This is a genomic window from Rhodoligotrophos appendicifer (assembly GCF_007474605.1).
Classification (GTDB): Bacteria; Pseudomonadota; Alphaproteobacteria; order Rhizobiales; family Im1; genus Rhodoligotrophos; species Rhodoligotrophos appendicifer.
This window is the reverse complement of record NZ_VHKL01000010.1, coordinates 1-229,333: the sequence shown is the minus strand read 5'-3', so window position 1 is coordinate 229,333 and position 229,333 is coordinate 1. Positions and strand designations below refer to the sequence as shown.

The 229,333-nt window shown below is 59.9% G+C and carries 212 protein-coding genes, 1 tRNA gene and 2 pseudogenes (1 of these 215 cut by a window edge); 133 read left to right on the top strand and 82 right to left on the bottom strand.

Annotated elements, in window-relative coordinates; genetic code table 11:
* The 3 genes in view from FKM97_RS21825 to FKM97_RS21815 are tightly spaced (each overlapping or abutting the next) and all read right to left on the bottom strand, a layout consistent with a single transcriptional unit that may run on beyond the window.
* Positions 1-1,041 carry the 5' portion of a dipeptide ABC transporter ATP-binding protein gene (locus tag FKM97_RS21825; protein WP_144294561.1) on the bottom strand. The gene continues 1,008 nt to the left of window position 1, outside the view, so the window shows 1,041 of its 2,049 coding nt (coding positions 1-1,041); its start codon is at positions 1,039-1,041; the stop codon falls past the left edge of the window.
* Complete coding sequence (locus tag FKM97_RS21820) at positions 1,031-1,894, bottom strand: ABC transporter permease (protein WP_144294560.1); 864 nt, start codon at positions 1,892-1,894, stop codon at positions 1,031-1,033. Before FKM97_RS21820 ends, FKM97_RS21825 begins: the two co-directional genes overlap by 11 nt.
* Positions 1,891-2,832, bottom strand: coding sequence for an ABC transporter permease (locus FKM97_RS21815; RefSeq protein WP_144294559.1), 942 nt, complete (start codon positions 2,830-2,832; stop codon positions 1,891-1,893). The genes FKM97_RS21820 and FKM97_RS21815 overlap by 4 nt, the downstream gene beginning before the upstream one ends.
* Positions 2,833-3,062: 230 nt before the next feature.
* Here FKM97_RS21815 and FKM97_RS21810 point away from each other — a divergent pair, with 230 nt between their 5' ends.
* From FKM97_RS21810 to FKM97_RS21705, 22 genes are all read left to right on the top strand, one after another.
* Positions 3,063-4,388: an aspartate aminotransferase family protein gene (locus FKM97_RS21810; protein WP_205015261.1), complete on the top strand. Its 1,326-nt coding sequence runs from the start codon at positions 3,063-3,065 to the stop codon at positions 4,386-4,388.
* Positions 4,388-5,275, top strand: coding sequence for a beta-keto acid cleavage family enzyme (locus FKM97_RS21805; RefSeq protein WP_144294557.1), 888 nt, complete (start codon positions 4,388-4,390; stop codon positions 5,273-5,275). The genes FKM97_RS21810 and FKM97_RS21805 overlap by 1 nt, the downstream gene beginning before the upstream one ends.
* 44 nt (positions 5,276-5,319) lie before the next feature.
* Positions 5,320-6,033 carry a GntR family transcriptional regulator gene (locus FKM97_RS21800; RefSeq protein ID WP_144294556.1) on the top strand — a complete coding sequence of 238 codons (714 nt, stop codon included), beginning with the start codon at positions 5,320-5,322 and terminating at the stop codon, positions 6,031-6,033.
* 57 nt (positions 6,034-6,090) lie between these two features.
* Positions 6,091-8,436 carry a penicillin acylase family protein gene (locus FKM97_RS21795; protein ID WP_144294555.1) on the top strand — a complete coding sequence of 782 codons (2,346 nt, stop codon included), beginning with the start codon at positions 6,091-6,093 and terminating at the stop codon, positions 8,434-8,436.
* A 481-nt stretch (positions 8,437-8,917) separates the two neighbouring features.
* Positions 8,918-10,057, top strand: a complete 1,140-nt coding sequence (locus tag FKM97_RS21790; RefSeq protein WP_144294554.1) for an ABC transporter substrate-binding protein — start codon at positions 8,918-8,920, stop codon at positions 10,055-10,057.
* 4 nt (positions 10,058-10,061) lie between these two features.
* The gene (locus FKM97_RS21785) at positions 10,062-10,943 is read left to right on the top strand and encodes a branched-chain amino acid ABC transporter permease (protein WP_170241061.1); all 882 of its coding nucleotides are present in this window, start codon (positions 10,062-10,064) and stop codon (positions 10,941-10,943) included.
* Positions 10,944-10,951: 8 nt separating this feature from the next.
* Entirely contained in the window at positions 10,952-11,824 is an 873-nt protein-coding gene (locus tag FKM97_RS21780) for a branched-chain amino acid ABC transporter permease (protein ID WP_170241060.1), read from the top strand.
* Entirely contained in the window at positions 11,821-12,564 is a 744-nt protein-coding gene (locus FKM97_RS21775) for an ABC transporter ATP-binding protein (RefSeq protein WP_144294551.1), read from the top strand. The genes FKM97_RS21780 and FKM97_RS21775 overlap by 4 nt, the downstream gene beginning before the upstream one ends.
* Positions 12,561-13,262 (top strand): ABC transporter ATP-binding protein, encoded by a 702-nt coding sequence (locus tag FKM97_RS21770; protein WP_144294550.1) that lies wholly within the window; start codon positions 12,561-12,563, stop codon positions 13,260-13,262. Before FKM97_RS21775 ends, FKM97_RS21770 begins: the two co-directional genes overlap by 4 nt.
* The gene (locus FKM97_RS21765) at positions 13,262-14,353 is read left to right on the top strand and encodes a mandelate racemase/muconate lactonizing enzyme family protein (protein WP_144294549.1); all 1,092 of its coding nucleotides are present in this window, start codon (positions 13,262-13,264) and stop codon (positions 14,351-14,353) included. Before FKM97_RS21770 ends, FKM97_RS21765 begins: the two co-directional genes overlap by 1 nt.
* An 8-nt stretch (positions 14,354-14,361) precedes the next feature.
* Positions 14,362-15,444, top strand: a complete 1,083-nt coding sequence (locus tag FKM97_RS21760; RefSeq protein ID WP_144294548.1) for a mandelate racemase/muconate lactonizing enzyme family protein — start codon at positions 14,362-14,364, stop codon at positions 15,442-15,444.
* Between the two features lie 4 nt (positions 15,445-15,448).
* Positions 15,449-16,543 carry a mandelate racemase/muconate lactonizing enzyme family protein gene (locus FKM97_RS21755; protein WP_144294547.1) on the top strand — a complete coding sequence of 365 codons (1,095 nt, stop codon included), beginning with the start codon at positions 15,449-15,451 and terminating at the stop codon, positions 16,541-16,543.
* Positions 16,544-16,615: 72 nt separating this feature from the next.
* Positions 16,616-17,836: an iron-containing alcohol dehydrogenase family protein gene (locus FKM97_RS21750; protein WP_144294546.1), complete on the top strand. Its 1,221-nt coding sequence runs from the start codon at positions 16,616-16,618 to the stop codon at positions 17,834-17,836.
* Between the two features lie 5 nt (positions 17,837-17,841).
* The gene (locus tag FKM97_RS21745; RefSeq protein ID WP_246105214.1) at positions 17,842-19,914 is read left to right on the top strand and encodes an acetate--CoA ligase family protein; all 2,073 of its coding nucleotides are present in this window, start codon (positions 17,842-17,844) and stop codon (positions 19,912-19,914) included.
* On the top strand, positions 19,911-21,044 hold the full coding sequence (locus FKM97_RS21740) for an FAS1-like dehydratase domain-containing protein (protein ID WP_144294544.1): 1,134 nt from the start codon (positions 19,911-19,913) through the stop codon (positions 21,042-21,044). Before FKM97_RS21745 ends, FKM97_RS21740 begins: the two co-directional genes overlap by 4 nt.
* Before the next feature lie 88 nt (positions 21,045-21,132).
* A complete protein-coding gene (locus FKM97_RS21735; RefSeq protein ID WP_144294543.1) occupies positions 21,133-21,906 on the top strand; it encodes an IclR family transcriptional regulator in 774 nt (257 codons plus the stop codon).
* Between the two features lie 97 nt (positions 21,907-22,003).
* On the top strand, positions 22,004-23,104 hold the full coding sequence (locus FKM97_RS21730) for a mandelate racemase/muconate lactonizing enzyme family protein (RefSeq protein WP_144294542.1): 1,101 nt from the start codon (positions 22,004-22,006) through the stop codon (positions 23,102-23,104).
* A gap of 19 nt (positions 23,105-23,123) precedes the next feature.
* Entirely contained in the window at positions 23,124-24,290 is a 1,167-nt protein-coding gene (locus FKM97_RS21725; protein WP_170241059.1) for an ABC transporter substrate-binding protein, read from the top strand.
* A gap of 3 nt (positions 24,291-24,293) precedes the next feature.
* Complete coding sequence (locus tag FKM97_RS21720; RefSeq protein ID WP_144294540.1) at positions 24,294-25,163, top strand: branched-chain amino acid ABC transporter permease; 870 nt, start codon at positions 24,294-24,296, stop codon at positions 25,161-25,163.
* Positions 25,160-26,104 (top strand): branched-chain amino acid ABC transporter permease, encoded by a 945-nt coding sequence (locus FKM97_RS21715; protein ID WP_144294539.1) that lies wholly within the window; start codon positions 25,160-25,162, stop codon positions 26,102-26,104. The genes FKM97_RS21720 and FKM97_RS21715 overlap by 4 nt, the downstream gene beginning before the upstream one ends.
* Positions 26,101-26,892, top strand: a complete 792-nt coding sequence (locus FKM97_RS21710; protein WP_144294538.1) for an ABC transporter ATP-binding protein — start codon at positions 26,101-26,103, stop codon at positions 26,890-26,892. Before FKM97_RS21715 ends, FKM97_RS21710 begins: the two co-directional genes overlap by 4 nt.
* Positions 26,879-27,589, top strand: a complete 711-nt coding sequence (locus FKM97_RS21705) for an ABC transporter ATP-binding protein (protein ID WP_144294537.1) — start codon at positions 26,879-26,881, stop codon at positions 27,587-27,589. The genes FKM97_RS21710 and FKM97_RS21705 overlap by 14 nt, the downstream gene beginning before the upstream one ends.
* 62 nt (positions 27,590-27,651) lie before the next feature.
* Here FKM97_RS21705 and FKM97_RS21700 read toward each other — a convergent pair whose 3' ends face one another.
* The 8 genes from FKM97_RS21700 to FKM97_RS21665 all read right to left on the bottom strand — a co-directional run bounded on the left by FKM97_RS21700 (position 27,652) and on the right by FKM97_RS21665 (position 35,108).
* On the bottom strand, positions 27,652-28,029 hold the full coding sequence (locus FKM97_RS21700; RefSeq protein WP_144294536.1) for a carboxymuconolactone decarboxylase family protein: 378 nt from the start codon (positions 28,027-28,029) through the stop codon (positions 27,652-27,654).
* 78 nt (positions 28,030-28,107) lie between these two features.
* Positions 28,108-29,394, bottom strand: a complete 1,287-nt coding sequence (locus FKM97_RS21695) for a TRAP transporter large permease (protein ID WP_144294535.1) — start codon at positions 29,392-29,394, stop codon at positions 28,108-28,110.
* Positions 29,394-29,945: a TRAP transporter small permease subunit gene (locus FKM97_RS21690; RefSeq protein WP_144294534.1), complete on the bottom strand. Its 552-nt coding sequence runs from the start codon at positions 29,943-29,945 to the stop codon at positions 29,394-29,396. The genes FKM97_RS21695 and FKM97_RS21690 overlap by 1 nt, the downstream gene beginning before the upstream one ends.
* Before the next feature lie 14 nt (positions 29,946-29,959).
* Positions 29,960-30,988: a TRAP transporter substrate-binding protein gene (locus FKM97_RS21685; protein WP_144294533.1), complete on the bottom strand. Its 1,029-nt coding sequence runs from the start codon at positions 30,986-30,988 to the stop codon at positions 29,960-29,962.
* A 20-nt stretch (positions 30,989-31,008) separates the two neighbouring features.
* A complete protein-coding gene (locus tag FKM97_RS21680; protein WP_144294532.1) occupies positions 31,009-32,028 on the bottom strand; it encodes a TRAP transporter substrate-binding protein in 1,020 nt (339 codons plus the stop codon).
* Positions 32,029-32,219: 191 nt separating this feature from the next.
* Positions 32,220-33,179 (bottom strand): amidohydrolase family protein, encoded by a 960-nt coding sequence (locus tag FKM97_RS21675; protein ID WP_144294531.1) that lies wholly within the window; start codon positions 33,177-33,179, stop codon positions 32,220-32,222.
* A complete protein-coding gene (locus tag FKM97_RS21670; RefSeq protein ID WP_144294530.1) occupies positions 33,176-34,165 on the bottom strand; it encodes a cyclase family protein in 990 nt (329 codons plus the stop codon). The genes FKM97_RS21675 and FKM97_RS21670 overlap by 4 nt, the downstream gene beginning before the upstream one ends.
* A 154-nt stretch (positions 34,166-34,319) precedes the next feature.
* Entirely contained in the window at positions 34,320-35,108 is a 789-nt protein-coding gene (locus tag FKM97_RS21665) for an IclR family transcriptional regulator (RefSeq protein WP_170241058.1), read from the bottom strand.
* 119 nt (positions 35,109-35,227) lie between these two features.
* Between FKM97_RS21665 and FKM97_RS21660 the strand changes: the two genes are divergently transcribed.
* From FKM97_RS21660 to FKM97_RS21635, 6 genes are all read left to right on the top strand, one after another.
* Positions 35,228-36,388: an ABC transporter substrate-binding protein gene (locus FKM97_RS21660; protein ID WP_144294528.1), complete on the top strand. Its 1,161-nt coding sequence runs from the start codon at positions 35,228-35,230 to the stop codon at positions 36,386-36,388.
* Positions 36,385-37,284, top strand: a complete 900-nt coding sequence (locus tag FKM97_RS21655; RefSeq protein ID WP_144294527.1) for a branched-chain amino acid ABC transporter permease — start codon at positions 36,385-36,387, stop codon at positions 37,282-37,284. Before FKM97_RS21660 ends, FKM97_RS21655 begins: the two co-directional genes overlap by 4 nt.
* Complete coding sequence (locus FKM97_RS21650) at positions 37,284-38,282, top strand: branched-chain amino acid ABC transporter permease (protein WP_144294526.1); 999 nt, start codon at positions 37,284-37,286, stop codon at positions 38,280-38,282. Before FKM97_RS21655 ends, FKM97_RS21650 begins: the two co-directional genes overlap by 1 nt.
* Positions 38,279-39,055, top strand: coding sequence for an ABC transporter ATP-binding protein (locus FKM97_RS21645; protein WP_144294525.1), 777 nt, complete (start codon positions 38,279-38,281; stop codon positions 39,053-39,055). Before FKM97_RS21650 ends, FKM97_RS21645 begins: the two co-directional genes overlap by 4 nt.
* The gene (locus tag FKM97_RS21640; protein ID WP_205015259.1) at positions 39,042-39,773 is read left to right on the top strand and encodes an ABC transporter ATP-binding protein; all 732 of its coding nucleotides are present in this window, start codon (positions 39,042-39,044) and stop codon (positions 39,771-39,773) included. The genes FKM97_RS21645 and FKM97_RS21640 overlap by 14 nt, the downstream gene beginning before the upstream one ends.
* A gap of 183 nt (positions 39,774-39,956) precedes the next feature.
* The gene (locus tag FKM97_RS21635; protein ID WP_205015258.1) at positions 39,957-41,069 is read left to right on the top strand and encodes an alpha-hydroxy acid oxidase; all 1,113 of its coding nucleotides are present in this window, start codon (positions 39,957-39,959) and stop codon (positions 41,067-41,069) included.
* Between the two features lie 385 nt (positions 41,070-41,454).
* Here FKM97_RS21635 and FKM97_RS21630 read toward each other — a convergent pair.
* Positions 41,455-41,530, bottom strand: a tRNA-Ala gene (locus FKM97_RS21630).
* 139 nt (positions 41,531-41,669) lie between these two features.
* Between FKM97_RS21630 and FKM97_RS21625 the strand changes: the two genes are divergently transcribed.
* A complete protein-coding gene (locus FKM97_RS21625; RefSeq protein WP_144294522.1) occupies positions 41,670-41,960 on the top strand; it encodes a YggT family protein in 291 nt (96 codons plus the stop codon).
* Between the two features lie 44 nt (positions 41,961-42,004).
* The gene (locus FKM97_RS21620; protein ID WP_246105213.1) at positions 42,005-42,301 is read left to right on the top strand and encodes an ACR/YggU family protein; all 297 of its coding nucleotides are present in this window, start codon (positions 42,005-42,007) and stop codon (positions 42,299-42,301) included.
* On the opposite strand, the gene FKM97_RS21615 is transcribed toward FKM97_RS21620, so the two are convergent.
* Positions 42,290-44,737: a GcvT family protein gene (locus FKM97_RS21615; RefSeq protein ID WP_144294520.1), complete on the bottom strand. Its 2,448-nt coding sequence runs from the start codon at positions 44,735-44,737 to the stop codon at positions 42,290-42,292. The genes FKM97_RS21620 and FKM97_RS21615 overlap by 12 nt on opposite strands.
* Positions 44,738-45,026: 289 nt before the next feature.
* On the opposite strand from FKM97_RS21615, the gene FKM97_RS21610 reads away from it, so the two are divergent.
* The 4 genes from FKM97_RS21610 (at position 45,027) to FKM97_RS21595 (ending at position 49,294) form a co-directional block, all read left to right on the top strand.
* A complete protein-coding gene (locus FKM97_RS21610) occupies positions 45,027-46,040 on the top strand; it encodes an iron ABC transporter substrate-binding protein (RefSeq protein ID WP_144294519.1) in 1,014 nt (337 codons plus the stop codon).
* 136 nt (positions 46,041-46,176) lie between these two features.
* Entirely contained in the window at positions 46,177-47,694 is a 1,518-nt protein-coding gene (locus FKM97_RS21605) for an ABC transporter permease (RefSeq protein ID WP_170241056.1), read from the top strand.
* Entirely contained in the window at positions 47,691-48,734 is a 1,044-nt protein-coding gene (locus FKM97_RS21600; RefSeq protein ID WP_144294517.1) for an ABC transporter ATP-binding protein, read from the top strand. The genes FKM97_RS21605 and FKM97_RS21600 overlap by 4 nt, the downstream gene beginning before the upstream one ends.
* 56 nt (positions 48,735-48,790) lie before the next feature.
* Entirely contained in the window at positions 48,791-49,294 is a 504-nt protein-coding gene (locus FKM97_RS21595) for a disulfide bond formation protein B (protein WP_144294516.1), read from the top strand.
* A gap of 5 nt (positions 49,295-49,299) precedes the next feature.
* Here FKM97_RS21595 and FKM97_RS21590 read toward each other — a convergent pair whose 3' ends face one another.
* The 3 genes from FKM97_RS21590 to FKM97_RS21580 all read right to left on the bottom strand — a co-directional run bounded on the left by FKM97_RS21590 (position 49,300) and on the right by FKM97_RS21580 (position 51,299).
* The gene (locus tag FKM97_RS21590) at positions 49,300-49,860 is read right to left on the bottom strand and encodes an HNH endonuclease (RefSeq protein ID WP_144294515.1); all 561 of its coding nucleotides are present in this window, start codon (positions 49,858-49,860) and stop codon (positions 49,300-49,302) included.
* 141 nt (positions 49,861-50,001) lie between these two features.
* A complete protein-coding gene (locus FKM97_RS21585; RefSeq protein WP_144294514.1) occupies positions 50,002-50,649 on the bottom strand; it encodes an alpha/beta hydrolase in 648 nt (215 codons plus the stop codon).
* Positions 50,646-51,299: a DNA-3-methyladenine glycosylase family protein gene (locus tag FKM97_RS21580; RefSeq protein ID WP_144294513.1), complete on the bottom strand. Its 654-nt coding sequence runs from the start codon at positions 51,297-51,299 to the stop codon at positions 50,646-50,648. The genes FKM97_RS21585 and FKM97_RS21580 overlap by 4 nt, the downstream gene beginning before the upstream one ends.
* A 56-nt stretch (positions 51,300-51,355) precedes the next feature.
* Here FKM97_RS21580 and gluQRS point away from each other — a divergent pair, with 56 nt between their 5' ends.
* Entirely contained in the window at positions 51,356-52,228 is an 873-nt protein-coding gene (gene gluQRS, locus FKM97_RS21575) for a tRNA glutamyl-Q(34) synthetase GluQRS (RefSeq protein WP_144294512.1), read from the top strand.
* Here the strand turns inward: gluQRS and ppa are convergent.
* Positions 52,216-52,770 (bottom strand): inorganic diphosphatase, encoded by a 555-nt coding sequence (gene ppa / locus FKM97_RS21570; RefSeq protein ID WP_144294511.1) that lies wholly within the window; start codon positions 52,768-52,770, stop codon positions 52,216-52,218. The genes gluQRS and ppa overlap by 13 nt on opposite strands.
* Before the next feature lie 92 nt (positions 52,771-52,862).
* On the opposite strand from ppa, the gene FKM97_RS21565 reads away from it, so the two are divergent.
* Positions 52,863-53,459 (top strand): hypothetical protein, encoded by a 597-nt coding sequence (locus FKM97_RS21565; RefSeq protein WP_144294510.1) that lies wholly within the window; start codon positions 52,863-52,865, stop codon positions 53,457-53,459.
* Here FKM97_RS21565 and typA read toward each other — a convergent pair.
* Positions 53,456-55,285, bottom strand: a complete 1,830-nt coding sequence (gene typA / locus FKM97_RS21560; protein ID WP_144294509.1) for a translational GTPase TypA — start codon at positions 55,283-55,285, stop codon at positions 53,456-53,458. The genes FKM97_RS21565 and typA overlap by 4 nt on opposite strands.
* Before the next feature lie 224 nt (positions 55,286-55,509).
* Between typA and FKM97_RS21555 the strand changes: the two genes are divergently transcribed.
* Positions 55,510-55,965, top strand: a complete 456-nt coding sequence (locus FKM97_RS21555; protein ID WP_144294508.1) for a MarR family winged helix-turn-helix transcriptional regulator — start codon at positions 55,510-55,512, stop codon at positions 55,963-55,965.
* An 8-nt stretch (positions 55,966-55,973) separates the two neighbouring features.
* Positions 55,974-57,182, top strand: coding sequence for a multidrug effflux MFS transporter (locus tag FKM97_RS21550; RefSeq protein WP_144294594.1), 1,209 nt, complete (start codon positions 55,974-55,976; stop codon positions 57,180-57,182).
* Here the strand turns inward: FKM97_RS21550 and FKM97_RS21545 are convergent, their stop codons facing one another.
* The gene (locus FKM97_RS21545) at positions 57,183-58,415 is read right to left on the bottom strand and encodes an SLC13 family permease (RefSeq protein ID WP_144294507.1); all 1,233 of its coding nucleotides are present in this window, start codon (positions 58,413-58,415) and stop codon (positions 57,183-57,185) included.
* A 27-nt stretch (positions 58,416-58,442) separates the two neighbouring features.
* Positions 58,443-59,663, bottom strand: a complete 1,221-nt coding sequence (locus FKM97_RS21540; RefSeq protein ID WP_144294506.1) for an argininosuccinate synthase — start codon at positions 59,661-59,663, stop codon at positions 58,443-58,445.
* A gap of 98 nt (positions 59,664-59,761) precedes the next feature.
* On the opposite strand from FKM97_RS21540, the gene FKM97_RS21535 reads away from it, so the two are divergent.
* The gene (locus FKM97_RS21535) at positions 59,762-60,382 is read left to right on the top strand and encodes a 2-hydroxychromene-2-carboxylate isomerase (protein ID WP_144294505.1); all 621 of its coding nucleotides are present in this window, start codon (positions 59,762-59,764) and stop codon (positions 60,380-60,382) included.
* Between the two features lie 33 nt (positions 60,383-60,415).
* On the opposite strand, the gene rlmN is transcribed toward FKM97_RS21535, so the two are convergent.
* Entirely contained in the window at positions 60,416-61,633 is a 1,218-nt protein-coding gene (rlmN, locus tag FKM97_RS21530; protein ID WP_144294504.1) for a dual-specificity RNA methyltransferase RlmN, read from the bottom strand.
* Between the two features lie 99 nt (positions 61,634-61,732).
* A complete protein-coding gene (locus FKM97_RS21525; protein ID WP_144294503.1) occupies positions 61,733-62,263 on the bottom strand; it encodes an invasion associated locus B family protein in 531 nt (176 codons plus the stop codon).
* 308 nt (positions 62,264-62,571) lie between these two features.
* Between FKM97_RS21525 and FKM97_RS21520 the strand changes: the two genes are divergently transcribed.
* Positions 62,572-63,546, top strand: coding sequence for an NADPH:quinone oxidoreductase family protein (locus tag FKM97_RS21520; RefSeq protein ID WP_144294502.1), 975 nt, complete (start codon positions 62,572-62,574; stop codon positions 63,544-63,546).
* Positions 63,547-63,552: 6 nt separating this feature from the next.
* On the opposite strand, the gene FKM97_RS21515 is transcribed toward FKM97_RS21520, so the two are convergent.
* On the bottom strand, positions 63,553-63,966 hold the full coding sequence (locus FKM97_RS21515; protein ID WP_170241055.1) for a DUF1232 domain-containing protein: 414 nt from the start codon (positions 63,964-63,966) through the stop codon (positions 63,553-63,555).
* 101 nt (positions 63,967-64,067) lie between these two features.
* On the opposite strand from FKM97_RS21515, the gene FKM97_RS21510 reads away from it, so the two are divergent.
* Entirely contained in the window at positions 64,068-64,853 is a 786-nt protein-coding gene (locus tag FKM97_RS21510) for an SDR family NAD(P)-dependent oxidoreductase (protein WP_144294501.1), read from the top strand.
* A gap of 24 nt (positions 64,854-64,877) precedes the next feature.
* Here the strand turns inward: FKM97_RS21510 and FKM97_RS21505 are convergent, their stop codons facing one another.
* From FKM97_RS21505 to FKM97_RS21495, 3 genes are all read right to left on the bottom strand, one after another.
* Positions 64,878-65,066, bottom strand: coding sequence for a twin transmembrane helix small protein (locus FKM97_RS21505; protein WP_144294500.1), 189 nt, complete (start codon positions 65,064-65,066; stop codon positions 64,878-64,880).
* A gap of 33 nt (positions 65,067-65,099) precedes the next feature.
* Positions 65,100-66,788 (bottom strand): acyl-CoA dehydrogenase family protein, encoded by a 1,689-nt coding sequence (locus tag FKM97_RS21500; RefSeq protein WP_144294499.1) that lies wholly within the window; start codon positions 66,786-66,788, stop codon positions 65,100-65,102.
* A 71-nt stretch (positions 66,789-66,859) separates the two neighbouring features.
* Positions 66,860-67,513 (bottom strand): class I SAM-dependent DNA methyltransferase, encoded by a 654-nt coding sequence (locus tag FKM97_RS21495; RefSeq protein ID WP_144294498.1) that lies wholly within the window; start codon positions 67,511-67,513, stop codon positions 66,860-66,862.
* A 59-nt stretch (positions 67,514-67,572) separates the two neighbouring features.
* Between FKM97_RS21495 and FKM97_RS21490 the strand changes: the two genes are divergently transcribed.
* Positions 67,573-68,505 carry an AEC family transporter gene (locus FKM97_RS21490; RefSeq protein ID WP_144294497.1) on the top strand — a complete coding sequence of 311 codons (933 nt, stop codon included), beginning with the start codon at positions 67,573-67,575 and terminating at the stop codon, positions 68,503-68,505.
* Between the two features lie 4 nt (positions 68,506-68,509).
* On the opposite strand, the gene FKM97_RS21485 is transcribed toward FKM97_RS21490, so the two are convergent.
* Entirely contained in the window at positions 68,510-69,724 is a 1,215-nt protein-coding gene (locus FKM97_RS21485; protein WP_144294496.1) for an adenylate/guanylate cyclase domain-containing protein, read from the bottom strand.
* Between the two features lie 129 nt (positions 69,725-69,853).
* On the opposite strand from FKM97_RS21485, the gene FKM97_RS21480 reads away from it, so the two are divergent.
* A complete protein-coding gene (locus FKM97_RS21480; protein ID WP_144294495.1) occupies positions 69,854-70,702 on the top strand; it encodes a class I SAM-dependent methyltransferase in 849 nt (282 codons plus the stop codon).
* A 170-nt stretch (positions 70,703-70,872) separates the two neighbouring features.
* Complete coding sequence (locus tag FKM97_RS26990; RefSeq protein ID WP_281290133.1) at positions 70,873-70,998, top strand: hypothetical protein; 126 nt, start codon at positions 70,873-70,875, stop codon at positions 70,996-70,998.
* Here FKM97_RS26990 and FKM97_RS21475 read toward each other — a convergent pair.
* The 5 genes from FKM97_RS21475 to FKM97_RS21455 form a co-directional block, all read right to left on the bottom strand.
* Positions 70,982-71,533, bottom strand: a complete 552-nt coding sequence (locus FKM97_RS21475) for a flavin reductase family protein (protein ID WP_170241054.1) — start codon at positions 71,531-71,533, stop codon at positions 70,982-70,984. The genes FKM97_RS26990 and FKM97_RS21475 overlap by 17 nt on opposite strands.
* The gene (locus FKM97_RS21470) at positions 71,530-72,711 is read right to left on the bottom strand and encodes an LLM class flavin-dependent oxidoreductase (protein ID WP_144294493.1); all 1,182 of its coding nucleotides are present in this window, start codon (positions 72,709-72,711) and stop codon (positions 71,530-71,532) included. Before FKM97_RS21470 ends, FKM97_RS21475 begins: the two co-directional genes overlap by 4 nt.
* Before the next feature lie 112 nt (positions 72,712-72,823).
* Positions 72,824-73,681: an alpha/beta fold hydrolase gene (locus tag FKM97_RS21465; protein ID WP_170241053.1), complete on the bottom strand. Its 858-nt coding sequence runs from the start codon at positions 73,679-73,681 to the stop codon at positions 72,824-72,826.
* Complete coding sequence (locus FKM97_RS21460; protein ID WP_144294491.1) at positions 73,671-74,651, bottom strand: aldo/keto reductase; 981 nt, start codon at positions 74,649-74,651, stop codon at positions 73,671-73,673. The genes FKM97_RS21465 and FKM97_RS21460 overlap by 11 nt, the downstream gene beginning before the upstream one ends.
* A gap of 11 nt (positions 74,652-74,662) precedes the next feature.
* On the bottom strand, positions 74,663-75,367 hold the full coding sequence (locus FKM97_RS21455) for a GntR family transcriptional regulator (RefSeq protein WP_144294490.1): 705 nt from the start codon (positions 75,365-75,367) through the stop codon (positions 74,663-74,665).
* A 130-nt stretch (positions 75,368-75,497) separates the two neighbouring features.
* Here FKM97_RS21455 and FKM97_RS21450 point away from each other — a divergent pair, with 130 nt between their 5' ends.
* The 11 genes from FKM97_RS21450 to FKM97_RS21400 all read left to right on the top strand — a co-directional run bounded on the left by FKM97_RS21450 (position 75,498) and on the right by FKM97_RS21400 (position 88,040).
* Positions 75,498-76,304, top strand: coding sequence for an alpha/beta fold hydrolase (locus FKM97_RS21450; RefSeq protein ID WP_144294489.1), 807 nt, complete (start codon positions 75,498-75,500; stop codon positions 76,302-76,304).
* 42 nt (positions 76,305-76,346) lie between these two features.
* Complete coding sequence (locus tag FKM97_RS21445; protein WP_144294488.1) at positions 76,347-76,949, top strand: amino acid synthesis family protein; 603 nt, start codon at positions 76,347-76,349, stop codon at positions 76,947-76,949.
* Positions 76,950-77,090: 141 nt separating this feature from the next.
* Positions 77,091-78,635, top strand: a complete 1,545-nt coding sequence (locus tag FKM97_RS21440) for an ABC transporter substrate-binding protein (protein ID WP_144294487.1) — start codon at positions 77,091-77,093, stop codon at positions 78,633-78,635.
* A 231-nt stretch (positions 78,636-78,866) separates the two neighbouring features.
* Positions 78,867-79,805, top strand: a complete 939-nt coding sequence (locus FKM97_RS21435; RefSeq protein WP_144294486.1) for an ABC transporter permease — start codon at positions 78,867-78,869, stop codon at positions 79,803-79,805.
* An 8-nt stretch (positions 79,806-79,813) separates the two neighbouring features.
* Positions 79,814-80,587 carry an ABC transporter permease gene (locus FKM97_RS21430; RefSeq protein WP_144294485.1) on the top strand — a complete coding sequence of 258 codons (774 nt, stop codon included), beginning with the start codon at positions 79,814-79,816 and terminating at the stop codon, positions 80,585-80,587.
* Positions 80,588-80,592: 5 nt separating this feature from the next.
* On the top strand, positions 80,593-81,465 hold the full coding sequence (locus FKM97_RS21425) for an ABC transporter ATP-binding protein (protein ID WP_144294484.1): 873 nt from the start codon (positions 80,593-80,595) through the stop codon (positions 81,463-81,465).
* Positions 81,462-82,463: an ABC transporter ATP-binding protein gene (locus tag FKM97_RS21420; RefSeq protein ID WP_281290136.1), complete on the top strand. Its 1,002-nt coding sequence runs from the start codon at positions 81,462-81,464 to the stop codon at positions 82,461-82,463. The genes FKM97_RS21425 and FKM97_RS21420 overlap by 4 nt, the downstream gene beginning before the upstream one ends.
* Positions 82,444-83,244 carry a Tll0287-like domain-containing protein gene (locus FKM97_RS21415; RefSeq protein ID WP_246105208.1) on the top strand — a complete coding sequence of 267 codons (801 nt, stop codon included), beginning with the start codon at positions 82,444-82,446 and terminating at the stop codon, positions 83,242-83,244. The genes FKM97_RS21420 and FKM97_RS21415 overlap by 20 nt, the downstream gene beginning before the upstream one ends.
* Before the next feature lie 5 nt (positions 83,245-83,249).
* The gene (locus FKM97_RS21410; protein ID WP_428977930.1) at positions 83,250-86,003 is read left to right on the top strand and encodes a response regulator; all 2,754 of its coding nucleotides are present in this window, start codon (positions 83,250-83,252) and stop codon (positions 86,001-86,003) included.
* Between the two features lie 36 nt (positions 86,004-86,039).
* A complete protein-coding gene (locus FKM97_RS21405; protein WP_144294481.1) occupies positions 86,040-86,414 on the top strand; it encodes a response regulator in 375 nt (124 codons plus the stop codon).
* A 30-nt stretch (positions 86,415-86,444) separates the two neighbouring features.
* Positions 86,445-88,040: an adenylate/guanylate cyclase domain-containing protein gene (locus FKM97_RS21400; RefSeq protein ID WP_144294480.1), complete on the top strand. Its 1,596-nt coding sequence runs from the start codon at positions 86,445-86,447 to the stop codon at positions 88,038-88,040.
* Positions 88,041-88,103: 63 nt separating this feature from the next.
* Here FKM97_RS21400 and FKM97_RS21395 read toward each other — a convergent pair whose 3' ends face one another.
* From FKM97_RS21395 to FKM97_RS21375, 5 genes are all read right to left on the bottom strand, one after another.
* Positions 88,104-88,634 carry a carboxymuconolactone decarboxylase family protein gene (locus tag FKM97_RS21395; protein ID WP_144294479.1) on the bottom strand — a complete coding sequence of 177 codons (531 nt, stop codon included), beginning with the start codon at positions 88,632-88,634 and terminating at the stop codon, positions 88,104-88,106.
* Positions 88,635-88,730: 96 nt separating this feature from the next.
* A complete protein-coding gene (locus FKM97_RS21390; RefSeq protein WP_144294478.1) occupies positions 88,731-90,020 on the bottom strand; it encodes an MFS transporter in 1,290 nt (429 codons plus the stop codon).
* A 130-nt stretch (positions 90,021-90,150) separates the two neighbouring features.
* Positions 90,151-90,840 carry a TetR/AcrR family transcriptional regulator gene (locus FKM97_RS21385; RefSeq protein ID WP_144294477.1) on the bottom strand — a complete coding sequence of 230 codons (690 nt, stop codon included), beginning with the start codon at positions 90,838-90,840 and terminating at the stop codon, positions 90,151-90,153.
* A 33-nt stretch (positions 90,841-90,873) separates the two neighbouring features.
* Positions 90,874-94,023, bottom strand: a complete 3,150-nt coding sequence (locus tag FKM97_RS21380; RefSeq protein ID WP_144294476.1) for an efflux RND transporter permease subunit — start codon at positions 94,021-94,023, stop codon at positions 90,874-90,876.
* 13 nt (positions 94,024-94,036) lie between these two features.
* Positions 94,037-95,236 carry an efflux RND transporter periplasmic adaptor subunit gene (locus tag FKM97_RS21375; protein ID WP_144294475.1) on the bottom strand — a complete coding sequence of 400 codons (1,200 nt, stop codon included), beginning with the start codon at positions 95,234-95,236 and terminating at the stop codon, positions 94,037-94,039.
* 271 nt (positions 95,237-95,507) lie between these two features.
* On the opposite strand from FKM97_RS21375, the gene FKM97_RS21370 reads away from it, so the two are divergent.
* Positions 95,508-97,181 carry an FAD-dependent oxidoreductase gene (locus tag FKM97_RS21370; protein ID WP_144294474.1) on the top strand — a complete coding sequence of 558 codons (1,674 nt, stop codon included), beginning with the start codon at positions 95,508-95,510 and terminating at the stop codon, positions 97,179-97,181.
* A complete protein-coding gene (locus FKM97_RS21365; protein ID WP_144294473.1) occupies positions 97,181-98,116 on the top strand; it encodes an NAD(P)-binding domain-containing protein in 936 nt (311 codons plus the stop codon). The genes FKM97_RS21370 and FKM97_RS21365 overlap by 1 nt, the downstream gene beginning before the upstream one ends.
* 20 nt (positions 98,117-98,136) lie before the next feature.
* On the opposite strand, the gene FKM97_RS21360 is transcribed toward FKM97_RS21365, so the two are convergent.
* The 4 genes from FKM97_RS21360 to FKM97_RS21345 all read right to left on the bottom strand — a co-directional run bounded on the left by FKM97_RS21360 (position 98,137) and on the right by FKM97_RS21345 (position 103,726).
* A complete protein-coding gene (locus tag FKM97_RS21360) occupies positions 98,137-99,966 on the bottom strand; it encodes a CHASE2 domain-containing protein (RefSeq protein ID WP_144294472.1) in 1,830 nt (609 codons plus the stop codon).
* Between the two features lies 1 nt (position 99,967).
* Positions 99,968-100,507 carry a FecR domain-containing protein gene (locus tag FKM97_RS21355; protein WP_144294471.1) on the bottom strand — a complete coding sequence of 180 codons (540 nt, stop codon included), beginning with the start codon at positions 100,505-100,507 and terminating at the stop codon, positions 99,968-99,970.
* Positions 100,508-100,605: 98 nt separating this feature from the next.
* Positions 100,606-101,895, bottom strand: coding sequence for a glucoamylase family protein (locus FKM97_RS21350; RefSeq protein ID WP_144294470.1), 1,290 nt, complete (start codon positions 101,893-101,895; stop codon positions 100,606-100,608).
* 10 nt (positions 101,896-101,905) lie between these two features.
* Positions 101,906-103,726, bottom strand: a complete 1,821-nt coding sequence (locus FKM97_RS21345; RefSeq protein ID WP_170241052.1) for an ABC transporter ATP-binding protein/permease — start codon at positions 103,724-103,726, stop codon at positions 101,906-101,908.
* A gap of 80 nt (positions 103,727-103,806) precedes the next feature.
* Here FKM97_RS21345 and FKM97_RS21340 point away from each other — a divergent pair, with 80 nt between their 5' ends.
* The 6 genes from FKM97_RS21340 to FKM97_RS21315 all read left to right on the top strand — a co-directional run bounded on the left by FKM97_RS21340 (position 103,807) and on the right by FKM97_RS21315 (position 112,200).
* On the top strand, positions 103,807-105,969 hold the full coding sequence (locus FKM97_RS21340; RefSeq protein ID WP_144294468.1) for a glycoside hydrolase family 3 N-terminal domain-containing protein: 2,163 nt from the start codon (positions 103,807-103,809) through the stop codon (positions 105,967-105,969).
* Between the two features lie 54 nt (positions 105,970-106,023).
* Positions 106,024-107,280 (top strand): aminopeptidase, encoded by a 1,257-nt coding sequence (locus tag FKM97_RS21335; protein ID WP_144294467.1) that lies wholly within the window; start codon positions 106,024-106,026, stop codon positions 107,278-107,280.
* Positions 107,271-108,134, top strand: coding sequence for an HTD2 family dehydratase (locus FKM97_RS21330; RefSeq protein WP_144294466.1), 864 nt, complete (start codon positions 107,271-107,273; stop codon positions 108,132-108,134). The genes FKM97_RS21335 and FKM97_RS21330 overlap by 10 nt, the downstream gene beginning before the upstream one ends.
* Complete coding sequence (locus tag FKM97_RS21325) at positions 108,131-108,910, top strand: enoyl-CoA hydratase/isomerase family protein (protein WP_170241051.1); 780 nt, start codon at positions 108,131-108,133, stop codon at positions 108,908-108,910. The genes FKM97_RS21330 and FKM97_RS21325 overlap by 4 nt, the downstream gene beginning before the upstream one ends.
* Before the next feature lie 91 nt (positions 108,911-109,001).
* Positions 109,002-110,528 (top strand): ATPase domain-containing protein, encoded by a 1,527-nt coding sequence (locus tag FKM97_RS21320; protein ID WP_144294464.1) that lies wholly within the window; start codon positions 109,002-109,004, stop codon positions 110,526-110,528.
* A complete protein-coding gene (locus FKM97_RS21315) occupies positions 110,515-112,200 on the top strand; it encodes an ATP-binding protein (RefSeq protein WP_144294463.1) in 1,686 nt (561 codons plus the stop codon). The genes FKM97_RS21320 and FKM97_RS21315 overlap by 14 nt, the downstream gene beginning before the upstream one ends.
* 24 nt (positions 112,201-112,224) lie before the next feature.
* Here the strand turns inward: FKM97_RS21315 and FKM97_RS21310 are convergent, their stop codons facing one another.
* The 3 genes from FKM97_RS21310 to FKM97_RS21300 form a co-directional block, all read right to left on the bottom strand.
* Positions 112,225-113,370, bottom strand: coding sequence for an extracellular catalytic domain type 1 short-chain-length polyhydroxyalkanoate depolymerase (locus FKM97_RS21310; RefSeq protein WP_144294462.1), 1,146 nt, complete (start codon positions 113,368-113,370; stop codon positions 112,225-112,227).
* A gap of 86 nt (positions 113,371-113,456) precedes the next feature.
* Positions 113,457-114,422, bottom strand: coding sequence for an agmatinase (locus FKM97_RS21305; protein WP_144294461.1), 966 nt, complete (start codon positions 114,420-114,422; stop codon positions 113,457-113,459).
* Between the two features lie 23 nt (positions 114,423-114,445).
* Positions 114,446-115,423: a DUF6282 family protein gene (locus FKM97_RS21300; RefSeq protein ID WP_144294460.1), complete on the bottom strand. Its 978-nt coding sequence runs from the start codon at positions 115,421-115,423 to the stop codon at positions 114,446-114,448.
* 73 nt (positions 115,424-115,496) lie between these two features.
* Between FKM97_RS21300 and FKM97_RS21295 the strand changes: the two genes are divergently transcribed.
* Positions 115,497-115,847 (top strand): hypothetical protein, encoded by a 351-nt coding sequence (locus FKM97_RS21295; RefSeq protein ID WP_144294459.1) that lies wholly within the window; start codon positions 115,497-115,499, stop codon positions 115,845-115,847.
* A 63-nt stretch (positions 115,848-115,910) separates the two neighbouring features.
* Entirely contained in the window at positions 115,911-116,549 is a 639-nt protein-coding gene (locus FKM97_RS21290) for a L,D-transpeptidase family protein (protein ID WP_144294458.1), read from the top strand.
* A 124-nt stretch (positions 116,550-116,673) separates the two neighbouring features.
* On the opposite strand, the gene FKM97_RS21285 is transcribed toward FKM97_RS21290, so the two are convergent.
* From FKM97_RS21285 to FKM97_RS21265, 5 genes are all read right to left on the bottom strand, one after another.
* The gene (locus FKM97_RS21285; RefSeq protein WP_144294457.1) at positions 116,674-117,156 is read right to left on the bottom strand and encodes a GNAT family N-acetyltransferase; all 483 of its coding nucleotides are present in this window, start codon (positions 117,154-117,156) and stop codon (positions 116,674-116,676) included.
* Positions 117,157-117,270: 114 nt separating this feature from the next.
* On the bottom strand, positions 117,271-117,765 hold the full coding sequence (locus FKM97_RS21280) for a DoxX family protein (RefSeq protein WP_205015269.1): 495 nt from the start codon (positions 117,763-117,765) through the stop codon (positions 117,271-117,273).
* An 11-nt stretch (positions 117,766-117,776) separates the two neighbouring features.
* Positions 117,777-118,547, bottom strand: coding sequence for an HvfC/BufC N-terminal domain-containing protein (locus FKM97_RS21275; protein ID WP_144294455.1), 771 nt, complete (start codon positions 118,545-118,547; stop codon positions 117,777-117,779).
* Positions 118,548-118,550: 3 nt separating this feature from the next.
* Complete coding sequence (gene bufB / locus FKM97_RS21270) at positions 118,551-119,432, bottom strand: MNIO family bufferin maturase (protein WP_144294454.1); 882 nt, start codon at positions 119,430-119,432, stop codon at positions 118,551-118,553.
* Between the two features lie 72 nt (positions 119,433-119,504).
* Entirely contained in the window at positions 119,505-119,792 is a 288-nt protein-coding gene (locus FKM97_RS21265) for a BufA1 family periplasmic bufferin-type metallophore (RefSeq protein ID WP_144294453.1), read from the bottom strand.
* Between the two features lie 189 nt (positions 119,793-119,981).
* Here FKM97_RS21265 and FKM97_RS21260 point away from each other — a divergent pair, with 189 nt between their 5' ends.
* The 4 genes from FKM97_RS21260 (at position 119,982) to FKM97_RS21245 (ending at position 122,851) form a co-directional block, all read left to right on the top strand.
* Positions 119,982-120,518, top strand: coding sequence for a sigma-70 family RNA polymerase sigma factor (locus tag FKM97_RS21260; protein ID WP_144294452.1), 537 nt, complete (start codon positions 119,982-119,984; stop codon positions 120,516-120,518).
* 1 nt (position 120,519) lies between these two features.
* The gene (locus FKM97_RS21255; RefSeq protein ID WP_144294451.1) at positions 120,520-121,158 is read left to right on the top strand and encodes an NrsF family protein; all 639 of its coding nucleotides are present in this window, start codon (positions 120,520-120,522) and stop codon (positions 121,156-121,158) included.
* A 92-nt stretch (positions 121,159-121,250) separates the two neighbouring features.
* On the top strand, positions 121,251-122,168 hold the full coding sequence (locus tag FKM97_RS21250; RefSeq protein ID WP_144294450.1) for an aldo/keto reductase: 918 nt from the start codon (positions 121,251-121,253) through the stop codon (positions 122,166-122,168).
* The gene (locus FKM97_RS21245; RefSeq protein ID WP_144294449.1) at positions 122,168-122,851 is read left to right on the top strand and encodes a DUF6064 family protein; all 684 of its coding nucleotides are present in this window, start codon (positions 122,168-122,170) and stop codon (positions 122,849-122,851) included. The genes FKM97_RS21250 and FKM97_RS21245 overlap by 1 nt, the downstream gene beginning before the upstream one ends.
* Before the next feature lie 29 nt (positions 122,852-122,880).
* On the opposite strand, the gene FKM97_RS21240 is transcribed toward FKM97_RS21245, so the two are convergent.
* A complete protein-coding gene (locus FKM97_RS21240) occupies positions 122,881-124,326 on the bottom strand; it encodes an MATE family efflux transporter (RefSeq protein WP_205015256.1) in 1,446 nt (481 codons plus the stop codon).
* 461 nt (positions 124,327-124,787) lie between these two features.
* On the opposite strand from FKM97_RS21240, the gene FKM97_RS21235 reads away from it, so the two are divergent.
* The gene (locus tag FKM97_RS21235) at positions 124,788-125,543 is read left to right on the top strand and encodes an outer membrane protein (protein WP_144294448.1); all 756 of its coding nucleotides are present in this window, start codon (positions 124,788-124,790) and stop codon (positions 125,541-125,543) included.
* Between the two features lie 60 nt (positions 125,544-125,603).
* On the opposite strand, the gene FKM97_RS21230 is transcribed toward FKM97_RS21235, so the two are convergent.
* Positions 125,604-128,402 carry a response regulator gene (locus FKM97_RS21230; protein WP_144294447.1) on the bottom strand — a complete coding sequence of 933 codons (2,799 nt, stop codon included), beginning with the start codon at positions 128,400-128,402 and terminating at the stop codon, positions 125,604-125,606.
* Positions 128,403-129,171: 769 nt separating this feature from the next.
* Between FKM97_RS21230 and FKM97_RS21225 the strand changes: the two genes are divergently transcribed.
* From FKM97_RS21225 to FKM97_RS21200, 6 genes are all read left to right on the top strand, one after another.
* The gene (locus tag FKM97_RS21225; protein WP_144294446.1) at positions 129,172-129,558 is read left to right on the top strand and encodes a hypothetical protein; all 387 of its coding nucleotides are present in this window, start codon (positions 129,172-129,174) and stop codon (positions 129,556-129,558) included.
* A 5-nt stretch (positions 129,559-129,563) separates the two neighbouring features.
* Entirely contained in the window at positions 129,564-131,024 is a 1,461-nt protein-coding gene (locus FKM97_RS26790) for an exosporium protein (RefSeq protein WP_281290132.1), read from the top strand.
* Between the two features lie 114 nt (positions 131,025-131,138).
* Complete coding sequence (locus FKM97_RS21215; protein WP_144294445.1) at positions 131,139-133,445, top strand: peptidase domain-containing ABC transporter; 2,307 nt, start codon at positions 131,139-131,141, stop codon at positions 133,443-133,445.
* On the top strand, positions 133,408-134,808 hold the full coding sequence (locus FKM97_RS21210) for an HlyD family type I secretion periplasmic adaptor subunit (protein WP_144294444.1): 1,401 nt from the start codon (positions 133,408-133,410) through the stop codon (positions 134,806-134,808). Before FKM97_RS21215 ends, FKM97_RS21210 begins: the two co-directional genes overlap by 38 nt.
* Positions 134,805-136,661 (top strand): tetratricopeptide repeat protein, encoded by a 1,857-nt coding sequence (locus FKM97_RS21205; protein ID WP_144294443.1) that lies wholly within the window; start codon positions 134,805-134,807, stop codon positions 136,659-136,661. The genes FKM97_RS21210 and FKM97_RS21205 overlap by 4 nt, the downstream gene beginning before the upstream one ends.
* Position 136,662: 1 nt before the next feature.
* Positions 136,663-138,606 carry a glycosyltransferase family 2 protein gene (locus tag FKM97_RS21200; protein ID WP_144294442.1) on the top strand — a complete coding sequence of 648 codons (1,944 nt, stop codon included), beginning with the start codon at positions 136,663-136,665 and terminating at the stop codon, positions 138,604-138,606.
* Between the two features lie 35 nt (positions 138,607-138,641).
* Here FKM97_RS21200 and FKM97_RS21195 read toward each other — a convergent pair whose 3' ends face one another.
* Positions 138,642-139,349: a GntR family transcriptional regulator gene (locus FKM97_RS21195; RefSeq protein ID WP_246105206.1), complete on the bottom strand. Its 708-nt coding sequence runs from the start codon at positions 139,347-139,349 to the stop codon at positions 138,642-138,644.
* A 278-nt stretch (positions 139,350-139,627) separates the two neighbouring features.
* On the opposite strand from FKM97_RS21195, the gene FKM97_RS21190 reads away from it, so the two are divergent.
* Genes FKM97_RS21190 through FKM97_RS21155 form a run of 8 tightly spaced genes read left to right on the top strand, consistent with a single transcriptional unit; the run spans position 139,628 to position 146,474 of the window.
* On the top strand, positions 139,628-140,422 hold the full coding sequence (locus FKM97_RS21190; protein ID WP_144294441.1) for an SDR family NAD(P)-dependent oxidoreductase: 795 nt from the start codon (positions 139,628-139,630) through the stop codon (positions 140,420-140,422).
* A 10-nt stretch (positions 140,423-140,432) separates the two neighbouring features.
* Positions 140,433-141,221 carry an SDR family NAD(P)-dependent oxidoreductase gene (locus FKM97_RS21185; RefSeq protein ID WP_144294440.1) on the top strand — a complete coding sequence of 263 codons (789 nt, stop codon included), beginning with the start codon at positions 140,433-140,435 and terminating at the stop codon, positions 141,219-141,221.
* A 10-nt stretch (positions 141,222-141,231) separates the two neighbouring features.
* A complete protein-coding gene (locus FKM97_RS21180) occupies positions 141,232-142,017 on the top strand; it encodes an SDR family NAD(P)-dependent oxidoreductase (RefSeq protein WP_170241050.1) in 786 nt (261 codons plus the stop codon).
* Between the two features lie 22 nt (positions 142,018-142,039).
* Entirely contained in the window at positions 142,040-142,810 is a 771-nt protein-coding gene (locus tag FKM97_RS21175; RefSeq protein ID WP_144294438.1) for an ABC transporter ATP-binding protein, read from the top strand.
* The gene (locus FKM97_RS21170) at positions 142,807-143,637 is read left to right on the top strand and encodes an ABC transporter permease (protein WP_246105205.1); all 831 of its coding nucleotides are present in this window, start codon (positions 142,807-142,809) and stop codon (positions 143,635-143,637) included. The genes FKM97_RS21175 and FKM97_RS21170 overlap by 4 nt, the downstream gene beginning before the upstream one ends.
* A gap of 22 nt (positions 143,638-143,659) precedes the next feature.
* Entirely contained in the window at positions 143,660-144,661 is a 1,002-nt protein-coding gene (locus tag FKM97_RS21165) for an ABC transporter substrate-binding protein (protein WP_246105204.1), read from the top strand.
* Positions 144,662-144,673: 12 nt separating this feature from the next.
* Positions 144,674-145,543, top strand: a complete 870-nt coding sequence (locus FKM97_RS21160; protein ID WP_144294437.1) for an alpha/beta hydrolase — start codon at positions 144,674-144,676, stop codon at positions 145,541-145,543.
* A 28-nt stretch (positions 145,544-145,571) separates the two neighbouring features.
* The gene (locus FKM97_RS21155) at positions 145,572-146,474 is read left to right on the top strand and encodes a polysaccharide deacetylase family protein (RefSeq protein ID WP_144294436.1); all 903 of its coding nucleotides are present in this window, start codon (positions 145,572-145,574) and stop codon (positions 146,472-146,474) included.
* A 64-nt stretch (positions 146,475-146,538) separates the two neighbouring features.
* Here FKM97_RS21155 and FKM97_RS21150 read toward each other — a convergent pair whose 3' ends face one another.
* Together FKM97_RS21150 and cysK are read right to left on the bottom strand one after the other, a co-directional pair.
* Positions 146,539-148,035 carry a pyridoxal phosphate-dependent decarboxylase family protein gene (locus tag FKM97_RS21150; RefSeq protein ID WP_144294435.1) on the bottom strand — a complete coding sequence of 499 codons (1,497 nt, stop codon included), beginning with the start codon at positions 148,033-148,035 and terminating at the stop codon, positions 146,539-146,541.
* 22 nt (positions 148,036-148,057) lie between these two features.
* Positions 148,058-149,143: a cysteine synthase A gene (gene cysK / locus FKM97_RS21145; RefSeq protein WP_144294434.1), complete on the bottom strand. Its 1,086-nt coding sequence runs from the start codon at positions 149,141-149,143 to the stop codon at positions 148,058-148,060.
* A gap of 115 nt (positions 149,144-149,258) precedes the next feature.
* On the opposite strand from cysK, the gene FKM97_RS21140 reads away from it, so the two are divergent.
* A complete protein-coding gene (locus tag FKM97_RS21140) occupies positions 149,259-151,286 on the top strand; it encodes a transcriptional regulator (RefSeq protein WP_144294433.1) in 2,028 nt (675 codons plus the stop codon).
* 72 nt (positions 151,287-151,358) lie between these two features.
* Here the strand turns inward: FKM97_RS21140 and FKM97_RS21135 are convergent, their stop codons facing one another.
* The 5 genes from FKM97_RS21135 to FKM97_RS21115 are packed head-to-tail and all read right to left on the bottom strand — an operon-like array spanning position 151,359 to position 155,669.
* Positions 151,359-152,222 (bottom strand): isocitrate lyase/PEP mutase family protein, encoded by an 864-nt coding sequence (locus tag FKM97_RS21135; RefSeq protein WP_144294432.1) that lies wholly within the window; start codon positions 152,220-152,222, stop codon positions 151,359-151,361.
* Positions 152,223-152,280: 58 nt separating this feature from the next.
* Positions 152,281-153,051, bottom strand: coding sequence for an ATP-binding cassette domain-containing protein (locus FKM97_RS21130; RefSeq protein WP_144294431.1), 771 nt, complete (start codon positions 153,049-153,051; stop codon positions 152,281-152,283).
* A 38-nt stretch (positions 153,052-153,089) separates the two neighbouring features.
* Complete coding sequence (locus tag FKM97_RS21125; RefSeq protein WP_246105203.1) at positions 153,090-153,995, bottom strand: amino acid ABC transporter permease; 906 nt, start codon at positions 153,993-153,995, stop codon at positions 153,090-153,092.
* Entirely contained in the window at positions 153,996-154,886 is an 891-nt protein-coding gene (locus tag FKM97_RS21120; RefSeq protein WP_144294430.1) for a transporter substrate-binding domain-containing protein, read from the bottom strand.
* 27 nt (positions 154,887-154,913) lie between these two features.
* Positions 154,914-155,669, bottom strand: coding sequence for an acetoacetate decarboxylase family protein (locus FKM97_RS21115; protein ID WP_144294429.1), 756 nt, complete (start codon positions 155,667-155,669; stop codon positions 154,914-154,916).
* Positions 155,670-155,906: 237 nt separating this feature from the next.
* Between FKM97_RS21115 and FKM97_RS21110 the strand changes: the two genes are divergently transcribed.
* A complete protein-coding gene (locus FKM97_RS21110; protein WP_170241049.1) occupies positions 155,907-156,515 on the top strand; it encodes a helix-turn-helix domain-containing protein in 609 nt (202 codons plus the stop codon).
* Between the two features lie 60 nt (positions 156,516-156,575).
* Here FKM97_RS21110 and FKM97_RS21105 read toward each other — a convergent pair whose 3' ends face one another.
* Entirely contained in the window at positions 156,576-157,343 is a 768-nt protein-coding gene (locus FKM97_RS21105) for an acetoacetate decarboxylase family protein (RefSeq protein WP_144294427.1), read from the bottom strand.
* Between the two features lie 120 nt (positions 157,344-157,463).
* Positions 157,464-158,228 (bottom strand): acetoacetate decarboxylase family protein, encoded by a 765-nt coding sequence (locus FKM97_RS21100; protein ID WP_144294426.1) that lies wholly within the window; start codon positions 158,226-158,228, stop codon positions 157,464-157,466.
* Between the two features lie 236 nt (positions 158,229-158,464).
* On the opposite strand from FKM97_RS21100, the gene FKM97_RS21095 reads away from it, so the two are divergent.
* The 9 genes from FKM97_RS21095 (at position 158,465) to FKM97_RS21055 (ending at position 168,878) form a co-directional block, all read left to right on the top strand.
* On the top strand, positions 158,465-159,469 hold the full coding sequence (locus tag FKM97_RS21095) for a GntR family transcriptional regulator (RefSeq protein ID WP_170241048.1): 1,005 nt from the start codon (positions 158,465-158,467) through the stop codon (positions 159,467-159,469).
* A gap of 224 nt (positions 159,470-159,693) precedes the next feature.
* Positions 159,694-160,773: an LLM class flavin-dependent oxidoreductase gene (locus FKM97_RS21090; RefSeq protein WP_144294424.1), complete on the top strand. Its 1,080-nt coding sequence runs from the start codon at positions 159,694-159,696 to the stop codon at positions 160,771-160,773.
* A 22-nt stretch (positions 160,774-160,795) separates the two neighbouring features.
* A complete protein-coding gene (locus FKM97_RS21085) occupies positions 160,796-161,965 on the top strand; it encodes a quaternary amine ABC transporter ATP-binding protein (RefSeq protein ID WP_144294423.1) in 1,170 nt (389 codons plus the stop codon).
* A 7-nt stretch (positions 161,966-161,972) separates the two neighbouring features.
* Positions 161,973-162,917 carry an ABC transporter permease gene (locus tag FKM97_RS21080; RefSeq protein WP_144294422.1) on the top strand — a complete coding sequence of 315 codons (945 nt, stop codon included), beginning with the start codon at positions 161,973-161,975 and terminating at the stop codon, positions 162,915-162,917.
* Positions 162,918-162,970: 53 nt separating this feature from the next.
* Positions 162,971-164,005 carry a glycine betaine/L-proline ABC transporter substrate-binding protein ProX gene (proX, locus tag FKM97_RS21075; protein WP_144294421.1) on the top strand — a complete coding sequence of 345 codons (1,035 nt, stop codon included), beginning with the start codon at positions 162,971-162,973 and terminating at the stop codon, positions 164,003-164,005.
* Between the two features lie 64 nt (positions 164,006-164,069).
* Positions 164,070-165,104, top strand: coding sequence for an alpha/beta hydrolase (locus FKM97_RS21070; RefSeq protein WP_144294420.1), 1,035 nt, complete (start codon positions 164,070-164,072; stop codon positions 165,102-165,104).
* A complete protein-coding gene (locus tag FKM97_RS21065; RefSeq protein WP_170241047.1) occupies positions 165,040-166,866 on the top strand; it encodes a helix-turn-helix domain-containing protein in 1,827 nt (608 codons plus the stop codon). The genes FKM97_RS21070 and FKM97_RS21065 overlap by 65 nt, the downstream gene beginning before the upstream one ends.
* Before the next feature lie 145 nt (positions 166,867-167,011).
* Positions 167,012-167,833 carry an amidohydrolase family protein gene (locus FKM97_RS21060; RefSeq protein WP_144294418.1) on the top strand — a complete coding sequence of 274 codons (822 nt, stop codon included), beginning with the start codon at positions 167,012-167,014 and terminating at the stop codon, positions 167,831-167,833.
* 124 nt (positions 167,834-167,957) lie between these two features.
* Positions 167,958-168,878, top strand: coding sequence for a dihydrodipicolinate synthase family protein (locus FKM97_RS21055; RefSeq protein ID WP_144294417.1), 921 nt, complete (start codon positions 167,958-167,960; stop codon positions 168,876-168,878).
* Here FKM97_RS21055 and FKM97_RS21050 read toward each other — a convergent pair.
* Positions 168,875-169,651: a FadR/GntR family transcriptional regulator gene (locus tag FKM97_RS21050; RefSeq protein ID WP_144294416.1), complete on the bottom strand. Its 777-nt coding sequence runs from the start codon at positions 169,649-169,651 to the stop codon at positions 168,875-168,877. The genes FKM97_RS21055 and FKM97_RS21050 overlap by 4 nt on opposite strands.
* A gap of 220 nt (positions 169,652-169,871) precedes the next feature.
* Between FKM97_RS21050 and FKM97_RS21045 the strand changes: the two genes are divergently transcribed.
* Both FKM97_RS21045 and FKM97_RS21040 read left to right on the top strand, forming a co-directional pair.
* Positions 169,872-170,345: a RidA family protein gene (locus FKM97_RS21045; protein ID WP_144294415.1), complete on the top strand. Its 474-nt coding sequence runs from the start codon at positions 169,872-169,874 to the stop codon at positions 170,343-170,345.
* On the top strand, positions 170,342-172,570 hold the full coding sequence (locus tag FKM97_RS21040; RefSeq protein ID WP_246105202.1) for an oxidoreductase: 2,229 nt from the start codon (positions 170,342-170,344) through the stop codon (positions 172,568-172,570). Before FKM97_RS21045 ends, FKM97_RS21040 begins: the two co-directional genes overlap by 4 nt.
* Positions 172,571-172,607: 37 nt before the next feature.
* Here FKM97_RS21040 and FKM97_RS21035 read toward each other — a convergent pair whose 3' ends face one another.
* The 3 genes from FKM97_RS21035 to FKM97_RS21025 all read right to left on the bottom strand — a co-directional run bounded on the left by FKM97_RS21035 (position 172,608) and on the right by FKM97_RS21025 (position 175,537).
* Positions 172,608-173,381, bottom strand: coding sequence for a DUF2243 domain-containing protein (locus tag FKM97_RS21035; protein WP_144294414.1), 774 nt, complete (start codon positions 173,379-173,381; stop codon positions 172,608-172,610).
* Between the two features lie 109 nt (positions 173,382-173,490).
* Positions 173,491-174,207, bottom strand: a complete 717-nt coding sequence (locus tag FKM97_RS21030; RefSeq protein ID WP_144294413.1) for a ribonuclease activity regulator RraA — start codon at positions 174,205-174,207, stop codon at positions 173,491-173,493.
* A gap of 19 nt (positions 174,208-174,226) precedes the next feature.
* Positions 174,227-175,537, bottom strand: a complete 1,311-nt coding sequence (locus FKM97_RS21025) for an amino acid deaminase (RefSeq protein WP_144294412.1) — start codon at positions 175,535-175,537, stop codon at positions 174,227-174,229.
* Positions 175,538-175,940: 403 nt separating this feature from the next.
* Between FKM97_RS21025 and FKM97_RS21020 the strand changes: the two genes are divergently transcribed.
* The 5 genes from FKM97_RS21020 to FKM97_RS21000 all read left to right on the top strand — a co-directional run bounded on the left by FKM97_RS21020 (position 175,941) and on the right by FKM97_RS21000 (position 182,782).
* On the top strand, positions 175,941-177,818 hold the full coding sequence (locus FKM97_RS21020; RefSeq protein ID WP_205015254.1) for an ABC transporter substrate-binding protein: 1,878 nt from the start codon (positions 175,941-175,943) through the stop codon (positions 177,816-177,818).
* Between the two features lie 228 nt (positions 177,819-178,046).
* Positions 178,047-179,033 carry an ABC transporter permease gene (locus FKM97_RS21015; RefSeq protein ID WP_144294410.1) on the top strand — a complete coding sequence of 329 codons (987 nt, stop codon included), beginning with the start codon at positions 178,047-178,049 and terminating at the stop codon, positions 179,031-179,033.
* Entirely contained in the window at positions 179,023-180,159 is a 1,137-nt protein-coding gene (locus FKM97_RS21010) for an ABC transporter permease (RefSeq protein ID WP_144294409.1), read from the top strand. Before FKM97_RS21015 ends, FKM97_RS21010 begins: the two co-directional genes overlap by 11 nt.
* A 2-nt stretch (positions 180,160-180,161) precedes the next feature.
* A complete protein-coding gene (locus FKM97_RS21005) occupies positions 180,162-181,898 on the top strand; it encodes an ABC transporter ATP-binding protein (RefSeq protein ID WP_170241045.1) in 1,737 nt (578 codons plus the stop codon).
* On the top strand, positions 181,898-182,782 hold the full coding sequence (locus FKM97_RS21000; protein WP_144294407.1) for an SMP-30/gluconolactonase/LRE family protein: 885 nt from the start codon (positions 181,898-181,900) through the stop codon (positions 182,780-182,782). The genes FKM97_RS21005 and FKM97_RS21000 overlap by 1 nt, the downstream gene beginning before the upstream one ends.
* On the opposite strand, the gene FKM97_RS20995 is transcribed toward FKM97_RS21000, so the two are convergent.
* The 8 genes from FKM97_RS20995 to FKM97_RS20960 all read right to left on the bottom strand — a co-directional run bounded on the left by FKM97_RS20995 (position 182,767) and on the right by FKM97_RS20960 (position 190,673).
* Positions 182,767-183,570 (bottom strand): NAD-dependent epimerase/dehydratase family protein, encoded by an 804-nt coding sequence (locus FKM97_RS20995; RefSeq protein WP_144294406.1) that lies wholly within the window; start codon positions 183,568-183,570, stop codon positions 182,767-182,769. The two genes, FKM97_RS21000 and FKM97_RS20995, sit on opposite strands and share 16 nt — an antisense overlap.
* Positions 183,571-183,686: 116 nt before the next feature.
* Positions 183,687-184,871 carry an amidohydrolase family protein gene (locus FKM97_RS20990; RefSeq protein WP_144294405.1) on the bottom strand — a complete coding sequence of 395 codons (1,185 nt, stop codon included), beginning with the start codon at positions 184,869-184,871 and terminating at the stop codon, positions 183,687-183,689.
* The gene (locus tag FKM97_RS20985) at positions 184,868-185,971 is read right to left on the bottom strand and encodes an ABC transporter ATP-binding protein (protein ID WP_246105201.1); all 1,104 of its coding nucleotides are present in this window, start codon (positions 185,969-185,971) and stop codon (positions 184,868-184,870) included. Before FKM97_RS20985 ends, FKM97_RS20990 begins: the two co-directional genes overlap by 4 nt.
* On the bottom strand, positions 185,964-186,767 hold the full coding sequence (locus tag FKM97_RS20980) for an ABC transporter permease (RefSeq protein WP_170241044.1): 804 nt from the start codon (positions 186,765-186,767) through the stop codon (positions 185,964-185,966). The genes FKM97_RS20985 and FKM97_RS20980 overlap by 8 nt, the downstream gene beginning before the upstream one ends.
* Positions 186,768-186,775: 8 nt before the next feature.
* On the bottom strand, positions 186,776-187,630 hold the full coding sequence (locus tag FKM97_RS20975; protein WP_144294403.1) for an ABC transporter permease: 855 nt from the start codon (positions 187,628-187,630) through the stop codon (positions 186,776-186,778).
* Between the two features lie 51 nt (positions 187,631-187,681).
* On the bottom strand, positions 187,682-188,773 hold the full coding sequence (locus tag FKM97_RS20970; protein WP_144294584.1) for an ABC transporter substrate-binding protein: 1,092 nt from the start codon (positions 188,771-188,773) through the stop codon (positions 187,682-187,684).
* A 39-nt stretch (positions 188,774-188,812) separates the two neighbouring features.
* A complete protein-coding gene (locus tag FKM97_RS20965) occupies positions 188,813-189,535 on the bottom strand; it encodes a DUF1028 domain-containing protein (RefSeq protein WP_170241043.1) in 723 nt (240 codons plus the stop codon).
* Positions 189,536-189,644: 109 nt separating this feature from the next.
* The gene (locus FKM97_RS20960; protein ID WP_281290129.1) at positions 189,645-190,673 is read right to left on the bottom strand and encodes a LacI family DNA-binding transcriptional regulator; all 1,029 of its coding nucleotides are present in this window, start codon (positions 190,671-190,673) and stop codon (positions 189,645-189,647) included.
* Between the two features lie 385 nt (positions 190,674-191,058).
* On the opposite strand from FKM97_RS20960, the gene FKM97_RS20955 reads away from it, so the two are divergent.
* The gene (locus tag FKM97_RS20955; protein WP_144294400.1) at positions 191,059-191,352 is read left to right on the top strand and encodes a hypothetical protein; all 294 of its coding nucleotides are present in this window, start codon (positions 191,059-191,061) and stop codon (positions 191,350-191,352) included.
* Positions 191,353-191,366: 14 nt separating this feature from the next.
* Here the strand turns inward: FKM97_RS20955 and FKM97_RS20950 are convergent, their stop codons facing one another.
* A complete protein-coding gene (locus tag FKM97_RS20950; RefSeq protein ID WP_170241042.1) occupies positions 191,367-192,506 on the bottom strand; it encodes an alpha-hydroxy acid oxidase in 1,140 nt (379 codons plus the stop codon).
* A gap of 195 nt (positions 192,507-192,701) precedes the next feature.
* Between FKM97_RS20950 and FKM97_RS20945 the strand changes: the two genes are divergently transcribed.
* Genes FKM97_RS20945 through FKM97_RS20920 form a run of 6 tightly spaced genes read left to right on the top strand, consistent with a single transcriptional unit; the run spans position 192,702 to position 197,409 of the window.
* Positions 192,702-193,100 carry a RidA family protein gene (locus FKM97_RS20945; RefSeq protein WP_170241041.1) on the top strand — a complete coding sequence of 133 codons (399 nt, stop codon included), beginning with the start codon at positions 192,702-192,704 and terminating at the stop codon, positions 193,098-193,100.
* A 15-nt stretch (positions 193,101-193,115) separates the two neighbouring features.
* Positions 193,116-193,958, top strand: a complete 843-nt coding sequence (locus FKM97_RS20940; RefSeq protein WP_144294397.1) for an ABC transporter permease — start codon at positions 193,116-193,118, stop codon at positions 193,956-193,958.
* A gap of 59 nt (positions 193,959-194,017) precedes the next feature.
* Positions 194,018-195,016: an ABC transporter substrate-binding protein gene (locus FKM97_RS20935; protein WP_205015252.1), complete on the top strand. Its 999-nt coding sequence runs from the start codon at positions 194,018-194,020 to the stop codon at positions 195,014-195,016.
* 16 nt (positions 195,017-195,032) lie between these two features.
* The gene (locus FKM97_RS20930; protein WP_144294395.1) at positions 195,033-195,857 is read left to right on the top strand and encodes an ABC transporter permease; all 825 of its coding nucleotides are present in this window, start codon (positions 195,033-195,035) and stop codon (positions 195,855-195,857) included.
* Positions 195,854-196,651, top strand: coding sequence for an ABC transporter ATP-binding protein (locus FKM97_RS20925; RefSeq protein ID WP_246105200.1), 798 nt, complete (start codon positions 195,854-195,856; stop codon positions 196,649-196,651). The genes FKM97_RS20930 and FKM97_RS20925 overlap by 4 nt, the downstream gene beginning before the upstream one ends.
* 23 nt (positions 196,652-196,674) lie before the next feature.
* A complete protein-coding gene (locus FKM97_RS20920; protein WP_144294394.1) occupies positions 196,675-197,409 on the top strand; it encodes an SDR family oxidoreductase in 735 nt (244 codons plus the stop codon).
* 3 nt (positions 197,410-197,412) lie between these two features.
* On the opposite strand, the gene FKM97_RS20915 is transcribed toward FKM97_RS20920, so the two are convergent.
* Positions 197,413-198,660: an NAD(P)/FAD-dependent oxidoreductase gene (locus FKM97_RS20915; RefSeq protein WP_144294393.1), complete on the bottom strand. Its 1,248-nt coding sequence runs from the start codon at positions 198,658-198,660 to the stop codon at positions 197,413-197,415.
* A gap of 783 nt (positions 198,661-199,443) precedes the next feature.
* On the opposite strand from FKM97_RS20915, the gene FKM97_RS20910 reads away from it, so the two are divergent.
* Positions 199,444-200,178, top strand: coding sequence for an SDR family NAD(P)-dependent oxidoreductase (locus FKM97_RS20910; RefSeq protein WP_144294392.1), 735 nt, complete (start codon positions 199,444-199,446; stop codon positions 200,176-200,178).
* 558 nt (positions 200,179-200,736) lie between these two features.
* On the opposite strand, the gene FKM97_RS26985 is transcribed toward FKM97_RS20910, so the two are convergent.
* Positions 200,737-200,973 carry an SDR family oxidoreductase gene (locus tag FKM97_RS26985; RefSeq protein WP_281290135.1) on the bottom strand — a complete coding sequence of 79 codons (237 nt, stop codon included), beginning with the start codon at positions 200,971-200,973 and terminating at the stop codon, positions 200,737-200,739.
* Here FKM97_RS26985 and FKM97_RS27260 point away from each other — a divergent pair.
* Positions 200,913-201,071: pseudogene (locus FKM97_RS27260) on the top strand (IclR family transcriptional regulator domain-containing protein); the annotation flags it as partial. The gene FKM97_RS26985 and the pseudogene FKM97_RS27260 sit on opposite strands and share 61 nt — an antisense overlap.
* Positions 201,072-201,148: 77 nt before the next feature.
* On the opposite strand, the gene FKM97_RS20895 reads toward FKM97_RS27260, so the two are convergent.
* The 6 genes from FKM97_RS20895 to FKM97_RS20870 all read right to left on the bottom strand — a co-directional run bounded on the left by FKM97_RS20895 (position 201,149) and on the right by FKM97_RS20870 (position 207,479).
* Positions 201,149-202,921: a hypothetical protein gene (locus FKM97_RS20895; RefSeq protein ID WP_144294390.1), complete on the bottom strand. Its 1,773-nt coding sequence runs from the start codon at positions 202,919-202,921 to the stop codon at positions 201,149-201,151.
* A 68-nt stretch (positions 202,922-202,989) separates the two neighbouring features.
* Positions 202,990-203,778, bottom strand: a complete 789-nt coding sequence (locus FKM97_RS20890; RefSeq protein ID WP_205015250.1) for an ABC transporter ATP-binding protein — start codon at positions 203,776-203,778, stop codon at positions 202,990-202,992.
* Positions 203,779-203,791: 13 nt separating this feature from the next.
* A complete protein-coding gene (locus FKM97_RS20885) occupies positions 203,792-204,598 on the bottom strand; it encodes an ABC transporter permease (RefSeq protein ID WP_144294389.1) in 807 nt (268 codons plus the stop codon).
* Entirely contained in the window at positions 204,595-205,434 is an 840-nt protein-coding gene (locus FKM97_RS20880; protein WP_170241039.1) for an ABC transporter permease, read from the bottom strand. Before FKM97_RS20880 ends, FKM97_RS20885 begins: the two co-directional genes overlap by 4 nt.
* 82 nt (positions 205,435-205,516) lie before the next feature.
* Entirely contained in the window at positions 205,517-206,506 is a 990-nt protein-coding gene (locus tag FKM97_RS20875) for an ABC transporter substrate-binding protein (protein ID WP_170241038.1), read from the bottom strand.
* Between the two features lie 79 nt (positions 206,507-206,585).
* Entirely contained in the window at positions 206,586-207,479 is an 894-nt protein-coding gene (locus tag FKM97_RS20870; RefSeq protein WP_144294386.1) for an NmrA family NAD(P)-binding protein, read from the bottom strand.
* A gap of 464 nt (positions 207,480-207,943) precedes the next feature.
* Here FKM97_RS20870 and FKM97_RS20865 point away from each other — a divergent pair, with 464 nt between their 5' ends.
* The 22 genes and pseudogenes from FKM97_RS20865 to FKM97_RS26785 form a co-directional block, all read left to right on the top strand.
* The gene (locus FKM97_RS20865) at positions 207,944-208,663 is read left to right on the top strand and encodes a hypothetical protein (RefSeq protein ID WP_144294385.1); all 720 of its coding nucleotides are present in this window, start codon (positions 207,944-207,946) and stop codon (positions 208,661-208,663) included.
* A gap of 16 nt (positions 208,664-208,679) precedes the next feature.
* Complete coding sequence (locus FKM97_RS20860) at positions 208,680-209,642, top strand: alpha/beta hydrolase (protein ID WP_144294384.1); 963 nt, start codon at positions 208,680-208,682, stop codon at positions 209,640-209,642.
* A gap of 74 nt (positions 209,643-209,716) precedes the next feature.
* On the top strand, positions 209,717-210,382 hold the full coding sequence (locus FKM97_RS20855) for a GntR family transcriptional regulator (RefSeq protein ID WP_170241037.1): 666 nt from the start codon (positions 209,717-209,719) through the stop codon (positions 210,380-210,382).
* 103 nt (positions 210,383-210,485) lie between these two features.
* Positions 210,486-211,658, top strand: a complete 1,173-nt coding sequence (locus FKM97_RS20850; RefSeq protein WP_144294382.1) for an LLM class flavin-dependent oxidoreductase — start codon at positions 210,486-210,488, stop codon at positions 211,656-211,658.
* A 585-nt stretch (positions 211,659-212,243) separates the two neighbouring features.
* The gene (locus FKM97_RS20845) at positions 212,244-213,161 is read left to right on the top strand and encodes a LysR family transcriptional regulator (protein WP_144294381.1); all 918 of its coding nucleotides are present in this window, start codon (positions 212,244-212,246) and stop codon (positions 213,159-213,161) included.
* Between the two features lie 171 nt (positions 213,162-213,332).
* Complete coding sequence (locus tag FKM97_RS20840) at positions 213,333-214,526, top strand: CaiB/BaiF CoA transferase family protein (protein ID WP_144294380.1); 1,194 nt, start codon at positions 213,333-213,335, stop codon at positions 214,524-214,526.
* Positions 214,523-215,314 (top strand): enoyl-CoA hydratase, encoded by a 792-nt coding sequence (locus tag FKM97_RS20835; RefSeq protein ID WP_144294379.1) that lies wholly within the window; start codon positions 214,523-214,525, stop codon positions 215,312-215,314. Before FKM97_RS20840 ends, FKM97_RS20835 begins: the two co-directional genes overlap by 4 nt.
* Before the next feature lie 99 nt (positions 215,315-215,413).
* On the top strand, positions 215,414-215,848 hold the full coding sequence (locus FKM97_RS20830) for a nuclear transport factor 2 family protein (protein ID WP_144294378.1): 435 nt from the start codon (positions 215,414-215,416) through the stop codon (positions 215,846-215,848).
* Positions 215,849-215,850: 2 nt separating this feature from the next.
* Entirely contained in the window at positions 215,851-217,341 is a 1,491-nt protein-coding gene (locus FKM97_RS20825; RefSeq protein ID WP_144294377.1) for an amidase, read from the top strand.
* Positions 217,342-217,347: 6 nt separating this feature from the next.
* Positions 217,348-218,130 (top strand): short-chain dehydrogenase/reductase, encoded by a 783-nt coding sequence (locus tag FKM97_RS20820; RefSeq protein ID WP_144294376.1) that lies wholly within the window; start codon positions 217,348-217,350, stop codon positions 218,128-218,130.
* A 25-nt stretch (positions 218,131-218,155) separates the two neighbouring features.
* Positions 218,156-218,578 carry a cupin domain-containing protein gene (locus FKM97_RS20815; RefSeq protein ID WP_144294375.1) on the top strand — a complete coding sequence of 141 codons (423 nt, stop codon included), beginning with the start codon at positions 218,156-218,158 and terminating at the stop codon, positions 218,576-218,578.
* Between the two features lie 65 nt (positions 218,579-218,643).
* Complete coding sequence (locus FKM97_RS20810) at positions 218,644-219,819, top strand: ABC transporter substrate-binding protein (RefSeq protein ID WP_144294374.1); 1,176 nt, start codon at positions 218,644-218,646, stop codon at positions 219,817-219,819.
* 66 nt (positions 219,820-219,885) lie between these two features.
* Positions 219,886-220,764 (top strand): branched-chain amino acid ABC transporter permease, encoded by an 879-nt coding sequence (locus tag FKM97_RS20805; RefSeq protein ID WP_144294373.1) that lies wholly within the window; start codon positions 219,886-219,888, stop codon positions 220,762-220,764.
* Positions 220,765-220,768: 4 nt separating this feature from the next.
* Positions 220,769-221,791, top strand: a complete 1,023-nt coding sequence (locus tag FKM97_RS20800; RefSeq protein WP_144294372.1) for a branched-chain amino acid ABC transporter permease — start codon at positions 220,769-220,771, stop codon at positions 221,789-221,791.
* Positions 221,788-222,573: an ABC transporter ATP-binding protein gene (locus tag FKM97_RS20795; RefSeq protein ID WP_144294371.1), complete on the top strand. Its 786-nt coding sequence runs from the start codon at positions 221,788-221,790 to the stop codon at positions 222,571-222,573. The genes FKM97_RS20800 and FKM97_RS20795 overlap by 4 nt, the downstream gene beginning before the upstream one ends.
* Positions 222,551-223,255 (top strand): ABC transporter ATP-binding protein, encoded by a 705-nt coding sequence (locus tag FKM97_RS20790; protein ID WP_144294370.1) that lies wholly within the window; start codon positions 222,551-222,553, stop codon positions 223,253-223,255. The genes FKM97_RS20795 and FKM97_RS20790 overlap by 23 nt, the downstream gene beginning before the upstream one ends.
* Positions 223,256-223,320: 65 nt before the next feature.
* Positions 223,321-224,304, top strand: a complete 984-nt coding sequence (locus FKM97_RS20785; protein ID WP_170241036.1) for a thiamine pyrophosphate-dependent dehydrogenase E1 component subunit alpha — start codon at positions 223,321-223,323, stop codon at positions 224,302-224,304.
* The gene (locus FKM97_RS20780) at positions 224,297-225,271 is read left to right on the top strand and encodes an alpha-ketoacid dehydrogenase subunit beta (protein ID WP_144294369.1); all 975 of its coding nucleotides are present in this window, start codon (positions 224,297-224,299) and stop codon (positions 225,269-225,271) included. Before FKM97_RS20785 ends, FKM97_RS20780 begins: the two co-directional genes overlap by 8 nt.
* A gap of 22 nt (positions 225,272-225,293) precedes the next feature.
* Complete coding sequence (locus FKM97_RS20775) at positions 225,294-226,076, top strand: enoyl-CoA hydratase/isomerase family protein (protein ID WP_144294368.1); 783 nt, start codon at positions 225,294-225,296, stop codon at positions 226,074-226,076.
* A gap of 1 nt (position 226,077) precedes the next feature.
* On the top strand, positions 226,078-227,310 hold the full coding sequence (locus tag FKM97_RS20770) for a dihydrolipoamide acetyltransferase family protein (RefSeq protein WP_170241035.1): 1,233 nt from the start codon (positions 226,078-226,080) through the stop codon (positions 227,308-227,310).
* A 2-nt stretch (positions 227,311-227,312) separates the two neighbouring features.
* A complete protein-coding gene (locus FKM97_RS20765) occupies positions 227,313-228,485 on the top strand; it encodes an acyl-CoA dehydrogenase family protein (RefSeq protein WP_144294366.1) in 1,173 nt (390 codons plus the stop codon).
* An 80-nt stretch (positions 228,486-228,565) separates the two neighbouring features.
* A pseudogene (locus FKM97_RS26785) lies at positions 228,566-228,790 on the top strand (IS5/IS1182 family transposase); the annotation flags it as partial.
* Between the last annotated feature and the right edge of the window lie 543 nt (positions 228,791-229,333).

Genomic DNA, 229,333 nt, shown 5'->3' with positions numbered 1-229,333 from the left:
GTCGAGGCCGGCGCCAGGGTGCGCTTCAGCGAAAAGGAGCTCGCCGACCTTCCAGCATTGCGCATGATGCTCCATGAGGGCCGACGCTGAGGACCGGCACGCGAAGGCAGGCGTTGTACAGCGAACCTCTACATATTCGCATCGAGGTGCGAAGGGACAGCCGCCATCGGGCGCCTGTGCCCGCTCTGTAATTCCGCGCAGCTTTGGGTATCGGTTAGCCTCAATGCCCGGCACCGAAGCCAGCAACCCTTGTGTGTAGGGATGCAGCGGCGTGTCGAAGACCTCATCGACGCCGCCGATCTCGAGCAGTTGGCCGGCATACATGACGCCGATGACGTCTGCGAGCTCACGCAGCAACAACAGGTCATGAGTGATGTACAGCATCGTCATGCGTGCGTGTTTTTTGAGGTTGAGCAGCAGATCGATGATCTGACGCTGGGTCGTAACGTCGAGACCGGTCGTAGGCTCGTCGAAAACCACCACGTCTGGGTTACAGGCAATCGCCATCGCGATCGTCACCCGCTGCTGCTGGCCGCCTGACAGCTGCGAGGGATAGCGGTCGACGAAGTGCTCCGGCTGGGGGAAACCAACCGAGCGGAACAGGTCGAGCACGCGCGTTCTGGCTTCGGCGTGATCAGCGACGCTGCGATGCACCGAAAGGATTTCGGCAATCTGCGCTCCGACCCGGATTGCTGGATTAAGGGCGGTGGTCGGATTTTGCGGAACGAAGGCGATCTTGGCGCCACGCATTTTCCTGAGCTCGCCCTCCGGAAGTGTCAGTATATCGACGTCGTCGATGAGGACCTGTCCTGCTACTGTCAGGCCCGGACCGCGGTGGGACAAGAGTTGGCGGCCGACCGTGCTCTTTCCGGAACCGGACTCGCCGACCAAGCCCACGACCTGACCTTGTTTAATGGCGAAAGAGACATCCTTGACGGCTGGCGTTCGCATGCCGGTATAGGTGACGGTGAGATTTTGCAGCCGGACCAGCACTGTGCCTGCATGTGGCCCCTGGGCGATGATGCTCGGGTCAACCATCATTGGCGGGCCTCGCCCCGATCTTTCGCGCCAGCCCCTCGGTGAATAAATTAAGTCCGATCACAAGCGTCGCGAGCATAAGACCGGGTCCGACCACGGTCATGGGTGCAACCACGATGAGGTTCCGGTACTCGCTCATCATCAGGCCCCATTCCGGAAGGGGAGGGCGAATTCCGAAGCCGAGGAATCCGAGGGAGCCGATCAGGATCGGCGCATGTCCGGCGCGTATCGCGAACTCGACCAGCAGGATGCCGGCAGCATTGGGCAGGATCTCGGTACGCATGATTGCCCACTTCGTCTCGCCGCGGAGCTTGGCGGCGGTCACATAATCGCGCGAGGCGATTTCCACCGCGGCGACCCGGGCCATACGGGTGATGCGGGGGAAATACACGAGACCAACGACCCAGATCAGGGTCAACGGATTTCCGGCGACCTGGGGTCCAGCAATCATGATCAACAAAAGCGCCAGGATCAGGAACGGTATGCTGATCATGACCTCGCAGAGCCGCATGATGAGCGTATCGACGCGGCCGCCGACGAGGCCTGAGAACAGGCCGACAACGCTCCCTGCCACCAGGCCCACCAGGGTCCCCATGACGGAGAGGATGATCACGATGTGACCGCCATAAAGGGCGCGGCTGAACACGTCCCGTCCCAACTGGTCTGTACCAAAGGGGTGTGCAAAGCTGGCGCCTGAAATTGGAGCGCCGGTGTTGATCTGGGCATAGCCATAGGGGGAGATGAACGGCCCGACGGCAGCCAGCAGCAGATGGATCAGCAGGATGATGGCGCCGGCCTTCAGTGTTACTGGCAGGTGCGACCATCTGCGAGAAGCATTGAGGACGATGGTGGTCATGTCTGAAGCTTTGGATTGAGCCAGATCGAGACGATGTCCGCGACCAGATTGCCCAGGATATAGACGGAGGCAGCGATCAGCACGCAGGCCTCGATCAGCGGCACGTCCCGGAGCTGAAGGCTGTCGATCATCAGGCTTCCAAACCCCGGAAAGACGAAGACCCGTTCAATCAGCACGACACCACCGATGACATAGGACAGGTTGAGCGCGGTGATGTTGAGGGTGGGCCCGAGCGCATTGGGCAGGACGTGTCGCATGAGAATTCGCAGCGGGCTCAAGCCCTTGAACTCGGCCATGGTCACGAATTCAGAATCGAGTGTCTCGATGAGATTATCGCGAAGCATGCGCACCGCGTGAGTCGACATGATGATCGCGAGCGAAACTGCGGGCAGGATAAGGGCGCTGCCCAGCTGTGCGAGGCTCATCCCAGAATACAACGTCGACACCACAGGAAACCAATTCAGCCACAGCCCGAAGCATAACAACATCAGGGTGCCGAGAAGAAACTCTGGGGTCGAAAGGACAATGATTGTCGCAACCGTCAGAACATGGTCGATGGGATAATCACGGTGGGTCGCCTGGATCATGGCGGTCACCAGGACGATCGGCAGGTAAAGGATGAGGGCGATGGCGCCCAGCATGGCAGTGTTCGCCAGCCGCGGAGCGATGATGTCCCAGACGGGGCGTCGATTAGCGAATGACATCCCGAAATCGAAGGTGAGCGCATTTCCCAGCCAATGGACGTAGCGATAAAGAATTGGCTCATTAAGGCCCATCTGCGCGCGCAGGATCGCGAGTGATTCCTCTGGGGCTTCCCGCCCCAGCATCCGCCGCGCCACGTCACCAGGCAGCACTTCCACTGCCATGAAGATGACGAAACTGACCGCCAGAAGAACGAGGAGCGAATGGATGACGCGGATGACGATCATTCGCGCCATGGATGTCTCCCTCCGGCATCGCCACGCGATACGCAATTCAAATGGCGTCTCCCCCAATTACGGCGACTAGTATCTGATCAAATCCTCGGCACGTCAAACGTCGGCTGCACCAAAGGGGAGCGCCGTCGGGAGACAAAAACCGGGCATACGCTTTACGATATCGTTTGACCGGAGAACTTTGCACTCATAATTTGATCAAATATGGCATGCATAGCTTTGGGGCAACGACCATGCGTAATTCTAGCATCGATTCGGCCGTGCTCGATGCCCGCACCCGGTATATCGAGGCAAATCCGAGGAGTGCCTCGCGGCATGAAGATGCGCGCCGCAGTCTCCCTGGCGGCAACACGCGCTCAGTGCTTTGGTACGAGCCGTTCCCGGTGGCGATTGTAAAAGGCGAAGGCTGTTCGGTGACCGACCTCGACGGGCATCGCTACACGGATTTCGTCAGCGAATATTCGGCGGCCCTTTACGGCCACTCCAATCTCGTCATTCAGGAAGCGATCATCTCTGCGGTCCGCAAGGGTATCGCATTAGGCGGCCCGAACATCTTTGAGGCCCGTCTGGCCGAGGTTCTCACTGAGCGATTTCCGGCATTGGAACGCGTGCGTTTCTGCAATTCGGGGACAGAGGCAAACATCATGGCGATCTCTGCAGCGCGCGCCCTGACGGGACGCCAGGAGGTCTTGGTGTTTCGTGAAGGTTATCACGGTGGAGTCCTGACCTTTGCCCATGGCGGCTCTGTGCTCAATCTCCCCTTTCCGTTCATATTCGCAGACTACAACGACGTTGAAGGCACTGAAATGCTGCTGGGGGCCCATAAGGACAGTCTGGCGGCCGTCATCCTTGAGCCAATGCTGGGGGGTGGCGGCTGCATCCGGGCATCCGACCCGTTTCTGGGCATGCTTCGCGCCAAGACAACGGATATCGGGGCGCTGCTGATCTTCGACGAGGTCATGACCTCGCGCCTTGATTATGGGGGGTTGCAGACGGTCACGGGCGTCACTCCGGATCTCATGACACTCGGCAAATATGTGGGCGGTGGAGCGAGCTTCGGTGCCTTTGGTGGTCGTGGTGCGCTAATGGACCATTTCGACCCCAGCCGACGGGACGTCTTCAGCCATGGTGGCACCTTCAACAACAACATCCTGAGTATGGCGGCCGGTTTGACAGGGTTAACTCGGGTGCTGACGAAAGAAGCCTCCGCCCGTTTCAATGCCCTTGGAGAGCGCCTGAGGGCAGGCATGCAGAACCTTCTCGACAGCGAAGGCGTAGCGGGCATTGTCTGCGGCTATGGATCCTTGATGAACCTGCATTTCGTTTCAGGCCCCGTGATGTCGCCGGCCGATCTTCATGATGCCGATGAGAGGCTGAACCAGCTTTGGCACTTGGAAATGATGCTTGCCGGGCAATACGTGACACCCCGCGGCATGCTCGCCCTGTCGCTCAGCCATGAGGAATCGCATATCCAGCGGTTTCTGGAGGTTTTCGGGGCTTTCCTAGACAACAATCGCGCAATCCTGCCGGCTGTCGGCCAGCATCGGGGGGCCGCCTGATGTCGCGTCCCGTCATCATCACCTGTGCTCTGACCGGCGACAGCGACACGACAAAAAAAAGTCCTCATGTCCCGGTGACGCCTGCGCAGATCGCCGAGGATGCCCTCAAAGCCGCGCGAGCGGGAGCGGCAATCGTTCACATCCACGTGCGCGATCCCGAGACGACCCGAGGCAGCCGCGACATTGCGCTCTATCGAGAGGCTGTCGAGCAGATCCGGGCCAGCGGGACCGAGATCATCATCAATCTGACGGCCGGCATGGGTGGCAAGCTGGTGTTGGGCGCACCCGATTGCCAACCTTTCGATCCGGTCACCGACTTGGTCGGCGGCCTTGAAAGGATGGCCCATGTGGAGGCGCTGAGGCCCGAAATTTGCAGCCTCGACTGCGGCAGCTTCAACAATGGAGCTCCCACTGAGCTCTATGTCAGTACACCCGAAATGATCCGTGGTATGGCGACCCGGATGCAGGAAATTGGGGTAAAACCGGAGTTGGAGATCTTCGATCTCGGTCATTTGCGGCTTGCCTTGAATTTGGTGGCCGACGGTCTCATCTCGCCTCCGCCCTTCTTCCAGTTTGCACTGGGTCTGCGCTGGGGTGCAGGTTCCGACCTCCGCACGTTGCTGCTGATGCATGACATGCTGCCACCCGGCTCCGTGTGGGCGGCTTTTGGTGCCGGTGCCGAACAGATGCCCATGGCGGCGCAATCGGTGCTGATGGGCGGCCATGTCCGTGTGGGACTTGAGGATAATCTGTTCCGCAGCCGGGGCGTGCTCGCGAGCAACGAGGATCTGGTGACAGATGCGGTGCATCTGGTAAAAGCGCTCGGCGCAGTTCCTGCGACGGTTGCCGAGGCTCGAGAGTTGCTCGGATTGTGCGACGACCGATGACCAGATCGGGCTCTGGCTGAGGCGGCGTCGGGTCGAGAGGCTTTATGAATGTGACGGGCACGGCGCGCAAGCAGACCCATGAGCGAGTGTATGAAAGCCTCAAGCGGGACCTGATGCGTGGGGACCTGATGCCTGGCGAGCGGCTCGTGGTCGCTCGCCTCGCGAAGCGTTTCGGAACCAGCGCCATGCCGATCCGGCAGGCCCTGCAACGGCTGGTTGCTGACAAAGCCCTGAACGAACGGCCTCACCGCGGCGTCGAGGTGGCCATGCTGAGCGCCGAAGAGATGATGGACCTGCGTCGCATCCGTTGCGCCATTGAGGGGCAGGCTGCGGAATGGGCGTGCCAAACGATTTCTGATACGGAACTGGAGAAGCTGCATTCAATCCAGCAGCAGCTGCTCGCCATCGCGAACGGGACCGGAAGCGGGAACTATCTCGAGCTCAATCTCACCTTTCACTTTACCGTTTATCATGCAGCGCGTTCGCCGCTGCTCATTCCAATCATCGAAACTCTGTGGCTGCAGGCCGGGCCGTGTCTGAATATCATGCGCACGAAGACTACACTTGGCCTCGGGCTTGAGGATCACAATCGGGTTCTGAGAGCCCTTGAGCGGGGGGATGGGCCGTCCGCCCGGGCTGCTGTCGAGCACGAATTGACCGAAGCCGCAGAGATCATGGGCCGAGCTCTCTCCCATCAAGGTTCCGTCCAAAAGGGCACTCAGCGCAGCCGCAGCGATCGCCGTCCGGTCATCGCATGAGGAGCCAGGACGATAGGGATTCCTGGCTCCCACCAGCTTCAGTTTATGTCGCCTTCGATGTCTAGCGCTGCAACATCCTACCGGCTCACCGGCCTGAAGGGGCCGGTGCGGATCGATGTCGATCGCTGGGGTATTCCGCATATCAACGCGGAGTCCATGGAAGACCTATTCTACGCCCAGGGCTTCAACGCCGCCCGCGACAGGCTCTGGCAAATCGACCTCTGGAGAAAGCGCGGCCTCGGGCTCTTGTCGCGCGACTTCGGGCCTGGATATCTCCATCAGGACAAGGCGGCGCGACTTTTTCTCTATCGCGGCGAGATGCAAGCCGAGTGGTCGCATTACGGGCCTCATGCCGAGCAGATCTGCTCCGCCTTCGCTTCCGGGATCAATGCCTACATCGAACTCGTTGATGCTGGCGATGCACCACTGCCTCTCGAATTCCGGGTTCTGGGGACCGCTCCGGCCGTATGGCATGCCGAAGATGTGGTCAGGATTCGAAGCCATAGCCTGTGCCGTAACGCTGCCTCCGAGGTCGCGCGATCGATCCTGACGGAAACATCGGATCTTGCCGAGTTTTTACGCTGCAAGCCTCAGCCGGAGGTGGATTATGAGCGCGATCCGAACCCGCTGCTCAAAAACATCCCGCGTGCCGTGGTCGACTTGCTAAATCTTGCGACGGCGCCCGTCACGTTCAGCCGGGAACGGCTTTCCGCGACGCTCGAGGAAGCCGATCGTTGGCGGACGATGGCCCAAATCTCTATGGCCAGCAGCGAGCGTCCGGATGGTTCCAACAACTGGGCGGTCTCTGCGGCACGCAGTGAAACAGGGCGTCCGATCCTCGCCAGCGATCCGCACCGCAGCATCACAGTCCCATCCCTTCGCTATCTGGTCCATCTGAAGGCGCCAGGTTGGAACGTCATCGGTGCGGGCGAACCCAACTCCCCTGGCATTTGCATCGGCCATAACGAGACCTCGGCCTTCGGCTTGACGATTCTGCGGGCCGACCAGGAGGACCTCTACGTCTACGAAACGGACGGAGCCTCCCGCTATCTCGACGCGGCTCAGTGGGCTGACTTCCAGACGATCGAGGAGGCAATACCGGTCAAAGGCTGCGCAGATCAAATCGCAGTGCTGAGGTTCAGTCGTCACGGGCCAGTTGTGTTCGATGAACCCTCAAGTCGGAGGGCTTTTGCGATCCGGTCCGTTTGGTTCGAGCCCGGAACGGCTCCCTATATGGCGAGCTTGAGGACAATGCGCGCCGGGAGCTTGGCGGACTTTACCGCGGCTCTTGATGGCTGGGGCGCCCCCTCGGTCAATCAAGTCTATGCCGATGTGACGGGCACGATCGCTCGGCTGCCTGCCGGCCATGTCCCGTATCGTCCGAACTGGCGTGGTCTGATGCCGGTACCGGGGGACGGCCGGTTCGAATGGCGGGGGCGTATGGCCCTGCATCGGATGGCAGCGGAGGTTGATCCTCTCTGCGGTTTCGTTCTCTCGGCCAATGAGATGAACTTGCCCGCCGATTGGGACCACCGGACACATCCCGTCGGCTTCGAATGGGATGAGCGGTCCCGGTCGCGGCGAATTGCTGAAGTCCTTGGCCAGGATCCGCCGCACAGTCTCACGGCTTCATGCCGGCTTCAGACCGATGTCATGTCGCTCGTTGCGAGGCGGGTACTCCCCGTCCTAAGACGCCTACATACCGAGGAAGACCGGTATGATCTCGGTCTGCTCCAGGAGTGGGATGGAAAGGTCGCCGCCGAAAGTGGGCCCGGGGCCTTCTTCGAAATCTGGTGGACGAGATTCTTGAAACCGATGGTGATCGCCCGCTTCGTACCTGCCCATCTCGGTGACCTTGTCAGCCCGGGCGATAATGAAGCGGTCCTTGAGGTGCTGGAGCAACCAGGACGGTTTTTTGTGGATGGTCGTCCAGAGCGCTTTGACGAATTGATCCTGGCAAGCCTCGATGCGGCCTTTCGGAAATGCCGCAAATTGATGGGGTCGGACGCAAAAGACTGGTCTTGGGGCGGCTTGCATCGTGCTGAGATCGAACATGCATTATCCAATCTCGCAGGCGAGGAAGGGCCGCAGTTGAATGTGGGGCCTCTTCCCGTTGGCGGGGACTCGTCGACGGTGATGCACATGGACTTCGATTCGATTTTCCGCGTCACGACGGCGGCTTCCATTCGGCTCGTGATGGATGTTGGGAATTGGGACGACAGCCTCTGCATCAACATGCCGGGGCAGGCTGGCGACCCTTTTTCTCCGCATTACAAGGATTTTGCTCCCTTATGGGCCGAAGGTGCCTACGTCCCCCTGCTTTACTCAGCCGAGCGGATCGCAGAAGAAACCAGCTTCACAATCGTCTTGGAGCCGCTGGATTCAAACAAGCGGCATCCATAATGCCGATATGGCTATTGCGGCCATCTATGCAGCTTTCCCGGGTGGCAAGATGATCAAGATTTGGTGGTATCATTTGCTTAGGCGGCAAGTGCCAGGTCCTTGCACCCGGATCCTGAACGAGTAGGTCTTGCCGCGCAGGGCCAGACCTGCAGTTTTCGACATCTCCGACATCCTGCCTTGGACCATAATTATGTACCAGCGGCGAATGCGAAGATGCTGAAACTGCTTCACTTCCAAAGATATCAACGACTTGGAGGGTGGATGGTGGAGCCGAGGGGAGGCGCCATTTGGTCTTGGAAGTTGTTCAGTTTCAATATCTTAGAAAGCCCTTGGTGATCCCTGTGTGCCAAATTTGTGTCCTCGAGTGAAATCCAGTTCGCACGCAATCGGAGCCGGAATTGACGTGCTTGCACATTGACTCTCTCCTCACGAACGATATTATTGAAACATAGTTTCTAATAAAGAAACAGTGGGAGGAGAAATGATCAACCGGCGTGGAGTCTTGCATGGGGGTCTCTTGCTGGCGGGTGTCTCTTTTGCCAGACTAGGAGCAGTATCACCCCTTCTTGCCGCCGATGCGCCGAAGGTCGGCGTTCTTGTGGCCCTGTCCGGCCTCGGCGCTCAGATCGGTCAATGGATGCTGATGGGTGCTGAAACCGCTGCCGATGTCGTGAAATCGCAAGGCGGGCCTCAAATCGCCATCGTTGCAGAAGACTCCCAGTGGGTCGCCAGCAAGGGTGTCGAGGGCTTCAACAAGCTCGTCGACGTGGACGGCGTCGATGTCATCCTGTCCGGCGGCAGCTCGGTCATGGAGGCGATCGCACCTCTGGCGGACCAGAAGCAGGTCGTCGTCATGAATGTGGGTGCCCAGTCGCCCAAAATGGCCGGCATCGCCAAGAATGTTTTCAGTGTGCTGCAACTCTCCGATTTCGATACGGGAGTCCTGTCGAAATACGCCCGCGACACACTCGGCTACAAGAAAATGGCCACCCTCTACGTCAACAACGACACCGGAACCTTCAACCAGGCCTCATTCGCAAAGGGCTTTGAAAAAGTCGGCGGCGCCATTACGGCGCAGGAGGCATTCAAGTCCAATGAGACGACATATGGCGTCCAGCTGGCAAAAATCCGGGCGAGTGCGCCAGATGCGCTTTACATCGTGGGCACCCCGGCCGAAATGCCCTTCGCCGTCAAACAGGCCCGTCAGATGCTGCCTGACCTGCCGATCCTGTCCTATGCCGGCATCGAGAGCAAAGAGTTCCTGGATGCCGCAGGCCCCGCGGCGGAAGGCGTCATCTACACCACCACCGCCTTCGATCCCGCCAGCAGCGATCCGGGCGTGAAGGCGTTCGTCGATGCTTATGAGGCCCGTTTCAAGCAGAAGCCAACCAGCCCCTATGCCACCTACGGCTATGACGCGGTGATGATCTTTGCCGAAGCGCTGAAGGCGTCGAATGGGCAGGCCGGTGAAGCGTTGCGTGCCAAGATTGTCGAAGCCAAGCGGTTTCCCGGCGTGGCCGGTGACAATGTCTTTGCCGACAACGGCACCGTGGCCAAGGCGGTGGCGATCCGCAAAGTGGCCAACGGCGCCTTCGAGACCGTCACCGTCATCGAGCCGTGAGCCGATGCTCTTCGTCCAGCTCCTCGTCAATGGCATCTTCGTTGGAAGTGTCTACGCCCTCCTCGGCTTGAGCTTCGCCACGATCTTTGCGACCACCAAGATTTGGCATTTCGCCCAAGGGGCCGTCTACACAATCGGTGCCTACGGTCTCTTGCTGGGGACTGCCACCCTGGGTCTGCCCTTCCTGGTCGCGGTCCCCATCGCCATGGTGGTTGCGGCAGCGCTGGGGGTGGCCTCCATGCTGTTCCTCTACCGCCCTTTACAGCGTCTTGGGGGAACGCCCCTCGTCATGGTCATGGCGTCCCTCGGTGTCATGATCGTCTGCGACAACCTTTTGGTCCTCGCCTTCGGCCCGACCGGCTATTCCATCACGGTGCCGGTGCCCGAGCCGATGATCATCGGCGGCATCTTCCTCACCGGCGGCCAGCTCGTTGCGCCCATTGCCGCAGCGATCGTAGTCGCCGCCTATCTGGCCTTCCTGTTCCTCAGCACCTCCGGCCGCCGGCTGCGCGCCTTGATTGACAATGAAGAATTGCTCCTGCTGAACGGCATCGACACGGCACGGCTGAAGCTCGTAGCTTTCGGGGCAGGGTCTCTGCTGCTGCCGGCTGCCGCCGCACTTTTCATTGCCTCGGGCTCCGGCATCTCGCCCTATATCGGCATTCCTGCTGTCTTGACCGGAGCCATGGCGATGTTCTTCGGGGGCATCGACTCGATCGCCGGCTCCGCGCTAGCCGGCTTCCTGATCGGCATCATCGAGAGCCTTGCCGCCTATATCCTGCCCACCGAATGGCAGACGGCTCTGACTTATGCGGTGGTGCTGCTATTTCTGATGGTGCGTCCCACGGGCCTGTTCGGTCGCTCCCTACCGCGCGCGACGCTCTAGGCGGCCGCATGACCTCCTATATCCTCGGCATCCTCGTCACCCTGTCGATCTATGGCCTACTCGCCATCAGCCTCGACCTGCTCATCGGCTATACCGGCCTTTTCACCATCGTCCATGGCGGTCTCTTCGGCGTAGGCGCCTATGCCGCTGCGGTGGCGGCCCTGAGTTTCGGTGTCGGTTTCTGGGAAGGCGCCCTGGTCGGCCTGATCGCCGGCGGCGCTTTGAGTTTGCTGATCGCCATCCCTTCGTTGAGGGTCAGCGGCCATTATCTTGTGCTAGCCTCCTTTGGCGTCCAGGAGGTCCTTTCGAGCCTCTATCTCAACTTGAACGTTACGGGCGGTGCGGGCGGCCTGCGCGGTGTTCCCCGCCCGGAATTGTTCGGCCTCCAGATCGATACCAACGGCGAGTATCTCGTCCTCTATGTTTTCCTACTCGTTATCGCCTTCCTGTTCCTGTTGCGCCTGACCGGTTCCTCCTTCGGACTGCTGCTTAAGGCCGTACGCGAGGACGAGCTGGTGCCTCAGGCTCTGGGCAAGAACATCGTCGCACTGAAGATCAAGACCTTCGCCGTCTCCGGCGCCCTGGCCGGCCTCGCCGGGGCCATGTATGCCCACTACATCACCTTCGTCAGCCCCGAGGCCTTCGATGTGCACGCCTCGATCTTCATCCTGTCGATGGTTCTGATCGGGGGCATGGGCACTCTCTGGGGTCCGCTTCTCGGGGCCGCCGTCCTCGTCATCGTGCCGGAGCTCCTTCGCTTCCTTCCCGTCTCCAGCTCCGATCTGGGGCCGTTGCGCCAGATCATCTACGGGGTGATCCTGGTCGGCTTCTGTTTCCTGCGTCCGCGCGGGCTGGTGGGTGGCCGCGGAGGCGCGGAATGAGCCTCCGCATGGACCAGGTCCGCAAAGTCTTCGGAGGCCTTGTCGCCGTCAAGGGCGTCACCGCCGAGGTCTGCCCGGGCGAGATCGTCGGGCTCGTTGGCCCGAATGGCGCCGGCAAAACCACGATCTTCAATCTGATTACCGGCCATCTGAAACCCACCAGCGGCCGCGTCTTTCTGGACGGGCGAGACATCAGCGGATCAGCACCGCACCGTGTCGCGCGGCTCGGCATCGGGCGCACCTTTCAGCAGACGCGCATCTTCCATCACCTGCGCGTGGTCGAAAATGTGGTCCTGGCACGCGCAGACGTGAATGACCGCCTCGTCGCGGCGCTCACCGCCACCAGTTCCCGTCGCAAAGAGCAGCAGCGTCAGGCCCTTGGCTTCCTCGCCCAGTTCGGGCTTGAATCCCGCGCCGAAGAGTTTGGCGGTGATCTGAGCTATGCCGAGCAGAAGCTGGTTATGCTTGCCTGCCTCGTCGCCGGCGGTGCCCGCATTCTGCTTCTGGACGAGCCGACGGCGGGGCTTGATCCGTCCTCGCAGAAGGTGGTGATCGACGCGGTGGCCAAACTACGCGCACCGGATCGTACCATTGTGCTCATCGAACACAATCTCGACGTGGTCCGTGGCTGTTGCGATAGGGTCCTGTTCCTGGCCCAGGGCGAGGTCATCGCCACCGGCACGCCGGCTGAGGTCGAGGCTGACCCGAAGCTGCGTGACCTCTATTTCGGAACAGCATGATGACCATGCTCAGTCTCGACAGAGTCACCGTCGCCTATGGCCGCAAACAGATCCTGCATGACATCTCGCTCGGGCTGGAAGAAGGAGAGATCGCAGCTCTCGTCGGTCACAACGGCGCCGGCAAGACGACGGTGCTGCGGACCGCCATAGGGCTGGTAGCCCCGGCGGCAGGCGAGATCATTTTCGATGGCGTCCCCGTCCTGGCGGACAAGACGGCCGCCGCGGTGGCGCGAGGTCTGGCCTTCGTGCCGCAGGGGCGCAACACTTTTCGCTCCATGACCGTCGCAGAGAATCTTGACATCGCTGTCTCGGCCGGCGGCGAGGCCGCGCCAGGACGGATGGGATTGATCGATGAGATGTTCCCCATTCTGAGGGAGCGAAAAACCTCTTCAGCCGGCAAGCTCTCTGGTGGCCAGCAGCAGATGCTCGCACTCGCCTGCGCGTTGTTGCGTGGGCCGCGCCTGATCATGCTGGACGAGCCCTCGACGGGGCTCGCGCCTGTCCTCGTGGATGAGGTGTTCCGGCGCGTCGCCGACATGCGCGACCGCCTCGGGGTCTCGGTTCTCGTTGTCGATCAGAACGTCACCAAGCTGTTGAAATTGGTCGACCGGATCTTCGTCCTCAAGGCAGGTCGCATCGTCTTCTCGGGCAGGCCCGCGGACATCGACGGCGACGAGCAATTGTGGAGCCTCTTTTAATGAGCGCATCGTGCACGCGCATTACGGGTCTTCGCCTGCGCCCGGCATCCTTCCCCTTGGATCCCCCCTTTCAAGCGGCTGTCGGGCTGATTGCCAGTACCGACCTTCTTCTCGTCGAACTCCAGACGGAATCCGGCCTGACCGGAATCGCCTATACATTCAGCTTCGGTGCGCGAGACATCCGCATGATCGATGCGGCTGCACGTGCGCTGGGAGAGGTTGTCATCGGCCTCGATGTACTTGATACCGAGAAACTGTGGCGCAGAATGTGGGACTCCCTGCTCTTCGTCGGTCGCGGCGGGCCGGCGCTTTCCGCCATGGGTGCGATCGATATTGCCGCCTGGGACCTGAAGGGCAAAACGGCTGGCCTCCCAGTGCATCGCTTGCTCGGAGGGGCGCGCAGCCGCATTCCCGCCTATGGCAGCGGCGGCTCGCTGGGCCAGTCCGCCGACCGGCTCGCCGCCGAGATGGCTGGCTACGTGGAGGCAGGCTTTTCTGCCGTGAAGCTAAAGCTCGGCCCCTCGATGGTGGACAATGCCGACCGCCTTACCCGCGTCCGCAATGCCGTTGGCGAAGATGTGCCAATCTACGGCGACGGCAACCAACAATGGACGCCGAAGCAGGCGATCAGGGCAGCTCATTCCTTGGAAGCCTTCAATCTCGGCTGGTTCGAAGAGCCCATCGCCTCTGATGATCTCGACGGCCTCGCCGAAGTCCGCCGCGCCCTCGCCGTGCCCGTCGCCACGGGAGAGACCAATTTCGGCGTCAGCGATTTCGCCCATGCCCTGAAGACTGGCGCCGCCGACATCCTCATGCCGAACCTGCAGCGCGTTGGCGGGGTCACGCCGTGGCTTCGGATCGCGCAGGCGGCCGCACTCGCCAACGTGCCCATCGCCTCTCATGTCTTTACCGAGATCAATGCCTCGCTCATGTGCGCCATTCCCAACGCCATGACCCTGGAGGTAGTGCCCTGGTGGCCGAACCCCTTCGAGCAGCAGATAGCCATCGCGGATGGCCACGCGACGCCGCCCGATGGTCCGGGCTTCGGCCTCTCGTTCAATGAAGATCGCCTCCGTCACTTTACCCAGTGAGCAATCCCATGCGCATTGCCCAGGTCCACACCCGTATCGTCTCCGTCCCCTTGCCCCGACCGGTGATCACGCCGATCCACAACATCACCGCCGTCGATAACGTGCTCGTGGAGCTCGAGACCGACGAAGGGGTGACCGGTATCGCCTATCTGTGGTGCTTCGGGCTGCATAAGGCCCGTGCCCTGGAAGCCCTTGTCCATGATCTCGCTCGGCTGGTGAAGGGCATGGACCCGTTTGCTCGCGAGCGCATCAATGCGCATCTCTGGCGCGAGACGAACTTTATGGGCCGCGCGGGCGCCGCCATGTTCGCCATTTCCGCCATCGACACCGCCTTGTGGGACATCGCCGGCAAGGCGCTGGGCGTGCCGGTCTGGAGACTGCTTGGCGGCGAGGACCGTCCGGTTCCGGCCTATGCCGGTGGCCTCTTCCTATCGGATCCGATCGATGTGATCGTGAAGGAGGCCGAGGATTACAAAGCCGCCGGCTTCGGCGCCATCAAGATGCGCTGCGGCGGCAAGGACTGGCGCGACGACATCGCCCGGGTCGAGGCGGTGCGTGCAGCCGTGGGTCCCGATCTCACCCTCATGGTCGACGTGGTCCAGGGGTGGACGGTCGAGCGGGCGATCAAGCTCGGGCGGGCGCTGGAGCCCTACGACCTCTATTACATCGAGGACCCCATAGCCTTCGACGACATCGAGGGAATGGCCCAGATCGCTGCCGCCCTCGATACGCCCATCGCCGCCGGCGAGAACGACTATGGCCGCATCGGCTTCCGCCGCCTGATCGAGCACAAGGCAATCGACATCCCCATGATCGACCTCCAGCGCGTTGGCGGCATTTCCGAATGGATGAAGGTCGCCGCGTTGGCGGGTGCCTGGCAGCTCCGCGTCGTGCCCCACGTCTTCTACGAGATGTCGCTGCATGTCATGGCGGCGACCCCGTCGGCTCCCTTCCTCGAATATGTCTCCTGGTGGGAGGTCCTGTTCAAGGGACTGCCGACGCTCGAGGGCGGTGCTTTCCGGCCCACCGCCGCGCCGGGCCTGGGCCTCAGCTTCGACAACGACGCGATCGAGCCCTTGGTGGTGAGGTAATCCCGTGAAGATCACCCACATCAGGACGACACCTTTCACCATCCCCATGGCGCAAGCCCTCGGCTTCGCCCAGGCGGTCATGACCGCGACCGAGCACGTCCTCGTCGAGATCGAGACCGACGAGGGCCTCACCGGCATCGCAGAGGCGCCGTCACGATCCTTCATCTATGGTGAGTCCCAGCGCTCGATCGTCGCCGCCATCGAGACCTGGTTCGCGCCTGGGATCATTGGTCGTGACCCTTTCCATCTCGATGCCGTCTGGGCCGAGCTGGATCGGGTCGCCTTCAACCACACAGCCAAAGGCGCGATCGACCTTGCGCTCCATGACATCATGGGCCAGGCCCTTGGGATCCCCTGCGCCCGCCTGCTGGGTGGGGGCGCTGAGAGCCTGCGCGCCACCTATGTCTGCGGCGCGGCCAAACCCGAAATCATGGCCGAGCAGGTTCTCGCCATCCACGAGCGCTACGGCATCGACGCCTTCAAGCTGAAGGTCGGGGTCGATCCTGGCAAGGATGCCGCCATGCTGGCACGTGTCCGCGAAGCGTCGCCTCAGGCCTTGCTCTATGTGGACGGCAACCAGGCGTTCCGCCAGCACGAGGCCTTGCGCATGCTGGCGGTCTGCGCCGACCACGGCGTCGCCTGGGCAGAGGAGCCATGCGCCGTGCATGACCGCGCCGCCCGCCACATCGTCGCTCGTCAGGGCGGCGTGCCGATCCTGGGCGACGAAAGCTGCACCACGCCCCAGGAAGTCGCCCGCGAGATTGCGGATGGGACCATCCATCTCGTGAGCATCAAGCTCGCCCGCACAGGCTTTCGTCGCGGCCGCGATATCCTTGGCCTGTGCGCCGGCCACTCCATCCGCCCGATGATCGGAAGCCAGGGAGACAGCGGCGTCGGCGTGGTCGCAGCGGCGCAATTCGGTGCGGCGCATCTCACACCACAGGCCCTGCCGGGCGAGTTGTCTTTCCATCTCAACCTGGCCGGAAACGTGCTTGAAGAAATTCCAGCCATCCGCGGCGGCCGTCTCATGGTGCCGCAATCCCCCGGGATGGGCGTGAAGATCGATCGGTCCAAGCTGGAGCAGTTTCGCGTGACATAAAGCCAGCCCGTCGTTGACAGGCCACCACACCTCCCGCACAATAGAAACATAGTTTCACATTAAGAAACAGATATGATTGAAAGCGCTCAAGTCTCTCTCAGCCTTCCTCCCGTGACGCCGACCCATTGGATCAATTATTCCAATACCGGAACCCGGGTCATCCTTTGGCCCGGCGCTATCGACGCATTGGCTGATGAAGTCAGCAAGCTCGGTTGCACCCGCGTCATGGTCACGGCCGGCCGCAATACCCGCCAGACCCAGCTTTTCCAGAAGGTGATGAAGGCCCTAGGTGACCTTGTCGTTACCGTCTTTGAAGAGGTGGTCGAGCATTCCTCCACTGTGGCAGTCACGAAGGGTGCCGCGATCGCCCGCGCCGAGAAGATCGACGGTTTCGTCGCCGTCGGTGGGGGCTCTTCCTCCGACACCGCCAAGGGCATCGCCATCATGGTGGCGGAGGGGGGCAAGATCGAGGACCACGCCTCCTCCTTCGTCCCGCCCGACAAGTTCTATCCAACCGAGTTGCATCAGCCGAAGCTCCCGGTCATCGCCGTGCCCACGACTGCCTCAGCCGCCGAGGTCACCCCAGGCCTTGGCATCCGCGCCGAGGATGGCCGCAAACTGCTGTTCTGGGACGTGAAACTCGCCTGCCGCCTGATTGTCCTGGATCCGCAGGCCAATATTGAGGTTCCGGCATCGCTCATGGCTGCGACGGCCATGAATGGTTTCGCCCATTGCGCCGAGGGACTCTATTCCCGCATGCGCAATCCCATATCCGAAGGCCTCGCGCTGCAGGGAATCCGAATTCTCAGCGAGGCCATTCCCGCCATGGTGAAGGACCCCGCCTCCGTCGATCATCGTGCGGGCGTTCTGGCCGGGGCCCACATCTCCGGCATGGTCATCTCAAATGCTCGCGTCGGCATCCATCATGCCGTTTGCCATTGCCTCGGCGCCCTCGGCGGTCTTGGCCACGGCGTCTCCAACTCGATCATGCTGCCCCACGCGCTTGCCTATAATCTCGATGTTGCCAACTCCCAACTCGCTCGCATGGCGGACGCCATGGGCGCAGATATCCGCAACCTGACACCCGAGCAGGCTGCGACATGTGCCATCGAAGCCGTTCGAGAGCTGCAGAGCGCCTCGAAGGTTCCCACCCGCCTGCGCGATACTGGCCTCGACAAGGCGCTGCTGCCCGCCATTGCTGAACACACGCTGAGCGACCGGGGCATGTTCTTCAATCCGCGCCGCACGAACGACGCGGCACCTATTCTTGCGATGCTGGAGGCGGCCTGGTGAACGTCATGCCTCCCAAGCCGCGCAGCCTGGAGCGTCTTTTCACACCGCGTGGCATCGCGGTGGTCGGTGCTTCGCCGGATGCGGCAAAACTTTCCGGACGACCCTTGAGCTATCTCCGCCGCTACGGTTTCAATGGCACGATCGCGCCGGTCAATCCCCGCTACACCGACATAGACGGAATCCGCTGCTATCCCGATATCGCCTCGTTGCCCGATGGCATCGACCTGGCTCTCATCCTGCTGCCGGCACCCGCAGTGCCCGACGCTCTGGAGGCCTGCGGCAAGCGCGGTATCCCGTTTGCGATTTCCGTTGCCAGTGGCTTTGGCGAGGCCGGCGACCGGGCTCTTCAAGATCGCCTGGTGGAAATCTGCGAGCGCTACGGCACCCGTCTGGTCGGGCCCAACTGCGTTGGCCTTCTCATTCCGAGCCTTGCCGTCACGGCTACATTTTCGACAGTGCTGCGCAGCCGCATGCCACGCCCCGGCAGGCTGGTGCTGGCGACTCAAAGCGGTGCCCTAGGCAACTCTCTGCTGCAGAGCTTCAACGACCTCGACATCGCTCTGCGCGCCTGGATATCAACCGGCAACGAGGCCGATCTGGGGTTGTTAGACCTTGTCGAGCATTTCATTGCCGACGGGGAAGCGCAGCTGATCGCACTCTTCATTGAAGGCGTGAAGGACGGCGACCGCCTGGCCGCACTCGCACACCGTGCCGCTGCAGCGGGCAAGCAGATTGTGGCACTGCGCGCCGGCCGCTCTGCCGTCGGCCGCAAAGCGTCCATCTCCCATACCGGCAAGCTCGCCGGCTCCTTCCGAGTCTGGCAGGACCTCGCCCGACGCTGCGGCCTGATCGAGGTCGATACCCTGGACGCGCTTCTCGATATCTGCCTGGCCTTCGACAAGTTCGGCCCCCCGTCACGCAGCACGCCGGGCGGCCTTGGCATTCTAACGATTTCTGGCGGCCTGGGCGTCCTCATGTCCGACACAGCGGAGTCGCTCGGCATTCCCTTGGCGGAATTCACTCCAGACACCAGCCGGGCCCTCCGCGTGCTCCTCCCACCCCAGATGTCCGTGGCGAACCCGGTCGACACTGCCCTCTTCGCCGATGAAGGCAGCTACATGCAGGCCGCTCGTCTGGTTCTCGACGATCCGCAAGTGGAGACGCTGATCCTGGTGCTGACCAGCCTCGCCCACGACTATCGGGCGCTGGCCCCGAGGATCGCCGAACTTGGCCATCATGCCAAGGCCCAGGGCAAGCGCGTCGGCCTGACCTTCCTGTCCTCCAGCGATCAGCTTGCCCGTGAGGATCGCCAGCCCTTGCTTGCTGCAAATGTCCTGGTCGTGCCGACCGCCGAGCGGCTGTTGGCAGCCCTGTCGGGCCATCGCACCGCGAGCCTCGTCGCTTTGGCCGCAGGCTCTGGAAGTGCCGCCACCCCGGAGACTTTTCTAGTCACTGCGAAAGTGCCGCTGGTCCAGACCCGCCTCTGCCGCACTGTCGACGAGGCGGTTGCAACTGCCAAGGCCGAGGCCGTCGTGCTGAAAATCGTCTCGCCCGATATTGCCCATAAAACCGAGGTCGGCGGCGTCCGCATCGGCATCCGTGGCGCGGACGCGGTCGCCGCGGTCTTCGGCGACATCATGCGCTCCGTCGCCGAAAAGGCGCCGGGCGCACAGGTGGACGGCATCGAGGTCCAGCCCCTCGTCAGTGACGGCGTCGAGCTGATCGTCGGCTGTTCTGTCGATGTAGAGTTAGGCCGGGTACTCATGGTGGGTGCAGGCGGCATCTTCACCGAGGTTCTGGCCGACGTCGCCTTCCTTCCCTTGCCCACCTCGCCAGCAGCCGTCAGCGGCGCCATCGAGAGTCTGCGGATTGCTCCCATGCTGCAGGGAGCGCGGGGTAAGCCGATCCTCGACTTGGCCGCCGCAGCGGAGATTATCGCCCGGATCGGCAATGTCTTCCATGCCTCGCCCTCCATCGCAGAAGTGGATGTCAACCCACTCATTGTCCGGCAGCAAGGTGCTGTCGCGGTAGATGCGCTGGTCGTGCCCGTTACAACACATCAAGGAGAAACTCCATGAACATGCAACTGCTTGCCCCCGGCCTCGGACCAGATGCGCTGGCTGAGGCCCGCAAGATGATCGGCGAGGAATTCCGAATCGAGCAATGGAATTACGAAGCGAGCCGCGACAGCATTCGCCACTATGCCTGGGGTCTCGGAGACGATAATCCGCTGTGGAGCGACCCCGCCTATGCCGCCAAAACGCGCTGGGGCGGGATCATCGCGCCGCCGACATTCTGCTATGGGATTTTTGACGCCGTCGTCGCGCCTGGTTTGCCCGATGTGCAGTGGATTTATTCGGGCACCGACTGGACCTTTTACCGACCGATCCGGCGCAACGAGGAGATTTCCGTCAAGGCTACATTGGCAGATGCGGTGGAGGTTGCTGGAGGGCTGGTGAAACGAATGATCGTCCAGACCGGCGATGTTCGTTATTTTGCGGAGGACGGAGAGCTGGTGGCGAAAGGCATGTCGCATTGCTTTCGCGTCCCTCGTGCCACCGCCGAAGGCGGACTACGATACAAGCCTCTCTCAGAGCATCGTTACACGGAGTCCGAACTCCGCACGATCGAGGACATGGTACTCAACGAATATCGCCGCGGGGGCGACACACTGCGTTTCGACGACGTGAATGTGGGTGATGTCGTTCCCAAGATCGCCCGCGGCCCCATCAATCGTCTGGACATGACGTGCTATTATGCCGGGGCTGTCGGCACTTCAGGGTACAAATCAACAAAGTTGAAATGGCTCTTCAGTCACTGGGCGCGCAATGCCCCGGAGAAGCTCCCCAACAACTACGACAAGAGCTATTACGGTGCTGCCGTCAGCCCTTCTATCGGTCACCAGGACGCCGACGTCGCGACCAGCGAGATTGGCATGCCAGGGCCATATGACAACGGGCCTCAGCGGATCGGGATGGTCGCAAGCTGCATCACCAATTGGATGGGTGACGATGCGGCGCTGCGAACCCTTGGCGTTCGGGTGAAAAAGCCAGTGATCTTTGGCGATACGACCTTCGTTTCTGGAAAGGTTACCGGCAAGCATCGGGATGGCGACAGAGCCTTTGTGGATCTCGAGATGAAAGCTGAGAACCAGCGTGGGGAGATGACCGCCATCGGCACCGCCGCTGTCGAACTCGACGCCCGGTGACAAATACCGGCAGAAAGGGCATGACACGGGTGGCGATGGTCCTTGGATCGCCCGGCGTCACAACTTTGCTAAGAGCTGAACCACGCAGATGAAATCGCTCGACACCGCTTTAAGGGTCCTCCAGCAGTTTGCCGGTGCGCAACCCGATCTGGGTGTGGGCGAAATCTCGGAAAAGCTTGGGCTTCCAAAGAGCCAAGTGTCGAAAATCCTTTCGGCGTTCCGCCAGAGCGGTTTGCTTGTGCAGAACCAGACGACACGACGCTATGGCGTAGGCGCGCGTGCCTACGCCCTAGGCGCCCGCTTCATCAATTATGATCGACTAACGCGTGAAGCCCTGCCCACTATGCGCAATCTGGTCGAACGGACAGGGCATAGTGCACGTCTGAGCGTCATGGTGGGGGATGACATCCTCTATCTCGTCGGCATCGAGGGACCCCTCTTCCTCGATACGAGCTGGCGCGCTGGCCAGTGGCTGCCTCCTCATGCCACCTCTGCAGGCCGTGTCCTGCTGGCATTCGAGCCAGAGGACCGGGCGCTGCGCATTCTCAAGGAGAGTGGCTTGCCTGCCCTGACCGCGGAAACGGAGACCGACTTGGGAAAGCTGTCAGCCATGATGGAGGCGATCCGAGGGGAGGGGTTTCACATCATGCGCAATGAGACGACCCCAGGCCTGGCGACCATCGGCGTTCCGATCATGGCCGAACAGCAGAACGTTGTCGGGGCTTTCACCCTGGTCTTTCCAAGCCATGTACTGGCCCCCGCCGCCGAGCCCGGTTATGTGGCAATTCTCCACAAGGCTGCTCGTGTCCTGTCGCAGCGGCTGGGGTGTCCTCTCTATCCATTCGGCAACGACCGTACCTAGCCTTTCTCTGCGTCTGGACGTCGCTGTGTAATTGACAGCTGACGCAAGTTGCTTCACCCTGAGTAGAAACATAGTTTCCATATAGGAAACATAACGCATGAGAATTACGTCCGTCGAGGCGATCCCGTTTCGCATACCATTGAGACGGAAGGTGTCGTTCGCGACAGGCCAACTCACGGCCCTGGAGCATGTGTTGGTTCGTGTCCGATCCGCTGACGGCGTGGTTGGCACCGCCGAAGCTCCGGCCCGACCCATGGTCTATGGCGAATCGACCTCCTCCATCACCCACGCCGTGCGCGAATGGTTTGCTCCCCTTCTGATGGGCCTTGACGCACATGACGTCGAGAGCCGCCGGACTCGACTTTCAAAGATTGAGCAAAACGCCACTGCGAAGGGGGCAGTAGACATCGCCTGCCACGATCTCGTCGCACGATCCGTGGGTCTACCACTTCGCTACCTGCTCGGCGGAGGCGCCGACGAGGTGGAGGTCAGCCACATATTGGGGCTTGGCTCGGTGGAGGAGGTCGCCGACGAAGCGATCCGCATCCGAGAGCAGCACGGGATTGCTACCTTCAAACTCAAGGCCGGAATTGATGCCAAACGCGACACGGCGCTGATCGACGGCGTTCGCGCCAAACTTGGCGACGAGATCCGCATTACTGTCGATTGCAACCATGGCTACGACTTGGAAACCGCCATCGCGACGGTGCCACGCTGGGAAGATGCGGGCGTCGCCTGGGTCGAGGAGCCCTGCCCAGGGCCCGACCGCGAAACGCGGGGTCACGTGGCCCGGGCCACCCGGCTGCCGCTGATGGCTGATGAGAGCGCGACTGATATCCCGCAAGTCGTCGAGGAAATTCGCCGCGGCCATTGCCGCTTCATCTCGATCAAGACCGCTCGCGGCGGCTATGCCCGGTCATCCCGCATCGTCGCGCTGTGCGAAGCCTTTGGTCTTGCAACCGTTATCGGCAGCCAGGGCGATACGGACCTTGGGAGCCTGACGAGTGCCCAATTCCAAGCTGCCAATCGCGCCACCGCTCATTATCCAGGGGAGCTTTCCTTCTATCTCGAAGCCGAGGCAGGGATACTGAAAAATCCGCCGAAGATCGAGGGAGGCAAGCTGCGACTGCCGCAAACACCCGGTCATGGCGGCGAGCTGGATGAGGAGGCGCTGACTCGATTCCGTACCGACCGATAAAAACATGTGGGAGGAAATCATGTCTCTGAAGAAGTTTGGTTTGGCCAAGGCCGTCCTAATCTCTGCGCTGTTTGCGTATGCTGTGCCGGCTTTGGCTCAGCAGGGCGTAAGCGACGACAAGGTCACGATCGGAATGCACAGTTCCCTCTCGGGCCCTGTTGCGGTTTTCGGGCTTGCGTATCAACGGGCCGCCCAGCTTGCCATCGATGAGGCCAATGCAGCGGGCGGTGTCAATGGCCGCCAGGTCGAGCTCATCGTGGAGGATGACCGGGGCGATCCTGGGGCCGGAGTTGCCGCCGTCACCAAGCTGATGAACCGCGATGAGGTCTTCCTCATCTATGGTGGTCCGTACACGCCGGTAGCGCTCGCCGCCTATCCGCGTGTCGTAGAAAACGACATGATCTATTGGTCGCCGGCCTCGTCCACGCCCGGCCTCACGGTCCCCTTCCAGCCGCTGACCTTCCAGGCGCAGCTCACCCTGGACGACCAGGCGATCCCCGTCGCCAAACTCGCGGCCTCGATGAAGCCGACCAAGATCGCCTTCATCGCCGAGCGCAGCGAATATGGCACCATCACGCATGAAGCAACGGTGGAGCAGCTGAAGAAATACGGGCTGGACATCTCACTCGATCTAACCATCGAGCCAGACGCGCTAAGCGCCGGCACCCAGATCGCGCAAATCAAGGATGCTGGGGTCGACCTGATCATCCATGGAGGCACACCGAAGGCGCTCGCCTTTATAATCCGCGAGATCCACAAGCAGCAGGTTAACATCCCGATGCTGTCCTTCGGCGGCGGCTCGTCAGCTGCGATTATCGAGCTTGTGACCGGCGAAGCGCCCATCGAATACTACGCTGTCAGCCCCCTGGCCTGCGCCCTCGGCACCGACTGCACCAAGGAGTTCATCGGCAAATGGCAGGCCAAATTTGGCAGCGAGAAGCCGATCGTCTGGGCCGCCCAGGGTTACGCCGCCACGAAGTATTTCCTGGCTGGTCTCAAGGCCGCGGGCAAGGATCTCACCAACGAAACCCTTACTGAGGCCTTCGAAGGGATGGAGCCCTTCCCCGCGGTCGAAATGCCTTACCCTTTTAAGGTTACGGCAGAGAGCCACCGGGCGGTCAAGGGCGGATATCTGGAAGGTTACAAAGGCGGCAAGCAGGTCTTCTTCGGCGATGAGATGAAGTAGGTCATGCTTGCGCAGTTTATCCTGAGCGGGATCGTCGTAGGCTGCATCTACGCGCTTGTCGCGATTGGCTTCACCATGATCTACAACGCGACCGAGACGGTGAACTTCGCCGTCGGCGAAAGCATGATGCTGGGCGCCTATTTCATCCTGACCTTCTATAAGCTTTGGGAGATGCCCTATTGGCTCGCCCTGGTTCTGACGCTAGGGGCGGCCGGGCTGGTTGGATATGTCGTTTTCGACCGGATCGTATCCCGCCCCCTGATCAGCGCTCCCATGCTGTCTAGGGTCATCGCCCTTCTTGGGCTCGCGACTGTCTTAAAGGGGGTGGCCCGCCTGATCTGGGGAGCGGATGCGTACCATCTGCCATCACCGATCTCATCCACCCCGCTGCACCTCGGCACAATGCTGCTGACCCTTCAGGAAGCTGTCATCATCGGGTCGACCGTGGTCGTCATCTGCGCCCTTTATGGCTTTTTCTATTTCACCCGGCTTGGCCAGGCGATGCGGGCAACCGCCCAGAGCCGACGGGCGGCATCCCTGATGGGCGTCAATGTTCCCCTGATCTTCTCGATCACGTGGATCATCGGCACTGTCCTCTCGGCCTTCGGCGGAGTGCTTCTCGGTCCCCTCCTGCTCGTCGATCCAGATATGGGCGACATCGGCATGAAGTCGTTTACCGCTGCCGTGCTCGGCGGCTTTGGCTCAATTCCCGGTGCGATCCTAGGCGGGATCCTGCTGGGAATCGCCGAAAATCTGGTAGCGGGTTATCTGCGCGCCGATCTTCAGACGGCTGCCACTTTCGTGCTTCTTCTGGCCGTGCTCGCCATTCGCCCTACGGGGATGTTCGGCGCTAGCCTGGAGCGGCGGGTTTGAAGCATCTCGCGCACCCTCTCGTCATTGCTTGCGCTGTCCTCGCCATCGCTTATTCGGCAGCTCCGCTGCTCGACAACTATTCCTTGCTCCTGATCAATCTTATCTGCGTGTATGCGGTCTTCGCGACCGGCTACAACATCCTCATGGGATATGCAGGCGAGTTCGATTTCGGTCAGGCAGCGTTCCTCGCCCTCGGCGCCTATGGTTCTGCGGTGGTCCAGGAGCGCTATGGGCTTCATTTCAGTCTCGCTCTTGTCTGTGGAGCTCTTGTCTCGGTGGTCGCCGGCCTGATCATCGGAGCCATCGTGTTGCGTCTTCGCCATTTCTATCTCGCCCTTGTGACCCTCGCTTTCAGCCAGACAGTGGTATTGGTGCTTGTCCTGTGGACAGATGTCACCCACGGGTTCCAGGGCTTGCCCGTTCCGAGGCCGCAGCTCTTCGGCCTCAGCCGCGGTGTCTCGACCTACCTTGTTGTTGTAACCCTCACCGTTGTCATGATCCTGATCGCCCATAATCTCGTCCGCTCGCAGCTCGGCCGCGCCTTCGTGGCCATGCGCGAGAGCCAGATCGCCGCTCAATCCGCGGGAATCAATCTCATTCGAACCCGCCTCCTGGCCTATGGCGTCAGTGCCTTCTTTGGTGGCATTGCTGGGGGCATGCTGGCCATGATCCTTTCCTACATCACTCCCCAGGGTTTCACCGTCTTCGAGACGATCAAGGTTCTTGCCATGATCGTCGTCGGAGGTATGGGAAGCCTCGCCGGCGGCGTCCTCGGCGCCATCGTCCTGACCTTCGGCAGCGAATTGCTGCGGTCTTCTCAATTCTTCCAGGAAATCGGTTTCGGCCTGCTTCTTATCGCCTGCATCATCCTCATGCCCGACGGGATCGCCGGTCTTATCCGTCGGGGATCGCAGCGTCTCTCGGCGCGGCTGCGCCCATGAGCACGAACGTATTGCTCCAGACCCGCGGCCTCACGAAGCGCTTCGGCGGTCTTGTTGCCGTCGATGGCGTCGACCTCGATGTGAAACAAGGCGAGATCCATGCGCTTATCGGCCCCAATGGCGCCGGCAAGACCACAGTGCTCAATCTGATCACCCGGATCTATGCAGCCACCGCCGGCACAATCACCTTTGATGGTCACGATTTGCGTGCCACGCGCCCCCACGATCTGGCCCGTCTCGGCCTCACCCGGACGTTCCAGCATATGGAGCTTTTTCCAAAACTTTCCGCCTTGGATAACGTCGTGGTCGGTGCTGCTATGCTGAGCAAGCCGAGCCTCTTTTACGCGCTGTTCGCGCCACCCCAGGCCCGTCTAAGCGCGGAAGACGCCAAGCAGAGTGCATGGGCTGCCTTGGCCTATGTCGGGCTGGCTACCTACGCGGACCGCCCTGCAGCCGAGCTGACGGGCGGCCAGGGCCGGCTTCTGGGCCTCGCCAGGGCTCTCGCCGGCCGTCCGAAGCTGATCCTGCTCGACGAGTTGGTGGCAGGACTCAATAGCCAGGAGACCCGCGACGTGGCCAATCTCGTTCGCCGTATGCGGGACGAACGCGGGATCACCGTACTGTTGATCGAGCATGACATGCGTTTCGTGATGAATCTTTCCGATCGCATCACCGTCCTCAATTTCGGCCGCCGCATCGCAAGTGGCAGCCGCCACGAGATCGAGCGCGACCCGCTGGTGATCGAGGCTTATCTCGGGACCGGAAAGATTGCCGATGCTCTCGGTTGAAAACCTCTCCGCGGGCTATGGTGGCGTCGAGGCACTGCGGGGCGTGTCGTTGCACGTTGAGCGCGGAGAAATCGTCGCTCTTCTCGGCGCGAATGGCGCCGGCAAATCGACGCTTCTCGCAACGCTGAGCGGCCTGATGCCGTCGACCGGTGGGAATGCTGCCCTTGAGGGGAGGCCGCTGCTTGGCATGAAACCTCACAGGATCGCAAGGCTGGGCGTTGCCCTGGTCCCGGAGCAGCGCGACCTTTTTATCGGTATGAGCGTCTACGAGAACCTCACCATGGGCGCCTATCTGCGGCACGAACGCAGCACGATCGGCCGGGACATCGAACAGGTCTTCGGTTTCTTCCCGGTGCTCAAGGACCGCCGCCGTCAGATCGCCTCGACCCTGTCCGGCGGCGAACAGCAGATGTTGGCGATCGGTCGGGCCCTCATGGGCCGCCCGAAGCTACTCATGCTGGACGAGCCCTCGCTGGGAATAGCCCCCCGTCTCATCGAGGCGATCTTCGGTATCATCCTGCGCATCAACCGTGAAGCCGGCGTCACGATCCTCTTGGTCGAGCAGAACACGCAGGTTGCCCTCGCCGTTTCCGCTCGTGCCTATATCCTCGCGAACGGCACGGTGATCGCTGACGGGCCCAGCCGCGATCTGGCTGACAGCGAAGTCGTTAGGCGCAGCTATCTGGGCCTGGATTAGGCATTCAAGAGACAGTCATCCCGGAACTTTGCTTCGCCGGGTCCGGGATGACTTGAAAAGGCCTAGGCCTTGCCTTGCTCGATCTCCTTGGCGTAGTCGACCACCTTCCAGCCCGTCTTGCCCCAGGTGGTGATCCCGCACACATGCATGACCTGCATGCAGGCATCCGATAGCTCTCCGACGGTGAGGCCGGCCTTCATGCCCGCCTGAAGGTGGTTTTTGGCGCCGTCGAGATTCCCCGTGACGATATCGAGAACGACGTACAGCAGTTCCTTTGTTTTAAGGTCAAGATTGGGGGTCTGGGTTTCGCCATAGATGGCTTTTCGCATCCGGACATAACCCTCAAACACCTCAGGCTGGTATTCCGCCATGGCTCGGATGGGCTCGGGAATATTGCCCAGTGTCTCCATGAAATGCTTCTTTCCCTCACTGTCCTGCATCGAGATCTCTCCTGTTACTGAAATTGAACCATTCTTCTATGTTTGATCGTGGTGCGGTGGGCACGACGACCCGGGTGCTCAGTTCATATGCGACGGTAGCCAGAGGATGATTTGGGGAAAGATCACCATCAGAGCGATGATGATGAGGTGAGCGAAGATGTGGGGCGAGACCCCGGCGAAAACCTCGCCCACGGGCCGCCCTGTGTAACGGGACACGACAAACACGTTGAGCCCTACGGGCGGCGTCAACAGTCCGACCTCTGCAATGACTATGACGATGACGCCGAACCATACGGGATCGAATCCGAGTGCGACGACCACGGGCAGCACGATGGGCACTGTGAGGATCAGGATCGCGGCCTGGTCCATGATGCAGCCAAGAATTAAATAGCCGCAAAGAATCGCGACCATGATGACGTAGGGAGAGATCTCCATGATGGAAATCCAGCCCACTAAATCCTGCGTGACCTGGGTCAAGGTGAAGAAGAATGCGAAGATCCGCGCGCCCATGATGATCAGGAAAATCATGCAACTCGTGGAGGCTGCTGCGGCGACCACTTTCACCAGCTTGGACCAGGTGACTTTGCGCTCCCGAAGCGCGAGCAGGAGGGCGCCCGTCGCGCCGATCGCGGAGGCCTCAGTTGGTGTGGCGATGCCGAGATAGATGATGCCGGTCACTGCCATGAACAGGGCGACCATGGGGCCGACCACCTTCAGCGAGGCAAGTTTTTCGCGCAGCGAATAGGCGCGGCCCGCAGGAGCCCGGCTCGGATCAAGCAGCACCAAGGCATAGATCGTAAACCCGATCGTCGCCGTCACCAGGAGACCCGGAATGATGCCGCCGATCAGCAGCTTTCCGATATTCACGTCGGCGATAATGCCGAACAGGATCAGCGCGATCGACGGCGGGATCAGCATGGCCAGGGTGCCGGAAATGGCGACCACCCCGCAGGCCATTTTCGGCTCGTAACCTTGCTTCAACATTGCTGGAATGGTGGTGGCGGAAAGCGTGGCTGCCGATGCTGTACTCGAGCCCGAGATCGCTCCAAACCCCGCGCCAGCGATGGCGGTCGCAATCCCGAGTCCGCCCGGCACCCGTCCGACCCATATGGCGGCTGCCTTGAACAGGTCATCCGCAATCCCGCTCAGGATGACGAATTCCGCCATGAGCAGGAACATCGGCACGGAAATCAGCTCATACGAGGTGACGGAGGACAGGGGCGCCGTGTCGAGGATGCCGAGCAGCATGGGCATGCCGCCCATGCCGTAGAGGCCCAGCGACCCGCAGATGGCCAGGGCAAATCCAACGGGCAGACCGATAAACAGCAGGAGGAGCAGTAATAGGAGGATGGAAGTGAGCAGCATCAGATCGTATCCTCCACGCGGTCAATGTCCGCATGGAGCGGAGCGGCGAAACGCTCATTTCCGGTGAGCAAACTCGCCAAGGCGCCGAGCGAGCCGACGACAAGGCGTAAAGTCAGCAGGCTGAGGCCGAAGGCGGCCAATGCCGACGGGATCCAGGTTGGCCAGGCGATTGCGCCGGCAATGACGTCCGCAGTTTCCCAGCGGCTCAATGCGCTTCTGGCGGCCAAAGCGGCCATCAGCCCGAAGACCACGGCAGACATTATCCAGCCCACTAGCTTTGACAGGATCTTCAAGCGAGGTGAAAAATGCTCATAGGCGATGTCCACCGCAACGTGATGGCCGCGCCGCAGCGTATCCGATGCCGACAGGAAGAACGCCGCCGCCATCAGGTAGATCGAAATGACGTCGAACGACCAGGAGAGCGGCGCGTTGAAGGCGTAGCGCATGACCACGTCGATTGCGACGATCACCATGATCGCCAGCACGACGAAGCCGGAGATTGCCTCCGACACTCGTTCGACGGCGGTGATCCATCGGTGCAGCTTGCCCATGCCTGCCCCGGGACTCAGTTCGCTTTTCCGAGTTCCGCGAGGAACGCCTTTAAGACCTCGCCCCCTGGCTTGCCTCGCTTATCCAGAGCAGTGGCCCATTCGGTCTGAACAGGCCTCAGCAACTCGGTGATCTTCGTCTGGTCCGCCTGCGTCAACGGCTTCATGTCGACGCCTGCTGCCTCCAGCTTTGCCAGTGCTGGCTCCTGATCCCTGTCCGACATCTCGCAGGCGTGCTTTGTCGTCGCTTCACCGGCGGAAAGCATGGCGTTTTTGACTGCATCCGGGAGGCTCTTCCATTTAGCGTCCGAAATTACGTAGTTGACGGCGAAACCTCCGAAGTTCTCGCCGACGGTGCCGGTCTTGAGATTGCCCTGCAAGTTGAAGGTCGCAATCGACGGGATAGGGAACACGACCCCATCCAGGGTGCCCCGTGCCAGTGACTCATAGACCTCCGGCCCCGCCAGACGGATCGGAACGGCGCCGAGCTTGCGGATGGTGAGGTCCTGCGCGCCGCCGCCCGAGCGCAGCTTCAACCCTTCGACACCGGCGATGCCATCCAGCGAATTGCGTGTGAAGATCTGATAGGGGGGCAGAACGACGGAAAGCAATACGCGGACGCCATTCGGCCGGAACTCGGTCTTGTCGAGAAGTCCGCCGTCTCTGGCCAAAGCCCAATAAGCTCGAGTTCCCTCACAGGACGTCGCAAATGTGCCGGGCAGTTCCGCGACGCCCGACAGTGGCATTTTGTCGGACACGTAGGACGGTCCCACAAAACCGATATCAACGACACCACTTTGCGTCAGGGCCAGCAGGTCCTTCACCTTGCCCATCTGCTCTGCTGGGAAATACTGGAATTCCACCGCGCCGTTCGTTGCCTTCTTCACTTCGTCCATGAAGAAGCCTGCCGTGTAGCGGCCCGTTGGGGCATTCACCGGATAATGGTCGGCTACGCGCAACGTGATCTTCTCTTGCGCGTGCACCGTCGTGAAGCTTGCGAAAAGCGACAGCGCCGCAACCGTCGTCTTGAGAAGTCGCCGGATCATCTCGTCCTCCCGTTGTGATTCTAGTTGGACGCCTTCAGCGCCGCGTGAAAAGCATCCAGCGCCTTCGTGCCGGACTTGCCGCGCTTGTCGAGCTCGAGAGCCCATTCTTGACCCACGCTCGCCATATCCTCGGAGATTTTAGTTCGATCCGCATCGGGCAAGGTCATCATCTCGACGCCTGCCTCCTTCAGCGTGTTGACGTCGCCTTGCATGGACTGTTGGATCTTGGCGCAGGCTTGGCGCGTCACAGCATCACCGGCTTCGATGAGAGCCTTCTGTACGTCAGGGGAAAGCTTCGCCAACCGGTCACCGGAGATTACATAGGTGATGACGCCGCTGCCGAAGTTCTGGCCCTCGGTCGCGGAATGGACCTCCTCCTGCAGATTGTATGCGCGCGCCGTCGAGTAGGACATCAGCCCCCCGTCGATCGTGCCCCGGGTCAGCGACTCGAAAACCTCGGCTGTTGACATCCGGATCGGAACCGCGCCGAGTTTGCGCACGGTCAGATCCTTCGCACCTCCAGTTGAATAGATCTTAAGCCCGGTGAAGCTCTTCAGCGAGTCGAGCTTCGTTCGTGAAAAAATCTGATATGGCGGCAGGACGGTCGCAAACAGCACGCGGACCCCATTGGGGGCATATTCCTTCTCGGCAAGAAATCCGCCATTGGCCAGCTTCCAGAATGCCATGGTTCCCTGGCAGGCCTCGGCAAAGCCTCCGGGCAGCTCGGCGACAGCTGAGAGCGGCAGTTTGTCGGACACAAAGGCCGGGATAACGAGGCCGATATCGGCAACGCCGGACTGGGTCAAAGAGAGCAGGTCTTTGCCCTTTCCCAGCTGCTCGGCCGGAAAATACTGAAAGGTCACAGCACCACCAGTGCGAGCCTCGACCTCTTTCATCCACGGCTTCGTCAGAGCCTCGGCCACGAAATGGCCCGCCGGATAAACATCGGCGACACGGAGCGTTTGTTTCTCCTGGCCCTCAGCTGCTGGCGCAAGGAGCAGGATAGGGAGAGCCAAGCACAATATTTGCGTCAGCCTCATGCTTCCTCCGTATCTCTATTTGAAACAGTGTTTCTTAGATCCAGTGTAGCTCATCCTCGTCGTGACGCAAGCGTGATTGCCTTCCGATGGCGATTCCGGATTGTGCGGAAATCATCGCCTGGTCGAATTTCGATCATGCGTCGGAATGGTTTTGCTGCCCCATGGGGCAATTCACTGATGACGTTGAAGCGTCAGCGAGTGAGGTCGAACAGCTTCGCCGCGTTTCCGTAGAGCCACCGTTCTTTCGTCTTGGTGTCGAGATCGGTCTCCGCGACCTCGGCCACAACCTTGTCCAGGCTCATCCCCAGGAGCGTCCAGGTTGAACCGAAAAGAACTTTCTCCTGCAATGTGCGTTGCATGAAGTACCACAGCATGTCCCAGCCGCTGCCGGGCGTCGCGATATGCTTCGGCCGGAAGGCTGTGGTGTCGACAAAGACGTTAGGATGCCGCCAGGCGACGGCGACCATGTCCTGGATCCACGGCCAGCCACCATGACCGGCGATGATCTTCAGGTCAGGGAACTTACAGGCGACGGCATCGATGTGGAGCGGATGTTCGAAGCTCAGCGGCGTCGTTCGCTTCCAGTTGACACTCATGTGGATCCAGATCGGAATGCCCAACGCGCTGCATGTCTCGTAGATCGGAAAGCAGGTCTCGTCATCGCAGCGGATCTGGTGCCAAAAAGGCGTCATGGTAGCGCCCCGGAATCCGAAGCTCGATACGCACCGCCGGATCTCGTTGGCCGCCTCGATACCTGTCGTGGGATCGATCCGGGCGAAGCCCAACAAATCGTCTGGAAACTGGGTTGTAATCGCGGCCAGGTCGTCATTGCGGAGGCCGGGATTGGTGGGAAGCAGATTGTGCAGCACCGTCCTTACGGCTCCCGCACGGCGGAACTCGCTGACGAGGTCCGCGATGCGGCGCGCATGCGGCGCCAGCAGCGAAACCGCCTCCCTGGGATAGGACGAACGTGGCAGCGCGGCGACCTGCGCCACCACCTCGCGGGGCAAATTCTGGAGATCTGCCCATCGGTCCCGGAAGACACCGGAATAGCCAGGTTCGGACCCCCAGGACAGGATCTCGAAGGCTAGTCTTTCCGGAGTGGGCATCGATCCGAACAGATCAACGAAACGAGACGATGGATCGCTCATTTGATCGCCATGGCATTGGCGGGCGAGCCAACGCCGCCCCGCAGGTTCAGCGGCTTCGACGAAACCAGGAACTCATAGACCCCATCGGCCGCGCAATCATCGGCCAGCGCCTCGAGGTTCCACAATTCACCTAGGACAAATCCCAGGAGCGCGATCAGATAGGGATGCATCATGGGCGCGTGATGGGCGTTCACACCCTCAATCCCCTGCATCTCGTCGATGAACGGCGATGCAGCGATGGCTGGAACGCATTCGACGCCGGCATTGTCGAATGCGAGAACCGAGAATTGATGGTCCCAGAGCCAGGCGAGGCTGTCATGGGACTGAACCAGGCCAGGCGAAATCAGATTGGAAGGCAATGCCGCGCGATCCGCGTCACTGGCCTCATTGAAATAGTAATTCAGCCATCCCGTCCGAACCAGAAGGAGGTCGCCCGGCTGAAAAGAGATGCCTTGCGAGGCAGCCACGGCATCCAAGACGGCGACGTCGAAGTGACCGCCGTTGCGATGGTCGAGGCGACGGCCTAGGCCCACGAGGTAGCGCTCCACGTCGAGCAGCACGCCACGTCCGACGATTCCGTGCTCCGCCATTCGCGCGATTCCCAGATGCGGGTCCTCCGGCGTGGCGGTCACCCTCAGTGCATCATTGTAGAACCCATAACGGGGATGCCTAAAGTGACGGAGCCCGTCGATCTGCGAGGTGGCCTGCAAGTAGAAGCTGTCGAGATAATCGTCATTATGAAAGGGGCTGTTGCTGAAGATCGTATGTTTCGGCGGGTTTCTATGCCGGGCGATCGGCGGTTGGAATGCGTCGAGAGCGCAGTCCAGATTGAACACCGTTCCTCGCTTGACCAAGCCCGCAGCATCGCGGACGCGTGCCGGCGTCAAAAAATTGAGCGAGCCGAGTTCGTCGTCAGCACCAAACAAGCCCCAGGAGGACCCGGGAGGAGCGTCGGTTCGCGCCAGCAGGTCAGCATATTTCATCATTTTGTCGACTTTCGTCCTGTCCCGCCCGTTCCAGAGATTATCAATCCGCCCAGGACTCGAAACAAAGTTTTCTATTAAGAAACATCGTTGTAATTTTGGATCGAGGCAGCATCACTGTCAACCAGCAGCCGGCAGGAAAATGCAGCAGCGCTGTTCAGGGATTTGGCCTGCGGTGACCGCCAAAAGGATAGACCAGACAGCCGAGCCGCGCCGACAGAGCCTTTGCGGCATCGTGTAGGTCATCGACGAGGCTCTCGTCGTCGATCTCGCCAACCAGATGCTCGGGGTAGACTTGGCTCAGTGCGCCGGTCACTATGCGATTCCGATTGAAGATCGGCACAGCGATGACCGCTACGCCGGGAGTGAGTTCGCCGCGGTTCCGCGCCCAGCCCAGGCGTCGGACGTCCTCAAGCTGGGCCGACAATCGATCGCGGTCGACAACCGTGTTCTCGGTGAATTTGGTCAATTCCTGGCGGTTGATCACCAAAGCCAGCCGGTCTGGCGCAAAGAAGGCAGCAACAGCTTTTCCTGCAGCGGTGGCGTGCAGCGGCATCCATGTCCCGATCTGCCAACCCATCTGAAGCAAGAGCGGCCCCTCGATGCCGTAGATGTAGAGCACGTCGTCGCCATGTGCGATCGACAGACGGGCGCTTTGCCGGTTCTTTTCGACCAGGGCGCGCATGATTGGGGGCGCATCATGGGCGAGGCGATGGCTGTTCATGAAACGCGCGCCTAGGGCGAATGCCTGCAATCCTACGGAATAGCGCCGTGTTTCCGGATCCTGCGTCAGCAGGCCCGCCTCGCGGAACGTGCTGAGGATCTTGGAGATTTGTCCCTTAGTCATCCCGGTTGCTTCGGCGAGATCCGTCACGCCAAGGGGGGTATCGTCGATGGCGAAGTGCTTCAGGACGGCAAGCGATTTTCCCAAAGCTTTTACAGACATGGTCGCTCTCCTCGATTCTGAGAGACTTGACAGACGAACCCAATCGGCGATCATAAAGCATAATCGAAAACAAAGTTTTCTAATAAGAAACTAAATCACTTGATGGGAGGATACAAGCTATGAGGCCTGCCTTTAAACATGTTGTGCTGGCGCTCGGGTTTCTAGCCGCGACGGTGCCGGCTCTTGCCGATGACGGCCCGATCAAGATCGGCATCATCAGCAGTATCACTGGTCCGGCGGCGAATACCGGACAGCAGGAACTGGATGGCGCCCAGCTGGCTATCGACATGGCGAACAAGGCAGGCGGCATCAATGGCCGGCAGCTGCAGGGTGTCGTCTATGACGACAAATATGATCCGGCGACGGCGGCCGTCGGGATGACGACACTCGTCAATTCGGACAATGTTGTTGCGGTTGCCGGGTCCACTTCGTCTGCATCGGTCCTGGCCCTGGCTCCCATCGCTGCCAGGCTCAAGGTCGCTGATGTCTCCTTCGCAGCGTTGACGGGCAAGTTCACCAAGGAGCCGCCCGCGTGGATCTTCGGCATGTACCCGCCGGCGCCCATCGAGTCGGCGGCCATCCTGAAGTACCTTCTCAGCCAAAAGGACATTAAGAAAGTCGCGATCATCCACGATTCGGTGCCCTATGCGACAACCCTGCGGGATCAGTTCATGGCGGCGGCCAAGGAGGCGGGCCTCGAGATCATCGCGGTGGAAAGCTATCAGCCTCATGACACCGATTTCCAGCCCCAGCTGATCAAAATCCAGAGCGCCAAGCCCGATGTGATCGTCCAGTTCGGCGGCAGCATACCGCCGGCGATCATTGCCAAGACACGCTACCAGCTCGGCATCAAGACGCCGATGGTTGCCGGTTCTCCGGTTTTCGGGGTGGGATTGAAGAAGTTCAAGGAGATCGGTGGGGACGCAGCGGTAGAAGGTCTTGTAGCGTCCCTGTCTACGCTGGATGTGTACAAGACTTTGCCGGCCTCAGACCCTCGGACCCCCGCCATCCAGACCTTCGCGACCGCCTTCAAGGAGAAGTACGGCCGAGAACCGGTCAACTACAACGGACTCGGCTATGATGCCGTAAACCTCATCATCGATGCGATCAAACGCGCGGGAACCGACAGGGAGAAGATCCGCGATGCCCTCGAGGCCACGCAGAATTTTGCCGGCACGACGGCGGTGGTGAGCTTCAGTCCAACGAACCATATCGGCCCCACCCCGGAATCCCTGGTGATGGCCCAGGTCAAGGATGGGGCGCTGGTCGCTTTGCCATGACCGACCCCGTGCTGCACGACGTCGTTCGCCTCGCCATGTCCGCCTTGTCGCAAGGCTGTCTCTATGGTCTGGTGGCGATCGGATTCTCGCTTATCTACAATTCGACCTGCGTCATCAATTTCGCCCAGGGCGAATTCGTGATGCTGGGCGGCGTTCTAAGCTTTGCCGGGATTTATTACGGCCTCCCGTTGGCGCTGGCGGTGTTGCTGGCGATCATCCTGACCACCCTTGTGGGGCTGGCGTTGCAGCGTGTCATCATCTCGCCCCTGCATCGCCGTCACGCGCCGTCCTTCAGCTATGCGTTTACCCTCTTCGGGATCTCCGTCATCCTCTCCAATCTGGTGCTGGTCACCGCCGGCAGCGAGGCGATTACGGTTCCGGCATTTACCAGCGGTCCACCGGTGGAAATCTTTACCGCGTTCGTCCAGCGGCAGAGCCTTTGGCTGATCGCGGTAAGTCTTCTGGTAACGGCGGGACTGACCGTGTTCTGGACCTGTACACTTACCGGAAAAGCCATGCGCGCGGCCGCCATGGATCCTGCAGCCGCCCGGCTGGTGGGCATATCAATCAGCCGTGTCGTGGCGGCAGCCTATGCCTTGAGCGCCACTTTTGGGGCGATTGCCGGGGCCGTCTCGGCGCCGATCATCCTCACCGGCTACAATATCGGGCTGCCTCTGTTGGTGAAGGGATTCGTGGCGGCGATCATCGGCGGGTTCGGCAGCGTATTTGGCGCCATGATTGGGGGATTGGCCCTGGCGCTCATCGAAGCCTTCAGCAGCTACTTCATCAGCTCGACATATCGCGACGTCATTTCGTTCGTGGTCATGATTCTATTTCTCCTCGTGCTGCCTCATGGATTGTTTGGCCGCCGCACCGGGCATCGCTTGGAGATCTGATGCAGAAGATCCTTGCGCTTCGTCCGATGGCCTGGTGGGCACTCTTCATCGCTGCGGTGCTGACGGCCCCTCTCTGGGCCAATGACAGCCTCATCCTTCTGCTCGTCCTGGCCGGCCTCTACGGGATCACCGCCGTCGGGCTCGACATGCTTATCGGCTATGCTGGGCAGATCTCCTTCGGACAGGCTGGTTTCATCGCCATGGGCGCCTATGGCTCAGCTCTGCTCTCGATGAACACTGATCTCGCGCCCTGGCTGACGATTCCGCTCGCCGCCATCATCGTTGCTCTCTGTGCCTGGGTAATGGGCGCCATAATCCTGCGACTCAAGGGGCATTATCTCGCGATGGCGACCTTCGCGTTCGGCCAAGTCGTCTTTCTTCTCGTCGGCACCCTAGAGGTCACCGGTGGTGCCAGCGGCCTTTACGGCATTCCGCCGCTGTCGCTGTTCGGGACCGACATCGTCACGCCGACCCAGGCCTTTTTCCTGGCCTGGCTGATCTTTGCGGTGTGTCTCTTCGCTGCGTTGCGGATCAAGGACTCCCGTGTCGGCCGGGCACTTCTTGCCTTGCGCTATGATGAAACCGCCGCCTCAGCATGCGGCGTGAACGTGCATCTGATGAAGACCCATGTGTTTGCGCTCTCTGCTTTAATGGCTGGGATCGCCGGTGGCATCTTCGCCCACTATTTCAGCGTAGTCAGCGCCGATTCCTTCACCGTTCACCTCTCGATTTTGGTCATGGCGATTGTGGTTGTCGGCGGCATGGGCACTGCATGGGGTACGGTGATCGGTACGTTGCTGCTGACGGTCGTTCCGGGCCTCCTGCTCACCTCGACCCGCTATAATGGTCTTCTCTATGGCGTCATCTACATTGCTGTCTTCCTGTTGTTTCCCCAGGGTATAGCAGGGGCTCTCACACAGTTCAGGGACTCGGCTAGGGCATCTCCAAAGAAAGGTGACGCCGCTCCGAGCGCGCCTGTTGCGAGTGGCCAGCCATGACGGACCTGCTCGAGGTCAGCGACGTCTCGCGTCGGTTTGGCGGCCTGAATGCCCTGGATGGCGTTTCTTTCCGAATGCCGCGCAATGAGATCCGCGGCCTGATCGGTCCTAACGGTGCCGGCAAATCGACGTTGATGAACATCATCTGCGGCCATGATCGCGGTGCGACGGGAAGCATTCATTTCAATGGAGATCAGATCCGAGGCCGCAGAATCCACCAGATCGCCAGCCTCGGTATTGCCCGCGTCTTCCAGAATCCGCGTGTCTTTCCTGGTCTTACGGTGCTGCAGAATGTCATGGTCGGCTGCCATACCTGGTCTCGTTCCGGATTTGTTCGTGCGATCACGGGTTTGCCTGCAGGCCGTCGGGAGGAACGCGAGATCACCGCATTTGCCGAGAGCCTGCTCGAGGATCTCGGACTTTCGCCTTATGCGCTGGAACTTCCGCAGAACCTCGCTTATGGCCATCAGCGCATGGTGGAGATCGCGCGGGCACTCGCCAGTAGGCCGAAGCTGCTTCTGCTTGATGAGCCGGCGGCTGGTTTGAACCCCGCTGAGACCGACCGCCTTAAGCAGTTGCTCCTCGGCCTCAATGCATCTGGGTTGGCCCTACTTCTGGTCGAACACAACATGGATCTGGTCATGTCCCTCTGCGAGACCCTCACCGTGTTGAGCTTCGGGCGTGTCATTGCCGATGGCAGCCCGGCGGAGATTCGCGGCAACAGCGACGTGATCGATGTGTATCTCGGGAGCGCGCCCGTTGTTGCAGCTTGACCAGCTTGATGTTCTCTATGGCAAGATCCAGGCGCTGCGCAGCGTCAGCCTGGACCTTCAACGTGGCGAGGTCGTTGCCGTGCTAGGCGCCAATGGCGCCGGCAAGACGACAATGCTCAAGGCAATTTCACAGCTTGTGCCCATCAATGCCGGTTCGATCTGCTTCGAGGAGCAGCGAATCGATGCGAAATCGGCCGAGGACATCGTGCGAAGAGGAATTGCCCAGGTGCCCGAGGGTCGCCGGATTTTCTCCGACCTGTCCGTCGCCGACAATCTGGCACTTGGTGCCTATGCCGTTCGCGCCAAGCGTTATCAAACCGAGCGCGCCCACGCCTTGACGCAGGTCTATGAGCTGTTTCCGCGTCTTCTCGAAAGGCGGGATCAGAAAGGCGGCAGCCTCAGCGGTGGCGAACAACAGATGCTGGCCATTGGGCGGGCGCTGATGACTCTGCCGAGGCTGCTGATGCTCGACGAGCCGTCCCTGGGTCTGGCGCCGGTCCTCGTGGGCAACATCTACGCGGCGTTGACCCGGCTGAAAGAGAGCGGATTGACCATGCTCATCGTCGAGCAGAATGTCGCCTTCGCACGAATGCTGGCCGACAAGGCGATCGTCCTGGCGAACGGTCGCGTGGTCGCTGCCGGCCCCTTCGAGGAACTGGCTGCCAAGGGCGCCTTCGAGACGGCTTATCTCGGGCACAGTGCAAAGGGCGATCCATGAGCGTTCACGGCCCCATCCGCTCGCGGAAGCGAGCCCGGGCCGCTCCTTCCAGCGAGAAATTTCGCACGACCTGTCTCGGGAATGTCGCGTTCCAGAACGCCGCGATCAGCGATACCCTCTCAACATTAATGCGGGCAAGAAATGCATCTCCAGAACGCCGTTAACCTGGACGATATTCGCACCATGGCGAGGAGTCGGCTTCCCCGCATCGCTTTTGATTTCGTCGATGGGGGTGTTGACGGAGAGGAAGGGCTGGGCTGGAACGCCCAAGTTTTCCGCAAGTACTCCCTGCTGCCGCGTTATTGTATGGACGTCTCTAAGCGCGACCAGTCGGTGACACTCTTTGGGCATAGCTACAGCTCCCCGTTCGGCATCTGTCCCATGGGAATTCTTGGCCTCTTCCGACACGGCACGGACCTCATGCTCGCCGAGGCTGCCGCTGCGGCCAACGTTCCCTACGTCATGTCAAGCACCAGCAACGCCTCTCTTGAGGAAGCGGTAAAGGTCGCGCCGAACAACACATGGTTCCAGATCTACACGACCCGTGATGAGACCATCAGTTTCGATCTCATTCGCCGTGCGCGGGAAGCCGGCATCCAGAATCTGCTGATCACCGTCGACGTGCCAGTCAGCGTCAGACGCGAACGGAACATGCGTAATGGATTTTCCCGCCCTCTGAGGGTGACGCCTCGGATCGCTCTGGAATCTATAGCGCATCCGGGTTGGGTATATTCCTACTTCAAGAACGGTGGTCTGCCCCTGATGGCGAATTTTGCGCCCTACGCCAAGCCTGGGGCGACCGCTGATGAAGTGGCCGATGTCTATAGCACCCAGATCCCCAATAGCGGCCAGACCTGGTCGCTTGTCGAAAACATCAGGAAAGCCTGGCCGCACAACCTTATAATCAAGGGCATCCTTCACCCCGATGATGCTGCACGAGCGGTCGGATTGGGCGCCAACGGCCTTCTGGTATCCAATCACGGCGGGCGTCAGCTGGATCGCGCACCGGCGCCGATCGAGATGCTGGCCGAAATCAGGGCCGCTGTCGGAGATGAGATTCCGCTTCTGGTCGACAGTGGCATCCGCCGCGGCGCCGACATCATCATTGCCCGCTGCCTCGGCGCGACAATGGGCTTGTTTGGTCGGCCAGCCGTCTTCGGCGCGGTGGCCGGCGGTGTTGCGGGCGTGTCGAAGGTCATGTCGATCCTTCGCGCCCAAATCGATACCAATTTAGGACAGATGGGATGTTCCCGGTTCGAAGACCTTGGAATACAGTTTCTTCGCGACCGTCGCTGACTCTGGCAGATGTACAGGGGCAAACGCTAAGATGCGGAAACTCAGTGCTTCGCTGGGTCGAGATGAGTGTCGAAAACCATTAGATCCATAGGCACCTCATACCGGACCGCGGCTGCCTTCACGCCGCGTAGGTGATGCCGTGATGGTCCCCGAGCCTGGAGGGGATAGGACCTTTCCCACTTGAGCGCTGGAGCATGCAGGGTCAAAGCGGATCTCAAACACGGCAGACAGGCCCGGCTGAGCACAGAGGGGACAACCAGCACTAAGATAAAGGCGCGCCTATGCCTGACAGACTTAGCCCTTAACAGCCGCCTGCACTCCAGCGGCGAATGCGAAGTGCTGAACCTGCTTCACTTCCAAAGATATCAACGACTTGGAGGGTGGATGGTGGAGCCGAGGGGAATCGAACCCCTGACCTCATCATTGCGAACGATGCGCTCTCCCAACTGAGCTACGGCCCCGATCCGCGGGTATCTAGGCGTCAGCCCCCGGCCCTGTCAAGCAGCCCTCTCGGCCTCAGGGTTCCACTGCCGCACTTGCGTGGAATCAGTGCGACGGCTACATGTCGGGAGGCGCTTGCGGGTTAGGGTGAAATCAATAATGAATCCGATCTTGTGGTTGATCATTACAGTAATCAACATCTACATCTGGATCATCATTGCAGGTGCAATTCTGAGTTGGCTGGTCGCTTTCAACATCGTCAGCCCCAGCCAAAGCTTCATTCGTCAGATTGCCTATGCGATCGACGGTCTGACAGAGCCCGCCTTGGCGCCCATTCGGCGTTTCCTGCCTAATCTTGGCGGCTTGGACATCTCGCCACTGATCCTGATCGTGTTGCTGCTCTTCCTTGAAAGACTGGTGGTTTATCTTTTTTACGGCGCCGGAATCTGAGCGCGGACGGCGGTTATCCCTATCGCCTCTCGGATGACGGCTTGGTGCTGATTGTCCGCGTCACCCCAAACGCCAAGAGCGAGGGCACCGCTGGCATATGGCGAGGGGCCGACGGGACACCGGCACTTCAGCTGCGAGTGAGGTCGAAGCCTCAGGATGGCGCTGCCAATGCCGCGGTCGTAGCGCTCCTCTCGAAGACCTTGAATGTTCCAAAGTCACAGATTTCGATCATTTCTGGCTCCAAGGATCGACTGAAATCGGTGTTGGTCAAGGGCGATCCTCTGGCCCTGGAGGAGACCGTGAGGAGAACTGTTGATCGACTGTCCTCCTCACAACCGTGACCGCTCGTTTCCCGGATCATAGGGTGACTCCTCGATCACCACAGCGTCCCGCTGCTCGCCGAAGATGTTCACCTCCAATTGCGTGCCTGGCCGGGTGTCGCGACTTTCGATGAGCGCCATCGCGAGATCGCGGCCGAAATGATAGGAATAACCGCCGGAGGTGACGCGGCCGGTGAGCCGGCCTTCGACAGAGACACTCTCATGCGCGATGACGCTCGCATCCCCGCCGGGCGCGATCGAGAGGGGCACCAGTCGTCGCGAAGGGCCACCCTCATTTTTCTGGCTCAGCAGCGCATCGCGTCCGATGAAATCGCCCTTGTCGAAGTGGATGAACCGGTGCAATCCGCTTTCCAGGGCTGTCAGAGCAGGGTTCATGTCGCGATACATCGCGCGATATGATTTCTCCAGTCTCAGCGACTCCAGAGCCTCCACTCCGACGAGCCTGAGACCGTAGGCTTCGCCGGCATCGAGAACCTGCTGCAGCAGCATGCGCTGATAGGGCAGGGGATGATAGATCTCCCATCCGAGCTCGCCTTCATAATTGATCCGCAGGAAGCGGACGTCTCCGGCGAGCCCCATGTCGCCCACCTGCGCAGCGAGCCAAGGAAATGAGGAATTGCTGAGATCCACCTCGGTCAGTGTCTGCAGCAGGTCCCGGGCATGCGGCCCGACGATGGTGAAGCACCCACGTTCGTCCGTGACGTCGCGCAGGCTGAAATGGACGTCGGAGGGTAGGCTGCGCCTCAGGAGGTCGAAATTATGCCGCTGGGCCCGCGGCGTGCTGACGAGATAGAAGAACTCCTCCCCCAAGCGGGTGACGGTGTACTCGGCGAGCACCGTACCTTTGGGTGAAAGCTGATGCGCGAGGCAGATTCGGCCGACGGAAGGCAGGCGATTTGCCAGGATCCGATCGAGCCAGGCAGATGCGCCAGGACCTGAAACCTCGAATTTGGTCATCGGCGTCAGCTCGACGAAGCCAACGCCGTTGCGCACGGCGGCCACTTCGGCGGCGACGTGGATCCCATGCTTCGTCTGGCGATGGCTGTAGTCCTGGACCGCTTCCACGCCTTCCGGTGCATACCAGCGCGGGATCTCCCAGCCGTTCATCACGCCCCACACGGCCCCCCGGCTCCCGAGCAGGTCATAGGAAGGGGCGGTCTTCGCCGGCCGCGCTGCAGCCAGGTCCTCGCCTGGAAAATGCAGATCGGCATGCGTGCCCCAGGCCTCCTGGACCTTGAGCTTGGTCCACGCCTTGTTGGCGTAGGCACCAAAGCGCCTTGGGTCGATCTCCGACATGTCGACGCTGGTACCGCCCTCCACGATCCATTCCGCGAGATAATGGCCAAGGGTCCCGCCCCAGAGAATGCCGCCGGGCACCCCTTCTGCCAGCCACAGATTGTTCAGACCCCAAGCCGGGCCGGCCAGGGGCAACTCGTCGGGCGTCATCTGGAAGGGCCCTCGGACATTGCTCTTGATGCCGGCATTCGCAAGCGCAGGGACCGCGTTCAGCGCAGCATCCCAGTTCGCGGCGACAGCATCGAAATCCTCCGGCAACAGATCCGCTCCAAACCACTCTGGCACGCCATCGACGGCGAACAGCTTGAGATTTTCCACAGTCTCGTAGGGTCCGAACATGAGTCCATCGCCTTCCTCGCGCAGATAGCCGGCATAGGCTTCGTCGCGAAGGATGGGCATCTCTGGAAGCCCCTTCCTCTTCCGTTCGATGATCTGGGGAATGGCCTCGGTCACCCAATATTGGTGGATGATCGGGATCGCGGGCAGGTCCAGGCCGACTTTCGCGGCGGTCTGCCGAGCATAATTTCCGGTCGCGAGCACCAGATGCTCGCAGGTGATGGTTCCTTGATTGGTGGTGACCCGCCATTCGCCGCTGCCAAGCTGCTCGAAAGCCCGCGCTTCGGTATTGAGGTAGATCTTGGCTCCTCGGTCTCGGGCGCCCTTGGCCATTGCTTGAGTGACGTCGGCCGGCGCGACATGGCCGTCATCGGGGTGATACAGGCCCCCGAGCATGGTCCGATTGCCCTCGAGCAGCGGCGCCAGCTCTCGGATCTCGGCCGGGCTGACGATATGGGCTCTGATGCCTTGAGCGTCTGCTATGCCGATATAGCTGCGAAACTCATCCAGCCGGGTTTTTGTGTTCGCGACCCGCAGCTGGCCGCAGATATGCAGGCCAATATCTTGTCCCGTGTCGCCGTGTAGGCCTCCGTAGATCTCGAGCGTCTTGCTGACCATCCGGCCGAAATTATGCGAACGGCCATAGGAGACCAGAAGCCCTGCGGCATGCCAGGTGGAGCCGGCCGTGAGCTGGGTTCGCTCGAGAAGAGCGATGTCGCTCCAGCCTTTCTTGGCCAAGCCGTACAGGATGGCCGCGCCGACGCAACCACCTCCAATGACGACGACACGCGCGTGGGACTGCATGAAGCACCTCGAGGGACACTGGAAGGAAGGGCAGAGTGCAGCAGCCTTGGCGCGTCTTCAATGGGAACAATTCAACATCATCGAGACAGCTCGCCCTTGGACAGAGCCGGTCTTCTCCTCCCGGCCTCGACGCGACGTTGCAGAGCAGCAAGTAAATGCGTGAAGCAACTGCTCTCATCTTTACTTTAGAATTGTTATAATGAAAAACATTACGATTTGACAATTTCACGAATGGTTGACTACAGATCTCGATTGCTTTCGGAACATTTACGCTGATGAAAAGGGATGGATGAAATTGCTTCGGGATTATTTTGCCGCCGCCGTAGTGTGCGTTGCTGCCGTGTTCCAGCTGATAGGACCAGCGGAAGCGCGGGATGCCAGAAGCATAGTGGTCTACAATGCGCAGCATAAGTCCGTCGGTGAAGCCTGGGCGAAAGCGTTCACCAAGGAGACGGGGATTGAGGTCGTCCTCCGCCACGGGAACGATACCGAGCTCGGTAATCTTCTGATGCAGGAAGGTCCGGCCTCCCCAGCCGACGTCTTCTTGACCGAGAATTCCCCGGCAATGGCTCTGGTCGAGAATGCCGGCCTGTTTGCGCCCCTTGCACCTGACACACTTGCACAGGTGCCGGAGACATTCCGGCCGGCACAAGGCCGCTGGACCGGCATCGCAGCGCGCTCGACCGTCTTTGCCTATGACAAGACGAAACTCACGGAAGAGGAGCTTCCGAAGTCCGTAATGGATTTGGCGGACGCACGCTGGAAGGGCCGCTGGGCCGCATCTCCCGCTGGCGCGGACTTCCAGGCGATTGTGAGCGCGATTCTGGAGTTGAAAGGCGAGCAAGCGACCGCGGCCTGGTTGAAGGCCATGAAGGACAACGCCACGCCCTATCGCGGCAACAGCGCGGCCATGAAGGCGGTGAACGCCGGAGAAGTCGAAGGTGCGCTGATCTATCACTATTACTGGTTCGGTGATCAGGCGCGCACGGGCGAAAACAGCAGGAATGTTGAGCTGCATTACTTCCGCAATCAGGACCCGGGAGCCTTTGTCAGCATTTCCGGTGGTGGCGTGCTTGCGTCCAGCCAGAATTCGGATGCGGCTCAGGCTTTCGTGAAATGGGTGACTGGCAAGAACGGCCAGAAGATCCTTGCGGAAGAAACCTTCGAATACGCCGTCGGAACCGGCATCGCGTCGAGCCCCGAGCTGGTGCCTCTTCAGGATTTGCAGGCCCCTGCCGTGGAGCCTTCCAAGCTCAACAGCCAGAAAGTGACCGAACTCATGACCGAGGCCGGTCTGCTTTGACAATGGAAAGCGCACGGCAGAGCGTTGAGGCACGCGTCATGCGCTGGGACCGATGAAAGGTCATCCTCTCCCCACGTCCGGTGTGACCCGAAGCGTCTCGACGACGCGACGGGAGACTCCGTTAACGACGCGCCTGATGTCTGGCGCCAATCTGCCGGTGCTCGCCGCCGCGGCACTTGTCTCGATCTTTGCGCTGGTGCCATTGCTTTTTGTGGCCTGGACGACGGTTCAGACGGGCTGGGAGACGGCTCTAAGCTTGATCATCCGCCCGAGAGTGGGCGAGCTCCTGGTCAACACTCTTTCTCTGGAACTCGTGGCGATCCCCCTTGCCATTGTCGTAGCCGTGTCCCTCGCATGGTTGACCGAGAGAACGGATCTCATCGGAGCACGCATTTGGGCATGGCTAGCCGTGACGCCGCTGGCCATTCCGGCCTTCGTCCACAGCTATGCCTGGGTGAGCCTTGTGCCGGGACTTCACGGGTTGAGCGCTGCGGTGCTGGTATCTGTTCTCGCCTATTTCCCCTTTGTCTATTTGCCCGTCGCAGCCCAGCTGAGGCGCCTCGATCCGTCCCTGGAGGATGCCTCGGCCTCCTTGGGCTTCGGCCGATGGTTGACCTTCGTCCGGGTGGTATTGCCTCAATTGCGTCTGGCGATCTGTGGCGGCTCTTTGCTGATTGGGCTGCATCTCCTGGGTGAGTATGGCCTGTTCGCGATGCTGCGCTTCGACACCTTCACCACGGCCATCGTTGACCAGTTCCAGTCGACCTATAACGGTCTCGCAGCGAACATGCTCGCCGGGGTTCTGGTCCTTTCCTGTCTCGGACTCCTGGTGCTCGAGGCCATGCTCCGGGGAAAGGAGCGTTACGCGCGCGTCGGATCGGGCGCGGCACCGATGATGATCCGTTGCCCCCTCGGGCGGCTGATGCCGCTGGGCCTCTTCCTGATCCTGCTGGTGACGGCGTTGTCCCTGGGCGTGCCCATGCTGACTCTCGGCCGATGGCTGGGCATAGGGGGCCTGGATGTCTGGCGCGGCGCGGTCGGGGGAGCATTGCTTCAGACGCTGGCTTATGCCCTTGCCGGTGGGCTCCTGGCGACGATTGCGGCGGCACCCATGGCGTGGCTCTCGGTGCGCTCGCCAAGCCCCCTGCAACGGATCCTCGAAGCCTGCCAATACTATGTGGGCTCATTGCCCGGCGTGGTGATTGCTCTTGCTCTGGCCACGTTGACCATAACATTCGCCATGCCGCTGTATCAGACCTCGCTCACTCTTCTCATGGCCTATCTCCTCCTCTTTTTGCCGCGCGCCTTGGTCAGTCTCAGGGCGAGTTTGGCATTAGCTCCGGTCGAGCTTGAGCAGGCTGCAATGGCCTTGGGCAGAACGCCCCTCCAGGCCATCTGCCAGGTCACGATGCGCCTGACCGCTCCGGGAGCGGCCGCCAGCATGGCACTCGTGGGGCTGGGAGTGACGAACGAGCTCACCGCCACACTCTTGCTGTCGCCGAGCGGCACGTACACCCTTGCCACCGAATTCTGGGCGCTCACCGCGGAAATTGACTATGTCTCTGCCGCGCCCTATGCGCTGCTGATGATCCTGCTGTCCCTGCCCATGACGCTGATTTTGCACGCCCAATCGAAATGGGCCACTGGACGATGATTCTCCTGAAGATCGAAGGCCTGAGCAAAAGCTACGGTGCTGTCACGGCTCTCAGCGATGTAAACCTGGAAATCCCGACAGGCACGCGCACCGCTGTCGTCGGAGCTTCTGGCTCGGGAAAGACGACCCTGTTGCGGCTGATCGCCGGTTTCGAGCGGCCCGACGCGGGCAGCATCACGCTGGATGGGCGACGGCTGGCGGATTCGACGCTCTCTATCCCGGCACATCGCCGGGGCATCGGCATCGTCACGCAGGATGGTGCCCTGTTTCCCCATCTCACCATTGGCCAGAACATCGGTTTCGGGATCGACCGCAGGGTGGTGCAGCGCAAACAACGCATTCACCGTCTGATGGACATGGTCGAACTCGATTATTCCATGCGCGACCGGCGCCCTCATGAGATCTCCGGAGGTCAGCAGCAACGCGTGGCCCTCGCCCGCGCCTTGGCACGAGAACCTCGGCTGATGCTTCTCGACGAGCCCTTCTCTGCTCTCGATGCGGCCCTGAGAGACATGACGCGCCGATCGGTGGCTGCGATCCTTGCCGCGGCCGGCATCACGACGATCCTCGTGACCCATGATCAGGCGGAAGCTCTGTCCTTCGCCGACCAGATTGCGGTGTTGCGCTCGGGCCATCTTGCCCAGATCGGGAGCCCCCGCGACCTCTATCTAAGGCCGTCGGACCCTGAAGTAGCCAATTTTATCGGTAGTGCCCTTATCGTACCCGCCCAGTTGTTGGGTGATGTCGCCGATTGCGTCCTTGGCCGGATTCCGATCGATGCGACGGAGCGGAAGGGTATGGCGCAAATCATGGTGCGTCCTGAACAAGTGAGACTGATGCCATCGACAGCCATGGAAGCGGATGCTGTCGTCACGGATGTCGAATTCGCCGGTTCGTCCTGTCTTGTCTCTCTGTCGAGCGCCGAGGGGAAGCCCGGAGAGCCCCCGCTGTCGATCCGAACAACGAATGCTGAGCTTCAGCCGATCGGCACGCCTGTTAAGTTTTCTGTGATCGGCAAGGCCCATGTGTTCGGTCGCTGAGACCCGGAAATTATGACGCGCTTCAATTTGCAGCCGACTTGGTCTAAAGCCGCGTCATGATCGAATCACCGAGCTACAGAGCCTTGGTTGTGGTGTTTGCCCTCACCGTCGCGACCATTGTCGCGGCTTGGGGGTTCCAGGTGATTGGCGGCTATATCCCCTGTGCGCTTTGCTACCGGCAACGCTGGCCATATTACATCGTAGCGATCTTGGCCCTGTTGCTCATGCTCGTCATCCGCAGTACCGGCAATGGAGCTTGGCTGCGCTGGGGCCTTTTGGTGCTGGCCGGCGTGATGATCGTCAGCGCGGGCCTCGGCATCCACCATGCCGGTGTCGAATGGACGTGGTGGGCTGGGCCCGCTGAATGCTCCGGAGGCGGAGGATTTGCCAATCCTGACAGCGTGCTTCCGGACCTGACGCGAGGTCGTGTTGTGAGCTGCACGGAAGCCCAATGGCGGCTCTTCGGCATCTCCTTCGCCGGATACAATGCCCTGATCTCGGCTGTAATTGCCCTCGTGGCCTTGTGGGGGTTCCTGAAGGCTGGCTCCGATAAGGCCTGAGGCGCCTAAGGTTCCAGCTCGCTGTCCCAGTAGAGATAATCCAACCAGCTTTCATGCAGAAAGTTTGGCGGAAACAATCGGCCGTTGGCATGGAGCTGATGGACGGTGGGCCGTGTTGGCTGATGGCTTGGCCACATGCGCGCCTGGTTTGGCATCATGCCGCCTTTGGCGAGATTGCAGGGCGAGCAGGCCGCGACGACGTTTTCCCACGTCGTCTGCCCTCCACGCGACCGTGGCGTCACGTGGTCGAAGGTCAGGTCATGATGGCTGCCGCAATACTGGCAGGTGAATTTGTCGCGAAGGAAGACGTTGAACCGGGTGAAGGCGGGGTAGCGGGCGGGCTTTACGTATTGCTTGAGAGAGACCACGCTTGGCAGCGCGAATTCGAAGGTCGGACTTCGAACGACCCGGTCGTAATGCGAGACGATGTTCACGCGATCGAGGAAGACCGCCTTCACCGCATCCTGCCAACACCAAAGGGAAAGTGGGTAGTAACTCAGGGGGCGGAAGTCCGCATTCAGGACCAGCGCCGGAAAATTCTGCGGTGATGTCGCGACGGCGTCCACCGATCTCCGCTCCTTCGGAGGGAATACAGTCTTGCCACCTGCTATTCCATCCAGAAACTAGAATCAAATCATAGCCAGTGTGCTGTACTATATCTGGTGTGACAGCGATGTGAAGCGACTCTCTGTTGCAGGTGAGGCTCTTCACCGAAGTGTCTCCACCAGGAAGCGACCGCCTGCGGCGACACCTTCTGGGGAAATCCCGTGACCCAGACCAGGACAGGACAGGCTGTCCACCGGAACTCCCAGCTCCCCCAGGAACGCCGCCGCCATCGGCATCGCCTGTACTGGAATCAGGTCGTCCAACGTCCCATGGATGAGCAGGACGGGCGGCTTCGATCGGATCTCGGACTTCAACATTTCCGCTCCTGCGAGTGCGCCGGAATAACCGAGGATGCCTGCAACTGCGCGGCTGCGTCGCAGGCCGACATGGAGCGCCATCATCGTTCCCTGGCTGAAACCCACCAGTGCAAGATCGGTTTCCTCGAGCCCGTAGCGCGCCAGCTCTTCGTCGATGAAGGCTTGCAATCCCGGTGCGGCCCGCTGGACGCCTGGCCATAGCTCATCCGGATGGATCCGCGGCAATGGAAACCACTGATATCCAAAACCGGCGCCTTCGCAGGGTTCCGGAGCATCCGGGCTCACAAAGGCCGCATCTGGGAGCATCGGCTGCCAGGCATCTGCCAGGCCGATGAGATCATCGCCATTTGCGCCATAGCCATGCAGCAGGATGACGAGCTTGGAGGCGGGCTTCCCGGACAGCGGGGCAAGGCGGGGCGTATGTGTCGTCATAGCGGGGATGTCTCCCGGATTGGCTGGGGCTTTAACGTCGCGTAGTAGGCCCAGATCAGCCGGGCTGCAACCGCGCGCCAGGGTCGCCAGGGCTCGGCGATCAACAGCATTTCCTTGGCGCTGGGTCGAGCTGGAAGCTCGAAAGCCACGGCCGCCGCCACCTGCAGGGCAAGGTCGCCCGCCGGCCATGCATCTTGTCGCCCGAGACATGCAAGAAGAAAGACATCAGCCGTCCACGGTCCGATCCCGGGAATGGCCATGAGCCGTTTTCGGACCTCATCATCGGGCAGGTGGACAAGTCCATCCACGTCGAGCAGGCCGTCGGCAATGGCTTGGCTGAGGTTGCGGATGGTGCGAATTTTCGCTGCCGACTGACCCACTGTCCGAAACTCTGCATCGGTGAGCGTCAGGATTCGCAGGGGATCGAGAGGTGCATGCTGCTCCACCATGCGTCCCCAGATCGCCTTGGCGCTGGCCAAAGAGATTTGCTGCTCCGTGATGATCCGCAGCAACCCAGCATAACCGCCGGGAAGGCGCCGAAGCGGCGGGAGGCCCGCGATCTGGAAGATAACCGAAAACCGGGGTTCGCTCGCGATAAGCGCGTCGATCCCCTCCTGGATGTGATCGAGACTTTCGATGGTGGAAAACATCCGCCGTGCCTATCTGATGTACGGATCGGCAACAAGATGCCTTCACAGTGTCGACGATGCGAAGACCAAGGTTCAGATTCGCCCCCAGTCCGAACGGCGAGCTCCATCTCGGACACGCCTTCTCCGCTCTGTTTACCCAAGCCCGGGCACGGCAGTCCGATGGCGATTTTATCCTGCGCATCGAGGACATTGATTTCATCCGCTGCCGGGCAGCCTATGCTGATGCGATCCTGGAGGATCTTCGGTGGCTGGGGATCGAATGGCTGGAACCCGTACGTCGCCAGTCGGACCATCTGGGCCTTTACCGTGACGCCCTGGCTCGCCTGGACCGGATGGGCTTGCTCTATCCCTGTTACGCCAGCCGCCAGCAAGTCCGCGACGCCCTGGTCGGCCGCAAGAACTGGCCTGTGGATCCGGACGGTGCGCCACTCTATCCAGGCCTTCATAAGGGGCTCTCGCGCGAAGAACGCGCCGAGCTCGAACGGACGGGCATGCCGGCGGCGTGGCGTCTCGATATGGATCGCGCGCTGGCGCGTCTCGACCAGCCCCTGACCTTCAGAGAGCAGGGCTCGGGTCCCCAAGGACAGGGCGGCCTCGTTCCGGCGCATCCGGAACGCTGGGGTGATCTGGTTCTCGGCCGCAGGGATATTGGGGTCAGCTATCATATTGCGGTGGTGATCGATGATGCCGAACAGGGCATCGAGGAAATCACCCGTGGCCAGGATCTCTTTCACGCGACAGGCGTTCACCGCCTGTTGCAGGCGCTGCTTGAACTGCCGGAGCCTACATACCGGCACCACCGCCTGATCGGCGACGAGATGGGTCGCAAATTATCGAAGAGCGCTCATGATCGCAGCCTGCGGTCCTTGCGGGAGGAAGGGCTTACGGCTGCCGAAGTCCGCGTCACCCTGGGCTTTCAGCCCTCTTGAAGTCTGTCGCGCGCTTTTTGCTCGGCGGCTTCGATGCCCTGCAGGATGAGGCGCTCCGCTTCGTTGGCATCGCCCCACCCGACGATCTCAACCCATTTCGTGCTTTCGAGATCTTTGTAGTGCTCGAAGAAGTGAGCGATCTGCTTCAGCAGGATGTCCGGCAGGTCCTGATAGCTGTGCACCTTATCATACATAGCCGTGAGCCGATTCGCCGGAACGGCGATGATCTTCTCGTCCTCGCCGGCCTCGTCGCGCATATGGAGCACGCCGACGGGACGACAGGCCATGACAGCGCCCGGCACGATCGAGCGCCGATTGGCAACGAGCACGTCCACCGGATCTCCGTCTTCGGACAATGTATGGGGGATGAAGCCGTAATTGCCCGGATAGCGCATCGAGGTATAAAGGAACCTGTCGACGAAGAGCGCCCCTGAGGCTTTGTCCATCTCATATTTGATGGGCTCGCCGCCGAGAGGGATCTCGACCACGACATTGACTTCCTTGGGAGGGTTCATTCCGATCGAGATTTCTTCGAGACGCATGGATCTTCCGAGCTGGGGATGGGTGGATTGTGCGGCGCACAAGAGCCGATCTTTAGAATTATTGCAAGAGTACCTGACGCGAAGGACAAGGAATGGTGCGTAAAGCTTTCGCTGTGATCTGTCTGGCAGCACTCGCGGCAGTCGGGATGAGCAGCAGCGCGACGGCCCAGGATGCCCCGCCCACCAGCGAGATAACGACTTTCGCGCTCGATCGTTGCGATCATACGGTGGACGATCCCAAGATCGGGGTCTCCGAGTGGATGTGCGAGGGCTATGGGGACCACAAGGTCTGGGTGGCTCAGGCCGATCAGCGGATGTTGATCAGTTTCGGCGATGACGCCAGGGATCGCTGTGCAGGTCGCGAAACCTTCATCTCACCCAACACGATCGAAGGAGACATCGAGTGGCGTCTGAGGGGTGGAGATCCCTTCGCCACGATCACGCGGTGGTCGACAGGGGAAAATGGTGACGACGGCACTTTTTTAGTCGTGACGTCGATCAGTGCGAAGGACGTCTGCCACGTCGCCTACATCGACGCTGATCTGCCGTCCGCGCAGGCACTGAGCCGTGTTGTCGCGGACGGGCAGGCAGAGGGATTCGACTGCAGCGTCGATCATCCCGTCATGATCACCAAGCTGGGAAAAAGTCCGGATCAGTTGGCTGCCGGCTTTCCCTGCTCGGATCCTTAGACGGTCAACTCCGAAGCCTTGCTCCGCTCGGCCCGTTTTCGCTCATGCGGGTCGAGGATGGCCTTCCTCAGTCGGATGGATTTCGGCGTCACTTCCACGAGCTCATCGTCGCCGATGAAGGCCAGCGCCTTTTCCAGGGTCAGATTGATTGGTGGAGTAAGGTTGACGTTCTCGTCCTTGCCCGAGGCTCTCACATTGGTGAGCTTTTTGCCCTTGAGGACGTTCACTTCCAGATCATTCCCGCGGGTGTGCTCACCGACGATCATTCCCGCATAGACCCGCGTGCCGGGATGAATGAACATCGGCCCGCGATCTTCGAGATTCCACAGCGCGAAGGCGACCGCATCGCCCTCGCCATTGGACAGAAGCACGCCGGTGCGCCGCGCCGGGATTTCTCCGGCATGAGGCATATAGGCGTGAAACACGCGGTTCATGATGCCCGTGCCGCGCGTATCCGACAAAAGCTCGCCGTGATACCCGATGAGCCCGCGCGTCGGGGCTCGGAAGATCATGCGCTGCCGCCCTCCACCGGAAGGCCGCATGTCCGTCAGCTCGGCGCGCCGCTCCGAGAGCTTCTGCACGACGGTGCCGGAATATTCCTCGTCGACGTCGATCGTGACTTCTTCGACCGGCTCGAGCAACTCGCCCGATGCCTCGTCTCGTTTCATGACGACCCGCGGACGTCCGACGGTCACCTCGAAACCTTCGCGCCGCATGGTCTCGATCAGAATGGCGAGTTGCAATTCACCGCGTCCGGCAACGTCGAAACTGTCGACTTCGGAGCTCGGTGTGACCTTCAGCGCCACATTGCCCTCGGCCTCCCGCATCAGCCGCTCGCGGATGACCCGGCTCTGAACCTTGTCCCCCTCCTGGCCGGCCAGCGGTCCGTCATTGATCCGAAATTCCATGGACAAAGTCGGGGGATCGACCGGTTGGGCGTTGATCGGCGCAGTGACCTCCGGCGAGACGATCGTATCGGCAACGGTGGCAATCTTCAGTCCGGCCAAGGCGACGATGTCTCCGGCTTCGGCCTGCTCGATCGGCAGCCGCTCAAGGCCGCGAAATGCCAGAACCTTGGAGATCCGAGCATCCTCGATGACGCGGCCGTCGGGGCTCAACGCCTTGACCGCCATGTTCGGCTTGACGATCCCCGAGGTAATCCGGCCGGTCAGAATCCGACCGAGATAAGGGTCCGCCTCGATGGTTGTCGAGAGCAGTCGGAACGGACCGTCTTCGACATGCGGAGCGGGAACGTGCTTCAGCACGAGGTCGAACAGAGGTCCCATGTCGGTCTGCGGTCCGGCGGGGTCTTCGGCCATCCATCCGAGCTTGGACGAACCATAGAGCACCGGGAAGTCGAGTTGCTCTTCATTGGCATCGAGCGCGACGAACAGATCGAAGATCTCGTTCAGGACTTCGACGTGCCGCTCGTCCGGACGATCGATCTTGTTGATCACCACGATGGGCTTCAAGCCGAGCTTGAGGGCCTTGCCGACGACGAACTTCGTCTGCGGCATGGGACCTTCCGACGCATCCACCAAGAGAACGGCGCCATCGACCATGTTGAGGATCCGCTCGACCTCTCCGCCGAAATCCGCGTGGCCAGGCGTATCGACGATGTTGATGCGTATGTCGCCCCATGGGACCGACGTCACCTTGGCGAGGATCGTGATCCCGCGCTCTCGCTCGAGATCGTTGGAATCCATGGCCCGCTCTGCAACCCTTTGATTCGAGCGGAAGGCGCCCGATTGGGAGAGCAGGCGATCGACCAGCGTCGTCTTGCCATGATCGACATGGGCGATGATGGCGATGTTGCGTAGATCCATGGCTTTGCCTAAACGAAATGCCGCGGAAACCGGACCCGGCCCGCGGCTACTGTGATGCGGCGCAATATAGTCACTGCGCGTCAAAGCGCAACCTGCACCTGGCATGCTCGTCCCAGAAGGACCACGTTAATCCAGTTTGTACGACCGGATTCAAGGTGATTGACGTCTCCAAGGCGCCGTCCCATATAGTATGGTATCCTTATTATAAGTCAGTTTTTTCGTCTATGGCATCTCCGACAGACAACGTGGGCTTCCTCACCTTCGAGGTGGCTAGGCTTCTTCGCCGCCGCATAGAGCAGACTCTCGATAGGGCCGGGCTGGGTTTGACGTCCGGTGAAGCCCGGACTCTTGCTTATGCTGCAAGGTTCGAAGGGTCCAACCAGAGCGCGATCGCGGACCTGATGGGCATCGAGCCCATGACCCTGGTTGGATTTCTGGATAAGCTCGAAGCCCGTGGGCTTGTGGAGAGAGTTCCGGATCCTGCGGATCGTCGGGCGAAACTGGTCCGGGTGACTGCCCAGGCAGCTCCCATAGTGCAGTTCGTCTCCGACATCGCTACCGAGATCCGTAACCATGCGACCCAGGGCATGAGTCCCGATGAAGTCGAACGGCTTCGTCTGGATCTTCACATCATGCGGACCAATCTGTTGGCTGAAAATCTGGCGGAGACGGACGCGTGAAGCAGCTGATGTCGCCGACGCGGACTGCGACGATCGGTGCAGTTCTGGTCGCCATGGGCTCCGTCAGCATGGCGCTCTACACCCCGGCCATGCCTGCTCTGGTGAAGTTTTTCGCAACCGATCCGGCCACGATCAAGCTGACCCTGACCGCCTACTTTTTTGGGTTCGCCTTCGCCCAGCTGATCAGCGGCCCCATGTCCGACGCGCTGGGACGCCGGCCGACCGCTCTCGGCTTCTTCGTTTTTTACATGCTGGGCAGCTTGATTTGCGTGGTCGCACCCTCCGTGACCTGGCTCCTTGTGGGCCGGATTCTCCAGGGAATCGGCGCAGCCGCCGGGGTTGCGCTGTCCCGGGCCATTGTTCGCGACCAATTCACAGGACAGGCCTCGGCCAAGATCATGAACACGATCGGCCTGATGTTGGCGCTTGGCCCTGCTCTGTCGCCGACCATCGGCGGTGTCATGCTCTTGGCTTTCGGTTGGCACTCGATCTTCGTCTTGATGCTGATTTACGGGATCGGTCTGATCCTGCTGGTGATATTTGGATTGCCCGAGACCCTCGCAGAACGCGACCCGGCGCATTTGCGGCCGCTGCGCATACTCCGCAATTATCTGACGCTCCTATCCGACAGGCGCTTCTTAGCCCCGAGCCTGATCGTTGGATTGACCTTGGGCGGTTTGTATACTCTGGCGGGAATCCTGCCCTTCGTGCTGGTCGACAAGGTGGGCCTGACCGAGATTGAGTTCGGATTGGGCATGCTGATGCAGTCGGCCTCCTTCCTCACGGGAGCGGGCTTGACCGGCCAAATCCTGAAGCACCGCGAAGCGCGAACCATGGTGCCGGTCGGTCTTGGCTTTGTTTTGCTGGGAGCAATAGCCATGGCCATCGTCCTCCGCCTGGTGGAGCCGACATTCCTGACCGTGATGATCCCTGTCGGGATCTGGGCGTTCGGCATCGCATTCCTGTTGCCGTCGACGACGACCGATGCTCTTGCCCACTTTCCGACCATGGCCGGTGCGGCCTCCGCGATGATGGGCTTCTTGCAGATCGGCGGAGGCTTCGCTGGAACGGCCATTGCGTCACTGTTCAATGATCCGCTCGAGGCATTGGCCACCATCATGCCCATCATGGGCTTCGGAGCGCTTGCCATCTACCTGACCATTGGAGGCTCAGGCCGGAGTCGACGCCCGGTGACGGTCGCCACAGCCGCGGAATAGTCACATCGCCACGATCCCGATCGCCAGGAGCCAGCCGATGGCGGCGGCGAAGCTCACGGCGGTCATCAGGATCCCGGAACGGGCGAAATCAGCGAAGCTCAGGGTCACGCCATGTGAGCGGGCACGCTCCGCGACGATGATATTGGCGATGGATCCCGTGAGAAGCAGGTTCCCCGCGAGCGTCGAGAGCAGTGAAAGAGCAATGAGGGGGCCGCTTCCCAAATCTGGAATGAGTGTCGTGATCAGGACGACCGCGGGCACGTTCCCGATGGTGTTCGACAAGACCAGGCTGATCGGCGCCATGACGGACAGCCGTTCCGGCAACAGATTTAACTCTGCCATCTTTTCGATCAAGCCCGTTGCGAGACCTGTGTTTGAAAAGGCTGCCGTTACGCCGAAGAGGCAGATGAACAACAGCAGCAATTGCCAGTCCACCGCTGCGAGGACGTCTCGGGAAGACCGCTTCCGGGACAGGAGGATGATCGCGGCAATGCCGAGGGCGCTCACCTCGCGCGGCATGTCGGTGGCGAACAGGCCGACCAGGAGCGCCAGGCTCGCGAGCCCCTTCGCGACCTCCCATCGATCGGCGGGAACGGAGGCGACCTCTTCAGGAGCCAGCGTGGAGCTTCGCGAGAAGACGCTGGGCCAGGTGACCAGGACCGCGACCAGCACGATGACGAGGCTGACCAGGGCGAGGGGTGCGCAATAGAGCGCGAACCACCAGAAGTCGAGATCGCCAACCTCTCCGATCAAGATGTTCTGGGGATTGCCGATGAGTGTCGCGGCCGAACCTGCATTGGCGGCCCCAGCCAGCCCGATGAGGAAAGGCCGGGGGTCCATTTCGCGTGCCCTCAATCCCATGCACAGGAGCGGGGTCAGGGCGAACACCACGACATCGTTGGTCAAGACGGCAGACAGGCCTCCGGCCACGCCGATGACGGCGGCCAGGAGGAGCACGGGATTGTCTGCGGACCTCGTCACCGCCCGCCCGCACAGCGCGTAGAATCCCGACATCTGCAATTGGGCCGAAAGGACCATCAACGCAAACAGCAGGATGATCGTCGGCAAGTCTATGGCAGAGGCGGCCTGCGGAAGGGAAAGCCCCCCGGCGACGATGAGAACCGCGAGTCCGAGAAGGGCGATCCCGGTGCGGTCGACCCGCAGGCCTGGAATGCGCCCCACGGCCATCCCGAGATAGACGAGGCAGAAGATGGCGACGACGAGGCTGGTCACGAAGGGCTGGCCTCGTTCGCCGTGTTGTTACTGGCCGAGACGCTTCCGTCGGGCCGCCAGGGTGCGCAGTCGCAGGGCGTTCAATTTGATGAAGCCTTGGGCATCCTTCTGGTCGTAAGCCCCCGCGTCATCCTCGAAGGTGACCAGCGACTCCGAATAGAGCGACGCATCGCTCTGACGCCCGGTGACGATGACGTTGCCCTTGTAGAGCTTCAAACGGACCGTGCCCTCGACATGCTCCTGGCTCTTGTCGACGGCGGCCTGCAGCATCTCGCGCTCCGGCGAGAACCAGAAGCCGTAATAGACGAGCTCCGCATAACGCGGCATGAGATCGTCTTTCAAATGAGCGGCGCCACGGTCCAGGGTGATCGACTCCATGGCGCGATGCGCGGTCATCAGGATCGTGCCGCCGGGCGTCTCGTAGATGCCCCGGGACTTCATGCCTACGAAGCGGTTCTCCACCAGGTCCAGGCGGCCGATCCCATTGGCCTTGCCGAGTTCGTTGAGCTTGGTCAGCAATTCCGCAGGCGACAGCCGCTTGCCGTCGATGGAGACGGCATCGCCGCGCTCGAAGCCAATTTCCACGGACACCGGCACGTCCGGCGCTTCCTCCGGGGAGAGCGTGCGCTGAAACACATACTCCGGCGGTTCCCGCCAAGGATCCTCGAGCACTTTGCCCTCGGACGACGAATGCAGAAGATTGGCGTCCACGGAGAACGGCGCTTCTCCTCGCTTGTCTTTCGGCACCGGGATCTGATGTTTTTCCGCGAAGTCGATGAGGTCTGTGCGGCTCTTCATCTCCCACTCGCGCCACGGAGCGATGACCCGGATTCCCGGCTCCAGCGCATAATAGGTCAGCTCGAAGCGAACTTGGTCGTTCCCCTTGCCCGTGGCGCCGTGGCAAACGGCATCGGCCCCGGTCTGCCGCGCAATTTCGATCTGCCGCTTGGCGATCAATGGTCGCGCGATCGAGGTGCCCAGCAGGTAAACCCCCTCATAGAGGGCATTGGCGCGGAACATCGGGAACACGAAGTCGCGGACGAACTCCTCTCGCAGATCCTCGACGAAGATCTCCTTGCAGCCCATCATCTCTGCCTTTTTGCGAGCGGGGCCGAGCTCCTCGCCCTGCCCGAGATCGGCCGTGAACGGCACGACTTCGCAGTTGTAATGGGTCTGCAGCCATTTGAGGATAATCGAGGTGTCGAGCCCGCCGGAATAGGCGAGCACCACCTTCTTGACGTCTGACATGAATGTCCTCGTGTCCTGAGGTATGGGTTATTGTGGGCTTATAGTGAAGCGGATGGCGCTGAGCAACAGATGCGCGGCGATCGAGATTGAGGGTTCGGATGCGTTCGATCGATTTCTGGTATGACTTTGGCTCGACCTATTCCTATCCTGCGGCCATGCGCATCGAGGCGATGGCTGATGAGGCGGGCGTCACAGTGCAATGGCGCCCCTTCTTGCTGGGTGTGATCTTTCGTGATCAGGGACTGACGACGTCCCCTTTCGTGATCAACAAGGTCAAGGGCCGCTATATGTGGCGCGACATGCAGCGCATCTGCTCCGAACACGGTCTTCCCTTTCAGGCCCCGGATCCGTTTCCTCAGAACAGTATGCTCGCCGCGAGGATCGCGCTGACCGACGGAGTTTCGCCCCAGCGTGCGGCCTTCACGCGCCACGTCTACGACGCCGCGTTCGGGGAAGGCGCCAGGATCTCCGAGGAATCGGTCATGGCCACGCTGTTGGCTGAGCTTGGTTTCGAGCCGCAGTCGATGTTGTCGGAGGCGAAGTCGGAAACGGTGAAGCAGAGGCTGAGGGACGAAACGGCAGAAGCACAGCGCATCGGCCTGTTTGGTGCCCCCTCCTTCGTCTTGCCCGATGGGGAGGTCTTTTGGGGACATGATCGCCTCGAGCGCGCATTGGCTTGGGCAAAAGGGCGAGGACTCGCGCACTCTGGGACCGCTTGACAGGACCGGCCCGTGGACGATGACGCCCTGCTCTCAAGCCGTTGGAGCTGCAGCGTCTTCTGCGATACGCCGGTCCTTGGCCCGCATCCGTTCGGATGCCGATTTCAGCTGCCCGCAGGCGGCCATGATGTCCCTCCCCCTGGGGGTACGGATCGGGCTGGCGTAGCCGGCCCGGTTCACGATCTCCGCAAAAGCTTCGATACGCTCCCAGTCGGAACATTCGTACGGGCTGCCCGGCCAAGGATTGAAGGGGATCAGGTTGATCTTCGCTGGAATGCCCTCCAGCAGCTTCACCAGCCGCTTCGCATCGGCATTGCTGTCGTTCATGTCCCGGAGCATCACATACTCGAACGTGATGCGCCGCGCATTCGAAAGCCCGGGATAGGTTCTGCAGGCCGCCATCAACTCGGCGATGGGGTACTTCTTGTTCAAGGGCACGAGCTTGTCGCGGATCTCGTCGGTCGTTCCATGCAGCGAAATTGCCAGCATCACACCGATTTCCTCTCCGGCCCGAGGGATCATCGGGACGACACCGGCCGTGGACAAGGTGATGCGCCGGCGGGACAGCGACAGACCCTCATTATCGGAAACGATCTCCATCGCCGCTTTCACGTTGTCGAAATTGTAAAGCGGCTCGCCCATGCCCATCAGGACGATGTTGGTGATGTATCGGCCACCGAGGGGAGGGTTCGGATTGCTGGCGAGCTGGTCGGGCCACTCGCCGAGCCTGTCGCGAGCGATCAGCAGTTGCCCTATGATTTCGCCCGCGCTCAGGTTCCGCACGAGGGTCTGGGTGCCGGTATGGCAGAAGGTGCAACTGAGCGTACAGCCGACTTGGCTCGAGATGCACAACGTGCCTCGATCCTCCTCCGGGATATAGACCGCTTCCACCTCGTGCCGTTGGCCGAGCGGACCGGAAGGCGGCAGTCGCAGCAGCCACTTCCGCGTCCCGTCCGATGAGATCTGTTCCTCGACGATGGTCAGCCGATCGAGCGTGAACCGTCTCTCGAGCTCCTCGCGCAGGGGCTTTCCGACATCCGTCATATCGACGAATGAGGTGACGCCGCGATTATAGAGCCAGCGGAAGATCTGGCTGACGCGCATCTTGCGTTGCCGCTCGGGAATGCCGATCTCGACCAGCACTTCCGCCAGTTCCTCGCGAGTAAGCCCGATCAGCGAGCGAGGGATCGCCGGCTGTGAAGCGGTGAGGGGGCGCTCGCGGCGCGAGGAGATGTCGAGTGTCATGGTCATGGCGCATCTTTGGCCGCGCTTCATGCCGGATCGGCGCGCATGCTCCCGCAACAGGTCGCGCGGGAACCCTTCATTGTCAAGGACTAGGGGCGATGAAGCCTATTTGCAGGCGTCGTCGATGGCCTTTGACGCAGCCGTCACACCAGCAAGCGAGTAATTGTCGGTCGTCTCGGTGCCACGCCAGGATTGCCCGACGACGGTCAGGCGCTGCCCGGCCTTCATCGCGTTGAGAACCTGGGAATCCTTGGTGCTGGAGTCAAACCATCCGCCGTCACCATTGGTGAACATCTCATATTTGGTGTTGTCGATGGTGACGACCGCCGGCTCGCCCTTCTTGAAGGGATAGCCGATGATGGTGCTGACCTCGTTCTTGACCTTCTCGGCAGTCCGATGGGTAACGAGGAGAAAGATGGGGTCGCGCTTTACGGCCTTGGGTTCCGAAGAAGACGGCTTCGCCACCATGTAGCAAACCTTGCCCTTTCCGGAATTATACATGTAAGCCGCCCAGTCGTTGAAATCTCCAAGCAGTTTGGGCTCGGCTTGTGTCTGTGCCTCGGCATCATGGGAGCCGGCAGGAATCATCAGAAGCGCGGCGAGAGAGAGAACGATGAACGTCCCACGGGCAGTCATCGGCAAATGGCTCCTTTCGTCGGGATATGAGGTGAGGCGATGGGTAACCGCATGACCATGTGAAAATCAACCCGGCTCTGACGGAGCGGACAGCTCGTCATAGATACCGGACTTTATCATCTTTCATCAAGCAGCAGACATCCCAGCGCAAAAATTGCCGTTCCACGGCAACAGCTTATTATTTTCGATCAGTGGTAGCACAAGCGGCGCAACAGAACAGTTAGCATTTATTTGATTCGGAAAGCCTTCTTGCACAGGCGTTTCGCGACCTTTAACGAAGCAGCATCGAGAGCGATGGGAGACTGAGGATGCGCGCAGTGCTTTGCAAGGGCTTTGGTCCGCCCGACACACTGGTAGTGGAGACTGTCCCACCAGCTCAAGCCGGGCCCGACGATGTCGTGATCCGCGTTCGCGCCGCCTCGCTGAATTTCTTCGACACGCTGATCATTGAGAACAAATACCAGTTTAAACCCCCGCTTCCCTTTTCTCCGGCGGGAGAAGTCGCAGGCGACGTCACGGCCGTGGGAGCCAATGTGAAGGACTTCACGCCTGGCGACCGCGTCATGGCCTATATGGGTTGGGGCGGGGCTCGCGAAGAGCTGGCGGTGCACCATGCGAAGGTCATCCGCATTCCCGATAGCGTCGACTACGCAACGGCATCCGGCCTCTCCGTGACATATGGGACGACCCTCCATGCGCTGAAGGATCGGGCGAGGATGAAGCCGGGTGAGACCCTGGCGATCCTGGGAGCGGCCGGTGGCGTCGGCCAGGCCGCGGTCGAGATCGGCAAGCAGATGGGCGCCCGTGTCATTGCCGCGGCCTCCTCCGACGACAAGCTCGACTTCTGTCGTGAACTGGGCGCCGACGAGCTGATCAACTATGAGCGGGAATCACTGAAGGACCGTCTCAAGGAACTGACTGGCGGCAATGGGGTCGACGTTGTCTACGATCCGGTCGGCGGCGATCTGTCGGAACAGGCTCTTCGTGCGACAAGTTGGTACGGCCGCTTCCTGGTCATAGGCTTTGCGTCCGGTCAGATCCCCAAAATCCCGCTCAATCTCGTGTTGCTGAAGAGCTGCGACATCGTCGGCGTCTTCTGGGGGGCTTTCATCGATCGTGATCCCACCGGAAACCGCGAGAACATGGAATTGCTCCTGGAGTGGTGCGCATCCGGCAAAGTGCGCCCGAGAATCGACCGCATCTTCAAGCTCGATCAGGTGGCGGACGCACTCAACGTGCTCGCCCGCCGCGAAGCGAAAGGCAAGGTCGTTTTGGAGATGTAGCCGCGATCAGGCCTCAGCCTTTCCACCCGCACGGATGCGTTCAAGCGACGCCTTTGCTTGTTCGTAATGCGCGGGTTTCATATAGGCGGTGATCATGTTCATGGCGGCAAACATCACCGCGGCATCGTCCGTGAAACCCAGAACGATCAGGAAATCCGGCACCACATCGAACGGCAGGACGAAATAGGCGAGCGCTGCCAAGAGGATAGCTTTCGCCCGGGTAGGAGTTGCCGGATCCAGCGCGCAGTAATAGGCGGCGACGATGGTCTCTGCAAACGGCAGTCGCGTGGCGACACGCCCGAGCTTTCGCCAAAAGCCGCGGCGAACGCGCTTTTCATTCGCCTGCATGACGACTGGCAGCTGAATTTCCGGAGAATCGAGATCCGGTGTCTGAGTTGCCACGCCCGTCCCTTCCGCCATCCGGTCCTCCTGAAGTTGGATCCACGGGCAAGATATGGAATTGCATTGGCGGCGGTGCAAGGTTAGGGGTCGCACAGCATATTTGGCTTTTTGGAGCAGTCATGAAAATCGACAATGCCACAGCCGCGATCGTCACCGGCGGCGCTTCGGGGCTTGGAGAGGCGACGGCGAGGCGTCTTGCTGAAGACGGAGCCCGGGTGGCGCTCTTTGATTTGAACAGTGAGCGCGGAGAGCAGGTGGCCCGAGACATCGGAGGCATTTTCTGCAAGGTCGACGTGACCGACGAAGAGAGCATTGACCAGGGTCTGGCCAGGGCCCGCGAGGCTCATGGGCAGGAACGCATCCTCGTGAACTGCGCCGGCATCGTGATTGGACAGAAGTCGGTTCGCCGCAAACGAGAGACCGGCGAGGTGATCGCTCACAGTCTGAAGGATTTCCGGAAAGTCGTGGAAATCAATTTGATCGGGACCTTTGCCATGCTGTCCAGATCGGCAGCCGGCATGTTGTCGCTGGCACCGGTCACGGAAGATGGCGGACGTGGCGTTATCGTCAATACGGCGTCCGTGGCGGCCACCGATGGCCAGATGGGGCAGGCGGCCTATGCGTCGTCCAAGGCCGGGGTGATGGGTCTCACCCTGCCGGTGGCCCGCGATCTCGCAGCCGATGGCATTCGCGTGATGGCCATCCTCCCCGGCCTGTTTCACACACCCATGTTCGATGGCTTGCCGGATGACGCTCGGAAGTCGCTGGCGGCAGGCGTGCCGTTTCCCACCCGTTTGGGCCGGGCCGACGAATATGCCTCCCTCGTCAGGCACATCGTCGACAATGACATGCTGAACGGGGAATCGATCCGACTCGACGGCGCCGTCCGCCTGGCGCCGCGTTGACGTACTCGGCCTGGAGACCTGCGTCTATTTCTGCATGAAGTAGATGGTGGCCATGATGATGACGATCGCAACGAATTGCAGGATCACGCGCCAACGCATCAATTTTTGCGACGTATTCGGGTCTCCCCCGCGCATCATGTTCCACAGGCCCAGCAGCAGCACGACGAACACTGCGGCGATGGCCACCGGGACGAGATACTCGAGCACATTCATTGTAGTTGCCTTTGAATCATCAGGGAACGCAGGTCAATTGGCTCCGTCGAGCAATCGACGAGCGATGACCTGCGCCTGAATTTCGGCCGCGCCCTCGAAGATATTGAGGATGCGCGCGTCGCATAACACCCGGCTGATGGGATATTCCAGCGCAAATCCGTTTCCGCCATGGATCTGAAGAGCGTTGTCGGCCGCAGTCCACGCGACGCGCGCCGCCAGCAGCTTGGCCATCCCGGCTTCGACGTCGCAGCGTCGGCCTGCATCCTTCTCGCGGGCAGCATAATAGGTCAGCTGCCGTGCCGCCATGATCTCCACGGCCATCATCACCAGCTTGTCCGCCACCCGGGGAAACGAGACGATCGGCTGCCCGAATTGCATGCGCTCGGTGGCATATCGCAAGCCGAGATCCAGCGCGCTTTGGGCAACGCCGATCGCACGAGCTGCCGTCTGGATCCGGGCGCTCTCGAAGGTTTGCATGAGCTGCTTGAACCCCTGCCCTTCGATCCCTCCGAGCAGGTTGGCTGTCGGCACGGTAAAGCCGTCGAAGCCGATTTCGAACTCCTTCATGCCGCGATAACCGAGCACTTCGATTTCGCCCCCGGTCATGCCCGCTGCAGGAAAAGGATCGTCGTCCGTGCCCCGGGGCTTCTCCGCGAGCAGCATCGACAGACCCTTGTAGCCGGTTTCCTCCGGATTGGTGCGCACCAGCAGCGTCATCAAATCGGCGCGAACCGGGTGGGTGATCCACGTCTTGTTGCCGTGGACCTTGTAGACATCGCCGTCCACAGACGCTCTCGTCCGCAGCGACGCGAGGTCCGAGCCTGTATTCGGTTCGGTGAAAACGGCCGTCGGGATGATCTCGCCCGATGCCAGCTTCGGCAGAAAGCGCTGTTTCTGCTCTTCAGTGCCGGCGTGCAGGATGAGCTCTGCCGCAATCTCCGTCCGCGTGCCCAGCGATCCTACGCCGATATAACCCCGCGACAACTCTTCGGAGACGACGCACATGGACTCCTTCCCGAGGCCCAGTCCGCCGAACGCCTCGGGAAGAGTGAGGGAGAACACCCCGAGTTCGCTCAGCTCGCTCAGGATCTCGAGAGGAATGTAGGCATTGTCCAGATGCCACTGATGGGCATGAGGGGCGACCTTGTCTTCGACGAACCGGCGCATCTCGCTGCGCATCTGCTCCATGGTCTCGTCGAGACCGGTGGCGCCGAAGGTCGTAGTACCCTGTTGCGCCAGGATGAGCTCCATGATCCTCGCGCGTGCAGCAGCGCTGTTGCCGCCCCGTCGCAAGGTCAGTGCCGCACCCTGCCGCAAGGGCGCGAGGTCGTCATCATCGAGGCCGAGGTCATGGGGGCGGACGAACTCCCCCTGATTCATGGGAATGCCGCCGACGAGCTGATTGAGATACTCACCGGCGACGACCTGGACGATGAGCATTTCCAGTTCGCCGAGGATCTCGTCTTCGGCTAACCGGCCTGCATACTCCGCGAGCTGCCGGAGAACTTCGACATAGGTTGCCAGCCAGGCAAGGCCGTGCGCAGCCGATTGATGCTGCTCGACCAACGCATTGGAGATGCGACCATTGTCCGAGACCTGCTCGCGCACGCGACTTTTGGCCTTTGCGTAAATCTGTTCGGCAGCTAAGGCCGCCTCGGCAGCGAGGACCGGGATTTCGGCAAGAATGGCTCGGCTGCCAGCCACGTCGTCAGCAAGGCTCATCGTTCGATCCTACGACTGCATCATCTGAAGACGGTTACATGAGCAATTCTCATGCTGCAATGCGCAACAGATCAGAGCCGTTCGAACACGTAGTAAAGACCATCTGGCTCGGCTGTCTCAAAGAGCGGGGCTTCGTGCAGGTGCCGCACTCTCAGACGCCCGTCCGCCTCCATTGCCTTGATCTTATCCTTGAAGCCCAGCTCCTCGAAGATGTGCCGGTGGATAGTGCAGGCGAAAATCGCACCCTTCCTCAACACTCGGAAGATTTCGTCGAAAGCGACCGCGCCGACATGGCCATGGGTGAAGGTGCCGGAGGAGACTGCCCCGGCATAGGAGGCATCGGGTAAAGAGATCGGCTTTGTCAGGTCTCCCTGGTAAATCTGGCGGTAAATGCCTTTGGAGAGAGCGACCGCAATCATCTCGGGGGAAATGTCGATCCCGTCGATCGTCCTGAATCCATGGGCGCTGGTCGCCTGGCCCGTGAGCCCTGTCCCGCAGCCTATGTCGAGCACGGGCGCGTCCCGATCGCTGATCCACTCGGCGGCGAGCGCTGCGACGCCTTCGGGGGAGAGGTAGCGGAGATCTCCCTCCAGGTGATCGTCGTAGGTTGCGGCCCAATCCCGGTAGACGGCCAGCGCATCCTCGGAGCTTTTCATGCTGTAGGAGCGCCGCAGAATTTCTTCGGAAGTGGTTGCCGTCTGATGGTCTAGCTTGTTCTCGCTCATGGAGCCGACTATAGCGCGGTTTCATCAGCAGTTAAGTAGCAACTCGATAAAGGGGGCTAGTGTACCAGGCCTTTGACACCGTCGCGCCGGTCTTCGGACTGATCCTGATTGGCTACGTGCTTTCCTTTGCTGGTGTGCTGGGAAAGACGGTGGGCGAGGGCCTCTCGACCTTCGTCTTCGTCCTCGGCATCCCCGTCCTCCTGTTCACGACGCTCACGCGCATGAGCCCTCCCGGTCAATGGCCATGGGATCTCTGGGCCACTTATTTCGGCGCGGTGGCGGTGGCTTGGATCACGGGATGGGCCATCGCCATCTTCATCTTCGGGGAGGATCAGAGAACGGCGGCCGTCGCCGGCGTCGGCAGTGCCTATGCCAATACCATGCTGATGGGCTTGCCCCTGATCTTCGCCGTTCTCGGCAATGCGGGGGCTTTGCCGCTCTTCCTGATCCTGGCCGTGCACCTGCCGATCATGACGCTGGCGGCGACGATCCAGATAGAATGGGCAAGCCATAAGGGTGCCAGCAGCAAACTGCTATTGGACATCTGCAAAGGCTTTGCCCGGAACCCGATCATGCTCGGACTGTCCGGTGGTCTCATCTGGAACGCGATCGGACTGAGCATCCCCTCCGCCCCGGCCAAGATGCTCGAGATGATCGCTCAGGCCAGCGTGCCGTGCGCGCTGATCGCCATGGGGACCGCCCTGCGGCACTACGGCCTCCGCGGTGCGGGCGGTCTTGCCGTCTCCATCACCTTCGTGAAGCTCGTGGTGCATCCCGTAGCGGTTTGGCTGCTGGCCACCCAGGTCTTCCACCTGCCGCCTGCCTGGACCACGGTCGCAGTGATGTTCGCTGCCGCGCCGGCCGGCATCAACACCTTCATCCTCGCCACGCGCTACAACATTGCCGTGGGTATGCTGTCCAGTGCCATAGCTCTGGGGACGTTGCTCTCTGTCTTTTCCTTTGCCGCCGCCGTGTGGGTCACCACAGGCTGAGCCATCAGAGCAGAGCCGGATCGATGGTGAACAGCTCCCGCGCACGCCGGACGCCACGCAGGGCGAACCTCCCGACGGACACGAGGTTCTGGCGCTCCGCCTCGGGTGTCGAGGCGACGAAATCGGAGGACATGATGACGTGGCGGTCCACCGATCGGCACATTGAAGCGATCCGGCTCACTTCATTCACCGCCGGCCCCACAACAGTGAAGTCGAGCCGGTCCGCGCTGCCGATATTGCCATAGAACACCTCCCCGATATGAAGTCCCAGATAGATCGAGGTCGTCGGCCGGCCTTCGACCTCTCGCGCTGCATTTAATGTCAGGAGCCGTTGTCTGAGCTGCGCCTCCGCCGCAAGCGCCGCACGGCAGGCGTCGGCGGGATCGTCGGCTTTGAAAATGGCCAGAGTTCCATCGCCGATCAGCTTCAGGACATCGCCGCCCGCATTTCGCACGGCCGAGATCACGGCATCCGCATAATCATTCAGGAACGGGATGATTTCATCCGGCGCCGCCGTGTCGGTGATGGTGGTGTAGCCGCGGAGGTCGGAGAACCAGAGCACGGCGCTGATCTTGTCGGTGACCCCTCTGGAGATCCGCCCGCTCAGGACCCGTTGGCCCGCATCGTCGCCGAGATAGACCCCCACCAGGGTCGAAGCGATGCGCGCCAGCGTCCCGCATTTGATGGCCAGGGCGAGCGAGGGGACCAGTCGTCGCAGCGCAGCGACATTGGCCTCGCTGAAGCCTTCGCCGCTTCGCGATGTCCAGTGGGAATAGCAGCAGTCCATCTCGCCGATGGTTCCCGCCCCCGAGAACCTGTGCAGGAACGCGAGGAAATCGGTTTCGCCTTCGCCTTTGATTTTCTCGAGGAACTTGAAGTCTGTGCGATCTCCATTGCCGATGTTGCGCCGGAGTTCGATCCCGCCATTGGTGAGAAGATGGTAGAAAACGGTGCTTTGCCACTCTGCTTCCGCGGCCCCCGAGGTCGTCGGGCCATAATCGACGACGGTATCTTCTGCGACCCCATCTCCGCGCCAGCGGAAAGCCCGGCCCTCATAGATCGGATGCAGCGTATCGATCACGGCCAGGCCGCGATTGATGTCGATGCCGACCTCTCTGCAGCGATCGCAGAACCCGGCGAGAATGTCTTGTTCCTTCGTGCCGGAGAGCCCCTGTTCGACCACCCAGGCCGCTACACGGTCGATATCGATACTGTTCATTCGGACATCCGCACTTGCTTCTCGCATGAGATAACACATTCTTCATTTGCTTCGCTCGACCGGCCTCAGGCGTAACGAGCGAAAGTCTTCAATGACAATGACTGCTTGAGGCATCCCAAGGGGGAAAAGGTGGAGTCGGCTCACGCGGGAAAAGCCAAGAAAGACCCTCGTAAGCGCGTTAAGCTGACCGGCGCCCGCGAAACCCTTCTGATTACACTCTATGCCAAAGCTCTGGAGAGCCGCTCGAACCACTCGGTCCTGAAGGATCACTACGCCGACGAAGCGGTTCGCAGGCTCGACTATGACTTTGCCAAGCTGGCCATGGGCGCCAGTAACAATCTCGGCTTGGCACTGCGTGCAAAGTGGTTCGATGATCGAACCGCCGACTTTATTGCAAGAAATCCCAAGCCGATCATCCTCAACCTCGGCTGCGGACTGGATACGCGCGTGCTGCGGGTATCGCCGCCCCCTTCCGTGCGCTGGTTTGACGTTGACTTCCCGGATGTCATCGAGTTGCGGCGCTCGGTAATTCCGGAACGGAGGGGCTGCAGCATGATCGCCTCTTCAGTCACGGATCCGGGTTGGCTCGAGCATGTCCCCAACAATGCTCCGGCCATGATCGTGGCCGAGGGCTTGCTCCCCTATATCAAGCAGCGGGACGTTCTGTCCCTCCTGCGGCGACTGATCCGTCATTTCCCGTCCGGCGAACTTGCCTTCGATGCCTATAATGCCCTGGGTCTGCGGCTGATCGCAATGACGCCGGCCGTGAGGGCCACGGGTGCGGAGCTCTACTGGACCCTCGAGGGTCCCGAAGATCTCGAGCATGACGTTCCCGGACTGCGCTTTCTCGAGGAGACCAATGGCTACGACCCTGCGCTGACCGTGAACCAGCCGTGGCTCTATCGGATGGTCATGAGCGCCTGGTCGCAGGTGCCGATGCTGCGCCGGCTCGGGAGAATGGTGCGCTACGAGTTTTAGTCCTCTCGCGGGTCGTCCGGAGCATTGCAACCAACAGGGTAGATCCGCTATCTTCGGCCTTGGGAGCGGATAGTGTTTGGAGCGTGGCGTTTCTGTCGGCCCGGTGCGGGATCGGTTCTTCTTGCCCGTGGCAGTAATCGACCTCATCGATTCTGGATGGAGCGGCGGCGGTGCTCACAATCTCTGGTCTTGCTAAGGGATTCTGGTGGCTGGCGATGATCGGCAGCTGGTATTTCTTCTGCCACGATGCGGCAGCCCGAGACTTGTCTCCGGTGATGTTCAAGCTGTTGGGCTGACCCCATTCAGCATCTGGCCTCGATAATAGAGCAGCGGTTCCCGGCTGTCGGAGTCGATATGGATGCGGGCTACGCGCCCGATGACGATCGCATGATCACCGCCATGATGGGCCTCGTGCAGGGAGCACTCCAGCGCCGCGTGGAAGGACGACATCAGCGGGCGACCATGGTCAGTCAGATTCCACTCGCAAATCTTGCTCCGGTCCCCGCCCTTGCGCGCGAAACTCAGGGCGACCTCGGCTTGGTCGCTGTGCAGGATGTGCACCGTGAACAGCCGGGTTGCGAGGATCGCTTCGTAGCAGCGCACGCTTCGATCGATGCAGGCAAGGATCAGCGGCGGCTCCAGCGATACCGCGGAAAACGCATTGGCGGTGAGACCGCAGAGATTCCCATCGGGATCAATGGCGGTGATGACGGTCACGCCGGTCGCGAAATGCCCCAAAGCATGTCGCATTTCCTGCTTGGTCGGTTCCGGATGATCTGCCGGAACGGCTGTGTCATCCATGATGGAGAGCCCAGCGGTGTTGGCGATCATTCTGCCGCCTGTGCAAAGCGCTGGGAGTGCCACTGGCGGACTCGGGGGAGAACCTCCTGCGCCAGAAGCTTCATGCCCCTCATCTCGTCCGCATGCGACAGGCCGGGCCATGAGCATTTGAACGTGATCTGCTCCATGCGGGTCTCTTCATAGAGATGCTGGATCCGACCGACCACATCGTCAGGGGACCCGAAGAACAACGCCCGGTCGCGCACGAAATCATAGGTGAGCTCCTTCCGCAGGGCGGCTTCGGCGTCGGCATCGAGAGTCTCGCCGGGATCGAGGTAAATCGAGGGGCCACGCCAATTTGCAAAGTTCAAGCTGCCGATCAAGGGCGCCTCCGCCAGGCGTCGCGCCTCCTTCTCGCTTTCGGCGACATAGGTGTCGCGCACAATGGCGGTCTTGGCCCCGAAAGGCAGGTCCACTCCGTGATACTCGCGATAGGCGTCTTTGTAGATCCCCAGCCTCTGCTTGAGAGTGGCGACGGAGGGCCGCCACATGATCATGCCCATGTTCTGCTTTGCAGCATACCGCATCGAGCGGGGGGACTCGCTGACCACCTGCCAGAGCGGCGGTGTAGGCTTCTGCTTGCATCCCGGGATGAGTGTGAGCTTCGCCAGTTCGCCAGTTGTGGGATCGGTGAAGGCTGGATCGTCGACGCTGTGGGCGCGATCCGCTTTGAAGCCCGGTGCTGGAAACTGATAGATTTCTCCCTTGTACGAAAAAATCTTGTTGGCGAGTGCTGTGATGACGACGTCCACGCCCTCTTCGAACACCTTGAAATTCTGCTCTTGATTGTTCGGATCGGCGATGGGGTTTAGGTTTGTTGTCTCCAGCCCGTAGTTTCCGCGCCCAAAGCCGATTTCGAGCCGCCCGCCGGACAATTGGTCAAGCATGGCAAGATCTTCCGCCAGCCGGATCGGATGCCACAGGGTAATGATGGCCGCACTCAGTCCGATCCGGATCCTCTTGGTTCTAGCGGCGACGTCGGCCGCGACCATGAGTGGGTTTGGCATCATCTCTCGGCCCCACAGGCTGAAATGATGCTCAGGAAGCCAGAAAGTATCGAAACCGTTCTCGTCGGCGAACTCGGCGACTTCGCGCAAATCGTCCAACAGCAAGTCGTATGGCTTGGACCGGGTGGTGTCGTGGATGTTCTGCGAAATGCCGAACTTCATAATGCTCTCCCTGGGCAGGCCATGACTTAATTTGGTATACCATAAGACAAAATTTAAAAGCTGACAAGTCGGCTGCCAGGGATCCGCCGCCTGAACGAAGTCCCTGATACGCTTAGATCCAGCTTTCCAGAAGGCGATTGAACCCGGCCGATGCCTCGTGCATCACCCAGTGCCCGGAGCGGGGAAATACGTGCATCTCGGCCGTGGGAATAAGGTGGGCAAGAGCAAGGCCGCGAGCCACGGGGACCGTTGCGTCGGCCCCTGCCCAAACAAGCAGGGTCGGTATCTTGAGCTGTGGCAGGAACGGAAGGATGTGCTTCTCCTGAACGCTCGTATAGTCTCCATATTCCGACCGCTGAGAGGCGAGACTGAGAAAGCAGTCGACATTTCCCGACTGCACAGCCTGGCGGAAATTGTGTCGTAGGATCGTCTCGAATTCGGGATCGTCGCTATGGCGTAGATGGCCCTCGCTCCGGACGAACGTCTCCTCGTCGACGCTGCGTCCCTTGTAGTCATAGGCGATGGCGGAAGCCGCCTGCCAATCGGCGTCCATGTCTCCGCCCAGGCGAGGCGAGGTACCCCCGCTCGTGACGATGATCAGCTTGCTCACACGGTCTGGATTGTCCAACGCGAGCTTGGTTGCGATGAAGGCGCCTTCGGAGTGGCCCACCAGCGTGACTTTGCTGAGATCGAGCGCCTCCAGCACGTGCTGGGCATGGACGGAACGCGCGAGACGATCGAGATACTGCCTGTCCCGTGGGATTTCGCTCCGGCCGAACCCTGGCTGGTCGTAAACGATGACGCGATGCCGCTCGGCCAGGACCGGGGTGGTACGAAACCAGGTCAGCCGGCCGTCCACCGCGATGCTGGAACCATGCAGCAACATGACGGGAGAGCCCTGGCCCTCCTCTGTTAGGAATGTATCGTAGCCGCCGATGCGGCGGACGTCGCCGGATGCTTCAATGTCCACTGGCGTGAATCTCCCGCGGTGCATAGGCGGCCTCGATGGCTGAGACGTCCTCGTCGGACAGTTCGATGGCAAGCGCTTCTACCGCCGCGTCCACATGCTGAGGAGCGGTTGGACCGAAAATGGGAGCGGTGATCCCGGTTCGGCCCGCGGTCCAGGCCAAGGCGACTTGCGATGGCGTGACCTCGTGGCGTTTTGCGACCGACTGCACGGCCTCCAAGACTGCAAAGTCGCTTTCTCGGTAGTAAAGCTTGCCCGTGTAGTCGTCGGTCTTCGTGCGGGGTGTCGACGCTTCGGCCGCGCGGCGATCCGCGGAGAGGAAGCCCCGCGCCATCGGGCTGAACGGCACGAGGCCGATCCCATTGGCCCGGCACAAGGGCAGCATCTCGCGCTCTGCTTCCCTGTGGCAGGGATTGTATTCGCATTGCATCGAGACGAAGGCCGGAAGGGCCCTGAACCTTGCGATGTGCAGGCTGGAGCAAAAGCTCCATGCGGGCATGGTCGTGGCGCCCACATACAGGACTTTCCCCATTTTGACGACATCAGCGAAGACGTCGACCAGTTCGTCGAGATCCGTTTCTGGATCCCAGATATGGGTCTGATACAGGTCGATATAGTCGGTGCCGAGGCGTCTCAGGGAAGCATCCACAGCCTCGAAGATGTGCTTGCGCGAATACCCCCGCCCATTCACGTGCTTTTGCATCGGATTGCCGGCTTTGGTCGCGATGACGACGCTGTCACGGGGCACCTGGGACACCAACAGGTCCGCCAGCATTCTCTCGCTCTCGCCCATTGAGTAGAAATCGCAGGTGTCGAAGAAATTGATGCCGACATCGAGCGATCGAGAAATCACAGGCTTGGCGGCATCGCGGTCGAGCACCCAGCCTCGCCAAGCCTTGTCGCCGAAGCCCATGGCTCCAAGGCCCAATCTTGAAACCTTGAGATTGGTCTTTCCCAGTCTTCGATACTCCATGTCGTCGAATCCTATTGTGTCTCAGTGCTTTTCTCGAGCTCGGCCAAGACCTTCTGTGCGAAGATGGCCGAGCGCTCCACATAGGCCTCTTGCAGCGTGGCTGCGGCCTCGGCATCGCGTCTCTTCAGCGCTTCATAAATACCCCGCAAGGCTTGGAGAGTGCCGCGTTCCCTGTCCTCTGTGGCCGCCCGTGAGGTCGCTATGCGAAGATAGGTGATGCGCGCTCTCAACGTATCGATCAGCTGGCGCGCGAGCTCGTTTCCAGCACCATCCGCTAAAACGTTGGAAAAGGTATCGAGCGCATGCACATAGCTGAGAACATCCTTTGAGGGGATCGCCTTCTCTATGCCTGTCAGCGCCGCGTCGAGGAGCGCGATCTGCTTTTCGGTTGCCCGGGCCACGAAATGGCGGACCATGGCGGGCTCGAGCACGGCGCGGATCTCATAGATCTGCCGAGCCTCGTCGGGCCCGACGACGGCGACGAACATGCCACGATTGGGGGACCGCATGACCAGCCCCTCCGACTCGAGATGCCTCAACGCCTCTCGAACGCAGGTTCGGCTGACGCCCGTGTCTTCGCAGAGGCGCCGTTCCACGAGTTTTTGACCAGGCTTGAAATGAAGGTTTAGAATGGCTTCTCGAAGCACCTGAGTAGTGCGCTCACGCAGACTTATATTGTCAACGACGACGCGGATCGGGCTTGTGCCACTTGTCATATGTGCCCCTTCGATCGCAATTATCCGCAGGGATCGTTGCGTCCGCCCTCTGGTTTTGGTATGCCATAATACGATTTTTTGGTCAAGGTTCTGGCCTTGCCGCTGGCTTTGAAGCTTTCGAGGAACGTCCTTGGATCATCCGCAGACCACGCCGACCCCCACCCTGCACCCCAATCGTCCAATCCTCAGCTACCTGGTGGAAGGGGAGGGCCCTACGGTCGTTCTCGTCCATGGCGTTGGGTCGAATATGGAGTCCTGGGACGAAGTTGTCCGGCGCCTCAGCCCCTCCTACCGTTGCATCCGGATGGATCTGCGTGGCCACGGCCGATCGAGCCTGATCAGAGAAACCTATTCGCTGGAGAAGTTCTGCGAAGACATCATCATGATTATGGATGTCGAAGCGGTTTCCAAGGCGCATCTCGTGGGCTTCTCCTTGGGCGGCCTCATAGGTCAGTGCCTCGCCGTCAATTGGCCTGAGCGCTTCGATAAGATCGCGCTACTTTCGGCGGTGGCAAACCGCACGCCGGAGGAGAGAGAGAAGGTGGTCTCTCGCCTTGAAATGATCCGCGAGGGCGGCATTGTCGCGGTCACCGGCGCCGCGAAGGACCGTTGGTTCACCGACGAGTTTGCCCGCGACCATCCCCAGGAGATCGACAAGCGCATCGCCGAGCTCATCGCCAACGACAAGGATTCCTACATGGAGGCCTATCGGGTGTTCGGCACCAGTGAGATGGGCCCGCGCCTGCATGAGATCAAACATGAGACCCTGGTGTTGACGGGGGAGTTTGATCAAGGATCGAATACGCGTATGGCGCACTTCATGAATGAGCAGATCGCGAACTCGAAGCTGGTCATCCTCCCTCGCTACCGGCACAGCATTATGGTCGAGGCGTCCGATGTGGTGGCTGACCATCTGCTGGAATTCCTGAGGCCTTGAGCCTTTTTCCCTGAAAATCAGAAGCAAGAGCTGGAGCGAGAAATGAGTGGCGTGCGCAAGGTAGTTACATATGTCGAGGACACGCTGATAGAGGGAGGCAAGGCAGCCCCGCGTCCGCTGCGCATGGTTGCGACGGCCGCGGTGATGACAAGCCCCTGGGCTGGCAAGGGCTTTGTCGAAGACCTTCGTCCCGCCATCCTCGAATGGGCTCCTGTGCTGGCCGACCTGCTGGTGCCCCGCCTGATCGAAGCGGCCGGAGGCAAGGACGCCATCGAAGCTTACGGAAAAGCCGCCGTCGTCGGAGTGAACGGCGAGGTGGAGCATGCCTCGGCCTTGATTCACACCCTCCGCTTCGGCAATGAGCTTCGCCAGGCGGCAGGGGGCACGTCCTTCCTGTCATTCACGAATAAGCGTGGCGGTCCGGGGTGCTCCATCGCAGTGCCGATGACCGCTAAGGCGCAGGAAAACCATGGCAGCCGCGCGCACTTCCTGACCCTGGAATTCACGATCCCTGACGCGCCCGGCCCGGACGAGATCCTGGTGGCGATTGCTGTCGCCACGGGCGGACGTCCGCATCATCGCATTGGCGATCGCTTCCAGGATATGGCCGAAATGGGCGTCGATCAGAAAGGTGACAAGCTGTAAGCTTGGCTGTGCAGGCTGGCGAAGGGGAGGAAAACCCTCCCTGTCGCGCTTGTTTTTGGTATACCGTATGATAGGATGCAATGGTTGCCGCATAAGACGTTCGTGGGGAGCGCAGGTGGCGACGGCTGAGGGAGACGTTAAATGAGACTGAAAGCTTTCGCTGGGAAGCTCGCGCCGTTATTCGCGGTTGTCCTGGCATTGGGTGTGGCGACGAACTCGGCACAGGCCCAGGATGCGGGCCCGCCGGTGAAGGGTGGCACGCTGAATGTCGGTTTCGCCGATGATGCCAAGACCCTGGACCCGACCTTCTCCGTGCAGTGGTCGGAGCGGCAGATTCTGTTTCTGCTTTTCAACACCCTGTTGAAGATTTCGCCTGACTTCTCCCTCCAGCCTGAGCTCGCCAAGAGCTGGGAAAGCTTGGATGGAGGCAAGCGCGTTGTTCTGCATCTGCAGGAAGGCGTGAAGTTCCATGACGGGACGGACTTCGATGCGGCTGCGGTCAAGTGGAACCTTGAGCGTCGCATGGATGAGGCGACGAAGTCCCCTCAGCGCGGCCAGCTCACCTCCATCGCCTCGATCGACGTGGTGGACAAGAACACCGTGGCGTTGACTCTGAAAGAGCCCTTTCCACCACTGCTCTCTGCCTTGGCGGACCGGGCGGGCTTCATGATTTCGCCGGCCTCTGCTGAGAAATACGGCCAGGATCTTGGGGCTCATCCCGTCGGCACCGGCGCCTTCGTTCTGAAGGAATGGGTCCGTGGCAGCCACGTATCCCTGGATCGCAACGAAAACTATTGGGAACAGGGCCTTCCCTATCTCGACCACGTCGTCTTCAACGACATCTCCAATGCGGTGGTCGGCATCCAGCGCCTGATGACCGGGGAAATCGACTTCGTCGCTCAGCTTTCGCCCCAGGACTCGCGGCTGGTTCAGAACAATCCTGACATCAAGCTGAACCCGATCTCCCGCGGCCAGTGGTACTCCTTCCAGTGGCACTGGAACGAAGCGCCCTTCGACAACGCGAAGCTGCGTAAGGCCATCGCTCACTCTATCGACCGCGAGAAGATCAACCAGATCCTTTGGGCTGGTGTCGGCACCATCTCCAACGGCCCGACGCCGCCCGGCCTGTGGTGGTCTGCCCCTGAAACCAAGGGCTACGAATACGATGTTGAGAAGGCCAAGGCCTTGCTTGCCGAGGCCGGCATCAAGGAAGGCACCGAGATCACCTTGTCCGCACCCAGCGACAATCTCCTCCGTCAGCTCGACCAGCTGGTGAAAGAGCAGATCGAGGCAACTGGACTGAAGGTCACTCTCGATCCGGTCGCCCAGAGCGAATGGTATTCTCGCGTCGTCGATCGCAAGATCAACTTCACACCGATGCGTTGGACACAGCGCGCCGACCCGGATGGGCTGCTCTACATCCTGTTCCACTCCAAGGGCTATGCGAACTCGACCGGTTACAGCAACCCGGAAGTCGACAAGCTCCTGGATGAGGCGCGCACGCTCTCCGACAATACGAAGCGCAAGGCTCTCTACGACCAGGTGCATGCGCACCTCCTGGAAGACCTGCCTTACGTTCCGATAGCCTTTGCGGCGGAATTCGCAGCGATGAACAAGTCGGTGCAGGGCTATGAGTGGATTCCCGACCTCATCCCTCGCTATCGGGAACTTTGGAAGTCAAAGTAAACATCGATCCCCGGGCGATCATTTCGGCTATTCCCTCCGCCGAGATGACCGCCCGTATTTACATGAGACCGTTTGCGCCCATGAAGGACTCTGAGACGATCACCGTGGTGAAACCGGCGGACGGGCAGGGCGTTGATGGAATCGTCCCCGATCTCTCGGGTGAAGTTGTTCAGCCGTCTATGGCGCGATGAAGGGCCCGGCGGTGAGACATAGGCACTGGAAGCTGCCTGCATGGTGACGCACATTCTCCGACGTCTGCTGCTCATGATTCCCAACATCGTGCTGCTGACGTTTCTCTTGTTCGCCGGCGTAACGGTGTTCTTGGGAAGCCCGGCCAGCGTCATGCTCGGACAGGAGGCCTCCCAGGAGGCCGTTCGGCAGCTGAACTTGGAATATGGCTTCGATCGACCGGTTGTGGTCCAGTACCTCGACTGGATGGGCAAGGCGCTTCAGGGTGACTTCGGGCGCTCCTACTCCACCAACATGAGCGTTTCCTCGGCTGTGCTGCCAGCCATGCCTGTTACGCTAGAACTTGCATTCTGGGCCATCGCGCTGGCCGTCGTTCTCACGGCGGTGATCAACTCGTTGCCAGTTGGGCGCCGGGTGATTGGCAGCCTCAGCTCGACGCTGAGCATCATTGGAATAACAATTCCCAATTTCATGCTCGGCATCAGCCTGATCTATGTTCTCTCCGTCCAACTCCGCTGGCTGCCGACAACCGGCTGGGTCCCTTGGTCGGCGGGTGTCATTCCCCACCTGACGCACCTGATCATGCCCGTATTGACGCTTTCGGCTTTTTACTTCGGCTCCTTCACGTTGGTCTACCGTGCCGAGTATCGGATGGTCTATCGGCAGCTCTTTATTCGCGTGGCGCGGGCCAAGGGCCTGTCCGAGACGCGCGTATCCTTCTTTCATGCACTCCCCAACGCGATCCTCCCCGTGATCACCTATGTCGGCCTCTCCCTCGGCCAGCTGCTCGGGGGCGCCGTGGTGACGGAAACGGTGTTCTCCATGCCGGGGATCGGCCGGCTCTTCGTAAGCTCCATCGGAACGCACGATTTCCCCGTTATGCTCGCCATCGGCATTCTCATCATCGTCGGGGTGATGCTAATGAACCTGCTGGCAGACATCCTCTACACGATCGTCAATCCGCAAGTCCGGTTGGGTTAGGGGGAAGCATGCTCGGCAGACGGCTTCTCGGCACAGGCATCATCGTGGTGATCGCGCTGTGCGGCCTCTTGGCGCCCTACATCGCGCCCTATGATCCCTACCAGAGCAGCATGGATTTTCTTCAGGGTCCGTCTGCTGCTCATTGGCTTGGCACGGATGATCTCGGTCGCGATATCCTCACCCGGATCCTCTACGGGGCCCGCATCTCACTCGTCGTGGGGTGTGGAGCCGCGATCGTGGCGACCATCCTCGGTGTCCCGATCGGGCTGATAGCGGGCTATGCCGGCGGCAAAATCGACCTTGTCCTCGTACAGTTCATCGATTTGTTCATTGCTCTGCCCGGCTTGGTGCTGGCGCTGCTCATTACCGCCATGGTGGGCGCCACCGTGGAGAATCTCGCCATGATCCTCGGCTTCGTCATGTGGCCGACCGTGGCCCGCCTGGTGCGAGGCCAATCCATGAGCGTCAGGGAGGCGACCTATGTCGAGGCCGCGCGCGCCGTCGGTGGCACCGCGACATGGATCGTCACGCGGCACATTTGGCCGAATATCATGCGGATCGTCGCGGCCCAGTTTGCGATCACGGTCTCCTTCGCCATCTTCACCTCCGCAAGCCTGAGCTTTTTGGGTCTGGGTGTTCCGCCGCCAATCCCCGATTGGGGCAGCATGGTGCGCGAGGGCTTTCAGTTCCTGGCGTTGTTTCCCGCAATGAGCTTGGCGCCTGGGGCTGCCGTCGGAGCAACAGTCCTCGGCTTCTACCTCATTGGCTCGAGCGTGGACTGATGTCTATGGCTCCACGCAAAACTCCATTGCTCGATGTGCAAGATCTGTCTGTGACCTTCAGGCTGAAAAGCGGCAAGGTCGTCGATGCCGTGCGCGACGTCAGCTTCTCTGTCATGCCTGGCGAAATTGTAGCGCTGGTCGGAGAGTCCGGTTCAGGCAAGTCGACGATCGGCCATGCCCTGATGGGGCTGCTCCGCTACGACTCGAATGTCACGATGAAGGGCAGGGTCCAGTTCGAGACCAGGTCGGGCAACCAGGACCTGTTGAAGATCTCTGACCGGGCGATGCGCAAGCTCCGGGGCAGCGAGCTCGCGATGATCTTTCAAGAGCCCATGTCGTCCCTCAACCCCATCTACACGATCGGTTCGCAGATTGCCGAGCAGATCCTTGCTCACCAGAAAGTATCGAAGTCGGTGGCAAGGGAGCAGGCCCTCGATTTGTTGAGCCGTCTTGGCCTGCCCAACCCGGCCAAAACGATGCAGAGCTATCCGCATCAGATATCCGGCGGAATGCGCCAGCGCGCGATGATCGGCATGGCGCTGTCCTGCGACCCGGGTCTTTTGATCGCCGATGAGCCCACCACGGCCCTCGACGTGACGATCCAGGCTCAGATCATCGATCTCCTCAAGACGCTGCAGAAACGCACGAAGATGGCGATTTTGTTCGTGACCCACGATCTGGGCCTCGTCGCAGAGATCGCGGACCGTGCGCTGGTCATGAACGCGGGCCAGGTGGTCGAACAGGCGCCGGTCATGGAGCTCTTCAACGATCCCAAGATGCCTTATACCAAAGCTCTCCTGAGCGCCGTGCCGCGGCTCCGCGCCTTCCGTCGGAAATCCGCTGACCTGTCAGGTCCTTTGCCTGTCGAGGGGACCTGATGGAAGCACCCCTTCTGGAGGTGAGGAACCTCCGCAAATGGTTCGAAATCCGCAAAGGCCTGATCCCCCGCCCGACGGCTCACGTCAGGGCGGTGGAGGATGTGTCGTTCACCCTGAAATCCCATGAGGTCCTCGGCATCGGGGGTGAATCCGGGTCGGGGAAGACCACCCTGGGGCGAGCGGTTCTCAGACTGGTCGAACCGACCAGCGGCGAGATCCTCTTCAATGGCGAAGACATCACGAAATTCGATCGCCGCCAACTGCACGCCTTCCGCCGTCATGCGCAGATCATCTTTCAGGATCCCTTCGCCTCGCTGAATCCCAGGATGTCGATTGAGCAGATCCTGTCGGAACCCTTGATCGTTCAGAAGACGGGCAGGAGTCGCAAGGAGCGTCGGGAGAAAGCGGCCGAGCTGCTTGAGATGGTCGCCCTCGATGCGGATTACTTGAGCCGGAAGCCTCACGAACTCTCCGGCGGACAACGCCAGCGGATCGTGATTGCCCGAGCGTTGGCGGTGAACCCACAATTGGTCGTGGCTGACGAACCGGTCTCTGCCCTCGACGTGTCCATTCAGGCTCAGATCATCGCCTTGCTCAAGGATTTGCGGAAGCGCCTTGGCCTCTCGATCCTGTTCATCTCCCACGATCTTGCCGTGATGGAGGACCTCTCCGATCGTATTGCGATCGTCTATCTCGGAAGGGTCATGGAGATTGGGCCTGCGGAGGTTATCTGCGGCAGCCCGCATCATCCCTATACCCGGGCGTTGCTCTCCGCCGTGCCCAACCCCGACCCGGGTGCAAAACGAGAGCGCATCATTCTCAAGGGTGATTTACCTGATCCGGTGAACCCTCCCTCAGGGTGCGTTTTCAGGACTCGCTGCCCCTTTGCTCTGCCGGCTTGCGCCGAAGCTGTACCGGCCTTCCGCAATAAGGGCCCTGAACACTTCAGCGCCTGTATTCGCGACGATATTCGATGCCATGACATGGCGGATACTTGAACAGACGGGGCGCGCCGGCTCTTGTTTGCTGTTCTTCTCGGCGGTCTTGACGATCGCTTCCCTCCTCCTGTTCTCCACTGCAGAGACGATGAAAGCGGCAACGCCGGAGGAGAAGAGCGACGAGATGGTGGCCCTGGAGCTGGCTGAGTTCCTCCGCTCGGCGCGCACGGTGATTTCCCAGTGGCAGCCCGTCATCAACGATCCTGCGCGGGGCGACAAAGGCCTCACTCCGGAGCGGACTGTCGAGGAAGCCAAGGCGATCTATCAGAAGCGCACCGGCCAGGATCCCGAGGCGACGGATCCCCAGACCAAGGAGGGCAAGCTTCTCCGCGCGCAAATGGATGCCATTCGCGACGTCATGAGTGAAAATCAAAACAGCATCAACGGGCAGGGGACGGGGTTCAAGGGATTCATTCCTGCCCTTTTCAGCCGCATGGTGAACGAGAAGTTCGAAGCGCGCGCCGGCGACATCGCCAAGATGAAAGTCACGGCCCCTGAGCATCTTGTCCGCTTCCGAAAAGCGCGCCCAGATGCGTGGGAAAAGTTAGTATTGACTGAAAAATTCGACACCGGAACGTGGAAGAAGGGGGAACCCTTCAGCGAGGTGACCACGGTCGATGGCCGCCAAGCCTTCCGTCTTCTCGTTCCGGACTACTATGTGAGCTCCTGTCTCACCTGCCACGGCGGGCCGAAGGGGGAGATGGATATAACCGGCTATCCGAAGGAGGGGGGACATGAAGGGGATCTGGGCGGTGCAATAAGCATCACCTTGTACCAATGAGCATCGTGGATGACATCGGTTCGGCTCCGACATCGCAGGCGAGCGGCAGACCGCGTTGGCGGCCGAACTCGTCGATTGCAATCCGCGTCGCGGCGCTCTCCGCATTTCTGTTGGCCGCGCTGATCATCACCAATGTCATCGTCATTCGCGAATTGAATGGTACCTCCGCTCGTATCGCCGGTGCGACGCAGCTGTTCGAACAGCTGGAAGCGGCGAACGGTGCCAATACGGCATTTGGTAATGTTCGGTATTGGCTGACGGATCTCGCCGTCAGCCTGCTGACGATCTCGGAACGTAATGCCACCCAGGCCCGGTCCCAGCTCGACGGATATCTGAAGGTCCTCGAGGCGACCGATCCGACAGTGGCGCAGGACATCGGGCGCGAGACGGATGCCTATATGGCGAAGGCCATGGAAGCGGTGGAAGCCTACACCGATGACAAGCGTATCGTCGGAAACACCCTCCTGGCGGAGGCACGACTTCACAGTTTCAATGTCGAGAAGCGGCTCGAAGAGCTGGCTCAGACACTGCACCAGCGGGCTTGGGCTGCCCGCGATGCGGCCATGGCCAGCTCCAAATCCGCCATCCGCACATTGACCATTCTGGTCTCGCTTGTTGTCCTCGTCGGCATCGGGCTGACGTTGATTTTGTTCCGCTCCATCGTGACCCCCTTGGGCCGCCTCAACAAGGCGATGAGCTCGATGATCGAGGGCAATTACGATGTTTCGCTCCCGCCTCCTGGCCGTGACGAGATCGGGACCATGGCCCGCACCCTGGGCCTCTTCCGCGACAGCATTACCGAGCGTGCCCGGCTCGAAGCGGAGGCAGAGGAGCACTCGCGCACCCTTCAGACGGCCATCGAGACCATCTCTGAAGGCTTCGCTTTGTTCGATGCCGAGGACCGGTTGGTCATCGCGAATGAGCGCTACCGTCACATCTATTCGGGCGTGGCAGACGCGGTCGTTCCAGGGCGGAAATTCGCCGATATTCTCCGCCTCGTCGCTGAGGCGGGATTGATTGACCTGGGCGAGAATTCGCCCGAACAGTGGGTTGCGAAGCGCATCGAACGTCATCAGAAGGCAGAGGGGTTTGCGGAACAGCATCTGTCTGACGGTCGCTGGGTGCGAATTTCTGAGCGCCGCACACCCGTCGGAGGGACCGTGATCGTCACGGCCGATATCACCGACCTGAAGCATCGCGAAGCGGAACTGCAGGGAGCGACGAAAGCGGCCGATGCGGCAAACCAGGCGAAGAGTCAGTTCCTTGCCAACATGAGCCATGAATTGAGGACGCCGCTGAACGCGATCATTGGCTACAGCGAAATGCTCATCGAGGAGGCTGAGGATCTGGGCCAGGACGATTTCGTTCCGGACCTCGGGAAGATCCGCTTTGCGGGGAAACATCTGCTGGGTCTGATCAACGATATTCTGGACTTCTCAAAGATCGAAGCCGGAAAGATGGATGTCGTTATCGAGCAATTCGATGTGCCAGAGCTTCTGCGCCAGGTGGATTCGACCATCTCGCCGCTGGTGACGAAGAACAACAATACTCTGGTGATCGATGTCGACCCGTCTCTCGGCATGATGCTGTCCGACCAGATGAAGCTGCGCCAGAACCTGTTCAACCTGCTCAGTAACGCGTCCAAGTTTACCAAGGACGGTACGATTTCTCTGACGGCACGCCGCTTCGTTGGGAAGGACGGGGCGGAATGGATGGAGTTTCGCGTTTCCGACACGGGGATCGGAATGACGCCCGAGCAGCTGGGCCGTCTGTTCCAGGCCTTCACGCAAGCGGATGCATCGACAGCGCATTCCTATGGAGGAACCGGGCTCGGTCTGGCCATAACCAAGCACTTCTGCCGGATGCTTGGGGGCGACGTGCGTGCTGAAAGTACATCTGGCGCGGGTTCGACCTTCATCATCGAACTGCCCGCGACGGCGCCCCAGGTATCGAAGGATGGCGACCAGCCCCACCTGGCGGCAGAGGAAAAGCCGGCGACCGTGTTGATCATCGACGATGAGAAGAGCTCTCGCGAAGCGATCGCTCGTGCTCTCAAGGCAGAGGGGTATCAGGTCATCAATGCCGTGGGAGGGCGCGATGGCCTTCGCCTCGCAAAGGAGAAGCGGCCAGACGCGATCATTCTGGACATCATCATGCCGGACCTGGATGGTTGGGGTGTTCTCCGAGCTCTGAAGGCGGACGATGATCTCTCGCATATACCGGTGATCCTGGTGACCGTCCTCGGCGATCGCGACATGGGTTTCGCCCTTGGTGCAGCAGAGCATCTGACGAAGCCGATTGATCCTCAGGAACTGGCGCGAGTGCTCGGCCGCATCCGCCAGGCCGAAGCAGGCCAGGACATCCTCATCGTGGACGACGACCAAGGGACGCAGGATGTTCTCCGGCGGATGCTTGTTCGGCAGGGGTGGACGGTGCGAGTGGCGGGCAACGGTGCCGAGGGGCTGGCGGAGCTCCGCCGCCTCAGGCCTGCCGTGATCTTGCTCGATCTGATCATGCCGGAAATGAATGGCTTCGAGATGCTGCAAGCCATGCAGCAGGACACGGACGGCTGCGATATTCCTGTTTTTGTGATCACCTCGAAGGACCTCACCCATGAGGAGCAGGACTGGCTTCGTGGCCATGCTCTGGAAGTCTTCCAGAAGGGAGCATACGGGAAAACAGAATTGATTGCGGCGCTGCGGACGATGGTGGACGCATCTCGTCAGGCCGCTTCGACGAAGGAACGAGTCCCGCAATGACGAATGCCGTGAAGTCGAAGATTGGGAGCAGGTAGTATGGTTCGCATCCTGTTGGTTGAGGATAATGAGATGAACCGTGATATGCTGTCCCGTCGCCTGATCCGGAACGGCTACGATGTTCTCATTGCGGAAGATGGCGCCGTTGGTGTTGCCATGGCCATTAGTGAGCAGCCCGATCTCGTCTTGATGGATATGAGCCTGCCGGTTCTGGATGGTTGGCAGGCGACACAGCAGTTGAAGGCCAATCCGGAGACAGCAAAGATACCGATCATCGCGTTGACGGCCCATGCGATGGCCGCCGACAAGGAGAAGGCAGAGGCGGCCGGTTGCGACGACTACGATACGAAGCCCATCGAGTTGCCGCGCCTATTGGAAAAGATGTCCCGGCTGCTGACGGCGGCAGCCAGCTAAGTCGGCGGCCAGTCCGCTTGAGTGAATGAAATGCCGGTACAAGATTTCGAGCGGCGAGCGCGATTTGCTATCCTCTGGCAGGATCTGATCACGCCGGTCCGCGCCATCGTCACCTATCAGGAAATCCTTGTGGAAGAGGCCCAAAGACTGGGCTTGGCTGACATCCAGCCGTCTCTGGAGCGGGTAATGTCGGCGGCGGGGGCGCTCAACGCGTTGGTTGATCAACTTCGCGACCCCGACTTCACGCTCGAAACCATGGAAGGCGATCCCGTCAGCGCCGAGGCCAAGCTGCAACACGACTTGAGGACCCCGCTGAACGCCATCATCGGCTATAGCGAAATGGTCGTGGAGGACTTGAATGACGGATCCTGCGGTCAGGAACTCTTGCCGGATCTGGAGCGCTTGCTGAATGAGGCGAGGCAGTTGCTGGGGCGCATCGATGTGATCGTCAATCTCAGCAGGCCCGGAGCCGGCGCGGAGGATGAAGTAGCAGCAGAGAACGACGCGGTTCGAGCAGCCGATGCGGCCGTGGCTAGGCTGATGAAAACTCTCAAGCTCGACAACCACACGGCGAAGAACACAACCGTTGGCAGGATTCTCACGGTTGATGACAACGAGAGCAACAGGGAGGTTCTCGGCCGCCGCCTCGTCCACGATGGCCACGTCGTCATCGCGGCGTCGTCGGGGCAGGATGCATTGGACATCCTGGAAAGAGAGAGCTTCGACCTGATCCTCCTCGACCTGCTGATGCCCGGCATGAATGGAATTGAGGTTTTGGAGCGCCTGAAGGTCGACCCGCGCTGGCGCGACACCCCGGTCATCATGATCTCCGGCCTGAGCGAATCCGACGCCGTCATCCGCTGCATAGAGCTTGGTGCCGAGGACTATCTGCCCAAGCCCTTCAATCCCGTGCTGCTGAGGGCTCGTATCAATGCGTCCCTGGAGCGCAAACGGTGGCGGGATCGGGAGCGTGACTACCTGACCAGACTGACTGCTGAACGAGACCGTTCCGAGGCCCTCCTCAGTAACATCCTGCCTTACCCGGTGGTCTTGCGTCTGAATGCCGGCGAGACGGTGATCGCTGACCGCTTCGAGGCGGCCTCCATCCTGTTTGCCGATATCGTGGACTTCACGCCCATTGCCGCCTCCATGGCGCCGGCTCAGCTGGTTGACCAGCTAAACGCGGTCTTTTTCGAGTTCGACACGCTGGCGCGGCAACTTGGTGTGGAGAAGATCAAGACGATCGGCGATTCATACATGGCGGCGACCGGCCTGCCTGAGCCGCGTTCCGATCATGCGGAGGCGATGGTCGAATTCGCGCGCGGTATGTTGGAGGCCGTCGATCAGATCAACGAGATTGAAGGCGGGCCGGCCATGCAGATCCGCATTGGGATTCACAGCGGACCCGTCGTCGCCGGCATCATCGGCCGTCACCGTTTCATCTACGATGTCTGGGGAGACACCGTGAATGTTGCCAGTCGGTTGGAAACAACAGGGATCCCCCGCATGATCCAGGTTTCCGACGTGGTCCGCAGCAATTTAGGCGACCGATACGCATTCGAATCTCGGGGCTCGGTCACGTTGAAGGGCCGAGGGGTCATGGAGACTTTCCTCCTGCCGAAATAGCCGGCAGCTCTTTGGACGTGCCTTGGCTCGGAGCCTTGGCGGCGCGGAGCCCCGGACGAGGCTCTAGACTTCGTTTGGAAGCTGAAACACTCTGATGGCGATCGCCAGCATCGAATAATAGCCGAGCACGGCGGTGAGTTCGAGGACGGTCTTCTTGCCGAATCTGCCGACCGCTTTCTGGAAGATCTCATCTGGGACCTCCCTCGTGGCAAAGAAAACGGTGGCGAAATCATAGATCAGTTCGGCATCGGGATCGGTGAAGTCAGGCTTCCGGCCCTCGTCCAAAGCGTCGATGATGTCCGCGGAAAGCCCGGCTTTGAGAGCCTCCCCCTTGTGGATCGACCACTCGTAATCGGCACCCCAATGCTTCGCGACGATGAGGATCGCCAGTTCCGAAAGTTCGGCGGAAAGGCCCGTGCCGTAACGGCAGAATGCCCCAAGCTGTTGAACGCGGGAGGCAAGATCGGGGCTGTTCAGGAACAGGTGGAAGATCCAAGGAACCGTGCCCCGTTTCCCGGAGCGGATATCGTCGAAGACCACGCGCTGCTCGGGAGTGAGTTCACTGGGATCGAAAGGTTTGAACCGGTTGGTCATCACGAGGGCCCCGTATTTTCCGGCGCCCGTGGCCGGAGTTGAAGATGGGAGCTTCTAGCGCCGTAGGGCCCGTTGACCAAGAGGGGAAACGTCGCTTCAAGCCGGATTGAGGTGGGCGCGGGGAGACCGGGAGACCGTGAGGATAAGCAGGGCGCCGACGAGACAGAGCAGCCCGGCCGCGAAGAACGCCGGCAGATATGTTGCATATTCGGTTCGGCTGTAACCTCCGCCATAAGCCGCCGCCGCCGCTCCGAGCTGGTGGCCTGCGAATATCCAGCCGAACACGACATTCGCTTTCTCTCGCCCAAATCTCTCAGCCGTGAGCTTGACGGTCGGCGGCACCGTGGCGATCCAGTCCAGCCCATAGAAGACGGCAAAGAGGGACAGCCCATAGAAGGAGAAATTGGTGAACGGCAGGAACAGCAGCGACATCCCGCGCAGGCCGTAATACCAGAACAGCAGCCAGCGATTGTCGTAGCGGTCGGAAAGCCAGCCCGATCCGACGGTGCCGAAGAAATCGAAGATACCCATCACGGCCAACAGCCCGGCTGCGCTGACCGCGGCAATTCCGTAGTCGCCGCACATGGCGATGAAATGTGTCTGGATGAGCCCATTGGTGCTGGCGCCACAGATGAAGAACGTACCGAACAGCACCCAGAAAACACCTGTCCGCGCGGCGTCACGGAGGATGATGAGAGGTGACAGGAGCAGTGCCCCGAGACCGCCTGACTGAACGGGAGTCGGCGTGAGTGCTGTGTCTCCATAGGCGGGCAGACCGAGATCCGCAGGCCGGTCACGCATCAGCAACAGCACGGCCAAGGCCGCAACCGCGAGCATGACGCAGACGAAGGCGAGGGAAGTTCGCCATCCGAATGCTTCGGTCATGCTTGCCAGCAAGGGCAGAAACACCAGCTGCCCCGTTGCCGAGCTGGCCGACAACAGACCGACGACCAGGCCCCTGCGCGATGAGAACCAACGCGTGGCCACCGTCGCACCGAGAACGATTGCCGTAAGGCCCGTCCCGATGCCCACCACGACGCCCCACAAGAGGACGAGTTGCCAGATCTCTGTCATGAACAGGGACAAGCCGAGGCCTGAGATGATGATCATCATGGCGATCACCACCATGCGGCGCAGGCCGAACCGGTTCATGAAAACCGCCGCAAAGGGACCCATCAGACCGAACAATGCGAAGCGGATGGCGAGCGCTGAGGAGATGTCGGACGCGGCCCACCCATACTCGCGTTCCAAGGGAACGATGAATACGCCCGGCGCACCCACGGCACCGGCAGTCACCAGCATGGTCAGGAAGGTGACCCCTGCGACAACCCACCCATAATGGATATTGCGCTGTCTAAGAGCGCCGGCGACCAACGTGGAAATCATGGGCGTCCCCGATTAAATGATGATCATCATTTAATCCACGCTATTGATGGCGATCATAGGCGGGTGTCAACCGCTTTCTGGGGAAGGTCATGGAGACGCCGGTTGCCTGAACGCCCATCGAGCCTGGAGGTCAGCGCTCGGAGCTCTCTGTGCACCGACTGGAGGGGAGGGCTATCCCTGTCATGGCCATCTCCCAGGCCTCATCGAAATAGGCTTCCCAATCTCTGGCGCTGGGACACTGCGAGTCGCCAAGCAACATGGCGATGAGCGCCTCGCCTACGATGGTGTGATGCAGGCGAATTGCGATATGCGTGGGATCGCCCGAGATCATCATTCCTTGCGCTTGGGCCGCCGCGACGAGGGGCGCGAGAATCGAATGAAGTTGCCGCCCGGTTTCGGCGAATTCTGCACTGATGACCGGGAAGCGCTGTGCCTCTGCGATGCACATGCGGAACAGATCGATGTTTCCCGGCGCAAGAACGATATGCAGCAACGTCCTCGCAACCCGCCTCAAAGACGTGAGTGGATCGTTCTCATCGGTCTTGAGGGCGGCGACCGACTGCAACAAGCGCTCGCGATCAAACGCGACAGCAGCCCGGAACAGCTCCTCTTTCGAAGAAAATCGGCGATAGATGCTATGTTTGGCTGCACCGGTGGCGGCCGCGACCTCATCCATCGTTGTGGCCGCAAAGCCGTTGCGCCGGAACAGCACAAGCGCCTGAGCGACGATATCGTCGGTCAATGAATGGGCCTGATCGAGGCTGGGGCGTCCCCGCCCTCGCTTGTCGATGCAGCAACCCTTTTGAGGTGACGAAATCATTCTGGTGTCTCGAGCCGTTCGCGGCGCCCCATGCTAGCTTGTTTTTGGATGTGCCTCATCAATGGTGGCAGTGCTTTCGATCTTCTTCCGGTTTTGTCGCCAGGAGAAGATCTTCGTCACGAAGACGAAGAAGACGGGCACGAAGAACACAGCAAGCACGGTTGCCGAGATCATCCCGCCCATGACGCCTGTTCCGATCGCCTGCTGGCTCCCGGCACTGGCGCCTGTGGCGATGGCCAGCGGGACGACACCCAGTGTGAAGGCGAGCGACGTCATGATGATCGGCCGAAAGCGCAGATGGGCTGCTTCTATGGTCGCCTCCTTCAGCGGCTTGCCCTCCTTCATGAGGTCCTTGGCGAACTCGATGATCAGGATCGCGTTCTTGGCGGAAAGACCGATGATCGCGATGAGCCCCACCTTGAAGTAGACGTCATTGGGCATGTCGCGCAGGATGACCGCGACAACTGATCCGATGATGCCGAGGGGGACCACCAGCATCACGGCAATCGGGATCGACCAGCTCTCGTAGAGCGCTGCAAGACAGAGGAAGACGAACACGCAGGAGAGCGCGATCAGGAAGGGAGCCTGTGAACCGGACTGGATCTCCTGCAGAGACTGGCCGCTCCATTCGAAGCCGAAGCCCGGTGGAAGCTCTCCCACCAGTCGCTCCATCTCGGTGATCGCATCTCCCGAGGAGTAACCGGGCTTGGCTTCCCCGCTGATCCGGATCGAGGGATAACCATTGTAGCCGACGATCTGCGACGGCCCCTTTTCCCACTCGACACTGGCGAAGGAGGCCAAGGGGACCATCCCGCCGCTGGCGTTGCGTACATTGAGCCGCATCAGGTCTTGCGTGCTCATGCGCTTGTCCTCGGCGGCTTGGACGGTGACCCTCTGCATGCGTCCGGAATTGGGGAAGTCATTCACATAGGACGAGCCGAGTGTCGTCGTGATTGCGGAATTGATATCCGCAAACGTGACACCGAACGTGTTCGCCTTCTCCCGGTCGATGACGAGATTGACTTGGGCGGCGTCAGGCAGCCCCTCCACATAGACGCCGGTGAGCACCGGGCTCTGATTGGCCGCAGCGATCAGCTGGTCGCGGGCCGCTGCCAAGGCCTGCTGGCTCTGCCCACCTCGCGCCTGAAGCCGGAACGAGAAGCCATTCGATGTGCCCAGCCCCTGGATTGGCGGAGGTGACAGCGAGAAGGCCATCGCGTCTTTGATGCCGGACATCGCCATGTTTCCGCGCATGGCGATGGCCTGGGCGCTGTCGTTTGCGCCACGTTCGCTCCAGTCCTTCAATGTCACGAACGCGAGGGCAGCATTCTGTCCGGCGCCCAGGAAACTGAACCCCTTGATCATGACGACGCGCGCCACGCCCGGCTCCTTCATGAAGTGCTGTTCGATCTGCTCGACCACCTGTTGCGTGCGGTTGGCGCTGGCCTCCGGCGGCGCGAGCACATTGACGAGGATGTAGCCCTGATCCTCATTGGGCAGGAATGCCGAAGGCAGCTGGATGAACAGGTAGCCGAGACCGACGAGCAGGGCGGCATAGACGATCATCAGCCGCCCCGCCCGACGGATCAGCCAGCCTACAGCGCCGCTATAGCCATGTGAGGTCTCATCGAACCCCCGATTGAACCAGCCGAAGAAGCCCCGCTTCGGAGTGCCGTGGTTTTTGACAGGCTTGAGGAAGGATGCGCAAAGCGCTGGCGTCAGCGACAGGGCCAGAAGCGCCGAGAACAGGATTGAGGCCACCATGGTCAGGCTGAACTGCTTGTAGATCACACCGACGGCACCCGGAAAGAACGCCATCGGAATGAACACCGACGTCAGGACCAGCGTGATGCCGATGACCGCACCCGTGATTTGCCCCATGGCCTTCCGGGTCGCCTCCTTCGGAGGCAGCCCCTCTTCAGCCATGATCCGCTCCACATTCTCGACGACCACGATCGCGTCGTCGACCAGAATGCCGATAGCGAGCACCATGCCGAACATGGTGAGCACATTGATGGAGAAGCCGAGCGCCAACATGACGGCGACTGTTCCCAACAGCGCCACCGGCACCACCAGCGTCGGAATGATCGTGTAGCGAAAGTTCTGCAGGAACAGGAACATCACCACGAACACCAGCGCCACCGCCTCGAGCAGCGTGTGCATGACCTTTTCGATGGAAATGGCGACGAATGGCGAAGTGTCATAGGGAATCGAATACTCGACCCCAGGCGGAAAAAAGCCTTTGAGCTCTTCCATGCGGGCCTTGACGGCCTTCGAGGTATTCAAGGCATTGCCGGTGGGAGAAAGCTGCACCCCGATGGCGGCGCTGGGGTCACCGTTCAGGCGGGTCGAGAAATTGTAGTCCTGCCCACCCACCTCGACGCGGGCAACGTCCTTGAGCCGCACGGTCGAACCGTCCCGGTTCGCGCGCAGCACGATGTTGCCGAACTCCTCGGGCGAGGTCAGTTGCCCCTTCACAAGAACGGTGGCCGATATCTGCTGCGTGATCGGGTTCGGCAGGGCCCCGACGCGCCCCGCGGCGACCTGCGCGTTCTGCGCGCGGATGGCATTGGTGATGTCGTCGGGAGTGAGGCTGAAGCCGACCATCTTGTCGGGATCGATCCAGATCCGCATCGATCGCTCGGTGGCGAACAATTGCGCGCGGCCGACACCGGGCACCCGCCGGATCTCGCTCACCACGTTGCGGCTGAGATAATCCCCCAGGCCGATGGCGTCGACGGAGCCATCGGTCGAGGTCAGGGAGACGACCATGAGAAATCCGGCCCCGGCCTGCTCGACGCGGATACCCTGTTGGGCCACTTCCTGCGGCAATCGCGGTTCGACCCTGGCGATCCGGTTCTGGACGTCGACCTGCGCAAAGATGGGACTGGTCCCGGGCTCGAACGTGGCCGTGATCTCGACCCCGCCTGAAGCGTCTGATGTGGACTCGTAATAGAGCAGCCCGGCGGCACCGTTGAGTTCCTCTTCGACCAGGCGGGTGACGCTCTGATAGATGTCTTCCGGGGAAGCCCCCGGATAGCTGGTGTTGATCGAGATCTGTGGCGGTGCGACCGACGGGTATTGGGAGATCGGCATCAAGGGAATGGCGATCGCGCCGGCGATGACGATGAACAGGGCCACCACCCAGGCAAAGACCGGACGGTCGATGAAAAAACTTGGCATGGGAACCCGATCTCTATTCGACGGCCGGTGTCGGCAACATCGCAGCCTGCTTGGGCGTGCCGCTCGCGCTGGGCGGGACCCAGGCCTCGGCTTGGACTTTGGCGCCGGGACGGATCTTCTGGAAACCTTCCACGACCACCTGATCGCCGGGCTTTAATCCGCTATCGATCACCCACCGGTCTCCGAGAAGCCGTCCGGCGGTGACGGTCCGCAGCTCGGGGACGGAATCTTCCCCGACGACATAGAGTTGCGAATGACCGGCCGTGTCTCGCTGCACCGATTGCTGCGGCACGGCGATCGCATCAGGCTGAATGCCTTGTTCGATCTGCACCCGCACATACATTCCCGGCAGCAACTCTCCGTTTGGGTTGGGAAATTCTCCCCTCAGGATCACTTGCCCCGTCGTGATGTCGACGGTTGCCTCCGAGAACAGGACCTTCCCATCATGTTCGTACGGGGTCCCGTCATCGAAGATCAGCCTGACCCGAGCCTCGTCGGGGCGATTGACGTCGCCGGACTCGGTGGATCGCCTCAACTTCATGAGCTCGTTCACCGATTGGGTGAAATCCGCATAAACGGGATCGAGCTGGCGGATGATTGCAAGGGGTTCGGTCCCCGAGGAATTGACAAGAGCTCCCTCGGTGATCATTGCGCGCCCAATGACTCCGCTGATCGGAGCAGTGATATCCGAATATCTGAGATCGAGTTTCGCCGTATCGAGCTGTGCCTTGGCGCTTGCGACATCAGCCTGGGCCTGTGCAACCGCCGCGACGGCGTCGTCCTGCTGCTGCTGGCTGGCAACACGTTGCTGCGTGAGCTGGTCGATACGACCGGCCGTCTGCTGTGCCTGCAGCAAAGTCGATTGAGCCCGCTGCAGAGAAGCCTCCGCGCTGGCAACTCGCACGCGAAACGGTTCTGGATCGATGCGATAGAGGATATCGCCTTCCTTCACCTGGCTGCCTTGCTGGAAGACCCGGTCGACGAGGATTCCCGACACGCGGGGGCGAACCTCCGCGATCCGGGTCGGAGCGATGCGCCCTGGCAACTCATTCAGGATGGGCAAAGATTCGGACTTTACGGCGATCACGCTGACTTTCGCAGGCGGCGGCTCGGCGCCCCCGGCCTGAGAGGCAGCCTTGTCGTCGCAAGCGGCGAGCAATGGGCCGGCGGCCAGCAACATCAACACTGCGCAGATACGTCCGACCTTCTGCATTCGACACCTTTCCACCGCCGCAAAAGGCAGCGTCAAATCCCTGTCGCCTATGTCCTGGATGTTTTCTTCTGCCGGTCTTCTGGCATCTCTCGATGCTGGCCAGCGTGAACAGCGATATACGACCTGTCGCAGAAATTAAAAAGAACTATCTCGTTCCTTTTTTAGGAATTGGACCTTCACGGTTTCGTGGGGTCCTTCGGCGAAAGCGCTGGACAGTTGGATTTTATGGCCCCTAGATCTCGCCAGTGATGATCCTTGTCGGAAAACCAGAATGATATCGGAACTCGATTCCCACGCGGGAAATGGAGCAACGCGTCCTGAAGCAGAAACCTTCGATGTTGTCATCGTCGGGTCGGGCAGTGCGGCGCTCTCCGCGGCCTTGCGAGCAGCAACAGGCGGGTTGTCCGTTGTCATCCTGGAGAAGAGCGACAAGCTCGGCGGGACATCCGCGATGTCAGGATCCGGAACATGGATCCCGGCCAATCACGTGGCCCGGCGAGCCGGCATGGCGGACAGCCAGGAGGAGGCCCTGGAGTATATTCGCAGCGCCTCTCCGGAAGGCTGGCATGCGGAGGAAGACGAGCACTGGCAGAAGTTTATCGCCACGGCTCCGCGGATGCTCGAATTCCTGGAGCAGGAAACGCCACTGGAATTTGCCCTGGCTGAAGAACCGGACATCTTTGCAGACAGGCCGGGCGGCAAGGGATCCATGACTCGGATGCTGTCTCCCAAGCCATTGAGCAGGAGGCTCCTCGGCCGCTACGGGCCGAAGCTGCGCCGATCGACCCTTCCGCAACTTTTCACCTATCAGGAAGTCTATGATGGTGACCTCTACCACAGTCCGATTTCCGTCTTCCTGAAGCTCTGGCCGAAATTGATCTGGCGGTATCTCACCCAAACCCGGGCCATGGGCAACGCCTTGATGATCGGTCTCATCAAGGGGTGCCTCGACAAGGGCTGCCGCTTCGAGCTTGAGACACGGGTCGTGGAGCTGATTCAGGATGAGGATGACGGCCGCATCCGCGGCGTCGTCGCCGAGACGGGCGGAAAGCGTCGCAGCGTCCACGCCCGTCGCGGCGTAGTCCTGGCGACGGGTGGGTTCGAATGGAACAAGGAGCTCTTCTCGAAGCATTTTCCGGGACCCTTGGATCGCATTGGAAGCCCCCGCACCAATTCTGGCGACGGTCAGTTGCTCGCGCAGAAAGCGGGAGCCGCGTTGGATCGGATGGATCAGGCCAACGTCTATCCGACCTTGCCGACGCGCTATGAGGGCGAGCTGCACGGCATTCCCATGACCTATCAGGCGGAGCCCCATGCGATCATGGTGGATCGAACGGGCAAGCGCTTTGCCAGCGAGTATGATTTCAACATCGGCAAAGCCATAGACCGACGCGATCCCGAGACCGGTGAACCCGTCCATCTGCCGATCTGGATGATTACCGACCAGCGTTACATGCGATTGTCGCTTCCGTTCCTGTGGTATGCGAGGAAGGATCCATCCTGGATCGTCAAGGCGAACACGCTGGAGGAACTCGCCGGCAAGACGGGGCTTCCCGCTGATGTGCTCAAGGAGACCGTCGCGCGCTTCAACCGGTTCTGCGAGCAGGGCCGCGATGACGACTTCCACCGCGGCGAGGGCGCGTGGGAGAGCTTCAAGGCGGGTGGCACGGAGAACGCCTTCGGCACCATCGAGAAACCCCCCTACTATGCCATGTCGGTAAATCGCTCGATCATGGGCACCAAGGGCGGGGCGCGGACCAATATTCGCGGTGAAGTGCTGCGGCCGGACCGAAGTGTCATTCCTGGCCTCTATGCCGCCGGCCTGGCCATGGCCAATCCCATAGGGACGCTTGCGATCGGCGCGGGAACCACGATCGGCCCCAACTTGACCTGGGGCTTCGTCTGTGGAGAAAGCCTTTTGATGACCAACCGGGGTGATGATTGATGAGCAAGACTCCGCCCTATCTGACCGACGATCGGCTGATCGGCATCGGCCTGACCTATGAGGAGGGCCTGGATGCTCTGCGGGCGGCCTTTCGCAGAAGAGCCGAGGCTGCTGATCCCGTTGTGGCCAAGATCGGATTGCACACGGCCGGCGGCGGCTTTTTCCATGCGATGCCGGCCGTCCTGGATGACATCGCCGTGGTCAAATGGGTCGCGTCCACCCCGGCCTCCAAGGCCGCCGGCAAATACATCAATGCCCAGCTCATCGCGACCCATGCCATCACCGCCGAGACTTTGGCTTTCCTCGATTTTTCCTGGCTGACGGGTTTCAGGACGGCAGCGGTCTCAGCCCTTGGCGCCGATTACTGGGCAGCCCCGGGCGCTGACACTGTGGCCATGATCGGCTGTGGATTGCAGGCGCGGACGCATCTTGATGCGCTGCTCGCCGTCCGCCCGCTCAAGCGTATCATCGCCGTGAGCCGCACGGAGCAGTCCGCGCGGAAATATGCCGATGAAGTCGAGGCCCGCGGGCTTGAAGTCGAGGTGGCAGAGGCGGGCTCCGACGCCATTTACGAGGCCGATATTGTCGTGGGAATGGTGCCGCTGGGAATGCAGGAGGCCCCCTTTATCGACTGCGGAAAGCTTCGTGGCGGTGCATTGGCCATCGGTGTCGACCTCGGCAAACCGTGGCAGCCGGAAACGGTCGCCGCTTTCGATTCTATGACGACCGACGATGCGGTCCAGACCAAGGGTCTCGTGGCCTCTGGGATGGTACCGATCAAGCGCTCCTTCGATTCGGATTTGGCGGCCGCCGTCTCAGGAAAGTCTGCCGTGGCCTGGGACCCGAACAGAACCATAGGCTATGTCCCGCCCGGATTGGCGATGGCGGATGCCGCCATAACCAAGCTGGTGCTGCAGAAGCTCGGCTTGATGTAGCAGGAGTATCCCCGAGCGCGTCAGTCGGCCGCCTTGGCGCGATAATGCACGACGATGGGCTCCCGGCGCCCTCGTATGGGCACCGTCGACGGCGGGCCGAGATCAACGATCCCTTGATCCTGTTGATGGGCAGCCAGATAGGCATCATGGCTGACGACGATGGTAACGGCCTGCTCCTTTGCGATCTCCATGAGCCGGCTTGCCGTGTTCACGGTATCCCCGGTAGCCGTGATGTGTTGATGGACGTCGCTTCCCAGGCGCGAAAGCACGACCGGTCCGTAATGGACACCGATGCGGCACCGCATGGGAGCGGAGCCGAAGACCGGGTCGGTCCCCCAAATCTCGACTTCCCTCTCGAGTTCCAATGCAGCACCAATCGTCTGTGCAGCGCTGTCGGCCGAAGCGCGCGGGAAACCGAAAACTGCCATCGCGCCATCCCCCATGAAGGCAGCCACGAACCCGTTATGCGCCGAAACGGTTTGGTCGATCATGGCATGAAAGCTCTTCAGGACCTCACGCGTGCGGGATGCCTTCAGCCGTTCGCTCAGCGTCGTGAAGCCAGAGAGATCGATGAACAGGACGCCCACATCCCGTTCCACCGGTTCGGCGAGAAAGCCTGGGTCCTCGATCAGCTGCTCAGTCAGAATTTTCGGCTGAAAGACGAGCAACTGCGCCCCGATGGCCTCTGCCGCGGTGGCCCGCTTCCGATCGATCCAAAGGCAGAAACCCGCATAGATCAGGGCGGGCGGTAGAGCTGCGCCGAGCGGTACGCTGATGCTGAACCAAAGCCCATAAGGAAAGGCTGCAAACGCGATCGCGATCCATACGGCGTAGGCCAGGAGAGCCGTTGCCAAACCGAGGACCGTGCGCCGAACGGTAATGAGCAGGATCGACGCCACCGCAAGCAATGCGGCTGCCAGGATATCCAGCATCCGGATGGTCTTGGTACGAACGAGACCGCCGTCCGTCAGGTTGCCGATCGCGGTCGCCAGAATCTCAACCCCTGGAACGACGGGGGCAAAAGGGGTCGCGAAGGTGTCGCCACTGCCGATTGCAGTGGCCCCGATGACGACGATTTTGTCCCTGAGGTTTACAGAGTGCGAGGCAAGGACATCCGAGGCGCTCAGGGTGGAGATCGTGCGAGGCGGTCCGTAGAAGCGCAGGGCAAGGCTCTGCCCGAGATCCACCGCGATCCGGTGCTTTCCGACAACGATCTCGTCGTGGCCGATCTGCGGGCCCTCCTTTGCCGCGACCATCGCGGCGGCCAGGGGAAAGGCGGGAAGAAGGCCGTCTGGAGTTTGGAACAGCAAGGGAATGTGCCTAGGGGTGCCGGTGATGTCCGTGGCGATGTTCACCAATCCGATCAGCGCAGCCGATCGCATGGGTTCCGCTGGAAGGATTACATTGGCAGAGCTGGGCGTAAGGGTTGCGCCCTGGTCCGAGCCGTCGAAGACGCCGACGGCGCCGATGACGCTCGGCCATGATTTCAGCGCTCCTGCCAGCGAAGCGTCACCCTCTGCGCTACCCTGCTCGAGGAACAGGATGTCCACGGCGATCGCGGCGGGTGACTGTGCCGCGATCGTGCCGATGAGGTCGGCCATGCGGTCCCGCGGCAGGGGATACTGCCCGACCGCGGCGACCGTTCTGTCATCGATGGCGACGATGACGAGATTGGGCGGCGGTGTTCGCTGTCCAGACGCCAGGAAGCGAAGGTCGACGCTTTGAGCTTCCACACGATCGAGGACAGTACTTCGACCGTAAAAATGCCAGGTCGAGAGAAGCGCGGTCCAGGCCAGCGCCCCGAGCAAGGCCAACGCCATTGCGCCGCGGCGTTGGAGCAGGCGGTGCATCTCAGCGGCCGAAGCGAGCCAGCAGCGCCCTTACGCGAGGGGCTCCCCAAGTCTTGACCTCGAGCGGACCGGACCCGGGACCGACATCGACCCCTTGCCCGGCTTGGAGCACCACGCCTCTGCTGGCTGTGGGCCGTCTGACATCGACCCGGCCGGTGACGACGAGAACGGCGGTGTCCACGCCTTTGACATCCACGGCCCAGCTCGTCCCGCGCACGGAGGCAATGGCGTGTGGCGTAAGGATCTGAAAGCCGTCCCGCTTGCCCCCGGAATATTCGATGAGCAATGCACCCTGGTTGAGCCTTGCAGCATCCGGCACCTGATTTCGGTCTCGGTCCAGCAACTGGTACTGGGCGCTCCGCTCAGCCTCGATCACGAGCCCGGGGCAACGAAGGACGGAGCGCGGTGGTGTGCCCGTGACCTCGGTGAGAGTGCAGCCTGTGCCCTGGGCCCGGACAGATCCGAGCCCGCCTGCGGACAGCAGGCAGGCGGCCAGCACAATCCCGGCCGCGATCCTCGTAACGCTCGAAAGCTCCGCCATCGCCTTTGCCCTGACCCATCCATCACACGCGTACAATATGGCACTGATGATCCTCGAATGACAGGATCTGCGTGCGTGTGGGGCGGACCTCCCGAGCGCTAGGAGACAAGAGCTGTCGATGGGTCCAGATGCGGGCTCTGAAACCCGAGCCGTCTGAGGCCTCTTTGCACGTCCGGAACGCTCATGAAGAGCCGCCAAAGCAAACCGGTGCGATAATTCTCGATCATGGTGATGATGGGTCCCTGGTCGATGGCCAGGAAGGTGTTCGCTGTCCAGCCGGCCCTGTCGGAGAAGGCATCCACGAAGCCGTAACGCCCCCAGATCTGATCGCCACGATCATCATAGAAATGGCGCAGAGCCTGCATTGCCTTGTCCGGTGCATAGGGAAAGCTCGACAAGGCCGCCGTGGGCGAAATCACTCCATTGTCGTTCCCACCATCGGGCGCATGAGCGGCATAGCCGTCGGGATCGTCACTGGCGGTCAATCCCCAGCAGTTCGCCCCATAGCCGGGATACGCGTTGGGATTTCGAACGCAGTGCTCGTAGTTGATCAGGGTATGGGCGAGGTTCTGTTCGTAGTAATCGGCATAGCTGTCCTTCAAGCCGCGAGGATCCAGGCCGGAAAACGAGTAGTGGCAAAAGAAGAGCGGCCCCCCGAAAGGGGGTCCCAGGGGCAGGTCGATGCCGTAGTAGCGATGGCCGTTCAGGAACCTCCGGTTCAGGGCCCAGCCATTGTGGTAGACAGCCGGATCGATCGCATATTTTGGCGCACCTGCGGCCAGGACATAGGCGACGAGGCACTCGTTCCAGCCGCGGATCTCGTGGTTCATCGAGAACCCGTTATTGGGGCTCCAGTGCCAGTACAGGATTTCCCGGCCGCCCTGCGTGTGCCACGTCCATTCGGTGTCGTGCCATAGCCAGCCGATACGCTCCCGCAGGCGCCGCTCCTCGGGAGTATCCGTGTCGAAATACTGGCGGACGCACAGCAGCCCCATGAACAAGAACGCCGTCTCGACGAGATCGGCGCCGTCGTCCTTCCGCCAGAACGCTATGCTGGCACCCGTCTGCCCGTTCATGAAGTGAGGAAACAGGCCATGATAGCAGGTGGCCTTCTCCAGGCACCGGAGCATGATGTCGAGCCGCTCCAGCGCTGCGCTCCTCGAAATCCATCCTCGCTCCACTGCAACGATGATGGCCATGACGCCGAAACCGGAGCCACCGATCGCGACGATGTCGTTGTCGGGATCGTGCGTCGTCATGGCCCGGTCGCGGGCAAGACCGCTTGCTGGGTGCGCACCCTCCCAGAAGAATCCGAAAGTCTGCCGCTGGACCAGCTCGAGAAGGTCCTCGTCGCGAAGGTCTTTGGCGCGGGTGGTCTCATTCGGCATGGAGCGGATCCTACGTGGCGGCGGGAAGATGCCTCGGCTCGGTTTCCCCCAAGCTTATCGCGGCATCGGTTAAATTTGCACTTGGCGCCACCTTCTCGACCACCAGAGTGAGGCTCCGCGTGAAGAACTCGTCTTGGGAGGCGCCGCGCCCGATATAGATGATGCAGGCATCGGCCATGTCTTCCTTGAGGATGCTGAAGATGACCCGCCGTCCATTGTCGTCAACGCCATCGATGGCCTCGTCGATGATCACCCATTTCGGCCGCTGCAAATAGATCCGTGCAAAGGCAAGGCATTGCTGCTCATCGAAACTCATCTCCTTGTCCCAGCGAGCGACACGATCGAGATCCCCGGCAAACCGACCAAGGCTGGTCTTCTTCAGGACCTTAACCAGCTCTTCATCTGCACCCGAAGCCTCCTGAGCGGGATAGGCCAGCGCGGAACGCAGCGTCCCCGTTGGCACATACGGGTGTCGCGGGACGAACATCACGCTGTCTGAGGGCAGCCGGATATGACCGGAGCCCCATGGCCACAACCCTCCGATCGCTCTGAACAAGGTTGTCTTGCCGCTGCCCGAGGCGCCGCTGATGAGGACGCGATCGCCGCGGTGAATCTCGATCCGCGATTCTCCGAGCGTCGTGCAGCAGGTGGGCGTGTCGAGCCGCAGGTCCTCGAAGATCAGTCGATCACCGCCATCCCTGGTGACACTGATTTGGCTTCTGCCGAGCTCCAGATCGTCCATGGCCAGAAGGGCCCGATTGAAGCTGGCGATGCGGAGAAGAGTCGCCCGCCAATCGGCGATCGTGGAGAAATTGTCCACGAACCAGCGCAGCGCCTGCTGCACCTGGTTGAACGCACCGACGACCACCATCAATTCGCCGAACGACAGATCGCCGCCGAAATAAGCCGGCATGGCGACGAGGATCGGAGCCACGATGGTGAACCATCCATAGCCGGACGTGATCCAGATGAGCCCGGTTGTGGCAAACACGATGCGACGCATGGTGACCAGCAGCGCGTCGAAGACCTGCAGGATGTAGCGTTTCTCGTCCGCCTCGCCGCCATGCAATGCGATGGCATCGCTGTTCTCGCTCACATGAACGACGGAGAAGCGGAAGTCCGCCTCACGCGAATAAAGCTCGGCATCGAGCGGAATGAGCCGCCGTCCTACCAGCCAGCTCAGCCAGGAGGCCAGACCGGCATAGAAGAGCGCGCACCAGACCATATAGCCCGGAATGCTGAAATTCTGCCCCTGGAAGTGAATGACCACTCCTTCCGAAAGGCCCCATAAGACGCCAACGAAACTCCCCAGCAGCAAGGACGACTGCAACAAGCCTATGCCGAGATTTGCCGACAGCTGAGTGAGATTGAGCGCGTCCTGCTGAATGCGCTGATCGGGATTCGAGCCTATTGTGGAGCCGGCGAGGCGGAAGGCACGCTTGGGCACCAGCCACTGGTTGAGGAGCTCTCCCGTCAGCCCCTGGCGCAGTTTCAGCTGCGTCATCCGATTGAGCCATGCCTGCGCGACATTCAGCACCAGCAGGGCGCTGGCGATCACTCCGAACACCACGAGCTGGTGGAGAAAGCTCTCCAGGTCCTTGCGCGCCAGAGCGTTGTAGAAGGGGCCGTTCCAGGCGTTCAGCTTGACTTGCCCGTAGGCGGTCGCCCCCACCACGAGCACTGTTGCAACGCCGATGACGATCAGGGACTTGAGCTGGGGGGACCGCAGGAAGGCCTGTACCAGCATGAACAATTCGATAGGTAAGGAGCGGGCGACCGAGTGATGATCGTCCGGAATCGTTTCCGGAGCTTGGGCGGTGGGAACGTTCATGGGCATGTGCCGATCGACGCAATGGTAGCGCACCTCTGGTGTAGAACGCGAAGGTCGAAAATTGCAACTGCGAGGTCAGGATGAGGCATGTGGATGAGCTGATCGCGCGCATGACGCTCGATGAGAAGATTGGCCAGTTGAACATGATCACGGCGAATTTCGTGATCACCGGGCCCACGATCGCCGGCGATTCCACGGAAGGCATACGCGCCGGACTCATTGGCAACATGCTCAATCTGTGGGGAGCAGAAGCCGCTCATGCTGTCCAGAAGCTGGCAGTGGAAGAATCCCGCCTGGGGATCCCCCTGCTTCTGGGTTTCGATACGGTCCATGGTCAGCGCACCATTTTCCCCATCGGGCCCGCGGAGGCCGGCATTTTCGACGAACAGATCTGGGAGAGCACGGCGCGTCAGGCCGCGATCGAGGCGGCGGAGGACGGTCTGAACATGGTTTTCGCGCCCATGCTGGACATTGCGCGCGATCCGCGTTGGGGACGTCTCGCCGAAGGCCCGGGCGAAGACACCTACGTGGCGCAGCGCATTGGGTCTGCAAAAGTACGAGGCTTTCAGGGGTCTGACCTTTCCGCTGCCGAGAGCGTCGTCGCGACTGTGAAACATTTCTGCGCCTACGGGGCGCCGACGGCCGGTCGGGAATATGCATCGGTGGACATTTCCGAGCGCACTCTGCGGGAAGTCTACTTGCCCCCCTTCGAGGCGGCGGTGAAAGCCGGCGCCGCGGCGATCATGCCCGCCTTTAACGATGTCGCGGGCATACCGATGACGGCTCACCGCTACCTCTTGCGGAATGTTCTGCGGGGCGAACTGGGCTTCGAGGGCGTGCTGGTCAGCGACTACAACGCGATTGCGGAACTGCTCAATCATGGCGTTGCCGCAGACCTTGCGGAGGCGGCAGCCTTGGCGCTGAAGGCGGGCGTCGACATCGACATGATGGCGAACGCCTACTCGAAGGGCCTCCCGGAAGCCCTGCGGCGCGGTCTCGTCTCAATGCCGGAAATCGATGCCTCTGTTCGCCGCGTTCTCTCGCTCAAGGAGCGTTTGGGTCTGTTCGACGACCCCTTTCGTCGCGGCCGCAAGGTGTCGCTGACTGTTTCGGGCGACAGCCCCTCCCGGGCTTTGGCCCGGGACGTTGCAAGGCACTCTATCGTCCTCCTGAAGAATGACGGCCTCCTGCCGCTGACGATGGAAAGACGCCGGATCGCCCTCCTTGGGCCATTGGCCGACGCCCGTTCCGAAATGAATGGACCCTGGTCCGCCGCAGGTCAGGCGAGTGACCCGGTCACCATCCTCGAAGGTCTGTCCAGCGCTTTACCCGACTGCGATATCATTTGTGAGCAGGGCGTCTCCTTATCCGAAGAAGACCGGAGCGCGATTCCCCTGGCCCTGGAGGCAGCTCGCTCGGCGGACATCGTCATCCTTGCGGTCGGCGAGGGCGCGCGCATGAGCGGCGAGGCAGCCAGCCGGTCGTCTCCGGGGCTCCCGGGGTGCCAGCAGGAATTCGTCGATGCGGTTCTCGACCTCGGCAAACCCACAATCGTCTTGCTCTCAGCCGGGCGTCCACTGCTGATCTCCTCCATCGTCGAGCGGGCGAGTGCGGTGATGGCAACCTGGTGGCTGGGCACCGAGGCTGGCAACGCCATCGCCGATATCCTTGTGGGCCGGTTTAATCCAAGTGGGCGCCTGTCCGTGACCTGGCCGCGCGAACTCGGCCAGGTCCCGATCTTCTATGCCCAGCGGCCATCAGGCCGGCCTGCCAACACGGATGATCATTACACCAGCAAGTATCTGGACATCGATGTGACCCCGTTGTTTCCCTTTGGTTATGGCCTGTCCTATGGAAACTTCACGGTCGAAAATCTTCGCCTGGAGTCCGGCTCTGTGCCTGTCGACGGCCAGATCATAATGTCGGTCGACGTGGTCAACAACGGAGGGGTCCCGGGAGAGGAGACGATTTTCCTCTTCCTGCGGGATCCAGTGGCAAGTGTTGCCAGACCTTTGCTCGAACTGAAGCGTTTCGCTAAGGCGCGCCCGGCACCAGGGGAGCGTTCGACGGTGCGAATGACCCTTCCGGTTTCTGATCTTGCCTTCCCTGGGCTCGATCTCACCTGTGCGGTCGAGCCTGGAGAATTTGAAGTGTGCGTCGGCACCAGCGCGGATCCGAAGCAACTGCTGCGGACAAGGTTCCGGGTCACGTCCGGTGGCGGTGACCAAATTTCACATTCATAGTTCGCGCGACCGCGGTTAACGTGGGAGCGTGTTATTGAATCGAATAGGCTACTGATGAATTTGCATCCCCGCGAGCTGACGACATCCATTGATCCGGTGAAGCTGGACCGGCTTGCCGAGGTCGCGATCCGCGTCGGATTGCAGCTTCAGGCCGGACAGGACTTGTTCTTGACGGCACCCGTGTCAGCGCTGCCTCTGGTGCGGCGAATTGCGGAGCATGCCTACCGGGCGGGCGCTGGCCTCGTCACGCCCATGCTTGCAGATGAAGACGTGACGCTTGCCCGCTACAAATTCGCATCCGATGAGAGTTTCGATCGCGCACCGTCCTGGCTTTTCGATGGCATTGCAAAAGCCTTCGCTGGAAACACGGCCCGCCTCGCGATCGTCGGCGACAATCCGATGCTTCTCTCTGGCCAGGATCCCTCGAAAGTGGCGCGAGCAAACAAGGCAAACTCCATCGCCTATCAGCCGGCCCTGGAGAAGATCGCCGGCTTTGACATCAACTGGAACATCATCGCCTATCCGACCCTGAGTTGGGCGAAACTGGTATTCCCTGATGATCAGGAAGACATCGCCGTAGCGAAGCTTGCGGAAGCGATTTTTTCGGCCTCCCGCGTCGATAACGACGATCCTGTGGCGGCTTGGAAAACCCATAATGCCGAGCTGCGGACTCGGACCGAATGGTTGAACGGCCAGAACTTTCACGCCTTGCATTACACCGGACCGGGAACTGACCTGACCATTGGCTTAGCAGATGGACACGAATGGCAAGGGGGCGCCTCGACCGCCAAGAACGGCGTAACCTGCAATCCGAACATTCCCACCGAGGAGGTTTTCACCACGCCCCACGCGCGCCGGGTGCAGGGCTATGTCACGAGCACGAAGCCTCTGTCGTATCAGGGGACCCTCATCGACGAGATTTCAGTCAGGTTCGAGGAGGGCCGGATCGTGGAGGCCAGTGCTGCGCGCGGCTTGGAAGTCTTGAATAAGGTTTTGGACACTGACGATGGGGCCCGCCGTCTCGGTGAAGTGGCCCTGGTGCCTCATTCTTCCCCGATCTCCAAAGGCGGCCTTCTTTTCTACAACACGCTGTTTGATGAGAACGCGGCCTCGCACATCGCCCTGGGGCAGTGCTATTCGAAATGCTTCCGCAACGGTGCCGCGCTGAGCGCCGACGAGATCGCGGCCCAAGGTGGAAACAAGAGCCTCATTCACATCGACTGGATGATCGGCTCGGCGGAAATCGACGTAGATGGTCTCCATGAGGATGGATCGCGCAGGCCGGTCATCCGTCAGGGGGAATGGGCGTGAGTTCCTTTGGCGATTGGGTGGGTCGGGAAGAAACTGCAGAAGATTGGGTGTCCGCGTCGGCTCTCGACCGCTGGTCCGCGACTTTCGATCGCGGCGATCCCCCATTTGAGGAGGGTGATCCGGTACCCACCCTGGCACATTGGCTCTTGTTTCTGCCAAGTGCGCCGCAATCCTCCTTGGGATCTGACGGTCACCCCATGCGCGGCGGCTTTCTCCCACCCGTTCACGATCTGCCGCGGCGGATGTGGGCGGGAGGTCGTGTCTCCTTTCTGAGGCCTCTGACGACGGGCGCACATGTAACGAGACGATCGACCATAGCGGCGGTCAAGGAGAAGACCGGCGGTAGCGGCCGGCTTATCTTTGTCACCGTTCGCCATGAGATTGCGGAACGAGGCAATCCCGCCGCAATCGTCGAGGAGCATGACATTGTCTACAGGGGCTTGGGGGGTGCGGCCGTCAAGGCGACGGAAACTGTCGCGGATCACGCAGCCTGGCACCGTACGGTCACTCCCGACGCACCTCTCCTGTTCCGCTACTCCGCGCTCACGTTCAATGGGCACCGGATCCACTATGATCTCGATTATGCCCGCGGGATCGAGGGCTACCCCGGCCTCGTCGTTCATGGCCCCCTGATCGCCACGTTGCTGGCCGATCTCGTGAACCGAAATCTGCCCAAGGTGCCGCTGCAGAAATTTTCCTTCCGCGCCTTCTCACCGCTCTTCGCAGGAGACCCTATGACCGTCAATGCCGCCCCAGCCAGCGAAGACGGCCGTATAAAACTATGGGCCTCCAATAAGGCCGGCGGTTTGGCCATGATGGCAGAGGCATGCCTCCTCGGAGATGGCCACCGATGAGCAACTCTGTGATCGTTGAGATCAAGGACCACGCAGCTTGGGTCGTGATCGACCGGCCTGACGTCCGCAATGCACTGGATACCGCAACCATGCGGGAACTGACTGAACTCATCGAAGAGTTGGGACGGGATCCATCGGTGCGCTGCATCGTTCTGCGGGGAGGCGGAGACAGAGTCTTCGTCTCCGGTGGAGACATCCGCGAATTCAAGCAGGCATTCTCGGACACGGAAACTGCGATCGCTTACGAAGCGACTGCCGAACACCTTCATGAGGCCATAAGCCTTGCCCCGAAGCCCGTGATTGCCATGATGAATGGTCACGCCATCGGCGGCGGCTGTTTGCTGGCAAACGCTTGCGATTTTCGCTTCTGCAGCGATGCCGCCCGGTTGGGAATACCGATTTCGAAGATTGGTTTCTGTATATGCCCACCGGACCTTCAAAGGCTTGCCCGACTTGTGGGCGTACCCCAAGCCAAGCGGTTGCTGATGACGGGAGTGGTGATCTCCGCCTCTGAGGCCTTGCAAATAGGTCTTGTAGAGAGGGTTGCTTCGCCGGAGACGTTGGTGAAGGAGACCGAGAGCTTTGTGGACAGCTTGGTCTCAAACGCACCGTTGAGCCTGAAGTCGATCAAGGAGATGTCGCGACTGTACCTTGAGCCGCAACTCACATTCGAGGACGGCACTCCTTGGTACCGCGAAGTTTACGCCAGTTCCGACCTTCAAGAGGGGATAGAGGCCCTCTCCGCAAAGCGGACTCCCATATTCAACGGGCGGTGAGTGGCCGTTGCACGGAGCCGTGCAAGCTGCCTTGTGCAACCACGCTTACCGATCTGCGTTGTTGGGGCTTCGATGACGGCGGAACCGGAGCATGCCTGACCTGAACCAGACCTTGAAGATCGACGAGGATGATAACCCTCGCATTTCGACCGGCAATCACGGTTTGGATACCATCCTGTGCGGGGGCTTGGATGCCAACCGGTTGTATCTGTATGAGGGCCGGCCGGGGACCGGTAAGACGACCATTGCGCTGGAGTTTTTGCTGCAAGGCGTGCGTAATGGCGAGCGGGTCCTCTACATTACCCTGTCCGAGACCAAGAGAGAGCTGACGCTGGTTGCCAAGCGTCACGGCTGGTTGCTGGACGGCGTCGATATTTTTGAACTTGTGCCTCCCGAAACGTCACTCGACCCCGAGCGTGAGATCACCGTGTTCCATCCTGCGGAGATGGAGCTCAGCGAGACGACCAAACTAATCTTTGAGCGGGTGGAAGCGCTGAACCCGACCCGGATCGTGCTCGATAGCCTGTCGGAGCTGCGCCTGCTGGCTCAGAGCCCGCTGCGATACCGGCGTCAGGTGCTGGCGCTGAAACACTTCTTCACCAGCCGGCGATGCACCGTCATTCTGTTGGATGATCTGTCGTCTCAGGAGAATGATCTCCAACTTCACTCAATTTCCCACGGTGTGGTTTTGCTTGAGCAACTCGCCATAGATTACGGCTCCGAGCGTCGACGCCTGCGGGTGATCAAGATGCGAGGGATTCAATACCGTGGCGGCTTTCATGACTTCAAGATCCAGCGAGGCGGGCTGGAGATCTATCCCCGCTTGGTCGCTGCCGAACATCACACGAGTTTCACAGGCGATGTGACCTCCAGCGGCAATCCGGAATTGGACCAGCTTTTGGGTGGCGGCCTCGAACGCGGCACCAACGCTCTCTTGATCGGTTCTGCGGGGGTCGGCAAGTCGTCGCTGGCGCTGACTTACACCATCGCTGCCGCGGATCGTGGAGAGCATGCGGTCTTTTTCGCGTTCGATGAAGGGCGCGGAACGATCGAGGCAAGGGCCCGCACGCTTGGGCTCCCGCTGCGCGAGCATGTTGAGTCCGGGCTCATCCGCTATCAGCAGATAGACCCGGCGGAGCTTTCACCAGGCGAATTTGCCGCCAACATACGGCGAAGTGTCGACGTCGATGGAGCGCGTGTCATCGTCATCGACAGTTTGAATGGCTACCTCAATGCCATGCCAGAGGAGCGCTTTCTCATCCTCCAGATGCATGAGCTGCTTGCCTATCTCGGCCACAAAGGCGTCGTGACCATTCTGGTCCTCGCCCAGCACGGGCTTGTGGGTCCTATGGATACGCCGCTCGATATCAGTTATCTCGCCGATGCCGTGTTGATGCTGCGGTATTTCGAAGTGAACGGAACCGTCCGCAGGGCACTCTCCGTGGTGAAGAAGCGGAGTGGCCATCACGAGCACACCATTCGCGATTTTTCTTTGACGGGCGGCGGGATCAAACTGGGTCAGCCGACCACGCGCTTCAGCGGTATATTCACCGGCACGCCCCGCTACTCTCCCGAAGAGACTGTGCCGACAGCAGAAGAATACAATGGGACAGCTTGACGACCGCAACGCTCGGGTTCTCGTCTTTGCGCCCATCGGCAGGGACGGCTCTGCCTCGACGGCTTTGCTCAGGAAGGGAGGGATTCTGGCCGACAACTGTGTTGATCTCTCTCAGTTGATCCAGCAGATCGATCGGGGTGCGGCAGCAGTATTCATCGCCGAGGAAGGCCTTTTCGGGAAAGATATCACAGCGCTGTCGCTGTGGGTTCAGCGTCAACCGGCATGGTCGGATCTCCCCTTCATTGTCTTGACCAGTCGCCAAGATCAGCCTGCTGTGGCTGCATGGCGGCAGAGATTGATCGATTCTCTACACAACGTATCGTTTCTAGAAAGACCGGTGCAGCCGATAACCCTGACCACGGCCCTCCGGGCAGCCTTGCGCGCAAGGAAGCGGCAATATGAGGTGAGGGTGCTTATGGAAGCCCAGCGGCGGTCCGCCGAGGGGCTGGAAAACGAAGTTGTCTCTCGCACTCGGGAGCTTGAGGAAGCAAATCGTAACCTGCGCACTCAGATGAACGAGCGGGCCCGCGTCGAGGAGACGTTGCGCCAGGCCCAGAAGATAGAAGCCATTGGCCAGCTCACGGGCGGCGTGGCTCATGACTTCAATAACTTGCTCATGGTGATCTCGGGAGGGCTTGCGATGTTGGATCGCCAGTCTGATCCGGATCGCCGGCTGCGGCTGATGGAAGGGATGCAGCGGGCTGCGCAGCGTGGCGCCAGTCTGACCCGTCAACTGCTTGCATTCTCGCGGCGTCAGGAGCTGAAACCGGAATCCGTGGACCTTGCCTGCCAGATTGGCGGAATGAGAGAGCTCCTGGATCGAAGCCTGCGCGGCGACGTCCATGTCACGTTTGATTTCCCGGACGATTTGTGGCCGGTGGAGGTTGATCCTGGCGAACTTGAACTCGTTGTCCTGAATCTCGCCGTCAACTCTCGGGATGCCATGCCCAACGGCGGCACCATCACTGTCCGAGCAAACAACTCACGCGATAAAATCGAAAACGAAGCTCGTGATTTTGTGAGCTTGTCGATCAGCGACACCGGTTGCGGGATCGCTCCGGATGTCCAGGCGCGCGTGTTTGAGCCGTTCTTTACGACGAAGGAAATCGGACGCGGATCAGGCTTGGGTCTCGCACAGGTCCACGGTTTCGTACAGCAGTCGGGAGGAACGATCGAAATCGACAGCGAGATGGGACAGGGGACCACGATCACTCTTTACCTCCCCAAGGCTGCATCATCGCCGTCAGCGGTGGAGCATCATCTGATCGATCTCCATGGGGGAACCCACAAGCCGACCGCGGCGGGTTGCGTGCTTCTGGTCGAGGATGACGAAGAAGTGGCAGCTCTCGTGAACGAAATGCTGTTGCAGCTGGGCTATGACGTCATCCGGGTGTCCAGCGCCGCTGCGGCTCTCGGGGCATTGTCGAATGATCGTACGATCGACATCGTATTTTCCGATATCATGATGCCTGGAACCATGAACGGCGTCGACCTCGCGCGGGAAGTGCGAAGACGGCGAGAGGGGATGCCTGTTCTCCTCACAAGCGGATATGCCGAGGCCGCAAAGACATCGGCTGAGGCAGAGGGTTTGCCGATTCTGGCCAAGCCATATCAAATTGATGAACTGGCCTCAGCCCTCCAATTGGCGAGAACCCGCGGGTTGGTTCAATAGAGCGCCCGCCACGCTTGCACGGCTTTAGTTCATCAATCCGGCAGACCGCAGCGCTTTTTCGATGATCTGGCCGATTTTAGAGGGCGGATGCCCCGCCGATCGGCTGGTTATGCTTGGCTGAGTGGAAACAGGTGGTGCAGCCGAGGTTTTGGCGCGCGGCGAGGGGGCGGTGGCCGCGTCAGTATGGGGAGCCTTTCGCGCGACGTCCATGGAGTCGACGAGCCCGAAGAACCGCGCGATGTGAAGAGTGGATGATAGCCCCGTTTCCAGCATGAAGGGCCCGGGGCGGCCGTATCCCTGCGGTCCTTCCGTGGATAAGGGCGTACCGTGGCCCATCCCGTTGACCAGGTTGGTCTCGATGACGACCCGGTCCATCCTGTCGCGCCAGACTTCACGGACAAGCCTGCCGTCCTTTTCCAGGTGAGTGGGGGTCGCGTCCAATTGATGGAGGCCCTTCCACTGGTTGACCATCGCCGCGACATTCGCGGGATCCACGGTCTTGTCTTGGGTTCCATGCCAGATCGAGAGGGCAGGCCAGGGGCCCTCGTGCGAGGAGGCACTGCGGACGTGCTGGGTGAGGGCGGCGGAACCCGGGAGCCCGTGCCCGCGCATCCTGTCGAAGGCCTCGGGCACGGAGGAGGCAGTCCCATAGGGCAATCCGCCGACGACGGCACCTGCTGCAAAGACCTCGGGATAGGCAGCGAGCATCGCCAAAGCCATTGCACCACCGGCCGATAACCCGGTGATGAAGATGCGATCGGGATCGATGCTGTGCTGGCTCGCAAAACTGTCGATCATTTGCTTGATCGAGTGGACCTCGCCGCGGTCACGACGGATATCGTCCCGGGCAAACCAGTTGAAGCATCGGTTTTGATTGTTGATCGGCGGTTGCTCGGGAAACAGGATGCCGAAGCCGGCATCATCGGCCAGTTTGGACCAGCCGGACCCAATGTCATAGTCGGTCGCGTTCTGAGTGCATCCGTGCAGGACGACGACCAGGGGCGAACCACTCTGCAAATCGGCAGGCGCATAGGTATGGGCAGCGAGCGAACCCGGATTTGAGCCGAAATCCGTCAATACGGAGAGCCTTCCCCCACCTGATCTTGTGTGACCGGTGCTGAGATTGCGCATCCGCTCTAGCCTTCCGATCGTGTCGGAAATGGATCTCATGACTTTTCCTTGTAAGCTGCCAAGCCTGTAGCGGGCGATGGAAGAGTAATGCACGCGCTACAACTTCGTTGCTGCATTGCAGCAATTTAATCGCCGGCCACTCCAAAGTAATCGGCTCGGACGGCCGCACCGATAAGATTGACGAAAAGTCGGCCGGCGGCGATTGCCGTGAGCTGGTTTACGTCCTTTGACGGTGTGATTTCGACGATGTCCATTCCCACGATACGGCCCTTCCGGACGAGCCCATGCAAGAGCTTGCGAGCCTGAACATAGGTCACGCCACCCAGCGCAGGACCGGCAACCGCCGGCATAACGGAAGGATCCATGCCGTCCGCGTCGATTGTGATGTAGTAACGGCCTCCATCGGGAATGCGATCGAGAACAGCGTCCATGCCAGCATCATGCAGCTCATAGGCGGTGATGATGTGGGCGCCATAGGCGAGTGCTGCCTCATATTCTTCTGGCCGCGCGGTGCCTTGGGCCCGGATGCCGATTTGAAAGATGTCTTCGACATGGGCCATCTCTGAGGCTCGACGCATGGGGCTTGAGAGGCCGTCATGGACACCGTTGATCTGGTCGCGCCAGTCCAGATGGGCATCGATCTGGATCAGGGTGATCGGTCCTTGATCATCGAACGCACGCAGAACGGGAATGGGAATTCCGTGATCGCCGCCCATGATGAGGGGTAAGGCGCCGGCTGCAAGGATCTTGCGTATGGCGGACTCGGCGTTTCGATAATGGGCGCCGGGGTCCTTGGGATCTCCGATGACATCGCCGCAATCGACGACCCTCACGTCCCGACCGTCGTAAATCGGGCCGCCGACATCGAAATCATAACGGTCGAGGTGTCGCACAGCCCGGTCCGTGGCCTGGCGGATGGCCGTGGGCGCACGGCTCTGGTCGTTGCTCACCTCGTCGATGGTATAGGCGGAGCCGTAAGGAATGCCGATGAACGCGATATGGGCATTGAGGGAATCGAGGTTCGTGTTCACCTCGGCATAGAGCATGCTGCGATGGCCATGCCGAGGGGGTGTCGTGAGCGGACGGGTCATCAGCGGTTCTCTCTCATTGGCATTCAGCTGTTTTTCGCTGTGTTCAAGGCCCTCCGGCCGTTCTCGCAGAACATGGCGATGAACTCGGATCTGGAGATCGAGCCGTCGAGCTTTGCGGCAAGCTCCGCGGCGTAGCGCACGGTGCCTTCGGGGAACGGATCACTGTTGACCTGGCCGAAGTCGGTGGACAGGAGCACCTTTTCGGGACCAGTCATGCGGATCGCGGAGGCGAACGCGTCGAGGGCAACTCCATCTTGAGTATGGATGGCAAAACAATGCTCGGCGAAAACCTGAGGGAAGCGCGTGAGCTCCCGCTGATCTTCATCCGACAGATTTATGGCAGGGTGGTGGGGATGAGTCAGGATCACCCGATGGATTCCCATTTCCACCGCGAGCGGCACCAACCGTTTGACTTCCGCCCCTGACAGATGGCCTGTCGCGAGGATGCAGCCATGCTGCGCGATCGCCTCCAGAGTGGCAATCAATTCGGGAGTGGGGCGCACCCCGCCGGCAAAAGCGACCACGGGTGCCTCGGGTTCACTGTTCTCGGGGTGTGGATGAGTGGGTTCATGCCCGTGCGTACAACAGCCGGACCAACGTGGATCGAAGCTGAAGCCATGCAGCTCGAGATGGGCGACCGAATGCACCGTCGGCATCCACACCACGACGGGAGAGGTGTCCGTTGCAGGGTCATCGACCTTGGCCCTATTGCCCGACATGGCGCCCTCGACGGCAGCCGGGTTCAGGCCTCCGACGAATTTGTTGAGGACGACCCCGCCGAAGAAGTTCGCTCCGAAGCGCGCGCGTGCCAATGCGGCCAAAGGGGTCGTCGGATAAGTATGATTCTTCAGGACCAGAGTCGCGCCGAAGGGCGCAGCGACGTCGGCTAGGGTTTTGACGTCGTAGCGACGGACCAGAAGCTCAGGTCCCACATGATAATGCGTGTCGACGACACCCGCGCTCTGCAGCACATGCCGGATTTCCTCGGTGGATTCGAACATTCGACTCAACCTTTCACCTGCTTGTGATCCTCGACAACTTGCACTCTCTCGCTGTTGCGATCACTAAGTCCGTATGAGGTCGCTGGTCCATTTATTTCTCGCAATAGCCCTTGTGCTCGTGACCACGGCGCTGCCACGGAGCCAGACCGCCGAGGCCAGGGTTGTGGCATGGGAATCGGCGGCCACCGTTGCGGCGGACATCTCGGCCAAGGAGGGCTCCGCTCAGGAGCAGGCAGGCGGCTTCGTCAAGCGGTGCCAGAATGGAAGTGGCGCCCTGTCGTGCCCATTCTTCAAGCCGGCCGTCCTCGACTCGCTTCCCCGCCTCGAAACCCGGCTTTGCGCCATTGTCCCGCCTTTCGAGGCAGCCCTGAGAAGCCGCGCGACTCCAACGCCTCACCGTCCCCCGAAAACTCTCTCCGTCTGACATTGCGAATTCTAGCGGCCTCGCTTCGAGCGTGTCGCCGCACAGCTTTGAACGGAGAGAAAGATGTTTACTCGTCGGAACTTCACGGCCTCATTGGGCGCGTTGGCCATCGCCACATATGCCGCTCCTGCGGCTCGAGCTCGAGAACCTCTCGGCTCGGCATTGAATGTGTCGGAGCCATTTCCCTTGCAACCGGTTGACCGGTCGAAGATCGCCAAGCAGTTTTGGCGTCAAATTGTTCAAGATTCCAGCGGCGAAGATCCTGGCGTCATCATCGTCGATCCTGAGGCTCGGTACCTCTGGCTCGTTCTGGAGGGAGGGCAGGCGCTGCGATATGGCGTTGGTGTCGGCCGGGAAGGATTTGGTTGGAGCGGTGACGCCATCATCGCTCGCAAGGCACAGTGGCCGACATGGACCCCTCCGGCGGAAATGATCGAACGCGAACCGCGTCTGCGGGAATGGGCGAGGGGGATGCCGGGAGGCCCGGAGAACCCGCTGGGTGCGCGAGCGCTGTACCTCTATGAGAATGGAAGGGATACTTTGTACCGGATCCATGGGACCAGCGAGCCGTGGTCGATCGGCCAATCGGTCTCTTCCGGCTGTATTCGCCTCCTGAACGAGGATGTGATCGACCTCTACCGCCGCGTCCCCGTCAGTTCACGCGTCATTGTGAGGTCCTCGGGCACCCAAGGCGTGAGCTAACCGCAGCGGCAGCCTGCAATGCGCTCTCGGCTTCGCGTATTGCAGGCCCCGGCCATGGGGACTACTGCAGAACCGCCATCTGCTCCAAGGGGTATGCTGCCGCTTGCGCGCACTGAATGTGGCATCAGCTGGCTTTCGGGATCAGTCGCTCCATGACGCACCTTTCGAGGCGCTCGCCGGCCCGAGCGACGATTTCTCTGCTGATGACCTCGAAGCCGACGGCCCGAAAAGCGTGCTCCGCTCTCAGGCTGGCATGCACCCACAGGCGGGTCTCATTGTTCTCGCGTGCCTTGTCCGCGATATGAGCAAACAAGCCTTTGAACAGTCCCTTCCCCTGCGCCGCGGGCCGTATGAAGGCCAGATCGATATAACCGCTTTGAGCCAAGGTCATGAACCCAAGCACCATGTCTTCCGATTCCGCCACGATGACCGCTTGGGCTCGGAGTTTCTCGTGCCATTCATCTCCGCGATTGGGCGCCGCGAGCCACGCTTCTCTCTGGCTTTCGCTATAGGGGCTCGTCCCGTTGCGAATGGCGTCGAACATCACGTCGCCAAGCGTGTCGTAATCCGCTTGTGAAGCCCATCGAAAAGTCGGCAGTGTGCACATTCTTGCCTTCGCCCCACGCGAGATGGATCCGGGCAGACTGGACCATCAAATACCCCGATTCACGGGTGAGAAGAAGGCGGATTGAGCTCGGTTTACATCTCGGATGCGGAGCGATCAAACGGCCCCTGTGCTCCTCGCGTGGAGGAATTCGTCGATCCCGAGCCGGCCGCCCCCGAACACCATCAATGTCAGAGCCATTGCGGCCCAGGGCAGGTGGAAGTTCGCCCATCCCTCTGGGATCGTAATCTGGATGATGGCCGTCATGACGAGAAGACCAAGCGCCGCGAAGCGCGTCCCCAATCCCACCACGAGCAGGATCGGCAGGATGATCTCCGCAATGCCGGCTGCCGTCGCCATTGCAATGGGAAAGGGATAGGGGATCGCGCTGCCGAAGAGATGCAGCCTGAACTCCTCTTCGAACAGGAAATGCGCTCCCGCTGACAGCTGAAGGAAGCCATCCCACTTGGTGAGGCCCGAGAAAAAGAACGGGACCGCCAGCGCTATGCGTAACGCCAGGAGCGGGATCGACTGGGGAATGGCTGCCAGCAAACCGGCCGACTTGGAGACAAGGTTCGCCAGAGGGAAGCGTCCGGGTGAATGCGACCCCATTGTATTGATGCTCATGACAGGTCTCTCCGATCGATACCGGCAAAAGCGCCGAGCTCCACGAGACCCTTTAGTGCGACGCCGAAGTCGAACGTCGACGGGACCGCGAAGGCTGCTTCGGCGGCCTCCCCCAAGGAGGCTCCCCTAAGTAGAAGCTGCGCGAATTCTGTGTCGCTTGACGGCAGGATATGCACGTTGACGCTCATCTCCGGCCGCACCACCAGAACGGTTTCGCCGGCCCAGAGCGGGATGGATGAGACGGTTTCGCTCTGATGTGCTCCCCAGATCGATCCCACGGGATACAAGGAGCAGAGGAGCGTAGCCGATGGATGAGCCAGGAGCCGGATGTTCACCAGCATCTCCGGCGGTATCTCCTGGAGCATCTCGATGTCGAGCACGCCTTGATCTGCAGCATGATAGGCCTGCGTATAGGCAGCTTCGAGACGCGCCACGTCGCCGAGGTAGCCGATCTCGGCAGCCGGCGGAAATTCCGCGATGAAATCGGGAAATGTATCTCCATACTCGATCATCAGCGGCGATGCCGGTTGGTGGGCCTGGGCATAGATGCGCGCCATGGCGAAGAAGAAATCGCTCCCCACGAGACGCTCCGTCACCGGGAAACGCTGCGCCAGGGCCTTGGTGAGGCCGACGAAGACATTGTTTCGGTAGACCGAGAAACGCGATGCTTCGATCTGTCTGCCGGAAGTGCTGATCCCGTCCGGCACCGGCCGGTCCGCATTCAGCAATGCTTGGACGAACTCCGTTTGGCTGCCTGCATGGCTCATGGCTTAGGCCGCCCGCATCTGGTTGCGCCGTCTGGCCTCCTGGGCCATCAGCGCTTCCGCCCGCATCGCTTCATTCTGAAGCGTGGAGAAGTCCGGAACGTCGTTGTCCCATTCGATGAGGGTTGGAACCGGTCCCCGCCGGGAGAGCACATGCGCGTACAATGCCATCACATCGGTCTTCACCGGTGAGCCATGGGCATCGATCAGAAGTCGGCCGCCGCTTTCGTCGAGGGTCTCGTCATAACCTGCAAGATGGATCTCGCCGACCCACTCGACGGGAAAGCGGTCGACATAGGCCTGCGCATCAAACCGGTGGTTGACGCATGAGACCACCACGTTATTGACGTCGAGCAACAGACCGCAGCCGGTGCGGGTCACGATCGCCTCGAGGAAGTCGATTTCATCGATGGTGCTCTCGTCGAAGAGCACATAGGTCGCCGGGTTCTCCAACAGCAACATCCGGCCGATCGTCTGCTGGGTTTCGTCGATATGCGCCACGACCCGGTCCAGCGTCTCGCCTGTATAGGGGAGCGGCAGCAGGTCGTTGAGAAAGCCCGTGTCGTGGGTCGACCAGGCGAGATGCTCGGAGAAGCTGTGCGGCCGGTAGCGTTCGACCAGTCCCCTCAGTCGCAACAGATGCGCCCTGTCCAGGGGTCGTGCAGCACCGAGAGAAAGGCCGACGCCGTGGAGCGACAACGGATAGTGGCTCCTGACGGCTTCAAGATACCGATGCGGTGGTCCTCCTGCACCCATGTAGTTTTCCGCATGAACCTCGAAAAATCCAATGTCGGGGTGGTGCTGCAGGATATGGTCATAATGCTCGGGCTTCAGGCCGACCCCGGCTCGGGCAGGCAATCCGTCTGAAGTGGCTGTCGTATGGCTCATCGGTCGCACCACGCTTCAATTATTTTGGGTCTGGTCGAGGAGAGGGGGCTGCTCGCACAACCCCCATCGAGCTCAGCTCTTCATCGGGGTCAGGGAGCCCATATGGCCTCCGCCCTGCATCGTGACACAGGTCCCAACGGGGACCGCTTTCCACGCATTGCCCTGGTAATCCTTGGTTGAAGTGCCGGCACATGTCGTTCCGGCCCCGGCTGCGCAGTCGTTCTGGCCCTTGAGGGCGATGCCGTAGCACTTCTCCTTGCCGGCCATCTGCTCGGGCTTGAGCGGCGCGGCAAAAGCATTCCCTGTAACAGCGGTGACGAGGGAGCCAGCGAGCGCGAGGGCGAGAGTTGAACGGTTCATGAAACGTCTCCAGTTGATCTTGTCTGCGTGCCGCAATCGGCTGCGCAATGATCACTTCGATAAGAGGAGGTCTCGCGTTACTCTGCCTCTCCGACACGAATTCGTGATCGTTGAGTGGGTTTGTTTGGATAATCTTTCCGCCAGTCATGTAACAAAACCGCTGCTGCGGCGTATGAGGGGTAACGCGGGTTGAACGGCAGGGAGGATAAGGAACTGGCCGATCTGCTCCGTGCATCGATCGCGGGAGACGAACGTTCTTACGCCGTCTTTTTGGATCGCACCGCCCGACTCGTGAGAGCTTATGCCCGCCGCAAGATCTTACAGGGCGGGGTTGATCCTGAGGATATCGTCCAGGAGACGCTTCTTGCGATTCACTTGAAGCGTCACACCTGGTTGCCCGATGCGGCGGTGCTTCCCTGGGTCTATGCCATCGCCAGGTTCAAGCTGATCGACGCCTTCCGACGCCGGGGCCGGCATGTGGAGATCGAAATTGCCGAGATTGAAGAAACCTGGGCGCAGCCGGAGGCCGAGACAGTGAGTGATCGCGATATCGGACGAGTTCTGGACTCTCTTGCCCCGGGACAACGTTCCGTAGTCGCCGCAATTGCAGTCGAGGGATGTTCGATTGCGGACACGGCAAGGAAGTTTGGCATGAAGGAAACCGCCGTGCGGGTAGCTTTGCACCGCGGCCTGGCCGCCATCGCGCGGCGATTTGGACGGGAGTGAGATGAAGACCGACGATCTCATCAGGGCAATAGCCGCGGACACTGGCCGCAGTTCGATGCCGCTCGAAAGGGCGTGGTTGATCGCGGGAGCCGTCGCGGTCGTCATCGCCGCAGCGATGTTTATGGTCATGTTGGGCCCCAGATCAGACGCTGTGGAATCCCTGAACTCCGTTCGCTTCATCCTCAAGTTTGTCGTCACCTTCGCTTTGATGATCAGTGCCTTCATTGTCGTGCGGAGAATGGCGCGCCCTGCTGAAGGGTCACGTTCTCTGCTCCTGTTGCTTTTGACCGCACCGCTCTTGCTGGCGGTCTCCGTAGCATTTGAGCTCGCAGTGGTCCCCAGTTCGGACTGGGCCGCGCGTCTGATCGGCGTCAACAGCACGGTGTGCCTGACGTTTATTCCGCTGATCGGTGCCGGGCCCTTGGTGGTTTTTCTGTTGGCGCTCCGCCATGGAGCGCCAACCCATCCGGCTCTCGCCGGAGCGGTTGCGGGACTGCTGGCCGGCGGATTGGCAGCGGCCTTCTATGCCGCTCATTGCCCGGACGACTCGCCGCTTTTCGTGGCCACCTGGTACAGCATCGCCATCGCCGGGCTCGCCGCAATCGGCGCCCTTGTGCTTCCCCGCATCTCACATTGGTAGCCCAGGGGCGTGGAAACTCACGGCAGTGTGAGGCCGGCACACCTTTCCCTCCCCTGGCTCATGGGGCACTCTCCCCTGAACCAGGATAATGAATGCGAACGACCAGGCGTACCTTTCTAAAGACATCCGCAGCCTTAGCCTCGGGCATGCTTCTACCCTCGGGGCTCCACGCTCAAACGGTAATCCCCGATGCCCGCCGCATACCCTCCAGTGGCGAAGAGATTCCCGCTGTTGGACTGGGCACGTGGATCACCTTCAATGTCGGGGACGACCCGGTCCTGCGGGATGAATGCGCAGAGGTGATGGCCGCTTTCTTTGCGGCCGGCGGTGCAATGATCGATTCATCGCCCATGTATGGGTCGTCCCAACCGGTCGTCGGGTATGGATTGAAAAAGCTCGGATATCCGCCGAGCCTCTTCTCGGCGGAAAAGGTTTGGACCTCTTCAGGCCAGAATGGTCCGGCCCAGATCGCCGAATCGAAAGAACTGTGGGGCGTAAAGCGTTTCGACCTGATGCAGGTCCATAATCTCCTGGCCTGGGAGCCACACCTGCGAACCCTCTCGGACATGAAGGCAGAGGGTCAGCTCCGCTACATCGGAATAACCACCTCGGAAGCTCGGCGGCACGATCTCGTCGAGGAGATCATGCGGAAAGTACCTCTGGATTTCGTTCAGCTCACCTACAACGTTGTCGATCGGGAGGCCGAGCAACGGCTGCTGCCTCTGGCAATGGACCGAGGCATCGCCGTGATTGCGAACAGGCCTTTCCAACAAGGGGCCTTGACGCGCCGGCTGGAGGGTGTGCCGATGCCGGCCTGGGCGGGTGACCTCGGCGTTGCGACCTGGGCGCAGCTGATCCTCAAATTCATCATTTCCCATCCCGCACTGACGGTGGCCATTCCGGCCACGACGCGCGTCGACCATGTGCGTGAGAACCTTTTGGCCGCGAGCGGCCCGATGCCGGACTCGGAGATGCGCATCCGCATCGCGGAGCATGTGAGAAATATCTGATGTCCGAATGGTGGACGTATCGGCCGGAGGATTTCCTGCTCTTCTCGCCGCGCGTTTATTGGCGGATGTTCGAGCTTCAGAATGCGTCGCTGTGGCCGTTGCCGGCATTGATGATCGCGGTGGGAGTAATCATCCTCATCCTGTCGCTCTGGCAAAGGCCATCGTCAGCAAGAGCAGTGTCCTTCTTACTGGCGATGATCTGGATACTGGTCGCCTATCTCTTTTTCTGGACACGATACGCGACGATAAACTGGGCAGCTGCTTATTTAGCGCCAATCTTCATGGTCGAAGGTCTTCTGCTCTTCGCGGCGGCCTGTCGGTATGTGCCGGTGACCTTTGATCTCTCGCGCCCGGCCGCGTGGGTCGGCTTTGGCGTGTTGGCCTTTGCGATCCTGGGTTTTCCGCTTCTGGCTGCCTGGCAGGGCCGTGGCGTGATGGCATCGGAGCTCTTCGGCATGGCGCCCGATCCAACGGCCTTCGGTACGCTGGGCGTGATCCTGATGCTTCGGGGCAGGGCGTTGCTCCTGTTGATGCCGGTCCCTGTCCTATGGTGCCTCCTCAGCGCCGCAACCCTGTGGACGATGGGAGAGACTGTGGCCGCTTGGACGCGGCTCGCGATCGCCCTCTTGGCACCGCTGATGATCCTGCTCGACAACGCTCGAGTGCAAAACCGACGCCCCTGACTCCCAGGGTCGCCGACCCGTCGCCGGCCTCAGCCGTCGACCGCCGTTGCACTGGCAAACGAGCCTTTGGGTCCCTCGATCAAGCGCCTGGTCATTGTGATCCAGCGATACGTCACGAGGATCGCAACCAGTGTCAAACCAACCGCAAGCCCGATCCATACGCCGACACCGGCAAGCTGATAATGGAACGCCAAGACGGCGCCCAAGGGTAGCGCCAAACCCCAATATCCAATCAAGGCGATATACATCGGCACTTTGGAATCATGCAGGCCGCGGAGCATGCCGATGCAGACCACCTGGATTCCATCGGCAACGGCGAAGAAAGCAGCGATGACGAGCAGTTGTTGGGCGACGGCGAATGCCGCGGCGTTTCGATCCGCTGAAACGTCCAGAAACGCTGACAGGAAGAGAACCGGAGCACAAAGAATGGCAGCGGCATAGATGATCATGACGCCGGCTCCCAGTGCGTATGCGACCCAGCCAGCCCGCTTCAATGCGGCAATTCTTCCGGCTCCGAAAGCAAGTCCGACTCGGATTGTTGCCGCCTGACCCACCCCGATGGGCACCATGAAGAACAAGGCTGTAATCTGCGTCACGGCGGCGTGGGCAGCAAGAGAAGCGGGCCCAATGATTCCCATCATGTTGGCTGCAGCATAGAAGATCGAGGATTCGAGGCCGATGGTGATCCCCATGGGGAGCCCAAGGCGCCACATTTTTCCCAGAAGAGCCCGGTCGGGGCGCGGGACTCGCGACACGAGCTCGTATCGTTTGAAATCCTTATGGAAGGAGAGCAGCAAAAGCATGCCCGCCAGCATGCAGCAGTTGGAAACAAGCAGGCCCATGGCGGCGCCGCGGAGGCCATAGGCCGGACCGAAGTAACCAAAGATCAGGCTGGATCCCACCGTCAGGTTGACGATGAGCGCGACGCCCACGACCACGAGTGTCCAGCCGGGTCGCTCGATTGTTGCGAGGAACGATCGGCAGACGAGATAGGCCAAATAGGGGAGCAATGACCACTGCAGCCAATGCATCATGCCGGAAGCCTGCGCTGCCAGTGCTGGTGGCTGGCCGAGAAGGATCAGAAGACTTTCACTGTTCCACAGGAGCAGCCAGATGGGCACGCAGAGGAAAAGCGCAGACCAGAAGCCCTGCGCGACGATGGACCGGATCTGGCCCGCACCCATCTCTCCCCGGCTGAGCGCCTGAGCAAGCATCGGCATTGTTGCAGTGAGAATGCCGAGACAGAAAAGCATGAGCGTCGTGTAGAGGGTGATGGCAAGCGCAGCGGCGGCCAGTTGGTCTGCACCGAGGCGCCCGACCATGGCCAGCGAAGTGGTTGTCAACGCGATCTGCGCGACATTGGTGACGACGAGTGGAAGGGCCAGTCGGATCATCGACTTGCTTTCCGCGAGCACGTCTTGACGCATCGGCAAGGGTGAAGCCCATCCTTCGGCGATCGAGGAACGCCCCGTCATTGCGTCTCCCGTCGCAGTTATGTGTTCATCATCTGCAGGCGCTTCTTACAGCAGTCGATCTAGCGGCACCTGACAATTTTCACTGCGCGCGGACACCGGGGAGGTGAGCGAGAGGTCCAGACCAAAGGGCTGGGCGAATCGCCCGGATGGGCGGTCAACTTCAGCTCCTGATCCACGAAAACTCCGATCTTCCCCCTTGACACGCCTAAGCAGCCAAGCGGCCAGAGACGGAGAATGATGTGTATGTACATGTGCTACAAGTTTGCGAAATAAGCAAATTGATCAGCGTAAAGAGACTGTTATCGATTTTTTGTGGCGCGCGACTCAAAGAAATGGAAGGAAAATCCGTCAGGGCGATTTGCGAGATTTTCCCTAAAAATACGGTTGTGTTGCGCAAATGCACTATCACCAGCGACTCCGCATCGACATAGTTATCACTCGTGTCGCTGGAGTAGAAGAATATGAAGAAAATTATTCTTGCAAGCTGCCTTGCAGCATTTGGTTTTACATCTGCCGCTGTCGCAGCCGACCTGTCCTACCCAGTCGAAGCTCCGTACGTCGAAGCGCCCATCGTCCCGCTGGCGTTTGTCTGGACCGGGATTTATATCGGCGGAAACGTCGGTTATGGGTGGTCGGACCACGACCAGAACTTTCCTGGGTGCATCTGCGAGCCTCCGTTCGATAAAGGGGATTACACCTTCAGCCCGAATGGCGATGGTTTCCTCGGCGGTGCTCAGATCGGATACAACTACCAGTTCTTTAACAACGTCGTGATCGGTGCCGAGGCTGATTTCCAGTGGACCGACATCGAGGGGACCGCCAAGGACTCTGACGCTTTTGGTGACTACCGGTACAAATCCGAACTTGAATGGTTTGGGACCATTCGTGGTCGGTTAGGCTACGCTTTCGACCGTGTCCTGGTGTATGGGACCGGTGGTGCGGCCTATGGAAAGACCAAAGTCTCCGAGAAATATGAGGACGATTTCGACGCCGGGTTTGACTACGGGTATTCCGGCTCCGACACGAAATGGGGATGGGCTGCTGGTGCGGGCCTCGAATATGCCTTTACCGACAACTTGACGGCGAAAGTCGAGTATCTCTACGTCGATCTCGGAAAGTCGAAATATTCCGGTTTCTACAACGGTGACTTCAACGAGGATCCGACCGTGAAGCACACCGCTCAAACCGTACGAGTCGGTATGAACTTCAAGTTCTAAGTCGATGTGGTCGAACTTCTGGATCGTGCGCAGCGCCAAGCCTGCGCGCGATCCGTTGAGCTAAGTGGCGGATTTTTTAGAAGTCTGCTTCACATCCCGAACATTCCATTGTGCCGCGAGCGCGAGACGCGCGAGTGCTGGGAGCGACTTCGAACCGGTCTTCTTCATGATCGACGCTCGATGACTTTCGACGGTGCGCTGGCTGATGCCAAGATCCACTGCAATGTTCTTGCTCGGATGACCGGCGAGAACCATCTCCATGATCTCGAGCTGACGGGGCGTCAGGCCCTCGATTGTCGTCGTCGATGTCTCCTGCCAGGCGAGGCGCGCCTTTGAGTCTGCCGGCCCGGTGAGGGCCCTCTTCACGCTCGCGAGCAATTCCATGCGTCCCACCGGCTTCTCGATGAAGTCCGATGCGCCGCACCTCATTGCCTGGACCGCCGTTGCCACATCGCTTGTGCCGGTGATCATGATCGCCGGCAGGCGCTGGTCGATCTCGTGCAGTCGCTGAAGCAAAGCCAGGCCGCTCATTCCCGGAAGATGGGCATCCACGAGGAGCAAACCCTCGCGTCCCGGCGAAAACGCCTTCAGAAAAGCCTCGCAGGAGGCGAAGTCTTCGACGTTGCGACCATCATCCTCGAGGGTCAGACGGAGACTCTCCCGCACATTGGGATCATCGTCCACGACGAAGATCACGGGACCGTCCAGGAGATGAACGTCATCACCGGTGGTGAGCGGAGCAGATTGGAGCGGCGCCGGAACCGCGAGGAGGGCTCGAATGGCCTCCGTCATCTCCTCGATCTTGACGGGCTTGTTAAGCTGGACGAAGTCCTCCCGAGCGATGTTTCGCAGCGCATCCGTCGAAATGTCACCCGTCAGGATGATCGTGGGCAGGTTTCGCTTCAATTTTTTGCGGAGTTTTGCGGCAATCTGTACCCCGTTTAGATCGTTTGGCAGGTTGTAGTCGCAGAGGAGAAGATCGGGGTCGGTGGTTCCGCCTGCGACCAGGCCCATCGCCGCAACTCCATCAGGAGCTGCCGTCACGTCATAACCGTCCTCTGTAAGGAGGTGCTTGAGCAGGGTGCGGACTTCTGGATCGTCCTCCACCAGGAGTATGTTTCGCGCAGTCCCTGATCGCACCTCGGCAGGTTCATCCTTGAAGGGCAAATCCGCGACCCTGGGCGCCAAGGCTGAATCGGACAGCCTTACCTCGATGCTGAACGCCGACCCGCGGCCGGGGGTGGAGCGGGCGTGCACCTTGTGGCCCATCAGTGTTCCGAGCCGATCGACGATCGCGAGTCCGAGGCCCAAGCCGTGGCTCGGAGCGCGGTCCGGATTGTCGATCTGATAATACTCCTGGAAGATCGTCTGGAGATCCGCTTCTTCGATGCCGACGCCCGTGTCCCAGACTTCAATGCTCAAGCGATCCTCATGCCGCCGGCAGCCCAGAAGAACTTTGCCGTGTTTGGTGTATTTCAGGGCGTTTGAGACGAGATTGCGGATCATCTGCTCGAGCAGACGGGGATCGCTCGTGATCCAGAGACCGCATGGCACGACCCGCAGGACGAGGGCCTGTGCTTCGGCCTGATAGGCGAATTCGTCGTGCATTCGCCGAAGCACGTCGTCGATGGGAAACTCGACGAAACGGGCATGCACGGTGCCCGCTTCGATCTGGTTTATGTCGAGCAGCGCGTTCAGCATTCCCGACATGGTGTCGATTGTCTCGTCGATCTTGGCGACGAGCTTCAGTGCTTTCTCGCCTTGGACGGTTCTCGCCAGAAGCGATTGGAGAAGGGCCAACGTTTGCAGCGGCTGGCGCAGGTCGTGGCTCGCGGAGGCGAGGAACCGCGACTTGGCAAGATTTGCAAGTTCGGCCCGCTGTTTTGCATCCTCCAGCGCAACTGAGATCCGCTTTTGATCGGTGATGTCGATAAAGGTGATGACGACGCCTCCAACCTCACCATCGTGCGCTCGGAACGGCACGATGCGCCGGGCAAACCAAGCGCCGCTTCGCCCTTCCACGTCACTTTCAAGCGGCGTGGAGTTCAAGACGACTGCCCTGGCGTCTGCAAGCAGGGACCCATCCTCCGCGAAGGAAGTGAGATCGGCGAGGGGCCTCCCCACATCTCCTGGCAACACACGGAACAAAGCCGTGGTTGCGGGCGTGAAGAACCGGATCGTCATCTCGGCATCGAGGAAGATCGTCGCGACATCGGTGCTGTAAAGCACGTTCTGGAGATCGTCGAACGTCGTCCGTTGCCGATCCAGCATGTCGAGCAGCTGGCCGTTGAGCGCGGTCAGCTCATCCTTGGAAGCGGTCAGTTCTCCCTCGAGCTGTGCAGTCTGCGAACCGTCTCCTGGCAACGATCTGCGGCGCTGATCGGAAGCGGGAGCGGCTGAATCGACAAAGCAGATGAACAGAACGTCGTTGCCCATATGCACCACGGGCCTGATGATGACATCGAAAGCCACGCTCGCGCCCTCTTTGGAGGTCCGGGTGGCGCCGTTGACTTGGACCGGGACGCCGGTTTCCAGAGCCTGATGGATGGCCCATCTAAGCTCAGTGCGCAGTTCAGGCGCCACGGATGCCAGGAGATCGTGGGTGGGAAATCCTGGAGCGATCCGAAGATAGCGATCCGTCGGGCCCATGGAATAGAGGCACTCGTGATGACGGTCGATGAGAACCGCTGCCGGCGCATGATGCGCCATGACCAGCTGGAGGCAGAGGTCGGAAAGGACGACATCGCGCGGCGCGGCACGCCGTGGTCCAACGGCCACGCGTCGATCGGCGCCGCCCGGGATTGCTTCGGCGCTGACCGACGCTGCGGCTGTGATCAGACGCGTTGGATCGCGTGTCATTCTTCTTCCCTTAGAGTTACGCCTGAAACGAAGGGGCAACAGCACGCTACCATGGGTTTTCGCGCCGCGGGGATAATTGACTCATGCTGCTGCGAGCCTCCGGTCTACGTATCTTCCGATCCCCGTGCAGGTCGCTCCCGGCTCGCAATCAATTCACCCGGCGAACGGCCGGAGCATGGTTAAACCACCGAATGACGGTTCAGGGCAAAAATCGCTGTGGGGAACTCGCGTTTTGGTTGAGATTCGCGTGTTAAACATCTGAGGAGGAAACGAATCCTGAAGACGATGTTGCTTCGGCCTTTCGTTAGGCTTCATCCAAATCATGTCGGCACGAGAAGCAACGTCTCAGATTGTTACACATTTGAGGCATCCACAAGGCTGCCTTGGGAATAATATTTAAACCATAATCTGTAGTTCAGGTATTTGAATATTTGGATAAAAATGAATAAATAAGAAAAAGTAGTATGAGTATTTTCCGGTACTATACGTTGAGATTAATTCGGCGCACTTCTATAAATCCCGCCGTAATGCGGCTAGTTACGCCTCTCAAAGCTATTATAACTGACCGCAGCATTCGGTAATACAAAAAATAATAAAATTGTCTCTAAATTTACTTCTCAAAACTCAGGCTCGTATGGCTCCCCGTAATCAAGCTGGGGCGCACGCGTGCCTCTTGCTCTGGTGATCCCGTAAAGCGCGCGGGCCGCCAATCGCCTCGCCGTCTCAACGGCAGGCTCTTTCTCGCGCACATAACAGGGAAAACGTGAACATGAGCAGCGACTATTATAAAGCTACGGGCGTCGACGACGCCAAAGACGCGAATTTGGTCTTCGTCTGGTCCCGGGATAGGGTATCGAGCGAGCCAATGCTCCTGGGAGCAGGCTATGCCGTCCGTGCCGATGTGGTCCGTCCCAACGGGATCAAAAGCGGCCAGTTCGCCATCACCTTCAGCCTTCCGGAGACCTGCAGACGTGACGACATCTTCGTCACATCAGATAGGGCTGGTGACGTTGTCTTGTCCGGCGCGGAGATCTCCGCCTGTTCGGTGCCACGGGGAACCCAGGCACCGATGATGCTCTCTGGCGCTGCGGCAGTCCACGCAGCAGACGCTTTGGTCAGCCACAGCCAGCATATGCTGGCCAATAGAGCGGAGTAAGGCTCATGCCAGGCTCACTCTATCAAATCAACGGCACGGACGTCAGCGGCACGACCGAATATATCTACTACAACAATGGCGGTACCTATGAGCTTCTTGGAAGCTCATCTGTCTCGATCGGAACCGGTGTCGGCGTACCTTACTCTTACGCGACACTGATCTATCTGCCGGAAGGCTATGATCCGGCCAATATTGCGGTCGTAAACCAAGCCGGAACCTTCCAGACCGTCGGGCCAGATTCCTCGGTGAACTTCAATTTCACCATTGAACAGGTCACGCCGATCGGTTCGACCGGAGCGACGGGTGACACCGGCGCAACAGGTGCGACCGGCGGCACCGGTGCAACGGGTGCGACTGGCGGCACCGGCGCAACAGGGGCGACTGGCGGCACCGGCGCAACGGGAGCGACTGGCGGCACTGGGGCAACTGGGACGACAGGTGACACCGGAGCAACGGGTGGCACGGGCGCGACGGGTGCAACTGGAGCAACGGGCGGTACCGGAGCGACAGGCGCAACTGGGGCAACCGGCGCAACTGGGGTCGGAGAAACCGGGGCGACCGGCGCAACGGGACCGACTGGCGCGACGGGTGGCACAGGAGCCACGGGTGCAACGGGAGCCACTGGTGCAACGGGAGCGACGGGTGGCACCGGCGCAACGGGAGCGACTGGCGGTACCGGCGCAACGGGAGCGACTGGCGCGACGGGAGCTACGGGCGGCACAGGTGCAACCGGTCCGACCGGCAGCACGGGCGGCACAGGCCCGACGGGTCCAACAGGCGGCACAGGCCCCACAGGTCCGACCGGTAGCACGGGCGGCACAGGCCCCACAGGTCCAACGGGCGGCACAGGTCCTACGGGTCCGACAGGTGGCACGGGCGGAACAGGCCCAACAGGTCCGACCGGCGGTACGGGCGGCACTGGCGGTACGGGCCCGACGGGCGGCACAGGCGGCACGGGTGGCACCGGTCCTACAGGTCCCACGGGTCCTACTGGTCCTACTGGTCCCACGGGTCCGACGGGCGGCACGGGATCCACTGGCGGGACCGGACCGGTCTGCGTTTGTCCTCCACGGGGTCGCAGGACCTGCACAGAGGGTGCGACCGGAAGTTCCGGCTCGACCGGAGCGACTGGGACACAGTCCAGCACGAAGACGACGGGATCATCCGGAGCGGCGACCACAAGTTCGGCTCCGAGCAAGATGACTTTTGTCGGGAGCACCGCCAAGTCGGGCAGCACCACTCTAACGCCGACGGCTAATAAGACAGTCGTGGGTTCAGCCGGCTCGACCAAGAGCACCCTGAAGGCGACAGGTTCGAGCCTGCCGCAGAAAGATCCCGCTCCGCGGTCCGGATCGGCGTCGCTTCAGCAGGCCAGTCCGAAGGGCACGCCGACGACTGTCTCCGGCTCCTCGCGGTCCGATGCTCCGTTGACCTTTGCCAGCAACTCGACGTCGCCAAGGCATTGATCGTCCGAAACTAGGCCGGGGAGGCCGCCACGTTGGTGGCCTCCCCGCACTTCGGTTCCACCAAAACCCTATCTGCCCGCGGTTCCGCCTGGGACCTTCATCGAGTGGCAAGACATGATCTCCAGTTTCTCCCCGCCGGCCCGCATCAATGCTCGCAAAGACTCTTTGGTCCTTGCGCGATCAACTCAGATCGCGGCGACGGCTCAGGACCCCTCGCGTGCTGCTGGCCACAGCGAAGACCTTCACGAGCGCCTCGTCGGGGCGCTGGCAATCGCCCGCTACCATGGGGTGGATCCTGATCCTCGGGCGGTGCGCATGGAGAAGGGCCAGTCTGCCCCCTCCTCTCCTGCCTTGGTTGAATGGCTCACCCAGGCCGGCCTTTGGGCCCGAGGCGCGCGGCTCACCTTCAGCCAATTGCTGGCCATCGAAAGCCCGGCACCGATCCTGCTCCTACTCACTGACGGCGGCGCGGCACTGCTCGTGGGCCGTGACCTTGAGCGCCGCGTCGTGTTGCTGCGGGATCCGGGTCAGCGCGGTGGTGATGCAGCGGTGCCTGTGGACGAACTGCGCCTGGCGCGCGCCTGGGATGGCGCCACCCTCCTGGTGCGCGGCGCCCGCGACGACGGCAAGGAAGAAGAAAAGTTCAACCTGGGGCTTCTCACAAAACTGGTTTGGGGAGAGAAGTCGATCCTGCGCGATGTCGGGATCGGATCGATTACGATCACCTTGCTGAGCGTGCTGCCCATGCTGATGATCATGACCACCCTCAACACCGTGGTGATGTACCATAGCCTTAACACCCTGACGCTGATTGTCGTCGTTCTGGTGATCGCTCTCGTCTTCGAGATGTTGATCACCTGGTCGCGCCGGATGCTGCTCGTCATCCTCGCCAGTCGCCTCGACACGCGATTGAACCTCGCCATCTTCGACAGGCTGATGACGCTCCCGATCGACTTCTTCGAGCGCAACCAGGCGGGAGACCTGTCCTACAAGATCAGCCAGCTCTACCGCGTCCGTGAGTTCCTCACGGGCAGGATGATGACGACCTTCATCGATGTCACCATGGTTCTGCTGTTGCTGCCGGTGCTGTTCTACATGGAGGCGACTCTTGCCTGGACCGTGGTCATTGCGGCCGGCTGCATCGCCCTGATCATCCTCGCTTTCCTCGGGCCTTTGGCGCGCATGACCAGCAAGCTGGTTCAGGCGGAATCGGAAAAAGGCTCGACCTTGGTCGAGAGCATCTACGGCATCCGCACGATCAAATCCCTATGCCTCGAGGGCAACCGCGGAGCGGAATGGGACGAGAGGGTGGCCAAGGTTGGGGAGCTCAACCTGAAAATGGGCAAGCTCAGCAACTGGCCGATGGTGCTGGTCATGCCCTTCGAAAAATACACTCAGTTCGGCGTCTTGGCGCTGGGTGCTTACTTCGCTCTGACCTCTAACGATCCTCTGTCGCTGGGTGGCCTCATCGGCTTCATGATGCTGGGCGGCCGCATCGCGGGTCCCATGGTCAACATGGCGCGGTTGCTGCAGGACGTTCAGGAAGCCCGCGAGGCCCTGGGCCAAGTCGGCTGGGTGCTCAATCGGCCGACTGAGAAGCGGGCATTGACCCATGGTCTGCGGCCGAAATTCGAGGGTGCGATCAGTTTTGAGGACGTCACCTTCTCCTATGAGGGCACGAAGATCCCGGCTCTCGAAAAGGTCAGTTTTTCAATTCCGCCGGGCACGATGCTCGGCCTCGTTGGCCGCTCCGGATCCGGAAAATCGACCATCACCCGTCTGCTGATGGGCATCAACCGGGACTATACGGGATCGGTGAAGCTCGACGGAACGGACCTTCGTGAGATCAACCTTCGTCATCTCCGTCAAAGCTTTGGGACGGTCCTCCAGGAGAACTTCCTGTTCCGAGGCACGGTGAAGGACAACATCCTCGCTGGCCGTCCAGGTCTTGGCTTCGAGGACGTCGTGCGTGCGGCGCGGCTCGCAGGTGCGGAAGAGTTCATCGAGCGTCTGCCGCAGGGTTACGAGACCTGGATCCAGGAAGGTTCGCCGAATCTATCTGGCGGCCAGCGCCAGCGCTTGGCCATCGCTCGCGCGCTGATCGTGGATCCGAAGCTGCTGATCCTGGATGAGGCGACCTCTTCCTTGGACCCCGAAAGCGAGGCCCTGATCAACGCCAACCTCCAGCGCATGGCGCGCGGGCGCACCATGGTGATCGTCTCGCACCGCCTGTCGTCGCTGATTGATTGCGACCAGATCCTGGTTCTCGACCGGGGCAGTGTCGTCGATATCGGACAGCATGACGATCTCGTCGAACGCTGCTCGATCTACCGCCATCTCTGGCTGCAACAAAACCGTCACCTCGACCTGCAAGGAAAAGCTCATGCCGCGCGTGCTCGGACTATTGCCAGCGCCAGTTAAAGCCGGACGAAACGACGAGAGCCGGTTGCCCATTGCCGCTCTCGAGTTCGAAAGCCCCTCGGCCGCCATCATTGCGACGCCGGTGCCGCGTCTGACGCGGTCGACGATCCTGTTCGTCTTCCTGCTTGTGTTGGCCTTGATCGCCTCCGCCGCGGTCATCCGCATCGATAGGATCGTCTCCGCGAGGGGCAAGCTTGTTGCCGATGCCCCCAACATCGTGATGCAGGCTTTCGATCAGACCATCATCCAGAGCATCGAGGTGAAGAAGGGCGATATCGTCCGCAAGGGACAGGTTCTTGCCCGCCTCAACCCCACATTCACCGGCGCCGACCACGCATCGATCAAAGATCAGGTCGACCTGCTCGGGGCCAGAGCACAGCGCCTGCTGGCAACGGCTTCCGGAGCAACCTACCAGCCGGACGCCGCCAATGCGCATGCGGCATTGCAAGGCACCATTTCCGATCAGCAGGCTGCCGAATTTGCAGCCTCCATCCAGAACTACGACAAGAAGATCGACCAGCTGCGGACCCAGATCGCCGGTGACAAGGCTCAGGCCGAATATTTCGGTCAGCGTCTTGTGGTGGCCTCCGATGTCGAAGAGATGCGTAAGAAGCTGCAACAGATGCAGACCGGCAGCCTGCTCTACACGTTGCAGGCGACCGACATCCGCCTGACCATGGCGGCTTCGCTTTCCAAGTCTGAATCCGATGCTGCTCAAGGCGACCGTCAGCTTGCTGCCCTCGAGGCGGAGCGGACCACCTTCATCGAGCAGTGGAACGGCCGGAACTCTCAGGATCTCGCCGAGACGCAGGGGAAGTTGACCTTGGCCCGGCAGGAATTGGCCAAGGCTGAGCTCCACAACGAGCTGGTGGTGCTGACGGCGCCACGCGACTCGATTGTCCTGTCGGTTGCCAAGATCTCGGTGGGCTCTGTCGTGACCAGCGCCGAGCCGCTGATCCAGCTCGTACCGATCGACGCTCCTCTTTCGGTCGAGGCGGATATCTCCGGAATGGAGAGCGGTCATGTCAGCCCGGGCGACGCCGTGACGGTGAAGTTCGACACGCTCCCCTTCCTTCAATATGGCAGCGGCCAAGGCATCGTGAGAGCGATCAGCCCTGACAGCTTCAGTCCGGAGACTTCGGTGGGGGATGGCGGATCCTCCATGCCGAACCGTCCGAACACCCTGTACTATCGCGCCGATATCTCCCTCGACAGCCTCATGATGCATGATACGCCGGCGGGATTCCGTCCCATGCCGGGCATGCCGATCACTGCCGATGTGAAGGTCGGCACGCGCTCGGTGCTTTCCTACTTCGCCGACAAGATCCTGCCCGTGGCTTATGGGAGCCTGCGCGAACCATGAGCTTGGCTGGGCTGCATCTCATCGCCAAACCGCTTGATCGCCTGGCGGCGCATTTCCCGAGACGCGCTCGCGCCCGCGCTGAGCGGCTCTCCGAGGCGGCACCGGATCGCGCCCTGGTCCTCTTTGCCGCCGCGGCCGAAGGAGGCGATATGGAGGCAGCCTTCCTCGTTGGCGAACGGTATCTCGAGGGCAAGGGGACGGTGGCCCATACAATGGAGGCGGCCCGATGGTTCCATCGCGCCGCAACGAGAGGTCATGTGCGCGCGCAATGCCGCCTGGCGAAGCTTCATCTGCTGGGACTGCCGCAGGTCTCCCTCGAGGCACGGTCGACGCTGTTCGAACGCGACGACGCAGGACTTCCCGATCACCGGGCAGCGCTCCTATGGGCGCGCCCGGCAGCCGAAGCAGGAGCCCCCGACGCGCAGGCGATGATGGGTTTCATCCTGACCTCCGGCCCCGACGACCTGCGCAATGCCGATGACGCCTTCTCATGGTACGCGAAATCCGCCGCTCAGAATTATCCTCAGGGCCGCTTGGGATTTGTGATTGCCCTGATGCTGCGTGCCGACACTGAAGAAAAGAAACGTGCGGCCTATCTGGAACTCGCCAGCGTGGGAAAGACGGGCATACCCACCGCTCATTACCTGCTCGGCATGAGCGCGGAACGTGGGGTGGGCACTGAGACAAACGATGTGGAAGCTCGCCAGCACTATCAGATCGCAGCCGAAGCTGGACTTCACAACGCTCAGGCGAGGTTCGGCCTGATGCTGCTCGAAGGTCGTGGTGGCGATCCGGATGCCCTGATCGGGGAGAGTTGGCTGCGGCGCGCCGCTCATGGGGGCGATGCCGAGGCGGCAGCGCTGCTGGGAGACATCTATGCGCGCGGCGGCACCGTGCCACCCAATTACGAGGAGGCGGCCAACTGGTTCCGGGCCGCAGCCGAACTGGGCCACAGCACTGCTGCCCATGCACTGGGCATGCTTCATCTGACGGGTGCCGGAGTGACCCAGGATGCCGACGAGGCGGCGGTCTGGTTCAAGCGCGCTGCCGAGGCAGGCGACAGCCGCGCTCAGGCGGATCTTGCAGAGCTGCTCCAAAGCGGCTCGGGATCGGCACTCTTCCTGGAGCCGCCTCCCGTTCACGAATGGTTCGAGCGCGCCGCCGAGGAGGGCGACCTTGTTGGCGCCTTCAACTATGCCGTTTGTCTTGCTGAGGGTGTGGGCATGCCACGTGATGACGAGCGAGCGGCATTCTGGCTGAAACGGGCGGCCGAAGGCGTCGTCACCGCCCAGTATTGGTACGGCAGGATGTTGGCGGAAGGTCGCGGTCTCGAACAGAATGAGCCAGAGGCAATCGACTGGTTTACCCGCGCGGCACAGGCGGGCCTGGCCGACGCCCAGGTCGCACTGGCGGAGATGATCCTCGACGGACGGGGTGCGCCCCGGGACTATGCTGCCGCGGAATCATGGTTCCTGAAGGCCCTGCCGGAGGGGCATGTGGGGGCGATGTTCGGGCTCGGAGAGCTCCATAGCGGCGGTCATGAGACCGAAGCCGATTACGAGGTGGCAGCTGAGTGGTTCGCGCAGGCCGCCGCATGCGATCATCCCATCGCCTGCCTGATGCTCGCCCGTTACGCGGTGCTTGGGCTCGGCGGCCCGCAGGACATTGCGGCCGGCCGCCGCTGGTATGAAACTGCAGTCTCTTTCGGCGTGCCCGGCGCTGCCGATGAACTCGCCACCCTGAACGAGACATGGCCGGTCATTCCGGAAGCGCCCGCGTTCGACGTCGAATTCTACGAACTGCTCAACGAACCAGCGGCGGCTTCGCGCTCCATGCAGCACGGAGCCTCCTAGGATGAATGCCGCCGGACAGACCATCTGTTTGAATATGATCGTCAAGAACGAGGCGCGGGTCATCCGGCGCTGCCTCGACAGCGTACGTCCCTTCATCGACCATTGGGTGATTGTGGATACGGGTTCCACCGACGGGACTCAGGACATCATCCGCGATTACATGCGCGAGCTGTCGGGCGAACTCCACGAGAGGCCCTGGCAGGATTTCGCGCACAACCGGTCCGAGGCCCTGTCCTTGGCCGCTGGGAAGGGCGATTATACGCTCATCATCGATGCGGACGACGCCTTGGAGGCGCCCCCGGGGGCACGGCTCCCGCTCCTGGATGCCGACGCCTACATGATCGAGATCCGCGACACTTCGATCATGTATCAGCGCATGCAGCTGGTTCGCAGTGCTCTTCCCTGGCGGTATGCTGGCGTACTGCATGAATTTCTGACCTGCGAGGGCGCCGGCTCGCCAGGTCAGCTGCCGGCGATCGGTATGCGCCGCAACCACGATGGCGCAAGACGCCTGGATCGGGAAACCTATCGGCGCGATGTTGCAGTGTTGGTGGCCGCGCTGGAAACGGAGACGGATCCCTTCCTGCGAGCGCGCTATCGCTTTTACCTGGCCCAGAGTTACCGCGACTGTGGCGAGCGAGGCAAAGCTCTGGAGCAGTATCTTGCCAGGGCAGACCTTGGTTACTGGCAGGAGGAGGTGTTTGTCAGCCTCTATTACGCCGCCCAGATGAAGGAACACCTCCATCATCCCGTTCAGGAGGTCATCGACGCCTTTCTCAAAGCGGCCGACGCACAGCTGACGCGGGCCGAGGCGTTGCATGAGGCAAGTCGGCTCTGTCGCAAGGAACGCAGATACGAGGAGGGCTATCAGCACGCCAAGCGCGGTCTCGCCATCCCGATGCCGGCAGACGGACTGTTTGTGGAGCGATGGATCTATGAGACCGGTTTGCTCGACGAACTCTCCGTCAACGCCTATTGGTCCGGACACAATCGTGAGTGCCTCGATGCCAGCCTGAAGATCCTTGCAACCGGAAAGCTGTCCATGGAGGACACGGCGAGGATCATCGAGAATGCGCGCTTCGTCAGCGAGCGTCTGCCGAGCGAACCGAATCTTGGATCGGCAGCCCAAGTCGGATTCGTGGATCAGCACGCGCTGGTGCCGACGAGACAATTGCGCACCCGGCAGAGCGGAGCGGCGCCGCGGGTTCTGGTGGCCATCCTTGCAAGGCAGAAGCAGGCATGTCTGCCGCTCTATCTCGCTGGAATCGAAGCCTTGGATTATCCCAAGTCTTCGATCGTTTTGTCCATCCGAACCAATGGCAACACGGACGCAACCGAATCCCTGTTGCGTGAATGGGCAGCCCGCGTGGGCCATTTTTATGCCGGAGTGGAATTCGAAGCCGAAGAGACGGGCGGGGACACAGGAGTCCACACCATCGGCAGCATCCGCGAGACCAGTCTCCGCCGCACGATTGAAAATGACTGCGATTTCTATTTCGTTTCGGACTTGGACAACTTCGTTCGCCCGGGCACGTTGCGTGAGCTCGTTGCCCTCAATCTGCCGATCACTGCGCCGTTCCTGCGTGCGGTCGCACCCGGCAGCTTCTACTCCAACTACCACGCCGAGATTGACGCGAATGGCTATTACCGCGATTGCGATCAGTACACATGGATTCTGAACCGCTGGATACGCGGTGTGCATGAGGTGCCAGTCATACACTCCACATATCTTGTCCGCGCCGATGTCATTGACAATCTTCGGTATCAGGATGAAACGTCAAGGCATCCCTACGTCATTTTTGCGGAGAGCGCTCGTCGTCATGGTGTAACGCAATATATCGATAACCGTCAGGTCTATGGATATATTTCTCCCGGCGCTAATACTTCTCAGACTGAACAAGACAATTTGAAAAATATTGAGAATCTGATTCTCAGTTCAGATTAGATTTGCCGCTGCGTCGGCGTCCGCGCTAGGGAGTCTTAATCGGCTTTGCGCCTGAAGGCCGAGTCCGGAAGCTGCATGACCCAGTTGTGCGAACGTCGCAGATGCGTGCGCATCGCTTCCTCCGCTGCCGCCGGGTCGGCAGCGAGAATGGCTTCGGCGACCTTGACATGGTCCTCATTCGAAACGGCGGCGTTCTCGGGAAGCATGGCGCTGCCGATCTGATACATCATGATGGGGAGTTGGAGATTGCTGATCAGCTCGCACAACTGATCATTGCCGCTGATCGAGACGATCGTCCCGTGGTACTGGCGATTTTGATGGATGAAGATATGCCATGGCAGCGGCGTGTTCGTCGGCCTGACTTTCTCCCATACATCCGTGAAGATGCGTCGGTTCTCTCCCTCATCGATATTCTCGGCGGCAAGTCGCGCCGCCAGGCCCTCCAGGTTCTCTCGGATCTGAAAGAGGTTCTTCACCTGCTTTCGAGTGAGTTGGCGAATGGTGGCGCCGCGATTGGGCGTGAGTTCGACGAGCCCGTCGGCGGCAAGGCGGCGGAACGCCTCTCGAATGGGACCCCGACTGATCCCGAGATCTTCCGACAGATCCCGTGCGATTAATCTCTGCCCCGAAACAAAACGACCTTCGATGATCTTCTGACGGATCTGAGCCACGACGAACTCGACGGTCTCACCGCGTTTCTGATCGCCGGGTTCGTCGAGCGCCATCTGAGTGTCCGTCATCATCAGCCAACTTCTAGCACTGGCCCCTGTTGACGTGAATAGCATTGCGCACTTACTATCATACAAAATTGCCTCCAATATTGGAGGCCCGTTCCTGGGGAGGAATGTTATGTCGATGGACGTCTGCCTGCATCGCTGCGCCGAGTGTTCGGAGCTGCAAGGCCGTTCTGGCATAGTCCTCTCTCTCATCGACTGAACAACGCTTCGATCACCGCGGATCATTCTGTTCCGCAGTAACATTCGGCCGCGCGCGGCTCGCTTTTGGCATGAGGGTTTTAAGGATGGATCTGGGGATCAAGGACAGAGTGGCGATCGTGACGGGCGGTAGCCGCGGCATCGGATACGAAACGGCCAAGGAATTTCTCAAGGCCGGCGTGAAGGTGATGACCTGCTCGCGGCATGGTGACGAAGCGGCAAAGGCTTGCAAGGATCTGCAGGCGGAAACGGGTGGTGAGATCCGCTCGCTTCAGGCTGACATGACGAATGCTGAGGAAAGTCTGCGCATCGTCAAGGAAACGGTGGCAGCCTTCGGGACCGTGGACATTCTCGTGAACAATGCCGGCACGATGTATTCCGGCCGCTTTGATGAGATGACCGAAGAGGGGCTCCATAACCAGCTTGAAACGAAGCTTTTCGGCTGGATGCGGATGATCCGCGAGGTTTTCCCCATCATGCGCGACAAGCGCTGGGGCCGCATCGTCAGCCTGATCGGCGGCGCCGGCAAGGAGCCGGATCCCTATATGTTTGGTTCGGGCATGACCAACAGCGCTTTGCTAAACATGACCAAGTCGCTGTCGACGGAGTTCGGGCCTCATAACGTGCTGGTCAACGCGATCTGCCCCGGCTGGGTAGCGACCGATCTGTGGAAGCGGAACGCTGGCGGCCTGCAGAAGGAACTGGGTGCCACATCGGAAGAAGAGGCCCGTAAGCTCGCCACGCGCAAAAATGCCCTTGGCCGCTTCGGCAAGCCGGAGGAACTGGCCGGCGCAATCGCCTTCTTGTGCTCCGAGCGTGCGAGCTACATCACAGGCGTTTCCCTCAACACCGATGGTGGTCGTCTGAAAGGCCTTTGGTGAGGCGCGGGACATGGATCTAGGGATCGAGGGCAAAGTCGCCCTGGTCACGGGTGGAACGCGGGGAATCGGCCTGGCCATCGCCAGGCGCTTCCTGGCGGAAGGCGCGAAAGTCGCGATCTGCGGCCGCGACGAGGCCCGCCTGCACGCGGCCAGGGCTGAGCTGGAAAAAGGCGGCGAGGTCGTAGCGATCCGCTGCGACACCGCCGATGCGGAACAGCGGGAGCGTTTCGTGGCTGACGCTGCTTCTGCCCTGGGAAGTATCGATATCCTGGTCAACAACGCGGGGACCCACGTCCGCGGCAATCTCGAGACCATGCGCGAGGAGGACCTGCAACGACAGCTGAACGACAAGCTGTTCGGCTTCTTCGGCATGATCCGTGAGGTGCTGCCGCATATGCGCCGGGCCGGCGACGGGCGCATCGTCAACATCATCGGTCAGGCGACGCGCCATCCTCATCCCGATCGCATGCCGTCGGGCATTGCCAACGCGGCCGCTCAAGCCATGACGAAATCGGTAGCGGATGCAGTCGCGCGCGACAATGTTCGCGTGAACTCCGTCTGCCCGCAATATGTCGAGACGGACATCATCACCGCGACGCTGTCGAAAGAGATGCGCGAGCGTGGCATCGACCGCGCGACGGCTGCATCGGGCTTCACCAGGGCCAATGTCCTGGGCCGCCTCGGCCAGCCTGACGAGATCGCTGACCTCGTCGCCTTCATCGTGTCCGATCGGGCGAATTTCGTGACGGGAAGCTCAGTATCCATCGATGGCGGCTACAACCGCTATGTCTTCGGATGAAAGGGAGCCTATGGACCTCGGTCTGAAGGACAAGATCGCGATCGTGACGGGCGGCACCAGCGGCATCGGCCTCGCAATATCGCGCAGGCTGCTGGGGGAGGGCGCGCGTGTCCTCATCTGTGGCCGCGAAAAGCCCAAGCTCGATCAGGCGCTGAAAGAGCTCTCAGCCCTTGGTGAAGTTTCGGGCACCACGGCCCATGTCGATGATCCCGCTGACGTCGCGCGCATGGTGGGCACGGCGGTCGAGGTCTTCGGCGGTCTCGATATCGTTGTCAGCAACGCCGGCACCCATTTGCGCGGCAGCCTGGACGAGGTCTCCTCCGAAGACGTCGCCGCGCACTTCCGCACGAAGGTTCTCGGCCCCTGGGAACTCGCCCGCTGTGCTGCACCGATTATGCGCGAGCGCGGCGGCGGCCGCTTCATCCTTGTCATCGGTCAGGCGGGGAAGGTGCCCGGTCGACAGGTCCTGGGATCGACTGTCGTCAACGCGGCCCAGCACGCCTTTGTCAAATCTCTCTCCGATGATCTCGGGCGCTATGGCATTCTCGTCAACGCGGTCTGCCCAAGCCGTATCGAGAGCCCGCTTACCGCGGACCTCGTGATCGACGAAGAGCAGTATCTCGGCCGCAGCCTGGAACAGCAGCAGACGGGCTGGGGCGCCACTGTGCCTCTGGGGCGGTGGGGCAAGCCTGAGGACATCGCCGATGCGGTTGCCTTCATGGCCTCGGAACGTGCCGGTTACATCGTCGGAGCCAACATCGATGTCGATGGCGGCCATCAGCGCATGATCTTCTAATTAAATGGATGAGACCTGAGAGATGATCGCCCTCGACTCCATCGGCAAAACCTTCCGCAAGGGCGGCACCGAGGTGCGGGCTGTCGATGGGGTGACGTTGTCAATCGAGCCGCGGTCGATCGTGGCACTGATTGGGCCTTCCGGGTGCGGCAAGTCTACCCTGCTGAACATGATCGCCGGTCTTTACGCACCCTCGGCTGGCACGGTCATGTATGACGGGAAAAGGGTGACCAGCCCCAACACCAATGTTGGCTACATGACCCAGAAGGACAATCTGCTGCCCTGGCGGACCGTCCTCGACAACGTCGCTATGCCCTTGGAACTGGCGGGTTTGCCGGCGAAGAAGCGGCGCGATGCGGCCCGCGCCATGATCAGCCATGTGGGTCTCGAGGGGTTCGAGGACAAATACTCCAACGAATTGTCTGGTGGCATGCGCAAGCGGGCCTGCCTTGCACGGATGCTGCTCTATGAGCCCCAGGCTTTGCTCCTGGACGAGCCCTTCGCGGCCCTCGATGCGCAGCTTCGGATCGCGATGCACGATCTGCTGCTCACGCTGTGGGCCGAGAACAAGCAGACCATCGTGCTGGTGACCCATGATCTGGTTGAAGCCATCACGCTCGCAGACCGAGTGGTAGCCTTCACGCGCCGACCCGCGCGCGTCTCCTTTGAACAGGAGGTTGACCTTCCCAGGCCGCGCGACGTGCAACAGGTGCGGTTCACGGCCCGGTTCCAGGAAATCTACAATACGATCTGGGATCGCCTCCGCCAGGAATACGACGAGGCCAAGCAGTGACAGTCCCCGAAATGACAGACCGCGCGGCAGATCCCCCTCGCCCGGGTTGGCGCGAATCCCTGACCGATGTCAGCACGCCGACGATGGTGGTATTGCAGATCATCCTGGGCGTCGCTTTCCTTGCCTTGTGGCAATGGTCCTCCGGCAGGCTGGTCGATGAGTTCATGATCTCGAGTCCGCTGGCCGTCGGCGAGCGCTTGTGGGGCTGGATCGAGAACGGCACGATCTGGGTGAACATTTGGGCGACAGTCCACGCGACCTTGGTGGGCTTTCTCATAGGGGCAGTGGCCGGCGTGGTCGGTGGAGTGTGGCTTGGTCTGTCTCCGTTCCTCAGCCGGCTGCTCAATCCCTATATCTGGGCGTTCAACGCCTTGCCGAAAGTAGCCTTGGCGCCGCTTTTCCTGCTCTGGTTCGGCCTCGGGATCGAATCCAAGATCGCACTGGCTGCAGTCCTGGTCGTTTTCCTGGTCTTCGTGAACACCTTCTCCGGGGTGCGCGAGGTCGATCCCGATCTCACCGACTGCCTGCTGTTGATGGGGGCGACCCGCAGCCAGATCCTGACCCGCGTGGTGCTTCCCTCGGCGACGTCGTGGATCTTCGTGGGTTTGAAGACCGCCGTGCCTTACGCCTTGATCGGAGCTATCATCGGGGAGCTGATCGCGGCAAATCGAGGTCTTGGTTATCTCGTGCAGCTCGCAGGGAGTGAGTTCGATACTGCAGGTGTGTTCGCCGCACTGATTGTAATCGCGATCCTGGCGGTGGTTTTCAACGAAGCTGTAAGCGTGCTCCAGCGACGCCTGGAGAGGTGGAAAGTCTTGAGCCGATAATCAAAAAAGGGAGGTAGACGCCATGAAGAAGATGCTGATGAGAGTTCTGGTCGCCTGTTTGGCGGTCTCTGCGGTTTCTGCGGTCTCGGTCACGGCCATGGCCCAAGAGGTGGTACGCATCACCAATATCGGCCGCGGCTACTTCGCCGGCCCGCTCTACATCGCAATGCGCGAGGGGCTGTTCGAGAAACATGGATTGAAGCCGGAGGTCACTTTCGTGAAAGGCGGCTCGCTCGCCTTCCAGTCCGTGTTCAATCGCGACGTCGAGTTCGGCATTCTCAGTTACGAACACGTCCTCACCGGAACCGCCCAGGGTCGCAAGCTGGTCTCGGTCTTCAACGTGACCGACCGTCCTCTGAACAACATCGTGGTCAATAACGAGCTGTACGAAGCCAACAAGGACAAGAGCATCGCCGAGAAGGTGTTGGCGCTGAAGGGTGCCAAGGTCGGCACGCCGTCCGCTGGAGGCTCCGGTGAGAAGATGCTGGGCGTCCTGGCCCGTCAACACGGTCTCGACTTGCCCAAGGACGTGGAGCTCGTCTATCTCGGGACCGAAGCCGCGTCCTATGTCGGCGCCTTCCAGACGAAAACCATCAATGCCGCCATGCCCTTCGAACCGGCAGGCGTCGTGATCAAGCAGCGTGGGCTTGGCAATACGCTGGTCGATCTCATGAATGGCGAGGTCGAACAGTTTCGCGATCTGATTTTCATGACCCTCGTGACTCACCCGTCTCTCATCGCTGAGAAGCCTGAACTCGTCCGCAAGGTCGTGGAGGTCTTCGTCGAGGCGCAGCAGATCCTGCTCGATCCGGAACGTGGACCGAAGATCATGGGAGCGGAATTTTCGACCATGGACCCCGACGCCAACCAGCAGGCCTATGACGTCGTCAAGCAGATCTGGAGCAAGGACGGAAGAATGACGCTGGCTGGCGGCAAGAAGGTCTTCGAGTATCTGCAACCGAAAGGCGACGAGAAGATCAACTTCGAAGAGACCTTCACGAATGAGTTCCTGCCCAAGCAGTAAGGATCCGACAAAATGATTGCCGAAGAACATTGGGCGAGCAAGGGACCTGTCTCTCTTTTCATGTGGCGGAAGAGAAAGACGGCATCACCGAGAAACAGAACGCCGATCGTGCTGGTCCACGGCTCGTCGACTTCGGCAATACCCACCTTTGATCTGCAGGTGCCGGGTCAGCCTGACTACTCCTTTATGGAATGGCTGGCCGAACGTGACTTCGATGTCTGGGCCATGGACCATGAAGGCTATGGCCGCTCCACCATCACCGCGGGCAATTCCGACATTGCCTGCGGTGTCGAGGATCTCAAGGCGGCGACGGAAGTCATCGCCCGAGAGAGCGGGTCAGAGCGGATGCACTTCTACGGGCTGTCATCCGGGGCACTCCGGGTTGCAGCTTTTGCCCAAGCCGCACCGGAGCGGGTTGAGAGGATTATCCTCGATGCCTTCGTCTGGACAGGGGAGGGCTCGCCGACCCTCGCCAAACGCAAGGAAGGCGTCGAGCAGTTCCGCGCCAATAATCGCCGCCCCATCGATCATGCGTTCATCCGCAGTATCTTTACCCGCGACGAGCCTGGCACCACCCATCCCGCGGTGATGGAAGCCTGCGCCGAGTCACAGCTCTCTTTCGGCGACTCCGTGCCCACCGGCACCTATCTCGACATGACGACCAAGTTGCCGCTTGTCGACCCGACGAAGATCCCTGCCTCCACGATGATCGTGCGTGGCGAGCACGACGGCATCGCCACGGTGGAGGATCTGCTTGAATTCTTCCGCCTGCTGCCGACGGGCGACAAGCGATTTGCCATCCTGCCCGGCGTGGCCCACTGCACGCCTTTAGGCGTCAATCGTAAGCTCATGTGGGAGGCCGTGCTGAACTTCGTGAGCTGAATTCCCTTGTCAGGCAGGAGAATCGATAATGCTGCTTCCGGCCCAGCGTCGCTACGACTTCTCCCCGATCTTCAGTCGACCAGACTATTCATGGCCCGACGGCAAACGTCTGGCGGTGTGGATCGGCACTGGCATCGAGGTGTTTGCCTTCCAGGCGGGGATCGGCCACGATCCCTTCCATCAGGGCGCGCCGCAAACCCAGCGCAACTACGCTTGGCGCGATTATGGCTACCGCGTCGGTCTCTGGCGCCTGCTGGAGCTGTACGAGCAGCTTGGGCTCCCAGTTACGGCAGCGGTCAACTCACTGGCCTATGACTACTACCCCGAAGTCTTCGCTGAACTGCGCAAGCGCGGCGCCGCGATCGTCGCCCATGGCCGCACCAATGCCGAGCGCCAGACTCAGATGTGGGAAGATGACGAGCGCCGGGTCATTGACGGCGTCACGCAGACGATCGCCCAACATGAGGGGCAGCGGCCCAAGGGCTGGCTGGGCGTGGGTGTCCTCGAAAGCAGCCACACCGCAGACTTGCTCCAGGAGCTCGGCTATTCCTATGTCCTGGATTGGCCCATGGACGATCAGCCGGTCTGGCTGCGGACCCGAAAGGGCCGTATTCTGTCGATCCCCGGTCCCATGGAAGTCAATGATTCCGCCCAGATCCTGCACCGGCATGCCAATCCCACCGAGTTTGCCGACATGGTCGTCGATCAGTTCGACGAGCTGTTGCGCCAGAGCGACGCTCAGCCCCTGGTCTTCAACCTCATGCTGCACCCCTTCGTCTCGGGTCAGCCCTTCCGCCTGCCATCCTTGCGCCGTGCCCTGCAGCACATCGCCGGACATGCCGCAAAGGAACGAATTTGGTTCACCGATCCGGATCGGATTGCGGATCATTGCATGATGCTGCCGTCGGGCACGGTTCCGGGAGATCAGTGAATACGCTTCACCCCGATCGGCGCGGGAGGAAGGCGCCTATGACGTGAAGAACTCAGACGGAGCGTCATGATGAAGGCTGGCTCGCCTCGCCGCGAGACACCTCATCCCCGAGCCTGAGGATCTCCCTGACCAGAAAATCGAGGTCCTCATAAAGAGTGCGGTGGTTGCAGATGGCGACCCGCAGGCAATGCTGTCCCTTCAGGACCGTATCGGAGAGCACCGCGCTGCCGTCCTCCTGGAGCCTGAGCATGATCTCAAGGTTGAGCGCCTTCAGCTCGGCTTCGTCGATCCCGCCCGGATCAAATCGAAAGCAGACGATGTTGATGGCGACTGGCGCCATCAAGGCAAGCCGGGGATCGGCGACCACGAGCCTTCCGAGATACTGAGCCTGACTGATGTTTTGGTCGATCAGACGCCCGAACCGATCCGCCCCATGTTCCTTCAGGGCCATCCACACCTTGAGAGCGCGGAAGCCGCGGCTGGTTTGCAGGCCGAATTCGTGCAGCCAGTCACCCGAAGCCAAGCCGCGGGGCGTTGATTGGAGATATTCCGGGGTTGTCGCGAATGCCCCTCGATGCGCCTGGGCATCGCGGACGAGGCAGCAACCGACATCGAACGGTGCATGCAGCCACTTATGGGGGTCCAAGGCGATGGAATCGGCACGCTCCAGACCATGGACAAGATGCTTGTTCGACGGGGCGAGAGCGATAAGCGCGCCGATGCAGCCATCGACGTGAAGCCAGAGCCCTTCCTCATGGGCAAGGTCCGCAAGGGCGTCCAGATCGTCGATCGATCCGGTATTAACGCTTCCCGCGTTCGCGATGATGCAGGCGGGACGTCGGTCGGCGGTTCTGTCTTCCGCGATGGCCCGCCTGAGCGCCTTCAGGTCGATCCGATACTCCTCGTCGCTGGCGACGCGTCGAAGGCTGCGGTTGCCCAAACCCAGGGCTTCTACGGCCTTTCGATGGCAACTATGGGTTTGGTCCGAGCCATAAAAGCAGAGCGTCTGCGTCAGGGCCGCGAGCCCATGCTCCCTGATGTCGAAGCCAGCCATGACATTTCGAGCGATCGTCAGGGCGAGGAGATTGGCCATGGACCCGCCGCTGACCAATGTCCCGCTTGCTGTCTCTGGGAAGCCAACCATCTCCTTGCACCATCGCACGACCTGCTGATCCAGCAGCGCGGCGGCATGGTTCCCTCCGCCCAGATTAGAGCCCTGCACGGCGGCAAGAAAGTCCGCCAGTGCCCCCGTCATGTTGCTCGCTCCCATGTACCAGGCCCAGAATCGCGGATGCACATTGCCCATGGGATACGGCATGATCACCTCGGAGACGGTCCGCGCAACCTCAGTCAGCGGTTGCGGATGGCGCGGCAGGGGCCCACTCAGCCGCTCCCTGATTTCGGGAGGCATTTCCCGCCACACCGCCCGGTGGCGAACATCGCGAACAGAGGCGACGGCATCATCGACAAGTCCATGGGCCGTCGCGGAGAAAGCCCCCCAATCCTGGGGGTCCAGGCTATGTTCGGCGATCACGTCGTCGGTGTGAGGGAATGCATGCATGAGGGGCAGGCTCCGTCTATGGTTAAGCGGCGAACTGAAACCCCGGCGTCGATAAGGACAAAGCCCGTTCCTCATCGTTCATCTCGGCTTCGATACCCTCGAAGAGAGGTGTGGACAGGTAGCGTTCTCCGGTGTCGGGCAGCATGCAGAGAATGACCGATCCGGCAGGAGCCCGCTCGGCCACTTGGCGAGCGACGGCAAAGGTCGCACCGGCCGAGATCCCCACGAAGATCCCCTCCTTCTGGGCAAGTTCCTTCGCCCACTTGATGGCTGAGGCGCCATCAACCGGGACGACTTCGTCATAGAGGTGCTTGTCGACCGCCTCCTGCAGGACATAGGGGATGAAATCGGGCGTCCAGCCTTGGATGGGATGAGGCTCGAATGCCGGATGACTGCCCGCTGGGGCTCCATTGGCGCTGCGCTCCTGAGGTTTACCGCTTGCCAGGAGCTGTGCATTGGAGGGTTCACTGAGAATGATTTTGGTTTCAGGGCGTTCGCGCCGCAGCACGCGGCCGACCCCGGCAACCGTTCCCCCGGTCCCGTACCCTGTCACGAAGGCATCCAAACGCGATCCCGCGAAATCGTTGATGATTTCACGACCCGTGGTCGCTTCGTGGATGGCGGCATTCGCATCGGTCTCGAATTGATGCGCGAGAAACCACCCATTTGCCTCCGCAAGCTCGACCGCTTTTTGATACATGCCGAAGCCCTTCAGAGCGCGGGGCGTCAGCACCACCTTTGCTCCGAGCATCCGCATCAGTTTCCGCCGTTCGACGGAGAAACTGTCGGCCATCGTGACAACGAGCGGATAGCCCTTCTGGGCACAGACGATTGCCAGCCCGATCCCCGTGTTGCCGCTTGTCGCCTCGACCACGGTCTGGCCCGGCTTCAATGCTCCGCGACGTTCGGCATCTTCGATGATGTTGAGGGCGAGGCGATCTTTGACTGAGCTCGCCGGATTGAAGAACTCGGCCTTCACGTAGATCGTGGCGTGGTCCACGCCGAGATTGTTGATGCGGATGGTCGGCGTATCGCCGACCGTCTCCAATATGCTGTCGAAAAGACGCCCGCGGCCAGTGGTGGTGCGGATATGTCCTTGATCTTGCATGGCAGTCCTCCTGAACGTGCTCGGCTTTGGTCCGAGAATGCCGGGTGCACCTGATTGCACGCGGTGATAGAGTTTACACGAGGATAGGAGCGTTGGTGAAAGCGTGGAAAAACGCATGGAAACGCAGTCCTTCATCGCTGACCAACCATCCGGCGGACTGACGCTGAAGCTTTTTGGCCCGCTTGCTCTGTCTCGCGACGGATCGGCCCTGACCCTGCCGGCCTCCCGAAAGGTAAGGGCGCTCTTGGCCTACCTCGCAGTCTCCCCGCGTCCTGTCGGTCGCAGCCGGCTCTGCGAGCTGCTGGGGGATGCGCCGAATGATCCCCGCGGAGAATTGCGTTGGTGTCTGAGCAAATTGCGCTCGGTACTGAAGGAGACCGGCTGCGAACGTGTCCTCTCAAGAGGAGAGATGATTTCTCTCGATCTTCTCGGCTGCCGGGTGGATGCCCTGGAAATCGAGGCGGCGGCCGCCGCCGGGTGGGAAACATGCGACATCGGTCGCCTCGAAGAATTGTCCGGCCTCCTGATGGGAGACTTTCTCGAGGGGCTTGAGCTCAACCGGAGCCCGCAGCTCGACCATTGGATCATGAGCCAGAGACGCAGATACAGAGCATCTCACGCGGCGATGCTCGGTCAGGTGAGCAAGCTTCTGATGCACGATCCGCAGGTGCTGCGGCCTTACGCTGAACGGCGCGTTTCGCTCATGCCTTTCGACTATGATGCGCAGATCCTCTTGCTCAGAACGCTGTTGCTCTGCGACGAACCAAGAGAGGCCGAACAGCACTTTGATGCAGTGATGCGGCTCTTCAACTCTGAGAATTTGTCGACGACCAGTCTGTCATTGGCGTGGCGCGAAATGCGCAAGGGCGTCGTCAATTCTTCGGTCGATCGGGCCCTGTCCCTTGACCATGAGGAGAAAGGAACCACGGCAGCCGCTCAGGCCGAGCAGTCCCAGGGGCAGCGGCGGCCCTCCATCGCGATAATGCCGATTGCCGAGACTGAGGATGCGCCCGGGCATGCTGGGTTTGGTGCTGGTCTGACACACGACATCATCACTCGCCTTGCGAAGCTGCGAAGCATTTTTGTGATCGCCCGCGGCTCCGTTTTTTCTCTCGCCGGTGGCGGATTGGCTCCCCATGAAGCGGCGCGGCGGCTCGACGTCGACTATTTCGCTTCGGGCCTGGTCCGTCGCCGATCTAATCGAACAGTGCTGACGATCGAATTGGTGGACGCGCGGACCGGACGGATCGTTTGGACCGAGCAGTTCGAAATCGGGGATATCGACTCTCTAAGGGTCATCGATGACATTGGTGACAGGATCGTCGCCTCGATCGCCTCCGAGATCGAAACGGCGGAGAAGAGCCGCGCCATTTTGAAGCCGCCGAACTCACTCACGGCCTGGGAAGCCTATCACCGCGGGCTTTGGCATGTATATCGCTTCACGCGGGACGATAACGAGCTCGCCCAGCGGTACTTCCGCAGATCCAGCGAGATTGATCCCACATACGCGAGAGCATTGGCTGGTTTGTCGTTTACCCACTGGCAGAATGCTTTTCAGCGCTGGGCCGACCGCGAGCGTGAAGTCGCCCTGGCTCTCGAGACGGCAGGTCGCAGCGTCTTGATAGATGATCATGACCCGGCTGCGCACTGGGCCATGGGCCGTGCCCTTTGGCTTGGCGGAGGTCAGGAACAGGCCGTCGGGGAACTCACGCGCGCCGTGGATCTCAGCCCAAATTTCGCTCTTGGCCATTATGCCTTGGCCTTCGTTCTCGCCCAGTCGGGTGATCCCCAAGCCGCGATCCTGTCGGCAGACCAATCACGCCAGCTCAGCCCGTTCGACCCATTGCTGTTCGGCATGCTCGCGGCTCGCGCACTGGCTTTGGTGAGGTTAGAGCGATATGAGGAGGCAGCGGAGTGGGCTGTCCAGGCATCCGCCAAGCCAAATGCTCACACCATCATTTTGGCGATCGCTGCTCATTGCCTGGCGCTGGCGGGGCGCCTGGAAGAAGGGAAGCTGTTTGCCGCCAGGATCCGGCAATCTCTCCCCCTTTTCGGTGTAGCCGATTTCCTCGGAACCTTCAGGTTTCCACCGGATGTCGAGGTTTTACTCCGCCGGGCCGCCCGAAGAATCGGGTTGGACTGACGAGAAAATTCACCAACTAGCCTCGCGTCGCGCGGGCAGGGCAAAGCATTCTCGGATCATTCCGAGGTACGCTCAGTCCTGACGATATTTTTCTTCGAAAGCCCAGACGTCCTCGAAACCGATCAATGTGTTGAACGCCTGAAAATCGTACGTCGGGCGTTCCAGGTCGGCACTGGTGCCGTGGGCCTGGAGATGAGCATAGGCGTCGCGCAAGGCACTGCCGGCAGAGAGGAAGCCAAGGCCCGGGTGAATGGCGAGAGCAAAGCCCAACTCCTTCAATCTGTCCGCCGATAGGATTGGGGTGCGTCCGCCATCGACCATGTTGGCAAGCACGGGCACCGAGAAGCTCCGCCCGACCTGGGCCAATTCGTCTTCCGTCTCGGGAGACTCGATGAACAGGATGTCAGCGCCGGCCTCGGCATAGGCATGCCCACGATCCAAAGCTTCGTTCAACCCAAGCGCAGTGCGGGCGTCCGTGCGCGCGATCAGCAGGAACGCCTCGCTGTTGCGCGTGTCCACGGCCACCTTGATCTTGTCGACCATCTCGCTCGCAGGAATGACCCTCCGGTTCTTCGTATGCCCGCACTTCTTGGGAAACTGCTGGTCCTCGATTTGAAGTGCGGAGACGCCGGCCCGCTCGTAGCCGCGCACCGTGTTGCGCACATTGAGCAGCCCGCCATAGCCAGTATCCGCATCGGCGATGATCGGCGTTCTGGTCCGCTCCGCCATGGTGGAGATCCGATTGATCATGTCGGTATAGGTTGCGATCCCTGCATCTGGCAGACCCAAATAGGAGGCTACGGTACCGTAGCCCGTGACGTACAAAGCCGGGAAATCCATGGCATCTGCGATCAGCGCGGAGATGAGGTCGTAGATCCCGGGCGCGAGGATGAATTCGCCATTGTGCAGGCGCTGCTTCAGGCGGATATCCGGCATTGGTCGTTCCTCGGGTTTCAACCTTCGAGGCTTCTACCACTCTTGCAGCGAGGAAATCTTACACGCTGGCGAGAAATTCGCGCGTCCGCGGATGCTTCGGAGCGCTCAAGACCTCGTCCGGTGTCCCTCGCTCGATCACTGCGCCTTGATCCATGAACACGATATAATCCGCCACATCGCGCGCGAAGCTCATCTCATGCGTGACCACAATCATGGTCATTCCGCCGCGGGCAAGGTTCCGCATGACTTCGAGGACTTCGCCGACGAGTTCCGGATCGAGGGCGGATGTGGGCTCGTCGAACAGCAGCAGCTTGGGCTCCATGGCCATGGCCCGGGCGATCGCCACGCGCTGCTGCTGACCGCCGGACAACTGGCTGGGATAGGCATCCACTTTGTCCTGCAGCCCGACACTTGCGAGGAGTTCCATCGCAAGCTTCCGCGCGGATGCCTTGTCCATCCGCCTGACGGCGACGGGGCCCTCCATGACATTCTTCAGGGCCGTCATATGTGCGAAGAGGTTGAAGTGCTGGAACACCATTCCGATGCGGGATCGTCGAGCTGCGGCTTCCCGCCCGCCGAGCTCCACCAGAGTATTGCCCTCGCGCCGGTAGCCGACCAACTCGCCATCCACGGACAGCCACCCGGAATTGATGGTCTCCAGATGATTGATGCAGCGCAGGAATGTCGACTTGCCTGATCCGGACGGCCCGATCAGGCAGACGACCTGTCCCTTGCCGACCTCCAGGTCGATACCCTTGAGGACTTGCAGGCTGCCAAAGGATTTCGTCACTCGCTCGGCGAGGACCATCGGCTCTTCTGTTGACGCCATTTGTTGCATCTCGAGTGAATTTCCCTGTCGCCGCTTGGCTAGTAGGCCTTCTTGAAGCCCTTTCCAAACCATCGCTCGAGGAAGTACTGCCCGATCGAAAGCAGAGAACACATGAACAGATACCACGCGCTGGCAACGACGAGCAGCGGGATGATTTCGAACGTACGAGCATAGATGATCTGCGCCGAATAGAGCAGCTCCGGCAGGGCGATGACACTGACCAGGGAGGTCGTCTTGAGCATCAGGATCACCTGGTTTCCGCTGGCGGGCACGATCGCGCGCAGGGCTTGGGGCAGGGTGATGCGCCGAAAAGCCTGCAGTCGGGTCATCCCCAGGGCGATCGCAGCCTCGCTCTGGCCATGTCCCACGGAGAGAACGCCGCCTCGCACGATTTCGGCCATATATGCGGCCTCGTGCAGGGTGAGACCGATGACGGCCGCCATGAAGGGCGTGATCGAATTTCCCGAGAATGAAAAGAATGTCGGACCACCGGGGATGCCCAGTGAAATCTCGGGATAGAGCGCGGAAATGTTGAACCAGAAGATCAGCTGCACGAGCAGCGGGGTTCCGCGGAACAGCCAGATATAGGAGGCTCCGAAGGCTCTCAGCCAGGGATCGTGCGAAAGCATCAGCAGCGAGAGCACGATGCCCAGGGCGACGCCCAGGCCCATGGCGATGACCGTCAGCTCCAACGTGACCAGCAATCCCCTGAGGATATTGGCGTTCAGGAGGTACTTGAAGACGACGTCCCACTGGAAGTTGGGATTGTTGACGGCCGACCAGACGATGCCGATCACCAGCAACGCCAGGACGGTGTCTGCAAACCAGCGCCCATATTCGCGCCGACGGACAATCTTGAGCGAGGTCTTGCCCAACGTCTCGATGGCTCCCGGATGCGCCGGAGACGCCGCATCCGGTGTCGACTTCATGTCTCTGGATTTCACTTATTGTCCATTGATCAGCGCCTTTTCCAGCGCCAGCTCGGGGATTTTCCACTCGGCCATCAGCTTCTGGTACGAGCCGTCGTCAATCATGCTCTGGAGAGCCTGCTTGAATAAGGGGGCCATGGGATCGCCCTTGCGGAAAGCAAATCCTGACACTCCGGTAACGTCCGACGTGGCGGTCTTCTCGAACTCGTTGTTGCTGTTCTTGATGATGTATCCGATGTAGGGCGCACCATCCAGCCATCCCTGGATGCGGCCTGTTTTGACGGCGAGGCTGCCCTCGTTTGGCCCGGCGAACACGGAAACTTCGATCTCAGGCTCACCCTTCTCGGTACACTTGGCTTGCAGCTTCGGAAGCAATTCCAGATATTGGGCGCCGCCCTGGGTGGCACCGATTTTGTGTCCGCACAGCTCATAGAGATCCAGACCGTCCGGATTGCCAGCGCGCACCATCACCGAAGTTCCTGTCCGGGTGATGTCCGCGATGTCCATCTTCTCGCGACGTTCGGGCGTGTCGTGAAAGGCTGAGAAGTCGTAGCGGCCTCCAAGAATGCCCGCGACGATGCCTGAAAATTTCGCCTGCTCCTCTTTGACGGGGATGCCCAGCTTGGTTGCGATGGCGTGCTGAAAATCGAGCACATACCCCACCATCTTGTTGTTTTCATCGATGTAGTAGCTCGGCGGATATTGCGGGTCATAGACCGCCGTGATCCCGCTGCGATACTTCTCCGGGACCTGGGCCTGGACCGCAGGATCGGCTCCTCCGGTGGCGGTCTGGGCGGAAGCGGCGCTCAAGCCGCAAGACAGCGATAGAGCCAGCAGCGTCGCGTGTGTTGCAGAGGCAGCGATCCGTGAGCTGCCCAAGGCTGATCGCAAGAAGACTTTGATCATGATCGTTCTCCCCTCAATTGTGCTTGGTTACGTCAATCTCTCCACAAGCTGAGCCCACCCATTTTTTTCACTGGAGAACCAGTCGGAGATGCTCAGCTCCGCGGAGATGATTTCCTTGATTTTCAGATCGCCAAGGCGGCAATAGTCGATTTCGTGCTCCGGCCAGGGCCCGAATGTCAGCTCTCCGATGCCCCGCTTCTGCTCGAGCAGCACGTGATCGCTCGACGTGTCTCGGCGCAGGATTTCCACGTACCCCATCCCGACCCGTGACGGGTCGGCAAGCATTTTCAGAAGAAGATGCGGCGCCAGTTTGAGGGGTGTCTCAGCCCCGGCGCTGGGCGCCTCTCCGGCTTTCCATTCCATTCCCATGATCTTCTTGCCGCCCATCGTGACGGCGACTTGAACGCTTCCGTCATGCGCATGAACGAAATCGATGTCCGCATACAGCTTTGGATAGCCCCACTTCTCTCGGCCACCCAGAACCGCTCTGTTCTTGTTCTCGAATTCGACGAGGGGGTGGCCGCCCCTGATGCCCTTGTACTCCACCGGAGCGGTGACCATCACGTCGAGAAACGGGAAGACGGTGTGATTGCTGAAGTCGGAAGCTGAAATCTGCACGCGGTCGTCCACGAGGGTGAAGGGCGTGTCTGCGATGTTGGCTTCGAGCCAGCTGGCCTCCACGCGGCAGTCAAAGGAGATAGAGGTCAGACCCGGACATTTGCCGGGCACGGTAGTGTTGAAGGGGAGCCTGTTATAGAGGCGAGAAATGTCAAAACTTGTCATGCGATACCCTCACCTAGTCGCAGGGCGTCCGTCTGCCAGCACGCACCATCGGAAAACTTGACAGAAATTTTTCTTTCTCAGTAAAATTTTGTCAATGAAAATTTCCCAGTTTTACAATGTGGTTTGTTAGGAGACGATGGCAGGTCGATTGCACGTCGCCCCCATGATATGGAACAAACCGACTGGACCCGGTGCCCGATGCACCTCCGTGCGGATCCTGATGCTGCGGAGAACCCTTTGACCGATGACGTTTCGCGGACCGGCCGCCAAGACCCATATCCGGTTCGGATGATCACCTCGATTGGCGCCGAAATCAGGCAGGTGCGACGGTCAAAGAACCTGACGATCGAGACGATAGCGGAACGCATTGATCGCTCCATTGCCCATGTTAGCAAGCTGGAGCGCGGCCTTGCTGAGCCGTCATTGCGGGATCTGTACGCTCTGAGCGAGGCCCTGGAGGTGCCGGTCGGTTGGTTTCTGAATCAGCGCAATCCGGGTGCCGCGGAAGAAACCGGCCTGATCGAACGGAACGGATCGCACCGCCTCTATAAGCAGGGCGGGATTACGACTGAAGTTCTGTCCCCTGTCCTGGGGACGGGGGTCGAGGTCATGCGATCGGTTTTTGAGCCGAGCGCATCCACCCCCAAACGGCGCTCCGCGCATAAGAAGCGAGAAGATGGCTATTTGCTCAGCGGCAAGCTGGAGCTCTTCATCGATGGCAAGAAATTCCTCCTGAACGCGGGAGACAGCTACAGCTACACCACCGACAGCGTTCATTTCTGCCGTAATCCAGATCGCGACCCCGCAGTTCTGCTGTGGGTGACGAGCGATGTTAAGCGCGGCTAATCCTCTGCCGCGCCGCGCGATTGGCCGTCGACAGGCCATCGCGCAGCGGAGTGCTTGCTGCTAGCGCTTAAGCAGATCTTCGAGGATCTCGCCGTAGCCCAGATCGAATTCACCAACGATGAATTCGGCGCCGACGACGTCCTTGATCCCGAGTTCTGACAACGGATCCATATTCGGATGTCCGCCCACGGACAGAGTGGCCTTGCCCGTGCGCCGCTCGAGAAGTTTCGAATTTCCGACCTGGATTGTCACGACTTGGTTGACGTCATAACCCATGCCGTCCGCCCGGGGGATCCGCTTGACCTGATATCGTGGCTGCACCACGGGCTTCTCCACCGCTGCATCGGCCTCTTCGAAGGAGGCGATGATGAGATCTCGTCCCAGGCGGCGGACGGTCCCTTGCATCGTCTTTCCGCTCTCGGTCAATTCGACCTCTGCGAATTTTTTGGGATAACCCATGATCTCGCGCCCGCCGCACATGGCGTCGTCCGTGGTCACGAATTCATAGGCGACGTGACCTCCGACCTTGCCCTTGTAACTTACGCTGACGACGACGCCGCCCTCGCTGTAGCAGCGCGGCCCCATGGTCGGATCGGCCTCGTCATGGACGATGGGACAATGCATGACGAAGAACTCGACAATGTCTGACGCGGGCTCGAATTCCGGCGGCACGAGCTTTCGGATGCCGGCCATATCTCCACGGGCGTAGACGCTGAGCTTCCGCAGGTTGCGATAGAGTCTGGGAAGTGGCTTGTAGAGGGGGCTCCTGTCAGGGACGCAGAACGTGATTGGGTTCGGACCGATGAAAGGGCTTTCAGTGCTGGACATTCGTGCTTATCCCCGGAAAAAAATATGGATGCCATTTTTTCCCAGGGAAAGATTTTGTCAATCAGTTTTCTGTAGGCGCGGAGTAGCCCTGCTGTATGTCGCAAGCGTCCCGGATCATGGCTAAGGGATCAGTCGCTTCAGGAGGCGTCTGTCCTCGAGCTCGAAACCTCCAGCATAAACGCTCGACGTCATGAACTGCGCGCTTAGGATCTCGGGCTCGAGTGCACTGATGGGATCGAATTCCGACGCATGCAATTTCAGGGACGCGCGTCCTGGGACCGGCTGCGAATACTTGAGCGGTGTTCGCCGGTAAACCACGTCGGCATAGGCCGTTTCGAGACGCTCCGGATGCGGGAGCCGGCGGACATGGATCTCGCCGGCGGGCTGCTCTTCCGCATCGACCAGGCGAACGACCGGTAGCGTGGAATCGGGGGTGAAGGCGACATCGGCCAAAGGGATCCCCCGTCTTGTCACATGGCTGTTGACCCGACCGTCTTTCAGCTCCTCGAAAGAATAGTGACAATCTTTCTTTGTATATCCGAACAACTCGCGTCCGGCGGCGATGCCCATCGGATCGCTGCAATACATGTAGATATGCGTCTGGGTGAAGATGTCCTCGTACCGGACGGCAACCGTGATCATCAAATCGAACATCCGTCCTGCATGGACCGACAGTGTATGTCCGGGAGAGGCCATGAAGCGGAAGGCTACCCGGTCGTTGACAAGTTCGAATGGCGTATCGGCGAGCAAGGTGCCGATTTTATTCTGATCGACGCGCGTCATCACCTCCAGCGTTCGTAGCGTGCACCACCACTCTACTGGATAGGCCGGTGAATAAGGGGGATTCACGCCGCTATTGGGATGCAGCTTGAAGTCTCCGAACATTCTGTCTCTCCCTATTGGGTTTGTTCTATCTGCGTGAGCAGGGCGACCTTCGGCATGCAAGGCCGCGCCCAGATGGTCATCTACTGAATTTCGTGAGGATGCTCCCCTTCGCCGCCAGACGCTGTCAGCAAAGTCGGCATTCGCTGAACGTACATTGCATCCAACGTACAAATTGGTAGGTTCAACCTGCTGTCATGTCAACCGGGGCCGTTGCCCAAGAAGCGTGCAAAGGGAGAATGGTGAACGACGCCGCTTGCGGTTTCCGGTCGCTGCCTGAGCGGCCCGCCGCTCAGCTCCAGCAACAGATTGCGGCCCGCCTTCGCGAACTCATCCATGAGGGCGTCCTGCCGCCAGGGGACCGGTTGATGGAAGTGGCCGTTGCCAAGCTGTTCGGTGTCTCCCGGTCGCCCGCGCGGCGGGCTCTGGAGATTTTGCGGCAGCAGGGGTTGCTCGATAAGCATCCCACGCGGGGCTTCCTCGTTTCTGGTCGATCGAAGATGCAAGGCTCGTCTCCTGGGGCGGTCCTCGAGCCGGTTCAGCTGGCTCAGTCCCGACTTTGGGAGGGGATGTATGCTGAGGTTGAGCAACATCTGTTGGCGGCAATCCTGTTTGCGTCGGTCAGGATAAGTGACCGGAGGCTTGCCGAGCATTTCGGTGTGAGCCGCACCGTTACCCGTGACCTTCTTGCGCATATGCACGGGACGGGTTTGATCTCCAAGGAGAGGGGCGGTCACTGGGTGTCCGAAAGGATCACGCCGGAGCGTGTCCATCACCTGTTCGCAATGCGGAAGCTGCTCGAACCTCATGCCCTTCGCGATGCAGCGCCTCATGTTGACCCCGAATATCTCATCCGGGCGCGGGACCACATCTTGGCGACGCTTGCCAAGCATCCCTTGGAAAGCAGTGACTTTGATCGGGCGGAAACGGATCTGCACATCGGGATCCTGGGATACGCACCGAACAAGGAGATCCTGCGAGCGCTTCGACCCACGCATCTCCTCTTTGCGCCGACGCGCCATCTGCACGACCCGGTCCTGGGCATCCCCACCGGACTGATTGAAGACGCCTTGCATGAACATCTTCGCATCGTCGAACTCCTGCTCGAACGCAAAGGCACCCAGGCGGCAAATGTTCTTCATGAGCATCTTGAGGCGGCCGTCTCACGATGGCTGAAGCGCTTGGAGTTCAAGCGCAAGTCGTCCGACGTGTCCTTGCCGCCGTATCTGACCCTGCTGCAATGAAGAAGCATCTTCCTTGAAGCCATTCCTTTGGGCTTCGCTTGCGAAATCTGTCGGCCGGGGCGGGACCTGCGGGTCCTACGTATGAGACGAGAGCTTGCAGGGTTCGTGCTACCAAACGTATGAAGGCACAGCGCTCATCTCCGGCTACTCTTGGCCGCTGATCGGCAATGCATGATCAAGATGTGGATAAGGCCTCGTCGTTAGCTGAAGGTGCCGACTGCAACATGAAATTCTCTCTCTCCCTGCACATGGAGCGCTTCAGTCCTGACAAGGACATGACGGTCGTGAAGAACAACCTCCTCGCGCTCGTCAGGATGGCGGATGAAGGGGGCTTTCAGACCCTCTGGACCCCGGAGCATCATGCTATTGAATTCATGATCGCCCCGAACCCGTTTTCGGTCCTGACATGGTGGGGCGATCATACCGAACGCGTGCGCCTCGGCACGGCGACCATTGTCGCTCCCTATTGGAATCCTCTCCGTCTCGCTGGGGAGGCTGCCTTATGCGATCACCTCACCAACGGCCGTCTCGAACTCGGAATTGCGAGAGGCGCATTCCAATACGAGTTCGACCGTCTGGCCGGGGGGCTCCCTCAGGAACAGGGCGGCGCCCACATGCGCGAGATGGTACCGGCGGTAAAGGAACTTTGGCACGGAAACTACGAACACGACGGCGATATTTGGCGCTTTCCGAAGTCGACATCGGTGCCGAGACCGCTGCAGCAGCCCCACCCGCCGATCTGGGTGGCTGCGCGCGATCCGAACACCTATGATTGGGCTGTGAAGGTCGGTGCGAATATCATGGCGACGCCTCTGTCCTCTCCCATGGCCGAGGTCACCAATCTCAGCAACAAGTTCAAGAAAGCCGTGGCCGATAACCCACAAGTGTCGAAGCCGAAATTTCTGATGATGCGCCGCGCATGTGTGTATGAAAATCCCGCTGACTGGGAGGTTCCGGTAAAGCTCTCGATCGATTATGGACGCAGTTTCGAGAACCTGTTCCACAATATAGGAACGGTGGACAACGGTTTCCCGGAAAAGGTGTCGTATGACACTGTCGTCAATCGCGGCAACTACGATCCAGAAGTTGTCAGAGAGGCGATGCTGTTCGGCACTCCCGACGAGATCGTGGAGAAGCTTCATGCTTACGAAGCTGCGGGCGTTGATGAAATGGTGCTGGGGGTCTGCTTCAACACCCCGTTCGAGATGCAGAAAAAGACGATCGAGCTCATGGTCCGGGAGGTAATGCCCGAATTCTCCAGGCGCCCCGAGCCGACAAAGAAGCCGTCACCGGTTTTCGCTTGAAGACGAGGGTATCGCAGCGCTCATGACCGAAAGCAGAATTGATATCCGCAAGGTTTATAAGGTCTTCGGTACAGACCCTGGCCGCGCCATGCAGATGCTCAAAGAGGGTGAGACGAAGGACACCATTCATGAGAAGCTCGACCACGTCGTAGCGCTTCAGGATGTTTCGCTGTCGGTTCCTGCTGGCGCGATTTACATGATCATGGGTCTGTCTGGCTCCGGAAAATCGACCCTTGCCCGCTGCGTCAATCGCCTGATCGAGCCAAGTTCCGGGGAGATTCTGATCGACGGGGAGGACGTGCTCACAATGCGTGAGGACCGACTACGGGAAACCCGTCGCTCGCGCATTTCCATGGTCTTCCAACATTTTGCGTTGCTGCCCAACAAATCGGTGGTGGAGAATGTCGAGTTCGGTCTGAAGCTTCGCGGGATGGGGGCAAAGCCGCGGCGCAAGAAGGCTGAAGAGGTGCTGGCCGTCGTAGGGCTCGCCAGTTGGGCGCACCATCGTCCCGAGGCGCTCAGTGGCGGAATGAGGCAGCGGGTGGGGCTGGCCCGAGCATTGGCGACCGACGCCGACATCCTGATCATGGATGAGGCATTCAGCGCTCTTGATCCGCTGATCCGCAGCGAAATGCAGGACGAACTCTTGCGACTGCAGCGCATGTTGCACAAGACGATCCTGTTCATCACTCATGATTTTCAGGAAGCGCTGAAGCTCGGGACGCGCATCGCGATCATGCAGGACGGGAAGGTCGTTCGCGAGGGCTCCCCGCAGGAGATCGTACTCGATCCGCGGTCGGATTATGTCTCGGCATTTGCGCGCGACGTTGATCGTTCGCGCTTGTTCGATGCCCACTCTGTCATGAAGCCCGCCGCCGGTCTGCAAAGCGATGCCGACCTTGCAACGGCCGACCCGTCCGCGCCTCGCTTCGTGGTCGATAAGGACCGTCGGGTCTTGGGAGTTGTACCGATGGGGGTCGCAGCGGGAAACCTCACCTCGTCGATGTCCACTGACTTTGGCCTCGTCCGCGGTACCGATAAGCTTGTGGAAATCGCTGGGAGGTTTGGATCGAACCTTCCCCTGGCCGTTGTGGATGACAATGGCGCTTTGATAGGCAGCGTCGATCCATTGCAGGTGCTCGGTCGGATCGGCACTCCACAGTCATCCAGCAACTCTCCCACCGCAGGCTGAACCCCTCATGTTCGATGTTGATGACCTATACGTATTGCCCGTCGACGAATGGATTCAGAACTCTGTCGAGTGGACTGCGCTCTATCTGCGGCCGATCTTCCAGGCGATAAAGTGGCCGATCGAAACCCTTCTCTCGTTCATTGAGCAAAGCTTCCAAGGGGTACCGTTCCCGATTTTCATTCTGCTGTTCTCTTTGCTCGCCTGGTTGCTGGCCTCGAGAGGCGTCGCCTTGTTCAGCCTCGTATCCCTGGTCTTCATCGCCTTTATCGGTGTCTGGCCCGAAGCGATGACGACCTTGGCCCTGATTACCACGGCGATTGTGCTCTGCGTCACGGTGGGGGTTCCCGTCGGGATCTTCTGTGCTCGGAGCGACAGCGTCTGGCGGATCGTCAGGCCAATCCTCGACGTGATGCAGACCACGCCCAGCTTCGTGTACTTGGTGCCGGTGGTAATGCTCTTCGGTGTCGGCACCGTGCCGGGAGAGGTCGCCGTTATCGTCGCCGCCATTCCGCCGCTCATACGCTTCACCAATCTTGGAATTCGGATGGTGAATGAGGAGATGGTGGAGGCTGGCCGCGCATTTGGTGCGACCGAACGGCAGCTTCTCTGGGAGGTACAACTGCCGCTTGCCCTGCCTACTATTCTCGGTGGCCTGAACCAGACCGTGCTGATCGCCATGGTGATGTCAGTGATCATTGCGATGATCGGCGCCGAAGGCTTGGGATTGGTGGTTCTCGAAGGCCTTGGCCGCCTTGACGTTGGCCGCGCCGGCGTCGGCGGCATCTCGATCGTGCTCCTGGCGATCATGCTCGATCGCATCACCCAGGCATTGGCGAAGCCGCCCGGAAAACAGGGTGGGATCATGGCGGCCGTATCCAATCTCGTCCGCCCGGGCCGGGATCCTGTCCCGGGGGAGTTGGAGCTCACCAGCCAGTCCAAACAGGCCGCTTGAAATGGCGGCCGAATTCTAAGTTTTTACAATCCAAAATGGGGAGAATGAGGGATATGAAGGCAATCTTCAGAAATGTCGCTGTTGGTCTCGCGGCGGCCACAGCGATGCTCGTCACATCGATCGGGGCGCATGCCGATACCTCGCAACCGGGCGAGGGGAAAACCATACGCTACGCGCGGTCCAATTCGCTGGGTGCAAGCTACATCCAGGACGAGGTGGTCATCGCAGCGCTCGAGAAGCTCGGCTACAAAGTCAAAATGACGACCTTGGCGGCTCCCGCTTTCTATGCGGCGGCGTCTCAGGGGGATATGGACCTCATCACCAGTATCAACTGGCCCCAGAATCAGGTGCCTTACGAGAAGGTGAAGGACAAGCTGGCCTTGATCGGCGACGGTTCGATCATTGGGGGCGGCATCAACGGCTACCTCATTGATAAGAAGACGGCTGAGGCGAACAACATCACTGGCGTCCAGCAGCTCAAGGATCCGAAGCTGGCAGCACTTTTTGACACCGACGGTGACGGCAAGGCCAACCTCAACAATTGCGACCCGGGCTGGAGCTGCGGGGACGTCGTCGAGTACCAGCTCAAGGAATACGGGCTGGCTGATACGGTACGCTCTGTCCGGGGAAAGTACGAGATCCTGATGGCGGAGACCTTCGCGCGCTCGGCGCGGGGCGAGCCGGTGCTGTTCTACACCTGGAGCCCGTCATGGGTCGTCAACACGCTGCAACCCGGCCGTGATGTCGTGTGGCTGCCGACCCCCTTCGAGGCGCTTCCCACAGGCGTCGCCAGCCCTGGATCGGCCCTGGTGAAGGATGTGGTTGGCTGTGCCGGCGGGCAGAATCCCTGCCGTATGACGATCGGCGCGTGGAACTACGTCTCCATCGGAAACCGCGCGTTTCTTGCCGAAAATCCTGCCGTCACCAAGTTCCTGGAGCAGGTCCGCTTCCCCTTGAGCACTTGGACTGAGTGGGAGGGTGAAATCAAGCAGAGCAAAGCCGATCGCCACATCAAGCAGGTGGCAGAGGCGTGGATTGCCGCTCACCAGCAGGATTTTGACACCTGGGTGGCGAACGCAACCAAATAAAGTCCAAACATCCCTCCCTCTCTCACGCGTGAGAGAGGGAGCAGACACAGATGAGGTTCTTTGCGTGACCTTCCCTTGGCCCATTCATCCGGATATGCGGGAACTGCTGGCAGCGAAGGAAACCTTTGCAAAGCTCAGCGATGCGGGAGCCCAGCGCGCTGGCTGGAACAATTACGCGAACGCGCTTCAGCGAGAGTATCCGGCCGGCATGACGGTCTTGGATACCGAATTCCCATGCGACGTGGCTGACGGGCCGCGCAATATTCCTGTCAGGATCTATCGTCCAGAGGCGGTGACTGCACAATCGCCTTGCGTGGTTTATCTTCATGGCGGCGCCTTCATCAAGGGGAGCTTGGAGAGCGGCGACCCCATCTCCTGGGGGATTGCGGACCACGTGGGATGCGTCGTCGTCAGTGTCGATTACCGCCTGGCGCCCGAGCACCCCTTTCCTGCGGGCGTCGAGGATTGCTATGCGGCCATTTCCTACATCGCCGCTCACGGTCGCGAACTGGAAATCGATGCGCGGAACATTGCAGTCTGGGGCGATAGCGCCGGCGGCAATATGGCAGCCGCATGTTGTCTGATGGCCCGCGATCGTAAGGGGCCGCCTATTGCCGCCCAGGTCCTCATCTACCCCTGCCTTACGGATGAATTGACGGCCGCCTCCTACCGGACCTATGCGGATGCGCCGGTTACGACGGCGTCTATAGACCGCGCCTGGTCCCTTTATCTGGGTGACCGGCGGCCGACGCGCGATCCCTATGCCGCCCCCCTGAAGGCAACGGATTTCTCACATCTCCCGCCAGCCCATATACATGAGGCGCAGATCGATTGTTTGGCTGACGATAGTGTCCAATACGCGGAGCGGCTTCGTGCGGCAGGGAACCCCTTGGTTTTCAGGCGCGCGCAGGACATGATTCATGGCTTTGTGCGTGCCCGATTTACAGGTCCGGGGGCCCGCTCCGAATTTGACGCCCCCTGCGGGTTTCTGCGTGGGATCTTCGCGAATAGGACGCGAGAACCTAGGAGAACAGATGAAACGGCCGACAGAGGTGGAGAAGTCGACGTCAGTCGCTCGCCGTCTCGAGCAGGTCCGTGAAATTGCCGGCGCGGTAAACGCGAGCAGCGATCTCTCTGCAATCCTCGACCAGATCGTCTTTTCAACATGCCACCACGCAAGCTGGTGGACGAGTGGCATCATGGCTCTCAACCGTGCCAATGGCTATTCGGAACTCGTCACGCGTTACACGCCACCAGGAGCGATCTCTCCGCCGTTGCCGACGCGCTGGTCGCTCGATACGAGCCCATCCCGGCTCGCCGTCGAACGCCGCCAGCCGATCATCATTCCCGATGCCCAGACGACGACCGAGTACCCGGGCTATCGCGGAGATGCCATCGCCAGGGATTACCATACGGTCGTTGTTGTCTCGCTCAACGTGTCCGATGCCGACGGCCGCGATCTGGTGCTTGCGGTCCACTCCAAGGAGAAGATCGAAGTCGGAAAGGAGGAACTGGACTTTCTGTCGACGATCTCTCATCTGGCTGCGATCGCCGTCAACAAGGCCAAGCTTGTGGCGGCCGAGCGGGCATATAGCGCCCGCCTGAAGGGTGTGCTCGATCTGAGCTCCACCCTGTTCGAGCGCGTCCTTGAAGGCGGGCGAATGGACGTGATTGCCTCGCTGATCGAGGCGACCTTGCTCCACCCTCTGAGCGTCGTGGACTTTACCACCGACCGCATATATGCCAGCCGCGCTCCCGATGGCGTCGCCCTGGCCGAGCGCCAATGGGGAGACCTCATCCAGGGTGAGGGTGCTCCGGTGTTGCGTAATCTGGTTCGCACCACCATGCCCTCGGACTTTCGAACCACATATTCGATGACCATCGAAGGCGTGGTTTTGGGGAAAGTTCACGTGGAGCCGATCCGCATTGATGACGAGACAGTGGGGGGCCTGGTGATCTTCCCCTCGGGCCCCGGATTGAGCGACCTCGACATTCTGGTGGCCCAGAACGCGAAATTTGCTCTCAGCACCCTGTTGATCCGCAGCCACGTCGCCCACCGGCAGCTGTTCGCGCAGGTGAGCGATCTGCTGGAGCGAGCAATCGATGGACGTGTGACGGACGAACCAGCGTTTCGTGCCCGTGCTGCTCAGCTTGGCTGGAGCTTTCGTGCGGATACCCAGTTGTTGCTCGTCGACCCGACCGTACCCGAAAGCACGAAAATGGTCGATTTGGGTCCGTACAGGGCGCTCGAGCGAGAGCTGAAGCGCCTTTTGCCGAGCACGATTCTCGGAGCGGTCGGTGGCCAGATCGTCATCGGCTTTCCCGCTGATGATTACATCGGGAACGAGCGACTGCGGAAGATCATGCTTGCCGCCGTTGAGACGACCTTGAAGCGGGAGACGGGGCATCGCCCGGGAATTGTAGAGTTCCCGCCTCTGACAAGCGTTTCGCTGTTCGCCGAGGCATATCGCTCATGCGTCAGGACATTGACGCTGGCGCGCATGTTCGGCCGTCATGGTCTTGTGAACGAGAAGGACTTTGGCCCCTATGCCCTGCTCATCTCCGCCCTGGATGATGACGCAATTCCGGCATTCATTGGCCAGACCGTGGGAGGCATCAAGACCTATGACAGGCAGCATGAGACGGAGTTTTTGAAAACATCGGCTGTGTTCATCGAACAGAATTGTGGCTTCCGGCGCTCTGCCGAGGTGCTCGGCATTCACGTCTCCACGCTCAGATACCGCATCAGAAGGATTGGCAAGGTCTTTGGCATCGACTTGAAGGACGCGGAGACTCGGTTTGCATTGGGCCTCGCATTGCGCCTCGACGAGATGCAGCGCAGCGAACATCAGCGGACGTGAACTGCTCGATTTGACTCATATCTCGATCATCCTCGCATAGGCGAAGCGCGGGACCGCTGCTAACATTTGGTCTGGCTGAACCAACCCACTGAGCGATCGCCACGGTCCGGCCCGCCACCTCAAGAATCATTGTCGAGGAACCCGCATGATCGTTGATGCCCATGCCCATGTCTGGTCGGATGATGAGGAAACCTATCCCTTCGCGCCCCTGCTCGCCCATGTTCCCCCACCGCAACGGCCGGCACCGGTGGAGACGCTCATCGGGGAGATGGACGCGGCCGGAGTCGACAAGGTCATCCTGGTGCAACCGAGCGTCTATGGATATGACAACCGCTATCTGATGGGCTGTTTGGCCCGGTGGCCGGATCGTTTCATCGGCCATTGCCTCGTCGATCCCCGCTCGCCGACGCCGCAAGCGGATCTTCTGCAATGGTGCAGACCCGCAGGATGTTCTGGTCTGCGTCTCAACACGATCCGGCAGGGTGACCTTTCCTGGCTGGCCGAGGCCGATCGCCGGCCCCTGTTCCAGGCGCTGATGGAGCTCCGCCTGCCGGTCTCTTTCCATATGGACATCGAACAGGCGCCGGTCGTCGCCCAACTCGCCACTCGCCATCCGACGGTTGCCTTCATCGTCGACTATCTCGGCGCCGACATTCATGTCAGGCACGATGCGGCGGCCTACCTCGATGTCCTGGCAAGCTGTCCCAACGTGAATTTCAAGCTTTTGTGCACTGCGGAGGATGCACGCACACCCTATCCTTTCCCTGATATCGTGCCGTTCTACCAGGCCGTTCTCGCGCGGTTCGGGGCTGAGCGGACGATGTTTGGCTCGGATTATCCGGGTGCCGCGACGGTCTGCGGCTATGGTGACCTTGTGGAATGGGGGAAAAACTTCCCCGGCCTTGGGGCTGACGAACGGGAAAAGCTCATGGGAAAGACTGCCCTGAGCCTGCATCCCACCGGCTGACGAGATGTAAGACAAGTTTACAGCTTTCTTGACGAGACCTGCCCGTTGCCCCTATGCTGACGCTCTTGGCGCCGAGAGTCGATCGGTGCTGCTTCGATTGCTCTGGCTGATAGGAAACGCGCTGATGCACGGGGAACTGACGAAATCGGTGATAGCGGTTCCCCCGCTCGCCCGCCACCAAGACCTGAGCCTCAACCATTCCGCCAACACAGCCCTCATCCGCCACCTCGAGGAGGGAGGTGTCTCGACCCTGATGTATGGCGGCAACGCCAATTTCTATAATGTCTCGATCGGCGAGTACGGCAAGATCCTCGATATGCTACTGAAGGCGGCCGCCGGCAGCACCTGGATCATTCCGGCCATCGGTCCGGATTTCGGCAAGATGATGGATCAGGCTGACATCCTGCGGTCCAGCCCCTGCCCGACGCCGATGGTGCTTCCGGCCAGCGGGATTTTCACGGTTGCAGGCGTTGCAGACGGCATTGCCCGCGTGGCGGAAAGGCTCGGGCGGCCTGTCATCGTTTATCTCCGCGCTGAAAATTACTTGACGCCGGAGGCCGTGGCCTCGCTCTTCGCCGCCGGCGTCGTGACGGCCGTCAAATACGCGATCGTTCGCGAGGATCCGCGGCAGGATGCCTATCTCGAACGACTGATGAGCATGGTCGACTCGAGCCGTATCATCAGCGGTATGGGGGAAGGTCCGGCGCTTGTCCATTGGCGTCAATTTGGCTTGCGCGCCTTCACATCCGGCTCAGTGTCGATCGCTCCCAAATCATCGACAGCCATTCTCGATGCCCTGAAGGCCGGAGACTTCGGCAAGGCGGAGCGCTTGCGTGAGGCCTTCCTGCCGTTCGAGAGGCTGCGTGATTCCATCAATCCCATTCGCGTGCTGCATGATGGCGTGAGCCTCTCCGGCGTGGCTGACATGGGGCCGATCCTGCCGCTCCTGTCTCCGTTGGATGCGAGCGAGCGCTCCCTGGTCGAACCCGCGGCGCGCGATCTCCTGCGCCTGAATGGAGCAATGGAAGCCGAGGCGGTCGCTTAGGGTTCGGTGCTGTCTGTCAGCACCCGCAGCCGGGCATTGTCGATGTGGCTGCGCATGGCCTCGCGCGCTTCGTCGGGCTCTTCCATCTCGATGGCGTTGAGGATGCGGATATGTTCTTGCTGCACCAACTGCAGGCGCCGCGCGCTTTGTCGCAAAGAGAGTTTGCGGGCGAGCTCCATGCCCCTGAGGGTATGGTCCGCCAGAACTTCCATGGTTTGCACGAACAGCCGGTTTTGGGCGGCCGCCGCGATGGCCACGTGAAACTCACGGTCGGCTTCGCTGCCGACATCACCGCTGGCAATGACCTGCTCCAGCCCGTCGAAGGCACGCTTCATGCGCTCCAGGTCGGCCTCGCTGCGCCGTGAAGCAGCGAGATAGGCCGCTTCACCCTCGAGACCGATGCGGAACTCCATGCAGCGCATCAGGTCTGCGACGTCTTCGATGGGCGTCAGAAGGGCGAAGGCCTGGTTGGGACGTCGTTGCACGAAGGTGCCGGACCCGTGTCGGGAGATCACGAGATGGTCGGCCTGCAGTCTCGACAGCGCTTCGCGCACCACCGGCCTGGAAACGCCGAAAAGTTCGCAAAGCTGGCTCTCTGAGGGCAGCTTCTCCCCCTCCGGCATGGCACCGGAAACGATACGGTCGAGGATCTGCCCGTAGAGCTGGTCCGCGAGCCGCGACGGCCGGCTCGGCGATTGGGCCTGCCACTCGCTCTTCACAGCGACCTTGCTCTCGCTCGCCTTGCGCGCCAACCCGATCCCCTGTCGTTCCATGCCTAGTGAGCTGTCCGACGCCCATTCTCGGGGTTCTTTGCGGCAAAGCGGCTGAAGCTGCAAGCAGCTTCGACACCGCTTGCACAAACCTGTCTGATAAGTTTACATTTGTCCATCCTCTCCCAAGGGACGGATGCCCATCTCATCATCGAACGGGGACAGCGACACGGCCTCCGCCCCCGGAGGCGCGGCATGCTCCCCCCTTACCGGAGTTTCCAACATGGCCGAGAGTTTTCAGGATCGTTTCGACGCTCTCGGCAAGGAACTGCCGCCGCCGGCCAGCCCGGGTGCGAATTTCTATATCCCCTACACGATCACCGGCAGGCTCGTGTTCATGTCGGGGCAAATCCCGCGCCGCGGCGACGAGATCCTCCATAAAGGTCGGCTCGGGGAAAACCTGTCGATCGAGGAGGGCTATGCGGCGGCGCGATCCTGCGCGCTCAATCTCCTGGCGCAGCTCCATGCCGCCTGCGATGGCAACCTGGATCGGGTCAGCCGCATCATCAAACTGACGGTCTTCGTCAATTCCACGCCGGCCTTCACCGACACCTCCGCTGTCGGCAATGGCGCCTCCGACCTGTTTATGGAGGTCTTCGGCGAGGCCGGACGTCACACCCGCAGCGCCATCGGCGTCGCCACTCTGCCACGCGGCGTGGGCGTGGAGGTCGAAGCCATCGTGGAGCTGAAACCATGACGACGATGACCCTGAATGAGGCGCCCGCCCGCACGACCGCACGCGACCCCCGTTACGACATCCTGTTCGAGCCGATCCGGATCGGGCCGAAAGTGATGAAGAACCGCTTCTACCAGGTTCCCCAATGCACCGGCTCCGGCCATCCGCGCCCAGGGTCCAATGCCGGACATCGAGCCGTGAAGGCCGAGGGCGGCTGGGGCGGTATCTGTACCGAGTCCTGCTCGATCCATCCGGAGGTGAACCAAACCCTCTCCACCAACACCACCCTGTGGGACGAGGGCGATGTCATCAATCACCGCCACATGACGGATGAAGTACACAAATGGGGAGCGTTGGCCGGGGTGGAGCTCGGCTCTGGCGGGGTGAAGGACAATCTCTGGAGCCGATATGTGGCGCCCGCCATCGATCGCTTTCCCTCCGGGGGCGTGCCGAAGACCTACACTTACCCGGCGACGGAAGAGGACATCGCCCGCGTCATGCAGATGTATGAGGATGCTGCTCGGCGGGCGCGGGATGCGGGCTTCGACATCCTCTATATTCACGGCGCTGCCGGCGTGTTCCCGGTGCATGCGCTGTCGCGGCATTTCAATCGGCGCACCGATGGCTATGGCGGCTCGTTCGAAAATCGGGCGCGGTTCTGGGTCGAGGCGCTTGAGAGGTTGAAGAAGGTGGCGGGCGACGATTGCGCCGTCGCGACCCGGATCTCGATCGACGATCTCGCCGGCCCCTGGGGGCTCGAGCTCCATGATGAGGGACTGGCCTTTGTCGACTACATCACCAAGCTTGGCCTGGTGGACATGTGGGACATCATCATCGGCGGCTCCGGGGAGGACATGTGGGGGGAGGATTCCGGCCCCTCGCGCTTCTACAAGTCGAATCACCAGGCGCCGTGGAACGCGGAGGTAAAGCGCATTGCGAGGGTGCCGGTGGTCGGCGTGGGCCGCTTCACCGAACCCGACGAGATGGTGCGGGTGATCCGCTCGGGGCAGCTCGACATCATCGGGGCAGCCCGACCCTCGATTGCAGATCCCTGGCTGCCGCGGAAGATCGATGAGGGGCGCACCGAGGACATCTGCGAATGTATCGGCTGCAATGCCTGTGTGTCGCGGTTCAACCTCAACAACATGATCATCTGCACCCAGAACCCGACGGCGCTGGAAGAGTATCGCCGCGGCTGGCATCCGGAGCGTTTCGAGCCCGCGCCGAGCGCGGAGACGGTGCTCATCGTGGGGGCGGGTCCCTCGGGCCTCGAATGCGCCCGCGTGCTCGGCAGGCGCGGTTATGACGTGCATCTGGTGGAGGCCTCCGAGCATCTGGGCGGGCATTTGCGCGACGTGATCACTCTGCCCGGCCTGTCGGAATGGGGACGGGTGATCGACTACCGCGAGGGGCAGATCTCGCGGATGCCGAATGTCACGATCATGCGCGGCACCGGTCTGGTGACCGCCGAGGATATCCTGAATTTCGGAGCCGCACGCGTGGTGCTGGCAAATGGTGCGGAATGGGTCGGCAACGGCCTGGGTGCGACCGGCCCCGACGCGGTGCCCGGCATCGATGCCGGACTCGACTGCTTCGTGACGCCGGAGCAGTTCTTCGCAGGCAAGCCCATCGGCGACCGCGTGGTGGTGCTGGATTCGGACGGCTATTTCATGGCCATCAGCATCGCGGAGATGCTGCGCGACCAGGGCAAGGAGGTCACCTTTGTCACGCATCTGGAAACGGTCGCGCCGATGACCGAGCTGACGCTGGAGGGCTATAATCTGCGGCGCATGATGCGTGAGAAAGGCATCCATGAGCGGACGGGCCATTGGGTGGAGCGGGTCGAGCACGCCAACAGCGTCGATGTGGTGCTCTATGATCGCTACCGGGATGGGTTCCGCCGGACGACGAAGCCGGAGAAGGGCGTCTATCCCCGCCGGCTCGGAGATGCCGTGGAGATCCTCAGCTGCGACAGCGTCGTCCTGTGCACGGCGCGCGAGTCCAAGCGCGGCCTCTATGATGAACTGGTGGCACTGAAGCCGCGCTGGGCCGAGGCGGGACTGACGACCGTAGTTCGGTCTGGCGACTGCCTGGCGCCGCGGGTTCTGGCGGACGCCATCTTCGATGGCCATCGCATCGCGCGAGAATTCGAAAGTGCTAATCCGGAGCGTCCGAAAGCGATCATCCGCGAGCGGCAGATCTGGGGCCAGGAGACCTACCCGAAGCTGGGGGATGCGGTGCTGTGAGGGCCGCGCCCGAGGCAGCAATCCTTTCGGACCGACCCTATATTCTGGCCCAGTCGAAGCAGCCGGCGGGGACACCCGACCCGCTCACCAACAAGGCGCCCCTGCTGTAGAAGGCCCATTTCCGGGCAGGGGGCATATCGACCACCACCACTCCCAGGGTGGGATCCGACCAGACCAATCGCGCGTCCAACAACGCAAGGGTCTCAAATACCTGCTGCGGGTCCATGCCGGGGCGAAAGACGACCGTCGTGAAGGGCTGATCTGGCGGCGGCCGAAGTGACCAGACGCCGAGGCCAAGGGTGGTGCCGGTCAGCAGCAGCAACGCGAGAGTTGCGCCAGAGATCCTCCCCGGCCGTCCGCCGCCGCGGACCAACAGCCACCCGAGGAGTGCCGGCGCCACGCCGAAGACGAAGAGCCAGATGAGGTCCCACACCAGAGGGTTCGGGCTGTCGAGCTTGATACGGTGGATACCCAGAACCCAGTGGGAGAGGATGCCGTCGACGACGTGCCACAGGCCGAAGCCGATCAGGAGCGCACCGCCGAGCTGTCGGCCCCAAGCGCGTCGGTCCCAAGCGTCCCCGGCGCGGCTATGCGCCTTCCACAATCCCCAAAGGCCGATTGCGGCGATCAGATACATGAGCGCGTGGAAATAACCATCCCAGAGAACTTGCATCCGAAGGTCGGTCAGTCCGGGGACGAGGCTGAGCAGGTGATGCCATTGCAGGATCTGATGCAGCAGGATGCCGTCGAAGAAGCCGCCCAGCGCAAAGCCCAGAACCATGCCCCATCCTGTCCATGGCGACTGCCACATTGCTACGCTCCTTTTTTTGGGCGTAACGTGGAGGTGCAGGAACGGTTCCTGCGGGTGTGTTATTGCGAGCGGACGCCTGCGCGCCGGGTGTTTTCCCCGCGCTAGAGGTTTATTTTCCGGCTTTCCAGGCCTCGAAGGCGGCGATGGTTTCGGCATTGGCGGGATACAGGCCCAGGATCGACTGACCGGCGAGAACCCGCTCGGTGACGAAATCCTCCATCAGCGTCTGCTCGGTGCCCTGCACGGCGATTTCATCCGCGAGGTGGCGCGGGATGACGACGACACCTTCCCTGTCGCCCACGATGATGTCGCCAGGATAGACGGGCACGTCGCCGCAGCCGACAGGCACGTTGATGTCGACGGCATGGTGGCGAGTGAGGTTGGTCGGGGCGGATCGGCCGCCGTAATAGACGGGAAAGTCGAGGGCTTCGATGGTCGGGGAATCGCGCAATCCTCCATCGGTCACCACCCCGGCGGCGCCGCGCACCATCATCCGTGTGATGAGGATGCTGCCGGCGCCTGCCGCTCTGGTGTCGCGGCGGCAGTCTATGACCATCACATGCCCTGGTGGCACGGTCTCCACGGCCTTGCGCTGAGGATGTTCCCAGTCCTCGAAGACGGCCGAGACGTCGATGTCCTCGCGGGCCGGGATGTAACGCAAGGTGAAGGCCTCGCCGACCATGGAAGGTCCGCCGGTCGTCAGGCGGTGCACGTTCTGCATGAACGTGTTGCGCAAGCCGCGCTGCATCAGCTGCGAGGTCAGCGTCGCGGTGCTGATCTTCGACAGCAGCGCGCGTGTTTCGGCGGAAAGAGGTCCGGTGCTCATGGGATGGCGTCCGATATGATCAGAAGAAGGTGCGGATGGCGGAAGTGACGTTGTAGGCGTCGTCGACCATGCAGATCACCTGCCATTTGTCGAAGGTCGTGCAGGGATGAGAGATGCCGAAGGCGACCATGTCCCCGACGCGGAGCGGACTGTCCTCGGGGATGGCCAGATGGCAATGCTGGTCGTTGAGCCCGGTGACCACATGGTCTGGTCCGATGGGCTGCAGGTCGGCCACGGTCGCGCCGGGGGAGGGGCGTAGCCATTTCAACGGCGTCGGCATCGCGGAATCAAAGGAGATGTCGCGACGCCCGACAGTCAAGATCGCCTTGGTCTTTTCGGGCCGTGACTGCACATAGGCCCAGACCTCCAGAGCGGCCTGCGGGCCGGGGCCGAACCTGTCCACCCACGGCGAGCGCTCGCGGATCTGCTCGAAGCGCTTCACATATTCGCCGCTGTCATGGGTCAGATAACAGCCGCAGCGGGTCACGATCTTGAAATCCCGCGACAGGGGCGCCTCCTTGAAGCGCGCCGTCACCAGATCGTAGAAGACGGTGCCGCCTGCGGTCAGCAGAACATCGCCCGCGCCGAACAGGCCTTCGCGGTCGCAGCCGAGCGCCATTTCGATCAGGCCGTTCAGGAAGGTCTCCACACGCTTGGTCGACTCCTCCGCCGACGGCACGCGCAACAAGCCTTCATAGCCGCCGACGCCACGGAGCGACAAATGCGGGGCGGCCGCCTTCACGGCACGCGCGACGTCCATGCCCTCTTCGTAAGTGCGGCAGCCGGTGCGGCCGCCGACGAAGCCGCCCTCCAGAATCACCTGCAGGGGGCGCTCGAGTCCTGCCTCCTGAACCGCAGACGACAATTGGTGCACGAGATCGACTGAATCGACGAAGCAGTAAAAATCGAACTCCGGATCCCGCTTCAACTCGTTGACCACGTAGCGTTGGTTCTGGGCGCCGACGGCCTGGTTGGCGAGCAGCATGCGCGGAAAGCCGTAGCGGCGCGCCACCTGGAGCTGCTCCACGGAGCCGATGGTGATCGCCCAGGCACCATCCTCGATTTGGCGGGCAAAGAGCTGCGGACTCATGGTGGTCTTGCCGTGAGGCGCGATCTCGGCGCCGGTCGCTTTCAGAAACTGGCGCATCCAATCGCCATTGTGGCGGATTGCGCTCTCCCGCATCACTGCAAGGGGCAGCGGCAGGTCTTCACGCAGCACGTTCCAGCCCTGGGCCCCGATGGCTGACAGCGGGAGGGACGCGATTTCTCCCGGCATGCCTTTTGTGCGGGCATCAACTTGGCTGGCTTCAATTTCGCTAAGATCAATCATCGATGGCCTGCTTCTCATTCTTTCATGCCGAACTTGTCTTACATCCCAATGGCAGTGGGTCGCCCCGCGCCTTCCGGACCAAGCCAAGGTCTTCCAAGCGTTCTCTGACCCAAATGCAAGGCAACGACGAGCTATTCTGGCCTCGGATTATTTCCTCAAGGGGCCGGACCGGCTCAACCTGACTGACAAGTTGATGAATTATTGACAGTTCCCTCGTCGCATGCAAGCCTTCCCTTCAACGGCGCCCAAAAAGGCAGGGGATTGAGTTCCGTCAATTAACAACCGAATGGTGGGGGTTGTCATGGGCCAGCTTAGTACTTCTCTTCAATTGAACCCGGTAAATTTGGTGCGGTCCACAAGCCGTTCCATTGCAAAGCGAAGCCTTCTTGTCGCGTTTGCCGGCATGCTTGCAGCGTCATCCGCCTGGGCCGCCGATTACAAACAGGCGCCCATGCTGGATGCTCAGGTCACCGCGGGCACGCTGCCGCCGGTCGCTGAGCGCCTGCCGAAGACGCCGCGGGTGATCGAGCCGGTCGAGAAGGTCGGCAAATATGGCGGCACTTGGCGCTCCGGCCTCGTCGGCGGCTCCGACCGCAACTGGCTGTTCCGCATCGCCGGCTACGAGCCGCTCGTTGCCTGGGACCGGGAATGGAGCGGGAAGGTTGTTCCCAACCTCGCCGAAGCAGTGACCGCCAGCGAGGACGGCAAGACCTTCACCGTCAAGCTGCGCGAGGGCCTGAAATGGTCCGACGGCAAGCCCTTCACCAGCGACGATATCGGCTTCTTCATTAACGACATCGTCGGCAACAAGGAGCTCCTGCCCAACGGCGTGGACTGGATTTCAAGCGGCGGCGAGACGGGTAAATTCGCGAAGGTCGACGATGCGAATTTCACCATCACCTTCAAAGAACCCTATGGCATGTTCATGCAGCGCCTGGCGGGCGTCTACGGCGTGCAGATCGTCATGATGGCGAAGCACTACTGCTCGCAGTTCATGCCCACCTACAACAAGGATGGTCTGGACGCGCTGATGAAGGAGGCCGGCGTCGGCACCTGGACGGAACTGTTCATCAAGAAATGCGCCGTCGACACGGAAGCCAATGAACGCTGGCAGAATCCGCAGCGGCCGACCATGGAGCCCTGGGTCATCAAGGATCCCTATATCGGCGGCGCCAGCCTCGTCACGCTGGAGCGCAATCCTTATTACTTCAAGGTTGATCCCGAGGGGAACCAGCTGCCTTACATCGACGACATGAGCATTTCCGTGAATGCCGACAAGCAGACGCTGGTGCTCAAGGTGGTCAATGGCGAGATCGACTACCAGGACCGGCACGTGAACGACAATGCCAATCGCGCGGTCTTTACCGATGCCGCCGACAAGGCACAGATCCACTTGGTGGACGGTCCGAATGCAGACATGAACACGACGATCATCTCGCTCAACCTGACCAGCAAGGATCCGGTCAAGCGGGAGATCTTCAACAATAAGGACTTCCGGATCGGGCTGTCCTACGCCATCGATCGGCAAGCGATCATCGACTCGGCCTTTGTTGGCCAGGGCGAGCCGTGGCAGGCCGCCCCCCGCAAGGAGTCACCCTATTACAACGAGAAGCTCGCGAAGCAGTATACTGAGTACGACGTCGCCAAGGCGAACGAGCATCTCGACAAGGCGTATCCGAAGAAGGACAGCAACGGTTTCCGCCTCGGCCCGGATGGCAAGCGGATCAGCTTCAACATCATGGTGATGCCGGCCCTGGGCGACTTCCTCGACTCGACGCAGTTGGCAGCCCAGTACTGGCAGGCCGTGGGGATCGATGCGAAGGTCCAGACCGTCGACCGCACGCTCTTCTATGACCGCAAGGACAATAACGAGCAGGATGCCGCGGTCTTCCTCGGCAGCGGCGGGATGGGTGACGCGATCTTTGAGCCGACCTTCTACTTCCCGTTCTGGAACGAGACCTTGTTCGCCGTGCCGTGGGGCAATTGGTACGCCTCGGGCGGCAAGGCGGGAGAAGAGCCGCCGGCAGCCGCCAAGAAGCAGATGGAGATCTACCGCGAGATCACCAAATCATCCGATCCCGAGAAGCAGAAGGCGCTGATGAAGCAGCTTCTCGACATCTCGGCGGACGAGTTCTACGCCATCGGCATCAGCACCCCGGGGCCGCTGTTCTCGGCGACGAAGAACAATCTGCACAATGTCTATCCGCGGCCCTTCGCCTGGACCTATCCGAGCCCGGTCGCCAGCAACACGGAGCAGTACTACTTCGACCCGGTAAAGTGAGACTGCTCGGCGTTCGCGCGAGAGAGGGATTGACGGCCAGGATCGCTCCGACCCAGCTTCTCGTCATGCCCGGGCGTGTCCCGGGCATCCAGGAGCCCGGGGCTTTCCTGCCGCAGTCTTGGATCCCCGGAACAAGTCCGGGGGTCACGGGGGTAAGGTGGTCGATGCCGGTCTTGCACCCGGGTTGACGACGGTTTTTGCAGGCCGACGGAGAAACCGGAGAACTTCGTGCTTGGTTTCATTTTGCGTCGCTTTCTTTGGATGATTCCGTCTTTCATCGCGGTCAGCATCGTCGCGTTCACGATTATTCAGCTGCCGCCCGGTGATTTCGTCACGAGCTATGCGGCGGATTTGGCCACCTCCGGCTCGCCCGCCGATTCTGACACGCTGGATGCGCTGCGCATCCGCTACGGGCTCGATCAGCCCTATGTGGTGCAATACCTCACCTGGATCGGCAACGCGTTGCGGGGCGATCTCGGCAGGTCGTTCGAATATCGCGCCCCCGTGTCCGACATCATCTGGGGTCGGCTCGGCATGACCACGCTGGTCGCCTTCTGCACCCTGGCCTTCGTCTGGCTCATTGCTTTCCCGGTCGGTGTCTTCTCGGCGGTGCGCCAATACAGCGTCGGCGACTATGTGGTGACCTTTCTGAGCTTTCTCGGGATGGCGACCCCCAGCTTCCTGCTCGCGCTCTTCGTCATGTACATGTCGGTGAAATTCCTCGGCTATTCCGTCGGCGGCCTGTTCTCGACTGAATATATCAACGCGCCATGGAGCTTGGCCAAGGTGGCGGACCTGCTGCACCATCTCTGGATTCCCGTCGTGGTCCTGGGCGTAGCCGGGATTGCCTCCCTGGTCCGGATCATGCGCGCGAACCTTCTGGACGAGCTCGGCAAGCCCTACGTGGAGACCGGCCGCGCCAAGGGGCTGCCGGAGATGACGCTGATCCTGCGCTATCCGACCCGGGTGGCCCTCAATCCCTTCATCTCCACCGTCGGTTGGGTCCTTCCGGTGCTCGTCTCGGGCGACGTTATCGTCTCCAGCGTGCTGAGCCTGCCGACATCCGGCCCAATCCTCATCCAGGCGCTGAAGACCCAGGACATGTATCTCGGCGGTGCCTTGATCATGTTCCAATGCATCCTAGTGCTGGTCGGCACGCTGCTCTCCGACCTGCTCCTGGCCTGGGTCGATCCGCGGATCCGCTATGACCGATAGCACCGCCACGCCCGCCGCCACCGCCCGGTCGCGGCGGGATTCCGCCTCCCAATGGCGCCTGGTGTGGTGGCAGTTCCGTCGCCACAAGCTCGCCATGGTGAGCAGCGTCGTGCTGTTGCTGATCATCCTGGTGGCTGCGTTCTGCGAATTCGTGGCGCCGTTTGCGCCTGATGCCTTCTCCCCGCGCTATACTTATGCACCGCCTCAGGCCCTGCACCTCCTCGATCGCGACGCCGAGGGTGGGCTGATCTGGCGACCCCATGTCTACGGCTACAAGGTGACCGTCGAGCCGAGCGCACTGCGCCGCATCTTCGTCATCGACGAGAGCAAGAAATATCCTGTCGGCTTCTTCGTGAAGTCGGACCCCTATCCCATGTGGGGCGGCCTCTTCACCCTCGAGACGAAGCTGTTCGGGCCGTTGAACAAGGGCGATCCCTTCTATCTCCTGGGCGCCGACCGGCTGGGGCGAGACCTGTTCAGCCGCACCGCCTACGGGACCCGCATCTCCATGTCGATCGGTCTCATCGGCGTGACTCTAAGCCTGCTGCTCGGCATCGTGCTCGGCGGCATCTCCGGCTATCGGGGCGGGGCAGTCGACAATATCATTCAGCGGGTGATCGAGTTCATCCTGTCGCTGCCGACGACACCGCTGTGGCTCGGTCTGGCGGCCGCCATGCCGAGCAGCTGGCCGCCGCTCAGGATCTATCTCGCCATCACCATCATCTTGTCGTTGATCGGCTGGACCAATCTCGCTCGCGTGGTGCGCGGCCGCTTCCTGTCGCTCAGGACGGAGGATTTCGTGACCGCAGCGCGGCTCGACGGGGCGAGCGAGCCTCGCGTCATCTTCCGGCACATGGCGCCGTCTTTCACCAGCCACATCATCGCCGAGGTGAGCCTCGCCATCCCGACCATGATCTTGGCCGAGACGGCGCTCAGCTTCCTGGGGCTCGGCCTGCAGCCGCCCATCGTCAGCTGGGGTGTCCTGCTGCAGGAGGCGCAAAACATACGCGCCATTGCCACCGCGCCTTGGCTGTTCGCACCGGGCATCGCCGTGGTGATCGCGGTGCTGTCCCTGAATTTCGTGGGCGACGGCCTGCGCGATGCGGCAGACCCGTACCGGCAATGACCATGGCTGACGCACCCTCCAGAGATACAATCGTCGAGGTCAAGAACCTCTCCACCTGGTTCGACACCGGTCGCACGGTGCTGAAGGCCGTCGACGGCATCGACCTCACGCTGGAGCGCGGTCGGACGCTGTGCGTGGTCGGCGAGAGCGGATCGGGCAAGAGCGTCACCGCGCGTTCGATCCTCAACATCGTGCCGCGGCCGGGTCGCATCGTCTCGGGTCAGGTTCTGCTGCACGATGCGGGGCCGGGTGGCGCGCCGTTGGATCTCGCAGCCTTGAATCCCAAGGGGCGGCGGATCCGGTCGATCCGCGGTCGCGACATCAGCATGATCTTTCAGGAGCCCATGTCGAGCCTGAGCCCTGTGCATACGATCGGGCAGCAGATCATCGAGACCATAAGGCTGCACACCCGCATGAGCCGGGCTGAGGCGCGCGAACGGGCGATCGAGATGCTGGCCCAGGTCAAGATCCCGAGGCCGGAGCGCAGCATCGACGCCTATCCCTTCGAATTCAGCGGCGGCATGCGTCAGCGGGCGATGACGGCCATGGCGCTCGTCTGCGAGCCACGTCTGGTGATTGCCGACGAGCCGACCACGGCACTTGATGTCACGACCCAGGCCGAGATCCTGGACCTGATGCGCGGCCTGCAAGCGAAATACGGCATGGCGCTGATGTTCATTACCCACGACATGGGCGTCGTCGCGGAGATCGCCGACGACGTCGCGGTCATGTATCACGGCAAGGTGGTAGAGCAGGGGCCGGTCGCGGAGATCTTCGCCGCGCCGAAGGAGCCTTACACGCAGCGCCTTCTGGCCTCGGTCTTGGCGCTCGAGAGCCGATCGCACCGCGCTGCCCTCATTCCCAAGCCCAAGGCGGACGATGCGATCCTGGAAGTCTCTAACCTATCTATGAGCTTCGAGCCGCGGAGGAGCTTCATGAGCCGCAAGCCGGCGGAGGCGCCGGTCAAGGCTCTGGACGAGGTCTCCTTCACTCTGCAGCGCGGCGAGATCCTCGGCATCGTGGGCGAGAGTGGTTCGGGCAAGACCACGCTCGGACGCTGCATTCTGCGCATTCTGGAGCCGAGCGCGGGACAGATCGTGTTCCGCCCCCGTGGGGAAGCCGCCATCGATCTTGCTCCGCTGCCTCTCGCCCAGGTCAGGCCGGCCTGGAGCAAGATGCGGATGATTTTTCAGGATCCGTTCTCCTCCCTCAATCCGCGCATGACCGTGCTTCAGGTGATCGCCGAGCCGCTGCGCAACCACCTCAGCCTCTCCAAGCTCGAGCTGGAGGAGCGTGTGGCCTCCCTGCTCGAGCGTGTCGGCCTGCCGCGCGATGCCATGTGGCGCTACCCCCATGCCTTCAGCGGAGGCCAGCGGCAGCGCATTGGCATCGCCCGGGCGATCGCTTTGCGGCCGGAGCTGATCGTGGCGGACGAGGCGACCTCGGCGTTGGACGTCTCTCTGCGTGCTCAGGTGCTGGACCTGCTGCTGGACCTGGTGCGGGAATTGGAGATGAGCTTCATCTTCATCAGCCACGACATCGGCGTCATCCGCTATATGTGCGACCGGGTGGCCGTCATGCATCGGGGGCGCATCGTCGAGATGGGGGAGGCAGACCAGATCTGCGACCATCCAGAGCACCCCTATACGCGCTCGCTGCTCTCGGCGATCCCGAAACCCGATCCCAGCCAGCGTGGTCGGACGGAACGCATCCGGTATGTGGAGGAGGTGGCAGGCTGATGGCGACGGTCGATGTCGATTGCGTGCTGGATATTCGCGCCGAGCTCGGGGAATGCCCGGTCTGGTCGGAGCCGGAACAGGCGCTGTACTGGGTCGACATCTATGCGGGGCGGCTGAACCGCTTCGATCCGAGTACGGGCGAAAACAGGGTGTGGACCCTGCCGGAACCGATCGGGTCCTTCGCACTCTGCGAGGGGGGAGGGGTGCTGCTGGCGCTCAAATCCGGCCTCTGGCGCTATGATCTCGAGACCGGGACATTGGCGGCTTTGGCGTCCCCGGAATCGCATCTGCCGAAGAACAGGCTCAATGACGGCCGGTGCGACGCGCAGGGCCGCTTCTGGGTCGGCAGCATGGAAGATCCCGTCGATCCGGCCCGCCCGATGGGCACTCTCTACCGCGTAGGCCGGGACTTCGCTTGCACATCCGTGGCGGATGGCTTCTTCGTCTCCAATGGCTTGGCGTTCAGCCCCGACGGACGCACGCTCTATCACTCGGACTCCTACCCGGCGGTGCGGACCGTCTGGGCCTGGGACCTCGACCCCGACGACGGCGCCGTATCGAACCGGCGCGTCTTCGTCGATACCAAGGGCATGGCCGGACGGCCGGACGGGGCGGCGGTCGATGCGGATGGCTGCTACTGGATGGCAGCCAATGACGGCTGGGAAATCATCCGCTTCACGCCGCTCGGCGCAATCGACCGGCGCATCGCCCTTCCGGTCGCCAAGCCCAGCATGCTGGCGTTCGGCGGGCCGCGGCTCGACGTGATCTACGTGACCTCCATCCGGCCGTCGACCGGGCTCGACGATCAACCCCAGGCGGGCAGCCTGTTTGCGGTCCAGGCCGGGGTGACCGGCCTGCCGGAGCCGCTCTACCGTTTGACGTAGCCGTCGGAGACGAAGGGGCCGCCCTGGTACTTGACTTCGGGAGCGGCCATGTCGCGGGTGTCGCCGTCGGGAATGAGCGTCGCGGCAAAATCTTCGGCATTGTCCTGGGGCCGATAGTCGACATGCGGCGCGCCTTCGTTGCTCCACCAGCTGCGATCGTTGTTGGAGACGCCGTAGAGCACCGTGCAGCCCAAATGCGGCGCGGCAAAGCAGGCTTCGATCAGCCGCAGCAGGTCGTCATAGGAATGCCAGGTGGAGAGATGGCGGGGGTCGATGGGATCGGGCCGTGCCGTGCCGATCCTCAGGCAGGCGCTCTCGACGCCATATTTGTCGAAGAACAAGCTGGCCAGGTCCTCTCCGAACGCCTTCGACACTCCATAAAGCGAGTCCGGACGCTTGGGCACGCGAACGTCGAGACGGTCGTCCCTGGTATAGAAGCCGATCGCATGGTTGGAGCTGGCATAGACGATGGGCCCGGCACCATGCCGCCGCGCGGCTTCGAATACATTGTAGGTGCCGAGGATGTTCGAGGACAGGATCCGGTCGAAACTCGTCTCATAGGAGATGCCGCCGAAATGGATGATCCGTCCCGCCCCCTTGACGATGCCTTCGACCGCGTCGAAATCAGCAAGATCGACCACGGAGGTCTCTTCGCCGGGCAGGGCCGGCGCCGGGTCCACCACGTCTGAGGAGCGCACGGAACCATAGGCCTCGATCAGCCTCGGTCGCAGCCAACGGCCGAGAACGCCGGCGGCGCCTGTGAGCAGGGTGGGTCGGCTGTCTCTCATGAGGAAAATCCAGGTTGGGGCGGGCGGCTCGCCCCATTGTAAACTTGTCAGATAAGTCCATCGAGTCCCTGCACAGGGGTCAGATGCGACAAATCGGCAGGACAGTCTGGGCGGACTTACACCCGGCTCGCGGCAGAGATCCTCTCACCGACCCCTATGCCGGCGCTACCAAATCTTTGTTGTCCGTCCTGAACGACAAGGTCGACGCTGCTCAGCCTGGCCACGTCTTCCATCACATTGCCCCGCACGGCAACGATGTCTGCGCGCCGCCCACGCTCAAGTGTGCCCGTATCTTCTTCCCGAAGGAGCCTGGCTGCATCTCCCGTCATGCAGGCGATCGCTTCCGGGATCGTCCATCCCCCATCGACGAGCTTCTGCACCTCGAAGTCCATTCGACCATGCACGGCATCTGTCCCCGGGACGCAGCGCACGCCCTCCTCCTTCGCCATAGAGAGGAAATTGTTGGCCCGCTCCTGCGCCCGAAGCAGGAAGGGCGAGGGGTTGGAGCTGTCCTGCAGCAGGATGACGCCGGTGGTTGGGACCAAAGTAATTCCGCGACGCGCCATCTCGACCATTTGCCGACGCTCGAGGAACAATCCATGTTCGATGCTGTCGACGTCATGTTCGATGCACCAATCGGCTGCTGGTCCGCCATGACAATGAGCCGAAACCGGACGGCCTGCGCGTCGCGCCTCCTCGAAGATCACATCCACTTCACCGCGACTGAAGATCGGCAGGATCGGATTGGGTGTACGGCTCGCTGGTGTGGAGTAGAATTTCACCCAGTCGCAGCCGGCCTTGATGGACGCCCGGACGGCCTGCCGGATCGCGTCAGGCCCGTCACAGGTGGATTTGGAGACGGACACGCTGACATGCGAGGATTGGACGAGATTCCCAGCCGTCTTGAGCCTTGGAATGTCGATTTTTCCCTCGCGTTGCGCTTGATTGAGACGGATATCCAGAAAGTCGGGGTCCCCCAACACGCGCATCATCGTGACGCCGGAATTGAGATCTTCCCTGAGCCAGCGCAGGGCATCGATTGTGATCTCAGCCTCTCGACGCGCCACTTGGGCAATCTCGTGACCCAATGTGTGGATGCTCACATGCGAATGAGCGTCGATAAAGCCCGGCAAAAGGGTGTGTTGGGGAAGGTCAATGACGACTGCACCTTCTGGCACGTTGAGCTGACCGCTTCGGCCCACATCGGTAATTCGCCCGTTTGTGAAAGTGATGTAGCCGTCTTTGATCGCCGACGTGCCGGTCCCATCAATCAGCCAGCCTGCTTTTATCACCGTTGTCATCTAGACTGCCCCTCTGCTGAGGATATGAGAGCCAGGCCGGCCTTGGTTGGCCAGCGTAGCCATACTGTCTGCCCAATCTGAAATTCGTCTTCGCCCTTATCGAGCGTTCTCACTTTGAGGGTTGTGTCGTGACCAACCTCAACCTCATACATCTGCCCATCACCGAGGAACGTCACATGCGTGACCTTGCCCCGCATCAGCTGCTGTCCCGCTTGCTGCTCTGCAGCGGCCCCCAGGATGTCGATGGATTCTGGCCTGAGTGAAAAGCTTAAGCGGTCACCTGCCTGACCGCTGCCCAGGATCTCAAACCCTTGATTTGTGATCACGGTGCTGTCGCTTGCGCGTTTCGCGATGGTATCGTGCACCAGGTTTGAATGGCCGAGAAACGTTGTGACCATCTCGGACGTTGGCCGGCGGTATATTTCCTTCGGGGTACCGATTTGTTCGACGCTGTGCCGTTCGGCGCTGAAGACGGCGACCCTGTCAGACATGGTCAGCGCCTCTTCCTGATCATGGGTGACGAATATGGTCGTAATATCCAGCTCGCGTTGGAGTTCGACGAGCTTCCGCTGCATGGACTGCCGCAGTTTCTTGTCCAGCGCTGCAAGAGGCTCGTCGAGAAGCAGGACCTCTGGTTTGATGGCAATTGCGCGAGCAAGGGCGACTCGCTGCTGCTGTCCGCCAGAGAGCTCCGTCGGTCGGCGAGTGGAGAGGCCGGAAAGCTCCACCATCTCCAGGGCGCGCTCTACAGTCTCTGCGACATTCCCGGCCCGCCGTGCTCTGAGGCCAAAGGCGATGTTTTCGAAAACATTCATATTCGGAAAGAGGGCGTAGTTCTGGAACACAAATCCAATTCTGCGCCGCTCCGGTGGTATTCCCCCCATGTCCTGTCCTCCCACCAGGATGCGTCCTGTGGTCGGTTCCTCAAAACCCGCGATCAGTTTCAAGAGAGTACTCTTTCCACAGCCGGACGGCCCAAGTAACGAAAAGAACTCCCCTTTACGGACCTGAATACTTGTCGGAGCAAGTCCGACGACAGTTCCATAGGATTTGCTTACGTCAGTCAGATCGATTTGCCATTCGGGCATGAATTCAGCCATCGTTTCCTTTCCTCTGGCCAGGCAATAAGGCCTCTCGCCCGCCAACGATAAAAGCGATGACCGCCAAGCCGACTCCGACGCCAAAAACCATGGATGCAATGGCATTGATCATTGGCGAGGGTTCGAACTGTATGAGCGAATACATGTAAACCGGGAGGGTATTGAAGCTTCCGCCGGTCAAGAAGAACGCAACGATAAGATCAGAAAAAGAAATCGCAAACGTGATGAGCATGCTGCTAAATATAGCCGGAATGAGATGCGGCATCATCACCCGTCGTACGTAGTAAAACCAGCTCGCGCCGAGGCCCCTTGCGGCATCCTCGAGGGAAGAATTCATGGTCATCAGTCTGGTGGAAATGAGAAGAAACACGAAGGGGCAGGTTAGCAGGACATGGCCAACCGTGACGGTCAAAATTCCACTCGGTAGCTGCAGTGCGGAAAGAAAGGCGAGGATGGCAATGGACCAGATCAGGCTTGGGATCAGCTGAGGCAACATGATGATGCCTTCCAGCCGATCGCGCACCCTTGGCCGCAATCGTCGTGTACCGATGGCCGCGCTAGCTCCTAGGAAGAGGGAGATGAAGGTCGTTAAGCTAGCGACATGCAACGAATTCCAGATCGCCTCCAAAGCGGTGTCGCGTGCAAATGCTTCTTCATACCAGCGAGTAGTAAAGCCCCTTAGGGGGAAGGCCCAGAAGCGGGATGAATTGAACGAGAAAACGACAACAAGAATGGCGGGGAGAAATAAGAAGATATAGATCAGCAACAGATAGACTCTTCCGGCAAGAGCGAGCATGTGGCGTCTCATCCCTGCTGGCCCGAGAATTTGCTGCGCACGCGGGTGAGAAGTGTCAACGTAAGCAATAAGACGACGAGCAGGATGATCGCCAAGGCCGATCCAAAAGACCAATTTGAAGAAGCGCCAAATTGAGTGGCAATCACGCGGCCAATCATGATGCCGCTCGTGCCTCCAACGAGCTCTGGCACGACGTAGGTGCCCGCGACCGGCATGAAGACAAAAATAGCCCCAGCGATAACGCCAGGTAAGCTCCAGGGTAAAACGACGCGCAAAAATGCATAGACCGGACCTGCGCCTAAGGATCGGGCGGCCAACACCAGGTTCCAGTCGAGTTTTTCGAGAGAAAGATAGATGGGGATGACTGTCAGGGGTAAAAATAAGTTCAGCTCAGTCACAATGAGAGCAGGAAGACCGAACGTGAAGATGCCAATCGTCTCCTCTGACAGACCAAGTAATTGTGCGGTTTTGTTGAGGACGCCGCTGTTTCCGAACAAAGTATAGAAAGCAAATACTCTCACGATATAGGAAGCCCACCATGGAAGCAGCAGAAGGAGGAGCAGCATTGTCCGCCGCTTCTCGTTCGCGCGGGCGATAATCCATGCTGCTGGATAGCCGACCAGGAGACAGATTATTGTCACCAGTGCACCGATCCCAAGGCTCTTCATCAGGAGCGGGAGATAAAGGTCGCCGGTGAAAATCTTGGTGTAATTTGCGAACGTCCAAACAAAGGACGTTCGCATGTTGATGTTGGCAGCCAGGCTATACCGAGCCAAAATGCAAAGCGGGACCAGCAGGCCAGCGATATACAGGGTCAGGAGCGGCGCGCTCAGCAGGATACTTCTTAAGCGGTGACTTTGCATTGGGAACACCTGCCAAGCCGGTCGTAATCAGTATCGGTGCGCTTTGGTAGTCTACGCAGCCTTGACCTCTGCCCAAAGCTCGTTGATGCGTTGAAGATCGCCGGCCTGCTTCCACCAAACCATATTTTTGAGCAGGTTCGGGTCGTTAAGCATGAGGCGGTTCCGAAGTTCTTCAGGCTGTGCTTGCAGCAAAGTCTGGTTGGCGACGGGATAACCCTTCTCGGTCATCAATTTCGTTTGATACGTTTCTCCGATTACGTAATTGAGAAAGTCGTATGCTTGGTCTTTGTTGGTACTGCTGGCGACAATCGCGGTGCTTGTACACCAGCCCTGTGCGCCCTCCTTCGGAGCCACCATGGCGACGGGCACGCCTTCGTCACGGATCGGCTTCAGCATCGAAAGCCGGCCGATACTGACGTAGATCTCGCCGCCCGCGACAAGCGATGCCCCCTCGGCAGCAGACGCAAAATATTTCGCAACAAGCGGTTTTTGTTCGATAAGCTTCTGCTTTATTGCTGCGTACTCTTCCGGCGTGAAGTTTATCGGTTCCTTATCAATATTCGCTTTGTACCCCAGCAACTGGGCTGCAACGAGCACCATCTCGTAGCCATAGTCGATAACGCCAATGCGCCCCTTTTGGCTGGTATCCCAGAGTGCTGACCAGGAATCTGCCGCAGAGATCTTGTCGGTGCGGTAGAGGAGCGCCTCCGGGCCCCATACGGTGGGCACTGCAAGGACCTTGCCCTGCTCGCCCGAGGCCACGAACTCAGCGTCTCGAAACTCGGGAAACAGTTCATTCCAGTTCTTCAGGCGGCTGACGTCAACGGGTTCAATAACTCCATCCTTATGAAGCTGCTTGGTCAACTGGTTAGGCACGGAGACGACGTCGATTCCCGCACCGCTGCCAGCGGCCAGGCGGCCCATCATTTGGTCGATGTCGCCGAAGTTTTGAGTGTTGAGCTTGACGCCGGTTTGCTCAGTGAAAGCCCCTGTGAGGGCTTTGTCGGTATAGGTCGCGTAGGAAAAGAAGGTCACTGATTTTGGCGCTTGCGCCCGCACGATTGCAGGTGATGCAACGGCAGCGATACCCACAGCTGCAGTGGCTCCAAGGAAGCTCCGTCGACTGATCTGCTTTTCAGACATGCTGCTGTCTCCTTTGAAGTCCTGGAAAAAACAAGGGAATTACTGAGACCTGTTCTTTTCTCGCCATGCCCGCCAGCTCTCCAACAGCGGATTTTCTGGCCGCTGTTCGTAATAGGGAATGAGAGGGCGGTATTCGTTGAAGAGGGCACGAAGGGAATCGACGGCATCTGTGCCGGCCGGCCCCTGGTGCATATCCACTCTTAAGTCGGTACGCGCATAGGTTTCGCGTCCATAGACCAGAAGCCCTGATGACAAATGTCCGCCAAGTTCGCCGCCCGCGGCTTTCCCGGCCTCAATTGTGCGAACAAGCCTCTCTTCGAGTAACTGACTCTCGCTGGCGAGCCATGCATCTTCCATCGCCTCCACGACGTCCGGGCCGACGAGATAATTGCCCATGACGACATAGTTCTGGCCGTTCTTGTGGCCCTTCCAATCGAGGTTCTTTTCACCAGTGAAAACTGCCGAGTTGCCATTCTTGTCGACAATCGCCAGTTGCCGGTGCTCTGGGAAATTATCGCTGCTTCGGATCTCCCGGAGAACCTTCTCCGGACTGTAGCCGAGCTTCAGTAACTTCAACGCAAGCGGCCCAAGGCCGGGATGTGCGTAAGCTTGTGTGGCGACTGCAGCCACGTTTGCTTCGATGAAGGAACATCGGGCTGCGACCGAGAGCGGGCTCGATGTTAGAGCGACCCCGAGGAGGCCTTCTCGGGGACATCTTCCGACAACGGTGAAGGTATTGAATTTGAAACCTAAGCTGAACATGAGGAAATCCCGCTTGTTTAACGTTATAGTGAAATCGCCGCGAAGTTCTGTCAAGCGCATTCCTGACCGTTGGAGTGAGGCTACCTGCCGGCTATGAAGGGTGGCCGTCCTACCTCTGATACAGCTTGATTGGGATCAGAACTTCCTGCTGGCGGAATGCCCCTTTTTCGATCCTCTCGACCATCAGGAGTCCGGCTTCCCTTCCGATCCGATAAGGCTCTGAAATGGCAACGATGGTAAAAACAGCGAGGTCATTTGAGGTCTCTGATGCGCTGAAGCTCCCGATTGAAGACGGAAACGGCATCTCTCTCTGTGTGACGAATCGAGCAACCGCGACTGCTAACCGATCTGTGGCCCCGATGATCGCGGCAGGCTCCTGAGAGGAATGAAGAAACTCAGGCAGGATTCTCTCTGCTTCCGCAATGCTGCCGCTTCCACAGGGAACAATCGTTAAGTGAGCCTGGCTGTCGCCTTTTTTGATCGCGTCGTTCATCCCCGCGAGCCGCTGTGTCACGGAGGGCCAGGGAAGTTGAGGGGCAAGCACAAAAAACCTCCGAAGCCCTTTCGCCAGAAATAGCTCTGTCATTGCCTTAGCCGCACCAAAGTCGTCTTGGCGCACGACCGCTAAGTCAGGATGGAGACCGACATTCGTATCTTCGATTGCAATGATCGGGACATGGAGTTTGAGCAGTCGCTCGAGACAGTCCCTGCGATGAGCGTGGTCACCACTCAGAAACGCGCAGATGCCGTCGGTTCGCGAATCCCCCAGGAAAATCGAACGCTCGAGCTCCTCCGGTCTTACGCCGTGAACCAGGCAACCATAACCACGCTCCCCGAGGCTATTGCTCAGTCCGGCCACGACTTGGGAAATGAAGGGATCCGCGAGAAACGAAGACAGAGGATCGACGATCAAAATTCCGACCGCGAAATTTCGATCGAGCCTCAAGCTTCGGGCTGTTCCCCGAGGCCGATAGCCGAGCTGAGCAATCGCCTTTTCCACGCGATCGCGCGTTTCGGGCCGCATCGCGGCGTAGTTTCGATTGACGACATTCGAAACCGTCATCAACGAGACGCCCGATAACCTGGCCACATCTCGTAACGTGGCACTTTTTCTGGGCGTAAAAGGGAGATGGCTCATAAAAGAGAGAACACTACTGCTGGCACCTTCGACATCGCGTTGGTGTAATCGAAGGCCCGACGAATGCAATGTGGTTTACCAAGTTCGTCACGACTATTGAGGAGTCGTCCGCCGCTCGGCTCCACCCCGCGATATCACCGACCGCTCGCATCGGCAGCTAAAGGACTGTGTCGACCGCCATCCAAAAAAACGGAATAAATAGCCACCCTGAACCGCCAAACGATGTCGTCCGGAATGTGTGACGTCAATCAAGACGAGGATGAAACCTCGCTGACGGATTCTTTTTTTGCTGAAGGAGTGAGCAACTTTGCTCCAAGCTCCCTATTCTAGGAATAGACTAGTCTTGCTGCCATTCGGCAAGGGCAAAATCCCCGGGAGATAACTGATGTATGCACGGGTCATGAGCACGGATCTGAAGAAGGATCTGATCGACGAAGCTGCGGCGGAGTGGAAGACGCATATTGCTCCGTTCAAAGGGAGCGGCATGGAGCGGGCCTATATGCTGGTCGACCGAGCAACCGGGAAGTACCTCTCCATCACCATCTGGGAGAGCGAGGAGAAACAGCGGTCGAACGCGACAAGCCCCGGCCAGACTGCGGGACGGGACACAATGACGGCGAAGTATTTCGAACGGGCGCCGACGCCCGGCGGCTATGAAATCGTCGCGGTGATCGAATAGCGTCTTCCGGCCGCTCAGCGTTCGGCAGCGATACGCTCCATAACGACAGGGAACGCGCTGAGGGGGTGGGGCATAACGACCGGCTCCACCTTCTCGACATAGGATGGATCCAGCTCGGACAGGCGATTAACTCCGAGAAGGCCCATACCGATGATGATCTCCTCCTCCAGGAGCTCCAACATCCGCATCAGTCCATCTGGGCCGCCCGCTGCCAAGGCCCATGACTGCATGCGCCCCATGCAGACAGCTTTGGCGCCGAGCGACACCGCCTTCAGAACATCGGTGCCGCGAACGAAGCCGCCATCGATGATCACGTCCGCCTTTCCGCCAGCTGCATCGACAATTTCCGGCAGAACCTGCGCGGTGCCCCGCGCATGATCCAATGCACGCCCACCGTGATTGGACACGTAAATCACATCCACCCCGTGCTCGACCGCCAGCCGCGCATCCGCCGCACAAGTCACGCCTTTCAGTACGACCGGCAGGCCCGACCGCTCCTTGACCCGTTGGAGCATCTCCCATGTCGCCATGGTACCGAGAAGTCCCTCTTTGCTTGGCGACTTACCATCGGACCCTTCGGAGCGCTGCTGCGCAAGGTAGCTCCCGTAGCTACGGGCCCGTTTGCCAGCCGTCTGTACCTGACTCATCAGGTCGCGTTCGCGCCGGCTGTAATAGGCAGCCTCGCTCACAAAGGCGATCGCCCGATAGCCCGCCGCCACGACGCCATCCACCAATTCATTAAGGAAGGGCTGCTCGGCCCGAGGATGCAGGGCGTATATGAGGGGCCCCGGGCATTCTCGGGCTACGGTCGCATAGTCGGGCGCCGCAAATCCGCTGACGATCTGGACCGTGCCGAAGCTCTGCGCGGTTCTTGCGGCCGCTACCGCTCCCGCCGGATCCAGAAGGGCAATTGACCCCACGGGAGCGAGCATGACCGGAATACGCAAGTTAATGCCCAGCAGACAGGTGTCGGGTTGAACCTCGCTCACATCGCGCATGACCCGGGGCACGAATGCAAGGCTGTCGAGGGAGCGGCGGTTTCGACGCAAGCTGGTCTCGGTTTCGGTGCCGAAGGTCACGAAGTCCCACACCGAACGGGGCAGTTTCTCTCGCGCGGCCCATACAATGTCCTGAAGCGTGGGAAATTCGGACATGCTCCCCTCCACAGTTCGATGCCGCATCGGTGATCTCGGGATTTTGCCTTGTGGCCTGATATGAGGCGCGACGCAGAGCCTCCATGCAGCCCAGTTCGACTTATTTTTGGACAATCGTCAAATGCTCAATTTCATCGATTGGCTGTTCTAGAAAAATGTGTATCGTTAAAGAATTGGCTGGTGAGGAGGTCAAACGTGCCTGGTTCTAGTTTAGACAAGAAGGCGATCAAAACCTCCCTTTCAACACATGGAAGACCCTTCGAGTGGGGCATCGCCGCCGGTGGTTTTCTTTACACGGCAGCAGCGCCGATCAAAGCGGATGGGACCACCGAAACTGGTGACATCAGGCTTCAGACCCGTCTCGCGCTCAAGAATCTGGCTGATACTCTTGCGGCGGCCGGCGGGTCGATGGCTGACGTCACCCAGGCCATGCTTTATGTGACCGATCGCAGCTTCATCGATCCGATCACGCAAATCTGGGCGGAGGAATTCCCCCCTCCCTACCCTAACCGCGGGACCGTGATCGTCCACGAAATCGGCATCAAGGATATTGGCCTGCTGATCATGGCCCACGCTTATCTCGGCAAGGGCTGACAGGACGCTGGCACGATGACATCGATTGGGCTCGAAGCATCCCGAAAGCCCGCCTCCGGCGCCCGCGCCAGAGCCGTCCGCCGCGACCGTTTCGGCAGCGTCATCATCGGAGCGGCCAGCCTCATCATGCTTGGTTTGGTGTGGCAGGCGGCCATATCCCTGGGTTATCTCGACGTCGCCTTCATCGGCTCACCGGTGACCGTGTATAATGCCGGTAAGCGCCTTTTAGAGGGGGGCGCGCTGTTTAACGACGTGCTCGAGAGCGGAAGCCGTGTGTTGATCGGCTTTGCCCTTTCATGTGCGGTAGCTATTCCATTAGGCCTCGCGGCCGGCTGCTTGCCTTTGCTCAAGGCGATCATTGATCCCGTCGTCTCACTCATCCGGCCACTGCCGTCTCTGTCGTGGATCCCGCTCTCCATGATGTGGCTCGGAATCGGCGAGGAGCAGAAGTATGCAATCGTCTTCATGGGCACCTTTGCGCCCACGCTTGTCTTCGTAATCGACGCCACGGAGCAGGTTGACCGGATCTATGTGCGGGCTGCCCGCAATCTCGGCGCAGGGCGCTGGGCGGTAATTTTTCAGGTGATCCTGCCAGCAGCGCTTCCTGGAATTCTCTCAGCACTGAAGGTCACGCTGGCGCTCGCCTGGGCGTGCATCATCTCGGCAGAAATGGTGGGAGCGACGAGTGGCCTGGGCTACCTGATCTGGAACGCCAAGGACTGGGGCAACATCAGCCAAGTCTTGGTCGGCATGCTGGTGATCAGCGCCTCCGTCCTTGTACTCGACATACTGCACCGGGCCCTGACCCGCAGGCTCATCCCCTGGAGGCGTGACCAAGTCTCTAATCTGAAGCTTTGAAAGTTCGCCATCCGATGCAGGTGGCGACGCGGATATGGCACAAACGGAGTGAGGGACCAATGATGTTGAAGCGTCGGACAATTCTGATGGCAGCCGCGATGTTGGCTGCGATGATCGCGGCCCCCGTCACTAAGGCGGAAGAGCTCAAACAAGCAGTGGTGGTATCCTCCACGGCCGGGGTTCACGCACCCTTCTGGATCGGAATCGACAAAGGCTTCTTCAAAGACGCCGGTTTCGATGTGTCGTGGCGACAAGTGGCGAGCTCGACCGACCGCGTGGCCGTCGTATCGTCTGGCGATGCGGTCATGGGTGGGACCGGCGCCCAGGGCATGATCGCGGTCATGAGCCAGGGCAACAAGAACTTCTACTGGGTCGGCATACCGGATGCGGCTCAGGATATCTCTGGGATCGTGGCGCGGGAGGGGATCAACAGCCTTCAGGACCTCAAGGGTAAGAAGCTTGCGATTCAGTTCGGCGGTTCGGAGGAGATCACCGATTACTTGCTGCTGAAGAATGCCGGTTTGGACATGTACAAGGATGTCCAACTCGTCAATCTCAAGCAATCTGAGATGATACAAGCGTTGAAGCAGGGACTTGTTGACGCCGCAGGGGCTTGGTATCCGGAGTACAAGCGTCTGCAAGAAGTGCCCGGCGCCAAGAAGATCGCCTCCGTGGCCGACCTCGGCTACTGGGAGAAATATCACCAGATTCCTGCGCCCAACACGCTGGTGATGAATAAGAAGTTCGTTGAGGATGATCCGGCAGCAGCGAAGCGCTTTCTGGCAGCTTACTGGAAAGCCCAGCAATGGATCATCGACAACCGCCAGGAAGCGGCGGCAATCGTCGCGAAGATCAGCAAGCAATCCCCGGAGGAATGGCTGGCCTGGGAAAACATGTCCGAGCGGTTCACCTGGAAGGATCAGGCTACCCAGCTGTCCGACAAGGGCGCATATCCAATCATGCAGTCCATGGAAGACTTCATGGCGGATACCATCAAGAAGATCGACAACAAGCCTGATTTCAGAGAGTGGGTGCGGCAAGACTTGATCGTTCCGTGAACGATCGGACAGGCACATGATTGACGCCTCGACGGGCCATTCCGCAAAGCGATGGAGGCTCCCAGACCGGCTCGGCTATCTCGCGATAAGCGCCGTGTCGGCCTTGGTCTTCATCGCCCTCTGGGAGGGACTGGCCGCGACGGGAATCATCGATCCTGAGTTCTTTCCGCCACCGACACATGTTTGGACCGAACTCAAGACCCTGATCAGTGACGGCACGTTGCTCACGGACATTCTTGCCAGCGCTATTCGGGTCGTCGTCGGCTTTGCCCTGTCGGCGGTGGTCGGTATCGCGCTGGGCATCCTGCTTGGCACGGTGGAGGTCGTCCGCTGGATCGTGCAACCCATCATCTCGATCATCAGGCCGCTACCGTCGCTGGCCTGGATTCCCCTGAGCCTGCTTTGGCTCGGTATCGGAGAAGAACAAAAATATGCCATTGTGTTCATGGGGACGCTGGCGCCGTTGACGGTCTTCGTAACCGATGCCACTCTTCGGGTTGATCCGCTTTACATTCGGGCGGCCCGGAACCTTGGAGCCTCAAAGCTCGCTGTCATGTGGGAGGTGATCCTGCCCGCAGCGTTGCCGAGCATCGTTTCAGCTTTGAAAGTGACACTGGCCCTGGCGTGGACGTGCATCATCAGCGCTGAAATGGTCGGCGCCAATGACGGGTTGGGCTTCCTGATCTGGAACGCCAAGGACTGGTCCAATGTCAGCCAGGTCATCTGCGGTATGCTGGCAATCAGTGTCACCGTCCTCGTTCTCGACACCATTCTCCGCAGCGTCGAACACCGCTTCATCCCTTGGCAGCGGGGTGTCAAGAGACAGGTGAGGTTGATTTGACAAACATCATCCGTGTCGAGAATGTCAGTATGGAGTATGAGGGCGGCGCAGAGACGATCCGCGCTCTGGGCGGGTTGTCGATGGATGTCCGCGCGGGAGAAATTCTGTGCATCGTGGGCAGCTCGGGATGTGGCAAGTCGACTCTGCTTAGCCTCATTGCCGGGTTTCAGACCCCGACCGCCGGTCGGATTCTGCTCCACGGCCAGCCCATCACCGGCATTGATACCCGCTGCGGCATGATCTTCCAGGAATACGCGCTTTTTCCATGGAAGACCGTTCAGAGAAATGTCGAGTTCGGGCTCAAGATGCGCCATGTCGGCAAGGATGAGCGTCGCGAGACAGCCCGCTACTTTATCAAGCTCGTCGGCTTGGAGGGCTTCGAGAACGCATATCCCTCCGAGCTGTCAGGAGGCATGCGCCAGAGGGCAGCCCTGGCGCGGTCGCTGGCTAATGATCCCGAGATCCTGCTGATGGATGAACCCTTCGCTGCCGTCGATGCCATGACCCGTCAATTGTTGCAGGACCAGTTGATCGACATTGTCGAAAAGACCGCCAAGACTGTCATCTTCGTCACCCACAGCATCGATGAGGCCTTGATCCTATCCGATCGTATAGTTGTCTTTTCTTCGCGCCCTGGCCGCGTGAAGGTTGCCATCGACAATGATCTGCCGAAGCCGAGGAGCGCCGCAGCACAGCTGACGCCGCGCTACCTGGAACTGAAGACGCAAATCTGGGACAGCGTGCAGGAAGAGGTTCTGCAGCAGATCGCGCGCATGGAGCGCCTGCCGGCATAGGGCTGGAAATTGGGGAGGGTACCATGTCGATTGCCGGTCAGCGCATCGTCATCATCGGCGGCAGTTCGGGCATAGGCCTTGCCACGGCGAAGGCGGCAGCGGCTCGGGGCGCCCGGGTGGTCATCGGCGGCCGGTCTGTGGAGCGCCTCGGGACTGCCGCGGCAGAGATCGGCGCGGAGACGGAGACACATGCCTTAGACGCCACTGACGAACATGCAGTGAAGGCGATGTTCGAGGGCTTGGGCAAGTTCGACCATCTCGCCGTTCTCGTTCCATCGGCACCGGACAAGACAGCCTCGACAAGGCTTGTCGACTTCCTCCACATGGAGGTCGGCCAGTTCGAGACCGTGTTTCGCAACCGCTTTTGGTCACAGCTCTACGGCATTCGCCATGGTGCACCCCACATGACGCCCACTGGCTCGATCGTGCTCATGTCCAGCAGCCAGCCGCGTAAGACGATTCCCCGCTATTCTGCAAGCAGTGCCGCGGCGGGGGCGATTGAGGCACTGGCTCGATCACTGGCCATAGAGCTGGCACCGATCCGCGTCAACGTCATTGCACCGGGTTTCATTGAAACACCCGGGACCAGCCACATTCCGACGGAGCGTCGGGCAGCGTGGGACAGGATTGCCGAGGCACAGCCGGTCAAGCGCCTGGGCACGCCGGAGGAGATTGCGCACGGCATGCTCTTCCTCATGGAGAATTCTTATGCAACGGCCAGCGTCCTCGACATCGACGGCGGCTATCGGCTGACCTAGGGCCTAAAATCTGTCGGGTTTGAACGGGGCGATATCGAGAGTGGTCGGCCGCTCGCCGACAATTTCCGCGACGAGGCGGCCGGTGACGGCAGCGAGTGCCAACCCATACTGGCCATGCCCGAAGGCGTAGATGATGTTGGGATGCCTGGGAGAACGGCCGATGACAGGGAGCGAGTCCGGCATCATCGGACGATCGCCCGCCCATTTCGTATGGGCGCCAACCTCAGCGTTCGGGTAAAGGTCACGCACGATGTCCAGCTGACGTGCCGGTCTGGCGAAGTCAGGCACTTGGCCGAGGCCCGCGAACTCAATGTTGCCACCAGTCCGCAAGCCGGTTGCCATGGGATTGAGCGACAGCTTCCTGTCTGCGATGAAGAGGGGCCGCTTCGGCATGGGACTGAAGTTGGTAATCGTCGCGTGGTAGCCCCGGGCGGGTTCCAGAGGCACCCAATCGCCGAAGCGTCTGGCGAAGTTCCCAGACCAGGCACCGGCTGCGATCACGACCCTGTCAGCGACATGTTCGCCGAGATTGGTCCGGACCAGCACATGATTGCTTTCGGTGGGAACGATTTCGCTCACCGTTTCCCGCTTGAGCCTCCCACCAATGCGTTCGACATGACGCGCTACACCAACGCACAGGCCATGGGGGTCGATCGTGCGGCGGTAGTCCGGCTCAAAAACCGCCGAGTGATAGCCGGCAGGAACCGCCGGTTCGAGGTCGGTCAAGGCTTGGCCATCGAGTGTTTGAAGTTCAGCGCCACGATCGACGAGAAGTTGCCAGGTTGCCCAGGCAACACTTCGGTCTGCGTTGCTGCGATAAAGCGTCAGTGCGCCATCGTCGCGGATAAGAACGCCGAGACCGGCATCCCCAATGAGCCCTGTCCAATCGGCGTGGCTCTGCTGCATCATCGCAGTCAGGTGATCGAGGATAGGTAAAAAGCGACTTTTTGCGCTCGCGCGAAGAAAGCGCAGGAGAAACGGTGCGATGCGGGGCAGGGCCTGCCAGCGGATTGCCAGTGGCCCGCGGGGATCGGCGAGATAGCGAGGAACGTTCCATACGATCCCCGGCATGGCCATCGGGAAGGAATGGTTTCGGGGCATGCCGCCGGAATTGCCGAAGGAACAGGCTTCTCCCGGCGGAAGCCGATCAATGATGACCACGTCGTGACCTTCGCGGCGAAGAGCGGCAGCGGTGACGACACCGATTATCCCCGCGCCGACAATTATGATTCTGCAGGGAAGACTTGGCATCAGCGAGCGCCAGGGTCCGTGATCATCGTCGGATGACCGCGGCAAGTTTCAGCGCACCAGTCTCAGAATTCGAATTGCCCAGTTCGCCGAGGAGGGAAGGACGATCCGCACCCTTTTCACGCGCTGGTCGCTCCTCAGCGGCACTGTAGATAATGGAGTTGCCCGCCAGAGGGCCGCGAAATTCGCTCACTCAGTTCCCTCGAAGTTTCGTTTCTTTGCCAAAGACGCCCGAACGGTTGGAGGATAATGCATCGATCCTTCGCGAAGATCATCGCTGCAAAAAGGTGTCCTTATATTGGGGTAAGGCGCCGTCGAAGCGCATTTCCGGCTCGATGTACCCGGCGAATGGGCGAACTCGTCCACAACATCGCAAAGCTGCTGATGGGGAGCGCATCGAGAGCCTTTCGCAGGCCCGGCCGATTGATCTCGACCCATGCGGCAGCGCCCTCGATCGAAACCCGGATCGTGTGTTCCAAAAGCTCTTTCCTACGCGGTGCTGCAATCCATCAATCAAACATTCCCACGGGCTGTCGCGCAAGAGAAGTGTCGCAGTCGACAGAAGATTGCCGGCGATAGGGCTTGGAGGGTTTCGGAGTGCCCGGGCGCTCCCTCAAGACGCGGATGCTAAGGTTCGGGCCGCTCTCTCTCCCCTCCCGGTGGGGCTTAGATCGATTTCGGCCTCGGATATGAGACTCAAAGCCTCCTAATGACCTAAGGAAGCTACCCTCGCCGGGTGAGTGCTCTAAAGTCCGCGTAACCAACCCCAATTCACGGAGTCCAGTCATGTCGCTTTCCGGTTCCAGGATCGTTATTATTGGTGGAAGTTCCGGGATCGGTTTGGCGACTGCCAGAAGCGCGGCCGCACTCGGCGCACGGGTGGTCATCGGCGGGCGCTCACTGGACCGTTTGAGGAGCGCTGCCGAGGAGATCGGCGGCGATGTCGAGACTAGGGCATTGGATGCCTCCGACGAGGCTTCCGTCAAGGCACTCTTCGATGATCTCGGACAATTCGATCATCTCACGGTGTTGGTGCCCTCCGCGCCCGACAAGTCGGCCTCCGCGAAGCTCGTGAATTTTCTCGACATGGAACCTGGCCGGTTCGAGCAGGTCTTTCGCAACCGCTTTTGGTCTCAGGTCTATGGAGTCCGCTACGGCGCGCCGCATATGAGCCGCACGGGCTCTATCGTTCTCATGTCCGAGACGTCGCCCCGTAAAACAATCCCTTGCTATTCAGGGAGCAGCGCCGCGGCGGGCGCCATTGAGGCGTTGGCGAGATCGCTAGCAATCGAACTGGCGCCAATTCGCGTCAATGTCATCTCGCCCGGTTTCATCGCAACGCCGGGGACTGATAACATTCCGGCAGAACGCAAAGCTGCATGGGATCGCATGGCGGCACTTCAGCCGGTCAAACGTCTCGGTACGGCTGAGGAAATCGCGCAAGGCATGTTGTTTCTGATGGACAACGCCTATGCGACGGCGACCGTGCTCGACATCGATGGTGGCTATCGCCTGACTTAATGCAAGCGAAGGCGATTGCGCGCCTGGAACTCAACCAGTCGGTAACCACGTATAACCGGACGACCGAGGACCTTGAATTGGGCCCTTGGACGAGCCCAACTGTCAGGATGTCCCACAGCAAAAAGCCGCGGATTTCTGCGGCTCTTGATGTTATCCAAACTGTCCGGCAGATTGGAGCGGGCGATGAGATTCGAACTCACGACCCCCACCTTGGCAAGCGTAAAGATCGGGGCATCTCAAACAGAGCCCTGATTCCAAAGTTCTGCTTTCTTTTCCCCAATTACAATTGTGCGCGTCTCTCACGGGCATGCGCTTCTAATAGCTTTTGGCAATCTGATCCATTTTTGGAGAACAATTGTCTTTCTACTGACGTAACCGGTGCGTAACCCGATGAGGTTGCCGACCCCTTGGCCGCAGCAGCAGATTATGGATCCTCGGTCTGTCTCAGTGGTGAGTGCGGACCATTAGGCCGCGGAGAAGTTCTGCCTATAAACCAAAGCTTCTTCGCCAAGCTGGTCTCTAGCGTGAGGCATATTTACTGATACTGATTATTTAAACCTAACGAAGCGTAAGCCCGCCATCCACTACAAGGTTATGTCCGGTTATATAAAAGGAGTCGTCCGAGGCCAGGAACAGTGCCGCCTTTCCGATGCTATCAGCTTCGGCGAGGTAGCCGAGCGGTACCATTTTGATGAACTCGTCCGCACTCTCGGCACTCGTCTGTCGCGCGCGCTGCCGCTCCCGTCTTTGGCAGCCACGGTGAAGTTGTCGGTGACATCTGCCTGACCATTCCAGAGAGCCGTTTTGACCAGAGTACCGAGTCGCGAATAGCAGAGCTGCTTATTCGCTGCGCCGCGAGCGTAACCAAGGCCCTCGGCGGTAGCCGAAGGTGATTGAATAATCCGCTCGCTGTAGCAACTCTGGGCGCCGTCGCCCAGATTGCACCGCAAGAACCTTTTTTTGCTTCAGCTCACGAAAAACGGGCGGTGCTGGCTAGTCGCCAGTCGCGGTTTGACCCAGCGGCAATCTCGCTCCAAAGCGGTAATCCTTGAAAGAGGACACCTGGCACCCAACGCGAACTGAGGGGATAGGTTGAGTCGAGGCCGATAACTGTCAAGTACCATCGGATGAGCTTCGCAGGCGTAAAGTCCTTATGCAAAAGGCTGCCTTGAATCTCTCGATACGACTCGTGAGCCATTGTCTCGACACGCGAAACCACAAAGGCGAGGTCAGGATGATCGGCGACGACGATAGCCATCGGCGTCTCGTCGTCATATGCCGTCAAAGTGGCCGCCAACCTTTGAATAGCGCCGAGATGATCGATGAAGGATTCATAATTCTCGTGCGGGTCGACAACACGTTCTCCTCGCCTTTGCTCGCCATTGTCTTCCGAGTGATACCAAAAGTGCCGGCGTACATCGGAGTTTCCAAGGTCCTGTAGCAGCTCACATTTGTAGTGAGACAGAAAGTCTCTGCGGAATTGCTGAACTGTGAATTCGGGAGAATAATCCCGTCTGAAAACCATGCCTTCAGGGATATACTCTGCCACGTCATCGGCAAATTCCGGGAAAAGCTCGATCAGAAGAGCGTTGATCAGCTCTGCTGTCTCTCCGTCAAACGAAGCTTTAGCGCTATCGGCGATATCACCCCAAAATGTGCCCTCAAACGGTTTTGAGGAGCTCTCCATGGACGACTTTATTCGCCGCAAATTGCTGGCAATTTGTGCGTGCGGAACGACGAATTCTTCTGAATCTGGAGTGAGCGTCTCGTAGTATGATATTGCGCGGTTCAGCAGCTCGTGGAACCGCTTTTGCTTGCTTGGGTCGTCGCTTATGCGCATCAAACGTGCTCGCGCGAGGCAGAATTCGCGAACCAGCATCCATGTTGAGACCCAATGAGTCCATCGCTGAAGAGTTACGCACATCCCTAGACCTGAGGCGTTTCCGACTCCGAAATAAGATGCGAGAATATCGCTGAGTGTAGCGGCCTGTGCGCTGCGGGCCGCCGCCATGCCGTTTACGAGATCCAGACCCACCTCGCGCAGCATCAGAATTCCAAAAAGATCGGCAATATATGGAGGTTTGAGGGGATGGTCATCCGGCAGCCCCTCATAAGACAGTGTCCCGTATCGGCCGGCCGCTATATAGCCGCCATTGCGAATGAGATATCCGCTTTTGCGTACGGTAGCCAATGAGGGCTGATGTCCCGAAGACAAGGCATCAACCACCTCATCGAAGATCCGGGCGCTCCGGCTGCCTGGTGTCCATCCGATGATGTCTGACCGGGCGCGCAAAGATTCCATGTCCCTCGTTTCGATACTCCGAAACTCTTCTGCAATGCGTTCGGCACCGACCTGGCCAAGGAAAAGGGTGCCCCAAATGTGGCGGTTCGTACCGACGCGTCGTCCTAGGTTCTCATTGGCTATAGCATCCTCTGCGGAAATTGGTGGGGAGCTGCGGGCGATATACGTCATCCTATAACCCGCCAGATCGAGTTGATAGATGATGCGGCCTCTCCCACTCTCATCAAACGAAACCAAGTCCTTTTCTAGCCTCCAACGCCCCTCGATCATCTTCCGCGCCAGGAGCTGGACAAAACTCAGGCGCGTTGACTTTTGAGCTCCCATTGAGTCCGGCGTCATACATTCGGATTCGGGCCGCATATTCGCTGTAATATCAACGAGGGAGGGGCCGGGATGTCTGGAAACGCAGTCGATGAGATGCTTTGGGATATGGCGCTGCATGCTTGGCCTATCCTGGTTCTTTGCGCGAAGGCAGAAGCGATGAAGCTCCCGGTGATACATTTCAGGTGCTAGGAGCTGACGTGTACCGGCACCTCAGCACTTGGGCTGGCGCGTGATTGTATCAGAGCCCAAATGCGATCCGCCGATGCCAGGAACTCCGGCGTATGCTTGACCGACAGATCTCGCGGACGCGACAGTTTCGGGATGATGATATCTACCACACGTCCCGGGCGACCGGAGAAGACGATCACACGGTCGGAGAGGTAGATCGCCTCGTCGATCTGATGAGTGACGAAAAGCACTGTCTTGCCAGTCCGTTGCCAAACGCTCAGGAGCTCTGCCTGCATCAGTTCGCGTGTTTGAGCATCTAATGCGGCGAAGGGCTCGTCCATGAGCAAGATTTCCGGATCGACGGCGAGAGCGCGCGCCAAATTAACCCGCTGCTGCATGCCGCCGGAGAGCTGGTAGGGATAAGAATCCGAAAAGCCATTCAGGCCCACCAAGTTAATTAGGCTCAACGCCTTCTCCTTAGCCTGCTTCTTCGGCACGTTTTGACATTCGAGACCGAAGGTCACATTTGTAAGGACCGTCCGCCACGGCAGCAGCGACGGTTCTTGAAAGACCAGTGCTCGGTCATAGCCGGGCTCCCGCACTTCCTTGCCACCGACGATGATCTGGCCGCCAGTTGCCGGATTCAGTCCGTCGACAACTCCGAGGAGTGTGCTTTTTCCGCAGCCGCTCGGTCCAACAATACTGACGAATTCACCCTCCTCTACATCGAAGCTCACTCCCTCAAGAGCTGTCATGTTGGCATAGGCGAAAGACAGGTTTTTGATTTCGAGCTTTTTCATCGCCATGAATACGTTCCGATTAACGGGTTGAAGGCCGCCACCGGCCCACTCGCTGCTCCACGACGAGCAGCATTTGGTTCAGAATGACTCCAGTGACAACAACCGCAGCGAGGGCGACGAAAACCTTGGAGACCTGAAAGGTATTGCCGTAGTAGGCGATCATGTAGCCAAGGCCGCCTTCTGAAGCGAGCATTTCGGCCACCACCACGTTGACGACGCATCGGCCGACGGCAAGTCGAAGGCCAAGAAGAATATAAGGAAGGCCGTTCGGAAGGATTATACTCCAGAACATCTTCCGCTCACTGGCGCGAAAACTTCGGGCGAGACGGACCCATTTGCGATCCGTCGCTCTGATCCCCGCCGATGTGGCAACGAAGATTTGCAGGAACCCGCTGATGAAGACGAGCAGCACCTTGTCCCAAAAGCCTATCCCTAGGAAGATGATGATCAACGGAAATAAAGCGATGGTCGGTGCCGCATAGAGTGCAGCGACCAGCGGCTGCAGGAACCAGCCGGCACGCGTGTACCAGCCGGCTATGACGGCAACTGGAAGCCCGATCACAATTGAGAGAATGAGGCCGACGGCAAACTCCTTTCCGCTGATCAGCAATTGCCTCTGCAACTCTCCGGATGCTGTGAGATCGATGAATGCTTCAGCGATCGCGCTTGGCGAGCTGACTAGAAATGGCGAGATCAGATTGGCCCTTGCCACCAACTCCCAAAGAATGAGGCCCGTGAGAACGGACAGAGAGCCGATGACTGTTCGTTCCGAGAGGACCCTCCCAGAACCCGCGCCTCGTGACGGGGGAACAGCGATATCGGTCATTCCAGGGCTCCCGGTTTCCAGCGCTGCATGCGTTGTTCGAAGGCGCGAGCCGATCCGAGGAGGAGAATACCCAGAGCTGTAATAATCGTTACGGCAACGAACATCTCATCAACGGCGAGCGTTGAACCGGCAACTGATATAATATAACCAAGCCCGCCACTGCTGGCGGCATACATTTCCCCAACGATGACACCAATTAAACCCCTCGCTACGCCGAGTTGCAGGCCGCTGGCAAGAAATGGTATTGTGGACGGAAGCACGATGGTTCGGAAGATGCGGATCTGGCCCGCGCCGAAACTCTTGCCCATCCGCAGATAGCTGGCTTCGACCGTCGCAACTCCCTGCATGATATTGATCACGATGGGAAAAAACGCGCTGATAATGACAAGAACGACGGTCGACTTGACGCCGATCCCGAACCACAGAACCAGAAGCGGCAGCAGCGCCAGGGAGGGCGTGGCATACAGCGCGGCGAGATAGGGATCGACTGCATAGCGAAGGCGCCGGTACCAGCCGGCTAACAGGCCTACAGGGATGCCAAGCGCGATGGCAATGGTCATACCGATGAATAGCTCTGTGAGCGTCACGCCAACGTCACGCAGCAGATTATCCTCTAGCGTCATGGTAACAGCTGTTTTCATGACGGCGACCGGACTGCTCACAAATCGCGCCGGCAGTAACCCCGATGAAGCGCCGAGTTGCCACAGCAGGAGAATGGCGATGATGCCACTCATGCTCCAGACACGCTGCTCGATCGATTGTCTCGCGCGTCGGTGAGCTGCCGGCCTCACCTCGCCATATTGGGCTTCCGGTTGCGCGATCTCGGAGTTGCTCAATCCGGCCATCCCAATCCCGACCCGCCTTTTCATACGAGACAATCAATGCCGTCGGCCAGAAGAAGAAGCCGACGGCGATTAATCAATTAAGGTTCTTGAAGAAGCCTTCTTTGTCCAGTTCATCGAGGACTGAGAGATCAACGAAATCAGCAGGTGTCATTGTTTTTGCTTTTGGATCCGTTTTGCGATCGAGGATAAACTGTATCGAGGCGGGTGTTGGACGCAGGTCTGACTTGAACAGGGGCGCAAAAAATCTCCATGCTCCTTCGGCATCTTCCTTGCTAGACTTTAAGTACTTCTGGATTACTTCAACGCTTCCAGCTTCGTCCTTCTTGAGGGCGGCAGTGGCTTCGGCCAGCGCTTCCAAGAATGCTTTAACGACGGGTCTCCGTGTCTCAACCGTCTCCTCCATCGCACCAATCCCGACGCTCAGATAATCCGGAGCAAGCTCGGGCATCTCCGCTAGGACTTTGTACCCCTCCGCAACGGCCTTGACGAGGATTGGAGGCTGAAAGAACGAGCCGGATACTTGGCCGGCCTGCAAAGCCGCAAAACGGTTTGCTTGGTTTCCGACCTGCACCGCGGTCACGTCATTTTCTGCGAGGCCGTTGGCTTTGAGGAGGATTTGCAGTGCAAGCTGGGTCTCGGATCCGAAGGAACTAATCGCAAACCTCTTTCCCTTCAGATCCTGAGCGGATGCGATGTCTTTTGCCACCACAGCGGAACTGGGGAGAACACCCAGAGTTACGCCGATGGCCTTTATGTCGGAGCCTGCAAGCCCGGCGTTCACAAGGGCATTTCCGTCGGCAGTGACCATGTCGATGGAGCCGGAAATCAGTGCTTGGACTCCCTTCGAGCCTGAATCTAGATAAATGAGCTCCCCGCTGTCGAGGCCGTGCTTGGTAAAGTAGCCCTTCTCTTGTGCGTAGAACCAGGGAAGGCTGGAGGCATCCAGAGAGCTATATGCCAGTCTGATTTTCTCTGCCGCATTTGCGGACGCCTGATAGGAACCGATTACGGCCACACAACAAAGCAGAGCCAATCCGATTTGCTTGATCTTCACGAAACCCATCTCACCCTCCACGTTTTTTCCACGCCAAATAACGCTTTGCATTTTCAGATGTTGGTGATTGCCTGGGGCGCTGAGACTTCTATGACCTTCCTGTTCTTCTGAACATTGGCAAGAATTCTTCCGAAACAAACGCCTCGAAACTTGTGGACGTAGTGTTGGAAGACGAGCGGGTCTCACCGCAAGTTACAGCCCCGGTGTTCCAAGCATGGTACATTGCATTCATGTGTTCGGCCGAAACTTTGGAACGCCCTTTAGCGATTTGGGCGTTGATCGATTCTTGTGGTGAAAGTTCGACATAACGCAGGCTCTGACAGCCAATTGCTTCACCGATCACCGCAGCGGCCTCGTCCATACTGAGGTCCCGTTGCCCCAGCAATTCACGCCGGGTCTTCCCCGTGAAGGTTGGATCATGCAGTTCTTTAGCCGCAAATTCAGCAATATCGCGTGCAGCGATCCTCGGAATGGCTAGATCACCCCGGAGCAGCCCCGAGACGGCACCATCACTCTCTATCTGAGGGATCCAATTAAAGAAGCTGGTCATGAAGAATGCAGCCCGAATATTCAGGACGTCGAGGCCATTGATCTCTTCAAATGCCGCTTCCAGGTCGGCATAATCCTGGCAGTGAGGGCCGCCAGCCTGCGGAAGGTGAGCGCCGATGCCGCTGAGATTCACGATGCGGCCCACGCCCGAGCGCGCCGCCGCTTCGGCCATCACACGTCCAGCCTGATAATAGGAAACCTCCGTGGAGATCGGCGGTACCATAGTATAGGCTGCTTCCGCGCCCTCGAATGCCCTTGTGACGTCGTCGATTTCGAGGACTGAGGTTATGACGAATGGTTCTGCGCCTTCTGTCACCAGGGGCGCCAACCGTGCCTCGCTGCGCCCGATGACGCGCACCGGCTTTCCGGCCCGCAACAGATTTTGCGCGATGCGAAACCCGATGTGTCCGGTAGCGCCGATGATCGCGAACATCAGTGAGCGATCCTAACGCGACGGCTCAACGGGTCGGACGAACAAAGACGACACGGTGCGCGAAAACGGTGTTCGACAAGTGACGACGGTCCCATGCTTCCCCTCGTCGAAAGAAGTCTGCAGAGCCTCTGCCTCGCTTCTTCGTTGCCCCTTGACAACAATGAAGCACATCGGATCGTATAATGGAATACCAAATTCCATCGTACAATATGAAGTGCGGATGAAGCGATGAAATGGCTCGGGTTGTTGTGGTGCAGAGGCCGGTGCGCCTGTTCTCTCCGCTGTAGTCACGATTCCGACGCTTGGGCCGAGGTGGCGGCATGAAGGATGTCTTTTTCTCTAGCCCTGCCCCCGAAACTGGAGACCCACCACAGACCTGTTCGGCTGACCGAGTTGAAGTCGCAACGGGGGAGATTGTCCGAGTTGGAGTCTGGGCGCTGAGAGCTTTGGGCTTGAAATTTGGAGTGGCTGAAAGGGCAGCACCTCTGCTGGCCTGGGCTGAGGCTACAGAAGGTGGAGCGCTGGAATCGCTCCGCGTGCACGGGCCGACGATTCTCGCCAACGCAGAAGCGAGCCTCGAAAGAGGGCAGTTAGCGGCAACTCATTGGGAATTTTCGGCACCTGGAAAGTCGCTCTTGCAGGTTGGTCCCGTTGCGATCGACCTGCTCACCTATTCGACGAGAACCTTCGGTTCTGGCCGTGTGGATATTCGCGGAGTTGTCGACGGACTCTTTGTTTCAGGGCTGCTGAGAATGGCAGCCCAACGGGGACTTTGTGCTCTCGCGCTGGGCTTCCCCGGAACCCGCTTTGGTCCGCGATCCGAAAGGTGCATGCTCGTCAATGCCGACCGCAGTGGTCCCGCATTCTTTTCAAGCGATCTTCTGCCCGCTGAGATTCCCGGCGACCTGCATTCAGCCGATGTAAGCTCGGAGAAGAATGTCGAAACTCATCAACTCGAGCCCGCGCCCGATCTCGAATATTCGGCGCTGTCGCTCTTCGGCCTCGGTGTTCCTGACGCATGCGCTGGATCCGATATGCATGGATTGGATCTCGAGGCGAAGTTTAGAACCGCACAGTCGAATGGTGTGCTTGTGGATAGGCAGGACTTCGAAAATCTGTATCGCCTGGAAACAGTGACATGGGCGCCGACGTCGGAGCGATCGCGAAAGCAGGCTCTGATCTAGGAAGGGACGAAAACGAATGACATCCGAAGATAAGATACACCCGGATATGCGAGAGCTCATTTCCGCAAAGGAAGTATTGGCCCGCACCAACGATTCCGAAATCCTGCGGCAGGAGTGGATTAACTATGGCAAGAAGCTCTCCCGGCCCTACCGACCTGGGATGAAGGTTGAAGATGTCAGCTTCGCCTGTCCCGGCGTAGGCAACGAGGGCATAATCAAGGTTCGGATTTACAAGCCCGCGGGACTGGAAGCCAATCCGCCTTGCGTTGTCTTTTTGCACGGTGGAGCCTTTATCAAAGGGAATCTGGACAGTGGAGACAGCAATGCGTGGGGGATGGCCGATTATGCGGGCGCCATCGTCATTAGCGTCGAATATCGCTTGGCACCAGAGTTTGGATATCCGGCAGCACTCCACGATGCCTACGGCGTTTTGAAGTATATTGATCAGCATGCCGATGATCTCGGCGTCGACAGGTCGCGGATCGCGGTTTGGGGCGAAAGCGCCGGCGGAAACTTGGCAGCCGCGCTTGCCCTGGTGGCGCGCGATCGCGGCGGACCGGACTTAGTCGCTCAGGTGCTGATCTACCCATGTCTGAGGAATGATTTTAACGCCGAATCCTATCGTGTTCACGCAGATTCGCCGGGTTTGACGACTGCCGCATGTGTCGAGTCCTGGGCGGCTTATCTAGGCGGCCGTGAAATCACCTCCCACGATTATGCCACCCCCCTTAAATTCGATGATCTATCGAATGTTGCGCCGGCATTCATCCACTATGCCGAGATCGATCCCCTCGCAGATGATGGCCCGAGATACGCGAATCGGCTTCGTGAGGCTGCAGTACCGACGACACTTCGTTGCGCCACTGGCATGATACACGGATTCTTGCGGGCACGGTTTACAGGGACGACGGCGGAGCGGGAGTTCATGCTTCCGTGCATGTATCTCCGAGGCATCTTTGCAAGACGCTGTGCAGGTTGATCAATTGGAAATGGGAACAAGGTAGATCTGACATGACCGGGAGTTCCCGAGCCTCTTCGGAGGCAGAGTCGTCGATGTCGCTCATCGTCGAGCAAGACAAGCTCTCGTTGAGAGAAAAGACGTTGACGAAACTGCGAGAGGCAATTGCTGCGGGATATTTCAAAGCAGGCGAGCGCTTAGTTGAACGCGACATCTGTGCCAGGACGGAGGTCAGTCGGACGAGCTTGCGCGAGGCTCTGCGCCATCTGGAATCCGAGGGTCTGGTTGAGAGCCGGAAGGGTGTGGGAGTCTTCGTTGCGTCATTGTCTCTGGATGACGTGCGGGACATTTACGAAGTGCGAAGAGCACTTGATGCCGAGGCAACCAGGCTTTTTACGAAGCGTGCGACTGAGAAGCAGCGGAACAGACTCTGTGAGGTCATGAAACGGCTCGCCGATATCCCGCACACGGATCACGCTCGGGCTCATCGCGCCAATATCGAATTCTTCGAGATCATATACGAGGGGGCGGGAAACAAAGTCGCTCACGGTTTCATGCAGTCTCTGCAGACAAGGACCAGCATGCTTCGATCAATTACGCTGCGAGCTGTCACCCGAGAGCACTATGAGGAGACTATCGCCCTTTTCTCGGGAATCGTTGAGGCCATTGAGGCTCGCAAGGAAAACTTAGCCTCCAAACTTTGTCGGGAATTTGTGATCCGGTCTGAGAAGTTCTCCCTGAGCGTGTTTGGCCAGAAGTAGCGGGCCCGGAGCTGATGTTTAGTGTTCGGACAGCAAGGGACGTGTTCATTAACGGAGGTCGCAAGGATCGCGACTTTCTGTGCGGAAGGATAAATGTGACAACATGAAGTTCGGATATTTTTGCAATCCTCAGGACCCGGGTGCGGCCCGCGATTGGCTAGAAATGATGAACGAGGTGCGGGATCTCGCTGTATTCTGCGACGATGCTGGGTTCGATAGCTTCTGGCTCGCTGAGCATCACTTCAATCATCGCGGAATTTACATTCTTCCCAATCCTGTTGTGATGGCGACTGACCTGGCGTCGCGCACGAAGCGCATCCGCATCGGCCTAGGTGCCGCTATCATCACCTTCTGGCATCCTTTGCGTCTGGCAGAGGACCTGGCAATGTTGGACCAACTGTCCGAAGGAAGGTTGGAGATCGGTGTTGGCCGGGGCAATTTTGGCATTGAAGGCGTGAATCTTAATTCCAAGGCCGACCCGCGGGATCAGAAGGCAAACTTTGAGGTCTTCGCTGAAACGTTAGAGATCATCAAACGGGCTTTCTCCCAGCAACTCTTCTCTTTTGAGGGGAAGCATTATACTTTTCCGACAGCGGGCTTTACCTGGGATCGGCACACGGTGAAGGACGCGGAGTATGTCGACCCCGAAACCAATGAACTCCGCAAATTGACCATTATTCCTCGCACCCGCCAGCAACCGCATCCCCCCATATGGCAAGTCGTGGATTCCGCATCGTCGGTGGAGTTTGCCGGTAGGAACGACATCGGCATCATCATGTGGCGGCCGCCGGCTGACATGCTACGCGAACGCTTCAGGCTGTATCAGGATAGTGCCGCCACGGTGGGCAAAAAACGGCCCCTCGGGTCTCGTTGTGGGATCACGCGAGATACCTTTGTCGCGGAGACGAAGGAGAAGGCGCGGGAGCTTTGTGAAAAATATCTGATTCGCTTCCTGAACTATCATAACTGGCGGGGTCCCAACATTTATTTGCATCCGGGCGAACAATACTCATCGGAGCAGGAGGAACGACTGAAGAGCTCTCTTGACTATGACTTCGTTCAACGGTCGGTTCTAGTTGGCTCACCGGAAGAAGTCATCGATAGGATTGAAGAATTACGCGAAGTCTCTGGGGTCGAGCAGATCCTGATTAATTCTTCATGGGAGGGCATCCCGCACGAGCTTACCATGCGCAGCATGAAGCTTTTCGCCGACAAAGTTCTTCCAAAAGTGCAGGGCACGAACTCAAGCGCTGGACTGGGCACAGCGGCTGAGTAAGAGCAGTCGAAGGTCGAGCTGCTCGAGTATTAGAGCTGTTGTTAAGCATTAGAGCTCGTCGGTACCAAAGTTGTTGCTCAGGGTGGGGCGCTTAGGCGAGGAAGTGATGACCGCAAAAATGAAAGCGACGGATCAGCTATAAGTTGGTGACCAACTGAACTGCTGCCTTTACTCCACGCGATCCCCCGTCTCCGGTCGCATCGCGCCTCAAATTTCAGCAGCGCAATCGCCTTTTCGCCGAAACGCGCGTGTCGAGCCGCATCGTGGCGTTGCCGCGATTTATGACGTTCGGAACGATCACAAATGGGAACGCCGATACCCAGCAACATCACGCAACGGGGCGGCATTGGTGTATGTAAAAGGATGTGCCTCGCAAAAGTGAGAACACTATTGGAGGCACCCTCAATATCGCTTTACGACGTACTAACCCGACAAAAGCGCTTGGTTTGCCAGGATAGGCACGCCTGCCAGGAATCATTCGGTAAGCTCTTAGTGTAAGTTTTTCCCGAGATTCATAAATAGAGAGTTATGGATAAAATAGAAATAAGTGAGGTCATAAACCTTCCCATAGCGAGATGACGAAATATGATACGACTTGATCTGGTAACGCTTCGTCTTTTTCTTAGAGTGTGCGAAGAAAAAAGTGTAACTAGAGGAGCAAGTCATATAAATCTTGTTCCTTCGGCAGCTAGTAGGCGGCTTAACCTTCTGGAAGAGTCGATCGGTACCCGGCTTTTGCTGCGCAAGGCTCATGGTGTTGAGCCCACGGCAGCTGGGCTAACATTCCTCCGCTACGCCAGGGATGTTTTGCATCTCAGCGATAGACTTGAAGCCAACTTATCGCAGTTTCGCTTCGGTGAGAGAGGGCTTGTACGAATTTTTGCGAGTAGTTCTGCACTGGTACAGCGGCTCGCCGCTGACTTAGCCGCCTTTAGTCAGGAGCACCCCCAAATTGGAATTGAGCTTGAAGAGCGGCCGACTAGTGAAACGTTGGAAGCGCTTGATCAGAAAGAGACGGACATCGGAATTATTATTAGAAATAGCGAGCCGATTGGTCTCCGTTCCTTTCCTTATACAGAAGATCGTTTAAACGTAATACTTCGGGTTGATCATCCTCTTGCCGGCAGGAAAAGTCTGAAATTTTTGGAGATTTTGGAAGAGGAGTTTGTGGCGCTCGATCGAGCCACCGCTGTTTATCGATTAATTACAGAACAATCTCGCAAGCTCGGAAAGAGCCTGAAGATGAGGATGCAGGTCCGAAGCTTCGAGGCCATGTGTCAAATGGTAAAACACGGCCTGGGAATAGGAATACTTCCTGAACACGCTGGAGTTCCACTGGCAGCAGCGTTGGGTCTCCGTCTGCTAAGTCTCGATGAGCCATGGGCGTGCCGCAAACTACTCATTTGTGTGCGGCCAGACGATCAGCTTGAGCCGCAGGCAGACCGGCTAATCCAGTTCCTTCTGAGGCGTTCATCCACCGTCGAGGTGAATTCGCCGAATTAGAATACAGCCTGCAAAGAATTCTAATTCTACAAACTGGCCCCCTGTTCTAACCTCTTGGCTTGTGAATGCGAATGACCCGTGAGTGTCATCCGCTCTCCTGTTCAGCAAGCGAGGCAACCATCGCTGTGTTCCTTATTTTGAACTTGTCACGGCTGGGACGGACGGAAGTAAATGTCTAACAACTCTGCATCTGCGGCTTTATCCGGGCTACGGGTGCTCGATTTAACTCGTATACGCTCCGGGCCGACTTGCTGTCGAGTTTTGGCGGATTTTGGTGCTGACGTGATCAAGATCGAGGCCCCCGCCGGCGTCGATCCAAACGACGGGATCAGCGGCCCCCGGGATGGGTTCGATATGCAGAACCTTCACCGCAATAAGCGCTCGATCACTCTAAATCTGAAAACGCATGATGGAATGTCAATATTTCGCCGGCTGGTGCAGACAGCCGATGTAGTTGTCGAGAACTTTAGGCCGGATGTGAAGGATCGCTTAAGTATCGACTACGAATCGCTCAAGGCCATCAACCCTCGGATCATTTTGGCGTCTATCTCCGGCTTCGGCCAGACAGGCGAGTATCGTACCCGCGGTGGGTTTGATCAGATCGCGCAAGGTATGGGCGGATTGATGTGGGTCACCGGCCACCCGGGCCACGGTCCAATGCGGGCAGGGACGGCCGTCGCCGACATTTCAGCAGGTCTCTATGCTTCGATTGGATTGCTCGTTGCGCTCTCGGAACGCGAACGGTCTGGGGTTGGGCAATGGGTGCAAACATCACTTCTTGAGGCTCAAATCGCAATCATGGACTTTCAAGCAGCGCGCTTTTTGGTGGACGGCGTCGTTCCCCAGCAAGCGGGGAACGATCATCCGTATTCTACGCCAATGGGCGTCTATGAGACGTCTGATGGATTTATCAATATAGGCGCGTCAGGGTCTGGCCTGTGGATGAGCCTTTGCGCAGCGCTGGCTCGGCCGGATCTTGCGGAGCGACCTGAATACGCAACGGAAGCGGATCGATTTGCTAACCGCCCACAGTTGAATTCAGAGCTGAATGCCATTCTCTCTGAGCGCACTTCTGAGGTTTGGCTTGCTGAGCTGGAAGCCAAGGGAGTGCCCGCCGGCCCAATCTACAAGATGGATGAGGTATTCTCTGATCCGCAGGTTCGGCATCTGGGTATGGCAGTTCCAGTCGAGCATCCGGAGCGAGGGGAGATCAATCTCGTTGGCCAACCACTAGTTCTCTCGAGAACCCCCGCGAGCGTGTTTAAATGCGCACCTAAAGCCGGGGAGCATACAGACGAGATCCTACGCGAGTTGGGCTACGCTGATGCGGATATCGATAAGTTGCAGCGGGAGAATGCCATATGACTTCCAGCCCGCCCACTTTACGTCTGGAGAAGTTCCGACAAATTGCGCGCTTAACCATTGATAATGAGGCGCGTCGCAACGCCATGACTTTGGAGATGTGGGAGCAACTGGCAGATTTGGTTGTTGAGGCCGGTGATGATCCCGAGACCCGTCTCATTGTTCTGACTGGTGCAGGCGACCGGGCCTTTTGCGCCGGTGCTGACATTTCACAGTTTGCCGAAAAACGGCAGGCAGATGGTGCTGCAGCATACGACATTGCTGTTGCGCGTGCACAATCGACCTTGTTTGCAGCGGCGAAACCAACCATCGCCATTATTCATGGCGCATGTCATGGAGGAGGAGTTGGACTAGCACTTTGCTGCGACCTCCGGCTCGCGACCTCCGATGCTCATTTTAGAATCCCAGCTGCGCGGCTAGGTCTTGGCTACGCCTTTTCTAATGTGGAGTTGGTCGTACAGCGCTTGGGGGTCTCGGGGGCTGCCGATCTTCTATTCTCGTCCAGAAAGATCAATGCTGCCGAAGCTTTGCGTTTGGGCATAGTGACGAATTTGTTTGATGACGTCGATGCTAAAGGAAGTATTTCCGAGTACGTCCAAATGATCGCTGAAAATGCGCCGTTGACGCTTCTCGCCGTCAAGGGAGCTCTCTTGGAGCTGGCGAAGCCTGAGGCCGAGCGGAACCGAGATCGCGTTGATTCCCTCGTAGCCGCTTGCATCGAGAGCCGCGATTATGCGGAGGGTCAGGCCGCCTTTCGGGAAAAAAGACAGCCTCAGTTCAGTGGGATCTGAACGCCCAGGCAAGGACAATAGGTATGAAAGACATATTCCTAGGAAATAGGAAAATTGAGGAACGCGCCAAGCGCTGCATGTTGCCCGAATGGAAAACTCATGTCGACTGAGCCCCTGTCAGCGCAGGACTTTGCAGAAATCAGCAATCTCTACGGCGCCTACAATCTTTGTAGCGATCTCGGCGATGTTGATGGCTATGCAGAGTGCTTTACAAGCGACGGGGTTCTGGAAGTCCTTCCACAAGACATTCGTATTGAAGGTCGAGCAGCCCTTAAGGAACACAAACGCCGCGACCTGGCAGGCCGGAATGGGCGCTATCGGCGACACTGGAATGGAAGCCTGAACCTTAAACGGTTGATGGACGGGACCATACGGGGACGCTGCTATCTGATCGCATATAACGGCGATCCAGGTACTCTTCCTAGCGTGGCGGATTGTGGAGTCTACGAAGACACTGTCGTGAAGGAGGACGGATTTTGGCGCTTTCGCCACCGTCATTTGACGATGGACGGTAGCACCTGGAAGCGAACCTGAAAATGCAATCGTCATCAGAAATCTGCGGCCTAACCGCTGTCGAAATTGCCCAGTTGGTCAGAGGGCGAAAACTGTCCGCTCACGATGTAACGAAGGCTTTTCTGACCCGCGTCAACTCGTTGAATGGCGTTGTAAATGCGATCTGCACAATCAATCCAGAAGCTCTAGCCGAAGCGGGCGCATCAGACCGCCACGTTGCATCTGGGGGCGAACCCCGTCCCCTTGAGGGAGTGCCTTTTGTAGTTAAAGACATAATCGAGACGAAAGGGCTGCGCACGACATTCGGTTCCGAACTCAGGAGAGACTTCGAGCCAGCGGAAGACAGCGTATCTGTTGAGAGGTTGAGGCGAGCGGGGGCAATTCTGATCGGCAAGACCAACACCCCGGAGTTCGCTCACGACGTCAATACAACAAACACACTTTTCGGGACAACTCGCAACCCGTGGCAACTGGACTCGACTGCCGGAGGATCGAGTGGCGGCACAGGTGCAGCAATTGCTGCCTCAATGGCGCCAATAGGATTGGGAACCGATCTTGGCGGCTCCATTCGGGTTCCTGCATCCTTTAACGGCGTTGTGGGAGTTCGACCGTCACCGGGCCGGATCCCGTCTTATCCGGCAGCGTTTGCTTGGGATACCCTTGTGCCTCACGTTCAAGGCCCAATGGTGCGCACCGTGGCCGATGCTGGCTTGATGCTCTCGGTGCTCTCAGGTCCCGATGACCGGGATCCGTCCTCACTGCCGGATGATGGGCACGATTTTCAGGCTTCCGCTCAAAGAACCAATTCGATGCGGGGTCGTCGGATTTTGTTTGTGAGGGATTTCGGTGGCTTAGTGCCGACCGCCTCTGAGGTCGGCGAGCTTGTTTGCAAGGCATCTCATGACTTTGTCTCAGCCGGCTGCAGTGTCGAGGAAGGCGAGATCGATACAACCGATCTGCGGGAGATAATAGCGGGGACCCGAGCCTTCGGCATGGTTGCCCGTTACGGCGATCTCATAAGCCGGGACAGGTCGCTCATGACGGTGCCCCTCGTCAACCAAGTGGATGCAGCAATGAAGCTCAGCGTTGCTGAAATAGCCGAAGCTGAACGTCGACGCTCTCTCTATTGGCATAGGATCCGTAAACAGTTCGAGCGCTTTGACTACATCATAGCACCAGCGACTGGCATTCCAGCGTTCCGGTTGGACATGCCGCTCCCCACTGAGGTGAATGGCCATCCGCTCGAGCGCTTCTATGATGTATTCCTTGGAACCTATGCTTTCAGCATTACTGGTCTACCGATTGCCGCGGTGCCATGTGGCTTCACTGCAGAGGGTTTGCCAGTGGGCATGCAGATTGTGGCCCGCCGCCAACGCGATGATCTCGCACTCGAAGCGGCCGCTGCATATGAGGTGCTTCGCCCCGAGAACTTCCGATCTCCAGAGATCGATTTGACTTGGCAGGCACCGCACTCACGAGAAACAGCCACCTTTGGATATTCGGTCGCAAAGTAGGACAAAATGGACCTTCAGCTTAAGGGCAAGCGAGCAATTGTCACCGGGGCCGGTAAGGGAATTGGCAAGGCGGTCGCTGAGGCCCTAGCGCGAGAGGGATGCGATCTTACCCTCGTAGCCAGGACCAAGGCTGACCTTGAAATACTGGCCTCAAGTCTTCAGGAAAATTTTGGGGTCAAAGCTTTCTCGCATACTGCGGACTTAAGCAATCCAGAGGATCGAAGCAGTATCGCTGAGAAGTGTCGAAATGCAGATATTTTGATCAACAATGCAGGATCAATTCCTGGAGGAGAGATTGACGAAATATCAGACCAAACATGGCGTTCTGCCTGGGATCTAAAGGTATTCGGTTACATCGACTTGACACGACTTCTATATACGACAATGAAAGCGCGCGGGGATGGGGTCATTGTTAATATCATTGGAAGCGCTGGTGAGAGACTGAACCCTCTTTATATTGCGGGGTCCACCGGCAATGCTGGGCTAATCGCTTTCACCCGAGCGCTCGGAGCGCGTTCAGCCGACTTTGGAGTCAGGGTTCTCGGCGTAAATCCTGGGTTAACTGCGACGGAGCGAGCGACCACTCTGCTGCGCACCTGGAGCATGCAGAAGTATGGCACGCCAGATCGTTGGGCAGAGGTCCAACGCGACATGCATCTGCCCTTCGGCCGCATGGCTACGCCGGAAGAACTGGCTGACGTCGTCACCTTTATGGCATCGCCCCGCGCCTCATACGTCAGCGGGACTGTAGTCACCGTCGACGGTGGTGCGAGCAATAGACACTCATAAGCAAAAGGAAGGGAGGATCTACGATATGTCAGAAGTGCCCAATCAGGAGGACAACCGCACATCAGGCGTCATTTCCCGCTTCTCCGTCAATCGAGCCAAAGAGGCCGGTTATGAGCGTGGCCTAAGATCCTTCATGGAATATCGCGACCTCGGAATTGCAGCCGCCACGGGAGGCCGTTTCGACGCGAAGATTGTAAAGGCCATTCCGGGCCATACAGAGCGCGCGCCATGGCATAGGCATGAGCTCGATTTTCAGATGGTCTTCGTGCTGAAGGGCACGATTACACTGGAATACGAGGGCGTAGGACCTGTCACTCTGCAGCCTGGCGACTGTGTTCATCAGGCCGCAGGCATTGCCCATGTCGAGGTTGAACATTCCGATGATTACGAAGGGATCGAAATAACGATGCCCGCGAAATTTAGGACAGTCGAAGTCGAGAAAAAATAATACTGCTGATCTGGCGGAAATAAATTCCGGATGAATAAAGATCTACCGGAACTGGGGAGAAGAAAATGATACAATTATTGTCAAAGGGATTGGCTTGGTCTTTGTTGGCTTCCGCCATTTTTGCGGCGCAGCCGGCAACTGCAGAAGAGATCGGCATCACCAAGGACACGATCAAAATCGGTGGCATGGGGGCGCTCACTGGTCCCTTTGCTGGCACGATCATGCCGCAGTTGAACGGTGTCGAGGCAGTATTTGACGAAGTCAATGCAGCCGGTGGCATCCATGGCCGCAAAATCGTTTACGTGAAACAGGATGATAAATGCCTGCCGAGCGAAGGCGTTGGCGCAGTAAAGAAGCTAATTTACGATGAGGGGCCGTTCATGCTTGTGGGCGGCGGATGCAGTAACGCCGCAATTGCTCAGAAGCCGGAGATCATCAACGCAAAAATTCCATGGGTAATTGTTGCGTCCACTGCGGACAGTCTTACCGACCCTGCGAATCCTTACATTTTCACCAGTATGTCGGCGGCCTGGATGGAGGTTTATGGTCAGCTCCAGTTTGCTCTGGATCAAGGCAAAAAGAACATCGCGGTCGTTTGGCAGCCTGATGCTTGGGGCAAGGCTCGGATCGCACCTATGCTCGAGGCCTTTAAGGCAAAAGGACTTGAACCTACCATCATTGAAGAAATCGCTGTTGATCCGGTAGATACGACGCCTGCAGCTCTTAGAGTACAGGCCTCGGACGCCGATGCTGTTCTCCTTCTGCTTTTCCCGAAAGCCGCGATTCCTTTTCTCCGTGATGCTAGCAAAATTGGGTTAGATTCACTCATGATCGGAGGATCCCCCTTAGCGGACATCGATATTCTAGCAAAAGGTGCGGGCTCGCCTGATACCGTTAAGAACTTCCGAGCTCTAACCGCCGCAGGGTATGGTGTTTCGGATCCCAAGGTCGCCAAATGGCGGGAGATTATTGAGAAAAAGTTCGGCGACCGGTTCAACGGCTTCCACATGTTCGGCATCTCTGCAGGACAATTCGCTGTTAAAGCTCTTGAGGAAGCTGGACCCGATTTGACTCGTGAAAAGGTCATTGAAGTCATGGCCAATTTAAAGGTCCAAACTGATACCTATGCAGGACCCCTTCAGTGCACGCCAAGTAATCATCAGTGTCATAATACGCTTGGGATCTTCGCCTTCGAGAATGGGGTAGTGACGGGCGTCGGTGCAACAACCCCCACACGTTGAGCTTCGTCGGATCCTTAGCCGCTGAGGATTACGGCGGCTGAGGACCCCTTGCTAGGGAACTCTCCCATGATGCTCGCCTATGCCCTTTCTTCTGGCATCACCAGCGGGGCTCTTTACGCCCTTGTCGCAGTGGGCTTGGTCCTGTGCTATCGCACAACCGGCCACATAAACTTCTCACATGGTGAGCTGTTTATGCTAGGAGGCTTCTTCGCGTTTACCTTGCACGTGCTGATGGGTCTGCCCTATTTGCCGTCGCTCCTGCTTGCAGTCGCTGGAGCATTCCTGCTCGGAATCATTACTGATATCTTAGTCTACAGGCCTCTCATCAAGTCCCCGCCTTTGACTATGGTAATGGCCACTGTGGGACTTTCCTTCGTGTTGAAGGGTATCGGGCGGTACTTCTGGGGAGGGGAGGGCGAGGTTGTGCCTTTCCCGCCCCTGGTAAGTCCTTCACCGGTGATCTTTGGCGGCATAGCAGTTTTTCCGCAACAACTTGTGGTAATCGCAAGCGCTCTGCTTTGCATGGGCATCCTCACAATATTCTTCAACCGTACGCGGGCCGGTAAGATGATGCAGGCCACAGCGGAAAGCGCACATGCTGCCGCTCTGGTGGGGATCCGGGTCAAGCGAGTTTACATGTATACTTGGGGCGCGGGAGCAGCCCTTGCGGGCATTGCCGCGGTATTTATGGCGCCTCTAACTCTGCTGACGCCGGATATAGGACTTAACCTTCTGTTGAAGGCCTTCGCTGCGACAATCCTGGGAGGCCTAGGAAGCATGCCGGGTGCGATCCTGGGCGGGTTTTTAGTCGGTCTCTTTGAGTCTTTTGCTGGGACCTATCTGTCCTCTAGCCTGCAAGACGTCTCAGCCTTCGTGATCATTATGCTCGTCTTGATAATCCGTCCCACCGGTATCCTTGGCGCCCGCGGGCGTAGGGAGGTCTGATCCGATGGCAAGCATTTCGCACCGCGTCCAAGCCAGAGATCCTGTGGCGAAAAGGAAATGGACCGAGATTTTATTTGGCCGGCAGACAGTTTTTATGCTGGGGCTTGTCGTATTCGCCTTATTGCCGATCATCGGAAATCCATACCACGTCTATGTGGGCAATCTGGCGCTCATCTATGTCCTGCTCGCCGTCGGCTTAAACATCCTGCTTGGCTTCGCGGGACAACTCGCCTTCGCCGGCGGCGCGTTGTTCGGCATTGCAACTTACGCGACCGGCCTGTTGAGACTGGACTTGGGTGTGCCCTTCTGGCTGGCAATGCCGATGGCGACGGTGTTCACAGCGGCCTTTGGTCTTCTTATCGCTCTACCGGCACTGCGGCTCAAGAGCCTCTATCTTGCTCTTGCTACTGTCGCATTCGCGCAGTTCACCCTCTGGGTCTTCTTGCATTGGGATGCGGTCACCCACGGTTCCGCTGGGTTTGTTATGGATCCGATAGATTTCAGCGCAATTGGCGTTTCTACTTCGATCGGAATTTATTACCTGAGCCTTCTTCTCGTCATTGCCTTCGTATTCATAGCCTATGGCATTATGCGCTCCCGCGTGGGTAGGGCGTTTGTGGCTGTGCGTGAAAGCGAGGTCGCGGCAGGTTCGATCGGCGTCGACATCATACGTTACAAAATTATCGCTTACGGCGTGAGCGCGCTCTACGCAGGTGTCGCAGGCGGGCTTTTTGCGGGCCTTCTCAATGTCGTAGTGCCGGAGTCATTCAATCTCTTCCAAGTAGTCCTTCAGTTCGGCATGGTTGTTGTTGGAGGGATCGGTTCAGTTGCCGGATCTATAATCGGTGCAGTGCTTCTCGTTCTTCTGCAGGAGGGCTTGCGAGGACTTCAAGAGGTCCAGGAAATCGGACTTGGTCTTCTCCTTCTTCTGACGCTTCGCTTCTTTCCAGGAGGAATTGCCCAAGCATTAAGAACTTGGGTTCCGGGTTGGTACGAACCGCATCACCGGCAGGGGAGAATCCTGTGAGTAAGCTCGAAGTCTCCGCGCTATCTCTATCCTTCGGAGGTGTAGCCGCCCTTGATCAGGTCAGTCTCAGCATTGCGCCGGCCGAAATTCACGGTGTGATCGGACCTAACGGTGCGGGGAAAACTACTCTCCTGAATGTGATTAGCGGCGTCAGCCGCCCGACGAGTGGTGATATTCGCTTGGATGGTCAATCGATCGTACAGTCCAGCGCCAGCAAAATCGCTGCTCGTGGGATTGGTCGCACATTCCAAAGCTCCTTGATGTTCAAAGGCCTCACCGTGCTGGAGAATGTGATGAGCGGCATGCACGCAAAACTCAATTCGGGCATCTTTTCAGCGGCACTTGGCCTTCCAAGTGTGTGGCGCGATGAACGGCTGGCCCGCAGTCGCGCATGGGAAGCGCTAAGCTTTGTGCGGATGGAGCGCTTTTCGGAGTATGAGGCAGGTTCGCTGTCGTTTGGTCAACAACGCCTAATTGAGATTGCGCGGTGTCTTGTTAGCGAGCCGACAGTTCTTCTACTGGACGAGCCTGCTGTTGGTTTAAGTCCCCCGCGGGTGGAGGAGCTTGACGCTCTACTCCGCCGTATTCGCGATGAGCGCGGCATCACCATCCTCATGGTCGAGCACGTCATCCGACTCGTTATGGGTGTCTGCGACCGGATCACCGTTCTTAATTCTGGGAAAAAAATTGCTGAGGGAACAGCTGACGACGTCGTGAAAAATCCCTTCGTGAAGGAAGCATATCTGGGAAAGATGGCCGATGCTGAACTTGCTGCATCTTAGTGTTTCGTATGGACCAACAGAGGTTCTACGTGACGTCTCGTTCTCGGTGGCGGCGGGGTCAATTGTTGCGCTTCTCGGGGGAAATGGCGCCGGTAAGACGACTCTCCTCAACACCTTAAGCGGCATGGTTAAGCCCAAGAGTGGCCAAGTGGAATTTGACGGGCGTCAGATTGCCGGCCTTGATGCATATTCCCTGGTCAAGGCGGGCATTGTGCAGGTCCCACAAGGACGCTTTGTCTGGCCCTCCTTATCGGTTAACGACAATTTACTCTTGGGCGCCTCCACGCGCCACGACAAACACGGAATTTCCCGTGATCTTGACCGTGTTTTTGAGTATTTCCCGCATCTTAAGCCGCGGCGTGGCGTTGCTGCTGGCATGATGAGCGGCGGCGAGCAGCAGATGGTTGCGATTGGCCGTGCTTTAATGGCCGGCCCGCGGTTGCTCTTAATGGACGAGCCCTCCCACGGCCTCTCGCCGCGCATTGTTCAAGAAATGGTTGAGGTCATTCGACGGCTCAATTCAGATGGTATGACCATTCTTTTGATTGAGCAAAATGTCGGCGTCGCGGCGGCTTTAGCGGGGGCAACCTACGTGCTTGCCAATGGCGAGATCGCGTTTGAAACGAAAGGATCAACAGTGGCGGGAGACCCCGCAATTCTCAAGGCATACCTCGGCCGATGACAGTTGCCTCATAAGGGGCGCCGAGGCTGACATTTCATAGCTTTAGCCAACTGAGGATCTGATCCTTGTCCATTTGCCCTGTACCAGTCGAGCATCTCTACGAGAGCCTCCTTACGATTCGAAGAAGCGAAGAGCGCTTGAAGAGCCTCTTCGCCGACGGCGAAGTTCCTGGCTTTGTGCATCTTTCTATTGGGCAGGAGGCAGTTCCGGTGGGCATTTCGGCGTCCTTACGGCCCTCCGACACGATTGCGTCGAACCACCGCGGTCATGGTCATGCGCTGGCGAAGGGGATAGGGCTTGATGGGTTCTTTGCGGAAGTAATGGGTAGATCGACGGGAATTTGCAAAGGCCGCGGCGGTTCAATGCACGTCGCTGACCTGAGCATTGGTATGCTTGGCGCAAACGGTATTGTTGGGGCGGGCATTCCCATCGCTGCCGGCAGCGCGCTTGCGCACAAAGTCGCTAATACCGATCATATCTCCGTCGCCTATTTCGGCGACGGCGCCTTGGCGGAGGGTGTCCTACACGAGACCCTGAACATTGCTTCGTTGTGGTCACTGCCGATGCTCTTCGTCTGTGAGAACAATGGCTGGTCGGAATTCAGTCCGACCAAGCGGCAAATGGCTGCGTCATTGGAAGGATTGGCGGCGGCATTCAACATCCCTTACTCCAAGATTGACGGAAACGATGTCGTCATTGTCGCTGAGGCTGCCGCCAGGTTGATCGGGAAAATTCGTCAAGGCGCCGGTGTGCAAATCCTCGAATGCGAAACGACCCGAGTACGCGGTCATTTCGAAGGTGACAAACAGGACTACCGAGAAGCTGATGAGCTCCAAGGATTGAACAAACGCGATCCCATTCTGAATTGTCGGCTTCGTTTAGAAGAGGCTGGCAGAGACGAGACATGGTTCCAGGAAATTGAACAAAAGGTCGCTGACCTCATCGACGGAGCCGTGAACCAAGCGACCGCAGCTTCCGAGCCTGATCCGATGTTCCTTGGGGAGGATGTTTACACCCCTTTTCAGGAAGGCGCGCCTAACCATGCCTGAAATGCGCTTCGGCAATGCTATCAATAAAGCCCTGTCTGATGCGATGGCAGCGGATCCGAACGTCATCCTGCTCGGCGAGGACATTGCAGCGGCTGGCGGTCCGTTCAAGGTCACGCGGAGTTTGGCCGACCGATTTGGAGTTCATAGGGTTTATGACACCCCCATCTCGGAAGCGGCGATCATCGGGCTCGGCGTTGGAGCTGCGATGACAGGGCTGAAGCCCGTTGTTGAAATTATGTTCATGGACTTCGTCACCTTGGCCATGGACCAAATCGTCAATCAAGCTGCAAAAGCACGGTCAATGTTTGGGGGGCAGGGGTCTGTACCCATGACGGTGCGAATGCCACATGGCGGCGGAGTAAGCGCCGGCCCGCAGCACTCTCAATGTCTTGAGGCCTGGTTTGCGCATGTTCCGGGGCTTAAGGTTCTTTGTCCCTCGAATCCTGCCGACGCATACGGTCTCTTGCGCAGCGCCATTGACGATCCCGACCCGGTTATATTCGTTGAGAACAAATCCCTCTACGCGATGAAGGGCGAGGTTCCCGAAGATCAGGGCGCTATTCCGATCGGTAAAGCCGCAGTAGTGCGTGAAGGGCGGGATGCTACCATTGTTGCTTATGGTGGAGTTGTATCGACAGCGATCAAGGCTGCCGAAGAATTGGCTAAGGACGCCATAGACGTTGAAGTTCTCGACTTGCGCTCCATCCAACCTTGGGATGAAGCTGCGGTTCTTAAAAGCCTGTCGCACACACATCGGCTGGTTGTCGCTCACGAAGCAGTAGAGGCTTTCGGTGTTGGGGCCGAGATAGTCGCGCGGATAGCCGATGTCGGTTTCGATGAGTTGGATGGCCCGATTGTCCGTGTCGGAGCCCCCTTTGCGCCAGTGCCTTTTGCGCGATCACAAGAAGCGGAATATCGCCCCACCGTGAATCGGATTGTGTCGGCGATACGTCGAACCCTGCAGTGAGGCGACCATAAGGAGCTACGCTTTGAGCGACGATTTCCTCAAGATTGACCGTGATGGACCGGTTGCCATCATTACAATTAACCGGCCGAAAACTTTGAACGCGCTGGACATGCCCTTGCTTCTCGAGCTGGAGAGCCGCTTTGATGCTCTTGAGAAGGACGCTGCCGTCCGAGTTATTGTTTTCACCGGTGCGGGGCGGGCGTTTGTAGCGGGCGGCGACATTGCGGATCTCAACTCGCGTCGTGGCCTCGCTCATTATGAAGAATTTGCCGAGCTTATTCACCGTGTGTTTCGCAAGATCGAGTTGTGCGACAAGCCTACGATTGCAGCAGTCAATGGTTTTGCTCTCGGCGGGGGTACCGAGCTGCTGCTCGCCCTTGATATAAGGATCCTCTCCGATCAGGCGAGGCTGGGGTTACCCGAAATCACACTTGGGCTTTTTCCGGGAGCCGGAGGCACTCAGCGGATTATCCGGCAGATCCCGCTCTGCCGGGCCAAGGAGATTATGTTTGCCGGCGGCCAGATTTCCGCCGATGAGGCAGTCGCAATCGGCCTTGCAAATAAAGTCGTCCCACATGACGTTCTAATGACCGAAACCCTGGCTCTGGCCCATAAGATCGCCGAGAAATCCCCCCTCGTACTAAAACTTTTGAAACGTACGATAAGCGACGGCGGGGATATGCCGCTCTCGTCAGCCCTACGGCACGAACAATCTATGATTGGCTTGGTTCTGGACACCGACGACTCTCATGAAGGCTGCAGTGCTTTTCTTGAGAAGCGCAAGCCTGTCTTCCGCGGCGCCTAAGATGGCCGACCTCCTTATGCCAAAGCTGGGTTTGACGATGACGGAGGGGCTTCTCGCCGAATGGCGTATCAAGCCGAAGCAACCGTTCTCTTCTGGTGACGTCCTTTTCGTGGTCGAGACTGAGAAAATAGCTAACGAAGTGGAAGCAGAAGACTCCGGTATGATCCAAGAGGTTCTCGTGCAAGCAGGCGAAACGGTCGCCGTGGGTACCCCCGTCGCACGGACGACCAATGTGGATGCGAGCGAAACCAAGCACCAGCCGGTGGGTTCCGGGGCCGAACTCGTCTCACCCCCGTTACCTTCTATTGCATCATCTAACTTGCCTGAAAGTGGGAATGGCTTCATTCCCTCGCGAATTGTCGCGACACCACTAGCCCGGCGCATTGCCCGCAAGGTGGGAGTAGATTTGGCATCTATTAGTGGCAGCGGACCTAGAGGCCGAATTAAGGCGAAGGATGTAGAACATTTTTCTTCCAGAAACCCTGAGAAAGACGAAACGAAAATCCTCGGATTTCCGGCAGGACATCTAACAGATGCCCAAATCACGACTGCTCGGCGCGTCTCGCAGTCTAAGAACGAGGTTCCACATTTTTATATTTCCTCTGATGCTGAGATCTCCTCCCTATCTAAACTGCGGAGCGAGCTTAACGAGGATAGAACCCTTCCGAAACTTTCTATCACGCATCTGCTGATAAAAGCAGTCGGCTTGGCCCTTGCCCGCCACCCACTAGCGGATAGGGTATGGTCAGAAAATCGTATCGTCACTGTCGGGACTGGTGATGTTGGTCTCGTCGTAGAGACCTCTAATGGCCTCCGTCTGCCCGTGATACGAAATGCTAGTCATCGGCCTCTCGATCAGTTGGCGAGCGAGGCAACGATGCTTGTCAAAAAAGCTCGAGAAGGGGGCCTTAGTGCTCGCGACATCGGCGGAGGCGCGATCAGCATCTCCAATCTTGGCATGTTTGGTATCAAGAGTTTGACGCCAATCATCAATCAGCCGCAGGCCATGATGTTGGGCGTCGGCTCAGAGAATCGGCTGTTCCGTCCAGATGAAAAGGGAAACCCTGTTTCTCGCCGCGAGATAAACCTGACGCTGTCGTGCGATCACCGGGTAATGGACGGCGCCGACGCAGCGCGCTTCCTCGCTAGTGTTGTAGAACTATTAGAATATCCGATCAGACTTCTGCGGGTAGCACCTCACCGTGCTGAAAATTCTTTGAACCAGGAAAAATGATAATGGATTTTTCTTTAAGTGATGAACAGAAACTGGTGGTCGAGACGGCGCGGAAAGTAGGCGAGCGTTTTGATCCGACTTACTGGCGCCAGAAGGATGCTGCAAAGGAATACCCTCATGAGTGTTGGCAGGCGATCTGCGATGCTGGTCTCGCCGGAGCCATGCTTCCTGAAGAGTTTGGCGGTTCTGGTCTTGGGATGGTCGAGGTAGCTCTCATCATAGAGGAGCTTTGCGCAGCTGGATCTGGCTCAACCTTAGCTCAGATATTCATGTTGAACCCTATTTTTGGAGGAGTAGCGATCTCTAGGTATGGATCTCCGGAGATGAAACGGGAATGGCTGCCCAAGCTTTGTACCGGCGAATTGAAGTTCTGTATGGGATTAACTGAGCCGGACGCAGGATCAAACGCCCTGGAGGTTCGAAGTGTCGCAAGAGCCGATGGTAACGGTTGGCGGTTAGATGGTCAGAAGATATGGATCACCGGCGTTCCTCAAGCCGACAAGATGCTCGTTGTTGCCCGGACCACCCCTCTGGATAAATCGCCAAAAAAGACGTTCGGGCTGAGTTTGTTCATGATCGACGTCAACCGACAGGGATTGACGCACAACAGCATCGACAAGCTCGGCACCAACACGTTGCCCTCCTCCTCTGTTTTCTTCGACAACGTGCGGATCGATCCGGAGGAACTGATCGGCACTGCAGACCAAGGCTGGGGACAGCTTCTGGATGTGTTAAACACCGAGCGTATAGTGACCACCGCGGGTCTGACTGGTACTTCGCGTCTTTCGATCAAGCTTGCTGTCGAGTACGCCAATAATCGCAAAGTTTTCGGGGATAAGGCCATTGGCAGCTATCAGGCAATCCAATTCCCACTTTCGCAGGGGTGGGCAGAGATGGAAGCTGCCCGCAATTTAAATCTAAAGGCAGCTTGGCTCTGCGATCAGGGGCTGCCCTTTGGGAGTGAGAGCAACGCGGCCAAGCTTATAGCGTCCCAGGCAGCCTCAGGACTTGCCGAGCAAGCAATGCAAGTGATGGGCGGCATGGGATACTCCAAGGAGATGCATGCAGAGCGTCTCTGGCGTGACGCCCGTCTTTTTCGGTTTGCACCGATTTCCGAGGAAATGATTCTGAATTATATTGCGATGAGTAATCTGGGATTGCCACGTTCCTACTGAACACCTTCTTCACTGTAAGGAAAAATCAGGTGGAGGGTGCGTAACGGAGGTATGATCATCTCTGGGCGAGGGGCTGATCATCGGTTATTTCGAAGAACCAGCACGGCCGCTTCCGCGAAAGCGACCTGCTGCGGCAACAGTTCGAGATGACCGTTGAGCGCTGCATAGCCGAGGGTCTGGTCGGCGGCTAAGGCTTTGCGGTCGATGCTGTCCACATCCGCGCTGATGTCCATCGGCAGCGCTCCGTACCGGGCGAGGAAGGCCTGCCGCCAGAAGCGGCCGGGCGCGCGGTGCGTGAGTATCTGCGACGGCAACCGTGCTCGACCTCGATGGAGACTATCGCCTGACTTAATGCAAGCGAAGGCGATTGTGCGCCTGGAACTCAACCAGTCGGTAGAATTTCAACCAGCATTGTTGTGATTTGGTCCCGCAAAGCGGTATTTTTCGACCTCCGTGAGGAAGTTAAATCACCTGTAACCAGGCTGTAACCGGACGACCGAGGACCTTGAATTGGGCCCTTGGACGAGCCCAACTTTTAGAGTGCTCAAACAGCAAAAAGCCGCGGATTTCCGCGGCCTTTGTCGATTTCCAAACTGTCCGGCAGATTGGAGCGGGCGATGAGATTCGAACTCACGACCCCAACCTTGGCAAGCGTAAGATCGGGGCATCTCAAACAGAGCCCTGATTCCAAAGTTTTGCTTTCTTTCCCCCAGTTACAATTATGAGAGTCTCTCACGGGAATGCGCTTCTAATAGCTTTCGGCAATCTGATCCATTTTTGGAGAACAATTGTCTTTCTACTGACGTAACCGGTGCGTAACCCGATGAGGTTGCCGACCCCTTGGCCGC

Excerpts from the sequence above, each read along its gene's own strand:
- FKM97_RS21135 (WP_144294432.1), bottom strand. The coding sequence starts at position 152,222 with ATGCCGGATATCCGCCTGAAGCAGCGCCTGCACAATGGCGAATTCATC.
- cysK (WP_144294434.1), bottom strand. The coding sequence starts at position 149,143 with ATGCAAGATCAAGGACATATCCGCACCACCACTGGCCGCGGGCGTCTT.
- FKM97_RS21455 (WP_144294490.1), bottom strand. The coding sequence starts at position 75,367 with ATGACAAGTGGCACAAGCCCGATCCGCGTCGTCGTTGACAATATAAGT.
- FKM97_RS21580 (WP_144294513.1), bottom strand. The coding sequence starts at position 51,299 with ATGTTTTCCACCATCGAAAGTCTCGATCACATCCAGGAGGGGATCGAC.
- FKM97_RS20875 (WP_170241038.1), bottom strand. The coding sequence starts at position 206,506 with ATGGGTTTCGTGAAGATCAAGCAAATCGGATTGGCTCTGCTTTGTTGT.
- FKM97_RS21005 (WP_170241045.1), top strand. The coding sequence starts at position 180,162 with ATGGCTGACGCACCCTCCAGAGATACAATCGTCGAGGTCAAGAACCTC.
- FKM97_RS21585 (WP_144294514.1), bottom strand. The coding sequence starts at position 50,649 with ATGACGACACATACGCCCCGCCTTGCCCCGCTGTCCGGGAAGCCCGCC.
- FKM97_RS21080 (WP_144294422.1), top strand. The coding sequence starts at position 161,973 with ATGTTCGATGTTGATGACCTATACGTATTGCCCGTCGACGAATGGATT.
- FKM97_RS21425 (WP_144294484.1), top strand. The coding sequence starts at position 80,593 with ATGGCTCCACGCAAAACTCCATTGCTCGATGTGCAAGATCTGTCTGTG.
- FKM97_RS20915 (WP_144294393.1), bottom strand. The coding sequence starts at position 198,660 with ATGCCAAGTCTTCCCTGCAGAATCATAATTGTCGGCGCGGGGATAATC.
- FKM97_RS21565 (WP_144294510.1), top strand. The coding sequence starts at position 52,863 with ATGGTGCGTAAAGCTTTCGCTGTGATCTGTCTGGCAGCACTCGCGGCA.
- FKM97_RS21795 (WP_144294555.1), top strand. The coding sequence starts at position 6,091 with ATGTCTAGCGCTGCAACATCCTACCGGCTCACCGGCCTGAAGGGGCCG.
- FKM97_RS21255 (WP_144294451.1), top strand. The coding sequence starts at position 120,520 with ATGAAGACCGACGATCTCATCAGGGCAATAGCCGCGGACACTGGCCGC.
- FKM97_RS21310 (WP_144294462.1), bottom strand. The coding sequence starts at position 113,370 with ATGAGATCCATTTCCGACACGATCGGAAGGCTAGAGCGGATGCGCAAT.
- proX (WP_144294421.1), top strand. The coding sequence starts at position 162,971 with ATGAAGGCAATCTTCAGAAATGTCGCTGTTGGTCTCGCGGCGGCCACA.
- FKM97_RS20950 (WP_170241042.1), bottom strand. The coding sequence starts at position 192,506 with ATGTCCGAATTTCCCACGCTTCAGGACATTGTATGGGCCGCGCGAGAG.
- FKM97_RS21390 (WP_144294478.1), bottom strand. The coding sequence starts at position 90,020 with ATGATTTCCACGTTGGTCGCCGGCGCTCTTAGACAGCGCAATATCCAT.
- FKM97_RS21780 (WP_170241060.1), top strand. The coding sequence starts at position 10,952 with ATGACCTCCTATATCCTCGGCATCCTCGTCACCCTGTCGATCTATGGC.
- FKM97_RS21645 (WP_144294525.1), top strand. The coding sequence starts at position 38,279 with ATGACGGACCTGCTCGAGGTCAGCGACGTCTCGCGTCGGTTTGGCGGC.
- FKM97_RS21000 (WP_144294407.1), top strand. The coding sequence starts at position 181,898 with ATGGCGACGGTCGATGTCGATTGCGTGCTGGATATTCGCGCCGAGCTC.
- FKM97_RS21030 (WP_144294413.1), bottom strand. The coding sequence starts at position 174,207 with ATGAGCACCGGACCTCTTTCCGCCGAAACACGCGCGCTGCTGTCGAAG.
- FKM97_RS21500 (WP_144294499.1), bottom strand. The coding sequence starts at position 66,788 with ATGAGCCTTGCTGACGACGTGGCTGGCAGCCGAGCCATTCTTGCCGAA.
- FKM97_RS21065 (WP_170241047.1), top strand. The coding sequence starts at position 165,040 with ATGAAACGGCCGACAGAGGTGGAGAAGTCGACGTCAGTCGCTCGCCGT.
- FKM97_RS21055 (WP_144294417.1), top strand. The coding sequence starts at position 167,958 with ATGCACGGGGAACTGACGAAATCGGTGATAGCGGTTCCCCCGCTCGCC.
- FKM97_RS21265 (WP_144294453.1), bottom strand. The coding sequence starts at position 119,792 with ATGAACCGTTCAACTCTCGCCCTCGCGCTCGCTGGCTCCCTCGTCACC.
- FKM97_RS21650 (WP_144294526.1), top strand. The coding sequence starts at position 37,284 with ATGCAGAAGATCCTTGCGCTTCGTCCGATGGCCTGGTGGGCACTCTTC.
- FKM97_RS20960 (WP_281290129.1), bottom strand. The coding sequence starts at position 190,673 with ATGAGCCATCTCCCTTTTACGCCCAGAAAAAGTGCCACGTTACGAGAT.
- FKM97_RS21040 (WP_246105202.1), top strand. The coding sequence starts at position 170,342 with ATGACGACGATGACCCTGAATGAGGCGCCCGCCCGCACGACCGCACGC.
- FKM97_RS21020 (WP_205015254.1), top strand. The coding sequence starts at position 175,941 with ATGCTTGCAGCGTCATCCGCCTGGGCCGCCGATTACAAACAGGCGCCC.
- FKM97_RS20930 (WP_144294395.1), top strand. The coding sequence starts at position 195,033 with ATGATTGACGCCTCGACGGGCCATTCCGCAAAGCGATGGAGGCTCCCA.
- FKM97_RS21815 (WP_144294559.1), bottom strand. The coding sequence starts at position 2,832 with ATGGCGCGAATGATCGTCATCCGCGTCATCCATTCGCTCCTCGTTCTT.
- FKM97_RS21095 (WP_170241048.1), top strand. The coding sequence starts at position 158,465 with ATGGTGAACGACGCCGCTTGCGGTTTCCGGTCGCTGCCTGAGCGGCCC.
- FKM97_RS21330 (WP_144294466.1), top strand. The coding sequence starts at position 107,271 with ATGGGCGTGAGTTCCTTTGGCGATTGGGTGGGTCGGGAAGAAACTGCA.
- FKM97_RS21225 (WP_144294446.1), top strand. The coding sequence starts at position 129,172 with ATGAGCAGCGACTATTATAAAGCTACGGGCGTCGACGACGCCAAAGAC.
- FKM97_RS21205 (WP_144294443.1), top strand. The coding sequence starts at position 134,805 with ATGAGCTTGGCTGGGCTGCATCTCATCGCCAAACCGCTTGATCGCCTG.
- FKM97_RS21440 (WP_144294487.1), top strand. The coding sequence starts at position 77,091 with ATGAGACTGAAAGCTTTCGCTGGGAAGCTCGCGCCGTTATTCGCGGTT.
- FKM97_RS21535 (WP_144294505.1), top strand. The coding sequence starts at position 59,762 with ATGCGTTCGATCGATTTCTGGTATGACTTTGGCTCGACCTATTCCTAT.
- FKM97_RS20870 (WP_144294386.1), bottom strand. The coding sequence starts at position 207,479 with ATGTTCGCGATCATCGGCGCTACCGGACACATCGGGTTTCGCATCGCG.
- FKM97_RS21335 (WP_144294467.1), top strand. The coding sequence starts at position 106,024 with ATGAATTTGCATCCCCGCGAGCTGACGACATCCATTGATCCGGTGAAG.
- FKM97_RS21280 (WP_205015269.1), bottom strand. The coding sequence starts at position 117,765 with ATGGGGTCGCATTCACCCGGACGCTTCCCTCTGGCGAACCTTGTCTCC.
- FKM97_RS21315 (WP_144294463.1), top strand. The coding sequence starts at position 110,515 with ATGGGACAGCTTGACGACCGCAACGCTCGGGTTCTCGTCTTTGCGCCC.
- FKM97_RS21200 (WP_144294442.1), top strand. The coding sequence starts at position 136,663 with ATGAATGCCGCCGGACAGACCATCTGTTTGAATATGATCGTCAAGAAC.
- FKM97_RS26790 (WP_281290132.1), top strand. The coding sequence starts at position 129,564 with ATGCCAGGCTCACTCTATCAAATCAACGGCACGGACGTCAGCGGCACG.
- rlmN (WP_144294504.1), bottom strand. The coding sequence starts at position 61,633 with ATGACCATGACACTCGACATCTCCTCGCGCCGCGAGCGCCCCCTCACC.
- FKM97_RS20860 (WP_144294384.1), top strand. The coding sequence starts at position 208,680 with ATGACATCCGAAGATAAGATACACCCGGATATGCGAGAGCTCATTTCC.
- FKM97_RS20975 (WP_144294403.1), bottom strand. The coding sequence starts at position 187,630 with ATGCAAAGTCACCGCTTAAGAAGTATCCTGCTGAGCGCGCCGCTCCTG.
- FKM97_RS20855 (WP_170241037.1), top strand. The coding sequence starts at position 209,717 with ATGTCGCTCATCGTCGAGCAAGACAAGCTCTCGTTGAGAGAAAAGACG.
- FKM97_RS21785 (WP_170241061.1), top strand. The coding sequence starts at position 10,062 with ATGCTCTTCGTCCAGCTCCTCGTCAATGGCATCTTCGTTGGAAGTGTC.
- FKM97_RS21520 (WP_144294502.1), top strand. The coding sequence starts at position 62,572 with ATGCGCGCAGTGCTTTGCAAGGGCTTTGGTCCGCCCGACACACTGGTA.
- FKM97_RS20940 (WP_144294397.1), top strand. The coding sequence starts at position 193,116 with ATGACATCGATTGGGCTCGAAGCATCCCGAAAGCCCGCCTCCGGCGCC.
- FKM97_RS21160 (WP_144294437.1), top strand. The coding sequence starts at position 144,674 with ATGATTGCCGAAGAACATTGGGCGAGCAAGGGACCTGTCTCTCTTTTC.
- FKM97_RS21115 (WP_144294429.1), bottom strand. The coding sequence starts at position 155,669 with ATGACAAGTTTTGACATTTCTCGCCTCTATAACAGGCTCCCCTTCAAC.
- FKM97_RS21295 (WP_144294459.1), top strand. The coding sequence starts at position 115,497 with ATGAGGTCGCTGGTCCATTTATTTCTCGCAATAGCCCTTGTGCTCGTG.
- FKM97_RS21210 (WP_144294444.1), top strand. The coding sequence starts at position 133,408 with ATGCCGCGCGTGCTCGGACTATTGCCAGCGCCAGTTAAAGCCGGACGA.
- FKM97_RS20790 (WP_144294370.1), top strand. The coding sequence starts at position 222,551 with ATGCTGAACTTGCTGCATCTTAGTGTTTCGTATGGACCAACAGAGGTT.
- FKM97_RS21230 (WP_144294447.1), bottom strand. The coding sequence starts at position 128,402 with ATGACACGCGATCCAACGCGTCTGATCACAGCCGCAGCGTCGGTCAGC.
- FKM97_RS20910 (WP_144294392.1), top strand. The coding sequence starts at position 199,444 with ATGTCGCTTTCCGGTTCCAGGATCGTTATTATTGGTGGAAGTTCCGGG.
- FKM97_RS21250 (WP_144294450.1), top strand. The coding sequence starts at position 121,251 with ATGCGAACGACCAGGCGTACCTTTCTAAAGACATCCGCAGCCTTAGCC.
- FKM97_RS21100 (WP_144294426.1), bottom strand. The coding sequence starts at position 158,228 with ATGTTCGGAGACTTCAAGCTGCATCCCAATAGCGGCGTGAATCCCCCT.
- FKM97_RS21730 (WP_144294542.1), top strand. The coding sequence starts at position 22,004 with ATGAGAATTACGTCCGTCGAGGCGATCCCGTTTCGCATACCATTGAGA.
- typA (WP_144294509.1), bottom strand. The coding sequence starts at position 55,285 with ATGGATCTACGCAACATCGCCATCATCGCCCATGTCGATCATGGCAAG.
- FKM97_RS21690 (WP_144294534.1), bottom strand. The coding sequence starts at position 29,945 with ATGGGCAAGCTGCACCGATGGATCACCGCCGTCGAACGAGTGTCGGAG.
- FKM97_RS21430 (WP_144294485.1), top strand. The coding sequence starts at position 79,814 with ATGCTCGGCAGACGGCTTCTCGGCACAGGCATCATCGTGGTGATCGCG.
- FKM97_RS21810 (WP_205015261.1), top strand. The coding sequence starts at position 3,063 with ATGCGTAATTCTAGCATCGATTCGGCCGTGCTCGATGCCCGCACCCGG.
- FKM97_RS21820 (WP_144294560.1), bottom strand. The coding sequence starts at position 1,894 with ATGACCACCATCGTCCTCAATGCTTCTCGCAGATGGTCGCACCTGCCA.
- FKM97_RS21320 (WP_144294464.1), top strand. The coding sequence starts at position 109,002 with ATGCCTGACCTGAACCAGACCTTGAAGATCGACGAGGATGATAACCCT.
- FKM97_RS21705 (WP_144294537.1), top strand. The coding sequence starts at position 26,879 with ATGCTCTCGGTTGAAAACCTCTCCGCGGGCTATGGTGGCGTCGAGGCA.
- FKM97_RS21285 (WP_144294457.1), bottom strand. The coding sequence starts at position 117,156 with ATGTGCACACTGCCGACTTTTCGATGGGCTTCACAAGCGGATTACGAC.
- FKM97_RS21190 (WP_144294441.1), top strand. The coding sequence starts at position 139,628 with ATGGATCTGGGGATCAAGGACAGAGTGGCGATCGTGACGGGCGGTAGC.
- FKM97_RS21505 (WP_144294500.1), bottom strand. The coding sequence starts at position 65,066 with ATGAATGTGCTCGAGTATCTCGTCCCGGTGGCCATCGCCGCAGTGTTC.
- FKM97_RS21665 (WP_170241058.1), bottom strand. The coding sequence starts at position 35,108 with ATGTCTGTAAAAGCTTTGGGAAAATCGCTTGCCGTCCTGAAGCACTTC.
- FKM97_RS21495 (WP_144294498.1), bottom strand. The coding sequence starts at position 67,513 with ATGAGCGAGAACAAGCTAGACCATCAGACGGCAACCACTTCCGAAGAA.
- FKM97_RS21060 (WP_144294418.1), top strand. The coding sequence starts at position 167,012 with ATGATCGTTGATGCCCATGCCCATGTCTGGTCGGATGATGAGGAAACC.
- FKM97_RS20835 (WP_144294379.1), top strand. The coding sequence starts at position 214,523 with ATGACTTCCAGCCCGCCCACTTTACGTCTGGAGAAGTTCCGACAAATT.
- FKM97_RS21680 (WP_144294532.1), bottom strand. The coding sequence starts at position 32,028 with ATGAGGCTGACGCAAATATTGTGCTTGGCTCTCCCTATCCTGCTCCTT.
- FKM97_RS21085 (WP_144294423.1), top strand. The coding sequence starts at position 160,796 with ATGACCGAAAGCAGAATTGATATCCGCAAGGTTTATAAGGTCTTCGGT.
- FKM97_RS20890 (WP_205015250.1), bottom strand. The coding sequence starts at position 203,778 with ATGGCGATGAAAAAGCTCGAAATCAAAAACCTGTCTTTCGCCTATGCC.
- FKM97_RS21725 (WP_170241059.1), top strand. The coding sequence starts at position 23,124 with ATGTCTCTGAAGAAGTTTGGTTTGGCCAAGGCCGTCCTAATCTCTGCG.
- FKM97_RS21720 (WP_144294540.1), top strand. The coding sequence starts at position 24,294 with ATGCTTGCGCAGTTTATCCTGAGCGGGATCGTCGTAGGCTGCATCTAC.
- FKM97_RS21180 (WP_170241050.1), top strand. The coding sequence starts at position 141,232 with ATGGACCTCGGTCTGAAGGACAAGATCGCGATCGTGACGGGCGGCACC.
- FKM97_RS21375 (WP_144294475.1), bottom strand. The coding sequence starts at position 95,236 with ATGCAGAAGGTCGGACGTATCTGCGCAGTGTTGATGTTGCTGGCCGCC.
- FKM97_RS21365 (WP_144294473.1), top strand. The coding sequence starts at position 97,181 with ATGAGCAAGACTCCGCCCTATCTGACCGACGATCGGCTGATCGGCATC.
- FKM97_RS21140 (WP_144294433.1), top strand. The coding sequence starts at position 149,259 with ATGGAAACGCAGTCCTTCATCGCTGACCAACCATCCGGCGGACTGACG.
- FKM97_RS21660 (WP_144294528.1), top strand. The coding sequence starts at position 35,228 with ATGAGGCCTGCCTTTAAACATGTTGTGCTGGCGCTCGGGTTTCTAGCC.
- FKM97_RS21710 (WP_144294538.1), top strand. The coding sequence starts at position 26,101 with ATGAGCACGAACGTATTGCTCCAGACCCGCGGCCTCACGAAGCGCTTC.
- FKM97_RS21740 (WP_144294544.1), top strand. The coding sequence starts at position 19,911 with ATGAACATGCAACTGCTTGCCCCCGGCCTCGGACCAGATGCGCTGGCT.
- FKM97_RS20920 (WP_144294394.1), top strand. The coding sequence starts at position 196,675 with ATGTCGATTGCCGGTCAGCGCATCGTCATCATCGGCGGCAGTTCGGGC.
- FKM97_RS21150 (WP_144294435.1), bottom strand. The coding sequence starts at position 148,035 with ATGCATGCATTCCCTCACACCGACGACGTGATCGCCGAACATAGCCTG.
- FKM97_RS21610 (WP_144294519.1), top strand. The coding sequence starts at position 45,027 with ATGAAATTGCTTCGGGATTATTTTGCCGCCGCCGTAGTGTGCGTTGCT.
- FKM97_RS20850 (WP_144294382.1), top strand. The coding sequence starts at position 210,486 with ATGAAGTTCGGATATTTTTGCAATCCTCAGGACCCGGGTGCGGCCCGC.
- FKM97_RS21625 (WP_144294522.1), top strand. The coding sequence starts at position 41,670 with ATGAATCCGATCTTGTGGTTGATCATTACAGTAATCAACATCTACATC.
- FKM97_RS21470 (WP_144294493.1), bottom strand. The coding sequence starts at position 72,711 with ATGAAGTTCGGCATTTCGCAGAACATCCACGACACCACCCGGTCCAAG.
- FKM97_RS21300 (WP_144294460.1), bottom strand. The coding sequence starts at position 115,423 with ATGTTCGAATCCACCGAGGAAATCCGGCATGTGCTGCAGAGCGCGGGT.
- FKM97_RS21105 (WP_144294427.1), bottom strand. The coding sequence starts at position 157,343 with ATGTCCAGCACTGAAAGCCCTTTCATCGGTCCGAACCCAATCACGTTC.
- FKM97_RS21550 (WP_144294594.1), top strand. The coding sequence starts at position 55,974 with ATGTCGCCGACGCGGACTGCGACGATCGGTGCAGTTCTGGTCGCCATG.
- FKM97_RS21805 (WP_144294557.1), top strand. The coding sequence starts at position 4,388 with ATGTCGCGTCCCGTCATCATCACCTGTGCTCTGACCGGCGACAGCGAC.
- FKM97_RS21165 (WP_246105204.1), top strand. The coding sequence starts at position 143,660 with ATGAAGAAGATGCTGATGAGAGTTCTGGTCGCCTGTTTGGCGGTCTCT.
- FKM97_RS21540 (WP_144294506.1), bottom strand. The coding sequence starts at position 59,663 with ATGTCAGACGTCAAGAAGGTGGTGCTCGCCTATTCCGGCGGGCTCGAC.
- FKM97_RS21735 (WP_144294543.1), top strand. The coding sequence starts at position 21,133 with ATGAAATCGCTCGACACCGCTTTAAGGGTCCTCCAGCAGTTTGCCGGT.
- FKM97_RS21345 (WP_170241052.1), bottom strand. The coding sequence starts at position 103,726 with ATGAACGTTCCCACCGCCCAAGCTCCGGAAACGATTCCGGACGATCAT.
- FKM97_RS21045 (WP_144294415.1), top strand. The coding sequence starts at position 169,872 with ATGGCCGAGAGTTTTCAGGATCGTTTCGACGCTCTCGGCAAGGAACTG.
- FKM97_RS21445 (WP_144294488.1), top strand. The coding sequence starts at position 76,347 with ATGAGTGGCGTGCGCAAGGTAGTTACATATGTCGAGGACACGCTGATA.
- FKM97_RS20970 (WP_144294584.1), bottom strand. The coding sequence starts at position 188,773 with ATGTCTGAAAAGCAGATCAGTCGACGGAGCTTCCTTGGAGCCACTGCA.
- FKM97_RS21770 (WP_144294550.1), top strand. The coding sequence starts at position 12,561 with ATGATGACCATGCTCAGTCTCGACAGAGTCACCGTCGCCTATGGCCGC.
- FKM97_RS21750 (WP_144294546.1), top strand. The coding sequence starts at position 16,616 with ATGATTGAAAGCGCTCAAGTCTCTCTCAGCCTTCCTCCCGTGACGCCG.
- FKM97_RS20885 (WP_144294389.1), bottom strand. The coding sequence starts at position 204,598 with ATGACCGATATCGCTGTTCCCCCGTCACGAGGCGCGGGTTCTGGGAGG.
- FKM97_RS21760 (WP_144294548.1), top strand. The coding sequence starts at position 14,362 with ATGCGCATTGCCCAGGTCCACACCCGTATCGTCTCCGTCCCCTTGCCC.
- FKM97_RS21800 (WP_144294556.1), top strand. The coding sequence starts at position 5,320 with ATGAATGTGACGGGCACGGCGCGCAAGCAGACCCATGAGCGAGTGTAT.
- FKM97_RS20815 (WP_144294375.1), top strand. The coding sequence starts at position 218,156 with ATGTCAGAAGTGCCCAATCAGGAGGACAACCGCACATCAGGCGTCATT.
- FKM97_RS20985 (WP_246105201.1), bottom strand. The coding sequence starts at position 185,971 with ATGGCTGAATTCATGCCCGAATGGCAAATCGATCTGACTGACGTAAGC.
- FKM97_RS21400 (WP_144294480.1), top strand. The coding sequence starts at position 86,445 with ATGCCGGTACAAGATTTCGAGCGGCGAGCGCGATTTGCTATCCTCTGG.
- FKM97_RS21790 (WP_144294554.1), top strand. The coding sequence starts at position 8,918 with ATGATCAACCGGCGTGGAGTCTTGCATGGGGGTCTCTTGCTGGCGGGT.
- FKM97_RS20955 (WP_144294400.1), top strand. The coding sequence starts at position 191,059 with ATGTATGCACGGGTCATGAGCACGGATCTGAAGAAGGATCTGATCGAC.
- FKM97_RS21360 (WP_144294472.1), bottom strand. The coding sequence starts at position 99,966 with ATGCACCGCCTGCTCCAACGCCGCGGCGCAATGGCGTTGGCCTTGCTC.
- FKM97_RS21195 (WP_246105206.1), bottom strand. The coding sequence starts at position 139,349 with ATGATGACGGACACTCAGATGGCGCTCGACGAACCCGGCGATCAGAAA.
- FKM97_RS20935 (WP_205015252.1), top strand. The coding sequence starts at position 194,018 with ATGATGTTGAAGCGTCGGACAATTCTGATGGCAGCCGCGATGTTGGCT.
- FKM97_RS21700 (WP_144294536.1), bottom strand. The coding sequence starts at position 28,029 with ATGCAGGACAGTGAGGGAAAGAAGCATTTCATGGAGACACTGGGCAAT.
- FKM97_RS20995 (WP_144294406.1), bottom strand. The coding sequence starts at position 183,570 with ATGAGAGACAGCCGACCCACCCTGCTCACAGGCGCCGCCGGCGTTCTC.
- FKM97_RS21475 (WP_170241054.1), bottom strand. The coding sequence starts at position 71,533 with ATGATCGCCAACACCGCTGGGCTCTCCATCATGGATGACACAGCCGTT.
- FKM97_RS21215 (WP_144294445.1), top strand. The coding sequence starts at position 131,139 with ATGATCTCCAGTTTCTCCCCGCCGGCCCGCATCAATGCTCGCAAAGAC.
- FKM97_RS21025 (WP_144294412.1), bottom strand. The coding sequence starts at position 175,537 with ATGATTGATCTTAGCGAAATTGAAGCCAGCCAAGTTGATGCCCGCACA.
- FKM97_RS21325 (WP_170241051.1), top strand. The coding sequence starts at position 108,131 with ATGAGCAACTCTGTGATCGTTGAGATCAAGGACCACGCAGCTTGGGTC.
- gluQRS (WP_144294512.1), top strand. The coding sequence starts at position 51,356 with ATGCGAAGACCAAGGTTCAGATTCGCCCCCAGTCCGAACGGCGAGCTC.
- FKM97_RS21380 (WP_144294476.1), bottom strand. The coding sequence starts at position 94,023 with ATGCCAAGTTTTTTCATCGACCGTCCGGTCTTTGCCTGGGTGGTGGCC.
- FKM97_RS21240 (WP_205015256.1), bottom strand. The coding sequence starts at position 124,326 with ATGACGGGGCGTTCCTCGATCGCCGAAGGATGGGCTTCACCCTTGCCG.
- FKM97_RS21090 (WP_144294424.1), top strand. The coding sequence starts at position 159,694 with ATGAAATTCTCTCTCTCCCTGCACATGGAGCGCTTCAGTCCTGACAAG.
- FKM97_RS21290 (WP_144294458.1), top strand. The coding sequence starts at position 115,911 with ATGTTTACTCGTCGGAACTTCACGGCCTCATTGGGCGCGTTGGCCATC.
- FKM97_RS21460 (WP_144294491.1), bottom strand. The coding sequence starts at position 74,651 with ATGGAGTATCGAAGACTGGGAAAGACCAATCTCAAGGTTTCAAGATTG.
- FKM97_RS21395 (WP_144294479.1), bottom strand. The coding sequence starts at position 88,634 with ATGACCAACCGGTTCAAACCTTTCGATCCCAGTGAACTCACTCCCGAG.
- FKM97_RS21525 (WP_144294503.1), bottom strand. The coding sequence starts at position 62,263 with ATGACTGCCCGTGGGACGTTCATCGTTCTCTCTCTCGCCGCGCTTCTG.
- FKM97_RS21185 (WP_144294440.1), top strand. The coding sequence starts at position 140,433 with ATGGATCTAGGGATCGAGGGCAAAGTCGCCCTGGTCACGGGTGGAACG.
- FKM97_RS21120 (WP_144294430.1), bottom strand. The coding sequence starts at position 154,886 with ATGATCAAAGTCTTCTTGCGATCAGCCTTGGGCAGCTCACGGATCGCT.
- FKM97_RS21675 (WP_144294531.1), bottom strand. The coding sequence starts at position 33,179 with ATGAGCGATCCATCGTCTCGTTTCGTTGATCTGTTCGGATCGATGCCC.
- FKM97_RS21155 (WP_144294436.1), top strand. The coding sequence starts at position 145,572 with ATGCTGCTTCCGGCCCAGCGTCGCTACGACTTCTCCCCGATCTTCAGT.
- FKM97_RS21510 (WP_144294501.1), top strand. The coding sequence starts at position 64,068 with ATGAAAATCGACAATGCCACAGCCGCGATCGTCACCGGCGGCGCTTCG.
- FKM97_RS21670 (WP_144294530.1), bottom strand. The coding sequence starts at position 34,165 with ATGATGAAATATGCTGACCTGCTGGCGCGAACCGACGCTCCTCCCGGG.
- FKM97_RS21370 (WP_144294474.1), top strand. The coding sequence starts at position 95,508 with ATGATATCGGAACTCGATTCCCACGCGGGAAATGGAGCAACGCGTCCT.
- FKM97_RS21275 (WP_144294455.1), bottom strand. The coding sequence starts at position 118,547 with ATGAGCCATGCAGGCAGCCAAACGGAGTTCGTCCAAGCATTGCTGAAT.
- FKM97_RS20965 (WP_170241043.1), bottom strand. The coding sequence starts at position 189,535 with ATGTTCAGCTTAGGTTTCAAATTCAATACCTTCACCGTTGTCGGAAGA.
- FKM97_RS21050 (WP_144294416.1), bottom strand. The coding sequence starts at position 169,651 with ATGGAACGACAGGGGATCGGGTTGGCGCGCAAGGCGAGCGAGAGCAAG.
- FKM97_RS21245 (WP_144294449.1), top strand. The coding sequence starts at position 122,168 with ATGTCCGAATGGTGGACGTATCGGCCGGAGGATTTCCTGCTCTTCTCG.
- FKM97_RS20895 (WP_144294390.1), bottom strand. The coding sequence starts at position 202,921 with ATGCAGCGCCATATCCCAAAGCATCTCATCGACTGCGTTTCCAGACAT.
- FKM97_RS21605 (WP_170241056.1), top strand. The coding sequence starts at position 46,177 with ATGTCTGGCGCCAATCTGCCGGTGCTCGCCGCCGCGGCACTTGTCTCG.
- FKM97_RS21035 (WP_144294414.1), bottom strand. The coding sequence starts at position 173,381 with ATGTGGCAGTCGCCATGGACAGGATGGGGCATGGTTCTGGGCTTTGCG.
- FKM97_RS21130 (WP_144294431.1), bottom strand. The coding sequence starts at position 153,051 with ATGGCGTCAACAGAAGAGCCGATGGTCCTCGCCGAGCGAGTGACGAAA.
- FKM97_RS20770 (WP_170241035.1), top strand. The coding sequence starts at position 226,078 with ATGGCCGACCTCCTTATGCCAAAGCTGGGTTTGACGATGACGGAGGGG.
- FKM97_RS21235 (WP_144294448.1), top strand. The coding sequence starts at position 124,788 with ATGAAGAAAATTATTCTTGCAAGCTGCCTTGCAGCATTTGGTTTTACA.
- FKM97_RS20780 (WP_144294369.1), top strand. The coding sequence starts at position 224,297 with ATGCCTGAAATGCGCTTCGGCAATGCTATCAATAAAGCCCTGTCTGAT.
- FKM97_RS21655 (WP_144294527.1), top strand. The coding sequence starts at position 36,385 with ATGACCGACCCCGTGCTGCACGACGTCGTTCGCCTCGCCATGTCCGCC.
- FKM97_RS21340 (WP_144294468.1), top strand. The coding sequence starts at position 103,807 with ATGAGGCATGTGGATGAGCTGATCGCGCGCATGACGCTCGATGAGAAG.
- FKM97_RS21350 (WP_144294470.1), bottom strand. The coding sequence starts at position 101,895 with ATGCCGAATGAGACCACCCGCGCCAAAGACCTTCGCGACGAGGACCTT.
- FKM97_RS21485 (WP_144294496.1), bottom strand. The coding sequence starts at position 69,724 with ATGAACAGTATCGATATCGACCGTGTAGCGGCCTGGGTGGTCGAACAG.
- FKM97_RS21405 (WP_144294481.1), top strand. The coding sequence starts at position 86,040 with ATGGTTCGCATCCTGTTGGTTGAGGATAATGAGATGAACCGTGATATG.
- bufB (WP_144294454.1), bottom strand. The coding sequence starts at position 119,432 with ATGAGCCATACGACAGCCACTTCAGACGGATTGCCTGCCCGAGCCGGG.
- FKM97_RS20840 (WP_144294380.1), top strand. The coding sequence starts at position 213,333 with ATGTCTAACAACTCTGCATCTGCGGCTTTATCCGGGCTACGGGTGCTC.
- FKM97_RS20990 (WP_144294405.1), bottom strand. The coding sequence starts at position 184,871 with ATGACAACGGTGATAAAAGCAGGCTGGCTGATTGATGGGACCGGCACG.
- ppa (WP_144294511.1), bottom strand. The coding sequence starts at position 52,770 with ATGCGTCTCGAAGAAATCTCGATCGGAATGAACCCTCCCAAGGAAGTC.
- FKM97_RS20980 (WP_170241044.1), bottom strand. The coding sequence starts at position 186,767 with ATGCTCGCTCTTGCCGGAAGAGTCTATCTGTTGCTGATCTATATCTTC.
- FKM97_RS20845 (WP_144294381.1), top strand. The coding sequence starts at position 212,244 with ATGATACGACTTGATCTGGTAACGCTTCGTCTTTTTCTTAGAGTGTGC.
- FKM97_RS21355 (WP_144294471.1), bottom strand. The coding sequence starts at position 100,507 with ATGGCGGAGCTTTCGAGCGTTACGAGGATCGCGGCCGGGATTGTGCTG.
- FKM97_RS21305 (WP_144294461.1), bottom strand. The coding sequence starts at position 114,422 with ATGACCCGTCCGCTCACGACACCCCCTCGGCATGGCCATCGCAGCATG.
- FKM97_RS21175 (WP_144294438.1), top strand. The coding sequence starts at position 142,040 with ATGATCGCCCTCGACTCCATCGGCAAAACCTTCCGCAAGGGCGGCACC.
- FKM97_RS21765 (WP_144294549.1), top strand. The coding sequence starts at position 13,262 with ATGAGCGCATCGTGCACGCGCATTACGGGTCTTCGCCTGCGCCCGGCA.
- FKM97_RS20810 (WP_144294374.1), top strand. The coding sequence starts at position 218,644 with ATGATACAATTATTGTCAAAGGGATTGGCTTGGTCTTTGTTGGCTTCC.
- FKM97_RS21685 (WP_144294533.1), bottom strand. The coding sequence starts at position 30,988 with ATGATCCGGCGACTTCTCAAGACGACGGTTGCGGCGCTGTCGCTTTTC.
- FKM97_RS21515 (WP_170241055.1), bottom strand. The coding sequence starts at position 63,966 with ATGGCGGAAGGGACGGGCGTGGCAACTCAGACACCGGATCTCGATTCT.
- FKM97_RS21555 (WP_144294508.1), top strand. The coding sequence starts at position 55,510 with ATGGCATCTCCGACAGACAACGTGGGCTTCCTCACCTTCGAGGTGGCT.
- FKM97_RS21775 (WP_144294551.1), top strand. The coding sequence starts at position 11,821 with ATGAGCCTCCGCATGGACCAGGTCCGCAAAGTCTTCGGAGGCCTTGTC.
- FKM97_RS21415 (WP_246105208.1), top strand. The coding sequence starts at position 82,444 with ATGACATGGCGGATACTTGAACAGACGGGGCGCGCCGGCTCTTGTTTG.
- FKM97_RS21615 (WP_144294520.1), bottom strand. The coding sequence starts at position 44,737 with ATGCAGTCCCACGCGCGTGTCGTCGTCATTGGAGGTGGTTGCGTCGGC.
- FKM97_RS21745 (WP_246105214.1), top strand. The coding sequence starts at position 17,842 with ATGCCTCCCAAGCCGCGCAGCCTGGAGCGTCTTTTCACACCGCGTGGC.
- FKM97_RS20825 (WP_144294377.1), top strand. The coding sequence starts at position 215,851 with ATGCAATCGTCATCAGAAATCTGCGGCCTAACCGCTGTCGAAATTGCC.
- FKM97_RS21600 (WP_144294517.1), top strand. The coding sequence starts at position 47,691 with ATGATTCTCCTGAAGATCGAAGGCCTGAGCAAAAGCTACGGTGCTGTC.
- FKM97_RS20800 (WP_144294372.1), top strand. The coding sequence starts at position 220,769 with ATGGCAAGCATTTCGCACCGCGTCCAAGCCAGAGATCCTGTGGCGAAA.
- FKM97_RS21595 (WP_144294516.1), top strand. The coding sequence starts at position 48,791 with ATGATCGAATCACCGAGCTACAGAGCCTTGGTTGTGGTGTTTGCCCTC.
- FKM97_RS21385 (WP_144294477.1), bottom strand. The coding sequence starts at position 90,840 with ATGATTTCGTCACCTCAAAAGGGTTGCTGCATCGACAAGCGAGGGCGG.
- FKM97_RS20820 (WP_144294376.1), top strand. The coding sequence starts at position 217,348 with ATGGACCTTCAGCTTAAGGGCAAGCGAGCAATTGTCACCGGGGCCGGT.
- FKM97_RS21435 (WP_144294486.1), top strand. The coding sequence starts at position 78,867 with ATGGTGACGCACATTCTCCGACGTCTGCTGCTCATGATTCCCAACATC.
- FKM97_RS20830 (WP_144294378.1), top strand. The coding sequence starts at position 215,414 with ATGTCGACTGAGCCCCTGTCAGCGCAGGACTTTGCAGAAATCAGCAAT.
- FKM97_RS21635 (WP_205015258.1), top strand. The coding sequence starts at position 39,957 with ATGGCGAGGAGTCGGCTTCCCCGCATCGCTTTTGATTTCGTCGATGGG.
- FKM97_RS21695 (WP_144294535.1), bottom strand. The coding sequence starts at position 29,394 with ATGCTGCTCACTTCCATCCTCCTATTACTGCTCCTCCTGCTGTTTATC.
- FKM97_RS21010 (WP_144294409.1), top strand. The coding sequence starts at position 179,023 with ATGACCGATAGCACCGCCACGCCCGCCGCCACCGCCCGGTCGCGGCGG.
- FKM97_RS20765 (WP_144294366.1), top strand. The coding sequence starts at position 227,313 with ATGGATTTTTCTTTAAGTGATGAACAGAAACTGGTGGTCGAGACGGCG.
- FKM97_RS20805 (WP_144294373.1), top strand. The coding sequence starts at position 219,886 with ATGATGCTCGCCTATGCCCTTTCTTCTGGCATCACCAGCGGGGCTCTT.